This is a genomic window from Vibrio sp. THAF190c (genome assembly GCF_009363355.1).
In the GTDB taxonomy this organism is placed as follows: domain Bacteria; phylum Pseudomonadota; class Gammaproteobacteria; order Enterobacterales; family Vibrionaceae; genus Vibrio; species Vibrio fortis_A.
The window spans coordinates 749,731-980,416 of record NZ_CP045338.1; the positions used below are offsets into that span (position 1 = coordinate 749,731).

Annotated in this window: 207 protein-coding genes, 21 tRNA genes and 1 riboswitch (2 of these 229 running past the window's edge); of the genes, 125 read left to right on the forward strand and 103 right to left on the reverse strand. The window is 45.8% G+C overall.

All coding sequences use genetic code 11. The features are described 5' to 3' along the window. Together purL and FIV04_RS03335 are read left to right on the forward strand one after the other, a co-directional pair. On the forward strand, positions 1-3,524 hold the 3' portion of the coding sequence (gene purL / locus FIV04_RS03330; protein ID WP_152468261.1) for a phosphoribosylformylglycinamidine synthase. 388 nt of this gene lie to the left of the window's left edge; only the last 3,524 of its 3,912 coding nucleotides appear in the window; its start codon lies off the left edge, out of view; the stop codon is at positions 3,522-3,524. Positions 3,525-3,804: 280 nt separating this feature from the next. After that, positions 3,805-4,341 carry a DUF3332 domain-containing protein gene (locus FIV04_RS03335; RefSeq protein WP_032551394.1) on the forward strand — a complete coding sequence of 179 codons (537 nt, stop codon included), beginning with the start codon at positions 3,805-3,807 and terminating at the stop codon, positions 4,339-4,341. A gap of 76 nt (positions 4,342-4,417) precedes the next feature. Here FIV04_RS03335 and dapD read toward each other — a convergent pair whose 3' ends face one another. The 6 genes from dapD to FIV04_RS03365 form a co-directional block, all read right to left on the reverse strand. Beyond that, complete coding sequence (gene dapD, locus FIV04_RS03340) at positions 4,418-5,449, reverse strand: 2,3,4,5-tetrahydropyridine-2,6-dicarboxylate N-succinyltransferase (protein WP_152468262.1); 1,032 nt, start codon at positions 5,447-5,449, stop codon at positions 4,418-4,420. A 253-nt stretch (positions 5,450-5,702) separates the two neighbouring features. Continuing rightward, entirely contained in the window at positions 5,703-6,344 is a 642-nt protein-coding gene (locus FIV04_RS03345) for a MarC family protein (RefSeq protein ID WP_150871230.1), read from the reverse strand. Positions 6,345-6,488: 144 nt separating this feature from the next. Further along, positions 6,489-7,469 carry a GGGtGRT protein gene (locus FIV04_RS03350; protein WP_152468263.1) on the reverse strand — a complete coding sequence of 327 codons (981 nt, stop codon included), beginning with the start codon at positions 7,467-7,469 and terminating at the stop codon, positions 6,489-6,491. Positions 7,470-7,490: 21 nt separating this feature from the next. Then, a complete protein-coding gene (locus FIV04_RS03355) occupies positions 7,491-8,183 on the reverse strand; it encodes an iron-sulfur cluster assembly scaffold protein (protein WP_152468264.1) in 693 nt (230 codons plus the stop codon). A 179-nt stretch (positions 8,184-8,362) separates the two neighbouring features. Continuing rightward, positions 8,363-8,449: riboswitch (Fluoride riboswitch) on the reverse strand. Positions 8,450-8,605: 156 nt separating this feature from the next. After that, positions 8,606-8,899, reverse strand: a complete 294-nt coding sequence (locus FIV04_RS03360) for a YebG family protein (RefSeq protein ID WP_032551401.1) — start codon at positions 8,897-8,899, stop codon at positions 8,606-8,608. Between the two features lie 87 nt (positions 8,900-8,986). Beyond that, on the reverse strand, positions 8,987-9,883 hold the full coding sequence (locus FIV04_RS03365) for a LysR substrate-binding domain-containing protein (protein ID WP_152468265.1): 897 nt from the start codon (positions 9,881-9,883) through the stop codon (positions 8,987-8,989). A gap of 202 nt (positions 9,884-10,085) precedes the next feature. Here FIV04_RS03365 and FIV04_RS03370 point away from each other — a divergent pair, with 202 nt between their 5' ends. The 4 genes from FIV04_RS03370 to recD all read left to right on the forward strand — a co-directional run bounded on the left by FIV04_RS03370 (position 10,086) and on the right by recD (position 20,909). Then, positions 10,086-11,036 carry a TDT family transporter gene (locus FIV04_RS03370; RefSeq protein ID WP_172974260.1) on the forward strand — a complete coding sequence of 317 codons (951 nt, stop codon included), beginning with the start codon at positions 10,086-10,088 and terminating at the stop codon, positions 11,034-11,036. A 127-nt stretch (positions 11,037-11,163) separates the two neighbouring features. Beyond that, positions 11,164-14,640 (forward strand): exodeoxyribonuclease V subunit gamma, encoded by a 3,477-nt coding sequence (recC, locus tag FIV04_RS03375; RefSeq protein WP_152468267.1) that lies wholly within the window; start codon positions 11,164-11,166, stop codon positions 14,638-14,640. A 402-nt stretch (positions 14,641-15,042) separates the two neighbouring features. Next, positions 15,043-18,717, forward strand: a complete 3,675-nt coding sequence (gene recB / locus FIV04_RS03380) for an exodeoxyribonuclease V subunit beta (protein ID WP_152468268.1) — start codon at positions 15,043-15,045, stop codon at positions 18,715-18,717. Then, positions 18,717-20,909 (forward strand): exodeoxyribonuclease V subunit alpha, encoded by a 2,193-nt coding sequence (gene recD / locus FIV04_RS03385; RefSeq protein WP_152468269.1) that lies wholly within the window; start codon positions 18,717-18,719, stop codon positions 20,907-20,909. Before recB ends, recD begins: the two co-directional genes overlap by 1 nt. A 59-nt stretch (positions 20,910-20,968) precedes the next feature. Here recD and FIV04_RS03390 read toward each other — a convergent pair whose 3' ends face one another. Both FIV04_RS03390 and argA read right to left on the reverse strand, forming a co-directional pair. Further along, positions 20,969-21,160: a hypothetical protein gene (locus FIV04_RS03390; protein ID WP_032551408.1), complete on the reverse strand. Its 192-nt coding sequence runs from the start codon at positions 21,158-21,160 to the stop codon at positions 20,969-20,971. Positions 21,161-21,456: 296 nt separating this feature from the next. Continuing rightward, positions 21,457-22,794 carry an amino-acid N-acetyltransferase gene (gene argA, locus FIV04_RS03395; RefSeq protein ID WP_152468270.1) on the reverse strand — a complete coding sequence of 446 codons (1,338 nt, stop codon included), beginning with the start codon at positions 22,792-22,794 and terminating at the stop codon, positions 21,457-21,459. A 163-nt stretch (positions 22,795-22,957) separates the two neighbouring features. Here argA and FIV04_RS03400 point away from each other — a divergent pair, with 163 nt between their 5' ends. The 4 genes from FIV04_RS03400 to csdE all read left to right on the forward strand — a co-directional run bounded on the left by FIV04_RS03400 (position 22,958) and on the right by csdE (position 25,973). Next, positions 22,958-23,428 (forward strand): DUF2850 domain-containing protein, encoded by a 471-nt coding sequence (locus tag FIV04_RS03400; RefSeq protein ID WP_150871254.1) that lies wholly within the window; start codon positions 22,958-22,960, stop codon positions 23,426-23,428. Between the two features lie 81 nt (positions 23,429-23,509). After that, the gene (mltA, locus tag FIV04_RS03405) at positions 23,510-24,622 is read left to right on the forward strand and encodes a murein transglycosylase A (protein WP_172974220.1); all 1,113 of its coding nucleotides are present in this window, start codon (positions 23,510-23,512) and stop codon (positions 24,620-24,622) included. A 103-nt stretch (positions 24,623-24,725) separates the two neighbouring features. After that, positions 24,726-25,535, forward strand: a complete 810-nt coding sequence (gene tcdA, locus FIV04_RS03410; RefSeq protein ID WP_152468272.1) for a tRNA cyclic N6-threonylcarbamoyladenosine(37) synthase TcdA — start codon at positions 24,726-24,728, stop codon at positions 25,533-25,535. A gap of 9 nt (positions 25,536-25,544) precedes the next feature. Further along, the gene (csdE, locus tag FIV04_RS03415; RefSeq protein ID WP_152468273.1) at positions 25,545-25,973 is read left to right on the forward strand and encodes a cysteine desulfurase sulfur acceptor subunit CsdE; all 429 of its coding nucleotides are present in this window, start codon (positions 25,545-25,547) and stop codon (positions 25,971-25,973) included. 73 nt (positions 25,974-26,046) lie between these two features. Here csdE and csdA read toward each other — a convergent pair whose 3' ends face one another. The 7 genes from csdA to FIV04_RS03450 all read right to left on the reverse strand — a co-directional run bounded on the left by csdA (position 26,047) and on the right by FIV04_RS03450 (position 33,299). Beyond that, complete coding sequence (csdA, locus tag FIV04_RS03420) at positions 26,047-27,258, reverse strand: cysteine desulfurase CsdA (RefSeq protein ID WP_152468274.1); 1,212 nt, start codon at positions 27,256-27,258, stop codon at positions 26,047-26,049. A gap of 100 nt (positions 27,259-27,358) precedes the next feature. Further along, positions 27,359-28,246 carry a 2-dehydropantoate 2-reductase gene (gene panE, locus FIV04_RS03425; RefSeq protein WP_152468275.1) on the reverse strand — a complete coding sequence of 296 codons (888 nt, stop codon included), beginning with the start codon at positions 28,244-28,246 and terminating at the stop codon, positions 27,359-27,361. A gap of 112 nt (positions 28,247-28,358) precedes the next feature. Next, positions 28,359-29,108 carry an outer membrane protein OmpK gene (locus tag FIV04_RS03430; protein ID WP_152468276.1) on the reverse strand — a complete coding sequence of 250 codons (750 nt, stop codon included), beginning with the start codon at positions 29,106-29,108 and terminating at the stop codon, positions 28,359-28,361. A 447-nt stretch (positions 29,109-29,555) separates the two neighbouring features. Then, a complete protein-coding gene (locus tag FIV04_RS03435; RefSeq protein ID WP_152468277.1) occupies positions 29,556-30,911 on the reverse strand; it encodes an MFS transporter in 1,356 nt (451 codons plus the stop codon). 54 nt (positions 30,912-30,965) lie between these two features. Further along, positions 30,966-31,514, reverse strand: a complete 549-nt coding sequence (locus tag FIV04_RS03440; RefSeq protein WP_150871279.1) for a peptidylprolyl isomerase — start codon at positions 31,512-31,514, stop codon at positions 30,966-30,968. Continuing rightward, complete coding sequence (locus FIV04_RS03445; protein WP_152468278.1) at positions 31,514-32,083, reverse strand: YajG family lipoprotein; 570 nt, start codon at positions 32,081-32,083, stop codon at positions 31,514-31,516. The genes FIV04_RS03440 and FIV04_RS03445 overlap by 1 nt, the downstream gene beginning before the upstream one ends. Before the next feature lie 64 nt (positions 32,084-32,147). After that, a complete protein-coding gene (locus FIV04_RS03450; protein WP_152468279.1) occupies positions 32,148-33,299 on the reverse strand; it encodes a methyltransferase in 1,152 nt (383 codons plus the stop codon). A gap of 174 nt (positions 33,300-33,473) precedes the next feature. On the opposite strand from FIV04_RS03450, the gene bolA reads away from it, so the two are divergent. The 9 genes from bolA (at position 33,474) to nqrM (ending at position 41,581) form a co-directional block, all read left to right on the forward strand. Beyond that, positions 33,474-33,785 (forward strand): transcriptional regulator BolA, encoded by a 312-nt coding sequence (gene bolA, locus FIV04_RS03455; RefSeq protein ID WP_032551419.1) that lies wholly within the window; start codon positions 33,474-33,476, stop codon positions 33,783-33,785. A 519-nt stretch (positions 33,786-34,304) separates the two neighbouring features. Then, positions 34,305-35,645 (forward strand): Na(+)-translocating NADH-quinone reductase subunit A, encoded by a 1,341-nt coding sequence (locus tag FIV04_RS03460; RefSeq protein ID WP_032551420.1) that lies wholly within the window; start codon positions 34,305-34,307, stop codon positions 35,643-35,645. 5 nt (positions 35,646-35,650) lie between these two features. Continuing rightward, positions 35,651-36,895, forward strand: coding sequence for an NADH:ubiquinone reductase (Na(+)-transporting) subunit B (locus tag FIV04_RS03465; RefSeq protein ID WP_032551421.1), 1,245 nt, complete (start codon positions 35,651-35,653; stop codon positions 36,893-36,895). After that, positions 36,885-37,652: a Na(+)-translocating NADH-quinone reductase subunit C gene (locus FIV04_RS03470; protein ID WP_032551422.1), complete on the forward strand. Its 768-nt coding sequence runs from the start codon at positions 36,885-36,887 to the stop codon at positions 37,650-37,652. The genes FIV04_RS03465 and FIV04_RS03470 overlap by 11 nt, the downstream gene beginning before the upstream one ends. After that, positions 37,652-38,284 (forward strand): NADH:ubiquinone reductase (Na(+)-transporting) subunit D, encoded by a 633-nt coding sequence (locus tag FIV04_RS03475; protein ID WP_032551423.1) that lies wholly within the window; start codon positions 37,652-37,654, stop codon positions 38,282-38,284. Before FIV04_RS03470 ends, FIV04_RS03475 begins: the two co-directional genes overlap by 1 nt. Positions 38,285-38,291: 7 nt before the next feature. Beyond that, complete coding sequence (nqrE, locus tag FIV04_RS03480) at positions 38,292-38,888, forward strand: NADH:ubiquinone reductase (Na(+)-transporting) subunit E (RefSeq protein WP_152468280.1); 597 nt, start codon at positions 38,292-38,294, stop codon at positions 38,886-38,888. Between the two features lie 29 nt (positions 38,889-38,917). Then, positions 38,918-40,144 (forward strand): NADH:ubiquinone reductase (Na(+)-transporting) subunit F, encoded by a 1,227-nt coding sequence (nqrF, locus tag FIV04_RS03485; protein ID WP_150895639.1) that lies wholly within the window; start codon positions 38,918-38,920, stop codon positions 40,142-40,144. Between the two features lie 162 nt (positions 40,145-40,306). Then, positions 40,307-41,311 (forward strand): FAD:protein FMN transferase, encoded by a 1,005-nt coding sequence (locus tag FIV04_RS03490; RefSeq protein ID WP_032551426.1) that lies wholly within the window; start codon positions 40,307-40,309, stop codon positions 41,309-41,311. A gap of 15 nt (positions 41,312-41,326) precedes the next feature. Next, positions 41,327-41,581, forward strand: a complete 255-nt coding sequence (gene nqrM / locus FIV04_RS03495; RefSeq protein WP_032551427.1) for a (Na+)-NQR maturation NqrM — start codon at positions 41,327-41,329, stop codon at positions 41,579-41,581. Between the two features lie 118 nt (positions 41,582-41,699). On the opposite strand, the gene FIV04_RS03500 is transcribed toward nqrM, so the two are convergent. After that, positions 41,700-42,923: a response regulator gene (locus FIV04_RS03500; protein ID WP_152468281.1), complete on the reverse strand. Its 1,224-nt coding sequence runs from the start codon at positions 42,921-42,923 to the stop codon at positions 41,700-41,702. A gap of 158 nt (positions 42,924-43,081) precedes the next feature. Here FIV04_RS03500 and dinB point away from each other — a divergent pair, with 158 nt between their 5' ends. Then, complete coding sequence (dinB, locus tag FIV04_RS03505) at positions 43,082-44,158, forward strand: DNA polymerase IV (RefSeq protein WP_152468282.1); 1,077 nt, start codon at positions 43,082-43,084, stop codon at positions 44,156-44,158. A 50-nt stretch (positions 44,159-44,208) separates the two neighbouring features. Here dinB and FIV04_RS03510 read toward each other — a convergent pair whose 3' ends face one another. Further along, complete coding sequence (locus tag FIV04_RS03510) at positions 44,209-46,143, reverse strand: ATP-dependent DNA helicase RecQ (protein WP_152468283.1); 1,935 nt, start codon at positions 46,141-46,143, stop codon at positions 44,209-44,211. Positions 46,144-46,282: 139 nt separating this feature from the next. Here FIV04_RS03510 and FIV04_RS03515 point away from each other — a divergent pair, with 139 nt between their 5' ends. The 3 genes from FIV04_RS03515 (at position 46,283) to FIV04_RS03525 (ending at position 49,206) form a co-directional block, all read left to right on the forward strand. Then, positions 46,283-46,756 (forward strand): GreA/GreB family elongation factor, encoded by a 474-nt coding sequence (locus FIV04_RS03515; protein WP_032551432.1) that lies wholly within the window; start codon positions 46,283-46,285, stop codon positions 46,754-46,756. Positions 46,757-46,829: 73 nt separating this feature from the next. Continuing rightward, positions 46,830-47,585 carry a YggN family protein gene (locus tag FIV04_RS03520; RefSeq protein WP_152468284.1) on the forward strand — a complete coding sequence of 252 codons (756 nt, stop codon included), beginning with the start codon at positions 46,830-46,832 and terminating at the stop codon, positions 47,583-47,585. Between the two features lie 259 nt (positions 47,586-47,844). Further along, positions 47,845-49,206, forward strand: coding sequence for a sodium-dependent transporter (locus tag FIV04_RS03525; RefSeq protein ID WP_152468285.1), 1,362 nt, complete (start codon positions 47,845-47,847; stop codon positions 49,204-49,206). Between the two features lie 211 nt (positions 49,207-49,417). On the opposite strand, the gene lipA is transcribed toward FIV04_RS03525, so the two are convergent. The 12 genes from lipA to leuS all read right to left on the reverse strand — a co-directional run bounded on the left by lipA (position 49,418) and on the right by leuS (position 62,226). After that, the gene (gene lipA, locus FIV04_RS03530; RefSeq protein WP_032551435.1) at positions 49,418-50,383 is read right to left on the reverse strand and encodes a lipoyl synthase; all 966 of its coding nucleotides are present in this window, start codon (positions 50,381-50,383) and stop codon (positions 49,418-49,420) included. Between the two features lie 4 nt (positions 50,384-50,387). Continuing rightward, positions 50,388-51,047, reverse strand: a complete 660-nt coding sequence (gene lipB / locus FIV04_RS03535; protein ID WP_152468286.1) for a lipoyl(octanoyl) transferase LipB — start codon at positions 51,045-51,047, stop codon at positions 50,388-50,390. A 196-nt stretch (positions 51,048-51,243) separates the two neighbouring features. Further along, the gene (ybeD, locus tag FIV04_RS03540) at positions 51,244-51,522 is read right to left on the reverse strand and encodes a DUF493 family protein YbeD (RefSeq protein ID WP_032551473.1); all 279 of its coding nucleotides are present in this window, start codon (positions 51,520-51,522) and stop codon (positions 51,244-51,246) included. Between the two features lie 235 nt (positions 51,523-51,757). Then, on the reverse strand, positions 51,758-52,939 hold the full coding sequence (locus tag FIV04_RS03545) for a serine hydrolase (RefSeq protein WP_152468287.1): 1,182 nt from the start codon (positions 52,937-52,939) through the stop codon (positions 51,758-51,760). A 92-nt stretch (positions 52,940-53,031) separates the two neighbouring features. Next, positions 53,032-53,808: a septal ring lytic transglycosylase RlpA family protein gene (locus FIV04_RS03550; RefSeq protein WP_253895399.1), complete on the reverse strand. Its 777-nt coding sequence runs from the start codon at positions 53,806-53,808 to the stop codon at positions 53,032-53,034. Between the two features lie 117 nt (positions 53,809-53,925). After that, complete coding sequence (rodA, locus tag FIV04_RS03555; RefSeq protein ID WP_032551438.1) at positions 53,926-55,047, reverse strand: rod shape-determining protein RodA; 1,122 nt, start codon at positions 55,045-55,047, stop codon at positions 53,926-53,928. Further along, entirely contained in the window at positions 55,047-56,939 is a 1,893-nt protein-coding gene (gene mrdA / locus FIV04_RS03560; protein WP_152468288.1) for a penicillin-binding protein 2, read from the reverse strand. Before mrdA ends, rodA begins: the two co-directional genes overlap by 1 nt. Before the next feature lie 6 nt (positions 56,940-56,945). Further along, positions 56,946-57,416, reverse strand: coding sequence for a 23S rRNA (pseudouridine(1915)-N(3))-methyltransferase RlmH (gene rlmH / locus FIV04_RS03565; RefSeq protein ID WP_032551440.1), 471 nt, complete (start codon positions 57,414-57,416; stop codon positions 56,946-56,948). 3 nt (positions 57,417-57,419) lie between these two features. After that, positions 57,420-57,737: a ribosome silencing factor gene (gene rsfS / locus FIV04_RS03570; protein ID WP_032551441.1), complete on the reverse strand. Its 318-nt coding sequence runs from the start codon at positions 57,735-57,737 to the stop codon at positions 57,420-57,422. 49 nt (positions 57,738-57,786) lie between these two features. Beyond that, a complete protein-coding gene (gene holA / locus FIV04_RS03575; protein ID WP_152468289.1) occupies positions 57,787-58,812 on the reverse strand; it encodes a DNA polymerase III subunit delta in 1,026 nt (341 codons plus the stop codon). A 9-nt stretch (positions 58,813-58,821) separates the two neighbouring features. After that, complete coding sequence (lptE, locus tag FIV04_RS03580; protein WP_150871325.1) at positions 58,822-59,442, reverse strand: LPS assembly lipoprotein LptE; 621 nt, start codon at positions 59,440-59,442, stop codon at positions 58,822-58,824. Between the two features lie 210 nt (positions 59,443-59,652). Next, complete coding sequence (leuS, locus tag FIV04_RS03585) at positions 59,653-62,226, reverse strand: leucine--tRNA ligase (protein ID WP_032551445.1); 2,574 nt, start codon at positions 62,224-62,226, stop codon at positions 59,653-59,655. A gap of 160 nt (positions 62,227-62,386) precedes the next feature. On the opposite strand from leuS, the gene FIV04_RS03590 reads away from it, so the two are divergent. Continuing rightward, positions 62,387-62,857 (forward strand): zinc ribbon-containing protein, encoded by a 471-nt coding sequence (locus FIV04_RS03590; RefSeq protein WP_032551447.1) that lies wholly within the window; start codon positions 62,387-62,389, stop codon positions 62,855-62,857. Positions 62,858-62,931: 74 nt separating this feature from the next. On the opposite strand, the gene lnt is transcribed toward FIV04_RS03590, so the two are convergent. The 5 genes from lnt to miaB all read right to left on the reverse strand — a co-directional run bounded on the left by lnt (position 62,932) and on the right by miaB (position 68,663). Beyond that, positions 62,932-64,446, reverse strand: coding sequence for an apolipoprotein N-acyltransferase (lnt, locus tag FIV04_RS03595; RefSeq protein WP_152468290.1), 1,515 nt, complete (start codon positions 64,444-64,446; stop codon positions 62,932-62,934). Positions 64,447-64,478: 32 nt separating this feature from the next. Continuing rightward, positions 64,479-65,369 (reverse strand): CNNM family magnesium/cobalt transport protein CorC, encoded by an 891-nt coding sequence (gene corC, locus FIV04_RS03600; RefSeq protein ID WP_152468291.1) that lies wholly within the window; start codon positions 65,367-65,369, stop codon positions 64,479-64,481. Between the two features lie 120 nt (positions 65,370-65,489). Then, positions 65,490-65,951 (reverse strand): rRNA maturation RNase YbeY, encoded by a 462-nt coding sequence (gene ybeY, locus FIV04_RS03605; RefSeq protein WP_032551451.1) that lies wholly within the window; start codon positions 65,949-65,951, stop codon positions 65,490-65,492. Further along, positions 65,952-67,073, reverse strand: a complete 1,122-nt coding sequence (locus tag FIV04_RS03610; protein WP_152468292.1) for a PhoH family protein — start codon at positions 67,071-67,073, stop codon at positions 65,952-65,954. It abuts the gene before it with no gap. 165 nt (positions 67,074-67,238) lie between these two features. Further along, positions 67,239-68,663 (reverse strand): tRNA (N6-isopentenyl adenosine(37)-C2)-methylthiotransferase MiaB, encoded by a 1,425-nt coding sequence (gene miaB / locus FIV04_RS03615; protein ID WP_150871337.1) that lies wholly within the window; start codon positions 68,661-68,663, stop codon positions 67,239-67,241. A gap of 335 nt (positions 68,664-68,998) precedes the next feature. On the opposite strand from miaB, the gene FIV04_RS03620 reads away from it, so the two are divergent. Beyond that, a complete protein-coding gene (locus tag FIV04_RS03620; RefSeq protein WP_152468293.1) occupies positions 68,999-70,174 on the forward strand; it encodes a 2-octaprenyl-3-methyl-6-methoxy-1,4-benzoquinol hydroxylase in 1,176 nt (391 codons plus the stop codon). 65 nt (positions 70,175-70,239) lie between these two features. Here the strand turns inward: FIV04_RS03620 and FIV04_RS03625 are convergent, their stop codons facing one another. The 26 genes from FIV04_RS03625 to lolB form a co-directional block, all read right to left on the reverse strand. Further along, positions 70,240-71,289 (reverse strand): lactonase family protein, encoded by a 1,050-nt coding sequence (locus FIV04_RS03625; RefSeq protein WP_152468294.1) that lies wholly within the window; start codon positions 71,287-71,289, stop codon positions 70,240-70,242. A gap of 154 nt (positions 71,290-71,443) precedes the next feature. Beyond that, positions 71,444-71,528 (reverse strand) — tRNA-Leu (locus FIV04_RS03630). A gap of 120 nt (positions 71,529-71,648) precedes the next feature. Next, positions 71,649-71,733 (reverse strand) — tRNA-Leu (locus tag FIV04_RS03635). 71 nt (positions 71,734-71,804) lie between these two features. Continuing rightward, a tRNA-Met gene (locus FIV04_RS03640) sits at positions 71,805-71,881 on the reverse strand. 45 nt (positions 71,882-71,926) lie between these two features. Then, positions 71,927-72,011 (reverse strand) — tRNA-Leu (locus tag FIV04_RS03645). A gap of 52 nt (positions 72,012-72,063) precedes the next feature. After that, positions 72,064-72,138: transfer RNA gene (locus tag FIV04_RS03650), tRNA-Gln, on the reverse strand. A gap of 53 nt (positions 72,139-72,191) precedes the next feature. Then, positions 72,192-72,276, reverse strand: a tRNA-Leu gene (locus tag FIV04_RS03655). 52 nt (positions 72,277-72,328) lie between these two features. After that, positions 72,329-72,403 (reverse strand) — tRNA-Gln (locus tag FIV04_RS03660). A 53-nt stretch (positions 72,404-72,456) separates the two neighbouring features. Further along, positions 72,457-72,541: transfer RNA gene (locus FIV04_RS03665), tRNA-Leu, on the reverse strand. Positions 72,542-72,612: 71 nt separating this feature from the next. Further along, positions 72,613-72,689 (reverse strand) — tRNA-Met (locus FIV04_RS03670). A gap of 45 nt (positions 72,690-72,734) precedes the next feature. Next, positions 72,735-72,819 (reverse strand) — tRNA-Leu (locus tag FIV04_RS03675). 52 nt (positions 72,820-72,871) lie between these two features. Further along, positions 72,872-72,946: transfer RNA gene (locus tag FIV04_RS03680), tRNA-Gln, on the reverse strand. Between the two features lie 53 nt (positions 72,947-72,999). After that, positions 73,000-73,084 (reverse strand) — tRNA-Leu (locus tag FIV04_RS03685). A 52-nt stretch (positions 73,085-73,136) separates the two neighbouring features. Further along, positions 73,137-73,211: transfer RNA gene (locus FIV04_RS03690), tRNA-Gln, on the reverse strand. Positions 73,212-73,264: 53 nt separating this feature from the next. Next, positions 73,265-73,349: transfer RNA gene (locus FIV04_RS03695), tRNA-Leu, on the reverse strand. A gap of 52 nt (positions 73,350-73,401) precedes the next feature. Further along, positions 73,402-73,476: transfer RNA gene (locus FIV04_RS03700), tRNA-Gln, on the reverse strand. Positions 73,477-73,529: 53 nt separating this feature from the next. Next, positions 73,530-73,614, reverse strand: a tRNA-Leu gene (locus tag FIV04_RS03705). Positions 73,615-73,685: 71 nt separating this feature from the next. Continuing rightward, positions 73,686-73,762, reverse strand: a tRNA-Met gene (locus tag FIV04_RS03710). A gap of 77 nt (positions 73,763-73,839) precedes the next feature. After that, a tRNA-Gln gene (locus FIV04_RS03715) sits at positions 73,840-73,914 on the reverse strand. A 29-nt stretch (positions 73,915-73,943) separates the two neighbouring features. Beyond that, positions 73,944-74,028: transfer RNA gene (locus tag FIV04_RS03720), tRNA-Leu, on the reverse strand. A 48-nt stretch (positions 74,029-74,076) separates the two neighbouring features. Next, positions 74,077-74,153: transfer RNA gene (locus tag FIV04_RS03725), tRNA-Met, on the reverse strand. A gap of 283 nt (positions 74,154-74,436) precedes the next feature. Continuing rightward, a complete protein-coding gene (gene ychF / locus FIV04_RS03735; protein WP_032550064.1) occupies positions 74,437-75,528 on the reverse strand; it encodes a redox-regulated ATPase YchF in 1,092 nt (363 codons plus the stop codon). Between the two features lie 10 nt (positions 75,529-75,538). After that, positions 75,539-76,129, reverse strand: a complete 591-nt coding sequence (gene pth, locus FIV04_RS03740) for an aminoacyl-tRNA hydrolase (protein WP_032550065.1) — start codon at positions 76,127-76,129, stop codon at positions 75,539-75,541. 201 nt (positions 76,130-76,330) lie between these two features. Continuing rightward, positions 76,331-77,275, reverse strand: coding sequence for a ribose-phosphate pyrophosphokinase (locus tag FIV04_RS03745; protein ID WP_032550066.1), 945 nt, complete (start codon positions 77,273-77,275; stop codon positions 76,331-76,333). Positions 77,276-77,303: 28 nt separating this feature from the next. Continuing rightward, positions 77,304-78,179: a 4-(cytidine 5'-diphospho)-2-C-methyl-D-erythritol kinase gene (gene ispE / locus FIV04_RS03750; RefSeq protein ID WP_152468295.1), complete on the reverse strand. Its 876-nt coding sequence runs from the start codon at positions 78,177-78,179 to the stop codon at positions 77,304-77,306. After that, positions 78,176-78,820, reverse strand: coding sequence for a lipoprotein insertase outer membrane protein LolB (gene lolB / locus FIV04_RS03755; RefSeq protein WP_152468296.1), 645 nt, complete (start codon positions 78,818-78,820; stop codon positions 78,176-78,178). The genes ispE and lolB overlap by 4 nt, the downstream gene beginning before the upstream one ends. A 161-nt stretch (positions 78,821-78,981) precedes the next feature. On the opposite strand from lolB, the gene hemA reads away from it, so the two are divergent. From hemA to ybaK, 8 genes are all read left to right on the forward strand, one after another. After that, positions 78,982-80,241 carry a glutamyl-tRNA reductase gene (gene hemA / locus FIV04_RS03760; protein WP_032550069.1) on the forward strand — a complete coding sequence of 420 codons (1,260 nt, stop codon included), beginning with the start codon at positions 78,982-78,984 and terminating at the stop codon, positions 80,239-80,241. Between the two features lie 29 nt (positions 80,242-80,270). Further along, positions 80,271-81,359, forward strand: coding sequence for a peptide chain release factor 1 (prfA, locus tag FIV04_RS03765; protein WP_032550070.1), 1,089 nt, complete (start codon positions 80,271-80,273; stop codon positions 81,357-81,359). Positions 81,360-81,364: 5 nt separating this feature from the next. Further along, positions 81,365-82,219, forward strand: a complete 855-nt coding sequence (gene prmC / locus FIV04_RS03770; protein WP_152468297.1) for a peptide chain release factor N(5)-glutamine methyltransferase — start codon at positions 81,365-81,367, stop codon at positions 82,217-82,219. Positions 82,220-82,265: 46 nt separating this feature from the next. Then, the gene (locus tag FIV04_RS03775) at positions 82,266-82,649 is read left to right on the forward strand and encodes a SirB2 family protein (RefSeq protein WP_032550072.1); all 384 of its coding nucleotides are present in this window, start codon (positions 82,266-82,268) and stop codon (positions 82,647-82,649) included. Between the two features lie 48 nt (positions 82,650-82,697). Next, the gene (locus FIV04_RS03780) at positions 82,698-83,507 is read left to right on the forward strand and encodes a SirB1 family protein (RefSeq protein ID WP_032550073.1); all 810 of its coding nucleotides are present in this window, start codon (positions 82,698-82,700) and stop codon (positions 83,505-83,507) included. Positions 83,508-83,532: 25 nt separating this feature from the next. After that, positions 83,533-84,384: a 3-deoxy-8-phosphooctulonate synthase gene (kdsA, locus tag FIV04_RS03785; RefSeq protein WP_032550074.1), complete on the forward strand. Its 852-nt coding sequence runs from the start codon at positions 83,533-83,535 to the stop codon at positions 84,382-84,384. A gap of 459 nt (positions 84,385-84,843) precedes the next feature. Further along, a complete protein-coding gene (gene ushA / locus FIV04_RS03790) occupies positions 84,844-86,505 on the forward strand; it encodes a bifunctional UDP-sugar hydrolase/5'-nucleotidase UshA (protein WP_032550075.1) in 1,662 nt (553 codons plus the stop codon). Positions 86,506-86,606: 101 nt separating this feature from the next. Further along, entirely contained in the window at positions 86,607-87,080 is a 474-nt protein-coding gene (ybaK, locus tag FIV04_RS03795; RefSeq protein ID WP_152468298.1) for a Cys-tRNA(Pro) deacylase, read from the forward strand. Positions 87,081-87,152: 72 nt separating this feature from the next. Here the strand turns inward: ybaK and rluF are convergent, their stop codons facing one another. From rluF to FIV04_RS03810, 3 genes are all read right to left on the reverse strand, one after another. Further along, positions 87,153-88,253, reverse strand: a complete 1,101-nt coding sequence (rluF, locus tag FIV04_RS03800; RefSeq protein WP_152468299.1) for a 23S rRNA pseudouridine(2604) synthase RluF — start codon at positions 88,251-88,253, stop codon at positions 87,153-87,155. A 139-nt stretch (positions 88,254-88,392) separates the two neighbouring features. Next, positions 88,393-88,974, reverse strand: coding sequence for a DNA endonuclease SmrA (gene smrA / locus FIV04_RS03805; protein ID WP_152468300.1), 582 nt, complete (start codon positions 88,972-88,974; stop codon positions 88,393-88,395). 157 nt (positions 88,975-89,131) lie between these two features. Next, entirely contained in the window at positions 89,132-89,272 is a 141-nt protein-coding gene (locus tag FIV04_RS03810; protein ID WP_004739790.1) for a DUF3149 domain-containing protein, read from the reverse strand. Between the two features lie 255 nt (positions 89,273-89,527). Between FIV04_RS03810 and FIV04_RS03815 the strand changes: the two genes are divergently transcribed. Further along, positions 89,528-89,604 (forward strand) — tRNA-Pro (locus tag FIV04_RS03815). Positions 89,605-89,915: 311 nt separating this feature from the next. On the opposite strand, the gene FIV04_RS03820 is transcribed toward FIV04_RS03815, so the two are convergent. Next, positions 89,916-90,338 carry a hypothetical protein gene (locus tag FIV04_RS03820; RefSeq protein ID WP_152468301.1) on the reverse strand — a complete coding sequence of 141 codons (423 nt, stop codon included), beginning with the start codon at positions 90,336-90,338 and terminating at the stop codon, positions 89,916-89,918. 134 nt (positions 90,339-90,472) lie between these two features. Continuing rightward, positions 90,473-91,342, reverse strand: a complete 870-nt coding sequence (locus FIV04_RS03825; protein WP_152468302.1) for a TraB/GumN family protein — start codon at positions 91,340-91,342, stop codon at positions 90,473-90,475. Between the two features lie 404 nt (positions 91,343-91,746). Here FIV04_RS03825 and FIV04_RS03830 point away from each other — a divergent pair, with 404 nt between their 5' ends. Both FIV04_RS03830 and FIV04_RS03835 read left to right on the forward strand, forming a co-directional pair. Further along, the gene (locus tag FIV04_RS03830; protein ID WP_152468303.1) at positions 91,747-94,398 is read left to right on the forward strand and encodes a beta-N-acetylhexosaminidase; all 2,652 of its coding nucleotides are present in this window, start codon (positions 91,747-91,749) and stop codon (positions 94,396-94,398) included. 506 nt (positions 94,399-94,904) lie between these two features. Further along, complete coding sequence (locus FIV04_RS03835; RefSeq protein ID WP_152468304.1) at positions 94,905-95,597, forward strand: oligogalacturonate-specific porin KdgM family protein; 693 nt, start codon at positions 94,905-94,907, stop codon at positions 95,595-95,597. Positions 95,598-95,823: 226 nt separating this feature from the next. Here FIV04_RS03835 and FIV04_RS03840 read toward each other — a convergent pair whose 3' ends face one another. Both FIV04_RS03840 and FIV04_RS03845 read right to left on the reverse strand, forming a co-directional pair. Beyond that, complete coding sequence (locus FIV04_RS03840; RefSeq protein WP_150871373.1) at positions 95,824-96,264, reverse strand: DUF411 domain-containing protein; 441 nt, start codon at positions 96,262-96,264, stop codon at positions 95,824-95,826. A gap of 22 nt (positions 96,265-96,286) precedes the next feature. Further along, positions 96,287-98,989, reverse strand: coding sequence for a heavy metal translocating P-type ATPase (locus tag FIV04_RS03845; RefSeq protein ID WP_152468305.1), 2,703 nt, complete (start codon positions 98,987-98,989; stop codon positions 96,287-96,289). A 295-nt stretch (positions 98,990-99,284) separates the two neighbouring features. Between FIV04_RS03845 and gltX the strand changes: the two genes are divergently transcribed. After that, positions 99,285-100,712, forward strand: coding sequence for a glutamate--tRNA ligase (gltX, locus tag FIV04_RS03850; protein WP_032550085.1), 1,428 nt, complete (start codon positions 99,285-99,287; stop codon positions 100,710-100,712). Positions 100,713-100,788: 76 nt separating this feature from the next. Here the strand turns inward: gltX and FIV04_RS03855 are convergent, their stop codons facing one another. The 18 genes from FIV04_RS03855 to FIV04_RS03940 all read right to left on the reverse strand — a co-directional run bounded on the left by FIV04_RS03855 (position 100,789) and on the right by FIV04_RS03940 (position 116,746). Then, positions 100,789-101,253: an Sbal_3080 family lipoprotein gene (locus FIV04_RS03855; protein ID WP_152468306.1), complete on the reverse strand. Its 465-nt coding sequence runs from the start codon at positions 101,251-101,253 to the stop codon at positions 100,789-100,791. Between the two features lie 8 nt (positions 101,254-101,261). Then, positions 101,262-102,485 carry a beta-ketoacyl-ACP synthase gene (locus FIV04_RS03860; protein WP_152468307.1) on the reverse strand — a complete coding sequence of 408 codons (1,224 nt, stop codon included), beginning with the start codon at positions 102,483-102,485 and terminating at the stop codon, positions 101,262-101,264. Then, positions 102,482-103,207, reverse strand: a complete 726-nt coding sequence (locus tag FIV04_RS03865) for a 3-ketoacyl-ACP reductase FabG2 (RefSeq protein WP_150895573.1) — start codon at positions 103,205-103,207, stop codon at positions 102,482-102,484. Before FIV04_RS03865 ends, FIV04_RS03860 begins: the two co-directional genes overlap by 4 nt. After that, complete coding sequence (locus FIV04_RS03870) at positions 103,204-103,668, reverse strand: hotdog family protein (protein ID WP_152468308.1); 465 nt, start codon at positions 103,666-103,668, stop codon at positions 103,204-103,206. The genes FIV04_RS03865 and FIV04_RS03870 overlap by 4 nt, the downstream gene beginning before the upstream one ends. After that, positions 103,661-104,839, reverse strand: a complete 1,179-nt coding sequence (locus FIV04_RS03875; protein ID WP_152468309.1) for a beta-ketoacyl-[acyl-carrier-protein] synthase family protein — start codon at positions 104,837-104,839, stop codon at positions 103,661-103,663. Before FIV04_RS03875 ends, FIV04_RS03870 begins: the two co-directional genes overlap by 8 nt. Continuing rightward, on the reverse strand, positions 104,836-105,456 hold the full coding sequence (locus tag FIV04_RS03880; protein ID WP_152469523.1) for a DUF3261 domain-containing protein: 621 nt from the start codon (positions 105,454-105,456) through the stop codon (positions 104,836-104,838). The genes FIV04_RS03875 and FIV04_RS03880 overlap by 4 nt, the downstream gene beginning before the upstream one ends. A gap of 35 nt (positions 105,457-105,491) precedes the next feature. Next, a complete protein-coding gene (locus FIV04_RS03885; protein WP_152468310.1) occupies positions 105,492-107,852 on the reverse strand; it encodes an MMPL family transporter in 2,361 nt (786 codons plus the stop codon). After that, a complete protein-coding gene (locus FIV04_RS03890; RefSeq protein ID WP_152468311.1) occupies positions 107,824-108,501 on the reverse strand; it encodes an outer membrane lipoprotein carrier protein LolA in 678 nt (225 codons plus the stop codon). Before FIV04_RS03890 ends, FIV04_RS03885 begins: the two co-directional genes overlap by 29 nt. Beyond that, positions 108,488-108,982, reverse strand: a complete 495-nt coding sequence (locus FIV04_RS03895) for a thioesterase family protein (protein WP_152468312.1) — start codon at positions 108,980-108,982, stop codon at positions 108,488-108,490. The genes FIV04_RS03890 and FIV04_RS03895 overlap by 14 nt, the downstream gene beginning before the upstream one ends. A 32-nt stretch (positions 108,983-109,014) precedes the next feature. Further along, positions 109,015-110,559, reverse strand: a complete 1,545-nt coding sequence (gene hutH, locus FIV04_RS03900) for a histidine ammonia-lyase (protein WP_152468313.1) — start codon at positions 110,557-110,559, stop codon at positions 109,015-109,017. Beyond that, positions 110,537-112,288 (reverse strand): glycosyltransferase, encoded by a 1,752-nt coding sequence (locus FIV04_RS03905; protein ID WP_152468314.1) that lies wholly within the window; start codon positions 112,286-112,288, stop codon positions 110,537-110,539. The genes hutH and FIV04_RS03905 overlap by 23 nt, the downstream gene beginning before the upstream one ends. Then, a complete protein-coding gene (locus FIV04_RS03910) occupies positions 112,281-112,643 on the reverse strand; it encodes a 3-hydroxyacyl-ACP dehydratase (RefSeq protein WP_152468315.1) in 363 nt (120 codons plus the stop codon). Before FIV04_RS03910 ends, FIV04_RS03905 begins: the two co-directional genes overlap by 8 nt. Before the next feature lie 46 nt (positions 112,644-112,689). Next, on the reverse strand, positions 112,690-114,069 hold the full coding sequence (locus FIV04_RS03915; protein ID WP_152468316.1) for an AMP-binding protein: 1,380 nt from the start codon (positions 114,067-114,069) through the stop codon (positions 112,690-112,692). Positions 114,070-114,073: 4 nt separating this feature from the next. Then, positions 114,074-114,631, reverse strand: a complete 558-nt coding sequence (locus tag FIV04_RS03920) for a septation protein IspZ (protein WP_152468317.1) — start codon at positions 114,629-114,631, stop codon at positions 114,074-114,076. Continuing rightward, positions 114,631-114,888 (reverse strand): acyl carrier protein, encoded by a 258-nt coding sequence (locus tag FIV04_RS03925; protein ID WP_032550100.1) that lies wholly within the window; start codon positions 114,886-114,888, stop codon positions 114,631-114,633. The genes FIV04_RS03920 and FIV04_RS03925 overlap by 1 nt, the downstream gene beginning before the upstream one ends. A 12-nt stretch (positions 114,889-114,900) precedes the next feature. Next, on the reverse strand, positions 114,901-115,161 hold the full coding sequence (locus FIV04_RS03930) for a phosphopantetheine-binding protein (RefSeq protein WP_032550101.1): 261 nt from the start codon (positions 115,159-115,161) through the stop codon (positions 114,901-114,903). 90 nt (positions 115,162-115,251) lie between these two features. Further along, a complete protein-coding gene (locus tag FIV04_RS03935; protein WP_152468318.1) occupies positions 115,252-116,016 on the reverse strand; it encodes a 1-acyl-sn-glycerol-3-phosphate acyltransferase in 765 nt (254 codons plus the stop codon). Beyond that, the gene (locus tag FIV04_RS03940) at positions 116,009-116,746 is read right to left on the reverse strand and encodes a beta-ketoacyl synthase chain length factor (protein ID WP_152468319.1); all 738 of its coding nucleotides are present in this window, start codon (positions 116,744-116,746) and stop codon (positions 116,009-116,011) included. Before FIV04_RS03940 ends, FIV04_RS03935 begins: the two co-directional genes overlap by 8 nt. 71 nt (positions 116,747-116,817) lie before the next feature. On the opposite strand from FIV04_RS03940, the gene FIV04_RS03945 reads away from it, so the two are divergent. Genes FIV04_RS03945 through FIV04_RS03955 form a run of 3 tightly spaced genes read left to right on the forward strand, consistent with a single transcriptional unit; the run spans position 116,818 to position 119,571 of the window. Further along, complete coding sequence (locus FIV04_RS03945; protein ID WP_032550104.1) at positions 116,818-117,207, forward strand: hypothetical protein; 390 nt, start codon at positions 116,818-116,820, stop codon at positions 117,205-117,207. A gap of 27 nt (positions 117,208-117,234) precedes the next feature. Next, a complete protein-coding gene (locus tag FIV04_RS03950) occupies positions 117,235-118,302 on the forward strand; it encodes a methyltransferase (protein ID WP_032550106.1) in 1,068 nt (355 codons plus the stop codon). Positions 118,303-118,326: 24 nt separating this feature from the next. Then, positions 118,327-119,571: an NAD(P)/FAD-dependent oxidoreductase gene (locus FIV04_RS03955; RefSeq protein WP_152468320.1), complete on the forward strand. Its 1,245-nt coding sequence runs from the start codon at positions 118,327-118,329 to the stop codon at positions 119,569-119,571. A 107-nt stretch (positions 119,572-119,678) separates the two neighbouring features. On the opposite strand, the gene FIV04_RS03960 is transcribed toward FIV04_RS03955, so the two are convergent. After that, entirely contained in the window at positions 119,679-120,185 is a 507-nt protein-coding gene (locus FIV04_RS03960) for a Fe3+-citrate ABC transporter substrate-binding protein (RefSeq protein ID WP_152468321.1), read from the reverse strand. A gap of 126 nt (positions 120,186-120,311) precedes the next feature. Then, the gene (locus FIV04_RS03965) at positions 120,312-121,445 is read right to left on the reverse strand and encodes a flagellar assembly protein FlgT (protein WP_152468322.1); all 1,134 of its coding nucleotides are present in this window, start codon (positions 121,443-121,445) and stop codon (positions 120,312-120,314) included. A 192-nt stretch (positions 121,446-121,637) separates the two neighbouring features. Here FIV04_RS03965 and FIV04_RS03970 point away from each other — a divergent pair, with 192 nt between their 5' ends. Both FIV04_RS03970 and flgP read left to right on the forward strand, forming a co-directional pair. Then, on the forward strand, positions 121,638-122,273 hold the full coding sequence (locus tag FIV04_RS03970; protein WP_032550114.1) for a FlgO family outer membrane protein: 636 nt from the start codon (positions 121,638-121,640) through the stop codon (positions 122,271-122,273). A gap of 9 nt (positions 122,274-122,282) precedes the next feature. Next, positions 122,283-122,714 carry a flagellar assembly lipoprotein FlgP gene (gene flgP / locus FIV04_RS03975; protein ID WP_032550116.1) on the forward strand — a complete coding sequence of 144 codons (432 nt, stop codon included), beginning with the start codon at positions 122,283-122,285 and terminating at the stop codon, positions 122,712-122,714. 181 nt (positions 122,715-122,895) lie between these two features. On the opposite strand, the gene FIV04_RS03980 is transcribed toward flgP, so the two are convergent. From FIV04_RS03980 to flgA, 3 genes are all read right to left on the reverse strand, one after another. Further along, positions 122,896-123,321 carry a flagella synthesis protein FlgN gene (locus FIV04_RS03980; protein ID WP_032550118.1) on the reverse strand — a complete coding sequence of 142 codons (426 nt, stop codon included), beginning with the start codon at positions 123,319-123,321 and terminating at the stop codon, positions 122,896-122,898. A 45-nt stretch (positions 123,322-123,366) separates the two neighbouring features. After that, positions 123,367-123,684 carry a flagellar biosynthesis anti-sigma factor FlgM gene (gene flgM / locus FIV04_RS03985; protein WP_032550119.1) on the reverse strand — a complete coding sequence of 106 codons (318 nt, stop codon included), beginning with the start codon at positions 123,682-123,684 and terminating at the stop codon, positions 123,367-123,369. A 202-nt stretch (positions 123,685-123,886) separates the two neighbouring features. After that, positions 123,887-124,633: a flagellar basal body P-ring formation chaperone FlgA gene (gene flgA / locus FIV04_RS03990; protein ID WP_032550120.1), complete on the reverse strand. Its 747-nt coding sequence runs from the start codon at positions 124,631-124,633 to the stop codon at positions 123,887-123,889. Positions 124,634-124,710: 77 nt separating this feature from the next. Here flgA and FIV04_RS03995 point away from each other — a divergent pair, with 77 nt between their 5' ends. From FIV04_RS03995 to FIV04_RS04295, 60 genes are all read left to right on the forward strand, one after another. Beyond that, the gene (locus FIV04_RS03995) at positions 124,711-125,637 is read left to right on the forward strand and encodes a chemotaxis protein CheV (protein WP_150895526.1); all 927 of its coding nucleotides are present in this window, start codon (positions 124,711-124,713) and stop codon (positions 125,635-125,637) included. A 13-nt stretch (positions 125,638-125,650) separates the two neighbouring features. Beyond that, positions 125,651-126,481 carry a protein-glutamate O-methyltransferase gene (locus FIV04_RS04000; RefSeq protein ID WP_032550122.1) on the forward strand — a complete coding sequence of 277 codons (831 nt, stop codon included), beginning with the start codon at positions 125,651-125,653 and terminating at the stop codon, positions 126,479-126,481. Positions 126,482-126,726: 245 nt separating this feature from the next. Further along, positions 126,727-127,122, forward strand: coding sequence for a flagellar basal body rod protein FlgB (flgB, locus tag FIV04_RS04005; RefSeq protein WP_004736175.1), 396 nt, complete (start codon positions 126,727-126,729; stop codon positions 127,120-127,122). A gap of 4 nt (positions 127,123-127,126) precedes the next feature. Further along, the gene (gene flgC / locus FIV04_RS04010; protein WP_032550123.1) at positions 127,127-127,540 is read left to right on the forward strand and encodes a flagellar basal body rod protein FlgC; all 414 of its coding nucleotides are present in this window, start codon (positions 127,127-127,129) and stop codon (positions 127,538-127,540) included. Positions 127,541-127,557: 17 nt separating this feature from the next. Then, positions 127,558-128,265: a flagellar hook assembly protein FlgD gene (gene flgD / locus FIV04_RS04015; protein ID WP_032550124.1), complete on the forward strand. Its 708-nt coding sequence runs from the start codon at positions 127,558-127,560 to the stop codon at positions 128,263-128,265. Positions 128,266-128,314: 49 nt separating this feature from the next. Beyond that, a complete protein-coding gene (gene flgE / locus FIV04_RS04020; protein ID WP_032550125.1) occupies positions 128,315-129,619 on the forward strand; it encodes a flagellar hook protein FlgE in 1,305 nt (434 codons plus the stop codon). Positions 129,620-129,872: 253 nt separating this feature from the next. Then, the gene (locus FIV04_RS04025; protein WP_150871411.1) at positions 129,873-130,622 is read left to right on the forward strand and encodes a flagellar basal body rod protein FlgF; all 750 of its coding nucleotides are present in this window, start codon (positions 129,873-129,875) and stop codon (positions 130,620-130,622) included. 21 nt (positions 130,623-130,643) lie between these two features. Then, on the forward strand, positions 130,644-131,432 hold the full coding sequence (gene flgG / locus FIV04_RS04030; RefSeq protein ID WP_032550127.1) for a flagellar basal-body rod protein FlgG: 789 nt from the start codon (positions 130,644-130,646) through the stop codon (positions 131,430-131,432). Between the two features lie 55 nt (positions 131,433-131,487). Continuing rightward, positions 131,488-132,264 carry a flagellar basal body L-ring protein FlgH gene (gene flgH, locus FIV04_RS04035; RefSeq protein ID WP_150871414.1) on the forward strand — a complete coding sequence of 259 codons (777 nt, stop codon included), beginning with the start codon at positions 131,488-131,490 and terminating at the stop codon, positions 132,262-132,264. 96 nt (positions 132,265-132,360) lie between these two features. Then, positions 132,361-133,452: a flagellar basal body P-ring protein FlgI gene (locus FIV04_RS04040; RefSeq protein WP_032550129.1), complete on the forward strand. Its 1,092-nt coding sequence runs from the start codon at positions 132,361-132,363 to the stop codon at positions 133,450-133,452. 10 nt (positions 133,453-133,462) lie between these two features. Next, a complete protein-coding gene (gene flgJ / locus FIV04_RS04045; protein ID WP_152468323.1) occupies positions 133,463-134,380 on the forward strand; it encodes a flagellar assembly peptidoglycan hydrolase FlgJ in 918 nt (305 codons plus the stop codon). A gap of 187 nt (positions 134,381-134,567) precedes the next feature. Beyond that, positions 134,568-136,448 carry a flagellar hook-associated protein FlgK gene (gene flgK, locus FIV04_RS04050; RefSeq protein WP_152468324.1) on the forward strand — a complete coding sequence of 627 codons (1,881 nt, stop codon included), beginning with the start codon at positions 134,568-134,570 and terminating at the stop codon, positions 136,446-136,448. A 12-nt stretch (positions 136,449-136,460) separates the two neighbouring features. Further along, on the forward strand, positions 136,461-137,654 hold the full coding sequence (gene flgL, locus FIV04_RS04055) for a flagellar hook-associated protein FlgL (protein WP_032550132.1): 1,194 nt from the start codon (positions 136,461-136,463) through the stop codon (positions 137,652-137,654). A 400-nt stretch (positions 137,655-138,054) separates the two neighbouring features. Then, positions 138,055-139,194 (forward strand): flagellin, encoded by a 1,140-nt coding sequence (locus FIV04_RS04060; RefSeq protein ID WP_032550133.1) that lies wholly within the window; start codon positions 138,055-138,057, stop codon positions 139,192-139,194. A 624-nt stretch (positions 139,195-139,818) separates the two neighbouring features. Further along, positions 139,819-140,952: a flagellin gene (locus tag FIV04_RS04070; RefSeq protein WP_150871420.1), complete on the forward strand. Its 1,134-nt coding sequence runs from the start codon at positions 139,819-139,821 to the stop codon at positions 140,950-140,952. Positions 140,953-141,773: 821 nt separating this feature from the next. After that, complete coding sequence (locus tag FIV04_RS04075; RefSeq protein ID WP_152468325.1) at positions 141,774-142,904, forward strand: flagellin; 1,131 nt, start codon at positions 141,774-141,776, stop codon at positions 142,902-142,904. An 82-nt stretch (positions 142,905-142,986) separates the two neighbouring features. Then, the gene (flaG, locus tag FIV04_RS04080) at positions 142,987-143,412 is read left to right on the forward strand and encodes a flagellar protein FlaG (RefSeq protein ID WP_032549673.1); all 426 of its coding nucleotides are present in this window, start codon (positions 142,987-142,989) and stop codon (positions 143,410-143,412) included. A gap of 22 nt (positions 143,413-143,434) precedes the next feature. Beyond that, a complete protein-coding gene (gene fliD / locus FIV04_RS04085; RefSeq protein WP_152468326.1) occupies positions 143,435-145,462 on the forward strand; it encodes a flagellar filament capping protein FliD in 2,028 nt (675 codons plus the stop codon). Between the two features lie 3 nt (positions 145,463-145,465). Beyond that, positions 145,466-145,771, forward strand: a complete 306-nt coding sequence (locus FIV04_RS04090) for a flagellar protein FliT (RefSeq protein ID WP_150895517.1) — start codon at positions 145,466-145,468, stop codon at positions 145,769-145,771. A gap of 12 nt (positions 145,772-145,783) precedes the next feature. Next, a complete protein-coding gene (gene fliS, locus FIV04_RS04095) occupies positions 145,784-146,194 on the forward strand; it encodes a flagellar export chaperone FliS (protein WP_008218262.1) in 411 nt (136 codons plus the stop codon). Between the two features lie 229 nt (positions 146,195-146,423). Continuing rightward, the gene (locus FIV04_RS04100; protein WP_032549669.1) at positions 146,424-147,890 is read left to right on the forward strand and encodes a sigma-54 dependent transcriptional regulator; all 1,467 of its coding nucleotides are present in this window, start codon (positions 146,424-146,426) and stop codon (positions 147,888-147,890) included. Between the two features lie 157 nt (positions 147,891-148,047). Next, complete coding sequence (locus FIV04_RS04105; protein ID WP_152468327.1) at positions 148,048-149,091, forward strand: PAS domain-containing sensor histidine kinase; 1,044 nt, start codon at positions 148,048-148,050, stop codon at positions 149,089-149,091. A gap of 30 nt (positions 149,092-149,121) precedes the next feature. Then, entirely contained in the window at positions 149,122-150,531 is a 1,410-nt protein-coding gene (locus tag FIV04_RS04110) for a sigma-54 dependent transcriptional regulator (RefSeq protein ID WP_152468328.1), read from the forward strand. A gap of 146 nt (positions 150,532-150,677) precedes the next feature. Further along, entirely contained in the window at positions 150,678-150,989 is a 312-nt protein-coding gene (gene fliE, locus FIV04_RS04115; RefSeq protein ID WP_032549664.1) for a flagellar hook-basal body complex protein FliE, read from the forward strand. A gap of 16 nt (positions 150,990-151,005) precedes the next feature. Next, the gene (fliF, locus tag FIV04_RS04120) at positions 151,006-152,748 is read left to right on the forward strand and encodes a flagellar basal-body MS-ring/collar protein FliF (protein WP_152468329.1); all 1,743 of its coding nucleotides are present in this window, start codon (positions 151,006-151,008) and stop codon (positions 152,746-152,748) included. Continuing rightward, positions 152,741-153,799 (forward strand): flagellar motor switch protein FliG, encoded by a 1,059-nt coding sequence (gene fliG, locus FIV04_RS04125; protein ID WP_032549661.1) that lies wholly within the window; start codon positions 152,741-152,743, stop codon positions 153,797-153,799. The genes fliF and fliG overlap by 8 nt, the downstream gene beginning before the upstream one ends. Positions 153,800-153,987: 188 nt before the next feature. Then, complete coding sequence (gene fliH / locus FIV04_RS04130) at positions 153,988-154,788, forward strand: flagellar assembly protein FliH (protein ID WP_152468330.1); 801 nt, start codon at positions 153,988-153,990, stop codon at positions 154,786-154,788. Further along, entirely contained in the window at positions 154,788-156,107 is a 1,320-nt protein-coding gene (gene fliI / locus FIV04_RS04135) for a flagellar protein export ATPase FliI (RefSeq protein WP_150871439.1), read from the forward strand. The genes fliH and fliI overlap by 1 nt, the downstream gene beginning before the upstream one ends. A gap of 54 nt (positions 156,108-156,161) precedes the next feature. Further along, positions 156,162-156,599, forward strand: coding sequence for a flagellar export protein FliJ (gene fliJ, locus FIV04_RS04140; protein ID WP_152468331.1), 438 nt, complete (start codon positions 156,162-156,164; stop codon positions 156,597-156,599). A gap of 176 nt (positions 156,600-156,775) precedes the next feature. Then, positions 156,776-159,139, forward strand: a complete 2,364-nt coding sequence (locus FIV04_RS04145) for a flagellar hook-length control protein FliK (protein ID WP_152468332.1) — start codon at positions 156,776-156,778, stop codon at positions 159,137-159,139. Positions 159,140-159,193: 54 nt separating this feature from the next. Continuing rightward, positions 159,194-159,682 carry a flagellar basal body-associated protein FliL gene (gene fliL, locus FIV04_RS04150; RefSeq protein ID WP_032549757.1) on the forward strand — a complete coding sequence of 163 codons (489 nt, stop codon included), beginning with the start codon at positions 159,194-159,196 and terminating at the stop codon, positions 159,680-159,682. 7 nt (positions 159,683-159,689) lie between these two features. Beyond that, on the forward strand, positions 159,690-160,733 hold the full coding sequence (fliM, locus tag FIV04_RS04155; RefSeq protein ID WP_032549655.1) for a flagellar motor switch protein FliM: 1,044 nt from the start codon (positions 159,690-159,692) through the stop codon (positions 160,731-160,733). A gap of 24 nt (positions 160,734-160,757) precedes the next feature. Further along, entirely contained in the window at positions 160,758-161,168 is a 411-nt protein-coding gene (fliN, locus tag FIV04_RS04160; protein WP_004739851.1) for a flagellar motor switch protein FliN, read from the forward strand. Beyond that, positions 161,168-161,560: a flagellar biosynthetic protein FliO gene (gene fliO, locus FIV04_RS04165; protein WP_152468333.1), complete on the forward strand. Its 393-nt coding sequence runs from the start codon at positions 161,168-161,170 to the stop codon at positions 161,558-161,560. Before fliN ends, fliO begins: the two co-directional genes overlap by 1 nt. Further along, complete coding sequence (fliP, locus tag FIV04_RS04170; protein ID WP_150871448.1) at positions 161,547-162,464, forward strand: flagellar type III secretion system pore protein FliP; 918 nt, start codon at positions 161,547-161,549, stop codon at positions 162,462-162,464. Before fliO ends, fliP begins: the two co-directional genes overlap by 14 nt. 11 nt (positions 162,465-162,475) lie before the next feature. Continuing rightward, complete coding sequence (gene fliQ / locus FIV04_RS04175) at positions 162,476-162,745, forward strand: flagellar biosynthesis protein FliQ (protein WP_004739854.1); 270 nt, start codon at positions 162,476-162,478, stop codon at positions 162,743-162,745. A gap of 5 nt (positions 162,746-162,750) precedes the next feature. Further along, positions 162,751-163,533: a flagellar biosynthetic protein FliR gene (fliR, locus tag FIV04_RS04180; protein WP_032549653.1), complete on the forward strand. Its 783-nt coding sequence runs from the start codon at positions 162,751-162,753 to the stop codon at positions 163,531-163,533. Between the two features lie 34 nt (positions 163,534-163,567). Next, complete coding sequence (gene flhB, locus FIV04_RS04185) at positions 163,568-164,698, forward strand: flagellar biosynthesis protein FlhB (protein WP_152468334.1); 1,131 nt, start codon at positions 163,568-163,570, stop codon at positions 164,696-164,698. Positions 164,699-164,889: 191 nt separating this feature from the next. Continuing rightward, positions 164,890-166,989, forward strand: coding sequence for a flagellar biosynthesis protein FlhA (gene flhA, locus FIV04_RS04190; protein ID WP_152468335.1), 2,100 nt, complete (start codon positions 164,890-164,892; stop codon positions 166,987-166,989). A gap of 27 nt (positions 166,990-167,016) precedes the next feature. Further along, a complete protein-coding gene (gene flhF / locus FIV04_RS04195) occupies positions 167,017-168,495 on the forward strand; it encodes a flagellar biosynthesis protein FlhF (protein ID WP_152468336.1) in 1,479 nt (492 codons plus the stop codon). 13 nt (positions 168,496-168,508) lie between these two features. Continuing rightward, on the forward strand, positions 168,509-169,396 hold the full coding sequence (locus FIV04_RS04200) for a MinD/ParA family protein (RefSeq protein WP_032549648.1): 888 nt from the start codon (positions 168,509-168,511) through the stop codon (positions 169,394-169,396). After that, positions 169,389-170,123, forward strand: a complete 735-nt coding sequence (locus FIV04_RS04205; RefSeq protein WP_152468337.1) for an RNA polymerase sigma factor FliA — start codon at positions 169,389-169,391, stop codon at positions 170,121-170,123. Before FIV04_RS04200 ends, FIV04_RS04205 begins: the two co-directional genes overlap by 8 nt. Before the next feature lie 43 nt (positions 170,124-170,166). Beyond that, a complete protein-coding gene (gene cheY / locus FIV04_RS04210) occupies positions 170,167-170,535 on the forward strand; it encodes a chemotaxis response regulator CheY (RefSeq protein WP_008218307.1) in 369 nt (122 codons plus the stop codon). Between the two features lie 111 nt (positions 170,536-170,646). After that, entirely contained in the window at positions 170,647-171,378 is a 732-nt protein-coding gene (locus tag FIV04_RS04215) for a protein phosphatase CheZ (protein WP_150895501.1), read from the forward strand. A gap of 9 nt (positions 171,379-171,387) precedes the next feature. Beyond that, a complete protein-coding gene (locus FIV04_RS04220) occupies positions 171,388-173,604 on the forward strand; it encodes a chemotaxis protein CheA (RefSeq protein WP_152468338.1) in 2,217 nt (738 codons plus the stop codon). A gap of 13 nt (positions 173,605-173,617) precedes the next feature. Beyond that, a complete protein-coding gene (locus tag FIV04_RS04225) occupies positions 173,618-174,730 on the forward strand; it encodes a chemotaxis response regulator protein-glutamate methylesterase (protein ID WP_152468339.1) in 1,113 nt (370 codons plus the stop codon). A gap of 10 nt (positions 174,731-174,740) precedes the next feature. After that, on the forward strand, positions 174,741-175,523 hold the full coding sequence (locus tag FIV04_RS04230; protein ID WP_152468340.1) for a ParA family protein: 783 nt from the start codon (positions 174,741-174,743) through the stop codon (positions 175,521-175,523). Then, a complete protein-coding gene (locus FIV04_RS04235) occupies positions 175,510-176,871 on the forward strand; it encodes a chemotaxis protein CheW (protein ID WP_152468341.1) in 1,362 nt (453 codons plus the stop codon). Before FIV04_RS04230 ends, FIV04_RS04235 begins: the two co-directional genes overlap by 14 nt. Before the next feature lie 37 nt (positions 176,872-176,908). Next, positions 176,909-177,403: a chemotaxis protein CheW gene (locus FIV04_RS04240; RefSeq protein WP_032549641.1), complete on the forward strand. Its 495-nt coding sequence runs from the start codon at positions 176,909-176,911 to the stop codon at positions 177,401-177,403. Further along, positions 177,403-177,909: a DUF2802 domain-containing protein gene (locus FIV04_RS04245; RefSeq protein ID WP_150871466.1), complete on the forward strand. Its 507-nt coding sequence runs from the start codon at positions 177,403-177,405 to the stop codon at positions 177,907-177,909. The genes FIV04_RS04240 and FIV04_RS04245 overlap by 1 nt, the downstream gene beginning before the upstream one ends. A gap of 270 nt (positions 177,910-178,179) precedes the next feature. Next, positions 178,180-178,797, forward strand: a complete 618-nt coding sequence (ccmA, locus tag FIV04_RS04250) for a cytochrome c biogenesis heme-transporting ATPase CcmA (protein WP_152468342.1) — start codon at positions 178,180-178,182, stop codon at positions 178,795-178,797. Position 178,798: 1 nt separating this feature from the next. After that, on the forward strand, positions 178,799-179,467 hold the full coding sequence (gene ccmB, locus FIV04_RS04255) for a heme exporter protein CcmB (RefSeq protein WP_032549638.1): 669 nt from the start codon (positions 178,799-178,801) through the stop codon (positions 179,465-179,467). Between the two features lie 136 nt (positions 179,468-179,603). Then, positions 179,604-180,344 carry a heme ABC transporter permease gene (locus FIV04_RS04260; RefSeq protein ID WP_032549637.1) on the forward strand — a complete coding sequence of 247 codons (741 nt, stop codon included), beginning with the start codon at positions 179,604-179,606 and terminating at the stop codon, positions 180,342-180,344. Positions 180,345-180,359: 15 nt separating this feature from the next. Continuing rightward, positions 180,360-180,566, forward strand: a complete 207-nt coding sequence (gene ccmD / locus FIV04_RS04265) for a heme exporter protein CcmD (protein WP_032549636.1) — start codon at positions 180,360-180,362, stop codon at positions 180,564-180,566. After that, the gene (gene ccmE / locus FIV04_RS04270; RefSeq protein WP_032549635.1) at positions 180,563-181,045 is read left to right on the forward strand and encodes a cytochrome c maturation protein CcmE; all 483 of its coding nucleotides are present in this window, start codon (positions 180,563-180,565) and stop codon (positions 181,043-181,045) included. Before ccmD ends, ccmE begins: the two co-directional genes overlap by 4 nt. After that, positions 181,042-183,012 carry a heme lyase CcmF/NrfE family subunit gene (locus FIV04_RS04275; RefSeq protein ID WP_150871473.1) on the forward strand — a complete coding sequence of 657 codons (1,971 nt, stop codon included), beginning with the start codon at positions 181,042-181,044 and terminating at the stop codon, positions 183,010-183,012. Before ccmE ends, FIV04_RS04275 begins: the two co-directional genes overlap by 4 nt. Next, positions 183,012-183,563: a DsbE family thiol:disulfide interchange protein gene (locus FIV04_RS04280; RefSeq protein ID WP_150871475.1), complete on the forward strand. Its 552-nt coding sequence runs from the start codon at positions 183,012-183,014 to the stop codon at positions 183,561-183,563. The genes FIV04_RS04275 and FIV04_RS04280 overlap by 1 nt, the downstream gene beginning before the upstream one ends. Beyond that, complete coding sequence (locus tag FIV04_RS04285; RefSeq protein WP_152468343.1) at positions 183,560-184,045, forward strand: cytochrome c-type biogenesis protein; 486 nt, start codon at positions 183,560-183,562, stop codon at positions 184,043-184,045. Before FIV04_RS04280 ends, FIV04_RS04285 begins: the two co-directional genes overlap by 4 nt. After that, the gene (gene ccmI, locus FIV04_RS04290) at positions 184,045-185,265 is read left to right on the forward strand and encodes a c-type cytochrome biogenesis protein CcmI (RefSeq protein WP_152468344.1); all 1,221 of its coding nucleotides are present in this window, start codon (positions 184,045-184,047) and stop codon (positions 185,263-185,265) included. Before FIV04_RS04285 ends, ccmI begins: the two co-directional genes overlap by 1 nt. A gap of 123 nt (positions 185,266-185,388) precedes the next feature. After that, positions 185,389-186,177 (forward strand): VacJ family lipoprotein, encoded by a 789-nt coding sequence (locus FIV04_RS04295; RefSeq protein WP_152468345.1) that lies wholly within the window; start codon positions 185,389-185,391, stop codon positions 186,175-186,177. An 82-nt stretch (positions 186,178-186,259) separates the two neighbouring features. Here the strand turns inward: FIV04_RS04295 and FIV04_RS04300 are convergent, their stop codons facing one another. The 4 genes from FIV04_RS04300 to FIV04_RS04315 all read right to left on the reverse strand — a co-directional run bounded on the left by FIV04_RS04300 (position 186,260) and on the right by FIV04_RS04315 (position 190,801). Next, positions 186,260-187,585 (reverse strand): outer membrane protein transport protein, encoded by a 1,326-nt coding sequence (locus tag FIV04_RS04300; protein ID WP_152468346.1) that lies wholly within the window; start codon positions 187,583-187,585, stop codon positions 186,260-186,262. Positions 187,586-187,925: 340 nt separating this feature from the next. After that, positions 187,926-189,233: an outer membrane protein transport protein gene (locus tag FIV04_RS04305; protein WP_152468347.1), complete on the reverse strand. Its 1,308-nt coding sequence runs from the start codon at positions 189,231-189,233 to the stop codon at positions 187,926-187,928. 298 nt (positions 189,234-189,531) lie between these two features. Next, positions 189,532-190,260, reverse strand: a complete 729-nt coding sequence (locus tag FIV04_RS04310; RefSeq protein ID WP_152468348.1) for a DUF3379 domain-containing protein — start codon at positions 190,258-190,260, stop codon at positions 189,532-189,534. Next, positions 190,253-190,801 carry a sigma-70 family RNA polymerase sigma factor gene (locus FIV04_RS04315; protein ID WP_172974261.1) on the reverse strand — a complete coding sequence of 183 codons (549 nt, stop codon included), beginning with the start codon at positions 190,799-190,801 and terminating at the stop codon, positions 190,253-190,255. Before FIV04_RS04315 ends, FIV04_RS04310 begins: the two co-directional genes overlap by 8 nt. 553 nt (positions 190,802-191,354) lie before the next feature. Between FIV04_RS04315 and fadI the strand changes: the two genes are divergently transcribed. Continuing rightward, on the forward strand, positions 191,355-192,662 hold the full coding sequence (fadI, locus tag FIV04_RS04320; RefSeq protein WP_032549624.1) for an acetyl-CoA C-acyltransferase FadI: 1,308 nt from the start codon (positions 191,355-191,357) through the stop codon (positions 192,660-192,662). Further along, positions 192,662-194,863 carry a fatty acid oxidation complex subunit alpha FadJ gene (gene fadJ, locus FIV04_RS04325; RefSeq protein ID WP_253895372.1) on the forward strand — a complete coding sequence of 734 codons (2,202 nt, stop codon included), beginning with the start codon at positions 192,662-192,664 and terminating at the stop codon, positions 194,861-194,863. Before fadI ends, fadJ begins: the two co-directional genes overlap by 1 nt. A gap of 247 nt (positions 194,864-195,110) precedes the next feature. Here the strand turns inward: fadJ and FIV04_RS04330 are convergent, their stop codons facing one another. Next, entirely contained in the window at positions 195,111-197,888 is a 2,778-nt protein-coding gene (locus tag FIV04_RS04330) for an insulinase family protein (RefSeq protein ID WP_152468349.1), read from the reverse strand. 303 nt (positions 197,889-198,191) lie between these two features. Between FIV04_RS04330 and sixA the strand changes: the two genes are divergently transcribed. After that, positions 198,192-198,656: a phosphohistidine phosphatase SixA gene (sixA, locus tag FIV04_RS04335; protein ID WP_150895475.1), complete on the forward strand. Its 465-nt coding sequence runs from the start codon at positions 198,192-198,194 to the stop codon at positions 198,654-198,656. Between the two features lie 137 nt (positions 198,657-198,793). On the opposite strand, the gene smrB is transcribed toward sixA, so the two are convergent. Continuing rightward, a complete protein-coding gene (smrB, locus tag FIV04_RS04340) occupies positions 198,794-199,324 on the reverse strand; it encodes an endonuclease SmrB (RefSeq protein ID WP_032549621.1) in 531 nt (176 codons plus the stop codon). A 62-nt stretch (positions 199,325-199,386) separates the two neighbouring features. Here smrB and prmB point away from each other — a divergent pair, with 62 nt between their 5' ends. The 12 genes from prmB (at position 199,387) to FIV04_RS04400 (ending at position 213,384) form a co-directional block, all read left to right on the forward strand. After that, the gene (prmB, locus tag FIV04_RS04345) at positions 199,387-200,319 is read left to right on the forward strand and encodes a 50S ribosomal protein L3 N(5)-glutamine methyltransferase (protein WP_150895473.1); all 933 of its coding nucleotides are present in this window, start codon (positions 199,387-199,389) and stop codon (positions 200,317-200,319) included. A gap of 266 nt (positions 200,320-200,585) precedes the next feature. Continuing rightward, complete coding sequence (locus tag FIV04_RS04350) at positions 200,586-201,227, forward strand: LysE family translocator (RefSeq protein ID WP_032549620.1); 642 nt, start codon at positions 200,586-200,588, stop codon at positions 201,225-201,227. Between the two features lie 434 nt (positions 201,228-201,661). Continuing rightward, positions 201,662-203,128 (forward strand): protein adenylyltransferase SelO, encoded by a 1,467-nt coding sequence (locus FIV04_RS04355; protein WP_152468350.1) that lies wholly within the window; start codon positions 201,662-201,664, stop codon positions 203,126-203,128. A 149-nt stretch (positions 203,129-203,277) separates the two neighbouring features. After that, on the forward strand, positions 203,278-204,006 hold the full coding sequence (locus FIV04_RS04360; RefSeq protein WP_150895468.1) for a response regulator: 729 nt from the start codon (positions 203,278-203,280) through the stop codon (positions 204,004-204,006). A gap of 13 nt (positions 204,007-204,019) precedes the next feature. Next, positions 204,020-205,465: an ATP-binding protein gene (locus tag FIV04_RS04365; RefSeq protein ID WP_152468351.1), complete on the forward strand. Its 1,446-nt coding sequence runs from the start codon at positions 204,020-204,022 to the stop codon at positions 205,463-205,465. 110 nt (positions 205,466-205,575) lie between these two features. Next, complete coding sequence (locus FIV04_RS04370; protein ID WP_152468352.1) at positions 205,576-206,823, forward strand: ABC transporter substrate-binding protein; 1,248 nt, start codon at positions 205,576-205,578, stop codon at positions 206,821-206,823. Positions 206,824-207,004: 181 nt separating this feature from the next. Next, positions 207,005-207,943, forward strand: a complete 939-nt coding sequence (locus FIV04_RS04375) for a carbohydrate ABC transporter permease (protein ID WP_152468353.1) — start codon at positions 207,005-207,007, stop codon at positions 207,941-207,943. Beyond that, positions 207,940-208,797: a carbohydrate ABC transporter permease gene (locus FIV04_RS04380; protein ID WP_152468354.1), complete on the forward strand. Its 858-nt coding sequence runs from the start codon at positions 207,940-207,942 to the stop codon at positions 208,795-208,797. The genes FIV04_RS04375 and FIV04_RS04380 overlap by 4 nt, the downstream gene beginning before the upstream one ends. A 6-nt stretch (positions 208,798-208,803) precedes the next feature. Then, positions 208,804-209,916, forward strand: a complete 1,113-nt coding sequence (locus FIV04_RS04385; RefSeq protein ID WP_152468355.1) for an ABC transporter ATP-binding protein — start codon at positions 208,804-208,806, stop codon at positions 209,914-209,916. Positions 209,917-210,223: 307 nt separating this feature from the next. After that, the gene (locus FIV04_RS04390) at positions 210,224-211,219 is read left to right on the forward strand and encodes a TRAP transporter substrate-binding protein (protein ID WP_150895462.1); all 996 of its coding nucleotides are present in this window, start codon (positions 210,224-210,226) and stop codon (positions 211,217-211,219) included. Positions 211,220-211,285: 66 nt separating this feature from the next. Next, positions 211,286-212,020, forward strand: coding sequence for a TRAP transporter small permease (locus FIV04_RS04395; RefSeq protein ID WP_150895459.1), 735 nt, complete (start codon positions 211,286-211,288; stop codon positions 212,018-212,020). 2 nt (positions 212,021-212,022) lie between these two features. Beyond that, positions 212,023-213,384, forward strand: a complete 1,362-nt coding sequence (locus FIV04_RS04400; protein WP_032549610.1) for a TRAP transporter large permease — start codon at positions 212,023-212,025, stop codon at positions 213,382-213,384. A gap of 42 nt (positions 213,385-213,426) precedes the next feature. Here FIV04_RS04400 and FIV04_RS04405 read toward each other — a convergent pair whose 3' ends face one another. The 3 genes from FIV04_RS04405 to FIV04_RS04415 all read right to left on the reverse strand — a co-directional run bounded on the left by FIV04_RS04405 (position 213,427) and on the right by FIV04_RS04415 (position 216,857). Next, positions 213,427-213,606, reverse strand: a complete 180-nt coding sequence (locus tag FIV04_RS04405) for a hypothetical protein (protein WP_150895966.1) — start codon at positions 213,604-213,606, stop codon at positions 213,427-213,429. 91 nt (positions 213,607-213,697) lie between these two features. Beyond that, positions 213,698-215,032, reverse strand: a complete 1,335-nt coding sequence (locus FIV04_RS04410) for a sigma-54 dependent transcriptional regulator (RefSeq protein ID WP_152468356.1) — start codon at positions 215,030-215,032, stop codon at positions 213,698-213,700. Positions 215,033-215,042: 10 nt separating this feature from the next. Then, positions 215,043-216,857: an ATP-binding protein gene (locus FIV04_RS04415; RefSeq protein ID WP_152468357.1), complete on the reverse strand. Its 1,815-nt coding sequence runs from the start codon at positions 216,855-216,857 to the stop codon at positions 215,043-215,045. A gap of 628 nt (positions 216,858-217,485) precedes the next feature. Here FIV04_RS04415 and tig point away from each other — a divergent pair. The 7 genes from tig to FIV04_RS04455 all read left to right on the forward strand — a co-directional run bounded on the left by tig (position 217,486) and on the right by FIV04_RS04455 (position 226,391). Beyond that, entirely contained in the window at positions 217,486-218,784 is a 1,299-nt protein-coding gene (tig, locus tag FIV04_RS04425; RefSeq protein ID WP_032549605.1) for a trigger factor, read from the forward strand. A gap of 105 nt (positions 218,785-218,889) precedes the next feature. After that, a complete protein-coding gene (gene clpP / locus FIV04_RS04430) occupies positions 218,890-219,516 on the forward strand; it encodes an ATP-dependent Clp endopeptidase proteolytic subunit ClpP (RefSeq protein WP_032549604.1) in 627 nt (208 codons plus the stop codon). Positions 219,517-219,599: 83 nt separating this feature from the next. Beyond that, positions 219,600-220,880, forward strand: a complete 1,281-nt coding sequence (gene clpX / locus FIV04_RS04435) for an ATP-dependent protease ATP-binding subunit ClpX (protein WP_032549603.1) — start codon at positions 219,600-219,602, stop codon at positions 220,878-220,880. Between the two features lie 132 nt (positions 220,881-221,012). Then, the gene (gene lon, locus FIV04_RS04440) at positions 221,013-223,364 is read left to right on the forward strand and encodes an endopeptidase La (RefSeq protein WP_032549602.1); all 2,352 of its coding nucleotides are present in this window, start codon (positions 221,013-221,015) and stop codon (positions 223,362-223,364) included. A gap of 192 nt (positions 223,365-223,556) precedes the next feature. Then, positions 223,557-223,829: an HU family DNA-binding protein gene (locus tag FIV04_RS04445; RefSeq protein ID WP_004736083.1), complete on the forward strand. Its 273-nt coding sequence runs from the start codon at positions 223,557-223,559 to the stop codon at positions 223,827-223,829. A 216-nt stretch (positions 223,830-224,045) separates the two neighbouring features. Beyond that, positions 224,046-225,911, forward strand: coding sequence for a peptidylprolyl isomerase (gene ppiD / locus FIV04_RS04450; RefSeq protein ID WP_152468358.1), 1,866 nt, complete (start codon positions 224,046-224,048; stop codon positions 225,909-225,911). 183 nt (positions 225,912-226,094) lie between these two features. After that, positions 226,095-226,391 (forward strand): helix-hairpin-helix domain-containing protein, encoded by a 297-nt coding sequence (locus FIV04_RS04455; protein ID WP_152468359.1) that lies wholly within the window; start codon positions 226,095-226,097, stop codon positions 226,389-226,391. 29 nt (positions 226,392-226,420) lie between these two features. Here FIV04_RS04455 and rrtA read toward each other — a convergent pair whose 3' ends face one another. Further along, entirely contained in the window at positions 226,421-226,954 is a 534-nt protein-coding gene (rrtA, locus tag FIV04_RS04460; RefSeq protein ID WP_152468360.1) for a rhombosortase, read from the reverse strand. 9 nt (positions 226,955-226,963) lie between these two features. Between rrtA and FIV04_RS04465 the strand changes: the two genes are divergently transcribed. Further along, positions 226,964-227,581 carry a tRNA-uridine aminocarboxypropyltransferase gene (locus FIV04_RS04465; protein ID WP_152468361.1) on the forward strand — a complete coding sequence of 206 codons (618 nt, stop codon included), beginning with the start codon at positions 226,964-226,966 and terminating at the stop codon, positions 227,579-227,581. Between the two features lie 25 nt (positions 227,582-227,606). Here the strand turns inward: FIV04_RS04465 and FIV04_RS04470 are convergent, their stop codons facing one another. The 3 genes from FIV04_RS04470 to FIV04_RS04480 all read right to left on the reverse strand — a co-directional run. After that, positions 227,607-228,950, reverse strand: coding sequence for an anti-phage deoxyguanosine triphosphatase (locus FIV04_RS04470; RefSeq protein WP_152468362.1), 1,344 nt, complete (start codon positions 228,948-228,950; stop codon positions 227,607-227,609). A 45-nt stretch (positions 228,951-228,995) separates the two neighbouring features. After that, on the reverse strand, positions 228,996-229,580 hold the full coding sequence (gene yfbR / locus FIV04_RS04475) for a 5'-deoxynucleotidase (protein WP_150895442.1): 585 nt from the start codon (positions 229,578-229,580) through the stop codon (positions 228,996-228,998). Between the two features lie 92 nt (positions 229,581-229,672). Next, on the reverse strand, positions 229,673-230,686 hold the 3' portion of the coding sequence (locus tag FIV04_RS04480) for a pyridoxal phosphate-dependent aminotransferase (protein WP_150871535.1). The gene runs 204 nt beyond the window's last position; 1,014 of the gene's 1,218 nt are visible here — the last part of the coding sequence; its start codon lies off the right edge, out of view — the gene reads right to left on this strand; the stop codon is at positions 229,673-229,675.

The window sequence follows — 230,686 nt, forward strand, 5'->3', positions numbered from 1 at the left end:
TCCTGCACGATCGTATGATGGAAGTTATCTTTACAGACTTTGATTCAGCAGCAGCGCTTTTCCAAGTAGCTGAGCCAGCTCCAGTGGCTGATGTTGACCTACTAAATGGCGGTCGAGAAGCACTAGTAACTGCAAACGTAACCCTTGGTCTTGCTCTTGCTGATGACGAAATTGAGTACCTTTACGATGCGTTCGTAAACAAGCTAGATCGCAACCCAACTGACATCGAGCTAATGATGTTTGCACAGGCGAACTCAGAGCACTGTCGTCACAAGATCTTCAATGCTGACTGGACTATCGACGGCGTGAAGCAAGAGAAGTCTCTGTTCAAGATGATCAAGAACACATTCGAAACGACGCCTGAAAACGTACTGTCTGCATACAAAGATAACGCAGCAGTAATGGTAGGTTCTGATGTAGGCCGTTTCTTCCCGAACCCAGAAACTCGCCAGTACGGTTACAACCAAGAGAAAGCGCACATCCTAATGAAGGTGGAAACGCACAACCACCCAACTGCTATCTCTCCTTGGCCGGGCGCTTCTACGGGTTCTGGTGGTGAAATCCGTGACGAAGGCGCAACAGGTATTGGTGGTAAGCCAAAAGCTGGTCTTGTTGGTTTCACGACATCTAACCTACGTATTCCAGGTTTTGAACAGCCATGGGAAACAGACTTCGGTAAGCCAGGTCGCATCGTTAACGCACTAGATATCATGCTAGAAGGCCCACTTGGTGGCGCGGCGTTCAACAACGAATTCGGTCGTCCAAACCTACTGGGTTACTTCCGTACTTACGAAGAAAAAGTGAACTCTCATGCAGGTGAAGAAGTTCGTGGTTACCACAAGCCAATCATGATTGCTGGTGGTATGGGTAACATCCGTGACGAGCACGTACAGAAGAAAGAGATCCCAGTAGGTGCAAGCCTAATCGTACTTGGTGGTCCTGCGATGAACATCGGCCTTGGTGGCGGTGCAGCATCTTCAATGGCATCGGGTCAATCAGCAGAAGACCTAGATTTTGCATCTGTACAGCGTGAAAACCCAGAGATGGAACGTCGTTGTCAGGAAGTTATTGACCGTTGTTGGCAGCTTGGCGACGAGAACCCAATTGCATTCATCCACGATGTGGGCGCGGGCGGTATCTCTAACGCACTTCCTGAGCTTGTAGACGATGGCGAGCGTGGTGGTATCTTCCAACTGCGCGATGTACCAAATGATGAACCAGGCATGAGCCCACTTGAGATCTGGTGTAACGAATCTCAAGAACGCTACGTAATGGCAGTTGCGCCAGAGAATATGGAAGTATTCGATGCAATCTGTAAGCGTGAGCGCGCACCATACGCAGTTGTTGGTATCGCAACAGAAGAACGCGAGCTTAAACTTGAAGATTCACACTTCGATAACACGCCAATCGATATGCCAATGGATGTACTTCTTGGTAAGACGCCTAAGATGCACCGTGATGCGAAGACGCTAAAAGCGAACAACCCTGCAGTTAACCGTGATGGTATTGAGCTAAACGAAGCAGCAGATCGCGTTCTACGTCTTCCAACGGTTGCAGAAAAAACATTCCTTATCACGATCGGTGACCGCACGGTGACAGGCCTTGTTGCTCGTGACCAAATGGTTGGCCCTTGGCAGGTGCCAGTAGCAAACTGTGCAGTAACAGCTGCAAGCTACGACACTTACCACGGTGAAGCGATGTCGATGGGTGAGCGTACACCAGTTGCTCTACTAGACTTCGGTGCTTCAGCTCGTCTAGCGGTGGGTGAAGCAATCACTAACATCGCAGCGACTAACATCGGTGATATCAAACACATTAAACTGTCTGCGAACTGGATGTCTCCAGCAGGTCACCCAGGTGAAGATGCAGGTCTTTACGAAGCGGTAAAAGCGGTAGGTGAAGAGCTATGTCCAGCGCTTGGTCTGACTATCCCAGTTGGTAAAGACTCAATGTCGATGAAGACTAAGTGGGAAGAGAACGGCGAGCAGAAAGAAGTAACGTCTCCGCTGTCTCTAATCATCACGGCGTTTGCTCGTGTTGAAGATGTACGCAAGACAATCACTCCACAGCTTCGTACTGACAAGGGTGACACGTCACTGGTTCTTATCGACCTAGGTAACGGTCAAAACCGTCTAGGCGCGACAGCTCTAGCACAGGTTTACAAGCAGCTTGGTGATAAGCCAGCAGACGTAGACAACGCAGCACAGCTAAAAGGTTTCTACGAGGGTGTTCAAACTCTAGTAGCAAACGACCAAGTAGTCGCTTACCACGATAAGGGCGATGGTGGTCTATTCGTTACTCTTGCTGAGATGGCATTCGCAGGTCACTGTGGTGTTAAAGCGGACATTGCTGACCTTTATTCAGAAGAGAAGGGCGAAGATGCAATAGCGGCACTATTCAACGAAGAGTTAGGTGCGGTACTTCAAGTTAAGAACGATGACCTAGACGCTGTACTCTCTACGCTAGCTGCAAACGGCCTTGAAGCATGTTCACACGTAATTGGCTCTGTAGAAGCGTCTGATGAGCTAGTGATTACTTCTGGTGACACTGTAGTTCTTGAGCGTAACCGTACTGAACTACGTACTATCTGGGCTGAGACAACGCATAAGATGCAAGGTCTACGTGACAACCCAGCATGTGCTGACCAAGAACACGAAGCGAAGAAAGATAACTCAGACCCAGGTCTAAACGTTAAGCTAAGCTTTGATGTGAACGAAGACATCGCAGCGCCATTCATCGCGAAAGGTGCTAAGCCTAAGATGGCAATCCTACGTGAGCAGGGCGTTAACTCTCACGTTGAGATGGCAGCAGCATTTGACCGTGCCGGCTTTGAAGCAACGGATATCCACATGAGTGATATTCTAACCGGTCAAGCGGTACTAGAAGAGTACAACGGTCTAGTGGCTTGTGGTGGTTTCTCTTACGGTGACGTATTAGGTGCGGGTGAAGGTTGGGCGAAGTCTATCCTGTTCAATGAGCAAGCTCGTAGCCAGTTTGAAGGTTTCTTCCAGCGTGAAGATACCTTCTCCCTAGGTGTATGTAACGGCTGTCAGATGCTATCGAATCTGAAAGAACTAATCCCAGGTGCCGATCTGTGGCCACGCTTCGTTCGTAACGAATCTGAGCGTTTTGAAGCTCGTTTTAGCCTAGTAGAAGTTCAGAAATCTGACTCTGTATTCTTCGACGGCATGGCAGGCTCTCGTATGCCAATCGCAGTGTCTCACGGTGAAGGCCGCGTAGAAGTGCGTGATGCTGACCACCTAGCAGCGATTGAAGCATCAGGCACAGTTGCAGTTCGTTACGTGGATAACCACGGTAACGCGACTCAGCAATACCCGAACAACCCGAACGGCTCTCCAAACGCAATCACAGGTCTAACGACTCAAGATGGCCGCGTAACTATCATGATGCCGCACCCAGAGCGTGTGTTCCGCACAGTAGCGAACTCATGGTCTCCTGAAGGTTGGGGCGAGAACGGCGCTTGGATGCGTATGTTCCAAAACGCACGTAAGAACTTAGGTTAATCTGCCTTAGTTTAATACACATCTTGGTTGTGTATTGCACACCAGCTAAGTTCATCGGGAAAAGTTCAAAGCGCAGGTCGAAAGACCTGCGCTTTTTTTATTTAAATTTTCCCAAGCTGAGTAAAAAGTTTTTCTTTGCGGTTTGCTGTTCTAAAAAACTGCACTAGGCTAAAAGTTGTGGAATCAAATTGTTAGGCCTGTATCTCACCTTGAGGCATGTCAGTAGTTCGTCGCTAGAGATAACGAGTCTGAACCAATCACTATGGCACAAGAGGGAACTATGAAAACAATCACAAAAGCAGTTGCAGTGGCCGCCGTTGTTATGTCTTTGGCTGGGTGTGTCGGCAGTAACGCCGTTACCGGAAAATTGATGAAGTTTAACGTGGAAGTCGTGGATAACCGTTATGCGCGTGCTGGGGTCAACTTCTTACTGGCACCTGTATATGCGTTAACAACCGCAGCGGACTACATCGTGTTTAACTCATTAGAGTTTTGGACAGGTAAAAACCCACTAACAGGTGCACCACATATATTTGATAGTAAAGTTGACACCATGATTGATGTGAACGACAGCCTGGATGACTCTCTCAAAGAGGCGCCTGTCGCTCCAATCACTTATCAACGTCAGATTCAGTTCGGTGAAATGCAGCAAATTGATGAGAACACTATTCGTATGGATATCACTTACAACGATGGTGAAAAGGCGGTGCTGATGGGCGTACGTGATGGCGATAATGTCAGCTATTACCTTGATGGCGCATTGGTCTCTGAAACCTCGATTCAAGCTCTAGAACAGTTAGCTGCTGAGAAAGTGTAACGTTGTCCATTTTCTACAAATAAAAGAAAAGCCGCTGGAGTTAACTCCAGCGGCTTCGTATTTTCTAGCATCTAGATTAGTTGTTGCTGTGCAGCTCGCTGTTTAGTTCAACAGCTGATTTGTTAGCAAGACATTCAATTTGACCAGTCACTGAGTTGCGACGGAATAGTAGGTCAGAAACGCCAGCTAGGTCGCGAGCTTTAACTACTTCAACCTCTTGGCCAGAAGAGTCAAGCATACGTACTTTAGAGCCAGCAGTTACGTACAGACCAGACTCTACAGTACAACGGTCGCCTAGAGGGAAACCAAGACCAGCGTTTGCGCCTAGCAGTGAGTTTTCACCGATAGAAACGACAACCGTACCGCCGCCAGATAGCGTACCCATGATAGAAGCGCCGCCACCGATGTCAGAACCGTTACCAACAACCACGCCTGCAGAGATACGACCTTCAACCATGCTCACGCCAGTTGTACCTGCGTTGAAGTTGATGAAGCCTTCGTGCATAACTGTAGTGCCTTCACCTACGTGTGCACCTAGACGAACGCGAGACGTATCAGCGATACGAACGCCTGCTGGTACTACGTAATCAACCATTTTCGGGAATTTGTCTACGCAATCTACAGACAGAGCACGACCTGCTAGGCGAGCTTCGATTTGGCGATCTGCTAGCTCAGGAAGATCGATTGGGCCTTCGTTTGTCCATGCGATGTTGTGCAGTAGACCAAAGATGCCATCTAGTACCGTGCCGTGTGGTTGCACTAGGCGGTTAGAGATAAGTTGTAGCTTAAGGAAGCCTTCAGCAACTGAAGCTGGCTTCTCGTCTGTAGCAAGAACAACAAGAACAAGTGGTTGCTCAGATGATGCTGCTTTTTCTGCAAAAGATGCGTTTGCTGCATCGTCGTTTGCTGCGAATGCTTTCGCCAGTTCTGCGCTTTGTGCAGCAGAGATTTCGATAGCTTGGTTGCCTTCAGTGTAACCTGCAACTTCAGCAACAGCGGCTACAAGAGCATCGCTTGGGTTTAGAAGTGGGTTAGGGAAGAACGCTTCAATGATTTTATTGTAGCGGTTTTTGGTTGCCGTACCAAAGGCTAGTGAAAAGTAAGCCATGTTGAATCTCCATGTGTTGAGTCTTGATTTTGCTATCTCTCCATTTACTGTTCGTGTGGTGAGCAGCTTGGGTAGCAAAAGTTAATTTAATTGCGTTCATCATAAAGAGAGCGCCCTCGTTATGAAAGGGCGCATGGGGAGAAAGTCTGTAAAATGATATTGCTTGTCTTTTGAGAGATATTTTTCTGCAACCAGATAAAGTGAAGTTTGCTCTCTTTTTGTGCCTACATACTCGCTTCGAAAGGTCTCAACGTTATACAAACAGCGCTTTATAGGCTTGTTCGATGCCTTCAATTAGCATTTGCATACCAATAACCGCCAGGATTAGACCCATCATTCGGGTAATCACATTCAGTGCACTCGGACCAACGGCTTTAACGAAGCGTTCGCCAAACACAAACAGAATATAGGTGAGTGTACAGAGTAGGCCGAAAGCAACGATGGTTATGATGGTTTCATAAATCCCTTCGGTGCTGGCGAAGTTCATCGCGGTCGCTATCGTACCAGGTCCTGCGAGGATCGGCATGGCTAGAGGGGAGACTGCGATACTCAGAGCTGCATCTTGTTGGGCGTCAGAGTGAACTTTTTCTTTGGCTTTACTGTGTGTGGAATCGCCCTGCAACATGTGAAAGCCAATCAAGAACACCAATATCCCACCAGTGATTCTCAGTGCGTATAGTGTGATACCAAAAAGATCGAAGATTAGCTTGCCGGAAATCGCAAAGGTACTGACGATGATAAAGGCTATGAAAACGGAGCGAAATGCGATGGATTTTACTGTCTCACGGTCATTGTCTCCGGTGAGCCCCAAGAATATTGGCGTATTGGCAATTGGGTTCATGATGGCAAAAAAGCCCATGAAGACAGTAATGGTGTGGATGATCAGCTCTTTCATATTATTCCCTTAATAAAGATGGAGTTAACTTGTGTTACTCATCTGAGAATAGATAGTAGACCATGTTGAGAACAAAAAATAGCCAGCATGTTCGCTGGCTATCTGTTTCACGTTATTGTTGTTTTTTTATATTCGTTGTAGAGGCTAAGCGGCTTGGCTTACTGCGACCGCTAGTGCCACCGTTGCTCCTACCATAGGGTTGTTACCCATACCGATGAAACCCATCATAGCCACATGGGCAGGTACAGAAGAGCTACCAGCAAACTGGGCGTCAGCGTGCATTCTACCCATGGTATCTGTCATGCCGTAAGATGCAGGGCCTGCTGCTACGTTATCTGGGTGTAAAGTGCGACCTGTACCACCGCCTGAAGCCACAGAAAAATAAGATAAGCCTTGGCGAGTGCGTTCCGCTTTGTAGATTCCCGCAACGGGGTGTTGGAAGCGAGTAGGGTTGGTTGAGTTACCTGTGATACTTACATCCACTTGTTCACGATGCATGATAGCAACTCCTTCACGAACATCATCGGCACCGTAACATAGGATTTCTCCGCGAGGGCCGTGTGAGAAACGGCGGCGCTCTGTCTCGATAATCTTGCCAGTTTGGTAGTCAAACTGAGTGCGCACGTAGGTAAAGCCATTGATACGAGAGATAAGATAAGCGGCATCTTTGCCCAAACCATTTAGAATTACTTTAAGTGGTTTAGTGCGAGATTTATTGACGTTAAGTGCGATTTTAATTGCACCTTCTGCAGCGGCAAAAGATTCATGACCCGCCAAAAAGGCAAAGCAGCCACTCTCTTCATTCAGCAAACGCGCCGCTAGTGCACCGTGGCCAATACCAACTTGGCGCTGTTCTGCGACACTGCCTGCCTTGGTATAGGCTTGGAGCGCTTCACCAATAATGTTTGCTGCTTGTTCTGCGGTCTCAGCGTGACGATACAGCGCTAGGGCTGTGCCTAGCGTGTAGGCTTCGGTTGCGCTATCGAAAGCGATAGGCTGGGTGTCCATCACGAGAGCTTTCGGGTCAACATCGTGCTCCAAACAGTATTGATAAGCTTGGTCGAGAGACTCTAGATTCATTTCAGCCAATACGCGAGTTACTGATGGATTATTTAGTGTGTTCATAGTCAGGTTCCTCTTTGGCGATTAGTGTTGACGTGGATTGATGGTTTTTACGGCTTCATCGAAGCGGCCGTAGGTGCCAGTAGCCAGCTCAGCGGCCTCAGCAGCTGGTGTACCTTGATTCATGGCTTTCATCATTTTGCCAAGGTTGAGGTATTGATAACCGATCACTTCGCTGTGTTCATCCAACGCAAGCTGAGTCACGTAGCCTTCTGCTAGCTCCATGTATCGCACCCCTTTGGCGGTTGTCGAGTAACTGGTGCCGACTTGGCTGCGTTGTGTTTGTCCTAAATCTTCCAATGCCGCGCCAATTTCGAGGCCGCCCTCAGAGAATGCCGATTGAGTTCGACCGTAAACAAACTGAAGAAAGATTTCGCGCATCGCGACGTTGATTGCATCACATACAAGGTCGGTATTGAGTGCTTCGAGAATGGTTTTTCCTGTGAGGATTTCTGCGGCCATTGCAGCCGATTGAGTCATGCCTGAACAACCAATCGTTTCGATGAGTGCTTCTTCGATGATGCCGTTTTTGACGTTAAGAGTCAGTTTTGCCGCGCCTTGTTGTGGAGCACAAGCACCCACGCCATGGCTTAAACCAGAGATAGCAATTACGTCTTTCGGGCTTACCATAGCACCTTCAACTGGAATGGGTGCAGATGCATGAAGGTCGCCGCGTTGAATCGGGCACATGTTTTGGATTTCAGATGAGTATTGCATAGTGTTTTCTCACTTATAGAGTCGATGAAGACCTCGGACGTTGAGAAAACAGGACATGTTGGAAGAGGTGTGGCTAATTTCACTACAGATCTTGCGTATCGTGACACCAAGGAAAAAGAGCAAACTAAGCTCGTAAAGTGGCGGGTATAACGATACTACCAACAGGATTACCTGTTTTCGATTCTGTAGGAGTCATTAGCACGGTTCGATATGAACGGGCGGTTGAAGCTAGAAAGCTTAGGTGGAACCCCATCACCTGATGGCATATAGATTAGATCTCAATCACACTTTATTGCAAGAGAATGTTTAGAGCAATTTTAACTATAAACTCGGTTCATTATATTTCGATAGGTATAAAAAAACGCCAACTGCATACTCTGTTCAGAGTTGTCATTGACGTTTTTAGCAGAGGTATCAGCGAGTTATGCTGCGTCTTCTTCCGCGTCTTCAACCGCTTCAAGCTTTTTAGCTTTCTTAGGTGCTGGTTTACGCTTAGCACCAAGTGCGTAAAGAACTTCTTCTTTGTTCTTCGCAAGGTACATTGCAAGCTCTTCTTGCTTGCCTTCGTCTTCTACTAATTCGCTTTTGCCTAACAGTTCAAAAAGCTCATCAGCCATATCCAGCATTTTGTCGTATGCGTCAGCTTCGGCTTTAGAGGTAAAAGTCATTTTCTCTTCTCCGTTGCGTTCCACCACGTACTTGACGATAACAGCCATGGTTAATCCTCTAAGTTTGATAAATTTTACTGGCTTTTTATACAGTTTTAGTGACTAAAAGTCCAGTTGCCAACCTTGATAGAAGTATCAATCTTGATGTGTCGCCCACTCTTCACAATAACTCATGAAGGATTTGAGAAGTGGACTCTGATATTTGTCTTTGTGGACTAGCATCCAAAATCGACGCTTCATATCCAGTGGTACATTCAATGTCTTAACTCGACCATCTTTGATAGCGGGCTCTGCTGCGAGCTTAGAGAGGCAAGCTAAGCCTAGTCCGGCCGATACTGAGTTGATGATCGCCTCGGTGGTATTAAGCTCGAATGATTCATACCAGTGCTCAAGGCGTGGTGCTACTGTTCGTAAAAAGAACTCTCGAGTACCGGAGCCAGATTCACGGAGTATCCAGTGACTGCTCTCAAGCTCGCGCAGTGGAACGGTATCGAAGTCTACCAACGGGTGATCGGGGCTAGCAACAATGCACATTTCGTCGCTACTAAATTGGCTCGTGAGCAGTTCGGGGTGCAAGGTTTTGCCCTCGATCAGCGCGATATCGAGTTCGTAATCGACCAGCTTTTGGCAAATCAGAGCACTGTTCGAGATAAACAGACTCTGCTCTTGATGCTGGGTTTGCTGACGAAACCCAGAGAGGATAAACGGTGCAACTTGATTGCCTATGGTGTCACTGGCGCCAACCTTTAATAAACCACTTAAGGGTTGGTCATCACTGAACAGCTCATCAATGCTGGCCGCTCGATGTAGTATCTCATCAGCAAGAGGCAGTAATTTTTGTCCCTCTTGATTGATGATCAGTCGGTTGTTAACGCGATCAAACAGAGAGTGCCCAAGCTGTTTCTCCATTTCACCTAAAGCCATACTGACAGCCGCTTTTGATAAAAAGAGTGCCTCGGCAGCGGCAGTCATCGTCGAATGTTGGGTGATGGTGACAAATACTTTGAGCTGTTTAATTGATATATTAGCCATCGAAATTTTATCAGCCTGTGATTGAGTGGTTTGATGTTTAGAAAACCTGAACAAGTGTTATATATAATTGGATATAACTTAACAAACCGCAAGCGTATTATGGCCTCAACAAGCTGATGAGTTCACAGATAAGTGAATGGGATGAAGAGAGGCTGACATGATTCAACGACTAAAATACAGATTAACTGGCGCACCGACTCCTATGGCGGGACTGGCTCTTGCTATTGCCAGCCTTGGTTGGTGTTGGGATGGGGTACTGGTATCTCAAGGCTTATTGCAAACTCCTGGGTTAGTGCAGTGGGTGAGTGCTGGGATTGCGGGTGTACTTCTAGCAATCTTGGCAGTGAAATTTTTGATTCACGGTCACTTGCTGCGTGAAGATCTTGCACACCCTGTTGTAGGCAGTGTTGTTCCGACTTTTGCGATGGGTTGTATGGTGGTATCGGCATCGTTAGACCCGATTTCTGTGTTTTTAAGAGAACTGGTGTGGATTCTCTCTGTAGGGTTGCATGTGATTTTCTTGGTGAGCTTCTTGTACCATCGCGCTAAAGAGTTTGAGATTCACCATATGGTACCAAGCTGGTTTGTGCCACCTATTGGCATTGTGGTTGCGGATGTCTCTTTTTCGGGGAACCCTGTACTTGAGCCAGTGGCGAATGCAGTATTGCTCTTCGGTCTCGGTGTTTACGCTGTGATGCTACCAATGATGGTGTATCGTTTGATGTTCCGTCACGAGATTCCAGACGCGGCCAAACCAACAATCGCTATCCTAGCTGCGCCGGCAAGCCTCTCTTTGGCAGGTTATCTCACTGTATCTGCAAACCCATCGCCAGTAGTGATTGGTCTGCTGTTCGGAATTGCAATTTTAATGACATTCATCATCTACGTAGCGTTTTTTAAATTGCTTCGTTTACCATTCAGCCCAGGCTATGCGGCGTTCACTTTCCCTATGGTCATTGGTGCGACAGCCTTGTTTAAGGTAGCGGCTTGGATGCAGGATGTGGGTGTTGAAGGTGAGTACATCAACCAAGTGTTCAATTTGGCTTACTTAGAGCTAATGGTCGCAACGCTCGTCGTAGGTTATGTAGCCGCACGTTACTACATGAATTATAAACCACACCGTTTAATGAGCGTTGCAAAAGGTCGTTTATAACTGGTGGTCGTTCAAAAGATAAACAGACCTTAAGCTTTTGGTATTTCATAAGCTTATATTGCTCATCCAAACTCAGCACTTATGCTAATCTGGCAGTATATTGTGGCAAGATTAGTGTGAGTGCACTTTGTTTACTGTTTACCATTCCAATAAAGTTGATACTTTAAAAATTCTTCTCGTTCACTTAATCAAAAGTGATCCTCTGGCTAATCCATTCGACAAAGAGCAGATCTTAGTACAAAGCCCGGGTATGTCTCAGTGGCTTAAAATGGAGCTGGCGAAAGAGTTTGGTGTTGCCGCAAACATAGATTTTCCTCTGCCAGCAACTTTTATCTGGGAGATGTTTACCCAAGTTCTTCCAGATGTTCCCAAGCGCAGTGCCTTTAACAAAGAGGCGATGACTTGGAAGCTGATGAGTATTCTGCCCGCTAAGCTCGACCATCCTGATTTTTTGCCGCTGCAGCGTTATTTGGAAAACGACACCGATAGCTCCAAGCTGTACCAATTGGCTGAGAAAATTGCCGATATTTTTGATGGTTATTTGGTGTACCGACCTGAGTGGATGGCGGCTTGGGAAGCAGGTGAGCCTGTGGCTGAGTTGCAAGACGCGGATGGTCAACAAGAACATCCATGGCAGCCGATATTGTGGAAAGCTCTGTACGAGCAAACACTATCCCAAGGCCAATCAAAGTATCACCGTGGTAACTTGTACCATGACTTTATTGAAGCGCTCGCACAGCAGAAAGATCAGCTTTCCCATCTTCCTAAGCGATTGTTTGTGTTTGGTATCTCATCACTACCACCGCGCTATATGGATGCCCTCAAAGCAATGGGTGAACACATTGATGTCCACTTGATGTTTACGAATCCATGTCAGCACTACTGGGGCGATATTCGAGACAGAAAGTATCTGGCAAGAGTGGAAGCACAGCGTCGTAAGCAGTTTGCTTTGGTCGAGGGCTCGCCTCAGCTAGAAGGAGAGGTTTCACCATTAAAAGATGGCCTTGAAGCTAATGTAGAAGATGAACTGCATACCAGCCAAGCCGTGGGCAATAGTTTACTGGCATCGATGGGTAAACTTGGTCGTGACAATCTGTTTTTATTGTCCCAGTCTGAGTGTGAAGAGCATGAATTTTTCATTGATGTTGAGCGCGATAGCCTGCTGCATCAGCTTCAAGCCGATATTTTGGAGCTAGAAGAGCATCAAGATGATCACATCCTCGATTCGAGTGAACACAAGCAGAGTGTTGTACTTGGTGACCGCTCGTTAACAGTTCACGCTTGTCATAGCCCAATGCGTGAAGTGGAAGTGCTGCACGACCAGTTGCTGGCGATGTTCGATGCCGATCCAAGCCTGAAACCACGCGACATTATCGTAATGGTAGCGGACATCAATGCCTACAGCCCTGCGATTCAAGCGGTGTTTGGTAATGCTCCGGGTGAGCGTTACATCCCTTACTCCATCTCGGATAGAACGGCCGATCAAGAAAGCCCAATCTTAACCGCATTCATGCAGCTGGTGGCTCTGCCTAAGAGTCGTTGCCTTGCTTCAGAGCTGCTTGAACTACTTGAAATTCCGGCGATGATGGCGCGCTTTGATATCGATGAATATCAATTCGAACAAGCTAAACAGTGGGTTGAAGAGTCGGGTATTCGCTGGGGTGTTGATGGCAGTACCGCAACAGAATTTAACCTCCCCGAGACTCAACAAAACACTTGGCTGTTCGGTGTTCAGCGGATGCTGCTTGGCTATGCGATGTCTGAATCTGCAGGATTATTTGAAACCACTGACTCATCGATTGCTGCATACGATGAAGTGCAAGGCATGAGCGCAGAGCTTGCGGGTAAGCTCGCGCACTTTATTGATCGCATTACCCATTATCGACAGCGCCTCAATCAGTCACAATCGATTGAACGTTGGCGTGAGACTCTGCTTAACTTGATCGATGACTTCTTCAGTGTCGAGCTTGAGGGCGAAGTGGTATTAAAGTCGATTCGTGATGCTCTTGGGCAACTTAACGAACAGCTTGATGATGCTTTGTTTGAGCAAGATTTATCACCAAGCATCGTTTATCAGTACCTGAACAATAAACTCTCTGGGGCACGCATCAGCCAACGCTTTTTAGCAGGACAAGTGAACTTCTGTACTCTGATGCCGATGCGTTCGATTCCTTTCAAAACGGTATGTCTGCTGGGAATGAATGATGGTGTTTATCCACGCTCTATGCCACCAGAAGGCTTTGACTTAATGAATGGTCGCACTCGTCCGGGTGATCGTTCTCGTCGTGATGATGACCGTTACCTGTTCTTAGAAGCGATGTTATCGGCGCAAGAGAGCCTGTACATCAGTTATGTTGGTCGCTCTATTCAAGATAACACAGAGCGCGTCCCGTCAGTGTTGGTGTCTGAGCTGATCGAATACTGCGAACAGAACTACTGCCTACAGGGTGACGAGGCTCTGGGAAGCGATGAATCCGGGCGTAAGCTAAGTCAAGCGCAGATGTTTGAACACACCATGACGCCATTCAGCCCGAGTGCTTTCATGCCGGATCAAGACGATACGCAGCTAAGCTACGCTAAAGAGTGGCTGCCTGCGGCAAATCGAGCTGGTGAGCGCAGTGGTGAATTCAACCGTGCGTTAGAAGACTACCTTGTGGGAGCAACTTACCCACTCGAGCTTGATCTGGTCGAGTTACAGCGTTTTTGGCGTCTACCTGTTCAATACTTCTTTAATCGCCGTTTAAAGGTGGTGTTTGAGCCGCCGTTACCAGTGATGGAAGACGATGAGCCGTTTGTGTTGAATGGTCTAGAGAGCTATCAACTCAAAAATGCACTCTTACAAGTATTGATTGATAACCATCAATCGCCGGATGAAGCCATCTGTCACTTTGTCGCTAAGCAGAAAGCTCAAGGTCGTTTGCCGGTTGGGGCATTTGGTGACATTGAGTTTGAGACCAATCGCGTGCAAGCCGAGGAGCTAGCCAAAGAGATCCAGTTCGTTACTGGCGCACCTAAAGAAGATTTAGAGGTCAATATTACGATAGACAGCCTCGGCGAAGGAAAACCGGTCAAGTTGATAGGTTGGCTAACGCACAACTATCAATCGGGTCTAGTGCGTTATCGCAGTGGTAAAATTCGCGCGCAAGACTATCTGGCCGCTTGGATTGATCACCTGTGTTGCAATGTGATGGGCAATCCACAAACGACGCATATTATCGGTTACGACAAGAAGGAGGGCGTGGTGCATCTTACGCTTAGCCCTCTGAGTGATGTTCAAACTGCAAAGCAGACTTTAGGCGAGCTCGTTCGTCTGTTCTATCAAGGTATGACTCAACCGCTTCCATACTTTCCTAAAACGGCCTTAGCAGGAGTTGAGGCAGGATTCAGTCGAGGCAAATGGGTTGATGATGAAGAGAAGTCTCTGAAGAAGATGGCGGATACCTTTAATGATAGTTACGCGTTTACCGGTGAAGGACGCGACAGCTACATCTCACGTATTTGGCCAAAGTGGGATGACACATTGGCGGCGGAAGCAAGGCTGTACTCTACGCTAGTGATGCAAGCAGCTCGTCTTGCAGCGAATGATCCCAATGATCAGGAGTAACCTAGGGCGATCGTCAAGATCGCTCAACCAATGCCAATTAGGCCGATGCATATGGGAAGCTTATTACGATTTTGGAATGAGTATAGACCAGATAAGAGAAGTGCTGAGAAGTCTGGGAATGAAAAGCACAGGAATTAAAGTGGCCGCCAGTAAATCATTATTAGTGTAGGGCGTTCGCTGTACGGCCACAGGTCAGAGGGACCATTATTCTTTTGGTTCTTTGGCGGCGAAAAAGTAATCGCTTGCCTGAACTCGTGGGCGCATAGTAACGACGTGCACCAAATTGATCCGTGAGAGAGATCGCACTCCCTAATAAGATATTGGTACTAGACCAGATTTGAATGACGTTTTTGAGACTAGGTCACATTTGTAACAGAATAATTAAGAAGAAGGCAGCTCGGTATGACTACCACAAATCGTGATCTCGCTATCACGCCACAAGCGCTTAATACCATGACGTTTCCTCTGCATGGGGCGCGATTGATTGAAGCCTCTGCGGGTACGGGTAAAACCTTCACGATAGCTGGCTTGTATCTGCGACTTTTGCTTGGTCACGGTACATCAGAGGTTGGCGTAAACGGTGAAGAGCCGAGTCGACACCAGCAACCACTAACGGTTGATCAGATTTTGGTGGTGACCTTTACTGAAGCGGCAACAGCTGAACTTAGAGATCGTATCCGTGCACGTATTCACGATGCGCGCATTGCTTTCTCACGCGGTCAGAGTAACGATCCTGTGATTGCCCCTTTACTTGAAGACATTGACGATCATACGGGGGCTGCCAAAATCCTGCTTAATGCTGAAAGGCAGATGGACGAAGCGGCGGTATACACCATTCACGGCTTCTGCCAACGTATGCTAACGCAAAATGCTTTTGAGTCGGGCAGTCGCTTTGACAATGAGTTTGTGACCGACGAAAGTCATCTAAAAGCACAAGTGGTGGCGGATTACTGGCGTAAACAGTTCTACCCATTACCGCTGCAGTTGGCTGGCGAAGTACGTAATATCTGGGGTTCACCTTCTGCTCTGTTAGCGGATGTGAATCGCTACCTGACAGGCGCGTCGTTAAAGCTAACGGTAGAGGCGATGTCTGGTGATCTGCAGTCTCTTCACGATAGCAATCTCGACAAAATCAGAGCGCTCAAAGCACAATGGCAGGCATCGCAAGAGGACTTCCTACCCATTATCTCGGGCTCAGATGTTAACAAACGCAGCTACACTAAAAAGTCACTGCCGACTTGGTTAGAGGCGGTAACGACTTGGGCGCAAAGTGAGACACACGATTATCATTACCCAGATAAACTCGAGAAGTTTGCTCAATCGACGCTGAATGAAAAAACGCCGAAAGGCACGGCTCCTTGTCATGAGGTTTTTGAGGCGATCGATACCTTCTTAGCACAGCCTGCGGATATGAAAGCGCCGCTACTGGCGCATGCGATTACCCATTGTCGAACCATGCTTGCCGCTGCCAAAGAGCAGAAGCAGTGGCTCTCGTTTGACGATCTGCTTACCCAGCTCTCAGCATCGATTGATGTCGATGAGCAGTCACTGTTAGTTGAACGAATTCGCGCTCTTTATCCGGTCGCGATGATCGATGAATTCCAAGATACCGATCCTCTGCAATATAGCATCTTCAGTCGTATTTATCTGGATAGCCCACAATGTGGTTTGTTTATGATCGGTGACCCGAAGCAGGCGATTTACGGCTTCCGTGGTGCAGACATTTTTACTTATATCAAAGCGCGTAACCAAGTTAGTGCCCACTACACTCTCGGCACTAACTGGCGTTCAAGTGCAGATATGGTAAGTGCAGTAAATCAGGTGTTTAGCAACTCTGATAGTCCGTTTATCTATGACGAAGATATTCCGTTTCTCCCTGTCGCTTCGAGTCCAAGTGCAGATTTTCGTCAATGGACACTTGGTGACGAAGTTCAACCTGCGGTGACATTTTGGTTGCAAGAGGCGGAAGACAAGCCTTTACCTAAAGGGGAATATCACGCAGCGATGGCAGAAGCGACTGCTAGCCAAATTCAAACAATATTGACCGCCTCTCAAGATCAGCAAGCGTTTCTTGATAACGGCAACAGCCAAAAATCGATTCAAGCGGGTGATATCGCTGTATTGGTGCGAACTGGTAGTGAAGGGCGTTTGGTTAAGACGGCTCTTGCAGAGCAAGGCATCGCCAGTGTTTATCTCTCTAACCGAGACAGTGTTTTTGTCAGTCTTGTTGCTCAAGATCTTCAACGTTTGTTGCAAGCGGTACTAACTCCTGAAAATGACCGAGCTCTTCGTGCTTGCCTGGCTTCTGAGCTGTTTGCCCTTGATGCGGCATCGTTAGACCAACTGAACAATGATGAGGTTGTTTGGGAAAATGCGGTTAATGAATTTCGTGAGTACCGAAAGCTGTGGCTACAGCGCGGTGTGCTACCGATGTTACGCGCGGTGATGAGTAAGCGCCACCTAGCTGAGCGATTGTTGGAAGAGGAGAACGGGGAGCGTGCACTGACGGATTTAATGCACATTGGAGAATTGCTCCAGCAAGCGAGACAAGAGCTCGACAGTGACTATGGACTGTTGCGCTGGCTCGCGGAAGCGATCATCGATGCGCAGAATGGTTTGGGTGGCAGTGAAGATGACATTCAACGTCTAGAGTCAGAAAGAAACTTGGTGCAAATCGTTACTATCCATAAATCCAAAGGCTTGGAATATGACTTAGTGTTCTTACCGTTTGTAGCAAGCTACCGTGAAGCGAGCGAAGGTAAATATTACGACCACGCTACAGACACCACTGTGCTTGATATCACAGCCAGTGATGGCGCGTTAGCGCAAGCCGACAAAGAACGCTTAGCGGAAGACTTACGTTTGATCTATGTAGCGCTAACCCGTGCTGTTTACGGCTGCTTTATTGGTATGGCACCACTGCGCAAGGGGCGCTCAACCAAAGAGCCGACGGGTGTGCATTTGAGCGCAATGGGCTATCTGGTTCAAAATGGGAAAGAGTGCAGCATTGCTGAACTACAGCAAGCGTTGGCGAGTTTAGAGAGTGTTAATCAAAGTATTACGCTGAGCGAAACGCCTACGCAGCATGAGCAACCTTTTGTAGCTAAATCAGAACCACAACCTGATCTCCAAGCTCAAGAGTTGAAGGCGTCGATTGACCGTGCGTGGCGTATCACCAGTTACTCTGGGTTAGTCAAGCAAGGCAGTCATGGCTCAGGTCATGATGCGACGATGGAGGTATCGGGCTTTGATATTGATTCTGCCGATGAGCAGGATGAAGGCGAGCTGATTGAGCCAGAGCGTTCTATCTTTACTTTCCCTCGAGGAGCAAGACCGGGTACGTTTTTGCATACCCTGTTTGAAGAGGTCGAGTTTACCGAGCCTGCGATCAGCGAGCACAATACTCAAGTGATCACTCACTTACTGGAACTTGAACAGTATGAGCTTGAGTGGTTACCGGTTCTTCAGCAATTGGTTGATACCGTGCTCAACACCGCTTTAGATGGTAAAAAGCTTAAGTTAAGCGAGAAAAATGCTTCTCAGCGACTTGTTGAGATGGAGTTTTTATTGCCCATTGAGGTGTTAGCATCCTCAGAACTCAACCGTGTTATTCAGTATCATGATCCTCTTTCGGCGAAAGCTGGCGACCTCGGTTTTCACACTGTGCAAGGCATGTTGAAGGGCTTTATTGATTTGGTGTTTGAACATGAAGGCAAATACTACGTGCTTGACTGGAAATCAAATCACTTAGGTGATGATGTGGCGGTTTATCATGGAGACGCCCTTAAGGGTGCCATGGCCGATCACCGATATGATTTGCAGTATCAAATTTACGCCTTAGCTCTGCACCGCTTCCTGCGCAGTCGAATTGCTAATTACAGCTACCAAAAGCATTTTGGCGGTGTTTATTATCTGTTTTTACGTGGTATGGATGGACAATCTCAGCAAGGAATATTTTCCGCTAAACCAAGTGAAGCCATGCTCAATGAAATGGATCAATTGATTGACGGCAAGGTCGTCGATCGCCAAACAACTCAATCGAATGATGACCAAGCTGGACAGATGGAGCTTATATAATGACACCCATTGATTTACACCAAGCGCCATTGATGGATGTGCTGCGGCTATTGGCAGACAAAGGCACCATTCGCCAGCTCGATTATCAATTTGCTCGCTTTATTGCTCAGCAAGCGAGTGGCTACTCGCAAGAGGCCGGTACCGCACAGCAGCTTGGCTTTCTTGCAGGTGTGGTGAGTCATGAGTTAGGTAAAGGCCATATCTGTATGCAGCTGACAGTGAGTGATCACTATCAGTCAAATATACCCGCTGATTTAGCGCAGTTACTTGGCCTTTATGGCGAAGCAGCACTACAGCTTAATCAACGACTATTGAACATTGATTGGTCTGCTATTTTGAGCAACTCAAGTCTGGTTGGCACCAGTACTGAATGCGTTAAGCCACTCATGTTTGACGGGCAGCGTGTCTATCTCCAGCGTTATTGGAATTATGAGGTGGTATTGGCTGAGGCCTTAAATCGCTTGAGCCACCCAGTGGAGTTTAATTTGGAGCAGAAGCGAGCGCTGACACAAACACTTAATCAGCTATTTGCTCGTAGCTATCACTTTCTTTTTAATGCCTTGGCCAAAGCTGATTCGAATGGTCAAAGCTCGCAAGTGTTGCGCCAGCAGTTGGTATGCGATCACTTAGATGTTATCTCAGAATCCGAACTGAATTGGAATGAGATTGATAGAGTTGTAACAGATGCACGTCAGGTTTCTGACCTTAGTGCACTGGATGAGTTAGTGCCTTTGTCGGTATGCCTCAACTGGCAAAAAGTTGCAGCAGCGGTAGCTCTAAGTCGACGCTTTGCTGTGATATCGGGCGGGCCTGGTACAGGTAAAACCACCACCGTGGCAAAACTGTTATCTGCGATGGTAGAGCAGTCATTGAACTTGGGCAAAACACCTACCATTAAATTGGTTGCGCCGACAGGTAAAGCGGCAGCGCGTTTGACTGAGTCAATCGGTAAGGCGATTGATCAGCTACCTGTTGAGCCTATCGTCAAACAGAACATTCCAACAGAGTCGAGTACTTTGCACCGCTTGCTTGGTGCCATTCCGAATCGCGCCGAGTTTAGACATCATCGTCGAAACCCACTGCATTTGGATATTCTGGTCGTCGATGAAGCTTCGATGGTCGACCTCTCTATGATGTATAAGCTGGTGGATGCTCTTCCTCCACATGCGCGCTTGATTCTTCTGGGAGACAAAGACCAACTAGCCTCGGTTGAAGCTGGTGCGGTGTTGGGCGATATCTGCGCTTTCAATGCTCATGGTTACAGTGCGCCTCAAGGGAACTTGATTGCTGAGCTGACCAGCTTTAGTTCTTTATCTAGCAGACAATCTAAGTCGCACAATGTAGTGAGTGCTCCACCTGTCGCTGATAGTTTGTGTATGCTGCAAAAGAGTTATCGTTTTGATGCTCGCTCTGGTATTGGTCAACTTGCTAAGGCAATTAATGCAGGTTCGGCCGCGCAAGTCGATGTGGTATTGAATAAAGGCTTTGCCGATATTGTGCATCACTCGCTTTCTAGTGACAGCTACAACTTGATGCTTCGCACGCTGGTTAACGAATACGGCAACTATTTAAACTGTATTCACCCACCGTTAGCTGAAGGTGAGAAGCAAGAGGAGCGCGCCAAACAAGCGCTCGATCTTTTCAGCCAATGTCGACTTCTTTGTGCAGTACGAGATGGTGATTTTGGTGTTTCAGGGTTAAATCAACGCATTGAACGAGCATTAGCGGCGAGGCGTTTAGTTCAACCGCACAATGAAGAACTTTGGTATCACGGCCGCCCTGTGATGGTAACGCGTAATGACCATGGCCTCGGTTTGTATAATGGTGATATTGGCCTCTGTATGCTGGATTCCACCGTTACCGAAGATGGTTCATCGCCAAGACTTAAGGTTTATTTTGAGCTGCCTGATGGAAGTGTCAAAGCGGTACTTCCTAGCCGAGTTCCTGAGCATGAAACCGCCTATGCGATGACAATCCATAAATCTCAGGGTAGTGAATTTGATTTAACCATGATGATACTGCCACCGGAGTTCAGCCCGATTTTGACGCGAGAGCTTATCTATACGGGAGTAACACGTGCAAAGTCTCGTTTGATGATGTTTAGTGATAGCTCGGTGTTTAAGCGAAGTATTAAGGTGAAAACTCAGCGTGTGAGCGGATTAGCGGTGCGTTTGGGGCGCAGTGAAATCTAGCGGAAGGTAATTTTAAGATGGGAAGCAGCCGTCCGTGGTTGCTTCTTTTGAGTTTAGACCTAGCTGTCTTTACTCAGAAATGCTCTCGTAAAAGAGATATGGTTTATCTTGTATTTTGCTTGGCAGTTCAAGATAAACTCCTTCAAGTTGTCAGTCACTGGAAAAACACAGTGGACATCTAACCCTTCAAGAAATTGGTTGTCAGCCATATCCCAAAAGCTTTGTAGCGAATTACAAATAACGGTTCTCATATCAATATGCTCTTTTTGCTTTTTGTTATTAACGGGCATAGCCAAAGTTTAAGCCTGCGATGTTAAAGTTATAGCAATCCGTGCAAGTCCCTATGCCGAGGCATAGACGATTCCAATCAATGTTTACTGAGAATGTAAATCGGCCAAATTCTATACAATTATCAGTGTGAATAAAAGTGCATAGTTTATAAATCTCATATAGTAATCGATTACATTTGCAATCAATTTTTATCGAAAGTGAGAAAAGGCACTAAATTTAAATTTTTGGTGCCTAAACTCTGAACAAAACATCCTGTTTATACATTCAACGCCAGTATTTTTGATTTGCGCTGATAGTTGTAGAGCCCCTGTTTCTCCATTGGTAGCTCATCGACACCAATTTCATAAAAGCCTTGTTCTCTGAACCAGTGGAGACTATGGGTCGTCAGCACGAAAATCTGGTCGATATCTTGGGATTTAGACTGATGTCTCATGTAGTTGAGCAGCAGTTGTCCTCGGTTGCCATCTCGGTAATCTGGATGAATAGCAACGCACGCCATTTCTGCCATATGATCTTCAGGGTAACTGTAAAGTGCAGCACAACCGATGATCAGTCCATCTTTCTCGATGATGGTAAAGCGGTGAATCTCTTGTTCGAGTTGTTCACGAGAGCGACGAACTAAAATGCCTTGTTCTTCAAGAGGGCGAATCAGGTCGAAGATACCGCCGATATCATCGATTTGAGCTTGTCTTACTTGCTCAGCACTCGCCATAACCACTTGAGTACCGATACCATCAAACGAGAACAGCTCTTGGATCAGTGCACCATCGAGTTTATAGCTGATTAGGTGACAACGTGGTACACCTGCGCGACACGCAGCAATGGCACCTTTCAAGAATCGTTGTGTACCGCTGCCCATATCTAGAGTTGGGTCTTGAGATTCTGTGAGACGATCGAGTATCTGCTTGGCGTCTTTTGGGAACAGCTCTGCGAGTACATTGCCATCGGTGTCGATAACCCCTTGTTCAGAACAGAACCCGATCAATTTATCTGCCTTGAGACGAATCGCGACTTGAGTAGCGACCTCTTCGGAAAGAAGGTTAAAGCTCTCGCCAGTTACGGAGCTGGCAATAGGGCCGAGCAGAACAATCGAGCCTTGGTCTAGGGTACGGTTGATCCCTTCGATATCAATGCGACGGATTCTGCCGCTATGACAATAATCAGTACCGTCATCAACCCCGAGAGGTTGTGCGGTGACAAAGTTACCACTCATGACATTGAGCTGAGTACCGGCCATTGGGGTGTTGTTCAAACTCATCGATAATCGAGCAGTGATCGCAAGTTGCAGTTGTCCAGCGGCTTGCATCGCTACGCCCAATGCATACTCATCAGTAACACGGACATTCTTGTGGTACGGTGTGTAGCAATCTTGTTTGGCGAGCAGTTCGTTTATTTGAGGGCGGGCGCCATGAACCAGAACAATTTTTACACCTAGGCTGTGAAGTAGTGCAATATCATTGATAATATTACCGAAGTTGCGATCGGCCACCGCTTCGCCTCCCAGCATGATAACCATGGTTTTTCCACGGTGAGCATTAACGTAGGAGGTCGATTGTCTGAAGCCTTTAACTAAGGCGGTGCTTCTTAATTTCACAGAGAGAATCCATTCTGGTTATTTATTCTTAAATCTAACATTTTTATTCAAATGTAAACAAGAATATTTTTGGAATAAAGAACAAAGTATCTTTAAGAATACTTTATTCCGTAATCTTAATAAGTGTAAAATGTCAGTTGCTTCAAATTGAGTAGTTATAGTTATGCAAGCCCCAGTAAGTAAGAACAAAATCGACGACATCACCAAGAGCTTGTATAGCGAGGCTGATAAGCAGAAAAACGCCAACTTTAAACGTAAGTTTGTCGAGCGCAGCTTAATGCTATTAGCTTTGATAGGTTCGATAGCTGTGGTGATCTTGTATCAAGATGTTTTTGCTCGCATGCAGGCTGCGTCAACACCTAAGAGTATGATTTACGGCACTTGGGTGGAGCAGAATGTTGCACATTACGCCACCGATGAGTTCGTATTGAATGAGCGAGGTGTGACGGTAGCTGGCTCTGTGATTGCGACTGATTTTAGCTTTGATGGAAACTATTTTGAGTATCGCTCTGCAGGGAAGACTTTTCGCTTCAAGATGGTTAACTCGGACAATACCGAGATGAGGCTCGATTCTGATGCATACTACAATCCTGTCTTTCGCCTAAAAGGTTATAACGACCATTCCGTTCGTTAGGTTATCTTACTGTAAACTCTTACAAACTTAGATTGTGTTATTCAGCCGTTTTTGTCATCCTCGTTTCATAGAAATTTTAGGATGATTCTTGTGATTAAAAAATGGCTCCCTCTGGTTTCGGCCTCTGTACTATTCGGCTGTGCACAACCGACAGACCGTGCTCAACAGTATCTTGATGATGAATTTCCTCGTACCTTAAATAAGGTTGAGCAAATCGAAACCAACACCCCTAGAGACTACACTGCTTTCTCTGAACAAGCTGAGATGGTGGTTTCTAAATCTCCCTCGATGGCAAAAATCTATCAGCCACTTTATCAACAGTTAAACGAGTGGGCCCTGCAGAGTGGCAATCCACAAGATCTTGCGAATTATGGTGTGCAGGCTGCGCAACTGGGGGGAGGAGATAAGCAAGGTAATGTTCTATTTACTGGCTATTTCTCACCTGTTATGGAACTCCGTCACGAGCCCAACGAAGAGTATCGATACCCTGTCTATGCACTACCTAACTGCGGCGAAGAGTGCCCGACGCGTGCAGAAATCTACGATGGTGCACTAGATGGGTTAGGGCTAGAACTTGGCTATGCCGCGAATCGTATCGATCCTTTCATGATGGAAGTGCAGGGCAGTGGTTTTGTGCACTTTGGCGATGATGATACCCTCGAGTACTTTGCCTATGCAGGTAAAAATAACAAAGCGTATGTCAGTATCGGACGGGTGCTGATTGAGCGTGGTTTGGTGCCTCGTGAAAAGATGTCTCTTAAAGCCATTAAAGAGTGGGTGATGGAAAATGATCCAGAAGTCGTAAAAGAGCTTCTAGAGCAGAACCCTTCTTTTGTTTTCTTCCAAGCGAATGAAGACTTGTCGGTGATGGGTAGTGCTGGTATTCCATTGCTACCAATGGCTGCAGTTGCTGGTGATCGTTCTATCCTGCCTATGGGTACGCCTATCTTAGCCGAAGTTCCACTGCTTAATGCAGACGGCACCTGGAGTGGAGCTCATCAACTTCGTTTATTGCTGGTGCTAGACACTGGCGGTGCGGTGAAGCAGAACCACCTAGACCTCTATCATGGTATGGGGGCTAGAGCAGGTACGGAAGCGGGACATTACAAGCACTTTGGTCGCGTTTGGAAACTTGGCTTAAACGGCAGTGCAACTGAAGCGCCATGGGCGTTGCCACCTGAAAAGGCAGAGTAAGGTCGCCCGTTGAACTACATCGGCTAATCCCCTAGACTTTTTATTCAAGAGTGCGTATAAAACGCACTCTTTCTTTTTCTAATGTAATAAATTGGCGGCAACAATGCGTGAATTGACCACACCAGCTTCTGAAAATTATGACCAACGATTTGGCGGAACTCGTCGCCTGTATGGCAATAGCGAAGTTGAAATCTTAAGAGCGGCACACGTGTGTGTGGTTGGTATCGGTGGTGTTGGTTCATGGGCTGTTGAAGCCTTGGCTCGTACTGGTGTTGGTGAGCTAACCTTGATCGATATGGATGATGTATGTGTGACTAACATTAACCGTCAGATCCATGCGATGACAGGTACGGTTGGTCAAAGCAAGATTGAAGTGATGGCTGAGCGTGTTAAGTTGATCAACCCTGAGTGTAAAGTAAATCTAATTGATGACTTTATTGGTCCCGACAATCAAGCTGAATACATTACTATAGATTTCGACTACGTCTTGGATGCGATTGATAGCATGAAAGCAAAAGCCTCTCTGCTGGCGTACTGTCGAAGCAATAAGATTAAGGTGATCACAACCGGCGGTGCTGGTGGTCAAGTTGACCCAACTCAGATTCAAGTTGCTGATTTAACAAAGACGATTCAAGATCCACTAGCGAAGAAGCTGAAAGATACATTGCGTCGTCATCATAATTTCCCGAAGAACCCTGCACGCAAGTTTGGTATTGAGTGTGTATTCTCAACTGAACAGCTGAAATACCCACAAGCTGACGGCAGTGTATGCGCAGCAAAAGCGACAGCTGAAGGCCCTAAACGTATGGATTGTGCGACGGGGTTTGGCGCTGCGACTGTGGTAACTGCAACCTTTGGCTTTGTTGCAGTATCGCGCATCGTTGAAAAGTTAATTCAGAAGTACAAGAAGTAGGAGCGACAGATGCATTCATTTCCTGACTCTCCTTTTGGTGCAACGATCACCAGTGATGATATTGTCGAGAAAATGGCAACGTTTCATGGCTGGGAAGATCGCTATCGCCAAGTGATTCAGTGGGGAAAAAAACTTCCTCAAATGCCTGAAGAGTTGAAAAGCGAGCAAGTGACTGTGGCTGGCTGCGAGAGCCAAGTGTGGTTGGTGGCTCAGCAAGACGGGGATGTTTGGCATTTCTGTGCAGATTCTGATGCGCGTATTGTTCGTGGATTGATTGCTCTTGTGATGGCAGCTTTTGATGGCAAAACGTCACAGCAGATCCAAGCATTCGATATCGATGATTATTTCGAGAAAATTGGTCTTATCGCTCACCTAAGCCCTTCACGTGGCAATGGTCTAAAAGCGATTGTTGAGCAGATTAAGCAGCTTGCTTCGTAGTTGAATAGTAACGAAAAGGGTTGGCCATCTAAGCCAACCCTTTCTATATTTTACTCGCTTACTCGCTTACTCGCTAAAGCATATCCACCGCTTTTTCTATCGCAGCGATTAGCCTCTCAACATCCGCAATATCATTATAAATACCAAACGAAATTCGCACCGTGCCTTTAATTCCCAATGCATCCATTAATGGGTGAGCACAGTGGTGCCCCGCACGAACCGCAATGCCCTGTTGATCGAGCAGAGTCGCGATGTCCTGATGATGCACGCCATCCATAATAAATGTGACCACACTAGAGTTAGGTTGGTAACCAATCACTTTGATGTCATCCAATTTCGACAGAGCTTGGTAGGTCATATCGACCAGTTGATGGATATGTTTCTCGACTTGTTGCTGTTCGAATTGACTTAGCCATTGAATAGCAGCGTCTAATGCAATCGCACCTGCTACATTAGGTGTTCCAGCTTCAAACTTTCCGGGTAATGCAGAGTAGGTCGTGCCCTCAAAAGAAACACGCTCAACCATCTTTCCTCCGCCATGCCAAGGCGGCATCGACTCTAGTAATTCTAGTTTGCCATAAAGCACACCGATCCCTGCTGGTGCATAAAGCTTGTGTCCTGAGAATACGTAGAAATCAGCGTTAAGCTCAGTCACATTGACAGGCTCATGAACAATCCCTTGCGCACCATCGACAACCACGATCGCACCGACTGAGTGTGCTTTTGTTATTACCTCTTCGATAGGCTGGCGCGTACCCGTTACATTAGTGACTTGTGCCAGTGCGACAATTTTAGTTTTGTCATTCAACAGAGAATCAAAAGCAGCAACATCAAATTGGCACTCTCTGGTCATTGGTACCTTAATTACCTTTGCACCAGTTTGCTCAGCGACGATCTGCCACGGAACAATGTTAGCGTGGTGTTCAAGTTCGCTAACTAGAATTTCATCTCCCGGTTTTAAAGAGCTTCGAGCGTAGGTTTGGGCAATTAAGTTAAGAGCTTCAGTCGCGCCGCGAGTCCAGATGATCTCTTTGCTTGAAGCTGCTCCAATAAACTGAGCAACATTATCTCGCGCGGCCTCAAATTGGCTGGTGGCTTTGGCTGTAAGGCTATGGCTTCCACGATGAACATTGGCATTCTGCTTAGAGTAGTAGTCACTAATCGCATCGATCACCACTTGAGGTTTCTGGGTCGTCGCAGCACTGTCTAAGTAGATCAGAGGCTGTTGATTAACCTGTTGGGTGAGCGCAGGAAATTGATTGCGAATGTGTTGGATGTCTAGCATCTAAGATTACCTAAGAGTTGAGTTTGGATAGGGCGCTGAACTTAGCGCCTCTATTTATTGTATCGTGAGTTGCTTGATCGTGGGGGCAAAATATATCTGTCTATTTATGCCAAAGCACTTCTTGTTGTTTTACTCGGTCAAAGAGCGCTTGATTGCCTGGCGTTGCGATACCGTGCTTACGAGCTGTATTGAGTAAGTGACCAGTAATAAAGTCGATCTCAGTTTTTCGCTGATAGAACATATCCTGCTTCATCGATGAGTTGTTAGCCGCAGTAGCTTGGATAACTTGTTGAACGATTGAGCTGAGTGATTCGATAGAGGTTGGTAGATTCTCTGCTGTCATCACTTCAACGACTTCAGCAACGATGTCATTGACTACGGCTTGATACTTCTCTTCAGCAAGTTGACCATTTTTAACCTGTTCAAGACCAGTTAAAGGGTTAATCGCGCAATTTACCGCAAGTTTGTTCCACAACGCTTGATGGATATTGCTGTTCCAAACAACGTCGGGTAGGGCGTGATTGAGTACATCAACCAAGAAGGCACATTGGTTGCCGTTACTGTTGTAGCCACCAAGTTGGGTATTGCCCAGTCCAGTATGATGCACCTGAGTTGGTGAACTTTTATAAGCGGCTTGAGTTGTAGTAGCGAGAACTACCGGGAATGGTTCAATATGTGAAGCGATGTTATCTACTGCGCCCATACCGTTATGCATGAACAGAAGAATGGTATCTTTATCTATATGAGGAATAATCGGCAGTATTGCAGATTCCACCTGCCAAGCTTTTACCGTAATTAAGATAAGATCACTATCGGCAAGCTTCGTTTGATTATTATTGTCGAATCGAACTTCAGCTTGGTCATCGAGTGATATTAGGTAGTCGGTTTGAGTAGAGCGGCTCCACACTGATACGTTATGACCAGCTTGATGAAGTTTAATTGCCCAAAGTGAGCCAACGGCTCCCGGGCCGACAACAGTAATATTCACAATACGACCTAGTTTTATCAGATAGGTGCTCAGGATAGCGTTGCAGAATATGAAAGCAATAAAAAATGGCACCCGAGGGTGCCATTTCATTCAATCTTTAATTCAACTTATATTAGAAGTTGTATTGTAGACGGTAGATAATTAGATCTTGGTAATCTTCACGTGCTAGTTTGTTAACTGTGTAACGGTATAGAACACCAGTTGACCAGTTTTCGTGGAAGTTCCAAAGTGCGTTGATGCTACCGTTTAGACCCCAGTCACCACCTTGTACCGCAGAGTACTCATCGTTACGAGCGAATTCGTATTCACCCCAAGTTGAGAATGTGAAGTTTTGACCTGCAATGTCAGTGTTGTAGAAACCAACCCAACCTAGCATACCACCGTTAGAGCCACTGATATCGCCAGAGTTGATTTGGTGTGCACCGATGAATGGAGTAAATGCCCAACCGTCACCACCAAGGCCTGTGTAACCAAGACCTAGAACACGGTTTTGTTCATGGAAGCCAGCATCCGTGTCAGTGTTGTACACTTGTGCGTAAAGGCTAACTTTAGTGTCCATTAGGTTGTAGTGGATAGTACCTTTAGTTGAAGCACCGCGGTCATCACCTGAGCGATCAACACCTTCGTAGTCGTAGAAACCGTAGATTTGACCCCAGTCAAATCCAGCACCACCTTCGATACCGATAACCGCTTGGTTACGATCTGAGATGTCACCACCGAAGTTATCGTTGTCGTTGCCGAAGCCTTGGTCCCAAACTTGGTAGTCAGCGTACATGCTACCGAAACCGTATAAGTATTCTGCTTGAGCTGGGATAGCTGTCGCAGCTGCAATTACGCCAAGAGCTAAAAGTGATTTACGCATAAGGGAACTCTCTCTGTTAAAAATAAATAACTCGCTAATCCATGCGTGTTAGTGATGTCCGAATGGCGAGCATGATAGCGATTTTGCTCTCAATTAAAAGTGAGAATGGATGCAAACTGGAAATAAAATGGTGACTTTGGTCACACAAATGATCTAAATAAGGGAACTTTGAGAGTGCAATGCAACCTGATGCTGTCAATTTTTTATTGATTTAGCGATTGCTGCATATTTTATAGATAAATTGAATAATTGATGTACGAAGCAAACGTTTTTGCAGTATCTGGTGATCTAAATCTTGTTATCAACATAAATGGTATAAAATGAATTGACACTACATTTTTAGTCCTAAACAAGCTTACATTGCAATATAAGTAATACAAATAAGTTGAGCTGCAAATAAAAAGAGAGCCAATAGGCCCTCTTCTATCACTATGAGTTTAATTACTACTATTTTTGTTGGCGTGCTTCTTCAAGTAAGCGAGCGAAGAAGTGTCGAAGAGAGTAAAGCATTAATAGGCTTGGTATCACCATTAGCGCGGTAATAATAAAGAATAGCGACCAATCATTAAGGTAATCGACAAGCTCACCACTAAAGGAGGCTAACGTCGTGCGTCCGAAATTACCGAGTGACGCTAAGAGTGCGTATTGCGTAGCCGAGAATGCTTGCCCAGTTAACAAGGTTAAAAATGAAACAAACGCAACTGTCGAGAAGGCCGTTGTAAAGTTATCGACAATAATAGTCGCGAGGAATAGGGTTTCACTAGGCCCTGTTTTAGCAATCCATGCAAACATCAGGTTACTGCCCGCCATCGCAATACCGCCGATCATGAGTCCTCGCACAATACCAAACTTCACGTTGAAGACACTGCCCAGTAATGTGAAGAATATGGTCGCGCCCCAGCCAATCAGTTTCGAGTAGTGACCGATCTGTTCGTTGCTAAAGCCTATCTCTTTATAGAAGGTGATAGACATACGGCCCAAGAAGGCTTCACCAATCTTAAACAAGAACACAAATAACAGTAGAGTAATTGCCACCTGCACGCCATTGCGTTTGAAGAAGTCATAAAATGGTTCAATCACAGTTACGGTAAACCAAGCGACAATTTTCGAATCGACCACTTTATTGTGACGTTGTTGAGCTTGCTCTTGCAGCCGTTCACGTTCTGTTTTCGGTTCTCCAACCAGTAATGTGAATAACATTAAGACTACCACTACGCCAGCCATACCGTAATAGACACCATTCCATCCAATTGCGTCAGCGTTAATAAATGCGAGATAACCTGGCAAGGAATAACCTGTCCACCAACCAACGACCGCCATTGCAGAGGCTTGCGGCAGTTTCGATGCTTCAGATTTAGGGAAGGTGTCGATACGAAACGCATCGATGGCGATATCTTGAGTTGCAGACGCAATCGCAATACCCAGAGCCAACATTGAAGTAAACATTAGGTCGTTGGCAGGGTTGACACCAGCTATGAACAGGGTGGCAATTAAGACGATGGTTTGACAGAAAAATATCCAGCTGCGTCGCTGTCCAAGTATTGCATGAAGCACTGGCAGTTTGACGCGATCTACTAGTGGTGCCCACAAGAAATTGATGGCGTAGACCGCGAATACACTACCGAAATAACCAATTGCAGCGCGAGTTAATCCGGCGTCTTTCAGCCAACCTGACATATTTGAGCCGATTAATACCCAAGGAAAACCGCTGGAACAACCCAACATAAACACCCAGAGTAGACGCTTATCTAAATAGCTACGGAAGGTTTGCATCCATGAAAGAGAAGAAGAGCCTGATAACATAGGGCGTCCTTGTATAGAAAAACGCCCTTAATGAGCTAAGGGCGTGAGAGGAGGTTATTTGATGACTTTAACGGCTGTAATCACGATTGGGTCGACTGGGATATCAGACATGCGGCCCACGCGTTTAGTTGGGATGGTAGCCATTTTCTGAACTACATCGAAGCCTTCTGTCACTTCTCCGAATACCGCATAGCCTGGATTACCAGCACCAGCATTTAGGAAGGTGTTGTCAGAATAGTTAATGAAAAACTGACGAGTTGCAGAGTGTGGCGCGTTGGTACGTGCCATCGCTATCGTCGCGGTTTTATTCTGTAGACCATTGCTGCCTTCATTTTTGATTGGCGCATAAGTAGGTAGACGGTTCATCTCTTCATCAAAACCACCACCTTGAGCCATGAAACCTGGGATCACGCGGTGGAATTGGCTGCCGACATAGCTGCCATCTTCTACGTACTTCAGAAAGTTTTCTGAGCTGATTGGCGCTTGCTCTTCATTAAGCTCGATCGTGAAATTACCCAGCGTGGTTTCAACAGCCACTTTTGGACCTGCCCAAACACTTGCACTTAGCATAGCTAGGGTAATAGAAGTTAGAATACGACCCATTAGAAACGCTCCTTCATGTAAGTTTGCAGTTCTTGGTCGTTAGCGATTTCGGTCAGGACTAGATTGATAACATCGTTTAGAACCAGCGCAATGTCTTCGTTTGAAGCGCTTAATGCACCAGTGCGAACTGCGGTACCATTAAAGGTTTTTACTAGCTTGCCTTCTGGTGTTTCAGCCGTCACTTCAAGTGTCACCTTACCATCCATCTGGTTTTCCATGATGGTGTGTTTAACGGTAACTAAGGCTTCTTGGATTTCAAGAACAACTGAGTTTTCGCTATTTACGCTTGCTCGGAAGCCCTTTGATTCTAGCTGTTGAGCTAATACGTTCTCTAGAGAGATACGCATGTTCTGCTTAGCATGAATAGGTTGAATGTTGGAACGGCCGCTATCCACGAGTGCGACGTATTGTGCCGCACGTACATCTTTGCTGCTTAGAGTGTACGTTTTGCCTTGTACTAGGTTGCTATTACTGAGAGAAGCTTCTGGAGCTAGGTTGATCTGCTCTTGTTGAGGCGCTGAACACGCCGTCAATGCCATAATAGAAGCTGCTAAAATCAGTTTTTTCATTCCTATATCCTTTCTAATTCCACACGAGACGCACGGCACTTTTCCCGTACGCGCAATACCACAGCTACTTATTAAAGTTAGCGGGCTCTCTTGTTGCTTGTAATATCTCAAATTTTTGGTTCAATTCAAGCGTTTCGACGTTCGCCTTGCCAAATAATCTCGCTAACTTTACATCGTATCCGAGGTGTCGGTTGCCAATAACAATTAATTTGCCCCCGTTGCTAAGAACATGCTTTGCATCACAAAACATCTGCCATGCGATATGATCTGTGATCGCTTGCTGTTGATGGAAAGGAGGGTTACACAGAACCAAGTAGGTACTGTTCTTCTTGAATCCATCTAAACAGTTATTGGCGATGAACTGGAAATTGCCTTCGTCCCCGATGTTGTCATGGATGTTCTGCTTAGCAGATTCTACAGCCATAAAGCTTTCGTCAACACAGGTAATGCGAGCCTGTGGGTTCAGTTGCGCTGCTTTAACACTTAATACTCCGTTGCCACAACCTAGGTCGATGATATGACGAAGCTCAGGATCTTGCGGGATGTGCTCAAGCATATAGCGAGCGCCCTGATCGAGTGCTTCCCCTGAGTAAACGTTTGGTAAATTTTTCAGGCGGATATCTTCCCCATCAACGTCCCATTCAACGAATGGCTCAACCTTGTGAATAGGCTGACAGTTAGGTGATGAGAATACCAAGCGGTGTTTTTTCTTCGCCAAAGAGGTTTTGGTTTCGCCGAGGTATTTTTCAAATAGGTTGAGGGTAGAAGTGTGAATCTCTTTCACTTTATTGACACCAATCACTTGGCATCCTTCAGGAAGAGCCTGACGCAATTGACCTAGCTGCCACACTAAATGTCGATTGGTTTTTGGTAGCTGCATCAATACTAGATCAACGCCAACTGGGATGTCGTCCATGGTATTGAGAAACTGGACGCGATTACATTGGTTGCGTTGCAGGTTTTTAAGTGCGCCGCGATGAGAGATGTAAGAGTCGCTCATCATCGTTACGTCATGATCTTGTGAGAACCAAGCGGATAGTGCACCGAAATGATCATTGAGAATCAGGATGTGCTTTCCAGGTCCTAGGTTCATCTCTTCGACATGGTTGATAATGTATTCATCACCAGCATCCCACGCCTGTAGGGTTTCACTAGAACGTTTAGGGAAACGATGTAGAGTCAGGGTTCTGTCGTGTAGGGTAAGTTCGGTTTTCATTACTTAGATACTTATGTGAGAAATAACCGCGACATTCTCTCAAAAGCAGACTAAACAAGATAGAAAAAACTCTACATTCCCAAGAGTGTCATGTATTAAAGAGCCAGACAGTCTCCCGCTTTGGGTTTATACTGTTTTGATAGTGAATAATAAGAGTCCGATAAAGGAATCATGATGATCCAAGAAGTCATTGAAACGAAACTGCATAATGAGTTTGAGCCAACACATCTCAACGTCGTGAATGAAAGCTACATGCACAATGTTCCAGCAGGTTCTGAAAGCCATTTTAAGGTGGTCGTAGTGAGTGATGCGTTTGAAGGACTGCGTTTGATTGCACGCCATCGCGCGGTTAACCAAGTGCTCTCTGAAGAATTAGCGAATCATATCCATGCGCTCTCCATTCATACTTATACAAAAGATGAATGGCAGAAGCAGTTTGATAGCGTGCCAGACAGCCCTATGTGTATGGGCGGCAGCAAGTCGTAAAGTAGACAGATAAACAAAGGGTGGCATTGGCCGCCTTTTTTATCGCCAAATCTATCGGTTTTTCGTTGTTATATTGACCAAGTTGATGTCACCTTGAACGATTAAAAATACCCATAATTAGTAATGTTTTTATTAACAGTGTTTCAACATAATCGGAAAAATATTAGTTTGTGACAGAGTGTTAATCTCTTGTTTAAAACGCTATTAAAATGCCTTTTTATCTGTGCGGCTCGTCAAAATTATTCATATTTGAGAGTCCATATGCTTCAATTCTCACCAAATATAGCCCTTATTCAAGTTATTGGTCATGGCATCAAGACGTCAAAAAATGCTAGAATACGGCACCTGATAAATCTCACCTCATTTTTGTGATGAGTTTATTAAGATAATGTTGCGATTTTGGTGCCTTATTTTTACCAAAACCGGACACTCTAATGTCGTGTCTAAGGGCGCATAAAAACCGTCCTGAATTTACGCAATTAAAAGAATCTTTTTCCCGATAAAGTAGTGCAAGTGCGTATGATTACAATAAAGAAGGGCTTGGATCTTCCTATTGCAGGAACTCCATCCCAGGTGATTAATGATGGTAAGTCCATCACTAAAGTCGCCTTGCTTGGCGAAGAGTACGTTGGTATGCGTCCTACGATGCATGCTCGCGTTGGTGATGAAGTGAAGAAAGGCCAAGTTCTTTTTGCAGATAAAAAGAACCCGGGTGTTGTATTTACTTCTCCAGCAAGCGGTAAAGTTATTGAAGTGAACCGTGGTGCTAAGCGTGTTCTTCAATCAGTAGTGATTGAAGTAGCAGGCAATGAGCAAATCACGTTCAATAACTATGAAGCTAACCAACTAGCAGGTCTAGACCGTGATACGGTTAAGACTCAGCTTGTTGAGTCTGGCGCATGGACCGCTCTGCGTACTCGTCCGTTCAGCAAGGTTCCAGCTGTTGATTCTGAAACTCAGGCTATTTTCGTAACTGCTATGGATACGAACCCTCTAGCTGCTGAGCCAGAATTGATCATTAACGAGCAGTCTGATGCTTTCGTTGCTGGTTTAGATATTCTTTCAACTCTAACGAGCGGCAAGGTTTACGTTTGTAAAAAAGGCACAAGCCTACCTCGTTCGTCTCAGTCTAATGTTGAAGAACATGTTTTCGATGGCCCACACCCTGCAGGTCTTGCAGGTACGCATATGCATTACCTATATCCGGTAAATGCACAAAACGTAGCGTGGAGCATTAACTATCAAGACGTTATCGCGTTCGGTAAACTTTTCCTAACGGGTGAAATTTACACAGATCGCGTTGTTTCTCTGGCTGGTCCAGTAGTAAACAACCCACGTCTAGTTCGTACTCAACTTGGTGCTAGCCTTGATGAGCTTACGGACAGCGAGTTGATGCCAGGTGAAGTTCGTGTGATCTCAGGTTCAGTACTAACTGGTACTCAAGCAACAGGTCCTCACGCTTACCTTGGTCGTTACCATCAGCAAGTTTCTGTTCTACGTGAAGGTCGTGATAAAGAGCTATTCGGCTGGGCTATGCCTGGTAAGAACAAGTTCTCTGTTACTCGTTCATTCCTTGGTCACCTGTTCAAAGGTCAGTTGTTCAACATGACAACAACAACGAACGGTAGTGATCGCTCAATGGTTCCAATTGGTAACTACGAGCGCGTAATGCCTCTAGATATGGAACCTACTCTGCTGCTTCGTGATCTATGTGCAGGCGACGTTGATAGTGCTCAAGCTCTAGGTGCGCTAGAGCTAGATGAAGAAGATGTAGCATTGTGTACCTTTGTATGTCCAGGTAAGTACGAGTACGGTCAACTACTTCGTGAATGCCTAGATACGATTGAGAAGGAAGGGTAATTTTCATGGGCCTTAAAAAGTTTCTTGAAGACATCGAGCATCATTTTGAGCCAGGTGGTAAACACGAGAAGTGGTTCGCGCTTTACGAAGCAGCGGCAACTGTGTTCTACACGCCAGGTCTTATTACAAAGAAGAGCTCGCATGTTCGTGATAGCGTTGACCTAAAACGTATCATGATTATGGTTTGGTTCGCGGTATTCCCAGCTATGTTCTGGGGTATGTACAACGCGGGTGGCCAAGCTATCGCTGCACTTAACCACATGTACGCAGGCGCTGAACTAGCATCTGTAATCGATGGTAACTGGCACTACTGGCTGACTCAAATGCTTGGCGCTTCCTTGGGAGCCGATGCAGGTGTTGGCAGTAAAATGCTGCTAGGTGCGACTTACTTCCTACCTATCTACGCAACGGTATTTATCGTTGGTGGTTTCTGGGAAGTTCTATTCTGTATGGTGCGTAAGCACGAAGTTAACGAAGGTTTCTTTGTAACTTCTATCCTTTTTGCACTTATCGTTCCGCCAACACTTCCTCTATGGCAAGCGGCACTAGGTATTACCTTCGGTGTTGTTGTTGCTAAAGAGATCTTCGGTGGTACGGGTCGTAACTTCCTTAACCCTGCACTTGCTGGCCGTGCGTTCCTATTCTTTGCATACCCTGCACAGATTTCTGGTGACGTAGTATGGACTGCAGCGGATGGTTTCTCTGGTGCAACTGCACTTAGCCAATGGGCTCAAGGCGGCGGTAGCGCTCTAGTGAACACTGTATCTGGTGAAGCAATCACTTGGATGGATGCGTTCATTGGTAACATCCCAGGTTCTATCGGTGAAGTATCGACTCTAGCACTTATGATCGGTGCTGCGATGATCGTATACATGCGTATAGCTTCATGGCGTATCATTGCTGGTGTAATGATCGGTATGATCGCTGTGTCTACGCTATTCAACGTGATCGGTTCTGACACTAATGCAATGTTCAGCATGCCTTGGCACTGGCACCTAGTTCTAGGTGGCTTCGCATTCGGTATGTTCTTCATGGCAACAGACCCAGTATCAGCATCATTTACTAACAAAGGTAAGTGGTGGTACGGCATCCTAATCGGCGCAATGTGTGTAATGATCCGTGTTGTTAACCCGGCATACCCAGAAGGCATGATGCTTGCGATCCTATTCGCAAACCTATTTGCTCCTCTGTTTGACCACGTTGTAATCGAGAAGAACATTAAGCGGAGACTAGCTCGCTATGGCAAGTAATAACGATAGCATTAAAAAGACGCTGTTTGTTGTTATCGCATTGAGCCTAGTGTGCTCAATCATCGTTTCAACAGCTGCAGTTGTTCTTAAACCTAAGCAACAAGCTAACGCAGTTCTTGATCAGCAAACTAAGATCCTAGAAGTTGCAGGCATCGACCTAGCAGGCGACATTCCTGCGTTATACGCAGAGAACATCGAACCTCGTCTAGTTGATTTCGCTACTGGTGATTTCGTTGACGGCGATGCGGCTGCATACGACCAACGTAAAGCGGCAAAAGATCCAGCTCAGTCTATCAAGCTTTCAGCTGAAGAAGACGTAGCTAAGATCCTTCGTCGTGCTAACACTGGTACGGTTTACCTAGTTAAATCTGGTGAAGAAACGACTAAAGTTATCATCCCAGTTCACGGTAACGGCCTATGGTCAATGATGTACGCATTCGTTGCGGTAGAGACTGATGGCAACACAGTTTCTGGCATCACGTACTACGAGCAAGGTGAAACTCCAGGACTTGGTGGTGAAGTTGAGAACCCAACATGGCGTGCTCAATTCGTTGGTAAGAAATTATTCGACGAAAACCACAAGCCAGCTATCCAAGTTGTAAAAGGTGGCGCTCCTGAAGGTTCTGAGCACGGTGTTGATGGCCTTTCTGGTGCAACACTAACTAGCGTTGGTGTTCAACATACATTTGACTTCTGGTTAGGTGAAATGGGCTTTGGTCCGTTCCTAGCAAAAGTTCGTGACGGAGGTCTGAACTAATGTCTAGTGCAAAAGATATTAAAAAGAGCATCTTAGCGCCAGTATTGGACAACAACCCAATCGCGCTACAGGTTCTTGGTGTGTGTTCTGCTCTTGCGGTAACCACTAAACTAGAAACAGCATTTGTTATGACTATCGCGGTAATGTTCGTTACTGCTCTGTCTAACTTCTCTGTATCTCTAATCCGTAACCACATTCCTAACAGTGTGCGTATCATCGTTCAGATGGCGATCATCGCATCACTAGTAATCGTGGTAGACCAAGTGCTTAAAGCATACCTATACGATATCTCTAAGCAGCTATCTGTATTCGTAGGCCTAATCATTACTAACTGTATTGTAATGGGTCGTGCTGAAGCATTCGCAATGAAGTCTGAGCCAATCCCATCTCTAATCGATGGTCTTGGTAACGGTCTTGGTTACGGCTTCGTTCTTATCACTGTAGGTTTCTTCCGTGAGCTTTTAGGCTCAGGCAAACTATTTGGTATGGAAGTACTACCTCTAGTGAGCAACGGTGGTTGGTATCAGCCAAACGGCTTGATGCTTCTAGCACCTTCTGCATTCTTCCTAATCGGCTTCTTGATTTGGGCGATTCGTACGTTCAAGCCAGAGCAAGTAGAAGCGAAGGGGTAAGGTAGTCATGGAACATTATATTAGTCTGCTAGTTAAATCGATTTTCATCGAAAACATGGCGCTTTCTTTCTTCCTAGGTATGTGTACATTCCTAGCGGTATCTAAGAAAGTTAAAACTTCTTTTGGTCTTGGTGTTGCGGTAGTTGTAGTACTTACAATCGCTGTACCTGTAAACAACCTTGTTTACACGAACATTCTAAAAGAGAACGCGCTTGTTGAAGGTGTCGATTTAAGTTTCCTTAACTTCATCGCATTCATCGGTGTTATCGCGGCACTTGTACAAATCCTAGAGATGGTTCTTGACCGTTTCTTCCCACCTTTGTACAACGCACTAGGTATCTTCCTACCTCTGATCACAGTTAACTGTGCAATCTTTGGTGGTGTATCTTTCATGGTAACGCGTGACTACAACTTCGCAGAATCTGTTGTTTACGGCTTCGGTTCTGGTGTGGGTTGGATGTTAGCTATCGTTGCACTTGCGGGTATCCGTGAGAAGATGAAGTACTCTGACGTACCTCCTGGTCTTCGTGGTCTTGGTATCACGTTCATCAGTGTTGGTCTAATGGCGTTAGGCTTTATGTCTTTCTCTGGTGTTCAACTGTAGGGTAAGCACCCAGAAATAAGGAATAACAAATGCAAAGCATTATTCTTGGTGTAGCGATGTTTACCATCATTGTACTTGCACTGGTTTTAGTGATTCTTTTCGCTAAATCTAAGCTTGTACCTACAGGTGACATCACTATCGCTGTAAACGATGACCCAACTCTAGCAATCACGACGCAACCGGGCGGTAAACTGCTTGGTGCTCTAGCTGGTGCTGGCGTATTCGTATCTTCTGCTTGTGGTGGCGGTGGCTCTTGTGGTCAGTGTCGCGTAAAAGTTAAATCAGGCGGTGGCGACATCCTTCCAACTGAGCTTGACCACATTACTAAAGGTGAAGCGCGCGAAGGTGAACGTCTTGCATGTCAAGTTGCTATGAAAACTGACATGGATATCGAACTTCCTGAAGAGATCTTCGGTGTGAAGAAGTGGGAATGTGAAGTTATCTCTAACGATAACAAAGCAACCTTCATCAAAGAGCTTAAGCTGCAAATCCCTGATGGCGAATCAGTACCTTTCCGTGCTGGTGGTTACATCCAGATTGAAGCTCCTGCTCACCACATCAAATACTCTGATTTCGATGTACCAGAAGAGTACCGCGAAGACTGGGACAAGTTTAACCTGTTCCGTTACGAGTCTAAGGTTGATGAAGATATCATCCGTGCATACTCAATGGCTAACTACCCAGAAGAACACGGTATTATTATGCTGAACGTGCGTATCGCTACGCCGCCGCCTAATAATCCTGATGTTGCACCTGGTCAAATGTCATCGTTCATCTGGTCTCTTAAAGAAGGCGACAAGTGTACTATCTCTGGTCCATTTGGTGAGTTCTTCGCGAAAGACACTGACGCTGAAATGGTATTCGTTGGTGGTGGTGCTGGTATGGCGCCAATGCGTTCACACATCTTCGATCAGCTTAAGCGTCTTAACTCAACTCGTAAGATGTCTTTCTGGTACGGTGCACGTTCTAAGCGTGAGATGTTCTACGTAGAAGACTTCGACGGCCTACAAGCTGAAAACGATAACTTCGTTTGGCACTGTGCTCTGTCTGATCCAATGCCAGAAGATAACTGGGATGGTTACACAGGCTTCATCCACAACGTACTGTACGAAAACTACCTGAAGGATCACGAAGCTCCTGAAGATTGTGAGTACTACATGTGTGGTCCACCGATGATGAACGCGGCTGTTATCGGCATGCTGAAAGATCTTGGTGTAGAAGATGAGAACATCCTTCTAGATGACTTTGGTGGTTAATCCACTTAAGTGACTGATATTATGGCTGGCTCTTAGGAGTCAGCCATTTGTTTTTCTAAGCTGTGTTCACCATACAACGGCTTATATAAGAAAGCATATTTGGCAACTATGCAGACACTGTTCTTTCTTATATAAATCACTAACAATAATGGGAGTAAGCAAGTGAGAATTTGGCTTGTTGCATTAACTTCTCTACTGTTTCTAGCAGGCTGTGAAAAGCCACGTGAACAGGTACATTTGAACGGCCCGACCATGGGCACGAGCTACAATATTAAGTATATCAATAGTGATGAGTTTCTAGCGTCGGATAAAGTGCATGCAGAGATCGACCGTCTTCTTGAAGAGGTGAACGATCAGATGTCAACGTACCGCAAAGATTCCGAGCTAAGCCGCTTCAACCAATATGAAGGTGGCGATGCATTCGAAGTATCTGAACAAACCGCAATTGTTGTGAAAGAAGCGATTCGTTTGAACGGTCTAACTGAAGGTGCATTGGATGTGACGGTTGGGCCTTTGGTTAACCTTTGGGGTTTTGGTCCAGAAGCTCGCCCTGAAGTGGTTCCAACAGATGAAGAGTTGGCTGCACGCAAACAGAAAATTGGTATCCACCATTTAAGCGTTGAGGGCAACAAGCTGACGAAAGACCTGCCAAAGCTTTACGTTGACCTTTCAACGATTGCGAAAGGCTGGGGCGTGGATGTACTGGCTGACTACTTAGACTCTATTGGTATCCACAACTACATGGTTGAAGTCGGTGGTGAGATTCGCCTTAAAGGTCTGAACCGTGAAAATGTTGGCTGGCGCATTGCGATTGAAAAGCCAAGCGTTGAAGAGCGTACAATTCAAGAGATCATTGAACCAGGTGATATGGCGATTGCAACATCTGGCGATTACAGAAACTACTTCGAGCGTGATGGTGTTCGTTACTCGCACATTATCAACCCAGAAACCGGTAAACCGATTCACCACAAAGTGGTGTCAGTAACCGTATTAGACCCATCTTCAATGACTGCAGATGGCTTATCTACTGGCCTTATGGTCTTAGGTGAGGTAAAAGGTATGGAAATCGCGAATCAACATAATATTCCAGCATTTATGGTGGTTAAAACAGCCGATGGCTTTAAAGAGATCGCCTCTGAAGCGTTCAAGCCATACTTAAAGAAATAAGGTAGCGAGAGCATTATGAACACATTTATTATTACATTTGGCGTTTTTCTAGCAGTTATCGCAGCAATGTCGATTGGCTACATCATCCAGAAGAAAGTGGTAAAAGGCAGTTGTGGCGGCCTTGGTGCTGTTGGTATTGATAAGGTATGTAACTGTCCTGAACCTTGTGATGCACGTAAGAAACGTGAAGCTCGTGAGGCTTACCGTGCTGAGAAGTTAGCTGAGCGTGAAGAGAAGCTAGCAGCATGGGAAAAAGACCGTATCGCTTAAGCAGGTTTTGCTGATAAAAGAAAAGCTCAAGGGAAACCTTGAGCTTTTTTGTTTGTAGTGATTCTCTATTAATAACTGTCTGCATGTATTACTAAAAGCTATTGAACACTAGTAACAGTTAGTCGTTTCTTTCAAATACCAATTGATTACGACCTTGCTCTTTTGCTCTGTATAAGAGTTCATCAGCCGCTTTTATTTGGCTATCGAGGTCGGATTCTATATTAGTCACACCAATACTCATGGTGACTTTAATTTTCTGATCGTCGTGAGCGATGACCTGTTGCTCAATCGCAATTCTCATCTTTTCTAGACGTACGATGAAGTCTCTAAACGATCCACAGGCTTGAATACAAAATTCTTCCCCGCCAAAGCGAACTGCCACATCATCTTTGAAGAAGGATTTGATGGTTTGACCGACAGCAATGAGTACCGCGTCACCGCCGTCGTGACCGTAGGTATCATTAACCTTTTTAAAGAAGTCGATATCCATCATTGCGATGTTGCGTTTTTCACAGCCCTTGCAAGCTTGATTGAATAAGAATCGACGGTTCCATAACCCAGTCAACGCATCTTCATTGGCATGACGGAACAGCTCATTGTTCGCTTCCTTCATATCCAGCAGTTGGTGAATGCGACAGAAAAACTCTTCTTGATTGAATGGTTTATAGAGAAAGTCATTAGCACCCGCTTTAAGGAACTGAGCGGTTAGCGTGCGATCGTCACTCGCGGACAGCCCCAAGATGGCCAGTTCGTTACGTGTGTAGTGCTGACGAATCTCACGAATCATAGTGATGCCATCTTTATTTGGCATGTCATGATCGGTAACGACAAACGTAATATCGGGGTCGTTTTGAAGTAGGGCTAACCCTTGTTCACCGTCAACGGCTTGAACAGTTTGGATGTATTGGTGCTCAAGGAGCTGCACTATGTAGCGGCGTACCACTGAAGAGTCGTCGACAACCAGAGCTTTGTGATTTTTGTTGTTGGTAATGCGTTGAATTAGTGGCAGTAAATACGTTACTGAAGCCATGCTGTCTTTAAGAATGTAATCAATCACACCTTTAGCGAGTACCTGCTCGCGTAGGGCGTCGCTGAACATGGCAGTCAGTACGATGATTTTTTGATGGTAACCAAGAACCAAGTCGACGATTTCGCCATCTTGGCCATCTGGTAGACAGTAGTCCAACACCGCACACAGAAAGTCTGTTTCCTGCTCAAGTATCTCTTTAGCCTGTTGCACTGACTCGGCAAGTGTCACTGCATAACCGCTATTAGTTAGCTGCTGGTGAAGGTAGTTTCTAAAGGCTCGACTGTCTTCAACGACCAGTATTTTTTCAGTCAAAAGTGTTCCCTACTTATCGAGTAAATACTTTTTAACCATATTACCAGAACTGTTAACAAGTGACTAAGCGAAAGATTAGCTAATCAATGAACACTTTGTTCTCGGCGAATAAATGATTATACTGGTTATTAATACAGTATTTGGCGAGTGGTTTGGTCATGTGTGGTTCAGATAAAGAGAGAGTGCGTAAGATAATCCATGTTGATATGGATTGTTTTTATGCGGCTGTCGAAATGCGTGATAACCCTTCTTATCGGAATCGTCCATTAGCTGTCGGCGGGCACGAAAAGCAGCGCGGTGTACTCAGTACTTGTAACTATGAGGCGCGCAAGTTTGGTATTCGTTCGGCGATGCCAACGGCGAAGGCATTGCAGTTGTGTCCAAACCTGCTGGTGGTACCGGGTAGGATGCAGGTCTATAAGGAAATCTCTAAGCAGATCCGAGCCATCTTTTCTCGATACACCTCCATCATTGAGCCGCTCTCATTGGATGAAGCCTTTCTCGATGTGACTGACTCAGAGCAGTGCCATGGTTCAGCCACTTTTATTGCCGAAGCTATCCGCCGTGATATCTGGAATGAACTCCAGCTAACGGCGTCTGCAGGCGTCGCGCCGATTAAGTTTTTGGCAAAGGTTGCGTCGGATATGAATAAGCCTAATGGTCAGTTTGTTATCCCTCCCCAAGAGGTTCAAGAGGTGATTGATGAACTGCCATTAGAGAAGATCCCTGGCGTTGGCAAAGTGAGTATCGAGAAGCTTCATCAAGCGGGCTTTTATACCTGTAAAGATATTAAACAGACAGATTATCGATCCTTGTTGTCTAAGTTTGGTCGACAAGGCGCCTCGCTTTGGAAGAGAAGTCATGGCATTGACGATCGAGAGGTGGTGGTTGAGCGAGAAAGAAAGTCGGTTGGTGTGGAGCGCACTTTTAGTGAAAACATCTCAACCTATCAAGAGTGCTGGAAGGTGATTGAAGAGCGTTTGTTTCCTGAGTTGGAAGCTCGACTGGAGAAGGCGAGCCCAACCAAGTCTATTACCAAGCAAGGCATTAAGCTCAAGTTTGCGGATTTTCAGCAAACTACCATTGAGCATATTCAACCCTCGTTGAATCTCGAGTACTTCAAAGAGCTGTTGAGTGAGATTCTAAAGCGTCAGCAAGGACGTGAGATTCGTTTGCTGGGGTTAAGTGTCATGCTGCAACCCAAAGATCAGATGCGCCAGCTAAGCTTCTTCTGATCAAAAATAGCTTAGTTGGCGATTAACGTGTTACCTCAGTGTTTGTTGAACTATCTTGGAGTTCGTTGAACTAGAGCGAGGGTATCGCGGAAAGGGTGTTGCTCAAGCTTGCCATATCCAGACATCTTGCTAGCTTTCAGCTTGGTGGATAGTGGTGTGGCAATACCCGACAGGAAGCGAGTAATTGCTTCATCAGTTACCCATTGTGGGCTACTGCTTATGAATTCATTTACCCAAGCTTGAAGGTCACCCTCGTCAATCGCCTCTAACGGTACACCAGGTAGTTTGGCGACGTTGCCACGACACGCTGAACAGTGTCCACACTCTTGTGGTGCATTGATGTCACCAAAGTAATTGGCTAGTTTTGAACTCAGGCAGCTGCTTGATTCAAAGAAATCCAACATGTAATTGAGACGGCCAATCTCATTGTTCTCTTTCTGTTTAAACAGTGCTGATAGACGCTGAGCGACCTCATTTGGATCTTCGCTGGTATTGTGTACTGCATACACATCGGTAATCTGCTTACTTTCTAACTCAATCCAACCTTGTTCATTAAAGTAGTCGATTGCTGCGACCACGCGCTGCCTGTCTGCTTGAAAGTGCGTCCACAATGCATCGAAGTCCACTTGGCACCAAACACGAGCTTGCGGTGAGCATTGGAAAATCGACTCAACAAACGCACGACGCTCTCCCTGAAATTGGTCTATGATCTGTGGTTTTGGTCGAACAAACTTGAATTTGTAATCAGCGAAGAAACTGTATTTGGGCTCAATGATGTCCTCTATCTCGAGGTATACCAGTAAGGTTTTCAGTGGCAGCTGACGAATATTGGATTCGCGAGAGAGCTGATTGAGCATGATTTCCCACTGAGTAGCGTAGGTATTACCAGAGGGCTGACAAGCGTATATCTCTTTCAGTACGGTTTGAATCGCGATGTTATCGGGTGTGTCGCCAAAGACAAAGTTCTCTAGTGTGCTGAGGCCGTGTTTATTAGCGAGCAGTATACATTCGGAGTTTTGTCCGTCACGACCGGCACGCCCAATCTCTTGGGAGTAGTTCTCTATCGACTTAGGCAGGTCGAAATGAATCACGCGGCGAATATTTGATTTGTCGACACCCATACCAAAGGCGATGGTCGCAACGATGCAGTTGATATCATCGTTCATAAATTGCTGCTGAATGGCATCGCGGTTTTCGGGTTTGAGGCCTGCGTGGTAGGCAATCGCATTAATGCCGACATTTCTCAGGGCTTGAGCGACATTCTCTGCCGTCTGTTGAAGCGTAACATACACAATAGTCGGCGATTGTGGCGCTTGATTGACCACATTGCACAGGGTTTCTAACTTTGTCTCTTGCTCACAAGGTTGAATCGCTAAGTCGAGGTTTTTACGATAAAAACCAGTGACCACTACACTCTCTGGCGCAATATTGAACTTGGTCTGCATGTCTTGAATCACGCCCGTTGTCGCCGTTGCGGTCAGCAACAGAACTTGAGGAATGTTGAGCTGTTTCTGATAGTGGGGTAGCTTGAGATAGTCAGGTCGGAAGTTATGACCCCATTCTGAGATACAGTGCGCCTCGTCGACTACCAAAAGCGAGATAGGTACCTGTGAGATGAATTGTCTAAAGCGCTCGTTCTTGAGGCGCTCAACCGAGATCATCAAGATTTTGGTTTCGCCATTGCGAACGGACTGCATCACTTGTTGAGTAGTTTGTCTGTCTTGGCTCGACTCGATGGCCGCAGCAGCAATCCCTTTACTGTGCAGAAAACTCAATTGGTCTTTCATCAGTGCAAGCAAAGGGGAAATCACCAAGGTGAGATGAGGCAGCTCTAGAGCAGGAAGCTGATAACAGAGGGATTTACCTGATCCGGTCGGAAAAATAGCCGCTGCCGATTGGCCCGCAAGAACATTATCAATAACTTGCTTCTGTCCATGACGCAGTGAGTCGAATCCAAAGACCTGTTTTAGCTTCTGTTCTATCATAAATGTGCTCGGTTAATCTGTGTGGTGTGCTGCTAAGCCTGCTCAATCTTGTTGGCCGAGAAACTTCCGTTTCAAAGCGCTTGCACCAGATTGTACCTAATTCTATTCTGTAGCTCCTAAAGAAAAGCACTTCAAAAGTATGAATAAATCCGAGCTTAGACAAATAATTCTCCAGCAGCTTGAATCTCGGCTTGCAATTGCTCAGTCAGCAACGCAGCGCGCGATTGATGCAGCGACCGACGAAGAAACCGTACCAGAACATAAGTACGATACTCTGGCACTAGAGGCATCTTACCTCGCACATGGTCAGGCCGTAAGAGTCCAAGAGTGTGAAGAGGATATTCAGTGCTATCGTGATTTAGTTCTGAGAGAGGGAGAACGCATAGCGATGAGCAGCTTTCTTTCTGTTATCGATGAACAAGATAAGGTTAAGTACTTCTTTATCGGGCCAAGAGTTGGAGGTTTGTCGGTGGTGTGGGATGGTAAAGATGTAGCCATACTGACACCAAACGCTCCTCTAGGTGCCGCTTTAATGGGAAAAGAGGTGGGTGACGAAGTGGAGTTTAGTGTCGCAGACAGCCACTTTATCTATGAAATTGTATCGGTTTGTTAAGTTCTAAACCTTTCCATGACATTGGGTGAATCACTCAATGTATAGTTAGTACAGCAATGTATGTGAGGATGTTATGAAAAAGAGCGTATTAATTGCATCACTATCCATGGTGTTGGCAGCGGCGAGTGCCCCTGCTTATTCGGCTCAGTGCCGTGTAGACCTGAAAAATGAACTGAGAATTGATCAGCAGACGGTTGAGATCCACCAGACAAATGGTGATACGGCCGTGCTTGATGGCAATGATCTTTATATTCATGGTGAAAAGGTTGAGCTCGACGCAGATCAGCAAGCAGCGATAGAACGCTACCGTGAAAGCATGAGTGAATACTTACCTCAAGCCAAGGCAATGGCGAAAGAGGGATTAGCACTGGCAAACGATGTTATCGACGACATTGCAGTAAGTTTGGATGCGCCAGAAGCGTTTGATAACGTGAAAAAATCAATGAGTGATTTCTTTGCTGAGATGGAATCTCGTTACTATAAAGATGGCGACTTAGTGCTTCCTGCTGAGAGCTTTGAGTCGATGGCGAATAGCTGGAGTGAAGATTTTGACAAGGCGATGGAGATCTTTAACGAAGAGTTTATTTCAAGCGCTTTTAATGCCATGTCTGAAAAAATGAAGCAAGAGGGCGGTCTTAACCTAACTGAGATGGCGGACAGCATGTCTGAGCTAAAGTTGAAGATCGAAGAGCGTTTTAAGGAGCACTCACAACAGGTAGAGAAAGAAGCGGAAGCATTTTGTGACTCACTTGATGAGATGGCTGAGCAAGAAAAGTCGTTGCATGAAAAGATCCCGAATTTGAAAGACTACCAAGTGTTTACCATTTAGCACTAGCTGGCAGTAAATTGAACCTTCGATTGGGCACCTCGCGTGCCCTTTTTTGTGCTTGTTGTATGAAGATGCGGAGTAGTGATTGTTAATGGTTTGTTGTTTATCTTTGGTTTGTAATTCCATGTATATTAAAATTTACAGTCTTACTGTTTGGTTTTTTCTTATAAATAAGCATTTTAATCATTTATAGATTGCATGGATTAGTGGTTTTGATTATTGTACTAGTAAACTAGTTCATTGGTATTTTGCAGGCAGTATGAACCAACAATCTTCTTCATCAAGAGAGCTGTTTAGCTCTCGTTTAGGCTTTATTTTGGCAGCAGCGGGCGCTGCAGTTGGCCTTGGAAACATTTGGGGTTTCCCAACACAAGTTGCTAGCAATGGTGGCGGTGCATTTCTTTTAGTGTATTTGGTGCTGATCTTTGTAGTCGCATTCCCAATGCTGGTGGTTGAAATGGCGATTGGTCGTCATGGTCAAGCTAACCCAGTGGACAGTATGCGCTCACTGACATCAAACCCACTGGCGAAAAAAGTCGGTGCACTGACAGGTTGGATTGGCTTAAGTGTACCAAGTGCAGTGTTAGGCTTTTACAGCATCGTTGGTGGCTGGTTGATCTGCTTCCTATTTGGCGCGATTGCCGATGTGTTTGGATTGATTGAGATTGCAGCGTGGTTCAAAGGTTTTAGTGTAGAGCGCAATGTCTTCGGTACCGTGTTGTTTTACGTGCTGACAATCTTGATTGTACAAGGTGGCATCAAGCAAGGTATTGAAAAATGGTCGACCCGTTTAATGCCAGCGCTATTTGTACTGTTCGCACTCTTGTTTGTCTACATCATGACTCAGCAAGGTGCGCTTGAAGGGCTTAAGCACTACCTTGTACCTGATTTTGAAAAGGTGTGGGACAGAAAACTGATTCTAGCGGCAATGGGACAAGGCTTTTTCTCATTGACCATTGGTGGCTGTTCGATGCTGATTTACGGCTCTTACTTAAGTAAGAAAGAGAACCTGCCGAAGATGGCGATGAACGTGACCTTAGTGGATACGGCCGTTGCCTTTATTGCTGGTCTTGTAGTGATGCCAGCCATGTTTGTTGCGATGCAAAAGGGTGTACAAATCTACGCTGAGGATGGGTCACTATTGAGCTCAGATACTCTGGTATTTACGGTATTACCTTTGATGTTCGATAGCTTAGGCTTCCTTGGTCAGATCTTTGCGATTGTTTTCTTCCTATTGCTGACTATTGCCGCACTGACTTCTTCTATCTCTATGCTAGAGGCACCTGTTTCTCTAGTGAGCGAGCGCTTTAACACGGCACGTACACCGACGAGTTGGGTTATTGGTGGCTTAATCGCGTTGTTCAGTGTCATTATTGTTTACAACTTTGGCGCTCTATTTGGCCTAGTGGCTATGATTGCTACTCAGTATCTACAACCTATTGCAGCATTGATGTTCTGTCTGTTTGGTGGTTGGGTATGGAGCCGAGCTTCTAAGGTAAAAGAGCTAGAGCAGGGCTGCCCTGACTTCCAATTAGGTTGGTTCGGTAAAGTATGGCCTGCATACGTTAAGTTTGTATGCCCTGTACTGGTGATAACGGTTATCTGGGCCTCTTTCGGTTAATCTACTAGCGATACTACCAACGATTAATGCAACACGCTAAATATGAAAGCCGCTCTTGGTTAAGAGCGGCTTTTTAGTATCGGTATGTTTGGATATGCAGTTTGTGTTTTTATGGAGAGTTGAGTGAATTTGGGCACTAAAGTGCAGCTAAGAAAAAGGCGCATAACCATAGGGTTTGCGCCTTTCAAATATAGAGAAGTTAAGTCGCGAGTTACTTAATTTCCATACCTTGTGCTTGTAGATCCGCGTGGTAAGAAGAACGTACGAACGGGCCACACGCGGCGTGTGTAAAGCCAAGCTCTAGAGCGATCTCTTTCAGTTCATCAAACTCAGATGGTGGCACGTAACGCTCAACTGGCAAGTGGTGACGGCTAGGTGCTAGGTATTGGCCTAGGGTTAGCATTGTCACGCCATGTTCACGTAGATCTTTCAGTACTTGGATGATCTCTTCTTTTGTTTCACCAAGACCCATCATTACGCCCGATTTTGTTGGAACGTCTGGGTGCTGCTCTTTAAACTTCTTCAGTAGGTTCAATGACCACTTGTAGTTCGCACCAGGACGCGCCTTACGGTATAGGCGAGGTGCCGTCTCTAGGTTGTGGTTGAATACATCTGGCGGATTGTCTTTCATTAGATCAAGCGCCACGTCCATACGACCACGGAAGTCAGGAACCAGAGTTTCGATACGAATATTTGGGTTTAGTGCGCGGATCTCACGGTTACAGTCTGCAAAGTGTTTTGCACCACCGTCACGTAGATCATCACGGTCAACAGAAGTAATTACAACGTACTTCAGTTTCATGTCTTGGATGGTTTTTGCTAGCTTTTGAGGCTCTTCCGCTTCAGGAGCAACTGGACGGCCGTGGGCAACGTCACAGAAAGGACAACGACGAGTACAGATAGCACCTAGGATCATGAAGGTTGCTGTTCCGTGGTTGAAACACTCAGCCAGGTTAGGGCAAGACGCTTCTTCACATACCGAGTGAAGGTTGTTCTTACGCATTGCAGATTTGATGTCTTGGATGCGCTGGCTATCAGCAGGCAGTTTGATCTTCATCCACTCCGGCTTGCGCAGGATTTCTTTCTGCTCGGTAGGCATGTTTTTTACTGGAATCAATGCCATTTTATCGGCGTCGCGGTATTTAACGCCTTTTTCCATTTGGATTGGTTTGCTCATGATTTTATGCTTCTGCTGTAGTGTTACTGTTGGCTTGAATGTCTACTTGGTCATAGCCGAGTAGTTCGACAAGCTCTTGTATTAGCTGTTGCTCAACGCTCTCTAGATCCGAAGGGCCACCCAGTTGGCTGACTTGAGCCATTTCCATACCTTGGTAACCACACGGATTAATACGTAGGAACGGTGACAGGTCCATATCGACATTAAGTGCTAGCCCGTGGAACGAGCAGCCACGTCGAATACGTAGGCCTAGAGAACATATCTTTTTGCCATCGACATAAACACCCGGAGCGTCAGGTCGAGCAGCTGATTCGATATTGTATGCTTTCAGAGTATTGATTACGAGGTTCTCTATATGAGTAACAAGATCTCGCACTCCAAATTTCTTACGACGAATGTTGATCAAGAAGTAAGCAACCAACTGGCCTGGGCCATGATAGGTAACTTGTCCGCCGCGATCGCTTTGAATGACAGGGATGTCGCCAGCATTGAGTACATGCTCTGCTTTACCTGCTTGTCCTTGAGTGAAGACCGGGTTGTGCTCGACTAACCAAATTTGGTCTACGTCGTCATCTGTGCGCGTATCGGTGAACTCATGCATGGCTTTCCATACGAGTTCATAATCCTGGCGACCTAATTTTTTTACGATTAGCTTATTTTGCAAAGTAGGACTCCCTCAAGGATTAATAAAGTGAACGCATTATAAACGCGAAATTTGATTCTAACTACAGACGGACTGCAAGGTTTTTCAACTTTCTTTGTATTTCTTGAAAATTAAGTTGAATAAAAGCAGCAAAAACGGGGGTGCCTAAAATGAAAACAGCGGCTCTAAGCCGCTGTGATCATTGTGTAATCTAGGATTACAGAACCATACGTACGATGTCGATCTCGCCAAGTTCTTTGTAAAGCGTTTCTACCTGCTCAATCGACGTAGCTGTGATGTTGATCGAAACAGAGTGGTAGTTACCCTTTGCACTTGGTTTCACTGTTGGGCTGTAGTCACCAGGAGCATGGCGCTGGATTACTTCCAGTACAAGTTCAGGCAGTTCTGGTTTCGCGTAACCCATAACCTTGTAAGTAAAAGAACAAGGGAACTCTAAAAGGTCTTTAAGTTTTGCATCAGAATTGATGTTCATGATTAGCTCCAAAATGGTAGGTACTTCGCTGTTGGGCAAAATACCCAGAAAAGCGTATTCGGTCAATTGACTCGATTAATAAGAGCGGAATATTACTGGTAAATATCGCTGAACTCAAGATCAACAAAAGCCGCTGAGTGCGGCCTTTGTTAGCTTGTTAGGCAAACCCGAAAAAGGGTTATGAGTAAATAGTCAACAGGATCATGCGATTACTGTTATTGACCGTTACTCTGAGGCCTTAGAATAAACCTTTGAACAGAAGAACTAGGTAGTCCCATAGGCGGCTAAATAGGCTGCCTTGTTCGACATCTTCTAGCGCTAGTAGCGGGTATTCAGCAACGTCTTGACCATCGATCTGGTAGAACAGTTTACCTACTTGGTCACCCTTGCTAATCGGTGCTTCAAGTTCTTTCTCTAGAACAAAGCTCGCCTTTAGGTTCTTCGCTTCGCCACGAGGAAGGGTTACGAATGTGTCTTCATCAACACCCAGAGCAACCGTATCTTTACTACCCATCCAAATTTTCTCTTCAACGAATGTTTCACCAGCAGTATGCGGTGCAACAGTTTCAAAGAAACGGAAACCGTAGCTTAGTAGCTTTTTGCTTTCTGTCTTACGAGCGTTAGCATTCTTGGTGCCCATTACAACAGCAACAAGGCGCATTTTACCTTCAGTTGCCGAGCTTACTAGGCTGTAACCAGCATTGCTTGTGTGGCCAGTTTTGATGCCATCCACATTCATGCTCTTGTCCCACAACAGGCCATTACGGTTGTATTGTGTAATGCCGTTGTAAGTGAATTTTTTCTCAGAGTAGATGCGGTACTCTTCAGGTACATCGCGGATAAGCGCTTGACCTAGTAGTGCCATATCGTAAGGCGTTGAGTATAGGTTAGGGTTATCTAGACCGTGAACGTTCGCAAAGTGCGTGTCTTTCATGCCGATAGAGCTAGCCCACGCGTTCATTAGGTCAACGAATGCATCCTCAGAGCCAGCAATGTGCTCTGCCATAGCAACACATGCATCGTTACCCGATTGGATGATGATACCGCGGTTAAGCTCTTCCACTTTTACCGTTGTACCTACTTCAATAAACATCTTTGAAGAGTCTGGGAAGTTCTTCGCCCAAGCGTTTTCACTAATAACAACGTCGTCATTTAGGTTGATGTTGCCACGCTCAAGTTCTTGACCAATAACATAGCTGGTCATCATTTTGGTCAAGCTTGCTGGAGAAAGCTGAGTGTTCATCTCTTTTTCTGCCAATACTTTGCCTGAATGGTAATCCATTAGAACAAAGCCTTTAGCAGCAATTTGTGGAGCGTCTGGAACAACGATAGGCGCGGCGAATGACGAAGAAGCTAGCGTTGCAGAAAGCGCAACAGAAGTAGCAAAAATCGATTTGATAAGTTTATTAGATTTATTCATTTTGAATGCAATTATTTGGTTAACTATCCATATCTTAACAGAATCACTATTTCAAACCAGTGCAGTGATTGTCAGAAGTTTCTGTAAGATTACTAGCGAGTTAAGGTGTGCTTCTTTATATAAGCTGACGGGTAACCCATAAGCTTAACCTGTTCTAATTTTTCTTGAGTCAGAGCATAGTCATGAAATGGCCCAAGCATCAGTCGGTATTTGTCATCTACTGGCTGAAGAAACGTCTTGACCGACAGTTCTTTACTCAGTTCACTAGCGAGCTTTTCACTGCGATCTTGATGCTGAGAAGTCGCAACTTGAATAATGTATTGTGGCAGCGCCGCTTTCTTATTCTCGTCGGTTGGGATATCAACGGTGATCACTTCAATCTCAACATTAGCCGTTCCGGTACGAATTACATCTAGCTTGTACGCGGCTGCATAGCTTAGATCAATGATGCGGCCTTCATGAAAAGGACCTCGGTCATTAACTCGAACAATAGTGCTCTTGTTATTGTCGGTATTGGTCACTTTCACATAGCTTGGAATTGGCAATGTCTTGTGAGCGGCAGACATTGAGTACATGTCATACACTTCACCATTAGAGGTAAGGTGGCCGTGAAACTTCTTGCCATACCAAGATGCCTTGCCTTTTTCAGTGAACCCTTTGCTATCGCGAACGATTTTGTAATCTTCGCCGCGCAAAGTGTAGTCGCTGTTACCGCCTAAACTGTATGGCTCATATTTTGGGTGTGCATCTTCTAAATGCTCAACCGATATAGGCACATCAGGAGCAATATCATCGTTAATGTCATAGCGACCCGATTGCGAATCTGGTGATGATGTACAGCCATTCATCAACACCACTAAGCCACCCATCAATGCGAGCTGTTTAAGCTGTGATGACTTATTGGCGTGTTGCGCGTTACTGTTCATCGCGTTCTTGCTCTTTGTGTAACTGCTCTTTGCGTAATAGCTCATTGCGTTAAATATCACTTAAGTCGCCTTAGAGAATGCTTTACGGTGAGTGTGGATTGACATCAAAATACCAAAACCTGCCATCAATGTAACCATCGAAGTACCACCATAACTAACAAGAGGTAGCGGTACACCTACCACAGGAAGAATGCCACTTACCATGCCGATGTTTACGAAAATATAAACAAAGAAGCTCAAAACAATACTACCGCCCATCATTCGCCCAAATGCTGTTTGAGCTTGGCTCGCGAGAATCAGACCGCGGCCAATAATGAATAGATAGATAGCAAGTAGGAATAGGATACCGATCATGCCCCATTCTTCGGCAATGACAGCGAAAATAAAGTCGGTGTGACGCTCCGGAATAAACTCTAATTGAGACTGTGTTCCTTGTAGCCAACCTTTACCTGAAATGCCGCCAGAGCCGATTGCAATCTTACTTTGAATGATGTGGTAGCCGGCACCGAGTGGATCGGACTCCGGATCAAACAGAGTACGTACACGAACCTTTTGGTATTCGCGCATTAAGAAAAACCATAGGATTGGGATAAATGCACCTAAAGCCACAGCCGCACTCGCTATGATCTTCCAGCTGATCCCTGCTAAGAAAATCACGAAAATACCGGATGCAGCGATCAAGATTGATGTCCCTAAATCGGGCTGCTTAGCGATAAGAATGGTGGGTACAAACACCATCACCAGTGAGATGACCAGCGTTTGGAATGTCGGCGGTAGTGAACGCTTACCAATGTAACGAGCCAGCATCAGTGGTACAGCGAGCTTGAGTAACTCCGACGGCTGAAAACGAATAAAGCCGAAGTTCAGCCAACGTTGAGCACCTTTGGAGGCTTCACCAAAGAACAGCACCCCGAGCAACAGTACAACACCACCTGCAAACAGAACCGGAGCCAGTGTTTCATAAGTTCGTGGTGAGATTTGCGCGAGGAAAATCATCACTCCGAGTGACAATGCCATACGCATCGCTTGGCGATCCATCATCGCCAAACTTTGACCACTTGCGCTGTACATAATCAGCAGCGCAAATCCCATCAGCACTAAGATGCCAAGTAGGAGTGGCAAATCGATATGGAATCGCTCAAATAGGGCGCGATTTTGACCAGTAGAGAGATCGAGTTTCATTATTGTGTTGCCTTACTCTTATATTCGTCGCCCAAAACTATATGGTCGAAGATACGTCTCACAACAGGACCACCGTTTGAAGAACCACCACCGGCGTTCTCAAGTACGATGGTCACGATCGCTTTTGGATCGTCCAGCGGCGCAAAGCCAGTAAAGAGCGCGTGGTCACGTAGGTGTTCTGCGATTTCATCAGCGTTGTACTCTTCATCTTCTTTCAATCCGAAGACTTGTGCGGTACCAGATTTACCCGCAGTCAGATAAGACATATTTTGGAAAGAGCGACGAGCGGTACCTTTACGACCGTGGTTAACCAGCTTCATACCTTCTTTACCTATGTCCCAGAATCGTTGTTTCACACCAGTAATTGGTGGATACGTTTCGATATCAGACAGCGATTGCGTCTCAAGTGGTTGACCGTTTTCAATGGTGGCACGCAGTAGGTGCGGAGCAATGACTTCACCTTCATGGACTAACACCGATGTTGCTTTAGCAATCTGCATTGGTGTTGCTGTCCAGTAGCCTTGTCCAATACCCACTGGAATGGTGTCCCCTTGATACCATGGCACACGGTGACGAGCCATTTTCCAATCACGCGTCGGCATGTTGGCTTTGCTCTCTTCGTATATATCGATACCCGTGTAATCACCAAAACCAAACATCATCATCCAGCTTGATAGTCGGTCGATGCCCATATCAAAGGCGATTTGATAGAAGAAGGTATCCACGGATTCTTCTATCGCTTTCACGATATCAACGGTACCGTGTCCCCAACGCAGCCAGTCTCGGAATGGTTTGGTTTTTGAGTTCGGGATCTTCCAGTAACCCGGATCGTTACGGGTAGTGTTTGGTGTGATCACGCCTTCTTGCAATGCGGCTACCGCAATGAAAGGCTTAATCGTTGATGCTGGTGGGTAGATACCCAGAGTTGCACGGTTTACGAGTGGACGGTTTTTGTCGTTGAGTAGGGCATTGTAACCCTTGGACGAGATACCGTGCACAAATGCATTCGGGTCATAGCTTGGGCTAGAGACCATGGCAAGTACGCCGTTGTCGTCTGGATCAAGCACAACCGCTGAACCTCGACGTCCATCGAGTAGTTTATGTACGTAAAGTTGAAGGTCGATATCTAGGTTCAACACGATATCTTTGCCCGGAATTGCGGGTACAAACTTCAATGTACGGATAACACGGCCACGGCTGTTTACTTCAACCTCTTGATAGCCGGCAGTACCGTGAAGTATGTCTTCGTAATAGCGCTCGATACCTAACTTACCGATGTCACGGGTCGCTTGGTAGTTTGCGTCTTTCTCTTCACGAACCAGACGACGCATATCGCGGTCATTAATGCGCGATACGTAGCCAATCACGTGCGTGAGCACATCACCATATGGGTAAAAACGCTTGAGTGTGCCCGTAACCTCAACGCCTGGGAACTTGTGCTGGTTTACCGAGAAAACAGCTACTTGATCTTCGGTCAATTGGGTAAGGATAGGAACCGATTTAAAGCGACGCGTATTGCGGCGATCGCGGTTAAATCTTTCGACTCGCTCTGGGCTGATTTCTAAAAGTTCTTGGAGACGCGCAATGGTGTCATCCATGTTCTTTATTTTCTCAGGGGTGATTTCAAGGTTAAATACCGGGCGGTTTTCCGCCAGTAATACACCATTTCGGTCATAGATTAGACCGCGCGTTGGTGCGATTGGGACAACCTTGATGCGATTATCGTTCGAGCGAGTTTTATAGTCTTGGTATTGGTTGACCTGAATGTTGTACAGGTTGGCAACCAAAATGCCCATCATGATTACAATGCCTATAAACGCAATAAAAGCACGACTAGCAAATAGTCGTGCTTCTTCTTTGTAATCACGGATCTGGCTACGTTTACGTAACATTAACGCTTATTCTCGGTGATACGGGTGATTAGCTGTAATGCTCCAAGCTCGGTACAGGCTTTCTGCCATGATAACGCGCACAAGAGGGTGCGGTAGAGTCAGAGCCGACAGAGACCAGCTTTGGTCAGCTGCCGCTTTACATGCTGGAGCAAGCCCTTCAGGGCCACCAATAAGGATAGAAACATCGCGTCCATCCAGCTTCCAGCTTTCTAGTTGTTCAGCAAGTTGCGGTGTATCCCACTTTCTACCTGGGATATCGAGCGTCACAATACGGCTACCTTTTGGTACCGCTGCTAGCATTGCTTCGCCTTCTTTTTGCAGAATACGTGCAATGTCAGCATTTTTGCCGCGTTTGCCCGCTGGGATCTCGACCAATTCCAGTGGCATATCGTGTGGGAAGCGACGCTTATATTCTTGAAAGCCTTCTTCAACCCATTTTGGCATTTTGGTGCCAACGGCAATTAATTGGATCTTCACAGATTAGCCCCACAGCTTTTCTAGTTGGTACAGCTCGCGTTGCTCAGCTTGCATCACATGAAGCATGCTGGTGCCCATATCTAGGACAACCCATTCACCTTCTTGTTCCCCGTCCATACCTAGCGGCTCTAGACCGACTTTTTTCACTTCACTTGCGACATGTTCTGCGATAGAAGCGACGTGGCGCTTTGAAGTACCAGTACAAACGATCATGTAGTCTGTCACACTGGATTTACCTTCAACGTCGATGGTGATGATCGACTCTGCTTTCATGTCGTCGGCTTTATCTGCAAGAAAATCTCTTAGTTCTTCACGTAACACAGGGTGTTCCTTAAATCTTAATTTTGCGACTCAAAATCATATCACGCTTTTATGCGGGAAAGGGGATTGAAGCCGAGGGGATACAAAACTCAACACTCAATTGGTGAATGAGTGGCCAAGGTGATTGCTCATACTGGGTTTTAGATAGCAATTCAGCTTGAGTAAGCAGTGCAAACAGAGAGTGTAACTGAGTCACTGAGACTCGTGTTAGCGCTGCGTTATAAAGGGGTTTCTTTGATTGCCAGATACGGTGTTTCTCGAACACTTGTCCGATGGGCATCTGTTGCATTTGTTGCTGCATCTGAAGTAGTAGTGCTAACTCTCGTTGAATACTGCGTAAAAGAATCACCGCTTCCACACCTTCCGCCTCTAATTGGCGCAAAATACGTTGGGCTCGATTACCTTTACCTGCAAGCAGAGCATCTACCCAATGGAATGGGGTAAAGTGATTATGACGACTTAGTGACTCTTCAAGTCGAACTAAGGTTAGCTTGCCATCAGGATATTGCAGTGCCAGCTTCTCTAAGCTCTGGGTTAATGCAAATAGGTTTCCTTCGTGCCATTGAGCCAGCATCTGAGTGGCTTCGGCATCTGGCTGTAAACCAATTTGGCGACAGCGAGCTTGAACAAACTGCGGCAAGCGGCCAACGTCAGGTGTTAAGCAACTTACCCAGTGACCTTGGCTCGACAGTGCTTTGAACCACTTAGCATTTTCTTGTGCTTTGGTTAGTTTGGTTCCGATCAACACCAACATGATGTCTTCGTGCAGCTGGTCTGATAGCGCCAATAGTTCTTTCGCGATGGCAGCATTTACACCAGACTCTGGCAACTCTAATTCGATCAGCTGACGGCTCGAAAATAGGCTCAGGGCTTGAGTACAGTCGTAAACATCATTCCAATCTAGGCTGCTGTCGATAGCAAAGCGATGACGCTCTTCAAAGCCCTGATCTTTAGCGGCTTTCTGAATCGACTCGCGGCTTTCTTGAAGCAATAGCGGTTCGTTACCAAAGATCAAATAAACGCGGCTAAGCTGCTTATTTAACTGCTCTGATAAGCGGTCTGCAAAAATACGCATCAGTTAACCTTATTGAGCAGACTCAGTTGAATCTGGAGTTACCTCAACATTCTTGATGTTGTACTGCTTCTCTAGCTCTTTAACCTGAACCTCTTCTAGGTCTTCAAGGTTCATGCTATTCGCGGCAATGTTGGCTTTCAGACGCGCCATTTGACGCAGGATCTGACTTGCAGCTAGCTTGCGCATCTCATCTTCAATCATGTCGCGTTCAACGGATTTTGCTAGTGCTGTTAGCGGGTTATCTAGGTAACTACGAGTTACGCTGGTGGTAAACGTTTTATCGCCTAATTCAGGAATCGTCACTCGGTAAGAGGCATTGAACGTCAGCTCTTTCTCAGCAGCACGAGTGTTTTGGTATAGAGAGAGTGTACGCTCATTAACGCTTTCACTTAGTAGGTGAAGGTTAGGTGTTTTGCTAGTTGGCGCAACAATTTCCACGTTACTCATACGCAACTGACTCTTCACCATCCGCGTAAAGGTACTGTATTGGTCGTAACTGGATACTGAGATCTTGTTCAGCTCTTCTGGTACAGAGTAGTCACCACGTAGGTGAAAACCACAGGCTGAGAGTAGGCTGACAGTTAGAACAACGAATGTAGCTTTTAACGAAGACAGTGAAATCAGGCGCATTATTTGATGGCTCTCATAAAATGGATTACTTATTTAAAGGCTTTAAATTCGGGGGTAACCGTGCTGGTATTAACCAATGTAAAAGCGTTTAAATAAGTAGACAGGGTGGGATGCACCCTGTCTATTGACTGCGAAGTAGCAATTAAGTTCTTTAATTCCTATCGCATTGTGAGTGTTAACTCAACCAATCAGTCACGATGTGACGAATGATTAGTTAGCAACGATGTTCAGTAGCTTACCTGGTACGTAAATCACTTTACGGACAGTCTTGCCGTCTGTGAACTTAGTTACGTTCTCATCGTTTAGACCTAGCGCTTCAATATCTTCTTTAGAGATATCTGCTGGTACTGTTAGTTTCGCACGTAGCTTACCGTTAACCTGAACGATGATTAGCTTCTCGTCTTCAACAAGCGCTTTCTCATCGTGTGTCGGCCATACAGCGTTGTCGATGTCTTCTTGACCCAGAGCTGTCCACATCTCGTAAGAAATGTGAGGAGTGATTGGGTAAAGCATTGCAACAACTGCTTTTAGTGCTTCATCAAGGATTGCACGGTCTTGTGCTGATTCTTGTGGTGCTTTCGCTAGCTTGTTCATCAACTCCATGATTGCAGCGATTGCAGTGTTGAACGTTTGACGACGTGCGATATCGTCAGTCACTTTCGCAATTGTTTTGTGAACGTCACGGCGAAGTGCTTTTTGGTCACCAGAAAGTGCAGAGGTATCTACTGTTTCTGCTGCGCCTTTCGATGCGTGCTCGTTTACTAGTTTCCAAACACGTTTCAGGAAGCGGTTAGCCCCTTCAACGCCAGACTCTTGCCACTCAAGTGTCATGTCTGCTGGTGAAGCAAACATCATGAATAGACGTACTGTGTCAGCACCGTACTTGTCTACCATCTCTTGTGGGTCGATACCGTTGTTCTTCGACTTAGACATTTTGATCATGCCTGAGTGTGTTACGTCACGGCCTTCGTTGTCTTTAGCTGAAGTGATACGGCCTTTACCGTCACGCTCTACAGCAACGTCAGTTGGAGCAACCCACTCTTTACCGCCTTTGTCGTTCTCGAAGTAGAACGCATCCGCTAGCACCATGCCTTGACATAGAAGCTGCTTGAACGGCTCGTCAGACGTTACGTAACCTGCGTCACGTAGTAGTTTGTGGAAGAAGCGCGAGTACAGTAGGTGCATACATGCGTGCTCGATACCACCGATGTACTGGTCTACTGGTAGCCAGTAGTTCGCTTTTTCTGGATCTAGAATGTCGTCAGCTTGTGGCGAACAGTAACGCGCGTAGTACCAAGAAGACTCCATGAACGTATCGAACGTATCTGTCTCACGTAGAGCAGGTTCGCCGTTGAACGTTGTCTTCGCCCATTCTTTGTCAGCTTTGATTGGGCTAGTTACGCCGTCCATTACCACGTCTTCAGGAAGAATTACTGGTAGTTGGTCCGCTGGTACTGGGTGAACTTCACCATCTTCAGTCGTTACCATTGGGATTGGAGCGCCCCAGTAACGTTGACGAGATACACCCCAGTCACGTAGACGGAAGTTTACTGTCTTAGTACCTTTGCCTTCTGCTTCAAGCTTCGCTGCGATTGCATCGAACGCTGCTTGGAACTCTAGGCCATCGAACTCACCTGAATCGAATAGTACGCCTTTCTCAGTGTACGCTTCTTCAGAGATGTTTAGCTCGCTGTCGTCAGCAGGCTTGATCACAGGGATGATATCTAGGCCGTACTTAGTCGCGAACTCGTAATCACGTTGGTCGTGTGCAGGTACTGCCATTACAGCACCAGTACCGTAGTCCATCAGTACGAAGTTAGCCACGTAAACTGGAACTTCACGACCGTTCAATGGGTGAATCGCAGTAAGGCCAGTCGCCATACCTTTCTTCTCCATTGTCGCAAGCTCAGCTTCCGCTACTTTGTTGTTCTTACACTCTTCGATGAAGGCTGCTAGCTCTGGGTTGTTCTCAGCTGCTACTGCCGCAAGAGGGTGACCTGCTGCGATACCTACGTAAGTCACACCCATTAGTGTGTCTGGACGTGTTGTGTAAACTTCTAGGTCTTGTTGACCTTTCACTTCAAACTTAAGTTCTACACCTTCAGAGCGACCGATCCAGTTGCGCTGCATGGTCTTAACCATTTCAGGCCAACCGTCTAGGTTATCTAGATCGTCTAGTAGCTCTTGAGCGTACTCAGTGATTTTGATGAACCACTGTGGGATCTCTTTTTGCTCTACAGGCGTGTCACAACGCCAGCAACAACCGTCTTCAACCTGTTCATTTGCAAGAACAGTTTGGTCATTTGGACACCAGTTAACTGAAGAAGTCTTCTTGTACACTAGGCCTTTTTCGTAAAGCTTAGTGAAGAACTCTTGCTCCCAACGGTAGTATTCAGGCGTACAAGTAGCGAATTCACGGTTCCAGTCGTAACCAAAGCCTAGAAGTTTAAGCTGGTTCTTCATGTACTCGATGTTTTCGTAAGTCCATGGCGCAGGAGCCGTGTTGTTCTTAACCGCTGCGTTTTCTGCTGGTAGACCGAATGCATCCCAACCGATTGGCTGCATTACGTTTTTGCCTTGTAGGCGTTGGAAACGAGATACCACATCACCGATTGTGTAGTTACGCACGTGACCCATGTGCAGTCGACCACTTGGGTATGGGAACATGGATAGACAGTAGAATTTTTCTTTATTTGGGTCTTCACTTACAACAAAGGTCTTGTTGTTATCCCAGTGCTGTTGAACTTTTTGTTCAATTTCTTGCGGATTGTATTGTTCTTGCATCGATGATGTCCGGTTATCTTGGAATTTGTGAGTCTGGTTTGATCAGACTTCAATAGATCGTCATAGAATACCTAAAGGAACGAACTACAACAATAGCTATACCTGTCATACTCTCATTATCTCGGGTATTGATTTAGGTCTGCAATCTTGAGGAGGACTTATGCCAAAGAAAAAAGCACTTTATGAAGAGCTGGTGGAAGATGTCATTGAAACACTTAAGCATAGCCCTGAAGAGATCAACAATAAGATTGAAACATCAGGCAAGCTTGCAAAAGCCGCGAATGATATGACGAAAGATGAGTTATCCTTGATCTCGGCTTACGTTAAATCGGATCTAAAAGAGTTCTCTGAAAACTACGAAGAGAGTAAAAGCGGACCGTTTTACTTGATGATTGCAGATTCTATCTGGCATGGCTTGCTGGAAATCACCGACCGAACCAAGGTGGAATGGGTAGAGCTGTTCCAAGATTTGGAGCATCAAGGGCTTTATCAAGCAGGAGAGGTGATCGGTTTAGGTCGTCTGATTTGTGACGATTGTGGTCACCAAACAGAATACAACCACCCAACTACCATCATTCCATGCATCAAATGTGGCGGTAAAGGTTTCAGTCGTAAAGCGCTCAAGCCATAGTACTCCCTCCGACATAAACAAAAAGGGTTGACCCAGTAGGCCAACCCTTTAAAGTTTTGCCTCGAATCTCGACCCTAGCTTTTCTCTCTCAAACGCCAGCCGACTACTAAGCTCAATAGCACCCAAACGTAAAGTGGCCACGTGCCGACAATGCGGTAAGGTGTTTGACCATCGGTAGAGATAAGTTCTGCCGTTAACACCGCAGTCTCGAACTGAGGCACTTGCTCAACGATTTTGCCTTTGTGGTCAGTTACCGCCGTCACACCGTTATTAGTCGAGCGAATAACCGGCTTGCCAAGCTCTAGAGCACGCATTTGCGCGATCTCCATATGCTGTAGTGGACCAATTGAACTGCCAAACCATGCATCGTTAGAGAGCGTTAAAATGAAGTCTGTCTCTTCGGTCACGTTCTGACGAACTTGATCATTAAAGATGATTTCGTAACACAGTGCAGGTGCTAGGTGGCGGCCATTCGCCACGATGTTTGGCTGAATGAAATCACCGCGACTAAACGACGACATTGGTAAGTTGAAGAACGGCGCCAGTGGACGCAAGATGTCTTCAAACGGCACAAACTCACCAAACGGAAGTAGGTGGTGTTTGTGGTAGCGCTCATTTGGGTCGTAGCTGTACTCTCCATATGGATTTACCCCAAGAGAGAGAATGCTGTTGTAGTACTTTTTGTCTTCCGACTGATTGAGCACACCAGTGATGATTGAGCTGTTATTCATCTTCGCCGCGCTATCAAGGTTGCGAAGGAAGGATGGTATCTCAACCTCAAATGCTGGGATTGCGGCTTCTGGCCAGATGATGATATCTGCACCCCAGTTATCACGGCTCATGTCTGTGTACTTCATCATGGTCGGCCAACGCTGACTTGGTAACCATTTCAAGTCTTGGTCGACGTTCCCCTGAATGAGTACGACTGATGTGGTTTTGTCTGGATTCGGTGTCACCCAGTCAATGTTTCGAATGCCAAAACCTGCACTCAATAAAACCACAGGAATCAACCCCACGCTCCAGGCTCGATTAATCGCCGTATAAGCCAGTGCACTCGCCGAAACAATAACGGCTAGGGTAATCAGTTCCACACCACCAATCGGTGCAAATGAGCCAAGAGGAGACTCTATTTGGCTATAACCAAGCCATAACCACGGGAAACCTGTCATAACCCAGCCGCGCAGCCAATCTGTCACTAACCATAAGGCAGGTGCAGCAAGGAAAAAGCGAGTGAGGTTATTGTTAGGGAAGAAGCGGTTGAGTGCCCATGCGAATAGACTCGTATAAATGGCGAGGTATCCAATAAGCGAGCCCATTAGGAATAGGTTTGCGGCTAGCGGCATGCCTCCAAAGCCGTCAATACTGACGTAGACCCAGCTGATGCCAGTAGCAAACTGACCAAAACCCCACGCGTAACCTGTCCACAGTGCACTCTTGGTACTTTGCTTGTGCAATAGGATTAACAGAATAGCTGGGCTGAGAATGGCGATAGGCCAGAAGGAGTAGGGAGCGAACGCAAGGGTTGTGATAGCGCCAACAAAAACGGCCGCAAGCGGCCGTAGTAGGCGATGAATAAATGGTTTAGTCATCTAAATTATGTCATCTCTTTAGAGAGAAGTTGTTATTCTTCGATAGTTGGAAGAGGTTGCTCGTCTGGGATAGTCACCTGTAATTGAATCACACGGCGGTTATCTGCAGAGGTCACTTTGAAATGGTAGTTTTCAATTTCTACAATTTCACCGCGAGTCGGCAGGTGCCCAAAGGCTGTCATCACCATACCACCAACAGTATCCACTTCGTCATCACTAAAGGTCGTTCCAAATGTATCATTGAACTCTTCAATAGTGGTTAAAGCTTTTACTGAGAAGGTATGCTTGCTCAGCTTACGAATGTCTAACTCTTCCTCATCGTCGAACTCGTCTTCAATTTCACCAACGATTTCTTCGAGGATATCTTCAATGGTTACGAGACCAGATACACCGCCGAACTCATCGACAACGATAGACATATGGTAACGCTCTTCACGGAACTCCTTGAGTAGGCGGTCAACACGCTTACTTTCTGGAACAACAACCGCAGGACGAATCACTTGCTCAATGTCGAATGGGGCGCTGTCTGAACCCAAATACTTAAGTAGGTCCTTCGCTAAAAGAATGCCCTCTACATGGTCTTTATCTTCACTGATCACTGGGTAGCGAGAGTGTTGAGCATCAGTAATCAACGCAATCAATGTATCTAAGTCATCGGTGCGTTCAACTGTGACCATTTGAGAACGCGGTAGCATGATGTCACGTACGCGCATCTCAGAGATTTCCATTACACCCTCAAGCATGTCGCGAGTGTCGTGGTCAATTAGGTCATTAATTTCAGAGTCGCGGATTACATCTACGAGCTCCTGGCGGTCTTTTACCTCGCCTTGAAATAGTTGGCCTAGGCGTTCAAAGAAGGACTTTCTACTCGGACCTTCAGATTTTTTACTTCCCTCAGAAGTGGGGGGGTTACCTTCGTTCATGATTTCTCAAAAAATAACGCTATCAGAAGTGTGATAGCACACATAACAACTCAGATACCAATAGTGTTTCAAGGTTCGTGGAGCTGCTGTTTCTCTGCAACCTATCTTCCTAGAATCGGTTTACTTTTCTAGGATGTAAGGGTCTTCGTATCCCATAGCTTGCATGATTTCTGTCTCGAGTGACTCCATCTCTTCAGCTTCATCATCTTCGATATGATCATAACCTAGCAGATGCAGACTGCCATGTACAACCATATGAGCCCAGTGTGCTAACAGAGGCTTGTTTTGCTCTTCTGCTTCTTTTTCTACCACTTGGCGACAAATGATGAGATCACCTAAAAGATCGAGCTCAATGCCCGGAGGCGCCTCGAACGGGAAAGACAACACATTGGTTGGCTTGTCTTTTCCGCGATACTCATGATTCAGCTGGTGGCTCTCTTCCGTATCAACGATACGAATGGTCAGTTCCGCATTCTCTTGGAATTGTGGAATGGTTTTGTCCAACCATTGCTGAATGTCTTGCTCAGTCGGTAAGCCTTGTTCATCTTCGACTGCTAATTGCAGGTCTAGTTCAATAGACATCTATTTATCACCTTGTTCTGCAACGACAGAGCTATTTTGTGTTGCTAATTGTTTCTCAGCTGGCTGTTGAGCCTCAAGCAGTTTGGCCTCACGCTCTTCACGCTTACGACGTTCAAACTCTTTACGCTCTTTTTGGTCTTTCGCTTCCCATTTCTCATACGCGTTAACGATACGAGCAACAACTGGGTGACGAACCACATCCTCTGACATGAAGAAGTTAAAGCTGATGTCATCGACTTCGCTCAGTACTTCTGTTGCATGACGTAGACCAGACTTCGCACCACGAGGTAAATCGATTTGGGTGATATCACCCGTGATTACCGCACGTGAGTTAAAGCCGATACGGGTCAGGAACATCTTCATCTGTTCAACCGTGGTGTTCTGGCTTTCATCAAGAATGATGAAGGCATCGTTCAGAGTACGACCACGCATGTACGCAAGAGGTGCAACCTCAATCACGTTACGCTCAATCAGTTTCTCAACACGTTCAAAACCTAGCATCTCAAACAGTGCGTCATAAAGAGGACGCAAGTAAGGGTCGACTTTCTGGCTTAAGTCACCAGGAAGGAAGCCGAGTTTCTCGCCAGCTTCAACTGCTGGACGTGTTAGTAGAATACGACGGATCTCTTGGCGCTCAAGAGCATCTACTGCTGCTGCCACCGCTAGGTAAGTCTTACCTGTACCTGCAGGACCAATACCAAAGCTGATGTCATGAGTGACCATGTTCATTAGGTATTGCGCTTGGTTTGGCGTACGTGGCTTAATCACGCCTTTCTTAGTCTTGATGAACACTTCTTTGCCGTGCTCAATACTTGACTCAATTGTTTGTTCTAAGACACCTGACTCTTTAATCGCCAGATGGATTTGCTCTGGCTCGATATCTGGAATATTACCTTTCACCGGAGCAGACTCAACATACAGACGCTTAACGATCTCAAGCGCAGCTGCAGCCGTGTGAGGCTTGCCGACGATAGTGAAAAAGTTGCTGCGGTAGTTGATCTCGACACCTAAACGGCGTTCGAGGTGTTTAATGTTGTCATCGAATGGGCCACATAGGCTTGCAAGGCGACGGTTATCTGCTGGTTCTAGATTGATCTCTAGGGTAACGATTTTATTGCTCAAATTAGCCTCTCATTTTGTGCCACCCACTCTTTTCAATAAACAAAGAGCAAGAAGCCCGATTGGGACCGGGCTTCTAGTGGCGATTTCCCTATTTCTAAGATGGTCACTTAGTTAGGTAATTTCAAGCTTTGTAGTTCAGCTTTGTGCTGAATCTAGATGTTTCGCTTACGGCGTAAATGTTGCTACGCCTAGCTCGTCTTCACGTTTGGTGTTCGCCATCATCTGAGTTGGAGAGATGATAGTACGTAGGTCCATGTCTTTTTCTGTACGAACCAGTTCACCACGTAGAGAGTTAGCGAATACATCAGTGATCTTCACATCAACGAATTGACCGATAAGGTCTGCGCTGCCTTCGAAGTTAACAACACGGTTGTTTTCAGTACGCGCGCGAAGCTCCATTAGGTTCTTCTTAGATGGACCTTCCACAAGAACGCGTTGCTCTGTATCAAGCATTAGGCGTGAGTAACGCATTGCTTGAGAGTTAACCACTTGTTGTAGTTCGTATAGACGCTCTTTTTTCTCTTGCTCAGGCACGTCACATGGGTAATCTGCAGCAGGTGTACCTGGACGAGGAGAGAAGATAAAGCTGAAGCTCATATCGAAATCTACGTCTTTGATCAGTTTCATCGTTGCTTGGTGATCCATTGCTGTTTCACCAGGGAAGCCAACAATAAAGTCAGAACTGATTTGAATATCAGGACGAGCTTTACGTAGCTTACGAATGATCGACTTGTATTCGATAGCTGTGTGAGGACGCTTCATCATCGTTAGGATGCGGTCACTACCACTTTGTACTGGTAGGTGCAGGAAGCTCACAAGCTCTGGCGTATCTTCGTATACAGCGATGATATCGTCAGTAAACTCAAGTGGGTGGCTCGTTGTGAAACGGATACGGTCGATACCATCGATAGAAGCTACAAGACGAAGTAGTTCTGCAAATGAACAGATGTCGCCTTCGTGCGTTGGACCACGGTACGCGTTTACGTTTTGGCCTAGTAGGTTTACTTCACGTACACCTTGGTCTGCAAGTTGTGCGATTTCGAATAGCACGTCATCCATTGGACGGCTAACTTCTTCGCCACGAGTGTAAGGTACAACACAGTAAGTACAGTACTTAGAACAGCCTTCCATGATAGAAACGAATGCTGTTGCACCTTCAGCGCGTGGCTCTGGTAGACGGTCAAATTTCTCGATCTCTGGGAAAGAGATGTCCATTACTGGCGCTTCATCGCTCAGAGATTGTTTGATCATCTCTGGTAGGCGGTGCAGTGTTTGTGGGCCAAAGATTACGTCAACGTATGGCGCACGCTCACGGATGTGGTCGCCCTCTTGAGTCGCTACACAGCCACCCACACCGATCACAACACCGTCTTTTTTGTCTTTTAGCGTTTTCCAACGACCAAGCTGGTGGAATACTTTCTCTTGCGCTTTTTCGCGGATAGAACAGGTATTCAGTAGTAGTACATCTGCTTCCTCAGGTACTTCTGTTAGCTCATAGCCATTTGCGGCATTTAGCAGGTCAGCCATTTTTGATGAATCGTATTCATTCATCTGGCAGCCCCAAGTTTTAATTAGCAGTTTCTTACTCATGTTTTGTTCGCTCGATCGTTAGTTTAATTTAAGGGAGCAAATCGCCCAGTGTTAATCCGCGGTTATGGTCTCTATTATAGCTTCTAAATATGGCTAAAATAGCGCGACCCTAACAGCAAGCGGCGTATTGTACTGGTTTCAAAACCGACTGACTAGTGGTCTAGCAAAATCTCTTATGTAGTGGTTTTTATTCTCGTTAAGATTGTTCGTTATTTCGAGAAACACTATACGCAGCAAGGGATTATCCATTTTGAGATTAAGGTTTTTGGTTACAAGTAAGTTGTGAAAACGTACAATCAAAAACAGTCATTGAATCAAACTGATAAGTACAAAATATGAACAGTTACGATATTGTGGTAGTCGGCGGTGGTATGGTTGGTGCAGCGACCGCTATCGGATTTGCGCAGCAAGGTATGCGTGTCGCAGTAATCGAGGGATTTGCTCCGCAAGCTTTCGAAAAGACACAACCTATGGACATTCGTGTCTCTGCGATCTCTCAAGCCTCTGTGGATCTGCTGGATTCGCTAGGTGCTTGGGATGCAATCGAGAATATGCGAGTTTGCACATATAAGCGCTTAGAGACTTGGGAGCATCCAGAGTGCCGTACGCGATTTGACGCTGCATCCTTAGAGTTACCTCGACTGGGCTATATCGTCGAAAACCGCCTTATCCAACTTGGGTTGTGGGCGCAGTTTGAACGCTATGACAATATTGAACTGCTATGCCCAGAAAAGCTCGATACCATTGAATTTGGTGAAACGAACACTGTGGTGTTGCAGTCGGGCTTGCGTCTATCAGCTAAATGGGTTGTTGGTGCAGACGGCGCGAATTCGGCTGTTCGTCAGCAAGCGGGAATTGGTATCACGGCTTGGGATTACCGCCAACACTGTATGCTGATCAATGTCGAGACGGAGCTTCCTCAGCAAGACATTACTTGGCAGCAATTTCTACCAAGTGGCCCTCGTTCTTTTTTACCTTTGGCGTCGCTTACGGAAGAGGGTAAGGAAGTGGGGCAAGGCTCTTTGGTTTGGTACGACAAGCCGTCACGTATTAAGCAATTGTCAGCAATGAGTCCAGAGAAGCTGCGTGCAGAAGTGTTAAGTCATTTCCCTGCGGAGCTGGGTGATATTAAAGTGCTTCAATCGGGCTCTTTCCCATTAACCCGTCGACATGCTCAACGTTATGCTCAAAACAACTGCATCTTGGTCGGAGATTCTGCACACACCATCAACCCTCTCGCTGGGCAAGGGGTTAACCTGGGCTTTAAAGATGTGGCAGCTCTAATTGGCCTAACTAAAGAGCAGGGTGAGTTAACTGACTCTGTCGCAAGAAGTTACGAGGTTAAAAGAAGAGGAGATAACCTAATCATGCAGAGTGGCATGGACTTCTTCTACAAGACGTTTAGTAATGATCTTGGCCCACTTAAGTTTGTTCGTAATGCAGCATTAAAGCTTGCAGAGAACTCTGGACCAATTAAAAACCAAGTATTGAAGTATGCTTTGGGGCTGTAGTTTATAGTCTCGTACAGCTAAAGAAGTAAAGGAGAGCCAATGCTCTCCTTTTTTGTATCTGCTACTCACGATATTTGTTGTGTTACACAAACCGGCGAACCCACTTCCAAAGAATGACCGCTGTAGGTTAAAGAGCCGTCTAGTTTATTGCGTTTGAAAGAGGTGAGATTGTTGGAGTGTTGATTTGCCGCGATTAGCCACTCTCCATCATCGGTAATATGAAAATCACGAGGGAAGCTACCTTCAGTACGATAGCTATCCACAAAAACCGGCTTTTGATTCACTGGGTCGAGTTTAAAGTGACTGATCCTTGATTGATGCCGGCAAGAGACATAAAGATGCTGCTCATCTGGCGATAGCTTGATCGCTGCGGCCGCTTCTCCTTTTTCTGTATTAGGAAGCGCATCCACCTCCTCGATAATATGCCAACGTCCAACGGTCTTCTCTAGCATTAGGATCGTTTCAGATAGCTCACAGACAACATAGGCTTTGTCTTCAGCCTTAGTGAAAACCATATGACGAGGCCCATTGCCCGCTGGAACTTGAATAGATTGTACTGGCTCTTCCAAAAACTCCTCTTGCTCCTCATCGAAGCAGTAGAAGTTGATGTGATCGGCGCCAAGATCAACGGTGACAAACTGTGGCGAGTGCGTCAAGAACAGCGACTGATGAGCATGTGGCCCTGTTTGCCTATTTTGGTTAGGGCCTGAACCTGACATTTTTAGCGTTTTAATTCGTTTATCGATGTTGCCATTGATACCCAAACTAAAAATATCGAATGTGCCAGAAGAGTATTGAGAGGTGATGGCAAACTTATGGTTAGGATCTATCGAGATATGGCAAGGGTGATCCCCCAATATGTACCCAGAGTTGGATGGGACGTTTGAATCTGTCTCTGAGATGTGAAATAGCTGAGGTTGGGACTGTTGGTCGATTTCAGATGCGGTATAGATGCCCAGCTTTGTAGAGACAACAAAAGAGGGGTTAATGCACTTTGCGATCAGTTGTGGAGGGTTCAGCTTACCTGTTTCCAGATCTAACTGAGTTTGATATACACCTTGGCTTCCATTTGGATCTTCTGTGTAGCAACCGATGGTTAAAGGGAGAGTTCTCATAGCGCTGTCATACTCGATGTAAAAGTGGAGCCGACATTGTCTTACAAAAAGGTAACTAAGTGATGAATCTAGGGGAAATACTTGGTGATATGGTTAGCAGATTTGTATATTTCAGATAAAAGAAAACCCAGCTAAAAAGCTGGGTCTCTAATTATGGTGCGGAAGGAGAGACTTGAACTCTCACACCTTGCGGCGCCAGAACCTAAATCTGGTGCGTCTACCAATTCCGCCACTTCCGCATCGCTAGTTTATTTTCTAGCAAATAGTGTAGTTAAGGAGATGATTGGTAAATCTCAATAACGTTGTATTTGATTGTTTCACGTGTCAATCACACACTCTTCGTTCCCGAAGAAGAATAATGGTGCGGAAGGAGAGACTTGAACTCTCACACCTTGCGGCGCCAGAACCTAAATCTGGTGCGTCTACCAATTCCGCCACTTCCGCATCAATTCGTTAGTCATACCGATAATTGGTAAAATCAGTATCACGTTGTATTTTTCATTCTAATGAAAGAATGGTGGCTACTGCGGGATTTGAACCTGCGACCCCATCATTATGAGTGATGTGCTCTAACCAACTGAGCTAAGTAGCCAACTTGTTTCTCTTTCGAGATCTCTTTGTTTCCAAAGAAGAATAATGGTGCGGAAGGAGAGACTTGAACTCTCACACCTTGCGGCGCCAGAACCTAAATCTGGTGCGTCTACCAATTCCGCCACTTCCGCATCAATTTGTAGTTAAGGAGATGATTGGTGAATCTCAATAACGTTGTGTTAGTGGCTGGGCTACCTGGATTCGAACCAGGGAATGCCGGCATCAAAAGCCGGTGCCTTACCGCTTGGCGATAGCCCAACTGGATTGTTTTATGTGTCAATCACACGCTCTTCGTTTCCGAAGAAGAATAATGGTGCGGAAGGAGAGACTTGAACTCTCACACCTTGCGGCGCCAGAACCTAAATCTGGTGCGTCTACCAATTCCGCCACTTCCGCATCAATTTTTAGTTAAGGAGATGATTGGTGAATCTCAATAACGTTGTATTAGTGGCTGGGCTACCTGGATTCGAACCAGGGAATGCCGGCATCAAAAGCCGGTGCCTTACCGCTTGGCGATAGCCCAACTGGATTGTTTTATGTGTCAATCACACGCTCTTCATTTCTGAAGAAGAATAATGGTGCGGAAGGAGAGACTTGAACTCTCACACCTTGCGGCGCCAGAACCTAAATCTGGTGCGTCTACCAATTCCGCCACTTCCGCAACAATTCTGTAGTCATACCGATAATTGGTAAAATCAGTATCACGTTGTATTTTTCATTCTAGTGAAAGAATGGTGGCTACTGCGGGATTTGAACCTGCGACCCCATCATTATGAGTGATGTGCTCTAACCAACTGAGCTAAGTAGCCAACTTGTTTCTCTTTCGAGATATCTTCATTTCTGAAGAAGAATAATGGTGCGGAAGGAGAGACTTGAACTCTCACACCTTGCGGCGCCAGAACCTAAATCTGGTGCGTCTACCAATTCCGCCACTTCCGCATCAATTTGTAGTTAAGGAGATGATTGGTGAATCTCAATAACGTTGTGTTAGTGGCTGGGCTACCTGGATTCGAACCAGGGAATGCCGGCATCAAAAGCCGGTGCCTTACCGCTTGGCGATAGCCCAACTGGATTGTTTTATGTGTCAATCACACACTCTTCGTTTCCGAAGAAGAATAATGGTGCGGAAGGAGAGACTTGAACTCTCACACCTTGCGGCGCCAGAACCTAAATCTGGTGCGTCTACCAATTCCGCCACTTCCGCATCAATCTGTAGTTAAGGAGATGATTGGTGAATCTCAATAACGTTGTGTTAGTGGCTGGGCTACCTGGATTCGAACCAGGGAATGCCGGCATCAAAAGCCGGTGCCTTACCGCTTGGCGATAGCCCAACTGGATTGTTTTATGTGTCAATCACACGCTCTTCGTTTCCGAAGAAGAATAATGGTGCGGAAGGAGAGACTTGAACTCTCACACCTTGCGGCGCCAGAACCTAAATCTGGTGCGTCTACCAATTCCGCCACTTCCGCATCAATCTGTAGTTAAGGAGATGATTGGTGAATCTCAATAACGTTGTGTTAGTGGCTGGGCTACCTGGATTCGAACCAGGGAATGCCGGCATCAAAAGCCGGTGCCTTACCGCTTGGCGATAGCCCAACTGGATTGTTTTATGTGTCAATCACACGCTCTTCGTTTCCGAAGAAGAATAATGGTGCGGAAGGAGAGACTTGAACTCTCACACCTTGCGGCGCCAGAACCTAAATCTGGTGCGTCTACCAATTCCGCCACTTCCGCATCAATTCTGTAGTCATACCGATAATTGGTAAAATCAGTATCACGTTGTATTTTTCATTCTAATGAAAGAATGGTGGCTACTGCGGGATTTGAACCTGCGACCCCATCATTATGAGTGATGTGCTCTAACCAACTGAGCTAAGTAGCCATCTGAGAGCGAGACAATATAAACTAAACTCGCTTTCAATGCTATTACCTTTTTAAAGATAATTACACTTTAATTTGTGGCTGGGCTACCTGGATTCGAACCAGGGAATGCCGGCATCAAAAGCCGGTGCCTTACCGCTTGGCGATAGCCCAACAATTGATATCAAAAGATATCTCAAATATGGTGCGGAAGGAGAGACTTGAACTCTCACACCTTGCGGCGCCAGAACCTAAATCTGGTGCGTCTACCAATTCCGCCACTTCCGCATATTTCCTAAAGACTCTAACTCATTTAAGAGGAAAGTATTTAGGAAATGGTGGCTACTGCGGGATTTGAACCTGCGACCCCATCATTATGAGTGATGTGCTCTAACCAACTGAGCTAAGTAGCCATTTCCAAATTGTCGTTCCGTTTTGAAGCGTTGCTGCTTCGTTGGGAACGGGGCGCATTATGCGTAGTTGAGTGAAACCCGTCAACTTTTTTTTTAAATAAATCACGAATAAATGCCTGTTCGATTTCTTTTTAGACAAAGAGGCGTATTTGTGATCAAAAAATGGGGTTGAAACCCGATATTTTGGCGAAGTTAATTTTGATATGAATAGAAATCATTGAATTGAGAAAACAAAAAAGGCCAGTGAGAACACTGGCCTTTGGCAATAAGTTACTAATAAAACTTATACGTTGAAGCGGAAGTGAACAACATCGCCGTCTTTAACGATGTAGTCTTTACCTTCTAGACGCCATTTACCTGCATCTTTTGCACCGCTCTCACCGTTAAACTCGATGAAGTGGTCGTAACCAACAACTTCTGCACGGATGAAGCCTTTTTCGAAGTCAGTGTGGATCTTACCTGCAGCTTGTGGCGCAGTTGCACCAACAGGGATAGTCCAAGCACGCACTTCTTTAACACCAGCAGTGAAGTAAGTTTGTAGAGTAAGTAGTTCGTAACCAGAACGGATAACACGGTTTAGACCTGGTTCTTCGATACCCATGTCTGCTAGGAACTCTTCGCGATCTTCGTCTTCAAGTTCAGATAGCTCAGATTCAATAGCTGCACATACAGCAACAACTACGTTGTTCTCTTTTTCTGCGTATTCACGAACTGCGTCTAGGTACGGGTTATCTTCGAAACCGTCTTCGTTTACGTTCGCAATGTACATTGTTGGCTTAAGTGTAAGGAAGTTTAGGTAGCCAATTGCTGCCGCTTCTTCTTTTGAAAGCTCAACTGTACGCGCCATACCACCTTCAGTAAGAACTGGTAGTAGTTTTTCTAGAACAGTGATTTCGAACTTAGCGTCCTTGTCACCGCCTTTTGCTTTCTTAGCGTTACGTTGAATTGCACGCTCACAGCTGTCTAAGTCAGCCAGTGCAAGTTCAAGGTTGATCACTTCGATGTCTTCGATTGGTGATACTTTGCCAGAAACGTGAACGATGTTTTCGTTTTCAAAACAGCGAACTACGTGACCAATTGCGTCAGTTTCACGGATGTTTGCTAGGAATTTGTTACCCAGACCTTCACCTTTAGATGCACCAGCAACTAGGCCAGCGATATCAACGAATTCCATCGTTGTAGGAAGGATCTTCTGCGGATTAACAATTTTCGCTAATGCATCTAGACGTAGATCAGGTACTGGAACGATACCTGTGTTTGGTTCGATGGTACAAAACGGGAAGTTTGCTGCCTCGATACCTGCTTTAGTTAGTGCATTAAACAGAGTTGACTTACCAACGTTTGGTAGACCAACGATGCCACATTTAAAACCCATGATATAAACCTTATTCTGCTTTGAACGTATGTAAGCGATTTTGTGCTTTTGATAGGCCATCTTTTAATAAGATGTCTAGGCTGCGTACTGATTCGTCAACAACGGCATCAATACACTCTTGCTCTTTTTGCGGAGCTTTGCCTAATACATAACCTGCAACTTTATCTTTATGTCCCGGATGGCCGATGCCTAAACGAAGACGGTAGAATTCTTTATTGTTACCCTGCTTGCTGATGATGTCTTTGAGTCCATTGTGACCGCCGTGGCCGCCACCCTTCTTGAACTTACCAATGCCAGGTGGGAGATCGAGTTCATCGTGTGCAACCATGATCTCTTCTGGTTTAATTTGGTAGAACTTCGCCAATGCCGCAACGGCTTTGCCGGATAAGTTCATGTAAGTTGTTGGGATCAACAAGCGAAGATCTTCACCGTGAACCATAATGCGTCCGGTCAGACCAAAGAACTTTGCTTCATTCTTTAGTGTAACGTTGTGTACGCGTGCTAATTCTTCAACTACCCATGCGCCCGCATTGTGGCGAGTTTTGGCGTATTCTGGACCTGGATTTGCCAGTCCAACGAGAAGTTTTATTTGTTGGCTCAAGGTATGGATCTCTCTCGGGATTTCAAAAAGCGCCGTATGATATCACAATTTATGAAAAAGGTGCGAGCAGTGGAGAACTTGTCTCTGCTCGAGAACCTCACTTATGACACTAACCTTAGCGCAATATACGACAGGTATAAAAAAAGCACTTCAATCGAAGTGCTTTTTAAACGCATCACTCTATGGGTAGAGTTGTGAGTCTTAGTTAAACATCGCAGAGATTGACTCTTCGTTACTGATACGACGAATCGCTTCAGCAAGCATGCGAGATAGGCTAAGAGTCGTTACTTTACCTGTTGCTGCCATCTCAGGAGATAGTGAGATAGAGTCAGTCACGATAACTTGGTCTAGAACAGAGTTCTTGATGTTGTCTGCAGCACCACCAGAGAATACAGCGTGAGTTGCGTAAGCGAATACACGCTTAGCACCGCGCTCTTTTAGCGCTTCAGCTGCTTTACATAGTGTGCCACCTGTGTCGATCATGTCATCAACGATAACACAGTCACGACCTTCAACATCACCGATTAGGTTCATTACTTCAGAAACGTTAGCACGTGGACGACGCTTATCAACGATAGCGATATCAACGTCACCTAGAGCTTTAGCTGTTGCACGAGCACGTACAACACCACCTAGGTCAGGAGAAACCACAACTGGGTTCTCTAGGCCACGGTTAGCCATGTCTTCTAGAAGAACTGGAGTACCGAAGATGTTATCAACTGGTACATCGAAGAAGCCTTGGATTTGCTCTGCGTGTAGGTCGATAGTAAGAACGCGGTCTACGCCAACGTTAGAAAGGAAATCTGCAACAACTTTTGCAGTAATTGGCACACGTGCAGAACGTACACGACGATCTTGACGGGCATAACCGAAGTAAGGGATTACAGCAGTAATACGGCCAGCAGAAGCGCGGCGCATTGCGTCAATCATTACCACCAATTCCATTAGGTTGTCATTGGTTGGTGCACAAGTTGATTGAATCAGGAATACATCGCTACCACGAACGTTTTCATTGATTTGAACAGCGACTTCGCCATCAGAAAAACGGTCTACAGTAGCATCGCCAAGAGAGATGTATAGACGATCAGCAATACGTTGGGCTAGTTCAGGTGTTGCGTTACCAGCAAATAGCTTCATATCAGGCACGGTGGAAACCTCAGGGTTGCGTCCAGTTTTAATTAGATTGTGGGTGGGCTGAGTGGTATTCAGCCAGCGTCTCTTTTAAAGGTGAAAGATTTCGACCTTTAGCAATAAATGCAGAGACGTTGTCAGGCAGTTTTGCCAGTACAGATTCTGCTTCGTTTTTGCTCGAAAATTCAGCAAAAACGCAAGAACCGGTGCCGGTCAATCTCGACGGCGCATATTGTAGCAGCCATGAAAGTTGCTTATCAACCTCTGGGTACAGCATTCGTACAATTTTTTCGCAATCGTTTACGTATTCTTGCTCTAGAAGCGTTGCTAGCTCTCGCTTCGGCGTATTTCTGGTTAATTCTGGATGTGTGAATATGTCCGCAGTTGCTATGCTCACTTGAGGCTTAACCACTAAATACCACTTCTCTTCAGGGGTCGCTGGATGTAACTGCTCACCTACACCTTCAGCAAAAGCAGAGAAGCCACGAACAAATACAGGGACGTCTGCGCCTAGCTTTAAGCCTATCTCTGCTAACTGATCATCAGAAAGTCCGAGTTGCCATAGGTAGTTTAATGCGACTAACACAGTTGCCGCATTCGATGAACCACCACCAATACCGCCACCCATAGGCAGAACTTTCTTGAGTTCAATATCAGCGCCGAAGTTGGTATTGGCATATTGCTGAAGGGCGGTAGCGGCTTTCCAGATTAGGTTATCTTCGGTAGCGACACCTGGAATTTGAGGTGAAATAGTGATTTGGTTTGAGCGCTGGTGAGCTGTGATACTGAGTTCATCACCGAAGTCGACAAACTGAAACAGGGTTTGCAATTCATGATAGCCGTTGTCGCGACGACCAGTTATGTAGAGAAAAAGGTTCAGTTTAGCCGGTGACGGCCAATGAGTTTGTGTCGAAATCATTTATCGAGTGTCCATTTAGAGACCACAATGTTGATCTTATTTTCATCTTGTTTAAATGAGAGTCGTGTTGGAAGAGGCAGTACCTTTTCAACGGTATCGTTTTGGCTATCGATACTTTGGCTTAAAGTGACATCGCGATAGCGGTCAAAGTTGAGCTGCCAAGCTTTGCCATCGATCTGCTTAGAAAGCGCTTCTACTGTATTGTTGGCGTTCAATAAGTAGGTGTCTGCTTCATCAGGGTTACCGAGTAGCCATTGTGGTAGATGATCAACGGGGATCGCCAGCCCAGTTAGCTGTTTAACCAGTTTAGATGCACTTCTATGGGTAAATACTTGATCATCATAAGTAACGACTTTAGCGCCGTACTCGTTGATTGTGAGGTTAAGTGCCGTTTGACCTAAGAACGTGGTCAGCCGTAATTGACTGAAGTTTGGAGAGTGTTTCCATAAAAAATTGAGGCTTTGGCGCTCTTCGGGAGAGATATAAGCAAGCTTGCCTGTTGCTTGATAATATTGGATCTCTTGCAGTTGTCGCTGATGTGCTTGCCACTCCACACTGGTCGGTTGTTCGGGTACAGAAACACAACCTGCTACGATCAGACAGAAAAAAATTAAAGAGGCAATTTTACGAAATCTATCCATGTTTGCTCACAACTTGTTCAATAATATCGAAAAAACGCTTCAACTATAGCATTGAATTCACGAACTCAGGAAAACAAATACTGCTTACCCTTTAAATAGAGCCATGCATCAAGTAAAATTCGGCATCCTGTTTTTAAACCCTGATCGAGAACTTCTGATACATGTCTTTGCTTGCCGTAGGTATCAATCACAATACAGCGTCGGTTGAATTGCGAGAAAAAGTAGCGTTTGGTCCAGATAAATTATCTGATGCACTAAGGCAACTTAACGCAAATGCACACGTGAATGGAAGTGTCATACTGTCCACTTGTAACCGAACAGAAGTGTATTGTGACGTTAAGAGTGCGGCTAAGAATAAGCTGATTGAATGGTTATCAGTATTTCATGACGTTAGCCCAGAAGAGCTTAAACCCAGCCTTTATATCCATGAAGAGCAAGCGGCAATTAAACACCTAATGCGTGTTGCATGTGGCTTAGACTCTTTAGTATTGGGTGAGCCTCAAATTCTCGGACAGGTAAAACAAGCGTACTCTGATTCGCGTGAGCAGAAAGCCGTTGATGCATCGATGGAGAAGCTGTTCCAAAAGTCATTCTCTGTCGCTAAGCGTGTTCGTACCGAGACTGAGATTGGCGGTAGCGCCGTTTCTGTTGCTTACGCAGCCTGTACATTGGCGAAGCACATCTTTGAATCGATTGAAGACTCAACGGTACTGCTAGTAGGTGCCGGTGAAACCATCGAGTTGGTAGCAAAACACCTTTCTGCTAATGGCTGTACTAAAATGATTGTGGCCAACCGAACTCGTGAGCGAGCTTTAGGTTTAGCTGAAGAGTTTGGTGCTGAGGTGATCAGCTTGAATGAGATTCCAGATCACCTTAATAAAGCGGACATTGTGATCAGCTCAACAGCAAGTCCTCTGCCGATTATCGGTAAAGGTATGGTTGAGACCGCACTTAAGCAGAGAAAACATCAACCTATGCTGCTGGTTGATATTGCGGTACCTCGTGATGTTGAAGCAGAAGTGGGCGATCTTAATGATGCCTACCTATATACAGTTGATGACTTACAGTCGATTGTTGATGGCAACATCGAGCAGCGCAAGGTTGAAGCGATTCAGGCTGAAGCGATTGTAAGCGAAGAGAGCGCCGCCTTTATGAGCTGGATGCGTTCTTTGCAAGCGGTGGATAGCATTCGTGAGTATCGAAAGTCAGCGAATGAAATCAGAGAAGAATTATTAAGTAAGAGTTTACAGTCACTGGCTGCGGGCGGTGATCCTGAGAAAGTCTTACTTGAGCTGAGTAATAAGCTCACAAACAAATTGATCCATGCTCCAACACGCGCACTACAAAGTGCAGCTGAGCAAGGAGAACCTGCGAAATTAACGGTCATTAGACAGAGTTTGGGCTTAGAAGACCCTCAATAAATTTAGACCTCCAAAAAGATAAGACGAATATGAAAGCCTCGATTCTAGTAAAGCTTGAAACACTTGTTGAACGCTACGAAGAAGTTCAGCACCTGCTTGGTGATCCAGATGTGATCGGTGATCAAAACAAATTCCGTGCACTATCGAAAGAGTACTCTCAGTTAGAAGAAGTGACTAAGTGCTTCCAAGCGTACCAGCAAGCGCAAGACGATCTAGAAGCTGCCGAAGATATGGCACAAGAAGACGACGAAGAGATGCGTGAAATGGCGCAGGAAGAGATTAAAGAAGCAAAAGAGGCGATTGAGCGCCTGACTGATGAGCTTCAAATCCTACTGCTACCAAAAGATCCAAACGACGAGCGTAACTGTTTCCTAGAGATCCGTGCCGGTGCCGGTGGTGATGAAGCGGGTATCTTCGCGGGTAACCTTTTCCGTATGTACTCTAAGTTTGCTGAGAAGAAAGGCTGGCGCGTTGAAGTGATGAGCAGCAATGACTCAGAGCAAGGCGGATACAAAGAGATGATCGCTAAAGTAAGCGGTGAAGGCGTTTACGGCGTGATGAAATTTGAGTCAGGCGGTCACCGTGTTCAGCGTGTACCAGAGACAGAATCTCAAGGTCGTGTACACACTTCTGCGTGTACAGTAGCTGTTATGCCTGAAATCCCAGAAGCGGATCTTCCAGAAATTAAAGCGGCAGACCTGAAAATTGATACCTTCCGTGCATCAGGCGCGGGTGGCCAGCACGTTAACACCACAGACTCTGCAATCCGTATTACTCACTTGCCAACAGGTACAGTGGTAGAGTGTCAGGACGAGCGTTCTCAACACAAAAACAAAGCGAAAGCGATGGCCGTTCTTGCTGCGCGTATTGTACAAGCTGAAGAAGAGCGTCGTGCTGCTGAAGTATCAGACACGCGTCGTAACCTACTAGGCTCGGGTGACCGTAGTGACCGTATCCGTACTTACAACTACCCACAAGGTCGTGTTTCTGATCACCGTATCAACCTAACACTTTACCGTCTGAACGAAGTGCTAGAAGGCGACCTACAAAGCCTGGTTGATCCAGTACTGCAAGAGCACCAAGCTGACCAACTTGCTGCGCTAGCTGAGAACAACTAAACCCTATGCAATCTGCCTATACGGTTGAAAGTGCATTAAAAGCAGCAATCGTACAGCTTCAAGAGGGCGAGAATACTTCGCCCTCTATTGATGCCGCTGTGCTGCTTTGCCACACGCTTGATAAACCTCGTTCCTATCTTCTTACCTGGCCAGAAAAACATCTGACTCTCGAACAAGAACAGCATTTCAATGAACTGCTAACGCGCAGGCTCACCGGAGAACCAGTCGCGTATATTGTCGGTGAGCGAGAGTTTTGGTCGTTACCTTTGAAAGTTTCTCCTTCAACCTTGATTCCTCGACCTGACACTGAGCGTTTGGTTGAAGTCGCGTTGGATAAAACATTCGGTAAGACAGGTGACATCCTCGATTTAGGGACAGGGACAGGGGCGATTGCGTTGGCACTCGCATCTGAGATGCCTAACCGCAATGTGACTGGGATTGACCTGCGTCCTGAAGCGCAACAACTCGCTAGCGAGAATGCGGAGCGTCTTAACATCACCAACACCACTTTTTTAAATGGCAGTTGGTTTGAACCGTTATCTGAAAACAGTCGCTTTTCATTGATAGTATCGAATCCACCTTACATCGAGAAGGATGACCCACATCTGTCTCAAGGGGATGTGCGCTTCGAACCTATCACAGCGCTGGTTGCGGAAGAGAAAGGGTTAGCTGACATCAAGTATATTGCCGACAATGCTCGCCACTATCTAGAAGCAGATGGTTGGTTGGCATTTGAGCACGGTTACGATCAAGGAGATGCGGTTCGCGAGATCATGCAGGCCTTGGGTTATTTAGACGTCATGACAGAAAAAGACTATGGCGGCAATGATAGAGTCACTTTGGGACGCTATCTACCTTAGTGTCGGTGTTAGATAAAACGCCAATAAAAGAAATTAAAGGGATATCATGTACGAAGGTTTAAAACATTTTCACTTATTGACGGTTGGGCTTAGCGCTCTACTACTGTCAGTTCGCTACGCGCTTATGATGGCAAATTCTCCAATGCTTAAGCATCCATTCTTGCAGCGCTTCCCACATATCAACGACTCACTACTGCTGTTGTCTGGTATTGGTCTGATCTTTATTACTGGTTTTATTCCGTTTACCCCAGCAGCGCCTTGGCTAACAGAGAAACTGACTTGTGTTATGGCATACATCGCACTGGGCTTCTTTGCGCTTAAGTTCGGTAAAAACAAGTTGCTTAGAACCTTTTCGTTTTTCGGCGCATTAGGCTGGTTGGCGATGGCAGGTAAGATTGCTGTGACTAAAGTTCCAACATTCTTCGGCTAATTATCTCCCTGTTTAGGTTAGTTATCTTAGTATTTCGGTTAATTATCTATGTACGAATTTTTTGACGAAGACTTTGACCAGTTAGAGCTGGTGGAAGGTGCTTTGATCTTAAATAAAGCGGTAAACCCTGAGACTCAAGACAAGTGGGCAGAGCTAGAGCTGGCTCGACTGCTGAGTGATGCTGAACAAGCATTGGTGCATGAGACAGACGAACAGCAAAAGTTTGAATCTTTTATTCGCCTTTTCTTTTATGAGTGGGGCTTTGCTGGAGATAAAGAGGCGTATTTCTCTTCAGATAATGCGTTTATTGATAAGGTGTTAGAGCGCAAGAAGGGCGTGCCTGTGAGTTTAGGTGCTATCTTTTTGTACCTAGGACGTAAGTTGGGTTTCCCTGTTGATGGTGTCTCTTTTCCAACGCAGTTCCTACTCAAGGTCACTTGGTACGATCAAGCTCCTGTCTACATCAACCCTTACAATGGTGAGTATGTTGGGCAGCAAACTCTGCGTGCTTGGTTGATTGGTCATGATGGCCCGCTTGCTGAAGTGAAAAGCGAACATCTTGAAGTTGCTGATCACCCAACTATTATCGGTAAGTGGTTAGCACTGTTGAAAAGCGCGTTGCTGCGAGAAGAGCGCTATACTCTTGCACTGAAGTGTACCGACTTGGCGCTGACTTTTGTGCCAGATGACCCGTATGAAATTCGCGATCGTGGTTTTATCTATCAGCAACTTGATTGTCACCAAATCGCAGCGACTGACTATCAGTATTTTATTGACCAATGCCCAGATGACCCTGCATCTGAGTTACTTAAATCTCAAGTGAACGCGATGAACGAAAAAGTCGTTGTGGTTCACTAATTAATAATTATCTAGAGAGAATATGATGGAACAGAAAACAGTTCACATTGGCGATATGCCAATTGCAAACGACAAGCCATTTACGCTATTTGCAGGTATGAATGTTCTTGAGTCTCGCGATCTAGCGATGCAGATCTGTGAACACTACGTAAAAGTGACTGAGAAGCTTGGTATCCCTTACGTATTTAAGGCGTCTTTTGATAAAGCGAACCGCAGCTCTGTACATTCTTACCGTGGTCCAGGCATGGAAGAAGGTCTTAAGATTTTCCAAGAGTTGAAAGATACGTTCGGCGTGAAAATCATCACGGATGTTCATACTGAAGCTCAAGCACAGCCAGTAGCAGACGTCGTTGATGTGATTCAGCTTCCTGCGTTCCTAGCTCGTCAAACTGACCTAGTTGAAGCGATGGCTAAGACAGGCGCTGTAATCAACGTGAAGAAACCTCAGTTCATGAGCCCTGGTCAAGTTGGTAACATCGTTGATAAGTTTGCTGAGTGTGGTAACGAAAACATCATCCTTTGTGAGCGTGGCTCGTGCATGGGTTACGACAACTTGGTTGTCGATATGCTTGGTTTTGGTGTAATGAAAAAAGCATCAAACGGCAGCCCAATCATCTTTGACGTGACTCACTCACTGCAGATGCGTGACCCTTCAGGTGCGGCATCAGGCGGTCGTCGTGAGCAGACGGTTGAACTTGCAAAAGCAGGTTTAGCGACAGGTATCGCTGGTCTATTTATTGAAGCGCACCCGAACCCAGATCAAGCACGTTGTGATGGTCCTTCGGCACTTCCATTGGATAAGCTAGAGCCGTTCTTAGCACAAATGAAAGCACTTGATGATTTGATCAAAGGTTTCGATCATATCGACATTAAATAGTCGTAATTAAAGAACAAAATGCCGGCATTGAGCCGGCTTTTTTTGTATCTATGGTTTGTGTGATTGTATAGATAAACTTTCGTTATTCAGACTGAAACGATGATGTTTGATATGTTATATCGTAACAATAAGTGTTTGATAATAATTATAAATTTAACTTAAGTTACCTTAACTTGTTGATTGGTTAATCAATATCACAAATGGTTCGAAAACGCATGAAAACGTTTGCCTGTGATCACTTATTGACTGAAATGCAACTTTGTTTGTTTGTTACACAATCGAAAGCTGATTAAGGTGATCTATCCTACATAAATATGAAATCACTCTGTTAGGTTTACCTTCTTAATTTAAACTACTTCAAGTTTTACTATCCTTTAACGACGTTTGCCAAACAAGCGTCCGTTTAATCTGGATGATTTTAAAGCAGTGGATTCCCCAAAAAAGTTCAAAGGTATGACAATGAAGCAACGCCTTATTCTAAAGACAGCACTCAGTGCTGCGATCCTAGCAACTCTTGCAGGTTGTGCATCTCAACCAGCTCAAGAGTGGGAAAACGATAAAACTTACAAGCTAACTGTTCTGCACACTAACGACCACCACGGTCGCTTCTGGCAGAATAAATACGGTGAGTACGGCATGGCCGCTCGTAAGACTCTAATCGACGAGCTTCGTGAAGAGATTCGTGCAGAAGGTGGTAGCGTGCTGCTTCTATCTGGTGGTGACATCAACACTGGTGTTCCAGAGTCAGACCTACAAGATGCTGAACCAGATTTCAAAGGCATGAACAAGATCGGTTACGATGCAATGGCATTGGGTAACCACGAGTTTGATAACTCTCTAGACGTGCTAGCTAAACAGATCGATTGGGCAAATTTCCCAATGCTATCTGCAAACATCTACGATAAAGCGACAGGTGAGCGCAAGTTCCAAGCTTACGAAATGTTTGAAAAGCAAGGCATCAAGATCGCTGTTATTGGTCTAACGACAGAAGATACGGCTAAGATCGGTAACCCTGAGTTCATCGCTGGCATCGACTTCCGTGACCCGAAAGAAGAAGCGAAAGAGCTGATTGCTGAGCTTAAAGAGACAGAAAAACCGGATCTTATCTTCGCAGTAACTCACATGGGTCACTACGAAAACGGTCAACGTGGTGTTAACGCACCGGGTGACGTTGCTCTAGCTCGCTACCTAAACGAAGGTGACCTAGACATGATCGTTGGTGGCCACTCTCAAGAGCCTGTATGTATGGAAGGCCCGAACGTTGCGAAGAAAAACTTCAAGCCAGGTGACGAATGTAAGCCAGACGTACAAAACGGTACTTACATCGTTCAAGCTCACGAGTGGGGTAAATACGTAGGCCGTGCTGATTACGAATTCCGTAACGGCGAACTAGAGATGGTAAGCTACGACCTGATCCCAGTTAACCTGAAGAAGAAGGTTAAGATCGACGGTAAGAAACAACGTGTTCTTATCCAAGATGAGATTGCACAAGATCCAGAACTACTAGAGTTCCTACGTCCGTTCCAAGAGCAAGGCCAAGCACAGCTTGAAGTTAAGATTGCTGAAACAAATGGCAAGCTTGAAGGTGACCGTAACGTTGTTCGTTTCCAACAAACAAACCTTGGTCGTCTGATCGCAACATCTCACATGGAGCGTGCTAAAGCTGACTTCGCTGTGATGAACTCTGGTGGTGTTCGTGATTCTATCGAAGCGGGTGAAGTAACGTACAAAGACGTACTAACGGTTCAACCATTTGCAAACATCCTAACTTACACTGACATGACTGGTGCTGAAGTTCTGGATTACCTAAATGTTGTTGCAACGAAACCAATTGATTCTGGTGCTTACGCTCAGTTCGCTGGTATCTCAATGACAGTAGAAAACGGCAAGGTTTCTAACGTATTCATCGGTGGTAAGCAACTTCGTCTAGACGAAACGTACCGCTTCACTGTACCAAGCTTCAACGCTGCGGGCGGTGACGGTTACCCTAAACTAACGGGTCACCCAGGTTACGTAAACACAGGTTTTGTTGACGCTGAAGTACTGAAAGAGTACCTAGAAGCAAACAGCCCAGTAGACGTAAACGCGTACGCACCATCTGGTGAAATGGTTTACAAATAATTAGGTAAATCGAGAGTTTAGATTGACTCTCAGCGCCTGATAATTTTAACTAAAGCGATGCTTCGGCATCGCTTTTTGTTTATCTGATATTTGGAAAAACCATGACACCGGCCATCAATCTTGCAAAGAAGAAAAAAGTTACTCATGCCATCCACCAGTATGACCACGATCCAAGTCATGACAGCTATGGGTTAGAGGCTGTGGAAGCGTTGGGGCAAGACCCAAAGAAAGTCTTTAAAACACTGCTTTTCTGCTTGAATGGTGTTGCCAAAGATCTCGCAGTAGCCGTGATTCCTGTCGACCAGAAGCTGAACCTGAAATTGGCTGCAAAAGCGGCCAAAGGTAAAAAAGCCGAGATGGCCAACCCAGAGATTGCGCAGAAGACAACAGGCTATGTTGTTGGTGGAATTAGCCCTCTTGGTCAAAAGAAGGCGCTACTAACCTTCATCCATTCCAGTGCAGAGCCTCAAGAAACTATCTGTGTCAGTGCGGGGAAACGAGGTTTAGAGATTGAGTTGGCGCCAAGCGACCTTGCCAAACTGACTCGAGCTCAATTTGTTGATTTGTGTCTGTAGGCGATTCAACATACTCTCTTCGAATACAAAAATGCCCACTAGAGTTAGTGGGCATTTTTATTATTCAGCTTGCTACTTCTTGAGGCTTAATGTGCCGCCAACGCGTTTCTTCGGCGCTTGGTTTGTCTCTTGTCTGCGAGCGTTTGTCGGCTTGCTATGAGGACGAGAAGGCGCTTTACCACGGTTATTACTACGCTCTTGGTCTTGGCGATTCGTACGTTGACGCTCACCACGTTGCTGGTCGTCACCGTTAGATGGACGTTTACCGCGCTTAGAGTTTGGCGCATGACGGAATTCATCGGCATTATTACCTTTGAATGTGCGTGGGCGGTTCTCTTTCTGATTGCGACGCGCTCTAGAGCCTTGGTTCTCTTCTCGGCTATCAAACAGTTTCGCATCGGTTGCTTTGCGAATGCGTTGACCTTTAGCATTCAGTTTCGACGCTTCTTCTGTGCTCACTGAACCTTCACACATTGCTAAGATTTCAGCGATCTCGTCATCACTTAGGTAGCGCCATTTACCATTAGGGATACCATCAAGTGAGATGTTCATGATACGCACGCGACGTAGCTTGAATACCTCGTAACCTAAGGCTTCACACATACGACGAATCTGACGGTTCAAGCCCTGCGTTAGGGTGATACGGAAAGAGAATTTGGTCTCTTTTTCCACTTTACATGGCAGGGTAACGGTATCTAGGATTGGTACGCCTGACGCCATTTTCTTCAAGAAATCGCCTGTGATTGGCTTATCAACACGGACTACGTACTCTTTCTCGTGGTTGTTGCCAGCACGAAGGATCTTGTTGACGATATCGCCGTCGTTGGTCAGGAAAATCAAACCGTCTGAAGGTTTATCAAGACGACCAATTGGGAAAATACGTTTATGGTGGCCAACAAAGTCGACAATGTTCCCTGGGATATCACGTTCAGTAGTACAAGTGATACCGGTTGGCTTGTTTAGAGCGATATAGATAGGCTTCTCTTTCGAGCGAACAGGTTTGCCATCAATCTCTACGTCATCTCCGGGTAGGACTTTTGTGCCCATTTCTGGTGTTTTACCATTGATGGTGACACGGCCGGCATCAATCAGCTTGTCGGCTTCACGGCGTGAGCAAAAGCCAGTTTCACTGATGTATTTATTGAGGCGTTTCGCTTGGGATTCTTGTGACATGATTTTCTCTTAGCGTTTCACAACGGAATATAGGTAAACAAAAAGCAACTACCGAGTAGTTGCTTTCTGAGTATGTATCTTTAACTGCGCATAATTTTAGCATCTAGTGTGAGCTTGAGCACGAATTAAATTTTCTGAGCTAACTCATGCGCTTTTGATGTCTTTCTCGGTTTTCTAACTTTTTCTCGTCACTTTTTCTTAGCATCACATACACCGCGCCTGTGCCGCCATGGAACTGCTGCGCAGAGTGAACACATTGCACGTCATTAATCTGCGATAGCCAGTTTGCGACGTAGCTTTTCATCATTGCTGGTGGGTTAGAGCGTTCACCCTTACCATGAACAATAATCACAGTACGAATATCCATACGTAGACACTGACGCAAGAAAGAGAGGATCTCGTTACGTGCATCCTTAAGCGTTTTTCGGTGCAGGTCTAGTTTGGCTTGAATTGGGTATTTTCCTAAGCGCAGCTTTTTGTATACGCCATCTTGCACACCATCTTTTTTGTACTCCACGATATCTTCAGGTTTCAACATCGGAGAGTAGTCTAAAGATAGGTAATCTTTTTCATCGTCAGAGAGCCACATTGCCGCTTCGCGCTTAGCAAGGTGAGATTCGGTGACTCGGTGAACTTTTTGATGCTCCGCGGTATCTTGGTCAATACGCTTAACGTCGCCCATCATTTGTTGGAATAGATCTAGGTCGTCATCATGAGACATAGTGGTTATCTCAAGTTGGAGAGGGATAAAGAAAGTATACCTAAGTTATGGGGTGGTTCAAAAACGAAAAAACCGGAGCAGACAATATTAGTCAGCTCCGGTGCAAAGCATCTTTAAGTCCCAACTTAAACAGGTTGGTGATTAAGGCTTGGCGACTCTAGTGAGGAGATTTGTCGGTCATAACCTTGTAAATGAAGAAGCCTCCATAAAACATCATGAGACCAAGAGCCCCGAAGATTACTATCATTGAAGATAGTCCCACTGCATTACCAAATAGGAGATCTAGCCAAAAGTCCATGTGTATACCTCAAAGTTATGTGACACGTATAATTCTATTAACTGAACCTATCGTTTTACTGATCTGGATCAATCCTGTTGCATAAGTTAAATCTTTGTTGGCGAGTGTGTGTATTTGGTCACATTCTCATCGTGCTTGGTTGTCTTTTGTTCGAACGGTATAATATTGAAGGAAATAATGAAAAAAGCGCTTGCGGATAAACTCAGATTCCGTATTATACGCTCCATCGACAGGCAATGAGCCAGTTAGATATCTCGGTGAATAGCGCAGCTTGGTAGCGCATCTGGTTTGGGACCAGAGGGTCGGGGGTTCGAATCCCTCTTCACCGACCACATTTAGAAAGCCTGCTCAATGAGCAGGCTTTCGTCGTTTTTAGGGTGTAGGAAAAGGAATAGAACCCAAATGGGGTTCGCCTGATGTTCAAAATAAGCTCTTCACTGAATACATGAAAGAAAGCCGTAGCCCTCTTTTTGTAATAGATAGGGGCTACGGCTTTTTTGCATTTGAAATCTTATAACTTTCTAGTTATACGTCATTCCCTAGAGTAACGAAGGAGCGAGTAGGGAATCTCCTTCCATTGCATAAAGAAAAGGGCTGACTTAGCAGGCCAACCCTTCAAATTACTCTTTTCTAATCATGCGTACTATTTCACGTCACATGTGATGTCTTTAATTGGCGTCTCTGATGTTTCAAAGCAGACATAAGCCTCGACTGGGTTGTTCGGGCCAACACGAATATAACCCGCCTTAACCGCATCTTCGTCGAACGTAATGGAGTGTGAAGGACTCATTTGGTTGTCGAAGTAGGTGGCTTCAAAATGGTTGCTCATCTGATCTGCAATGCGATTTCGCGTTGTTGATGTAGAGAAGGTCACAGTGGCGCAGCGCATTGGTGGTTTTTGAGTGATAAGAAACTGGCCACTCTCTTTATCTAATACACCACCACTGATCTCCGGTTGAATGTCTACAGGTTGAAACTGTTCAATATGACAAGTCTCTTTGGCGGAGACGATGGCCGGTAGAAAAATAAAAAGACTCAATGTAGTTTTTAGGAAAATGGATTTCATTGACGTTATGCCTTGTCTAAATCGAGCGCAATATAATAGCACCACGACGGCGCTATTCATTGTGAGGATTAGGTCAATCAGGTAATGATTTTATAATGAAAAGGTCATCACTAAGTGAATGATTACGATAGCCCTTATTCCACACTGCATTGCGCTTGTTCGCTCTTCGACAATTGAACAATGTCAAAACCGCGTTTTTCTAACAATTCGATAAGGTTTTGCTCGCCGATGAGGTGCATCGCGCCAACCACAACTAAATACGTTGCATCTTGTTCTAACTTCCAATTTTTATTGCTCAGCTTATTAGCCCAGTCATGATTGCGATCGGTAAGAAACGCTGCGGTTAGCTCCGGTGATATGGCGGCCTGTTCCGCAATATGCTCTAGGTTTTTCGTGTCTCCAGTTTTCCAGCTATCGATTAAGCAGTGGGTTGCTTTGCCTGTTTCATCGAACTCTTCAATGGAGCTTAGCAATAGGTCTTTGCCGCCTTCTTTACCTTGAGCAATCAAATCAATCTGAAATTGCAGCGACTCTAAAGTAATGAGTGGTTTATCAAGCTTCTCTGCAAGAGCTGCAATATGAGCGTCAACACCAAACTGCGGTAGATAACCTAACTGTTCAAACTGCTTCATTTGCACTGTTAGCGCTGAAGCCCAAGGTGGTGAGAGTAATAACTGTTGATGAGGCAAGTTGAGAGACTTGGCGATCTGTTTAAATTGTGTCTCTTGATTTCCATCGAGCACGTCAGCGGTTGTTATTGTCGTTGAAGGGTACTTTAAGCCTCCGGATTGTTTGAGGTCAGCCTCCAGGATAAGCCCATCACTACGCTTAAGCGCATCATTGATTGGCTCAGGAAGTGGATACATAGATTCATCTCCGGCATGCACAGAGCCAAAAATGATGAATTCAAGTTGACCTTTTTTCGCCTGCCAAAACAGAGGCTCTGCAATGGCCGTTGAGCATGCTGTACAGAAGAGAACAATAAAGCTGAGTATTTGGCGCACATTGGCTCCTTAATTCATTGTAGTCGCTCGTTAAAATCCATTTTGACGTTGGTTTTTAACGTAATTTTATTAGAGATTAATCACGTTATAGCGATAAAAAATCCGCTCATTGATTTGACTTTAAAAATACCACAGTGAAATACGGTGAGTAATCTATCAATTTCGACCTAGAATCTGTGAAGTGATTCCCAATATTTACGTCAAAACAAAAATGACGGATTGTTCGATTTTTGTAAGTTTATGATTTTAAAGTTTTTATGTTTTTTATCCTTTGCCCGTGTTTGAAGTCGATCACTTTCTTGCTCTGATTTAATTCACGGCGAAAAATAACGTCATATAGTGAATTCATCTTTTGGAGGCGCACTTATTTGCTTCCACTCAATTTTAACTTATGGGTGAATACGATGTTGAAGAGAAACTTACTATCAGTCGCAGTTTTGGCCGGTCTATCAGGGTGTGCTGCTACACAATCGACAGAGCAACAAGTCGTAAATACGTTGGCAGACAATCTTGATGTTCAATATGAGGTGCTGACAAATCATGGCGCGAATGAAGGCCTTGCATGTCAAGATTTAGGCGCTGAATGGGCATCTTGTAATAAGGTAAACATGACGCTGGTTAACCAAGGTGAAGCGGTTGACTCTAAAGACTGGGCTATCTACTTCCACAGCATTCGTTTAATCCTAGATGTTGATAATGAGCAGTTCAAAATTACTCGTGTAACGGGTGACCTACATAAACTAGAACCTACAGATCAGTTTGATGGCTTTGCAGCGGGCGAAGAAGTTGTCCTTCCACTGGTTGGCGAATACTGGCAGCTATTTGAAACTGACTTTATGCCGGGTGCTTTTGTAACCGCGCCAAACGCAGAACCAAAAATGATCGCTTCTCTTAACACTGAAGATGTTGCGTCTTTCGTGACTGGCCTTGAAGGCAATAACCTAAAACGTACTCCCGATGACAACAATGTAATGGCGACTGCGGTGACGCGCTTTGAAAAGAACGCAGATCTTGTCGCTCAAGATGTTTCAACGACGCTATTGCCTACACCGATGTCTGTAGAGGTTGTAGAAGGTAACGTCGACATTGCTGGTGGCATTGCTCTACCAAAAGACGCTTTTGATGCTGAACAATTTGCGGCATTAGAAGCTCGTGCAGATGTGGTAAACCTAGATGTGAGTGGCGACCTTCCTGTAAGTGTTGCTGTTGTTCCTACTCAATTTAAGGGTGATTTAGCGAAGTCTGGTGCTTATGACTTGAGCATCTCGAAAGAGGGAATTGCGATTACAGCATTCGACAAAACGGGTGCTTTCTACGCGGTTCAGTCTATTTTTGGCCTAATAGACAGCCAGAACGTTGAATCTTTACCACTGCTTTCTATTCAAGATGCACCGCGCTTTGATTACCGTGGTGTAATGGTGGATGTGGCTCGTAACTTCCACTCTAAAGACGCAATTCTTGCTACGCTAGATCAAATGGCGGCGTACAAGATGAACAAACTACACCTTCACCTAACCGATGATGAAGGCTGGCGTTTGGAAATCCCGGGTCTGCCTGAGCTGACAGAAGTGGGCGCTAACCGTTGTTTTGATTTGGACGAGAAAAGCTGTTTACTGCCTCAGCTTGGTTCTGGTTCAACCACGGATAACTTTGGCTCTGGCTTCTTCAGCAAAGCAGACTACGTGGATATCTTGAAGTACGCGAAAGCTCGTAACATTGAAGTAATTCCTGAAATCGATATGCCAGCACACGCTCGTGCAGCAGTGGTATCAATGGAAGCGCGTTACGACCGTCTAATGGAAGAAGGTAAAGAAGCAGAAGCGAACGAATACCGTTTGATGGACCCTCAAGACACATCGAATGTAACGACGGTTCAGTTTTACAACAAGCAAAGCTTCATCAACCCATGTATGGAATCATCAACTCGTTTTGTTGATAAGGTGATTTCAGAAGTGGCAGCAATGCACCAAGAAGCTGGCACACCGTTAACCACATGGCACTTTGGTGGTGATGAAGCCAAGAACATTAAGCTTGGTGCAGGTCTGCAAGATATCAACGCAGAAGATAAAGTGAGTTGGAAGGGTAACATCGATTTGTCTAAGCAGGACAAGCCATTCGCACAGTCTCCGCAATGTCAGACTCTGATTGCTGACGGGACAGTGAGCGACTTCGGTCACTTACCAAGCCACTTTGCTGAAGAAGTGTCGAAGATTGTGGCAGAGAAGGGCATTTCAAATTTCCAAGCTTGGCAAGATGGCCTGAAATACAGCGAAGGTGAAAAGGCGTTTGCTACCGAAAACACCCGCGTAAACTTCTGGGACGTTCTATATTGGGGCGGTACATCATCTGTATACGAGTGGTCTAAGAAAGGTTATGACGTGATCGTTTCGAACCCAGATTACGTCTACATGGACATGCCATACGAAGTCGATGCAAAAGAGCGCGGTTATTACTGGGCAACGCGTGCAACAGATACGCGTAAGATGTTCGGTTTTGCGCCAGAGAACATGCCTCAGAACGCAGAAACATCGGTAGATCGCGATGGTAACGGGTTTACTGGTAAAGGTGAAATCGAAGCGAAACCATTCTATGGCCTATCAGCACAGCTTTGGTCTGAGACAGTACGCAACGATGAGCAATATGAGTACATGGTATTCCCTCGCGTACTAGCAGCAGCTGAGCGTGCATGGCACCGTGCTGATTGGGAAAACGACTACAAAGTGGGTGTTGAATACTCGCAAAGCTCTAACCTAGTAGACAAAGTTGCGCTAAACCAAGACTACAACCGCTTTGCGAACGTACTTGGCCAACGTGAACTGGCTAAGTTAGAAAAAGCGGGCATTGATTACCGCCTACCAGTTCCGGGTGCAAAAATCGAGTCAGGTAAACTGGCGATGAACGTTCAGTTCCCAGGTGTAGAACTGCAATACTCTGCAGACGGTGAAACCTGGCTAACGTACAACGATAACCAGAGACCAAGTGTTGAAGGTGAAGTTTACATCCGCTCTATCTCGGAAAGTGGTGAGCGAGCAAGTCGAGTGACCACGGTAAAGTAAACAGATAATTCAGTTTAATAACAAAGCTCCCTTCTTATAGGGAGCTTTTTTTGTTGCTGGTTGAACCGGAAGCTTAAAGCTGGGCTGTGAGGTTCGATTATTCCTTGAACATTATGCTTTTGGTCTGATCTATAACCATGGTGATGGAGATCTCATTATTTTCGATAAAAAATAAGTCTGCTATAAAAAAGTCTCAAATCAGTGTGATAGAGCGATTCAAAATCGTCTGAAGATTTCGTATTTATGTGATCTAAAACGGTTTTTACATTGTGTGCATGGTTTTTATCTATTTTTACTTTTTGTAAGTAACTGAAATTAAAGTTAAAAATAACTTATTGTTTTTTGACGGTGAGGGAGATCACTGGGGTGATTCTTTTATTTTGAAACGCAAATTAATTCGAGCAACATAGATTTCATGCCAGGGAGGCAACCCATTACTCAAGCGGTGAAGGTGAATGATGTACCGAAGATATGCCGCTGAAAAAATCAAACTAAGGCAGTTTACTATGAAAAAAATTATCGCTCTAAGTGCTCTATCTCTTGCTTTCGCTTCTAGCGCTTTTGCTGGTTCTTCTTACGTGACAGGTAACATTCAGCTACATGATGACGGTCGTATTCACGGTTCTGACATGACTTCTACATTAGAGGCAGGCCACACGTTTGACAACTCTCTAGGTGGCTTAACAGTTTACACTGAGTTTGATGGTATCCAACTGGGTAAACTTGAGTCTGAAAATGGCGGTGCAGGCAATACAACTCCTGGTATTACCGTGGGTGGTGAGCAATCTTTTAATATTACTGACAACCTATGGGTAGCGGCGGGCTACCAACATTTGTTCTCTGCGGGTGAAAGCATTCAATTCCGTCCGCTAGTTAAGATCGGTTACAACTTTGACAACGGCATCTCAATCAGCAACCGTACACGTGCACACATCGATGACACATCTGCGAATGCTGACACAGACTACCGCATGGATAACCGCATCGGTTACACAGTGAACGAAGACCTAGCAGTAAGCTACAACAACGTTTACATGATTGAGTCGGAAGCGATGGATCACGAGCTACGTGCGACTTGGACTCGTCAAGGCGTTCAGCCTTACTTTGAATTCCGTAGCCAAGCGAATGGTGTAGATTTCCCTAATGGTGACTCTAAACAAAACAACGCATTCGTATTCGGTGCTTCTTACGGCTTCTAATTGAGCTTGAGCGGCAAGGTGATGGTCTTGCCGTCTCTTCTGCATAGCCGAAAGTAGAAGGGGAATCTGGCATCAACAGCCCGGTTGATGCTATAAAAATTTGCTTTACTGTCCAAAGCAAAGAGCCTAGTTTGCACACCCAGTCTTGGGTTTGCAGTTACTAGGCTCTATTTTTCGTTTTAGGTGCTGAGACTTCTCGTTTGATCTGCCTTAGCGCAGGGAAAGGTTAGTTTCCTTTGTAGTGACGGTACTCAAATACCTGACCTTTTTCGTTGAAAGCGTATACCGAATACTCATCTTTCTGATCGCCATACTCCATACCCGGCGAACCCATTGGCATGCCCGGAACGGCAAGACCAACTGCGTTGCGTGGTGGGTTTTCTAAGAAAGCTTTGATGTCATCTGCTGGAATATGCCCTTCAAATACATAGCCATCGATCTCTGCTGTATGGCAAGAGGCGAGCTCTGGTGTTACGCCTAGTTTTTGTTTAACAGCGTTCATGTTGTCATGGAGCTTTTCTGTCACCGTAAATCCAGCTTCTTGCATGTGAACGGTCCAATCTGTACAGCAGCCACAGTATGGGGACTTGTGGTTAAGAACGTTAGCAGCCAATGCTTGGCCAGACATAAAAGTAAGCGCTGTGATAGTCAAAACTTTACGAATCATGGTGTACCTCATGAAGATAATCTTATTGGTTTTTATTATCTGTGGTTTTAAATAGTCGTAAGCGGTTTGCGTTACTTACAACGGTTATGGAAGAGAGAGCCATCGCTGCTCCCGCTACCACTGGGCTCAATAAGAACCCGAAAAATGGATAAAGCACACCCGCAGCAATTGGAATGCCTAGCGAGTTGTAAACAAATGCCCCAAATAGGTTTTGTTTCATGTTCTTCACCGTGGCCTGCGACAACTCAATAGCGTTGTTGACTGAAACCGGTGACGAATTAAGCAGTGTCATTTGAGCACTTTCGATGGCTACGTCACTGCCGCTGCCCATTGCGATACCAACATCGGCTTGAGCAAGTGCAGGGGCGTCATTAATACCATCGCCAACCATAGCAACTTGATTATAGCGCTGTTGCAGCTTCACGATATGTTCCGCTTTTTGGTCTGGTAATACGTCGGAGATGACATCATCAATTCCTAATTGAGCGCCAATCGCTTGAGCGACCGATTGGTTGTCACCAGTAAGCAGCACAGTATGAACGCCACGATCTTGTAATTGTTGAATCGCTAATTTGCTGTCGCTTTTCAATGTGTCAGAGACGCCGATAATGCCTTTAAGTTGATTGTTTTGCGAGACAAAAATAGGGGTCCACGCAGCTTTGTTGCACGCTTCAATCGCACTCATAGCAATATCAAGTTGGATACCGAGGTTCTTCATAAAGCTTAGCGATCCCACTTGTACCAATTGGTCATCAATCTTAGCCTTTATGCCTTGGCCGCGTAGGTTTTCAAACTCTGACGTTGGCTGGATATCAAGATTTAAAGACTGCGCGTGCTGACAGATCGCTTTACCAAGTGGGTGCTCAGAAGCAACTTCTAGGGAGTAGGCGAGAGTCATTAGGTCTGTTGCATTGATGTCGTAACTAAAGACTTGTTGTACTTGAGGTTTACCTTCAGTCAATGTTCCGGTTTTATCGAAAACTACCGCATCGACCTTGCTTGCAGATTGCAGTACATCGGCATCTTTAATCAGTATGCCAAGCTCAGCGGCTTTACCTACGCCTACGGTAACTGACAGAGGCGTCGCTAACCCAAGCGCACATGGGCAAGCAATGATCAGTACGGTGGTTGAGACAACCAACATATAGCTTGCGCTTGGCTCAGGACCGAAAATAAACCAAATACCGGCTGCAATGGCGGCAATAGCGACAACAACAGGTACAAATACCGCGGAAATAGAGTCGGCCAGTTTGGCAATCGCTGGTTTGGTACTCTGTGCTTGGCGAACCATCTGAATAATACGAGCAAGCATGGTGCTCGAGCCCGTACCCGTCGTTTCTATTACAAGGGTGCCATCACCATTAATGGTGCCTGCTGATACCTTATCGGCAACTTTCTTAATGTTCGGTAGAGGTTCGCCAGTAAGCATCGACTCATCGACATAAGATTCGCCTGAGATAACTACACCATCAATCGGCATTTTTTCACCGGGTTTAACGCGGATCTGCATACCGACTTCAATAGCTTCTACGGCAATAGGCTGCTCTTTGCCATCAATAATCACGGTCGCTTGTTGAGGCTGTAGGTTGATCAGCGCCTGCAACGATTGAGTTGTGCGAGCCTTAGCTTTGGCCTCAATATAGTGACCTAGAGAGATAAGACCGATGATCATTGCGCTCGCTTCAAAATAGACATGACGCGATGCTTGAGGGAACCAGCTCGGTGCGATGACGACCAACATTGAATACAACCATGCAGCACCAGTGCCGAGCGCGACCAAAGAGTCCATTGTTGCTCGTTTATGCTGCAAAGATTGCCACGCATTGATAAAGAACTGTCGACCCGAGGTCGCGAGCAGTACCAAGCAGATGAAACCCATCAAGCCCCAACCGATCTGGTCATTGGTGTTTTCGATCATCATGCTACCGCCGAATACACCCCATGCCATCATAGGTACACCTAGAGCTAGCGCTGAGATCGAGTTGATCAGCAACGATCGCTGCAGTTTTGCATGCTGTCGTTGCTGCTGTTCTTGCTGAGTTTGCGCATCTTCAACAAAGTCCGCTTGATAGCCTGCATCTTTTACGGCTTGCAGAAGCGGTTGTTCTATCTGATCACGGCTGCTCGAACTAAAGACGAGCGCGGTTTGCTCGGCGAGGTTGACTTGGACTCGTTCGATATGAGCGACGGACTTAAGCGCTTTTTCGACTGAAGAGACACAGCTAGCGCAGGTCATGCCCTGTAAAACTAGGTGATAAGAGTGTGCTTGCTCTGATGCATCCAGAACCGGAATATTCTCTGAGTTGGCTTCTTTTCTATCTTCAACGCTTTCCGCATCTTCTGAATACGGGCTTGCTTGATAACCAACTGACTCTACACACTCGATAACCTCATCCTCAGAAAGCAGGGTGGTTAGTGTCAGTTCTGTTTTAGAAACATTGAATGAGCTAATCTGCGGGTGTTCTTGCAGAGCTATTGTGAGCTTGTTGACGCATTTGCCACAGCTCAAGCCAGACAGAGATAGGTGCCACTGATGACCAATTGAGTAACCTAGCGTACCGATTTGCTCTGAAATCTCGCGGTAGTTTAAAGGTGTAACTACATCAATATAAGTAGGAGACAGGTCGTTGATGTTGGTATTTTCAACGTCACCGAGTAGATTACGCACTTTTTTCGCGCAACCCATGCAGTTTAAGCCGCTCAGTGGGGTCATGTAATGGTTCATAGTGATACTCCAATTCTCATCTATGGCTAAACATAAACCTTACCGTAAGGGGAAGGTCAACATTATTTCTTAAAATGTTGTTGAGAAGAGCTAACTGAAACGTGGAAGTGGGCGTCTGTTGCTATAATGACTCAACTTGGAGGCAAGGTTTCTATTAAGAACCGAGTATTTATCGCTCACTACCGATTGTAGAATTGGATGGGAGTGATAAAATAGCGCCCAAATTTTAGGACTGGTGAATAGCGCTCTATCCACCAGACACTGAACTGATCACCTACACAATCAAGGTATTTAAATGACGGTTAAAACTCGTTTTGCTCCTAGCCCAACTGGCTATCTTCACGTTGGTGGTGCACGTACTGCACTTTACTCTTGGCTATTCGCTAAAAACCAAGGCGGTGAATTCGTTCTACGTATCGAAGACACAGACTTGGAGCGTAACTCTCAAGAAGCGGTAGATGCAATTCTAGAGGGCATGCAATGGATGGGTATGGAGTGGGACGAAGGCCCTTACTTCCAATCTAAGCGTTTTGATCGTTACAACGAAATGGTTGATAAGCTACTTGCTGAAGACAAAGCGTACAAATGTTACGCGTCTAAAGAGCTGCTTGATGAAATTCGTGCAGAGCAAGAAGCAAACAAAGAGATGGCTCGCTACGATGCAAACCACCCTAAAGTTGTTGCAGCGAACGCAGCAGCAAAAGAAGGTGATGCGTGCGTTATCCGTTTCCGCAACCCGAAAGAGGGCAGCGTAGTATTTGATGACCAAATTCGTGGTCGCATCGAAATCGCTAACAGCCAACTTGATGACCTAATCATTCGTCGTACAGACGGCGCTCCTACTTACAACTTCGTAGTAGTAGTGGATGACTGGGACATGGGTATCACACACGTTGTTCGTGGTGAAGACCACATCAACAACACACCTCGTCAAATCAACATCTATGAAGCACTAGGCGCGCCAGTTCCAACGTTCGCTCACTGTGCAATGATCCTAGGTGATGACGGTGCGAAACTGTCTAAGCGTCACGGCGCTGTATCAGTAATGCAATACCGCGATGAAGGTTACCTGCCAAACGCACTAAACAACTACCTAGTACGTTTAGGTTGGTCTCACGGTGACCAAGAGATCTTCTCTCAAGAAGAGATGATTAACCTATTCAGCCTAGATGCAATCAGCAAGTCTGCGTCTGCATTCAACACTGAAAAGCTACTTTGGTTGAACAACCACTACATCAAGACTTCTGAGCCTGAGTACGTTGCAAAATACCTGCAATGGCACCTAGACGAGCAGAAGATCGATACAGCCAATGGCCCAGCTATCACTGAAGTGATCAAGCTAGTAGGCGAGCGTTGTAACACGCTTATCGAACTTGCTGAGCAATCTCGTTACTTCTACGAAGATTTCTCTGAGTTTGAAGCGGGTGCAGCGAAGAAGCACCTACGTGGTGTTGCTAAAGGCCCACTAGAGCTTGCTCTTGCTAAAGTTGAAGCACTTGAAGAGTTCACAACAGCAAACATCAAAGACGGTGTGATTGCTGCAGTATGTGAAGAGCTAGAGATCGGCATGGGTAAAATCGGTATGCCACTTCGCGTAGCAGTAACAGGTGGCGGTCAGTCTCCTTCTGTTGATGCTGTGATGGAGCTTGTTGGTAAAGAGCGCGTAATCGCTCGCATCAAGATGGCTCTTGAGTTCATCGCAGAGCGTGAAGCTAACGCTTAATTGAGCGATTGCTAGATTCAAAAAAGGGTCAGTAACTTGGTTACTGACCCTTTTTGTTTAACTGAAACTTTTAAAATTACAGTTTCTCATCGGCAATCATTTGAGTCGCTTCTTGAGCCGTCTTCTTATCAAATAAGATGTCCATCATCGCTTTGATGCGTTCCATATCGTCGCCGAACTTAGATAAGTTGGCACTATTTGGCGCTTTAAACTCAACGTTACCCACGCGCTCTTGGCCTTGATAAGCCGAGATCTTTGCGTCTGCAACGAAGGTTCTAAAGTCCCAGCTCCAGCGAGAGACATAGTCTAGTGTGACTTCTTCTGGTTTGTGTTCAGAGCCGTCTGCGACAACCTTACATTTCACTTGGTTGTTTAAACACCAGTCGAGCATGGAATCAAGAAACACAGTGCGCGTCTTGGTATCTTCTACAATGGTGATGTTTTCAATGTTATTTGCTTCTGGCAGGGCGTTTCCAGAGTATTTAGGTGCGCTACAACCAGCCAGTAGCGCTACAGCGAATAGGATTAATGCATTCTTCATTATCGAACCTAGATTTTCTTAAAGATGATAGAGGTGTTGATACCACCGAAGGCAAAGTTGTTGCTCATCAGGTAATCAACATCTAACTCGCGACCTTGACCCGTGATGTAATCAAGTTTACCGCACTGTTCATCTACATTCTCAAGGTTAAGCGTTGGACTGAACCAACCACCGTGCATCATCTCTAAGCTGAGCCAAGCTTCAATCGCACCGCATGCGCCAAGCGTATGGCCAAAGTAACTCTTGAGTGAACTGATGGGCACTTCACCAAAGATGTTCGCGGTCGCGTTACTCTCGGCAATGTCACCTTTCTCTGTCGCGGTGCCGTGTGCTGAAACATAACCAATTTTGTCTGCAGCAAGATCTGCATCTTTAAGGGCTTTTTCCATACAGATCTGCATGGTTTCCATTTGAGGCTGGGTCACGTGGGCGGCATCACAGTTGCTCGCAAAGCCGATGATTTCAGCATAAATCTTAGCGCCACGTGCTACCGCATGCTCGTACTCTTCAAGGATCAGAGTACCTGCACCTTCACCAATTACCAGACCATCGCGCTCACTGTCGTATGGGCTTGGCGATTTCTTTGGTGTGTCGTTTTTCAAACTGGTTGCAAAAAGGGTATCGAACACCGCAGATTCTGTTGGGCAAAGCTCTTCACCACCACCAGCGACCATCACAGTTTGGTAGCCATGTTTGATCGCTTCATAAGCGTAACCGATGGCTTGGCTTCCGGACGTGCATGCGCTGCTGGTAGGAATCACGCGGCCTCGTAGGCCAAAGAACAGACCTACGTTCACCGCAGCAGTGTGCGGCATCATCTGTACGTATGTGGTTGCTGTAATTGCTCGTGTCGATTTCTCGTTGAGCATGACACCAAAAGCACCAACCGCATCAGTGCTGCCGGTTGAAGAGCCGTAAGCAATGCCAGTTTCACCGTTGGTTAATACGTCATGGCCAATTAAGCCAGCTTGCTCAAGCGCGTTCTCGGTCGCTACCGTTGCTAGGCGGGATACACGACCCATGCCACGTACTTGCTTACGCTTGTAGTGTTTAGGCAGTTGGAAATCGTCAATCGGCGCAGCGAGTTTGGTATTGAGACCATCATACTGCTCAAAGCTTGGCATGTACTGAGTCGCGTTCTCGCACGCTTTTAGTTTTGGTTCTATTTCTTGCCAGTTGTTGCCAAAGGCTGTAACACCTGACATCCCCGTTACTACTACACGGCGGGTCATACTAAACCTCCATTTACCGAGATCACCTGACGAGTGACATAAGCGGCAATATCAGACATTAGGTAGCTCACTAAGCCCGCGACTTCTTCCGGCTCGCCCATGCGGCGTAATGGAACTTGTGGTAGCGCGTGCTCTTTCACATGTTCATCAACCATACCTGTATCAATCAGACCCGGTGCGACACAGTTAACGGTAATTTTGCGTTTTGCCAGTTCTAGCGCTAGCGATTTGGTTGCACCAATAACACCCGCTTTCGCTGCACTGTAGTTAGTTTGACCGCGGTTACCCATGATGCCAGATACAGATGCTAGAGTGACAATTCGACCACCTTTGCGCTTTTGAACCATCGGCATCACACAAGGGTGAAGTACGTTGTAGAAGCTATCTAGGTTGGTATGGATAACGCCATCCCACTCTTCTTCTGTCATAGCAGGGAAAGCCGTGTCACGAGTAATTCCCGCATTATTTACTACGCCGTAGTAAGCACCGTGCTCGGCAATATCTGCTTCAAGTGTCTCTCGGCACTGTGCACGGTTACTGATATCAAACTGAATCAGGCGGCCTGAGCCTCCTTCTGATTCAATTTGCTCTAGAGTTTCTTGAGCACCCTGCTTGTCACCCATGTAGTGAACGGCAATGTGAAAGCCATCTTTGGCAAGTTGAATAGCAATGGCCTTACCAATACCCTTGCTGGCACCGGTGACTAATACTTGGCGAGTCATGACTGGCTCCTCGTTTTCATTTCTTGTAATTTTTTTTCTGTTGGCACGTAAACATTGAGTTGGCATTGAGCCACCAACTCACCTTGGTGCTCCACTTTTGCTGTGAACACCGCCATGCCGCTATTTTCCATCAATTGTTCTGCATAGATATCTAAGGTTTGACCCTTAGTAAAATGGTCGCAAAGCGACTTGTATCGACGCGAACCTAAAAGAAAACCGATGGGAGGCTGCTCGCCTTGATTCAATGCATGATATCCAGACCATGCAGCGACAGACTGCGCCATAAACTCAATACCTACATAAGCAGGCATAGTTTGAGATTCTGAATCGTAGAATAGATGATGTTCACCAATATCCACCTGGCAGTGAATCGCTTGTTCTTCAATCTTGATCGCTCTATCGATAAGAATCATCGGATCATCATGGGGAAGAAGTTGGTCTACCGAAGGTATATTAGTCATTTACTACACCAAAAATCAGGCTAATGTTATTTCCACCAAAGGCAAACGAGTTGCTTAAGATGTTTTTTGATTTGAGCTTTTGGCAACAGTCTACCAAATCAATATCGATATCTTCAGCTTTATCCTGACATTTTTGTAAGGGAAGCGATAAATCGAAATTAAGGATATGCCATGCGATGGCTGCCTCTACTGCACTGGCCGCCCCGAGAGTGTGACCTGTCAGTGGCTTGGTTGAACTCACTGGTACCTTGTTTGGAAAGACGCGTGAGATAGCTTTACTTTCCATAGAGTCATTGAGTGGCGTTGCTGTGCCATGGGCATTGACATAGCCAATCTGTTCTGGCTTTAGCTCGGCATCACTGAGTGCTTTTAGCATTGCTTGCTCTGCACCATTGCCCTCTGGGTGTGGAGCTGAAATATGGTGAGCGTCAGAGCTATCGCCGCAACCGAGCAGCGCGACGGATGGCTGTTTCGGTGTCTCTTTGCTCAGCAACATGAAGGCCGCTGCCTCGCCTATATTGATACCTTTACGCTGAGCACTGAACGGTTGGCAATGCTCGTTAGATAATGCTTCCAAGCCATGAAAGCCGTTTAAGGTTAGTTTGCATAGGGTGTCGACACCGCCAACAATGACAGCATCGACCATGCCTGAGTTGAGTAGTCTCTTAGCACTCAAAAACACGCGCCCACTTGAAGAGCAGGCGGTAGAGATAGCGTAGTTTGGACCTTGCAGATCGTAATAGTGGCTTACGAACTCGCTGATATTGCCGAGCTCTTGTTTGGAATAGTGGAATGACTGAGGAAATTGTTCATTTTCTAACTTCTCAGTGAAAGCGAGTTCGCCATCTGAAATGCCGGATGTACTTGTCCCTATGACAACGGCAATTCGCTCATGGCCATATTTGGCTTTAGCTTGCTCGATCTCTGACTCTATTTGCGATAAAGCAGATAAGGCAAGACGGTTGTTACGCGAGTTGTAAGCCTCAAAAGGTGCGCGGATGCTTGGAAGCTCACCTTCAACTCGCCCGACGATAGTTGGCTGCCCATCATTTAACACGTCGAGTGCTTCCACCATATTAGAGCCTAGACCGCTTTGTAAGCGCTGATGAATCTCGTCGTGATTGGCTCCCAAAGCGGAGTGAAAACCACAAGCATGAATGTAAATCGTCATAGTGTTTCGTTCTTCGTTGCTGGAGTGGTTAGGTTTGAGCTTAGGGTTTGGATATTGATGCGATAACCCTGTGTGAGATGTTCAAACACAATGTCTCCCTCTACTTTCTGTTGTTCATCTGTCGCAAAGTAGCGGATTTCGATGATAGGTGTGTTGTTCCCATCGTATACGACACGCTGGTTGGCTGTTTCAACAATGTGCCAACCTATGTCGCTCATCGAATTCTGCCATGCCTCGATTGGCCATAGCGTTAGCATGAGATTGAACAGTACTTGTTCTGGTGCTGGTAGGGTGTCATCTAGCCCGGTTAATACCTGCGTCTCGATTGTATCATCTTGATACTGAAGAGATAAAATTCGGGTGCCCCAAGAGGAGAACCCTGCGAGTACTACCTTGTTTTGATTAACTTGCAGTTGTACCGGTAGCTGTTGTTGTGTTTCACCCCAGCTCGCCGCAATCAATTGGCTCGCCGTTAATTCATAGCCGAGCTGTATGGGCTTAGGAAGCGCAACTTGTGTGCTTTCGTCAATAGTGACCATGGCTTGGCGAGTATTCTGCGGACCAAGAGAGCAAGCACTAAAAGTGATAGCCAGTATAAAGGTTGCCCCGAGTTTCATCGCATATCGCCATGTTTTAAGATGCGGTAGAACCATTATTTTGTCCTTCTTTTCGCCAGATTACCTTCAGTTCCTATCGCCATTGGAGACAGTAACCAAGCCACAAATATACCCGTGAGCACCGTGACACCAAAACTATGAATAGCGTGAGTCTGGCTTAGGGATAACAATCCAAAAGAGAGGAGAGTGGTAATCCCAGAGAGCGATATCGCGAGTAGGGTGCCAAGCGATCTCCTTTGCTCTGCAAAGAATAGGGTGTAATCGATAGCTATACCTAAGATCAGAATTAGGCCGAGTAGATTGAAGAGATTGATGCTTGAGCCGACAGCAGCAGTAACGCCAAGCCCTGCAGCTCCGGCAATGATAGATGGTAGTAGCATGATGATGGCTCTTTTAGGACCATAGCGCCAACCTAGAACTAGCCCAATACCAGCCAGTGCTACCAGCAGTAGCTCCAGTACTTTGACTCGATACTCAGAAAATAGTGAAGAGATTTCATCCGCTTTGTTGAGGTACTTAATGCCTAAAAGCTGAGTCTCTTTACTGTTTAACCACGCGTCAAAACGCTGCGAGTCATGAATGTCTTGGAGCAGCACGATTGCGGCTTGTTGACCATTGATTGGCTCAAGCCACAATGAACGCATGGGTTCTGACACTGGTGAACGTAAGAAGTTGGTCACCGTGATCTCTTGATACGCAGGGAGTTCAGGAAAGCTTGCCCAGCCCAATCCGCTTTGCAGAGATTGGCTTTGATTTCGATACAACTCACTGACCAGTTGATAGTTGAGCTTCTGTTCATGAGTCGTCGGCAGGAGCTGGTGGATACTTCGATAACCAGAAAGAGTCCCATTGCTGACCAGTTGATCCAGCTTACCTCCAAGGCGTTGCAGTGATTTAAGCAGCGCTTGATTGTTACCAGCGGTCACCAATAGCATCGATTGACTGCTGCCAATCCCCGATACTGATGTGATGGTTTGCTCTTGCGCCTTTAGTGTATCGGGCATTGCCTGCAACTGACGAATGTCATCATCGTATTGAATCTGGGTCAATGCGACGATGCTGGCCGCGGCAATGAGTGTTGGCAATGCGTAGCGCAGGGCTGGTTTGTTCCAAAGCTGAAGCCATGAATTCAGTAGAGAAGCCAAAGGTAGCGGTCGGTCTTTACTTGGTCGTTTAGCTAACAGCGGATACCAACAAACTACAGTCGCGTAGGCAGCAAATAGGCCAATAGACGAGAACATCGCCAGTTGTTGTAGACCAGGAAACGGGGCAATCAGTAATCCTAAGTAGCCGATTAAGCTAGTCACTAAGCCTAGACTTATCGCCATTAAAATATGTTGCAACCCCTTATCACTTTGCCAGCGAGACCCTGCGACCAACCTGTCGGTAAGGTAGTGGAAAGAGTAATCAATAGAGACACCGATTAAGCTCGCGCCAAACACCAAACTGAATAGGTGCACTTGGCCAAAAATAGCGACCGTGCTAGCCAACGCAACTAACAATCCAGTGCCGATAGAGATTAATGACAAGGCGAGGGGAAGGGCGCTGCGGAATGTCACCCAAATCAGAATTATGATCCCGGCTAAGGAGCCAAGACCAATGGTATTGATTTCAGATTTTGCACTCTTGGTCCCATAGTCGGCATAAAACACTACGCCAGTATGGGAAATTTCAACACCGAACTCTTTCTCGATATTTTGCTCAATCGACTCTATTAGCGGCAGTTTTTCTTGCGTACTCAGGCTGTATGGAGACCCAGCCAAAGTGGCGGTTATCAATACATGAGTTTGCCCTGCGGACTGCGTTGTTAGGTAGTGCTCTTGAAGGGTAAAGTTACTGGTGGTCTTGCCGACTTCACCAATGTAATCACGGAACAGTAAAAATGGATCCAGTGACAACTCTGTTGCGGTCACTCCTGAAAACGGGTTGTACAAAGATTGGATCACGTATTGAACTTGGTTCTCTGGCGCATGCTCTAAGGTCTGCTTCTGCTGTTCTGTGAGGAGCTGGGCTCTATGCTGAAAATAGAAATCACTCCATTGGCTTTGCGTATTGGCACTGACTTTCCCCTGAACTTTAGAAAACAGCGGGGACTCGTTGGCAAACATGTCATGATTTAAACCACTTTCAAAACTTGCAGCAGCAGCGATCGCTTGCTTGGCCGATTCGGAAGAGACTAAAAACAGCACCTGCTCGCTCATTGAGTTTGAAAGTTGCTGGAAAGCCTGCTCTGCCAAAGGATCTTGCTGATTCTTTGGAAGTAACTTCAGAATATTGGTTTCAATCGGTACTGCAGAAGAAAAAGCGAATTGTTTGATTAACAATCCGCTAAAAAAAATGACGAGGATAAGCCAGGTTAAGGCAAATTTAGAGTTGGAACTGCTGTGCTTCGTCATCCGTGAGTCTTTGTGGTTGGTGGTTGAAGTTAGAGAGTTCGATTAGCGTGCTATCGCCTCGAATCTCCTTGAGTTCGATGCGTTCAATGTCGCTTTTCCCTTGCAAAATAATGCGCTCAAAAACGGCATTCATTGGTGCATGTTTTGGCGTTAGCGAGAGAGTCCAACTTGTATTTGCGTCGCTTGGTGAAAAATCCAAGGAAAATTGCTCGGTCAGTTTTTGAGTATCGCCATGAAACACCGAAAGAAATATATGGCTGAAGTAAAATGCCATCGGGTTCTCTTTGTCGGTGATCACCTGCGCAGGTTGCTCACCAAAGCGTTGGCTAAGCTTATTGTCAGTCAGAACCAAATGCACAGGGAATGGTGTGGCTTGGTTCCACAATAGACCGTTTGCTTTATCAAGCAGAAAGGAACCCTGTGATAACAGCGGCTGATCGAACATCTCCATCGTGCGAGTTTGAATAAAGTCGCCACGAATGATGGATTGGTGACTCAGTGTTGTCTGTAAATCAGCAAGTGTCTTTACTTCTACTCCTTCTGAGTCAGCCCAAACATTAGCAGTAATGAACAAGCTCAGAAAGCAGCACAACAACACTCGGGTATAGGTTGTTAATGAGGTCAACGAACGAAAGCTAAGCGGATTCATGACAAGATTTCTCTTTAGTAGCAGTAAATGAGCGCTCTTCAATCAAGCAACCGTATTGATGCCAGTGTTCTACTTTGTCGGTGAGAGCGCTCGGAGATGCAAAACACATCTCTTCTGTCTCAATTGCGACAGCAACTTGCATAGTGTGAGCGCGAGTCATTCTTTGGCCTGTCTTTGCATCATGAATCTCGTAGTCGACACGCAGTCGATTTTCCCATTCAGTGAGTCGTGCAGTCACTGTAATCTCATGGTTGAATGGGATCGCCTTAACATACTTCACACGAGTATCAATGATCGGCCACATGTAGCCTGAGTCCTTCATCTCATGGTAGTTGTACTTTAGCTTGTCCATCATGATGCGCCTTGCTTCCTCAAAAAAACGGAAGTAATTGCCATGATAGATAACGCCCATTGGGTCGGCGTCTTGGAATGAGGTCACAATGGTAACCTCAGCTGAAAGTGGATGAAGGATGTCAGACATAGTTGGCTCTTTCGTCAATACAGTTAGGCGGCTTAGTACAGTGTCCAGTGCTGTTGTTGGATACGCTGGATGAACAAGCGCAGATCGCTTTCTAATGGGCGATCTTCAACAACAAACTCAAACTCTTGCATCACTTGGTCACGGATCTGCTTCAAGTTGTCACTCATGTGGTGTTCGTCGAGCTCATTGGCACGCTTACGTAGCTCTAGCGCTTGTGTTGCTGCTAAGAGTGAAGCTGCTGCAACTTGCTCAGTCAGCTCTAGTACTCGCAAGCAATCACGAGCGGCGATCGTGCCCATGCTGACTTTGTCTTGATTATGACACTCGGTCGAGCGAGAGAACACGCTTGCTGGCATAGTGTGTTTTAGCGCTTCTGCCGTCCAAGCTGAGATACCAATCTGAACTGCTTTAAAGCCGTGGTTGATTGGCTTACGCTCACCTTGAGCACCCGTTAGGTTAAACGGCAGACCATTGTTGAATTTGTAATCCATCAACTGCGCCATTTGACGGTCAAGCAGATCAGCAAGGTTAGCGATTGCAGTTTTTAACGTATCCATAGCCATTGCGATGTGACCACCGTAGAAGTGACCGCCATGCAATACACGCTCGTTATCGCCATCAATGATTGGGTTGTCGTTAGCGCTGTTGAGTTCGTTCTCAATCATTTGACGCAACCACGGCAGTGAATCTTCCACTACACCAATAACGTGCGGTGCGCAGCGCAGTGAATAGCGATCTTGTAGGCGGTCGCTATTGCGTGGCGGACGATCAGCTTGCAAGTCATCACGTAACCAAGCGGCAACCTGTTGCTGGCCTGGATGAGGCTTCACAGCAAACAGCGCTTCATCGAAGTGGAAGTCATTGCCGTGCATACCTACTGATACCATGGCGGTGATCTTGGTCGATAGTTGAGATAGGTACTCAGCACGCTTGTAGGCGATACATGCAAGCGCTGTCATTACCGATGTCCCGTTCATCAGCGCTAAGCCTTCTTTTGGCTTCAGCTTAATCGGTGTAATGCCTAGTTCGTTGTATACATCGCTCGTTGGTCGCACTTCACCCTTGTACAACACATCACGTTCGCCAATGAGCGCAGCCGCTAGGTAGGAGAGTGGCGTCAAGTCACCGCTTGCACCTACAGAGCCTTCTTGAGTAATGCGCGGTGCAATGTCATTGTTGATCAGAGTAACGATTTGGTTGAGCAAGTCATGGCTAACCCCTGACACGCCTTGGGATAGTGAACAAAGGCGTGTCGCCAATACCGCACGCGCTTGATCATGAGTGAGTATGTCGCCAAGGCCGCAGCCGTGAAAACGAGTCAGGTGCAGAGGCAACTCATCCACTAAGTTAGGTGGGATAGCAACGGTACACGAATCACCATAGCCAGTTGTTACACCGTAAATTACCCCTTCTTCTTTAAGAAGGCGCTCAAGAAATGCCACGCCTCGGTCAATCTTAGAGGTGAAGGCTGGGTCGGTGTTCATGCTAGCTGAAGCACCTTGAGAGATCGCAACAACGTCTTCGATCGTTAGGCGTTCTGCACCAAATGTGATGCTATTTTGATTCTTTTTCGTCATGGTGCTGATTGCTCAATGTCCAAAAATTAAAAAAGTTATACCACTGAAGGGGTGCCTTCAGTGTGTAGTGCTGAAGTCGGTCAGCGTATTGCTGCACCACTTCTTGCAATGTCTGTTCACGTGTCTTTCTTGGTAAGACTATTTTGTCGCTAAAATGTTCAAAGTAGACATTAAAGTGAGGCTTTTTACAGCTATCGTCTCTCAATCCAAATAGCAGGAATACGGGCGCTTTAAGAACAGAAGCAAGCATAAATGGTCCTTGTGGGAATGGCGCTTCTTGTCCTAAAAACTCCGCCCATACTGAGCGACTCTCTTTGCTGGTGGAGGTACGATCGCCAACAATCACGATCCACTCGCCTTGCTCAAGCTTCTGTTGAAGCAAGATGGCCGTATCAGGTCCCATTGAGCTGACTTGAATAAGGTTTAAGTCAGAGTTTGGGTTTACCGCTTTCATTACCGAATTAAAGCGCTCGGCATGCTCAGTAAAGACCAGTGCGTTGATCTTAATGTTTGAGTGTCTACGACCGAGTGCGCGACAGAGTTCGATATTACCAAGGTGAGAGCCTAGGATAACCACACCTTGCTCATTGTTGACCATATTTTCAAACTGGTCTTGGCCGTGAATTGTTAGGTTCTCAACTGAGAAGTCTCCCTTCCAAGCGGCAAGCTTATCCAGCATGGTGTGACCAAACGAAAGCAAATGATGGTAGCTGGTTAGGTTACTTGGCAGATCAATATTGTGCTGCTCAGCATAGAGCTTCAATGTATGTAGATAATGTTCAGAAGCTTCACGTGCACGTTTCCCTGTTAGGTGGTAGTAATGCATCACGCCTTTGAGGATCAGATTGAAGACACCGCGTCCTAGCAGGGTGTAGATCATCAACAGCAGTTTGATACCCAGTACTGTTCCGCGCTCTTGAGTGCGTGACCAATGGGGTTGATTGCTGGTGCTTTCCTCTTCTGCTCTATTGAAGTGACGGGTAATCAGTTTTGGGGCGCGTGGTAGCATGCCGAAAAACAGTCGAGTATGCATCCAGCTGATTTTTACGTTGTCCCACAGTGCATCAAAGTGCGAGATACCGCCCTCAGGGTAGATAACGCGAGTGTCGATAAAATCAATATCGCAACCTTCCCAGTAAAGACGCACCAGTACTTCGATATCGAAGTCCATGCGTGAGCCAACATCATATTTATTGAGTACAGCTTGCGTTGCAGCAATCGGGTAGGCTCGGAAGCCACACATGCTGTCTTTGATTGAGAAAGACAGGGTCTCTATCCACACCCAAATATGCGTCGCGTAACGTCCGTAGAGACGTGATTTAGGCACACTGTCATCATAGATAGGGTGCCCAGAAATAAGGTGAGTAGGCGATGCTTGCGATTTTTCGAGAAGTTTAGGTAGAGCCTCTAGATCGTGTTGACCGTCAGCATCAATCTGAATGGCATGGCTGAAACCCAGCTGTTGAGCTCGTTCAATTCCCGCTTTGACTGCGCCGCCTTTGCCTTGGTTTTCGATTAGAGTCACCAAAGTTACGTCATCAAGCTCAGCCAATGGTTTTAGGTGCTGCTTGGTTTCGGTATTGCTCCCGTCATCGACCAAAATAATGGGTAGTGCATAGTTTTTAAGGGATTCAATAACCGCTGCCACTGTTGAGCCGTGGTTATAGCAGGGAATCAAAAAACAGGCTTGGTAGCTTGTTTTGGTTTCAATGCTCGCCACGCTATTCACTTTTTTCTCCCAGCTTCATTTTGCCAGATGAGTGAGTGCAGTCGCCGTTATCAGACGTGTAGCTAAACGCCAGTTTCTGTTTGTCTGAGTCCCACTTTAACGTCAATGTGACTGTCGCATCGGGTAAAATGGGCTCTTGGAACTTGATCACTTCCATGCCTTTAAATTGAGATGGAACAGCCAGCTCCTGGATCGCATAGGCGAGTGCCCAATCAATCTGAGTGACGCCGGGCAGGATAGGAAAGCCCTTAAAGTGGCCTTTAAAGTCGGTTAAATCGGCGTCCACTTTAAAGGTGAGTGTCGACTCCGTTGTTTGGGTCTCAATCTGTAAGATGGTTGGCTTTCTTTTGTCCATAACACTGGCTTTACTTTATTGTTTTAATGACGTCGCTTAAGGCGAACTATTGCGCGTTTATGATTTGTTCTATCTGCGGAGTGAGTCGCTTTCCTTGGCTATTGAGCGGGATCTCTTCAACTACTCTAAAACGCCTTGGTACCGCAATGGGTTCAAGCCACTTTCTAAGCTCATTGCGTAATAGTAACCAAAACTTGCCTTTACCGACACTGTTAAGCATTTGTTTTCCCTCATCGGAAAGTACGATAACAGAGGCAAGAATCAAACGATTTGGTTCTTCAAATGGGATAACGGCGCACTCATTAATCCACGACAGCTGCTCAAGGCGCTTTTCTACTTCAACCAGAGAGATACGTTTTTCTTCAATTTTAATGATTCGATCGGTACGTCCTTTAAGAATGAATTGGTTGTTAGAGACCATTTCACACTCATCAGCCGTTTGGTACCAGTTGTCTCGGTCAATATAAGGCGACAGCAATTTGATGCAATTTTCTTGGTTCAACTCAGCTTTAATGCATGAAAAGAGTTGCCAAGGGGTTTGAGCATTAACTTGTTGGCGGTAGGCGATTCCGCCTGTTTCTGTGCTGCCAAAAACTTCGATAGGCAGTTCACCAAATAGAGTGCGAGCTTGTTGAGCTGCTTCTAATGGAAGTGGACCACCAGACGAGAAAACACCCACCAGAGGCTTCGCACTTTGCTCTTCTGAAAGACGTTTCAAAAGCGCAGGGCTGCTGACCAATACCATTTGTGAGTCGGCATGTGAAACGATCTGCTCTGGATACTCTAAATTGAAGCGCGAAAAAGGTACGGATGAACAGAGCGGCCACAAGATACGAAACAACAAACCATAGATGTGCTGGTGTGAGACCGTGCTATGAACACGGCTGCCTGTCAGCATCGATTGCCAGTTTTTACTGAGCTCTGCAATCTCAATATCAAGTTGCTGCAGTGTTTTGTGTATCGCTTTCGGCGTGCCGCTTGAGCCTGAAGTGAATAGAACCAGTTTGACTGCACCAAGATCGATAGACTCATTGATGGTATCGTTCGTTTGAGTATCAAAGAGTTGGTTAGATAGGAGCAGTACGTTGGTGTTGTTCACCGCTTGAATACTTTCATCAACCAACAGCAGGTCATATTCACTGCGCAGTTCATATAGCGCTTCCGGCTGATAATTACCCGGCAGCACAATCTGCTTGCTGGATAAAGCACAAGCCATAAATGCGACAGTGAATAGGTAACTGTCTTGAGTACAAATAGCGGTACGTTGTGCCGGTGAATCGGATAACAGACCACAAAGTTTCGCTACATCATGGTGAAATTCTTGCCAGCTGATCTGTAACTTGTCATCAAAGCAGATAACGGAATCTAGAGATCTGTCCGCTTGGAATAGCTGAGCGAGAGAAGTATAGCGGGGACTTTGGTTCATAATTTTAGCTTTGGCGTACGCGTTGTCGGACTATCCACTCGACGGCAAACAAAACACCAGCTAGCAGGTAACTGATTAGGCCGTTGTAAAGTGTCCACAACTCAAGAGATTGGAAACAAGTATAGAGTGCGATGGCACCATTGAGCACAAAGAAGACACACCACACCTTGGTCACCTTTCTTGTGTAGTCGATGCCGCTTTGTGGCAGTTCTGGCTCTTGTAATCGAGCAAGGCGCTCAATAATCGTTTGAGGTTGAGTGAGGCTCAGGACAAATACAGTGAACATACACAGATTGACGATAACCGGATAGTAGGTGAGCCAACCGTGCTGTTTAAAGATCATGCCTAGCAGTAGTAACGTTAAACCTGCGCCACCACTCACCCAAGCAAGGTGTTTAAGTTCTTTGATCTTAGCTTGACCACCGGTCATGATTCTTACGAGAAACACGGTGGCCAATACGCCTCCTACCGCTTGCAGGCCAAATTTATTGAGCCCAAAGTAAACGGCTATTGGGTAGGAGAAGATGATCAGTGCCGACAATAAAGTCAGCAGGGGGCGCACTATGCGTCCTTGAGAAGTTCAACGACAGATTCAACCACGTCATTCACGGTGCGTACTGTTTTGAACTCTTCAGGTTTGATCTTTTTGCCTGTTACATTTTGCAAGTGAACAACCAGATCCACAGCATCAATGCTATCAAGGTCAAGATCTTGATAAAGGTGTGCTTCTGGTGTGATTTCTTCAGCATCTAGCTCGAATAGCTCGATAAGCGCATCTTTAACCTGATTAAATACTTCTTGTTGGTTTGCTTGTGTCATAAGGAAATCTTTCTAGTTGTTCGTTTGAGATGTGATGTAGTTTGCTAGATTAGCAACAGAAGCGAAGTGCTGACGTGTGTTTGAATCATCAGCGTCAATCACGATGTTGTATTTCTTCTTAATTGCTAGGCCAAGCTCAAGCGCATCAATCGAGTCTAGACCCAAACCATCACCAAACAGTGGAGCTTCAGTTTCAATTTCATCAATGCTCATATCTTCAAGGTTCAGAGCATCAATGATCAGCTGTTTTAGTTCGTTATGTAATGTTTCCACTTTGGCCTACTTGTCTATATTAAATGCGAGTACATGCGAACGAATAGAATCACATTTACCCAAATCAAAAGTGTGTTGAGAGGCTTCTTATTATTCTTGCTCTGGAAAAATGTTTTCCGCAAGGTGCCGATTTAAGCGCCTTGCCGCAGAAGTTAAATTATTTGAGCTCTCAATAAAGGGTGTCACTCCTATTTTACCTTTGACTGAGACATGAAAAAAGGGTTTCGTCGAAGGAACTTGGTACCACTTCTTCTCTTTAGTGAGAAATGAAGGAGTTACCGTGATGTGAATGACACGTAAATCGGTCTCAGTTCGAGTAGCAATTTGCGCTGCACCGCGCTGTAAAGATGGTGTGATGCCGGGAGTTGTTCGTGTTCCCTCAGGAAAAACCAGTAATACGTTGCCACGAGAAAAACGCTCTTCACAACGTTCAAGTAAATCATCAGGCGCTTGATTAGGAATATATCCCGCAGCTTTTACAATACGTTTCATAAACGGGTTTTCCCAAATCGCGGCCTTAACTAGGCAATCACACTGAGGCAGTTGAGATGCGATAAGAACGTAATCAATGAGACTTGGGTGATTGGCAACAATGATGCAGTTGCGATCTTTCTGTAGAGTCTCGATACCATCAATTCGGTAATCAATGGCACCGGTGAATTTCATGATTCGGCAGAATGCATTAAACGTAAAACGGATTAAACGTTGCGCTTTGAGCTCACGTTGAATGGTATTGGGTGTGGTGATCGCAAACAGAGGCAGGATGATAAAACTCAGAACTAAACCACCTAGGCCAAAGATCGAAAAGCACAGTCCTGTGGCGAATACTCGCCAATATTGATTCAGCTTATTCACAATGCTTAACCCACGACCAAGTTTGACGGTTGCCAGAGATTTGCCAGCTTGATTGATTGTTTAGGTAGTGCTGGAGGAATAGCAAACCTTGTGGAAGAGGAGTTTCCTGTGACTCAACATTTGAGGTTTCTCTGTTGAGAGAATACGCACTCCCTTGGCTTAGCACCAACCCTAGCGCGTAATCAGAATACACTTGGGTTTCATACTCTTTGTAAAGCTCAGGCAGGGGCTGGTCGAAATCGATGACCATGACTTTATGTTCAGGGTACTGGCTTAAATAGAGATAGGCTTCAATCAATGCACTATGAAATGTGTCGACGCCAGAAGCGATTGAACTTAGAGGAATCGGGGCCTTAGCGGCAATCGTCGTCAACCCAGCTGCTGTGTTGTGCACTGATTGGGAAAAGGCCATTGGAGAGGCATCTTCACCTTCGAGAATGGATTGAATCAATGTAGCGGTTCGGTGCAATTCACCATGACGGCTTGCAAAGACTAAGAAATGGATATCGTTGTCTTCAAGCAAGGTCAATGCGGTTTGCACAGCAAGCTTACTTTGCAAACTCATGCGGCGGCGTATCATAGGAGGAATGGCTTTGAAGTTAGTGGTTGTGTCTTCAGGCCACAGCGTTGTCGTACTCCATGTCTGCCAATCCGATTGAGTCATGAGCCCCGGCGAATTCGCACACCACTTTTCAATATTGAACGACATTAAATGAGATTGATTTGACATAGAGTATTGATTTGAATTGGGTCTAATTAAATACTATGCGAGATAAAGACAAATATAGGTAAGGAAATACAATGAAATTATTCAAAATTGCAGCTTCGATGTTATTCGTTTTGGTTCTCGCAGGTTGTGGTCGTGTACAGCCAGTTATGAACGTTGAGGATACTCCAGTTGCACATAATCTTCAAAGTAAACAGGTAAAATCAGCGATTTATGAGTCGGCGATTGATCGCGGCTGGCTAGTTTCTGAAGTGAAGCCTGGTCTTATTCGTGCAGAGCTATATGTCCGTTCTCATCACGCGGTGGTTGAAATTCCTTACAGCGATAAGTTCTACTCGATTCTATATGTAGAGTCAGAGAACCTAAAATATGACGACGGCGAGATTCATCGCAACTACAACCGTTGGGTAAACAACCTGAACGTTGATATTAAACGAAAGCTAGCGCAAATGGCGGCTGAATAGTTTTAGAACAAATAAGTTAGGTTTTTTGTGTCCAATTATAATTTAGATCCATTCAATGCACTTCAGGCTAAAACAGAGGCTCAAAAGCTCTCTTTTGCGCCGATAGTGTTCCACACTGCGCGCACATTGCGTGACTTAGGGATATTAAAAGCCCTCGATGAGGCGGGTGAACAAGGTTTAGACGCTAGCGATATTTCAGCTAAAACTGGCGTATCCGAATACGGTGTTAAAGTCCTACTCGATATGGCGTTAAGTGCGCACATTGTGTTGTGGGAAAAGCCAAATTATCGATTGGCAAATCTTGGTTTTTATCTGCTGCATGACGGCATGACTGAAGCGAATATGGATTTTACGGCGGATGTTTGTTATGCCGCTATGATGCACTTAACCGAAGCCATTCAAAAGGGCACGCCTGCGGGGCTGAAAGAATTAGGCGAGTGGGAGACTATCTATCAAGGTTTATCTCAATTGCCTCAACAGGCGAAAGAGAGCTGGTTTAAGTTTGATCATTTCTATTCTGATCGCTCGTTTCCGATTTTGCTGGAAAAAGTCTTCGAAAAGCAGCCTAAATCGCTGGTGGATATTGGTGGTAACACGGGGAAGTGGGCACTGCAGTGTTGTGGGCATGACTCGGATGTTGAAATCACGATTGTGGATTTGCCGCAGCAATTAGAGATGGCAATGGCTAATGCCAAAGAACAAGGCTTTGAAGATCGCATCACACCTTATCCTGCGAATATGCTGGATAAACAGCAAGCCTTGCCGACTGGCGCAGATGTATGGTGGATGAGTCAGTTCTTAGATTGTTTCTCTCCGATGGAGATCTTAAGCATTCTTAAACGTGTACGTTCACATATGTCAGAGCAGGCGACCGTTTATATTCTGGAACTATTCTGGGATGCGCAAAAATACGATGCAGCCTCTTATAGCTTGAATGCAACATCGCTGTATTTCACCTGTTTAGCCAACGGCAATAGCCGTTTCTATCGCAGCGAAGATTTCTTAGAGATTGTTGCTGAAGCAGGATTTGAAGTGGTCACTCGTACCGATGATATCGGGCTAGGACATACACTCCTTGAACTTAAAGCCGCTTAACGCTTAATTTTGGTGATGACAGTCATGAGAAAAATAAAGACTCAAGTTGTGGTTATCGGTGCAGGGCCTTCGGGCTCGATTGCCGCGGCTCTACTTCATAAAAAAGGGGTGGAGGTTCGTGTGATTGAGAAGAGCGTTTTCCCTCGCTTTTCCATTGGTGAAAGTCTATTGCCAGCTTGCATGGAAGTCGTTGAACAAGCAGGAATGACTGATGCTGTGAAATCTGCCCAGTTCCAATACAAAGATGGGGCTGCGTTTCGAAAGCGTGGGGTATATACCGCTTTCGATTTCCAAGACAAGTTCTCCAAGGGGCCTGGTACTACGTTTCAAGTTCAGCGAGGCACTTTTGATAAAGTACTTGCCGATGAGGCACAAAATCAGGGTGTGGCTATCGATTACCAGCACGAGCTTATCGATATTCGTTTTACTGACCAGCACGCCATTTTGGATGTTCAACCTGAAGGGGAAGACGCGTACCAAATCGAGGCTGATTATGTATTAGACGGCAGTGGCTTTGGTCGTGTGCTGCCTAAGATGTTAAACCTAGAAGAGCCATCTAGTTTACCTCCTCGTAAGGCAGTGTTTACTCATATCAAAGATAATATTGACTTGGCGGAACATGGCTTAGAGTACGATAGAAAAAAGATCCTTATTTCTGTCCATCCAACTAACCCTGACGTTTGGTATTGGCTAATCCCATTCAGTAATGGTATCTCTTCATTTGGTGTAGTGGGTGAACCAAGTTTCTTTGAAAACTACCCTGAAGATAAGATTGCCTTACTCAAGCAGGTAGCCAGTGAAGAGCCGGGTTTGGTCAATATTCTAAGCCAAGCGGAGTACTCTAATCCTGCTGGCGAGATTGGCGGCTATTCAGCAAATGTGAAGCACCTAGCGACGGACAGATACGCTCTGCTGGGTAATGCTGGCGAGTTCCTCGACCCAGTGTTCTCTTCTGGTGTGACCATTGCGATGAAGTCTGCCGAGTACGCTGTAGATTGCGTTGCAAGACATGTGAATGGCGAAGAAGTGGATTGGGACAAAGAGTATGCGCAGCCTCTGATGAAAGGGGTGGATACATTCCGTACCTATGTAGAAGGTTGGTATTCAGGTTCGCTGCAGGATGTAATTTTCTATGAGAAACCTAATCCCAAGATTAAGCAGATGGTCTGTTCTATTTTGGCTGGTTACGCGTGGGATGAGTCGAATCCGTATGTGAAAGAGTCTCAGCGACGCTTGTCTGCTTTGGCGGAATTGTGCCAAGAGTCTTAGTTACTTAACATCGATATGAAAAAACAGCGACTTCGGTCGCTGTTTTTTATTGCGGGTAGAGAATACAACGGCTTCGTAGACACATAGCTATCTACAGAGAGGCGTGACTATTTGAGATCAATACTGTTTAGGCGTCCCATAAACACAAGCAGGTCAATCACATCTTTGTGTGCCTCTAATAGAGCACGCTTGGTTTGGCTGTATGCGGCAAGTCTGCCATGTTTTCTGATTGAGCAGACCTTAGTTCGATACTTATATTCACCGTTCTCGGCAAACACTCGCCACTTGGCGATATAGCATTCGTCGCGATGTTTAGGATCGCTCTGAGTGGGATTAGGCTTGAAGACAATTTTAGGCTCTAGGCTGTGTGGTAGCCGCGTCATTAGGTATGGGTCTTTGAGCACCTTGCCCCAGAATTTTCCCCATAGCTGTTTGCCAAGTTCATCGCGAAGCTTTATGGTTTTTTTGAGCGCTTTCTCTTCTCCAAGACGCACGAACCCCACCGACCGATGCAGCACAGTATCGTCAGGTGTGTGAATATGGATCTTATATGCAGTTTTGCCTTTTGAAATGAAGCGGTAACCGGTGGCTCCAATCAGGTTATTCTCACTCATAGCTTACTAATTGATGGTTATGTTATTAGTAAGATTACGCCAAATATCAGAAAAACAGAAACCAATTGAGCGGAAAAAATAAAGCCCTGAATTTTACTTCAGGGCTTTGCTATATATCTTAATGGCTTACATGATCTTCTGCATTACGTCGCCAATTTGAATGCTGCCTGCTAAGTTAGGCTGCTCAATGGTCAACTCTGCTTCGTTCTCATAAACTCGAGTCACGGTAAGGGTGATGTCACTCTTAGATACCTTGTTACGCGGCAAACCATTTTGATCGATAAATGAGCCTGTGTGCCACAGCTGTAGCTTGTCGCCCTGTTGAACGCCGTGTAAACGACCTAGATCCATCGTCACTGTATTACCAAAGACTGCAGCCACTTCTGGTAGGGTGATTTTACAAGACACTTCCGACTCCAAGTCGAGCATGATACTTCGGCTTACTCGCAACATCATGCTGCCATAGGTTGATGCCCAAAAACGCGCACTCTTGGTATCCACTTCACTGGTTTTCGGAAATGGCCATTTTGCTACCTCGCGGTAACTGCGGTTGTAAACTTGATGACCAGTTTTGCCGTCATACACTTGCATCTCTAAAGCGAATTGACGGTTAATTATATCGTCTTGCAGGAGTTTAGATTCGATAGTTGCCGTTAAATCGGTAATGGTGCCGCCAATCACGTATTGCGCTCCATGGTCTTGCGCGATCATTTTTAACGTTTCTGGCTGGCGTCGGTCTATCTCGTAATCAGTGGTACCAACAGAAACAAAACTGCGCGACTCTTGAGATAGCTGACGGTTTATCACATGGCTGAAGTCATCGCCAATATTGTAGACACGCCCCATTACCGCCTGTTGTGGAGAGGCAAGGTCAACGTTGCCGACCAAAAATGTCTTCTTGTACTGGCTTTCATGGCAACCATTTGCCGAAGGATAAATATCGATGCGAGCGGTGATCATGATGTTGCCGCTGCGCTTTCTCTCTTTGTCGACAAGGATGTATCTCACTTCGTGGTTAGTGAATTGATACTCCTTTTGTCCTGCTTGTAGATAAGGGGTTAGGTTCGCGATACTGCCAATATCTCCCCCTGAGAACTGCATTGCTTTGTAAATGGCATCTTCAAGTGCATGAACTCTTGCCGCATCTTCAGACGCAACGATCGCCGCTGTACCGGTAACTTCAAACCATGATGCATGAGCATTGAAGGTCATAGTGAGCAGTGAAACTATTGAAAATAGTGTGGAAAATATTTTTTTCATCTATTCGTTACCAGTTGGGTATAAATATTGCTTAACAAATTATCAGAAGCGAATTGCTGATTTGAGTGCCGCTTTTATTAATGTGAACAATTAATCAAAAGCAAAGACTGTTCCAACATTGTAATCCATTAAAGGAAAGAGTGGTGAGAATAGGTTGCACAGTCTGGTACTAAAACATCTGGAGATAACACAATGAAAAAATGGCTTGTAGTAATCAGTGTAATGCTAATTACATCATGTGCTTATTCGCCTATCTATAACGGTAAGTCTGAGTACGCTGGTAGTCAGTTTATGTTAATGGATAGCCCACGTCATACTATGGACTTCTTCGTTGAGAGTATGACTGAAGACTTGATTATGTCTAACACCAGTGTGTCGGCGCGTACGCCTATCGCCGTCACTTCGTTTGTTGACCTGCAACATATGGATTCGACCAACTGGCTAGGCAACTCAGTCTCTGAAGGCTTTATCCATCAGTTTCAGCGTCGCGGCTTTAAAGTGGTAGACTTTAAGACAACTGGCTCGATTCAGGTGACTCAACAGGGTGACTTCGCTTTGAGTCGAGACTGGAAAGATCTGGCACAAGAGCAGGATGTTCAGTATGTATTGACTGGTACTATGCTGCGCCAAGAGGGTGGTGTGTTAGTTAATGCTCGTGTCGTAGGTATGCAAACGCGTATCGTTGTTGCAACGGCGCAAGGTTTCTTACCGGCAGACCGCATTGGTCGTGACCTAGACACATTGAACAGCATTCGCACTCAAGATGGCGTGATCATTCGCTCGGACCCAACTATTAAGCAGCCATATACGGTTATTCTTCGTCCATAGGAGCCTGTCATGAAGAAGGTGATATTTTTAATCGCAGCATTGTTACTTGTTGGCTGTCAGCCACTGCAAACCATGCGACCAGACGACTTCTTGGTGGCGGTTGGCTACGCAAGTATTAGCGAACAAAAAGGGCGTAACGACGAAGAGAAACGTATTCGAGCAATGCGAGCTTCAAAGATTGATGCGTACCGTGAACTGGCAGAGCAAGTATATGGCATGCGTGTTAGTGGCCGCGCTGAGCTTGAAGACCAACGTCTAGGCACTGAGCTGACTTCCGGTGCGGTTGATGGTGTTATTCGAGGTGCAGAAGTGGTACGCAGCTACCCAGTGGGTGACAGTTATGTGACCGAGTTGCAGCTTGATATTAAGAAAATGGACAAACTGCGTGATTACGGTGAAGTTCAAGCCGTACCAGAAAAGAGACAACAAACACTTTTCTAATGTCACTCGGTTGATACTGTATTCTGCTGCTGGCTTTCCAGATGGCAAGTGGCAGACATAATTACTAGATTTGATGCAAAAAGCGGCAAGTATTGGATACTTGCCGCTTTTTTATTTTCGATGGTTTACGCTATTTTTGATTGCTGAGACCGGAGCTTGTTACTCAAAGGGAAGAATAGAGCTACGCTTTTACGTTGGTTCCTAACGTAGATATGGTATGCGTTTGCCCACCGGCATTGTACGTCATGCCTATTTTTCCATGGCTTTGTTGCATCATGTTGCTGAGTTTGTTGAAGCTCAGGTGTGCGCGGTTAAGTGCTTCACCATTAACAAGGTTTGCTTGTTGGCAATCGTGAATGATAGAGCGAATTTTGGCGACGAGTTCGATAAGCTCTGGCTTTTCGTTCAACTCGGCCACATTAGTGTGCGCTGCTATTCTCTGGTCTGTACTTCTCAGTTGCTCAACCAGCACGACTTTTTCTTTAGCAATACGTTCAATCTCACTCGATTTTCTACTGGTAATGGCACTCTTTTCCGAACTAAGCAGTTCAGAGAGAGCTTGGGCGCTTTGAAGTTGAAAATTAACTAAATCTGCGAGTGCCGCCATACAAAAACCTAATCGAGCTTATAGTCAGTTGAACGAAAAACGAACTTATAGGCCTTTAAGCTCGTTCTCGAATTTGATCATGTTGTCAGCCAGTTTTTCTGGGTCAACAGTGTATGAGCCATTTGCGATTGCTTCTTTAATCGCTGCGACTTTTACTTGGTCAAAGCTTGGTTGTGCGGCCATGTCTTGGTGCATTTGACCAATTGCTTTGCTTTGTTGGCTAAGTGACACCGCATCTTTGCTTGCGGGCTTTGCCGATACTTCAGAGCTCGACGCTTGCGAACTGCTTGTATCAGTACGCGCTGTAGAGCGGTTAGTTGTCGTTAGGGTTTGGCCTGAACGAATGTTATCAATGCCTGCCATAGTTGAGCCTTTATCTACGAATATGGGAACCTGTACTGTCACTATCGACCGCTGGTTCGATTACTTTAGAGATTTTTAACTCGATTGTTGAAATCGCTAACAGAGTACCACTTTGGCAGGATAACGTGTTAACAAAGAAACAAATCTCTCATGTCGAAACGGGTTTCCTCTAACTTATTAGAGGGGGCTTCCAACTCATTTATTAGAAATGAACGGTTACTTCCGACATATCGGTAACAATTCCTTCAATTATACGTTGTGATTTATCATTTTTCACTCTTACTTGGTCTCCCATTGAACCATCCGTTAATGCCGTGCCTTTTGTGGTAATGGTCATGCCACCTTTGACAGCTTGTATGATAACCTTCTCATTACGACAAACGACGCAAATATCACCTCTCTCAATAACATCACCAGGGCGCAGGTTCTTTTTTACTTTAGCTCCGATGACTTGTTCAGGAAGGGTGTAACCTTGTCGGCGAAATTTGTTAAGTGAAATCATGGCGGTTGTGACATCATATTGACCGATTATCTCGCCTCGCGCGATGGTTCTTGTTGCAGTGACTAGTGGTGCAGATATAGAGAGTCGAACCGGAACATATACTCGCCATTCATCAGGAACACATTGCACAAGAACGGTAATGCTACTGCGAGTATTGGTGGCGGTAGAGGCACTGGTTTCCAAGGGAATAGGGCAATCTGTAGCTTTTATCCTTGAGTCTACATTGGCAGATTGAACCAAGAGTTCACCGCCCATTGGCTGCTCAACCGTGTCGAGAATATGTTGCTCAGCTGCGGTTTGAATCGCCTCAATTTGTTCTGATGTCGCACCTTGTGCAAAAAAACTAAACAATATTGATATAATGCCGATAAACTTAGCGACAATTTTAAAAAAAGCTCTACATGTTGTTATGGAAAATGGTTGCAGATTTGAGTTATGATACGTCATTCTGTTTCTCTGATGGTTCGTAGCCTGTAGTAGATTAACACTTTTTAATCAAAAAAGTTTGATATGGAGATGCGCTCATGACGGGTATTCTGGATTCAGTGAATCAGCGTACGCAACTCGTCGGTCAAAACCGATTAGAATTACTAACCTTTCGCCTAATGGGGCGTCAGCGCTATGGTATTAACGTATTTAAGGTTAAAGAAGTACTACAGTGTCCTAAGCTGACTTCAATGCCAAACTTGAACCCGCTGGTGAAGGGTGTTGCGCACATTCGTGGTCAAACCATCTCAGTTATTGACTTAAGCTTAGCTATTGGCGGTCGCCCAACAACAGACGTAGAAAAGTGTTTTGTTGTAATTTCTGAGTTTAACCGTACTATTCAAGGTTTCTTGGTGAGCTCTGTTGAGCGTATTATCAACATGCACTGGGAATCTATCTTGCCGCCACCTGATGGCGCAGGTAAAGCGAACTACCTGACTGCGGTAACTAACATCGATAATGAACTGGTTGAAATTCTCGATGTAGAAAAAATTCTTGCAGAGATCTCTCCTGTTGATGAAACAATGGACAGCAAAATTGCTGAAGAGATTGCAGAAGTTGAGCAAGAGAAACCACTTGTTCGACGCATTCTCATTGCGGATGACTCTACCGTTGCTCGTAAGCAGGTACAGCGCGCAATCGAGTCTATCGGCTTCGAAGTTATTGCCGTTAAAGATGGTAAAGAAGCGTACGAGAAGCTGATGCAGATGTCGGCTGAAGGCAGTATTTACGACCAGATCTCTCTCGTTATTTCGGATATCGAGATGCCAGAGATGGACGGCTATACACTGACTGCAGAAATTCGCCGCCATGCAGAACTAAAAGACTTGTATGTAATTTTACACTCTTCGTTGAGTGGCGTATTTAACCAGGCCATGGTTGAGCGTGTGGGTGCAAACTCATTCATCGCGAAATTTAACCCAGATGAGCTTGGTTCAGCGGTGAAGTCCGCATTAACTAAATAGAAAAGAGACATTAATGACTGCTATAACAATTAGTGATCAAGAGTATCGTGATTTTAGCCGCTTTTTAGAATCTCAATGTGGCATTGTACTCGGTGATAGCAAGCAATATCTTGTACGCAGTCGCCTTAGTCCTTTAGTTGCAAAGTTTAAACTGGCGTCTCTGTCAGATCTATTGAGAGATGTAGTAACGGGTAGAAACCGCGAGTTGCGCGTGGCAGCTGTAGATGCCATGACGACCAACGAGACACTTTGGTTCCGAGATACTTACCCGTTTGCCGTGCTTGCGGATAAACTCCTTCCGGAAATAGCGGCAAATAAGCGTCCAATTAAGATTTGGTCTGCGGCAAGCTCTTCTGGTCAAGAACCGTACTCAATGGCAATGACAGTGCTTGAGACTCAAGCACGTAAGCCGGGTATGCTGCCAAATGTTTCGATCACAGCAACAGACATCTCTGCGAGCATGCTCGATATGTGTCGTGCTGGTATCTATGACAATCTTGCGTTAGGCCGTGGTCTGTCGCCTGAACGTCGCCGTACCTTCTTTGAAGACGCGGGCGATGGTCGTATGAAGGTAAAAGATAATGTGAAGCGCATGGTTAACTTCCGTCCGCAAAACCTAATGGACAGCTACGCGCTGTTAGGTAAATTCGACATTATTTTCTGCCGCAACGTACTGATTTACTTCTCGCCAGACATGAAGTCTAAAGTGCTAAACCAGATGGCTAACAGCCTTAATCCTGGTGGCTACTTGCTGTTGGGTGCGTCTGAGTCTTTGACTGGTCTGACAGACCGTTTTGAGATGGTTCGCTGTAACCCGGGCATCATCTATAAGCTCAAGTCGTAATAACAGTAAAGACATTCCAGTTTTTCTTATCAAACCCAGCCATTGTGCTGGGTTTTCTTTTTTGTCTCGCTCGGTATATCTTTATATCAGAGTGACATTCCAATTTACTCTATTCTTGGCTTGTATATTGCAAGTTTAACAGCGAGTGACCGATAAAAAGCATTCATTGTTCTATTGGCTTTAAAAGTTGGTATACATATTGCTTTGGTTATTTCATAACAGTCAGTTCTTGAGTTGAGGTTTACATGGCTATTTCTTTTGACAACGCATTAGGCATTCACCAGCACACAGTTGGTGTACGTGAGCGCAACGCTGAGGTGCTTTCCACCAATATCGCGCAAGCAAACACGCCTGGTTATAAAGCAAAAGGATTAGACTTTAAGAAATCACTGCAGGCGGCAAGTTCTGGGGCAAGTATTGGTCTTAGCCGCACGGACGGTCGGCATATTTCTGCCTCAACGACGGTGAATGGGGAAACTAAGTATCGTATTCCTACTCAACCTGATACAGGAGATGGCAACACGGTGGATTTGGATTTAGAACGAAACTTGTTCATGCAAAACCAAATCAGGCATCAAGCCTCTCTAGACTTCTTAGGAAGTAAATTCAAGAACTTAACTAAAGCGATTAAAGGGGAATAATTAGATGAGCTTATTTAATGTATTCAATGTGACTGGTTCTGCGATGAGTGCTGAATCTGTTCGTCTAAACACTACCTCAAGTAACCTAGCTAACGCGGACAGTGTAAGTAGCTCAGCTGATGAGACTTACAAGGCACGCCATGCTGTGTTCGGCGCTGAGTTAAGTAAGGCACGCAATAGCGGTCATACCGTGCCGGTGAAAGTATTAGGTATCGTAGAAAGCGATAAACCGCTTAGCGCGGAGTACAACCCAGATCACCCATTAGCAAACGACGAAGGCTACATCTACAAGCCAAACGTTAATGTTATGGAAGAGATGGCAAACATGATTTCAGCTTCACGTGCGTACCAAACAAACGTACAGGTTGCTGACTCGAGTAAACAAATGCTGCTGCGTACGCTGCAGATGGGTCAATAAGGATAAGGAGGTAGCATATGGCCGGAATTAATAATGTTGGTCAAAGCGGCTTGTCCTATGTTGATCAGCTTAAAAATCTTCAAGACAGCAAAAAGCCTGATGAAACAACAGGTAAGCAAGATCTTAAACAAGAAGACTTCTTATCGTTATTGACCAAGCAGCTTGCTCAGCAAGACCCTTTTAAGCCGGTCAGCAATGACCAGATGATTGCGCAAATGGCTTCATTTGCGACCGTAGATGGCATTGGCAAGATGAATACACAGTTTGAAAGCTTGAATTCATCAATGACATCTAACCAAGCACTTCAGGCCTCATCTTTAGTAGGGCGTGATGTGTTAGTTCCTGGTGCGGCAGGTGTGAAACCCGGCGATGGCGGCATGGCGGCAATGGTAAAACTTCCTCAAGCTATGGATAACTTAATGATCCGTGTTGAGAACGAAGTGGGCCAATTGGTCCGTACCTTTGATGTCGGCTCTAAGCCTGCAGGTGACACACGTGTTGAATGGGACGGAAAAGACGAAGACGGCAACCCATTGCCTGCTGGTAAATACAACGTGAAAGCGGCTGGTTTACTGGATGGTGAGAGCGCAGAGTTCGAAGTATCAACGTATGCGAATGTGAACAGTGTGCTTCTTGGCAAAGGTGATGGCAACGTACTACTCAATCTGGCTGGTTTCACATCGCCAGTACGACTTGCTGAAGTACTAGAAGTTGGCAAAGCGTAGCTCTTGATAGAGTGAATATGCTAGCTAGATAGATTAGGAGAATATTGGAATGTCATATGTAGCTTTAAGCGGTCTATCCGCAGCTCAATTAGATCTGAACACAACAAGTAACAACATTGCGAACGCAAACACATTTGGCTTTAAAGAGTCGCGTGCGGAGTTTGGTGATGTTTACTCAAGCTCTTTGTTTACGAACGGCAAAACCACTCCAGGTGGCGGTGCTCAAGCAAATAAAGTGGCGCAGCAGTTCCATGAAGGTTCAAGTATTTATACGAACAACCCAATGGATTTACGTGTAAGTGGCACAGGCTTCTTCGCTGTGGCAAAAGACCGCATGGTACCTGAGATTAACGAACTAACACGAAATGGCGCATTTCACCTAAACAAAGATAACTACATGGTTACTTCTAACGATGAGTTTCTTCTAGGTTACGATGTTGATCCAAACTCGGGTGAAGTTCTTTCTTACGCACCGAAGCCACTGTCTATTCCAGCTGAATTTGGTAAGCCAAAACAGACTGAAAACATTGAAGTAGGTGTAAACCTGCCTGCAAACGGTGATCTTAAAGACCCAGCTGCATTTAACTTCAATGATGCAGATACCTACAACCGTGCGACCTCTTCAACGGTCTACGACTCTATGGGTCAGTCTTACAAGCTAACCACTTACTACTTAAAAGACCAAACCCAGCCGAACACATGGCAGACTTACTACACTATGACTGATAGTGAAGGCGAGAAGCCATTGAATATTGCTGGTGGTGATGCGACAAACGCGACGGGCCATGTTGGTCACACTATGCGCTTTAACAACGACGGTACTCTTGCGAGCCTAAACAACGGTCAACCAATTGTGTCGGAAGCGTTAGGTGCGGGTGCTGTACCGATGAACCTAAACGGCGCGGACGTTACTCAAACACTGAACTTTGGTCTAGACTCTTCGACGCAGTTTGCGGCACCGTTTGAATTGACGAAATTCGATGAAGACGGCGCAACAACAGGCTTTCTAACTAAGGTCGACTTCGATGAGTACGGTAGTGTTCTAGGTACATACTCAAACGGTGAAAACGTAATGCTAGGTCGTGTAGGTCTAGTACGTGTTCCAAACGAGCAAGGCCTAGATAAGAAGGGCGGCACTCAGTGGGATTCTACTAACTACTCAGGTGATAAAATCTGGGGTGAATCGAACAAGGGTTCATTTGGTGGCATCAACAACGGTTCACTAGAGCAATCGAACATAGATATGACTCAAGAGCTGGTTGACCTGATTTCTGCTCAACGTAACTTCCAAGCGAACTCGCGTTCTCTAGAAGTTCACAACCAACTACAGCAAAATATTCTTCAGATTCGTTAATACCTTCTTGGTCTGAATCATCTGCGAATACCCAATTCAATCCGTTTGAATTGGGTATTGTTGCTTACCTATCTATTTGCCGCCTCAATTGCCGCGCGGTAAAGTTTGTTCTTGCCACCCCCTGGCAGAAAGGATCACTTTGATCTCTTTAATTTCCTTTTATCGACTTAACACTATGATTATAAACACTATTTCACAGTTGGCACAGTGATTGCTTTATTGGCTCTAGATAATGATTTTTTGGAGCAAAATTATGGATCGCGCACTGTTTTTAGCCATGAGTGGCGCAAAGCAAAATATGCAAGCTTTGCAGCTACGTGCCAACAACCTCGCCAACGTAAGTACAACAGGCTTTCGTGCTGACTTAGCACAAGCTCGTTCAATGCAAGCGTACGGTGAAGGTATGCCAACACGTGTCTTCAGCATGACAGAGCGCCCGGGTCATAATTTTGAACAAGGCAGCGTTGTGACGACCGGCCGTGATTTAGACGTAACCATTCAAGGTGATGGCTGGATTTCCGTTATGGACAATTCAGGTCGTGAAGGTTTAACCCGTAATGGTAACCTCAAGATTGATCAGAACGGCTTACTGACTAACGGCAGTGGTCATCTCGTTCTTGGTGAAAACGACGCACCTATTACCCTACCAATTCCATTAAGCAAGGTAGAAATTGGTACAGACGGTACGATTTCGGTGATTCCTCAAGGCGCTCCAGCTGAAGAACTTGCCGTTGTTGATCGTATTAAATTGGTTCGCCCAGATAATCAAACCCTATTTAAAGATACGAATGGTCTTTTCCGTTCGAAAAACCCAGATCAGGCATACGAAGCTGATGCAGCCGTTACGCTGCTGACTGGTGCCATCGAAGGCAGTAACGTGAATGCCGTCGGTGAGATGACAAGCTTGATTGACCTACAGCGTCAATTTGAAATGCAAGTCAAGATGATGAGCACAGCAGAAGAGATGGACAAGTCGTCTGATTCACTGCTTCGTATGAGCTAATAGAATTTAAAGGAAATTACTATGCATCCAGCATTATGGGTAAGTAAAACTGGTTTAGACGCCCAACAAACCAATATCTCAACAATTTCGAACAACCTTGCCAACGCATCAACGGTTGGCTTCAAAAAGAGCCGTGCCGTATTTGAAGATTTGTTCTATCAAAATATCAATCAACCGGGTGGTCAATCGTCTCAAAACACTGAATTGCCAAGTGGTTTGATGTTGGGTGCCGGTTCTAAAGTGGTAGCAACGCAAAAAGTGCACACTCACGGTAACGCACAAACGACAACCAACAGCCTAGACATGATGATTGAAGGTGATGGTTTCTTCCAAGTTGAAATGCCAGATGGTGAGACAGGTTACAGCCGCAATGGTCAGTTTACATTGAATGGCGACGGCGCAATCGTAACTTCGGGTCAGGGTTACCCGCTGCAACCAGAAATTGTTATTCCTGAAGATGCAATTTCGATTACTGTCGGTAACGATGGTGAAGTTTCAGTACGTATTCGTGGTGAGCAAAACAACGTTGTCGTTGGTCAGATTACGATCACTGATTTTGTAAACCCTGGTGGTCTTGAGCCAGTTGGTCAAAACCTTTACTTACCAACGGGCGCAAGTGGTGACCCGCAAGAGGGTGTACCGGGTTTTGACGGCCTAGGTAACATTCGTCAATCAATGTTGGAAACCTCTAACGTAAATGTAACCGAAGAGCTGGTAAACATGATTGAAGCTCAGCGTGTATACGAAATGAACTCAAAAGTTATCTCGTCAGTAGACAAGATGATGAGCTTTGTTAACCAACAACTTTAATCGTTAGATTAAGTAACGTGTAATTGTCCCTACTGCTGACTAAGAGAGTATCACCATGAAACGTATTTTTTGTTTAGCCCTGTTAGCTTCGATGACCGGTTGTACCATGTTGGATCCTATCGAAACGCCAGAACAAGAAAACGCCACGACCGTGGTCGATGCGGTAGAGGGTGATAAGTCGAGTGATGAGAGCTCTGGTATCGTGGACACACTGCGTGGTCGTACTGACCCAGTCGCGGGCGACCCTGCTTGGGCCCCAATTCACCCTAAGCAAAAACCAGAACACTACGCAGCAGCGACCGGTTCTCTATTTAACGTTAACCATATTGGCAGCATGTACGATGACTCTAAGCCACGCGGTATCGGAGATATCATCACAGTGGCACTTGATGAGAACACGCGTGCGACCAAAAAAGCCAACGCAGACATGTCTAAGTCGAATGACTCTTCAATGGAGCCATTGGCTGTAGGTGGACAAGAGCTGACTATTGATAAATACAACTTCTCTTACGATTTAAGCAACACCAACACCTTTGCTGGTGACGCATCGGCTAACCAAAGTAACAGCATCAGCGGCTACATTACGGTGGAAGTGATTGAAGTGTTGGCTAACGGCAACTTAGTGGTACGTGGTGAGAAATGGATGACGCTAAACACCGGCGATGAGTACATCCGTTTAAGCGGCACTATTCGCCCGGACGATATTGGCTTTGATAACACTATCGCTTCGAACCGTGTTTCTAATGCTCGAATTCAATATTCTGGTACTGGTGTGCAGCAAGATATGCAAGAGCCTGGATTCTTGGCACGATTTTTTAATGTAGCTCTATAGCGATAATGACAGTGCCGATTGTTTGACCATTAACAAGCGGCATTGGATTTAGAAGAAACTTAATATAAATCAGAGCAATAGAGACAGGTTACTCCCATGAAAAAGCTAGCACTTGTACTTTTCGGCATGTTATTTCTTGCCACCACTGCTCATGCCGCTCGTATCAAAGACGTGGCAAAAGTTGCAGGTGTTCGTAGTAACCAGTTGGTTGGCTATGGTTTGGTTACGGGTTTGCCGGGTACTGGCGAAACAACACCCTTTACAGATCAAACATTTAACGCGATGCTGCAAAATTTTGGCATCCAATTGCCACCCGGCACTAAGCCAAAAACGAAAAATGTGGCAGCGGTAATCGTTACTGCCGAGCTTCCTGCTTTCTCTAAGCAAGGTCAAACCGTTGACGTTACTGTTTCTTCTATCGGCTCAGCAAAAAGCCTACGTGGCGGTACGCTACTGCAAACTTTCCTGAAAGGTCTTGATGGGCAAGTGTATGCCGTTGCGCAAGGTAACCTAGTCGTGAGCGGTTTCAGTGCTCAAGGTAACGATGGTTCTAAGATTGTCGGCAACAACCCGAACGTCGGTATCATTTCAAGTGGTGCGACAGTTGAACAAGAAATTCCAACTCCGTTTGGTCGTGGCGACTACATTACTTTTAACCTAATTGAATCTGATTTCACCACTGCTCAGCGTATGGCAGATGCGGTAAACAACTTCCTTGGGCCACAGATGGCATCCGCTGTAGACGCGACCTCAGTTCGAGTTCGTGCGCCGCGTGAGATTAGCCAACGTGTAGCTTTCCTATCTGCGATTGAAAATGTTGAGTTCGACCCTGCAGAAGGTTCAGCAAAAATCATTGTTAACTCTCGTACAGGTACCATTGTTGTCGGTAAGCATGTACGCCTACGCTCTGCAGCTGTGACTCACGGTGGTATGACGGTAGCGATTAAAGAGAATTTAAACGTTAGTCAGCCAAATGGTTTCTCTGGTGGACAAACGGTTGTTGTTCCAGACTCAGACATCGAAGTCACGGAAGGTGACGGTAAGATGTTTAAGTTTGAACCTGGCCTGACTCTGGACGATCTTGTAAGAGCGGTCAACGAAGTGGGTGCGGCTCCTTCTGACTTAATGGCAATCCTTCAAGCACTGAAACAAGCGGGTGCGATTGAAGGTCAGTTGATCATTATCTAAGGAGTGGGTCATGATTAAGAACAACAACGACATCGGTTTTATTCACGACATCGGCAGTCTTGATCGACTTCGTCAGCAAGCGGTCAATGGTGAAGAGGGCAGTGAGCAAGAAGCACTTAAAGCAGCAGCAAAACAGTTTGAATCTATTTTTACCTCTATGCTGTTTAAGTCGATGCGTGATGCAAACTCTAGCTTCAAGTCAGACATGCTCAACAGCCAGAATGAACAATTTTATCGTCAGATGCTTGATGATCAGATGTCGAGTGAGTTAAGTGCATCGGGTTCGCTAGGTTTGGCGGATATGATTGTCGCTCAGCTTAGTGCAGGACAAGGCACAGACCAACAAGAATCGAAAGTACGCCAAGAAGGGTTTGACCCAGCGCTTGAGCGTCCTAAGTACTCTAAGAAAGTTGATAGAACAGAACGTCCAGAGAGTGCGGCAAAAGTGGCGGCACAACCTGTTTCGTTCGACTCGCCAGAATCTTTCGTCACTTCAATGAGTCCGTATGCTGAAAAAGCAGCGCGTGCTCTGGGTGTCGACTCTTCACTGCTTCTTGCTCAAGCCGCTCTAGAAACAGGTTGGGGCTCTAAGATGGTGAAAAACTCTTTGGGTAACAGTAATAACCTATTCAACATCAAGGCTGACAGAAGCTGGAAAGGCGATAAGGTAGCGACTCAAACCCTAGAGTTCCACGGAAAAACAGCGGTGAAAGAGCAAGCTTCATTCCGTTCATACGCTAACTTTGAAGAGAGCTTTAACGACTACGTGAAATTCCTAAATGAGAATCCACGTTACCAAACAGCGCTTCAACATCAAGGCAGCTCAGAAAACTTTATCAAAGGCATTCATAGCGCAGGATACGCAACTGACCCTAACTACGCCGACAAAGTATTGAGAGTTAAAGCTAAGATCGACCAGATGAACTAGATTCACAAAGAGCTCGCCAATTGGTGGGCTCTTCTTTTATGTGTTTCTCTTTTCCTTTCTATTACTCCCCATTTTATCATCCGACTTTCTTCTTTTAGCTGCTGATAATTAGCTTGGCACGTAAATTGCTTTTTAGACGTAAGGTTAATCAGTTTTTGCTGATTTTATTAGGTTTTTTGGGGGCATTATGGCGTCAGATCTGTTGAATGTAGGTACACAAAGTGTGCTTACTGCTCAAAGACAGTTAAACACCACAGGTCATAACATTTCTAACGCGAATACAGAGGGTTATAGCCGACAATCTGTAATTCAAGGTGTTAATGATCCGCGCCAATATGGTGGCCAAACCTATGGCATGGGCGTGCATGTGGAAAATGTTCGCCGCTCTTGGGATCAGTTTGCCGTTAATGAGTTAAACCTGTCGACAACTAATGCCGCTAATAAGAATGACACCCAAAGTAACATCGATATGCTCTCGGGTATGTTGTCGTCTACAGCCTCTAAAAAAATTCCAGAGAACATGAACGAGTGGTTCGACTCGATCAAAACCCTGTCTGATACACCGAATGATATCGGTGCTCGTAAAGTAGTTCTCGAGAAGGCGGGGATCATTTCTCAGACTCTTAATGAATTCCACGAAACGATTCGTCAGCAGTCGGATGTTGCCAACAAAAAATTGGACATGGGTATCGAGCGTGTTAACCAACTCGCAATCGAGATTCGTGATGTTCAGCGCCTGATGATGCGTACTCCAGGTCCACATAATGACCTGCGCGACCAGCATGAAAAGCTGATCAATGAGCTGTCTGGATACACCAAAGTAACGGTAACACCACGCTCAAATGCAGAAGGTTTCAACGTCCATATTGGTAACGGTCATACCTTAGTTTCAGGTAGTGAGGCGAGCCAGTTGAAGTTGGTTGATGGTTTGCCTGATGCCCATCAACGACGCTTAGCGATTGTTGAAGGCAAGGCGATAAAGCCGATTACTAGCGCAGATATCGACGGCAAAATTGGTTCGATGTTGGATATGCGTGACGAACACATTCCAGAGGTGATGGACGAGTTAGGCCGTATGGCTACAGCGCTCTCTTATCATGTCAACGAACTACAAAGCCAAGGTCTAGACCTTAACGGTAATGTTGGTCGCAATTTATTTACCGATGTGAACTCAGAGTTGGTGGCGAAATCGCGCGTAGTGACGAGCGGCAATTCGCAAGCCGATGTGGCGGTGTTTATTGATAACACCAATGCGCTTAAAGGCGGAGAGTACGGATTAAAGTACGACGGCAGTGACTATGTGGTCACTAAGCCGAGCGGTGAAACCGTTAAAGTTACCACTGACTCGAGTGGCAGTGCTTTCTATCTAGATGGTATGCGTGTTGAGATCCGCAATCCACCTGAATTAGGTGAAAAGGTTCTACTGCGACCAACGCGCAGTTTTGCCGCCCAGATGCAAATCGAAAGCAATGATCCTAAAGATATTGCGGCACAGAGCTATGAAGCCTCGACAACCTTTGCCCAAGGTGATGCGGAATTTAAGATCCTTGCCGCAGGACAGCTGCGTGAATTTGAGGTGATTGTCTCGCCACGTGGTGAACAATTTGCTGTGACGGACACCAAAGGCAATGTATTGATGCAGCCACAGCCGTATCCACCATCTGGTCCAGTGACCGTAATGGGGACGACTTTTGAACTGACATCTGGTGCCATCGCCAACGATAAGTTTACCGCTAACCTTGTACCCTCAGAAGGTGACAACGGCAACCTGCGGAAAATGCAGGACATTCAGACTAACAAGTCGTTGGATGAAGGTGAATCGACTCTGCTTGATACTTATCACAACCTGAATACCAATACAGGTTTGAAGGCGTCGACCGCTAATCGTCTTAGTGAGATTGCGACGTTAGAAAAGCAGTCAGCACAAGAACGAATTGCTTCTATATCTGGGGTGAATCTAGATGAAGAAGCGGCAAACATGATGAAGTTTCAGCAAGCCTACATGGCATCGTCGCGTATTATGCAGGCGGCAAATGAAACCTTCGATACCATCTTGGCCCTAAGGTAATAGGAGGAAACCATGTTAACTCGCATCTCCAGTTTCCATAATTACCAGTCGGTTCAAAACGATCTGCGTCGTCAAGAGAACAAGGTGCATCATAACCAAGCGCAATTGGCGTCGGGTAAAAAATTACAGTCGCCTAGTGATGATCCACTAGCGACTCACTACTTGCAGAATATCGGGCAACAGTCTGAACAGCTTAAGCAGTATGTAGATGCCATTACTTTGGTGAGAAACCGCTTGGAGCACCACGAAGTGCTGATCTCTAACTCTGAAGGCTTTGCTGATGAAGCGAAACGTACAGTGATGGAGATGATCAACGGTGCGTTGTCTCCTGAAGACCGCTTGGCAAAACAGCGTGAGCTGCAAGAGATTGCCAATAACTTCCTATACATGGCGAACTCGCAAGATGAGTCGGGTAACTACACCTTTGCTGGAACTAAGCTGAAGAATCAGCCCTTCTTTCGCGACAATGAAGGTAACGTGATTTACGGCGGTGATGATTATCAACGCAAGATGCGCGTGGCCAGTAGTTTTGAAATGCCAATGAACGATCCGGGCAGCAAGCTGTTCATGGAGATCGACAATCCATTTGGTGACTACAAACCTACGTATGAGCTGCAATCGGCATCTGAACTGCTTCTAGAGCGTGCGACAAACAGTGAGTTTCAGGATCCTGCGACCTACAAAGTCACTTTCGTTGATATGCAGAACGGTAAGTACGCCTATCAACTAGAGAAAGATGGCAGTGTTGTCGCGGCAAAAGATTTTGATCCAACCGAAGGGATTAAATACGAAGGCCTACACATTGAGCTGCGCGGTCAAATCACTAAGGGTGATTCGATTGTGCTAGAGCCAAGAGAAAGCTTTTCGATATTTGATACCTTTCGTGATGCTGCAGCATTAGCAGAGTCGTCAGTTTCTGACTCATCTGCGACTGCACAGCTGCATCAGGCAACAGAAGAGTTTCACGCTGCTTTTATCCATTTAACTAAGGCTCGTACAGATGTTGGTGCGCGTTTGAACACACTGGATATTCAAGAACAGCAACATGAGGACTTCAAGTTGTCACTGGCGAAAGCCAAAAGTAACTTTGAAGACTTGGACTATTCAAAGGCGATCATTGAGTTCAATGAGAACTCTCGTGCACTGCAGGCTTCTCAACAAGCCTTTGGTAAAACGAAAGATTTGACCCTGTTTAATTACATCTAACGTTTAGTCGTATGAATTGAGCTCTGCTTTATGCCTTATGTGCAATGCCGTAAGTGCGAGAGGGTTCTAAAAATTGCCGCTTTCTTACTCGTTTTGAAATGTAAGCAATGTAAGCGGCAAAAAGCGGCAACACACAGGTTAGAGAGATTACATAACAATAATCTATAGGTTAAGTAGACGATTAGGTTGTTTTTAAGTGATTGTTTTTGAATGAAATAAATTTATTTTTCGTCAATTTAAAAATTGGCACACAACTTGTATCTATGTAAGTCAGAAATGATTTATACAGGTCTTAAACCCTAACTTAGGGTTTAGCAAGTAATATACGGTCAGTGCTTATCCATATGAGAGTAAAGCTGGCCGCTTCGCAGAAAGCTTGCGAACTCATAAGGAGAGCAAAATGGCAGTTAATGTAAGTACTAACGTTTCCGCAATGACAGCGCAGCGTTATTTGAATAAAGCGTCTAATGACCTCGCAACTTCAATGGAGCGTTTGTCATCAGGCCATAAGATCAACAGCGCGAAAGATGATGCAGCAGGTCTGCAGATCTCTAACCGCCTAACGGCACAGTCGCGTGGTCTTGATGTGGCAATGCGAAATGCTAATGACGGTATCTCGATTGCTCAAACGGCTGAAGGTGCAATGAATGAGTCTACTAACGTTCTACAACGTATGCGTGACTTGGCAATCCAATCTTCAAACGGTACTAACACGGCTGCTGAACGTACAGCACTGAATGAAGAGTCTATGGCTCTTCAAGATGAGCTTAACCGTATTGCTGAAACAACTTCATTTGGTGGTCGTCGACTACTGAACGGTTCGTTCGGAGAGGCCTCTTTCCAGATCGGTTCTAACTCTGGTGAAGCGATGATCATGGCGTTGACCAGCATCCGTGCTGATGACTTCCGCATGGGTGGTACGACGTTTGACTCAGAGAACGGTAAAGACAAGAACTGGGAAGTACCAGCAGATGCTCGTGACCTTAAGCTTGAATTCGTGACCAAGTCTGGTGAAGAAGTAAAGCTTGAGCTGATGACCAAATCAGGTGATGACATCGAAGAGCTAGCGACATACATCAATGGTCAGTCTGACTTGATCAACGCGTCGGTAACCGATGACGGTCGTCTACAAGTTTTCGTTGCTGAACCAGACCTACAACAAGGTTCTATGTCTATCTCTGGTGGCTTGGCTTCTGAACTAGGCCTTAAGAGTGAAGGTCGTCAAACGACGGTACAAGACATCGACCTAATGACGGTTGCAGGCTCACAGAATGCAATCAGCATCATCGATTCAGCTCTGACTTATGTTGATTCACAGCGTTCTGATCTGGGTGCGAAGCAAAACCGTCTAAGCCACAGTATTAACAACTTGGCGAACGTACAAGAAAACGTAGATGCGTCTAACAGCCGCATCAAAGATACCGATTTTGCGAAAGAGACAACGCAAATGACGAAATCTCAAATTCTGCAACAAGCAGGTACTTCAATACTTGCTCAAGCAAAACAGTTGCCTAACTCTGCAATGTCACTATTGCAATAGTTATTGGTTGACCTTGCTGTTCGTGTCCAGACGTGGGCCATACAGCAAGGAAAACTGGCAAGCATACTTACTATTGAGTGTTTAGCTCTCTCATCTCTCACCTGCTTTACATTTTTACGGTAAGGATGCAACGGTAAGTCAGAATGTGTTCATTTCTCGATGATCTCCACACAGGCTCTGGCCACCACCTAGCCCCAGTTCTCTCAAAGGAAAAGGGGCTTTTTCCTTTCTAGCGCTCCTGTTTTTCTCCTTTTAGCTTTCCCGCTTTTTAACATACTTCACTCATTTTCTTTCTGAATCCTGACCCTGCCAAAATTTTCTCTGGTTAAAAATTGCACGATCATTAAACGTCTCTTTTCTTAAATTTTCCCAAAATCCACCGTTGAAGTGCCCAATAGTTGAACTCTTCTAATTTTCAAATGTGAACTTTAGATCTTTGTAGAATAAAAAAATCTTATTTATCCATTTGTTTTTATTGAGTTTATTAAATTATTTGGTTTTTTTTGAAGTTTTTTCTAAAGCTATACAAATTCGCGCCGTTATTAAAAGTAACTTTGAGAGAACTACTTGGTTTTCCGAGACGTCGGAAACCGCAACACCGGAAAATCAATTGGAGAAATCACCATGGCAGTGAATGTAAATACCAACGTTTCAGCGATGACTGCGCAACGTTACCTAAACAACGCAAACAGCGCTCAACAGACTTCTATGGAGCGTCTAGCTTCTGGCTCTAAAATCAACAGCGCAAAAGATGACGCTGCGGGCCTACAAATCTCTAACCGTTTGAACGTACAAAGCCGCGGCCTAGACGTAGCAGTACGTAACGCGAACGACGGTATCTCGATTGCACAAACTGCTGAAGGTGCAATGAACGAGACAACAAACATCCTGCAACGTATGCGTGACCTTTCTCTACAATCTGCAAACGGTTCAAACTCTAAGTCTGAGCGTGTAGCGATTCAAGAAGAAGTAACAGCACTAAACGACGAACTTAACCGTATCGCAGAAACTACCTCTTTTGGTGGTAACAAGCTTCTGAACGGTACACACGGCACTAAGTCTTTCCAAATCGGTGCAGACAACGGTGAAGCCGTAATGCTTGAGCTGAAAGACATGCGTTCAGACAACGCTCAAATGGGTGGTAAGAGCTACCAAACTGAAAGCGCTAAAGACAAAAACTGGAACGTACAAGCAGGCTCTAACGACCTAAAAATGACGTTCACAGATAACTTTGGTCAAGCTCAAGAAATCGACATCAATGCAAAAGCAGGCGACGACATCGAAGAGCTAGCAACTTACATCAACGGTCAACAAGACTCTGTAAAAGCGTCTGTAACTGAAGATGGCAAGCTACAAATGTTCGCAGGTAACAATAAAGTAGACGGCAACGTAGACTTCTCTGGTGGTCTTGCAGGTGAGCTTGGCATTCAAGGTGGTAAAGAAGTAACGGTTGATACTATTGACGTAACGTCGGTAGGTGGCGCACAAGAATCTGTTGCTATCATCGATGCTGCACTGAAGTACGTAGATAGCCACCGTGCAGAGCTGGGTGCATTCCAGAACCGCTTCGACCACGCTATCAATAACTTAGATAACATCAACGAAAACGTGAATGCATCTAAGAGCCGTATTAAAGACACAGACTTCGCAAAAGAAACGACGCAAATGACTAAGTCGCAAATTCTTTCTCAAGCGTCTAGCTCGATTCTTGCTCAAGCGAAGCAAGCACCGAACTCAGCACTTAGCCTTCTAGGTTAATCGAATAAAAGTGGCATTGCGTTTGTCAGTGCCCCTTCCACAAATTAGCTCGTGGTGAGAGATGAGCGCTAAACAAACCCAGCTTCGGCTGGGTTTTCGCGTTTTTGGTGTTTGGTAAAGTGTTTTGGGATACCTGATTGTGTCGTTGGTGGCGAGAGAGATTCCCTATCTCGCTCGTTCCTCGCGGTAGGGAATGACGATAAATAGGCAACTTGTAACTAACTCTAAATGTCCTAAATAGTCATCCCAGAGCCGAGTAGAGCGAGGTATCAGGGGGCTTTCTATTGGAAGAAAGCAAGGTATGTAAGGTTATCACTTTACGCGTTTATTAATGGCTCTTGTCATAAATGAGTTAGCCCCAAGCCGTCATCCCAGAGCCGAGTAGAACGAGGCATCAGGGATCTCAGTCTTGATCAGGTACAGATAAAGGAGTCCACTGTCACTTGTAAAGGAAGCGTTCTATTTCTTTGATAAAAGGTGATGACCACCACCTCAATATCAAACGCAGTTAAATATCGACGCTTTACAGCAAATTAATAAGTAACCATGTGCTTATAAATCCATCAATAGTTGAAACTTTAGCGAATATCGCCCGATTAATTGAACTACGATCACACTTTCTCTTGTTATTGAAAATAAAACCAAAAAAATCGATTTTTTTGTTAAAGCTTCTAATCAAAGCGCCGTTAAAGGGATTGAGAGAAATGAGATGTGCCAATGTGAGGTGAGAGACGCAGCGGTACATCAGACAATATTGATGTGTGCTTTATGTGAGGTGAGAGTCACTGGCGTGCATCAGAAATGCCTAAAGGAGATCAACTATGGCAATTAATGTAAACACTAACGTGTCTGCAATGACGGCTCAGCGCTACCTAAATGGCGCGGCTGAAGGTACTCAAAAATCAATGGAGCGTTTGTCTTCTGGCTATAAAATCAATAGCGCAAAAGACGATGCTGCAGGCCTACAAATCTCGAACCGCTTAACGTCTCAAAGCCGCGGCCTAGACATGGCTGTGAAGAATGCGAACGACGGTATTTCTATTGCACAAACGGCTGAAGGTGCAATGAATGAGTCTACAAACATTCTGCAACGTATGCGTGACCTTTCTCTACAATCTGCAAACGGTTCAAACAGCAAAGCTGAACGTGTTGCAATCCAAGAAGAAGTAACAGCGCTTAACGACGAGCTAAACCGTATCGCTGAAACAACATCTTTCGGTGGTAACAAGCTTCTAAACGGTACTTACGGTAGCCAATCTTTCCAAATCGGTGCGGATTCTGGTGAAGCTGTAATGCTATCTATGGGTAACATGCGTACTGACACTCAAGACATGGGTGGTAAGAGCTACACAGTTGAAGAAGGTAAGGACTCTTCTTGGACAGTAGCGGCAGGTTCTGACCTAACGATGAAGTACAAAGACAAGTTTGGTGAAGAGAAAGAAGTAAATATCTCTGCAAAAGCGGGTAACGATATTGAAGAACTTGCGACTTACATTAACGGTCAAAGTGAAGACGTTAAAGCTTCTGTCGGTGAAGGCGGCAAACTACAACTGTTCGCTTCAAGCCAAAAAGTACAAGGTGATGTTGAGTTTGGCGGTAGCCTATCTGGCGAGCTAGGTCTTGGCGACGGTAAAGAAGTAACTGTTAACGATATCGACGTAACTTCTGTAGCGGGCGCTAACGAAGCTGTATCTATCATTGATGGTGCGCTTAAGTCTGTAGACAGCCAACGTGCTTCTCTGGGTGCTTTCCAAAACCGTTTTGATCACGCAATCAGCAACTTAGATAACATCAACGAAAACGTTAATGCATCTAAGAGCCGTATCAAAGATACTGATTACGCGAAAGAAACGACAGCTATGACGAAGTCTCAAATCCTACAACAGGCGAGTACTTCAATCCTAGCTCAAGCGAAGCAATCGCCATCAGCAGCTCTAAGCTTATTGGGCTAAGCTTACTTAGTAGGCGGCAATAGAGGTCTACCTTGGTAGGGCTCTAATGCCATGGCTCATTTAAGGTCGGAAGGAGAGTGTCATGGAAATATCATCCAGCGCATCGAACGTCCAGCCTTATGGCTCACCTAATGGCATTAAATTTGCATTCGATGAAGGTAGCAGTGCGCCGAGTGTTTCTAAACCACTAGAAGTTGCACCCAAAGATAAGGTAGAGAAATCGCAAGAGGATGCTACTGAAGCGGCGATTCAATTAGCTCAAGATAGACAAGAGCTGAATAAAGAAGAGCGCGTTAAAATGGTAGAGAAGATGAATGAGTTTATCTCTTCTATCAACAAGGGTGTCGCCTTTAAAGTGGATGAAGAGTCAGGTAGAGATGTGGTGACGATATACGAAGCCACAACAGGTGATATTATTCGCCAAATACCAGATGAAGAAATGCTTGAGATTTTAAGGCGCCTAGCGGCCCAAACCTCAAATAGCGGGCTATTGGAGGCGAAGGTTTAAGTCGTATTATTGAGGTGATTTGATGAGTTTAGGCCCACTTGGGATGTCGTCTGGCATGGATATCAACTCCATGGTCAGCAAAATTGTAGATGCGGAGCGTGTGCCTAAGCAGCAACGTATCGACAATGAAAGAACGCGAATCGATTCCAGCATTAGTGCCTATGGAAGACTCAGAGAATCGCTTGATTCGATGAAGAACTTAATGACGAACTTTCGTCAGGAAAAAGCTTTCGCTGTGAGAACAGTTGAAAGTACCGATGACGGAGTTGTGTCTGCAACCGCTACTACGGATGCAATTGCAGGCAAATATGCCATCGATGTGTTGCAGCTTGCCCAAAGCCATAAAGTGGCTTCTGATGTTCTATCGGAAGACATGAAATTTGGCCCAGGTAAGCTGCAGGTTTCGCTTGGTGAGAAGAGCTTTGATGTACAAGTCGGTGAGCGCTCGAAACTTATCGACGTTGTACGAGGTATCAATGGCGCAAGTAATAACCCAGGTGTTCGTGCCTCGGTCATCAACGACGTTGAGGGTCCTCGCCTTATCGTCGCGTCAAACCTATCTGGTGTGGAGCAACAGATCAGCATTAATGTTGACGCTCAGTCGGATAATCCCCTCAAAAAACTTGAATACAAAACTCTTGAAGAGCGCGTAAAAGCCTTAGAATCGGCACGTCTCGCTGCTCAAGAGATCCTTTCAGAGCCTGCTCCAGGGCAAGAAACTGCCCCTATCGAAGCGGCAACTGAAACACCACAAGAGTTAGATGCTGATGGCAACCCTGTGCCACAAGAGGCGTCTGATTCTGAAAACCTACCGCTTGATTCAGAACTCGCTCAAGATCCAAGCAGTCAAACTTTTGGAGAGGCAGCCGCTGCAGCTGGCCAAGCAGCGTTAGATGCAGCGAAGGCATCGGCTTCTGTTATGCCAGAAGACAATATCCCTGGTTGGACAGAAACTGCATCAGGCACCTTACTTGACTCCTATTACACGCCTGAGTTGGAACTGGATGAGAAAGCGATAGAGAAGGCGCCAGATGTTCCAGGTTGGACCAACGCAGCGTCGGGTACACTGACGGACTCTTACGTGACACCGAAAGAAGCCCAGCAAAAGCTTGAGGCTGAGCAAGCTCGTATCGAAGAGAAAACCGCTGAAGAGAAGGCAGCGCTAGCAGAACGTGTTGCCAAGGGCGAGATTACTGAACAACAAGCTAAAGAGATTGAGCGTTCAAAACTGCCTCAAGAAGAGCGAGAGCACCTAGAAAAAATCGATAAAGCTCAAGCGGATCTAGAGAAAGCGCAGCAATCTTTTGATACCTATAGTGGCATGACTGAGGTTCAAGCGGGCCAAGACTCCATGGTTGTATTGGATGGCGTGGCTCAGCTTTCAAGTAACAACAATGTGATTGAAGATGCAATTGAGGGTATCGACATCACAGTAAAAGGCAAAACACCGAAAGATAAAGCTCCTGCAGAGATTGGTGTTGAGTATGACCGTGGTAGTGTGCGTCAGGATATTGAAGCCTTTGTTGCGTCATACAATCAGTTCTACCAAGTGTCACAGAGCCTATCGGGTGTCGATCCGACCACTGGTCAAAAAGGACCATTGGCAGGTGATAGCACAGTGAGAAACGCAGACTCACGTTTGAAAAGTGTGTTCTCAACCAGCATTAAAGATGCGCCGCCGGATATCAGTTCCCTAACTGAGTTTGGTATCACCACAACTCGTCAAGGTACCCTCGAAATCAACTACGACATGTTGGACCGCCAATTGAACAACAACTTCGATAAGTTGGGTGATTTTTTTGGTGGTAACAATGGTTTTGCCAAAAAGGTGGAAGACGCCATTCAAGGCATTACAGGTGTAACAGGCTCAATTCGAACACGTGAACGAAGCTTGGTTGAACAGAACTATCGTTTGGTCGATGACCAAGCGGCACTTGATCGCCGCATGGAAGGGTTGGAAAGTCGCACCCACGCTCGTTTTACTGCGATGCAAGAAGCGACCGGCAAAATGCAGTCCCAGTTGGGCAGTATGATGAATGCGTTGGGCTAATAGATGATGAACGAACTTCAGAAGCTTTGTGAACTAGATCAACAAATTATGGCTAAGTTCGAAATAAGTGAAATTAATACTGAAGAAATAATGACGCTTGTCGATAACAGAGAACAGTTGTTGCAAAACGTGCTTCATTTATTGGATTCACACCCCGACGTTAAGCAAAGCTCGGAATGGTACAATGCCATTACGAGAACAAGAAAATTGGTTGAATTGATGCAAACGGAAACGACACGAGTCGGCAAAGACTTGAAGAAGTACCGCCACGGAAACAAATCAGTTCAACAGTATAAAAAGTTTTTATAGAAGAGGTTTACTATGCGCGGTTCTTTACAGGCATATAAAAAGGTATCAGTGGATAGTCAGCTTACTGCTGCCTCACCCCATAAAATTGTTCAAATGTTGATGGCAGGTGCTATCGAACGTCTTATTCAAGGTAAGGCGGCGATGCAAGCAGGGAATATTCCTGTTAAGGGTGAGCGTCTGGGTAAAGCGTTAGACATCATTATTAGCCTTCGTAGCTGTCTATCAATGGACGATGGTGGTGATATCGCTAAAAACCTAGATCAACTTTATGAGTTTATGATCACTCAAATTTCTGCGGCGAATCACAAAAATGACCCTCAACCTATTGATGATGTGATTGATATCATCCGCGAGATTAAGAGCGCTTGGGACCAGATCCCGAATGAATATCACAATTTAACCTCTGCTGAAGTGGGTATTTAGAGAAAATTCAAAGTTCTAACCGATCTCACATGAGTTAATTGGTTGGTTGCCTTATTTTTTTAATCAAATAAAATAGAAGCCATTAGATAGCCTAATGGCTTTTTTTCGTTGCTGATTTTCATAATTTGTCTATCGTTAATCTTATCAATGATACTTTTTTCTGTTTTATAGATTACGTTGCTTAATGTTTTCCGCATCACACCAATAATAAAGGCAATACATCCTACTTATGCAAGGTTTGTCAAAACTGCTTGTCGTAGACGATAATGCTCAAGAGCGTCACAATTTAAGCACAATATTAGAGTTTGTAGGAGAGGGCTGCGAAGTTGTCAGCTCTGAACAAGCACACAAGGTCGACTGGTCTCAACAGTGGGCGGGGTGCATTATTGGCTCTATTAAGGGCAACGGCTTCACATCTTTACTCAATGAACAGCTTATCAACGCTAACCATATCCCCTTGTTAGTGATGGGCAAGCACAACTATTCTGTGGATGAGTTAACCAACTATGTTGGCGAGCTAGAACTGCCACTCAATTACCCGCAACTTAGTGATGCATTAAGGCATTGCAAAGACTTCTTAGGCCGCAAAGGCGTTAATGTCGTCTCATCAGCACGCAAAAATACTCTGTTTCGCAGCCTAGTCGGTCAAAGCTCTGGTATTCAGGAGGTACGTCACCTCATCGAGCAAGTCTCTTCTACCGAAGCAAACGTGTTGATCTTAGGTGAGTCGGGTACGGGTAAAGAGGTTGTAGCACGTAACATTCATTACCATTCAAAACGCCGTGGTGGACCTTTCGTTCCTGTGAACTGTGGTGCTATCCCACCAGACTTGTTGGAGAGTGAGCTTTTTGGTCACGAAAAAGGGGCATTTACCGGTGCGATTACCGCGCGTAAAGGCCGCTTTGAACTGGCGGAAGGTGGAACCTTATTCCTGGATGAAGTTGGCGATATGCCAATGGCGATGCAGGTAAAACTGCTACGCGTATTGCAAGAACGTTGTTTTGAACGCGTAGGCGGCAACGCAACGCTGCAAGCTAATGTACGTGTCATTGCAGCAACACACCGCAATCTTGAGAGCATGATCGATGATGAAGCGTTCCGCGAGGACCTTTACTACCGATTGAATGTGTTCCCAATCGAGATGCCTGCACTGCAAGAGCGTAAAGAAGATATACCGCTGTTGCTACAAGAGCTGATGACGCGTATGGAAGCGGAAGGCAGCATGCCGATCTGCTTTACGCCGCGTGCTGTTAATTCTTTGATGGAACATGATTGGCCAGGCAACGTTCGCGAGTTGGCGAATCTAGTTGAACGTATGGTTATTCTGTATCCAAACAGCTTGGTTGATGTGAACCATCTGCCAACTAAGTATCGCTATAGTGATATCCCTGAGTTCCAACCAGAGTTCAATAGCTTTGTGTCGGAAGAAGAGCAAGAGCGCGACGCATTAGCGGATCTATTCTCTGAAGACTTCAGTTTTGATCAACAAGATGATCTCAATGATAACGCCAATGCCCCTCAAGAGCTGCCACCAGAAGGCGTAAACTTAAAAGAGTTACTCGCTGATTTGGAAGTGAATATGATCAATCAAGCTTTGGAAGCTCAAGGCGGTGTGGTTGCTCGTGCGGCAGACATGTTGGGTATGCGACGTACAACCCTTGTTGAGAAAATGCGCAAATACAATTTGCAGCGATAAATCCTACTGAATACGGTAGCTCGTGGAGAACCCTGATCTACCTTTTAATCAGAGATAGCCGAGTTGTTGACGGCTTAACTATGTGATAAATATAGCGAATAGCCTGATGTGTGTGGTGCATGTCAGGCTATTCTAGTATTTGAGGCCAATTTTTTATATGCACGCATCTGACCAACCAGAAAACCAATCACACTTAGACTCTGTTGAGCAGCAAGTTGAGCGATACAAGCAAGTACTCGATGTGATGCCTGCTGGCGTTATCTTGTTGGATACTCAGGGTGAAGTTAGAGAAGCTAACCCTGAAGCCCACCGCATATTAGGTGTCGAGCTGGTGGGAGAGAAGTGGTTCTCTGTGATCCAGAGTGCATTTGATCCCAAAGACGATGATGGCCACGAAATCTCACTGAAAAATGGACGTAAAGTTCGTTTGGCGATCTCAGCATCAGCCACTGGTCAGCTGATCTTGATTACCGATCTGACAGAAACTCGACTGCTTCAATCGCGTGTGAGTGATCTTCAAAGACTCTCTTCACTAGGAAGAATGGTTGCCTCTTTGGCGCACCAAGTTCGTACACCATTGTCCAGTGCGATGCTCTATGCTTCTAATTTAGCTGCGCCAAATTTGCCACCTGCCACAAAAACGCGCTTTCAAACTAAGCTTATGGATAGACTGCATGACCTTGAGAAGCAGGTTAATGATATGCTGTTGTTCGCTAAAGGTGGTGATAACAAAGTGGTGAAGCCATTTACGGTGTCAGAATTGGTCGCTGAATATCAGCCAATGGTAGAGACGGCACTCAAGACCAACAACATCGATTATTTCCAAGAAGTCGAAGGTGAAGAGACGCAAATGTTTGGTAATGCCAATGCCATTGCTTCTGCTTTAAGTAACTTAGTTCTCAATGCCGTCCAGATTGCGGGTAAAGAGTCGCAAATCGATGTGTTTTTCCGACCGGTGAACGGCGAGCTTAAGATCTCGGTTCAAGACAGTGGCCCTGGTGTACCGAAAGAGCTGCAAGGAAAGATCATGGAGCCGTTTTTCACTACGCGCTCTCAAGGCACAGGTCTTGGTTTGGCTGTGGTACAGATGGTGTGCCGCGCTCATGAAGGGCGATTAGAATTAATATCAGAAGAGGGCGATGGCGCATGCTTTACGATGTGCTTGCCACTAGAACGCGCCTCTACTGCTGAAAGTATTTAAGTTTTAACTGAATTTACACTGGAGAATCACATGGCTCAAAGCAAAGTGTTAATCGTAGAAGATGATGAAGGTCTACGTGAAGCCTTGGTCGATACGCTCGCGCTCGCTGGCTACGAATGGCTAGAAGCGGACTGCGCGGAAGGTGCTCTGGTCAAGTTAAAGTCTAACTCCGTTGATATCGTCGTATCCGATGTCCAGATGGCGGGCATGGGCGGATTAGCCCTATTAAGAAATATCAAACAGAACTGGCCGAATCTGCCAGTGCTATTGATGACAGCTTACGCCAACATTGAAGATGCCGTTGCCGCGATGAAAGAAGGCGCGATTGATTACATGGCTAAGCCATTCGCACCAGAAGTCCTTCTGAATATGGTGAGCCGCTACGCACCGGTCAAGTCTGATGACAACGGCGATGCTGTGGTTGCCGATGAGAAGAGCCTTAAGCTATTAATGTTGGCTGACAAGGTTGCTAAAACCGATGCCAATGTGATGGTTCTAGGTCCAAGTGGTTCGGGTAAAGAGGTGATGTCGCGCTATATCCATAACGCTTCTAACCGTAAAGATGGTCCATTCGTTGCGATTAACTGTGCTGCGATTCCTGACAATATGCTTGAAGCAACCTTGTTTGGCTATGAAAAAGGTGCCTTCACTGGTGCGATTCAAGCATGTCCGGGTAAGTTTGAACAGGCACAGGGTGGTACAATTTTGCTGGATGAGATCAGTGAGATGGATCTTAATCTTCAGGCGAAACTTTTACGTGTATTGCAGGAGCGTGAGGTAGAGCGCCTTGGTAGCCGTAAGAGCATTAAGCTTGACGTACGTGTGTTGGCAACCAGTAACCGTGATTTAAAACAGTATGTCTCGGAAGGTAATTTCCGTGAAGACTTGTATTACCGACTCAATGTATTCCCAATCTCTTGGCCACCACTGTGTGAACGCAAGGGAGATATTGAGCCACTAGCTAAGCATCTAATTGAACGTCACTGCACCAAGCTAGGGATGCCTGTACCAACGATTTCGGCTGATGCAATAGGCAAGCTGGTGAGCTATCCATGGCCGGGAAACGTACGAGAATTAGACAATGTTGTACAGCGTGCGCTAATATTGAGCGAACAAGCTAACATCTCCGGAGAGCATATTTTGCTTGAAGGTGTAGATTGGCAAGATGCCAGTGGCCTACAGCAAATTGTTGAAGGTAACGATGTCGCAACGCCAGATGTTAAACCAATCGCCGAAGCCAACCCTGTTACTAAAGTCTCCTCCGCAGGCGAAGGATTGGGCAACGAACTGCGTGATCAAGAGTACGCTATTATTCTCGAGACGCTGATCGCTTGTAATGGTCGTCGTAAAGATATGGCCGAGAAATTGGGCATCAGCCCGCGTACTCTACGCTATAAATTGGCGAAAATGCGTGATGCTGGGATAGATATCCCAAACTAAGATACGATTAATCCTGCATTGAATGTGGACATAGAGTACGATATTTAATCACTCTGCCACTGTCTTTTTATAGACAGTGGCACATTAATTGCTCGATCAATAGTACAGCAACAAAGAAAGTCATAATTTTGACTCTGAGGTAGTAAATGAGAATAGATGGTTTACAAGGCGAGATGCAGGCAATGATGGTCGAAGCTGCAAACACGCGTCCGGCGGCGACTGGACAAACGGTTGGTGCAGATTTCGGCAATATGTTGACGCAAGCCATCAATAACGTGAACTCGTTACAGAAAACCTCAGGAGATCTTCAAACGCGTTTTGATAGCGGTGATGAGAGTGTCTCTCTCTCCGACGTAATGATTGCTCGAAATAAATCTAGTGTGGCTTTTGAAGCGACGATTCAGATCAGGAACAAACTGGTTGAGTCGTACAAAGAGCTGATGAATATGCCGGTATAGTGTTAGGTAGTAGATAGTGGCAGAAAATAGTCAAACAACAGATTTAGCCGTTAGTGATGCGAATGACCATGCACTCGTTGCAGGGGCAGACGTAGATAACGAAGGGCAAAATCCCGATCTAGGTGAGCGCAGTTCATCGAAGTTCGACATGGCAGTAGGTGATCTTGATCTCCTGCGTCAGGTTGTACTTGTTCTTTCGATCTCTATATGTGTCGCATTAATCGTGATGCTGTTTTTCTGGGTGAAAGAGCCAGAAATGCGTCCGCTAGGCGCGTATGAGACTGAAGAACTGATCCCAGTGCTTGATTACCTTGATCAGCAAAAAATCGAATACTCATTAGAAGGCAATACTATTTCGGTTCCGGCCAGCGAATATAACTCACTGAAGCTGGATATGGTGCGTGCCGGTCTGAATCAAGAGAAAAACGCAGGTGACGATATCCTAATGCAGGATATGGGCTTTGGCGTATCTCAACGTCTTGAACAAGAGCGTTTAAAGTTAAGCCGTGAGCGTCAACTAGCGAAAGCGATCGAACAGATGAAACAGGTGCGCAAGGCACAAGTTTTGTTGGCGCTACCAAAACAGAGTGTGTTTGTTCGTCACAATCAAGAAGCATCAGCTTCCGTATTTTTGACGCTTAAAACGGGGACCAATCTCAAGCAACAAGAAGTAGATTCTGTTGTGGACATGGTTGCTAGTGCTGTCCCTGGAATGAAAACGTCACGAATTACCGTGACCGACCAACATGGTCGTCTACTAAGCTCTGGTTCTCAAGACCCAGCTTCAGCGGCTCGCCGTAAAGAGCATGAATTAGAGCGTAATCAAGAGCAGGCACTTCGTGAAAAGATTGACTCTGTATTGATTCCAATTCTTGGTTTTGGTAACTACACCGCACAAGTAGACATTCAACTTGATTTCAGTGCTGTCGAGCAGACTCGTAAGCGTTTTGACCCAAATACTCCTGCAACGCGCAGCGAGTACACGCTAGAAGATTACAACAACGGTAACACCGTGGCAGGTGTACCGGGTGCGTTGAGTAACCAACCGCCGGCGGATGCATCGATTCCACAAGATGTGGCACAAATGAAAGATGGCTCGCTAATGGGGCAAGGCTCGGTTCATAAAGAAGCAACACGCAACTTTGAACTTGATACTACCATCAGCCATGAACGTAAGCAGAGCGGCACGGTTAATCGTCAAACGGTTTCAGTCGCGATTAAAAACCGTCAGTCTGTGAACCCAGATACCGGTGAAGTAGTTCACACACCACTGAGTGAAACTGAGATTAATGCGATCAGACAAGTTCTGATTGGTACGGTTGGTTTTGATGAAGGCCGTGGTGATTTGTTGAATGTATTGAGCGTTCAATTTGCACCGCAAGTGACTGATGTGTTGCCAGATGTGCCTATTTGGGAACACCCGAACTTCAACGATTGGGTTCGTTGGTTTGCAAGTGCACTCGTCATCATTGTTGTCGTTCTTGTACTGGTTCGCCCAGCTATGAAGAAACTGCTTAACCCAGCTGAAGACACTGATGAACAAGCATACGGTCCTGATGGACTGCCGATTGGTGCCGATGGCGAGACTAGCCTGATTGGCAGCGATATTGAAGGTGGGGAACTGTTCGAGTTTGGCTCAAGCATTGACTTACCAAACCTTCATAAAGATGAAGATGTGTTGAAAGCAGTACGTGCTCTGGTAGCAAATGAACCAGAGCTAGCGGCTCAAGTAGTTAAGAATTGGATGGCAGATGGCTAACGAAATTGTTCCACAAGGTGAAGGTGGAGAAGTAGCAGAAGTTGCGAACGTCGATATCGCATCAATTTCTGGTGACGAACGCGCAGCGATCTTGTTGTTAAGTCTTAACGAAGAAGATGCTGCGGGTATTATTCGACACCTTGAACCAAAACAGGTTCAGCGTGTGGGTAGTGCGATGGCGCGTGCAGCTGACCTTTCTCAAGAGAAAGTAGGCGCAGTGCACCGTGCCTTCCTAGACGATATTCAGAAGTACACTAATATCGGTATGGGTAGCGAAGACTTTATGCGTAATGCGCTGGTGGCTGCTCTGGGTGAAGATAAAGCAAATAACCTTGTTGATCAGATCCTTCTGGGTACCGGTTCGAAAGGTCTGGATTCATTGAAGTGGATGGATCCTCGTCAGGTTGCGAGCATCATCATCAATGAGCACCCGCAGATCCAAACTATCGTACTCTCGTACCTAGAGGCGGATCAGTCGGCAGAGATCTTGTCGCAGTTCCCTGAGCGTGTTCGCTTAGATCTGATGATGCGTATTGCGAACCTTGAAGAAGTTCAACCGTCAGCACTGGCTGAGCTGAACGAAATCATGGAGAAACAGTTTGCGGGTCAAGCTGGTGCTCAAGCGGCTAAGATTGGCGGCCTGAAAGCAGCGGCAGAGATCATGAACTACATGGACAACAACGTCGAGGGCGTGTTGATGGATCAAATCCGCGACCAAGACGAAGACATGGCAACTCAGATTCAAGATCTTATGTTCGTATTCGAGAACCTTATCGAAGTCGACGACCAAGGTGTTCAGAAGTTGCTGCGTGATGTACCACAAGATGTTCTTCAGAAAGCACTTAAAGGTGCAGATGAAGGTCTGCGTGAGAAGATCTTCAAGAACATGTCTAAACGTGCTGCCGATATGATGAGAGACGATATCGAGGCGATGCCGCCAGTGAAAGTATCGGATGTTGAAGCTGCTCAGAAAGAGATCTTGGGCATTGCGAGGAAAATGGCCGACAGTGGTGAGATTATGCTGTCTGGTGGTGCCGACGAGTTCCTATAAGTTAGAAACGACTAAGCCCCACACTGATGGGGCTTTTCTTTATCGATTTCATTGTTATTTTTCGTTTACATAAACGGTGTGCTAGAACGGCTTGTTCTTGCTCGCTTCTCAACTTCCCATTGCGTTCTAAACTCTATGGATTGAAGTATGGTTATGTAGACTCTTGGTCTATTTGATAGGTATTTATTATGTCAGGTGATAGAAAGCGCGGCTTTTTCCGTCCCGATGAGGACAACACGGTAGCGGAACCTCAAAAGTGGGGGCTGCCTGATTATACGTCTGATACGCACCAACAAGCGAAAGAGACGGCTTTCAACTACGACCCAAGCTGGATGCCAACCGTAGAAGAAGCGATTGAAGACGAAGAGTTGGTGCTGACCGAAGAGCAGATCGAGCTAATCAAGCAAGGAGCCTATCAAGAGGGGCTGCATCAAGGTCAAGAAGCGGGCTTCAAGCAAGGCTATGAAAAAGGCAAAGAAGAAGGCTTTGCTGCAGGTCATGCGGAAGGTACCGAAGCGGGTAAGCTTGAAGGTGTGACTGCTGGGCAAGAGTATATTCAGCAGCAAGTCGCAATTTTTATGGGACTCGCCAACCAATTTGCTCAACCTTTAGAGCTGATGAATGCTCAGGTTGAAAAACAGCTCGTCGATATGGTGCTGACCATGGTTAAAGAGGTGGTGCATGTTGAAGTACAGACCAACCCTCAGATCATTCTTGATACCGTGAAAGAGTCGGTCGAGTCTCTACCTATCTCAGGTCATGCGATCACGCTTAAGCTGCACCCTGAAGATGTCACCATCATTCGTTCAGCCTATGGTGAAACAGAATTGGATTGCCGTAACTGGACGCTAGCATCAGAACCTGCGTTGAATCGCGGTGATGTACAGATCGAAGCGGGTGAATCGAGCGTGAACTACCGAATGGAAGATCGTGTGCGTCAGGTTATTCAAAATTTTTGTGGCGTGAATCGTCATCAAGGTAACGAATAGTGTTAGCGCTTGCAGAACGCCTTGGCCAATACAAGGTAGAAGGTCTTAAATCTCGTCCTATCGCCTCGGGCAAACTTGTCCGTGTGGTTGGGCTTACCTTAGAAGCGACAGGGTGTAAGGCGCCGATCGGCAGTCTTTGTCTAGTCGAAACTATGTCCGGACATATGGAAGCTGAGGTAGTCGGCTTTTCTGGAGACAATCTTTTCTTAATGCCGAGCGAGCAAATCACAGGCATCCTGCCCGGTGCTCGCGTTACACCAATGACCAGTGAGAGTGGTATTCCAGTTGGTATGGAACTGCTTGGTCGCGTGATTGACGGTGTGGGTAACCCATTAGATGGGTTAGGCCCGCTCTATACCGAAAACCGCGCCTCATTCAATGCCGAGCCAATTAACCCATTGGCACGTAAGCCTATCTCAGAGCCTTTGGATGTTGGCCTAAAAGCGATTAACGGCCTTCTTACCGTAGGCAAAGGTCAACGTATTGGCCTGTTTGCAGGTTCTGGTGTTGGTAAATCGGTGACACTTGGAATGATGACTCGAGGTACAACCGCTCAAGTGGTGGTCGTGGGTCTGATTGGTGAGCGTGGACGAGAAGTTAAAGAATTTATTGAAGAGATCCTGGGTGAGGATGGCCGTAAGCGTTCGGTTGTCGTAGCCGCTCCTGCCGATGCGTCACCTTTGATGCGACTTAAGGGCTGTCAAACGGCGCTTACAGTGGCGGAGTACTTCCGTGACCAAGGCCTTGATGTTCTGTTGTTGATGGATTCACTGACCCGTTTTGCGCAAGCTCAGCGTGAGATTGCGCTTTCTGTGGGGGAGCCGCCAGCCACCAAAGGTTATCCGCCATCGGTGTTTGCTAAATTGCCTGCGTTGGTTGAACGCGCTGGTAATGGCAGTGACGAGCAAGGCTCAATAACCGCATTCTTCACGGTTTTGACCGAAGGTGATGATCTCCAAGATCCGATTGCCGATGCGTCGCGTGCGATTCTGGATGGTCACGTTGTATTGTCGCGTGAAATGGCTGATGCCGGTCACTATCCTGCGATTGATGTAGAGAAGTCGGTGAGTCGTGTTATGCCACAAATCACGTCAGAAGAGCATGTTCTGATGTCGAAAGCGGTAAGACAGGTACTGTCGATTTGTCGCAAGAACCAAGATTTGGTCTCTATCGGTGCCTACAAGCCGGGGACGGATCCTGCGATTGATAGTGCGTTTACGCTTAAGCCGAAACTTGATGAGTATCTGCAGCAGAAAATGAAAGAGACGGTACCTTACGATATGTGTGTCAATATGTTGAAACACGTGTTGGGAGGTTAGCTTTGTGACGATCGTTAATGATATGACAGTGTTTACTAAGCAGAGTGTTTGCTAATGGATAACGCACTTGAATTCTTGCTAGAGCAAGCAAAAGAGAAAGAGAATCAGGCGGTGTTGGCACTCAACAAAGCCAATGCTGAGCTGCAAGTTTATTACGAACAAGTCGCACAGATTGAGAAATACCGCTTGGATTATTGTCAGCAATTAGTCGATCGCGGTAAAGCTGGGCTAACAGCGAGCCAATATGGACACCTGAATCGATTTCTTACTCAATTAGATGACACGCTATCCAAACAAAAAGAGGCAGAGGGGCACTTCAAGAGCCAGGTTGATAACTGCCAAGAGTATTGGATGGAACTACGCAAACAGCGTAAGTCATACGAATGGTTAATGGAAAAGAAGCAGAAAGAAAAAGCGAAGCTGCAAGACCAACGTGAGCAGAAACAGATGGATGAGTTTTCGACTCTGTTATACAGCCGACAACGTCGCTAGTTTTTCCCTCAATCTCACACTTTATTGACATTTCTCACAGTATTGTTCTCTCAGGCATGTTTTTTGCTTCATTAGTTCTGTTATTACGCTCTTGAGTCTTTAGGGCTCGGAGCTTCACTTTCTTTTTGCCGTTCCAAGTATCTTGGCGTCAAAGCGATTAGATAGAGCTTGTACATATGAATGTTAGTCCTTCTTCAAATTCAGTCACTAGCAAAGCCACTTCATTGCTGGAGCCAAGCGGATCTTCAGCACAAACGAGTGAGGGCGGTGAATCTAAAGGTTTCTTCGCTTCCCTCAAAGATGCACTGGGTCTGGGTGAAGAGGTAAAGGCTGAGCCAAGTAAAGCGAGCAAAGCAAGTGAGTCAGACGATGCAGAGAAAGTGGCCTCTGACTCTAGTGATGCTGAAAAGTCTGAGAAAGTCGCGGATACAATGAAGAAGGTCGATGGCGACGAACAAGCGACCAGTTCAAAAACAGCGTCACAGAGTGAAGATGCACTTTTAAAAGGCGAGAGCGACGATAAACCAGCAATCACTGACGGTAAGCAAATAACAGAGAGTAAAGCGGCTGACTCCAATAAGGCAGCGGCGAATGAGAGTGGTGCGCAGAAATCGGGTGAATCTACAGCTGCTTCAGCCAAAGAGCAGGCACCTGTTGAAGGCGTTTCTGCTGTTCAAAAAATGCAAGGTACTGAGTCGCAATCAAAGCCTTCAGTGGAGACAGACAAGCCTCGATCAGCTCAAACGAATACGTCAGAACTAAAACATATTGCTCCAAACGCGGCGGATGCAAGTAAGGCCTCGGCAGCAATGAGTGAAGGCAATAAACTGCTCGGCCAGCTGGATGAGGCAAATAAAACCTTACAAGCCTCAACAAACGGCAAAGCTTTGCCTCAAGCAGCCACCACACCGGTGACAGGCTTTAATGCTCAGTCGTCGCAAGCGATTAAGGCTGACTTGGCGTCTAATACTGGTCCTATTACTCCAGTCGGTGTGTCGGCAGCGACTCAACAGCCTCAGCATATGGCGATGATGAGTGCAGGTGTCCCTGCTGGTGTTTCAGTTGGCGCGGTCGGTAGTGAAGCAGTTTTACAAACGGATACTGTGTCCAAAGTGAATACGACTGATGCTCAAACTTCTCAACAGTTGGCCGCACTGGAACAAAAAGTAGTCATGATGACTAACGGCGCCCCCGTGTCTCAACTCGATCAAGTGCAAGTGCAACAGTTGATGCAGCAAGGCGTGACTCCAGAGCAGATCGAACAGTTAGTAAAAGCAGAGCAAAGCACCATGAACTCTGCTTCTCAGCTTTCTCAATCGTCACAACCGTTGACGCAAGCTGAATTGGAATTGGCGGCTGAAGTAGAAATGCATACTCAAGCCATCAATCAATTAAATACCCAAATTGAAGCGACTGAAGTGGTTGTTAATGAACTAGAGACCAAACAGCTAAGTGGCGAGGATCTTTCTGATGCTGAAAAGGCCACTTTAGCAAAAGCGTCGTCTGAACTAGTCGTGCTTCAACAGCAGCGTACGCAGTTAGTTGAGCAGGCGAGTCTGCTGTATAGCCAAGCGCCTGCAACGATCAATTGGGATACACCGGTGGAATCGTCAGAAGTTGCAACGGATAACCTCGAAGAGTGGGCAGCAACAGCGGCAGTTGCAGCAGGTGCAACTCAGCATGCAATGCAACAGAATGTGGCAGCAGATAAAGTTCAAGCAGCGCTAGCTCAGTCAAACCAAGCTCAAACGCTTCAAATGCAACAGACTCAACAAGCGGCAGCCCAACAAGCATCTAATGCAGCATCTGCACCAGTTTCAGCTCAGGCATCATCGGTAGATCTTAACCTTGCCGCTGCACATAATGTTGCGGCTAATCCGATGGGCACAGAGATGTTAGCCGCTAAGGCCGCTTCCAAGGATGCCATTCTAAAAGCAGGTTCAGGAGCTGCAGCGCTGGCAGGTTTGGGGCGAGCAGCAGGCAAAGATGACAGCAAAGAGAGCAGTTTTGCTCAGCAAATAGCCTCAGCGGCAGGTGCACAAGGGACAACACCAGTCGGTTCAGCACCGACGCGAGCAGAAATTCAAGCGGCACAACAAGCTCCACTTCAGCTGACTAAAGAGCTCGCCAATGAGCAAGTGGCTGAAAAAGTTCAAATGATGATGTCTAAGAATTTGAAGAATCTGGATATCCGATTGGACCCGCCGGAGCTTGGACAGTTAAAGATCCGCATGACAATGAACAATGATGTGGCGAATGTTCACTTTACCGTGACCAACCAGCAAGCCCGTGACGTGATTGAGCAGACATTACCAAGGCTACGTGAGATGCTTGCTCAGCAAGGTATGCAGCTTGCTGATTCATCGGTGCAGCAACAAAGTACCGGGCAAGGACAAGATCGCTACAACAGCGGTGAAGGTGGTGGACAATCAGGCTCAGGAAGTGCAAATGATGGACAAGGTGACGAAAACCTTGATAGCAGCAGCAATCTTGAATTGAATGTCGCGTCAAAGCGTGATGGAATTAGTTATTACGCCTAATATTAGGTGCACATCAGACAGTTAGATGGTTTTAACGAAGAATTAGAGATAAGCATGGCAGAAGAACAAGAAGCACCCAAAGGCAAAAGTAAATTACTGATCATTATTATTGCCGTAGTCGTGTTGCTACTAGGTGGTGGTGGCGCAGCATTTTTCTTAATGGGCTCTGACGACAGCACAGCGGAAGCCGAAACCGAAGCGCAGGCGCCAGTGACTGCAGCTGAACCTGTCGCTTATGTAAATATTCCACAACCGTTCCTATTTAATGTCTCTGGAGACAAAAAGGATCGTCTGGTTCAAATTAAAGCGCAATTAATGGTGCGAGGCAGCAAGAATGAAGAGCTTGCTCGTTACCACTCGCCATTGGTTGAAAGTACTCTACTGGCTACGTTTGCCTCTGCGACTGTAGACCAGTTACGCTCACCAACAGGGCGCATCGAGCTACGCGATAAAGCGACAGAAGATATCAAGGCGAGCCTGACTCAGGCCGTTGGACAACCTGTTATTGAAAAAGTGTTATTCACTGACTTTGTGATTCAGTAGGTAATCTGTGACCGATTTATTAAGCCAAGACGAAATTGATGCGCTGTTACACGGCGTAGATGATGTTGAAGAGGTAGAAGAAGTCTTAGAGACTGAGTCGGATAATGCCGTCAACTTTGACTTCTCCTCTCAAGATCGAATCGTCCGTGGTCGAATGCCGACCCTCGAGCTTATTAACGAGCGTTTTGCGCGTCATATGCGTATCAGCTTGTTTAATATGTTGAGAAAAACGGCAGAAGTCTCGATTAACGGCGTACAAATGATGAAGTTTGGTGAATACCAAAATACGTTGTACGTACCGACCAGTCTTAACATGGTGCGCTTCAGACCGCTGAAAGGTACGGCGCTGATCACCATGGAAGCCCGTCTAGTATTCATTCTGGTAGAGAACTTTTTTGGTGGTGATGGTCGATTCCACGCCAAGATTGAAGGTCGTGAATTTACCCCGACTGAGCGTCGTATCATCCAACTGCTGCTTAAAATTGTGTTTGAAGACTACAAAGAAGCGTGGTCTCCAGTGATGGGCGTTGAGTTTGAATATCTAGATTCAGAAGTAAACCCAAGCATGGCAAACATCGTGAGCCCAACTGAGGTGATCGTTGTGAGCTCATTCCATATTGAAGTCGATGGCGGCGGTGGTGATTTCCACGTTGTTATGCCGTACTCCATGGTGGAGCCAATCCGTGAATTGCTCGATGCCGGTGTTCAGTCAGATAAGATGGAAACCGATGTGCGTTGGAGCACCGCTCTGCGCGATGAGATCATGGATGTACCGGTTAACTTCCGTGTAAACCTTCTTGAGCAAGATATCTCGCTACGTGACCTAATGGAGTTACGTCCAGGTGATGTCATCCCAATGGACATGCCAGAACATGCGACCATGTTTGTTGAAGAGCTCCCAACATATCGTGTGAAAATGGGGCGCTCTGGAGAGAAGCTGGCCGTACAGATATCAGAGAAGATTGAACGACCACACGTGGTTAAAACAGACCTTGCGTTCTTGGGTAAAGACTTGATGTCTGAGCTTGAGAATGATGAAGACAACGAATAATAAGTACGAAAATAGGATTTGGTAATGGAACCTAGTGAAGATCAAAAGTTGGCAGACGAATGGGCTGCCGCACTTGGTGAAGATCCGTCGGCACCTTCGATTGATGTGGACGACGTGTTAGCGGCACCACTGGATGAGTTGACTGATTCTTCCTCGCCAATCTCTGAAGATGAGCGTCGTAAGCTCGACACCATCATGGATATTCCGGTGACTATTTCTATGGAAGTCGGTCGTTCGCAAATCAGTATCCGTAACTTGCTGCAATTAAACCAAGGTTCAGTAGTTGAACTTGACCGTATCGCGGGCGAATCTTTGGATGTGATGGTTAACGGAACCTTGATTGCCCATGGCGAAGTGGTTGTGGTCAATGACAAGTTTGGTATTCGTTTGACCGACGTAATCAGCCAGACAGAACGTATTAAGAAGTTGCGTTAATGGCAGTGCGGATTCAAGCGCTGGTGATGGGGTTAATCATGGCCCCTTCTTATGCATTTGCTGCCGCGCCAGACCTCGATTTAGCGACCACATTTGGGTCGCTAATTTTGGTTATAGGCTTCATTTTATTTCTTGCTTGGCTTCTTAAGCGTATGCAAGTACCTGCGATGACCAATCAGCAAGGTTTGTCGATTATTCGCCAGATTCCGGTAGGCACTAAAGAGCGTATCGCGATTGTTCAAGCGGGAGAAGAGCAGTTCTTGGTTGGCATTACCAGCCAATCGATTCAGCTAATCTCAAAGCTTGAAGAGCCTTTATCAAAAGAGATGTTGGAAAAAAGTACCTTTTCAAATCAACTCTCTCAGCTAATAAAGAAAGATGCCAATAAGTAACGGATTTACTCACTCAACGAGTCATAATTTCACTTCAGCTCTGACATCAGTATGTATCACTCTCATGCTGATGGTGTCGCTATTGTTGAGCCAATCTGCAATGGCGCAAGCCGAAGATGGACCAATTCCAGCAAACATCGCAGGATCTGAGTCCGTTACGGTCAGCACAATGCAGCAGGACCAAGCGTCAGCTCAAACCATTACCACAGGTAGCCTCACTGGTAGCGGTGGAGGTATTCCTGCCTTTACCATGACTACCAATGATGAAGGTGGCGAAGACTACTCGATTAACCTTCAGATTCTGGCACTAATGACCATGCTGGGCTTCTTGCCGGCTATGGTTATCTTGATGACGTCGTTTACGCGTATCGTAGTCGTGATGTCTATCTTGCGTCAGGCGATGGGTCTACAACAGACGCCATCTAACCAAGTGATTATTGGTATCGCTATCTTTTTAACCTTCTTTATCATGTCTCCGGTGATCAATCAGGTAAATGAACAAGCCGTTCAGCCATACTTGAATGAACAAATCTCCGCTCGACAGGCATTTGATGTGGCTCAGGAGCCGATCAAAGCCTTCATGCTAAAACAGACTCGAATTAAAGACTTAGAGACCTTTGTTCAGATCTCAGGCGCTGAAGTGCAAAACCCAGAAGACGTATCGATGGCGATTCTGATACCTGCGTTTATCACCTCTGAGCTTAAGACGGCATTCCAGATTGGCTTCATGCTGTTCTTACCATTTTTGATCATCGACCTTGTTGTCGCCTCGGTATTGATGGCAATGGGTATGATGATGCTCTCGCCAATGATCGTATCGCTACCATTCAAACTGATGCTGTTTGTATTGGTTGATGGCTGGAACTTGATACTCTCCACCCTTGCCGGCAGTTTTGCCTTGTAGCTGGGGGAAACATGAATCCAGAGATATTTGTCGAGTTATTTAGGGATGCACTTTGGATGGTACTCATCATGGTATGTGCCATCATCATCCCGAGTTTGTTAATCGGTCTGGTTGTGGCAATTTTCCAAGCCGCGACCTCAATTAACGAACAAACCTTGAGTTTCTTACCCCGTCTGATTGTGACGCTTTTGGCTCTGATGCTGTTTGCGCACTGGATGACGCAGATGATGATGGAGTTCTTTTTCGAACTCATTGAGCGTCTGCCGCAAGTCTTGTACTAACGCCTATGGAATACCCGGCGTCCGTTGTTCTCGATTGGTTAGCGAACTATTTTTGGCCTTATACTCGTATCTCATCAATGTTGATGGTGATGACGGTAACCGGGGCGCGCTTTGTTTCACCTCGAATTCGTCTCTATCTTGGCCTCGCGATTACTTTTGCTGTGATGCCAGCCATTCCTGCGGTACCTCAAGATATTGAACTACTCTCGTTTAAGGGCTTTTTGACTCTGTTTGAGCAGGTGTTAATTGGTATTGCGATGGGGATTGTGACCCAGTTTATGATTCAGACATTCGTAATGCTGGGTCAGATTCTCGGTATGCAATCGAGCTTGGGCTTTGCCTCGATGGTTGACCCGGCCAATGGACAAAACACTCCAGTTCTTGGTCAGCTGTTTATGTTCCTCGCGACCATGTTTTTCTTGGTCACCGACGGCCATCTGAAGATGCTACAGCTGGTGGTGTTTAGCTTTAAAACTCTACCGATTGGTAGTGGGTCGCTTACTGCTGTTGATTTTAGAGAGCTAGCTCTGTGGCTTGGTATTATGTTCAAAACAGCGTTGGCGATGTCACTCTCTGGCATTATTGCGCTACTTACGATTAACCTGTCGTTTGGTGTAATGACGCGTGCCGCGCCACAATTGAATATCTTCTCGCTCGGTTTCGCGTTTGCGTTGTTGGTTGGTTTGCTATTATGTTGGTACATCTTGGGCGGCCTATACGGTCACTATGAACTGTTCTGGATGCAAGGCGAACAGCAAATTTGTCGCTTGATCCGGTTGGATTGTTAGGTCAATAGACCCTATTTAATAGCAGGAGGCTGAATTGGCAGAGTCAGACGGTCAAGAACGCACAGAAGAGGCCACGCCCAGACGCTTGCAACAGGCCAAAGAGAAAGGGCAGGTTGCAAGGTCAAAAGAGCTCGCGTCAGCGTCAGTATTAATTATCGGAGCCGTCGCTTTAATGTGGTTTGGTGAATCTATGGCCAAAGCACTGTTCGAAGCGATGCAACGTCTGTTTTCTCTCAGCCGTGAAGAAATCTTTGACACCACTAAATTGCTAGAAATAGCGGGTGGTGCGATGGTCAATTTGCTGTTTCCGCTGCTTCTCATTCTGGTTACTCTGTTTGTTGCTGCCGTTATTGGTGCTGCTGGTGTCGGCGGGATCAGCTTCTCAATGCAAGCCGCAATGCCCAAAGCATCTAAGTTGAATCCACTCAGTGGTATCAAGCGAATGTTTGGTATGCAGAGCTGGGTAGAGTTGATTAAGTCGATCCTTAAAGTGGCTCTGGTGTCGGGCATGGCCATCTATCTGATTCAAGCCTCCCAAGGCGATTTGATGCAGCTGAGTATGGATGTCTACCCACAAAACATCTTTCACGCGCTCGATATTCTGCTTAATTTCATCCTGTTGATCAGTTGCTCGCTGCTCATCGTGGTGGCTATCGATATTCCATTTCAAATTTGGCAACACGCTGACCAGTTGAAGATGACCAAGCAAGAAGTGAAAGACGAATACAAAGATACGGAAGGTAAGCCTGAGGTGAAAGGGCGTATTCGTATGCTTCAACGTGAAGCTGCGCAGCGTCGTATGATGGCGGACGTTCCACAAGCCGATGTTATCGTCACCAACCCAGAGCACTTCTCAGTTGCGCTGCGTTATAAGCAAGACCAAGACAAGGCGCCCGTTGTTGTTGCTAAGGGCGTTGATCATATGGCGATGAAGATACGTGAAGTGGCACGTGAACACGATATCTATATCGTACCTGTACCGCCGCTTGCGCGTGCTTTGTATCATACAACAGAGCTTGAACAACAAATTCCTGACGGCTTATTTACGGCGGTGGCGCAAGTGCTTGCGTATGTTTTCCAGCTTAAGCAGTACCGTAAACGTGGCGGTGAACGCCCGAAACTGCAACAATCTAATATGCCGATCCCACCTGAGTTACGTCATTAGATCAAATACTTGAGCTCAGTCGAGTGAATGCGGATAATGACGGTTAACGAAAATCAATGTCGTCATGATGCAGTGTCGATAAATTGACGACTCGACACTGGTATGGTGCTTGCTATACCAATGCTGATTTGATAACCCTGATGTCGCGGTATTTCGCAGTGGCATCAAAGATAGCGATGCAGTCCTGATTTATGAAATTCTCCTTACCTTTCTCGGATAAGCTACCCAAGCTACCAAACCGCGCGATGCCAGCTGTAGGTGCGCCAGTCATGGTCTTGGCGACGCTCGCTATGGTGATCTTACCGATCCCTGCTTTCCTACTGGATATGTTTTTCACCTTTAATATCGCGTTGGCAATGGTGGTGCTACTGGTAACGGTTTATACCCGACGACCTCTCGACTTTGCCGCTTTCCCTACTGTGTTGCTTATCGCAACGCTATTAAGACTTGCATTGAACGTAGCATCAACGCGTGTGGTTCTTCTCTATGGTCATGAAGGGGGAGATGCGGCCGGTAACGTTATCGAGGCATTCGGTAACGTGGTAATTGGTGGTAACTACGCTGTCGGTCTGGTGGTCTTCTTGATCTTGATGATCATTAACTTCATGGTTGTAACCAAAGGTGCTGGTCGTATTTCAGAAGTAAGTGCGCGTTTTACCTTGGATGCATTACCAGGCAAACAGATGGCAATCGATGCCGACTTGAATGCGGGGTTGATTGACCAAGAGCAAGCGCGTACTCGTCGTTTTGAAGTAACCAAAGAAGCCGATTTCTACGGCTCAATGGATGGTGCGTCAAAATTCGTTAAAGGTGATGCCATTGCCGGTATCTTGATTCTCTTCATCAATATTATCGGTGGTTTGAGCATCGGTATGGCGCAGTTTGGTCTGGGCTTTGGTGAAGCGATCGAGATCTACACCCTGCTAACCATTGGTGATGGCTTGGTTGCACAGATTCCATCGCTATTGCTTTCGATTGCAGCAGCAATGATGGTAACTCGTCAGAATACCGATGAAGACATGGGACAACAACTGGTGTTCCAGATGTTCGACAACCCGAAAGCTCTGATGATCACCGCGGCGATCCTTGGTGTGATGGGTATTGTGCCGGGTATGCCTCACTTTGCGTTTTTGACTCTAGCGATAGCAGCAGGATCTGGTGCGTATTTCATTGATAAAAAGCAGAAGCAAAAAGCCAAAGAACCGAAACTGCCTGCTGCGATGGAGCCAGGTGGCGAAGCACCGGCGCAAAAAGAGCTATCTTGGGATGATGTTCAGCCTGTTGATACCATCGGCCTAGAAGTGGGCTATCGTCTGATTCCTTTGGTTGACAAAGACCAAGGCGGTGAGTTGCTTGAACGCGTTAAAGGTGTACGTAAAAAACTGTCTCAAGACTTTGGTTTCCTTATTCCAGCGGTTCATATTCGTGACAATCTCGAATTAACCCCCAACAGCTATCGAATTACTCTAATGGGCGTGGCAGTCGGTGAGGCTGAGATCAAGCCCGATATGGAACTGGCGATTAACCCTGGCCAGGTCTACGGCATGATCGATGGTGAACCAACCATTGACCCAGCGTTTGGCCTAGAAGCGGTGTGGATCCGTGAAGAGCAGCGTGAACATGCACAAGCTCTGGGTTATACCGTCGTAGATTCATCAACAGTATTGGCGACTCACCTGAGCCAGTTGTTAACTAATAACGCATCACAACTGCTTGGTCATGAAGAAGTGCAAAATCTATTGGAGATGCTCAGCCGCTCTGCACCCAAGCTGGTGGAAGGCTTTGTACCAGACCAACTGCAACTGGGAGTGGTGGTTAAAGTGCTTCAGAACCTGCTTAATGAAGCGATTCCGATTCGAGATGTGCGCACTATCGTACAAACTTTGGCGGAGTATTCGGGCAAGAGTCAAGAACCTGACATTCTTACAGCTGCAGTTCGCATCTCTCTGAAACGACTAATTGTTCAGGAAATCAATGGGATAGAACCAGAATTGCCTGTTATAACACTAATTCCTGAGCTGGAACAAATCTTGCATCAAACAATGCAGGCATCCGGTGGTGAATCTGCAGGAATTGAGCCTGGATTGGCAGAGCGTTTACAGACGTCACTGAGTCAGGCAACCCAAGAGCAAGAGCTTAAAGGAGAACCAGCGGTACTGCTTACTTCTGGTGTATTGCGATCAACATTAGCCAAGTTTGTTAAGAACACGATCCCAAGCTTACGAGTCCTCTCTTACCAAGAGATCCCAGACGAGAAGCAGATCCGAATCGTACAAGCTGTTGGAAACTAATCCGCGTAATAAGAACGGACTATTGAATTGAAAATTAAACGATTTTTTGCAAAAGATATGCGAACAGCGTTGCTCCAAGTGAAAGAAGAACTTGGCTCCGATGCTGTGATCATGTCTAACAAAAAGGTCGCAGGTGGCGTTGAAATCGTTGCAGCTATTGATGGTGAGTCTAATCAACCAGCAGCGGCGCCACGACTTAACAAGCCTCAGCCTTCGCAGAGTCAGTATACGCAAATGGCGGCACCAAAATCGGGTCAGCGTCAGCTTGATGATGACAAAGTGAGTATTGGCGGTTCTGGCTCAGAGAGCGGCCGTTCAATGACTAAACGCTTTGCGAATATGCTTAAGCAGTACAGCCATGGCGCAGAGGATGAGTCTCAACACCGTGCGGAAAATGAAGATTCGTTATCTGCGTTGTTAAACCGACAATCGGGTAACAAACACAATGTTGATTCAGCGTTCTCTTCTCATGAGTCTGGCCTTGCAAAATTAATTGCAGAAGATCGCCGTGTTGAGCGTCCACCGCATCGCTTAGACCCAACTCGCTACGACCGTGGACGTGAGCCAGAGTCGTCACGCAACTCAGATTCTGAAATGGAAACGATGCGTGAAGAGATGACCTCAATTCGTCGTCTGCTCGAGCATCAAGTTTCTGGACTGATGTGGCAAGAGGTCGAGCGTCGTGAACCACTACGCGCAATGCTGATCAAACGACTTGAACGTATGGGTGTCTCTCCAGAGCTTGCTGACCAAATGGCTTGTTATATCCCTGAAGACACCAAGCCTGCGCGAGCGTGGAAAGCACTGTTGGCGCTGGTGGCGGATCAGATCACAGTAACCCAGAAAGATATTCTTAAACGTGGTGGCGTTGTGGCTCTTTTAGGGCCAACGGGCGTAGGTAAAACCACAACCGTTGCGAAGCTCGCTGCTCGCGCTGCAATGGAGTACGGTGCAGACAATGTTGCACTCGTTACTACCGACACCTATAGAATTGGTGCACATGAGCAACTCTCAATATATGGAAGAATTATGGGTTGTCCCGTAAGAGTTGCTAAAGATTCTAAAGAATTGGCCGATGTTATATATCAACTGCGTAACCGTCGCCTAATTCTGGTTGATACTGCAGGCATGGGACAGAGAGATGTTCGCCTGTCTGAGCAGTTAGACACACTGATGCAAGAGAGTGGTTCCGTAATTCACAGCTACTTGGTGTTGCCGGCTACAGCGCAGCGCAAAGTTCTGCAAGAGACGATAGAACACTTTAGAAGAATCCCGCTGTCGGGATGCATCCTAACTAAGCTAGATGAATCGCTAAGTTTGGGTGAATTCATCAGTGTAGTAATACAAAATGCATTACCAGTTGCGTACATCGCAAATGGTCAACGAGTTCCTGAAGATATCGTTATTGCTCAACCGAAGTACATGATTGCTAAGGCGAATGAGCTACTCGAGAAATCGACAGAGAATGAACCTCACTACTGGAATAGCGATTCTGAAGGACTCTAGGCGGCGGATAAATATGACTGAAAATATGATACATGACCAAGCTAGCGGCCTCCGTCGCTTAACAAAGCCTTCTTTGACCAAAGTTATTGCGGTAACTGGTGGTAAAGGTGGTGTGGGTAAATCTAACGTCACTCTTGGACTGGCTATCTGTATGGCACGTCAGGGCAAGAAGGTTATGGTGCTGGATGCCGATTTAGGCCTGGCTAACGTAGACATCATGTTAGGTATTCGTTCTAAACGAAACCTAGGCCACGTATTGGCAGGTGAGTGTGAGCTAAAAGACGCGATTGTGGAAGGTCCACACGGAATTAAGATTATTCCAGCGACGTCAGGCACTCAGAGCATGACCGAACTATCGCATGCGCAACACGCCGGTCTGATTCGAGCGTTTGGTACGCTAGAAGACGAAATGGACGTTTTGCTAATCGATACAGCTGCTGGTATATCTGACATGGTTGTGAGCTTCTCAAGAGCTGCACAGGACGTTGTTGTAGTCGTTTGTGATGAACCAACTTCGATCACTGATGCATATGCCTTGATTAAGCTTTTGAGTCGTGAACATCAGGTTCAGCGATTCAAAGTTGTCGCAAATATGGTCAGAAGTTACCGTGAAGGGCGAGAATTATTTGCAAAATTGACGCTTGTCACAGAGCGTTTCTTGAATGTGAGCCTCGAACTCGTAGCATGTATACCTCTAGATGATAAAGTACGTCAATCAGTCAAGAGACAGAAAATCGTAGTGGATGCGTTCCCACGCTCTCCGGCTGCGTTAGCAATTAGCTCATTGGCGAATAAAGCGTTAACTTGGCCGATTCCGAAAACACCAAGTGGTCACTTGGAATTTTTCGTGGAACGTCTGTTAAATCGCAGTACATATGCAGAGGAACCATTTGGTGAATAAAGCGCTTACCTACAATCAACGCGGAAACCTCGATGGGCAGCAAGCCTTCTTCGAGAAGTATTCTGTGCTGGTTAAACGTATCGCTCATCACTTGTTGGGGCGATTGCCGCCTAATGTATTGGTGGATGACTTGATTCAAGCTGGTATGATCGGCTTGATTGAAGCACAGCAGAACTACGATGGTTCAAAAGGCGCGAGTTTTGAAACTTACGCTGGTATTCGAATTCGTGGTGCAATGCTGGATGATATCCGACGAGGCGACTGGGTGCCGAGATCGGTTCATAAGAACAACCGCGAAATCAGCAATGCCATTGCTGAACTTGAAGCGACTTTGAACCGAGATCCAAGCGATGCTGAAATCGCGAAGCACATGGGACTGACTTTAGAGCAGTATCACAGCGCTTTAACGGATATAAATTGTTCAAAGTTGGTCGGAATCGAAGATTTAGGCGTCTCAGATGATGTAATATCTCCGAATGAAGACTCTCAAGATAACTTACCTTTTCAGGGAGTTGCTGATGAGTCGTTTCGACAAGCTTTGATCGATTCAATAAAACAACTTCCAGAAAGAGAAGGCTTAGTCCTATCTCTTTACTATGACGAAGAACTCAATTTAAAAGAGATTGGGGAAGTATTAGGTGTCAGCGAATCTCGTGTCAGCCAGATATTGAGCCAATCTATGCAGCGTCTGCGCACTAAGTTAAGTGCCTGGACACAGAACGACTAACAACACTGATTTTTATTCAGTGGAGGCTAATTTGAACAAAAACATGAAAATTCTCATTGTTGATGATTTTTCAACGATGCGCCGTATTGTTAAAAACCTACTTCGTGACTTAGGTTTCAACAACACTCAAGAAGCAGATGACGGTCTAACCGCACTTCCTATGCTGAAAAAAGGCGAATTTGATTTCGTGGTAACTGACTGGAACATGCCTGGGATGCAAGGTATCGACTTGCTGAAGCACATCCGTGCTGATGCGGAGCTGAAGCACTTGCCTGTACTTATGATCACTGCAGAAGCGAAACGCGAGCAGATCATTGAAGCAGCGCAAGCGGGTGTTAATGGTTACATTGTTAAGCCTTTCACTGCTGCAACGCTAAAAGAAAAACTAGATAAGATTTTTGAGCGCTTATAAGCCTCAGAGAGAAAGATTTAGGCGCTTCTGGGGGAGCATTAACTTTTTGGTTTCCCGTTTTTCCCATAGATTGAAGCGTCGTAGTATATGCGGAGTAAGGCCGAATTCAGGATGATTTCATTAGAACAAGCAAAAAAATTAGTAGAGCTGCTTGAAAACGATGAGCAGCAACAAGCTGATTCTCTTGTTAGAAGCATGTATGAAGAGAATGTTGGTCTTCAAGACAACCCAATGCTTCAAGAAATAGGTTCTCTGACCCGCGATCTCCATGACTCTTTGACACAATTCAATTTCGATGAACGCATTAGTGTTATCGCAAATGATGAAATCCCAGACGCTCGGGATCGCCTTCAATATGTCATTGATAAAACGGAAGTCGCAGCAAATAAAACGATGGACGCGGTCGATCGTTGTATGCCAATCGCAGACAACCTACATGAGTGTTTACTTCAAGTAAGGCCTCAATGGAATGAACTGATGCATGGCCGCATTGAGCTGGCACAATTTAAAGCTTTATGTCACCGCATTGATGGATTACTTGTTCAAGTAGAAGGTGATAGCACCGAACTGCGCGGACAACTGACTGAAATCTTGATGGCTCAAGACTTCCAAGACTTAACTGGCCAGATCATTGGTAAGGTTATCACTCTTGTAAATGAAGTTGAGGGCCGCTTAGTTGAGATCCTGACCGTGTTTGGTGCGGATCAAGCTAGCCAAAATAAAGAGACCGATAAAAAAGCGTCAACCGAACCTGAAGGGCCAATCATGAACCCTGAAGAGAGAGCAGACGCAGTGGCATCTCAAGATGAAGTCGATGACTTGTTATCCAGTCTTGGATTTTAAAGGTAACGTATGAGCTACGAATTAGACGAAGACATTCTTCAGGACTTTTTAGTCGAAGCGGGTGAAATTCTTGAGCTACTTTCTGAACAGTTAGTAGAACTTGAGAATAACCCAGATGATAAAGATCTACTAAATGCTATTTTCCGAGGTTTCCATACCGTGAAAGGTGGTGCAGGTTTCCTTGCACTTACTGAACTGGTTGATACCTGTCATGGCGCCGAGAATGTGTTCGACATTCTAAGAAATGGCCAACGTAACGTTACAGCAGGTTTGATGGATACCATGCTTCAAGCACTGGATACCGTTAACGTACAGTTCCAAGCGGTTCAAGACCGAGAGCCTTTAGAGCCTGCAGAACAATCTCTGCTGGATGAGTTGCATCGTCTATGTAAACCAGAATCAGAAGATGAGGTTGCTGCTGCTCCTGCGCCTGTAGTTGAAGCCCCAGCACCTGTCATTGAACCTGTTGCTGCACCTGAACCTGCAGCGCCAGCTGATACCAATATTAATGCGTCATCAGTCGATGAAATCTCTCAGGATGAATTCGAAAGACTGCTAGATGAACTGCACGGTAAGGGTGGTTCACCAACTGCAGCCGCAGACGCGACACCGCCTCCTGCACCAGCAGCACCAGCAGCGCCAGCACCTGCGGTAGATAGCGGTGACATTACAGACGATGAGTTTGAAAAGCTGCTCGATGAATTACATGGTGCAGGTAACAGCCCGTCTAACGCGAGCGCAGCGCCACCGCCTCCACCGCCAGCAGCACCAGTTGCCTCAGTTTCTGCAAGCGCAGATGGCGACGACTTGATGACGGATGAAGAGTTTGAAAAACTGCTCGATCAACTGCATGGTTCAGGTAATGGCCCATCAGCAGAAGAGTTAGATGCAGCTACCAAGCCAGCTGAAGTGAAGCCAGCTCCTGCTCCAGTAGCAACTGCGCCTCAGCCTGTTGCTGCACCTACAGCGGTACAAACCCCTGAACCGGTGAAAGCGCCAGCGCCTGTTAAATCAGAAGCAAAAGCACCTGCCGCTAAGAAGCAACAAGCGGAAGCAACGGTACGTGTTGATACTTCAACACTTGACACCATCATGAACATGGTTGGTGAACTTGTGTTGGTACGTAACCGCCTAGTGAGCTTAGGTTTGAACAGCAACGACGAAGAAATGTCGAAAGCTGTTTCTAACTTAGACGTCGTTACTGCAGACCTACAAGGTGCAGTAATGAAGACGCGCATGCAGCCAATTAAGAAAGTATTTGGCCGTTTCCCACGCGTTGTACGTGACTTGGCTCGTAGCCTTAAGAAAGACATTGTACTTGAGATGCGCGGTGAAGAGACCGATCTCGATAAGAACCTCGTAGAGGCTCTTGCGGATCCATTGATTCACTTGGTTCGTAACTCGGTTGACCATGGTATTGAGATGCCTGAAGCACGTGTTGCTGCGGGTAAGTCTCGTACTGGTAAAGTGATTCTGTCTGCTTCACAAGAGGGTGATCATATCGAATTGGCTATCGTTGATGATGGCGGCGGTATGGACCCAGATAAGCTTCGTGCAATTGCGGTGAAACGTGGCTTGATGGATGAAGATGCTGCATCTCGTCTTTCGAACAAAGAGTGTTTTAACCTGATTTTTGCTCCAGGCTTCTCAAGTAAAGAACAAATTTCAGATATCTCTGGCCGTGGTGTAGGTATGGATGTAGTAAAAACTGCAATCAATACTCTGAACGGTTCTATCGATATCGACTCAGAAATGGGTAAGGGAACTAAGATCACAATCAAGGTTCCACTGACGCTAGCAATTCTACCGACATTGATGGTTGGTGTTGCTGGTCACCCATTCGCACTGCCATTGGCATCAGTAAACGAGATCTTCCACTTAGATCTTAGCCGTACAAACGTAGTTGATGGTCAGCTAACGATCATCGTTCGTGAAAAATCGATCCCGCTATTCTATCTACAGAATTGGCTAGCACCGAAAGCAGGCATCGTTGAGCTACGTAAAGGCCATGGTCACGTGGTTATTGTACAACTCGGAAGTCAACGTGTTGGCTTTGTGGTTGATACTTTGATCGGCCAAGAAGAAGTGGTAATTAAACCTCTAGATAATTTGCTACAAGGCACGCCAGGTATGGCGGGAGCAACGATCACCAGTGATGGTCATATTGCTCTTATCTTAGATGTACCAGATCTACTGAAGCAGTACGCAGCAGCGTCTAGAATTTAATTTAAGGATAAATATGGCGATTAAAGTATTAGTCGTTGATGATTCAAGCTTTTTCCGTCGTCGAGTAAGCGAGATCATCAATTCAGAAGCGCGCCTAGAAGTCATTGACGTTGCCGTAAACGGCAAAGAAGCGGTCGAAAAAGCCAAAAGGCTGAGACCTGATGTCATCACAATGGATATTGAGATGCCAGTTATGGACGGTATTACTGCCGTCCGTGAAATCATGGCTGCAACACCAACGCCGATTCTAATGTTCTCTTCGTTAACACACGATGGTGCGAAGGCAACACTGGATGCGTTGGATGCAGGTGCTCTAGACTTTTTGCCGAAAAAGTTTGAAGACATTGCTCGAAACCGTGATGAGGCAGTTTCACTGCTACAACAACGTGTTATTGAGATCGCATCAAAGCGTGCGCTACTAAGACGTACAGCTTCGATTTCTCGCCCAGTGACGCCAGCTGCATCAACGGCAGCACCTGCAGCTTCTTCGTTGCGCCAACCAGCTGCACCTGCTAAGCCAGCGGCAGCCAAGTTCCGCGCATCAGGTAAGAAGTATCAGTTGACTGCTATTGGTACATCAACGGGTGGCCCTGTAGCACTTCAGAAGATTCTGACGCGTATCCCTGCGAATTACCCGCATCCAATTGTGTTGATTCAGCATATGCCGGCAACATTTACCGCAGCATTTGCGAGTCGTTTGAACACCTTATGTAAGATTGAAGTGCGTGAAGCTCAAGATGGCGACATGTTAAAACCTGGCGTTGCTTATCTAGCACCAGGCGGCAAACAGATGATGATAGATGGCCGTCCGGGTTCAGCCCGACTGCGTATCATCGATGGTGGCGACCGCATGAACTACAAACCTTGTGTGGATGTGACATTTGGCTCTGCGGCGAAGATCTATAACGACAAAGTGCTGTCTATGGTACTAACCGGAATGGGTGCAGATGGTCGTGAGGGTGCACGCATGCTTAAGTCTGCAGGTTCAACCATTTGGGCACAAGATGAAGACAGCTGTGTTGTATATGGTATGCCTCAAGCGGTTGCTAAAGCGGGCATTTCAACTGAAGACCTTCCTCTTGAGCGAATCGCCGAGAGAATGTTGGTTGAAGTTGGCTTAGCTTAGGTAGCGCATCATGATTGTTTGGAGTGTTGCAAACCAAAAAGGTGGTGTAGGTAAAACTACAACAACGGTGACTTTAGCTGGGCTTTTGAGCCAAAAAGGTCATCGAGTTTTGTTAGTAGATACTGACCCACATGCATCACTGACGACGTATCTGGGTTACGACTCAGATACGGTCGAATCCAGTTTGTTTGACCTGTTTCAGTTGCGTGAGTTTACGCCTGAAACAGTGGCACCTTTGACTCTGCAAACAGAGGTTGAAGGTATCGATATCATTCCTGCGCACATGTCTTTGGCGACCTTAGACAGAGTGATGGGAAACCGTAGCGGGATGGGCTTGATATTAAAGCGCGCACTTGCAGCGGTGAAAGATGACTATGATTACGTGTTGATTGATTGCCCACCAATTCTTGGTGTGATGATGGTGAACGCGTTAGCAGCAAGCGATCGCATTTTGATCCCAGTGCAGACCGAGTTCTTGGCTATGAAAGGTCTGGAACGAATGATCCGTACTTTGACCATCATGCAGAAGTCTCGCAAAGTGCCATTTAAGGTAACGATTGTTCCTACTATGTACGACAAGCGTACCAAGGCGTCGCTGCAAACATTAACTCAGTTAAAGCATGACTACCCAAATCAGGTGTGGACATCAGCAGTACCGATCGACACCAAGTTTAGGGATGCAAGTTTGAAGCGTTTACCAGCGTCTCATTTTGCATCTGGCAGTCGTGGTGTATTTGCATATAAGCAGCTGCTTATTTACCTCGAGAGGCTGGGTATTAATGAGCTCCAGTAAAGATTCAGCTATCGAGCAAGGCAGCTTATCGAGCGAACAAGCCCTGGATGATTATTTCACGGCTTTGCTTGATGAAAGCTTCGAAACCGAAGAAATTTGGGTTGACGACGAGGTCGTAGAACAACAACCTAAAGAGCCAGAGCCAGAGCCAGAGCCAGAGCCAGAGCCAGAGCCAGAGCCAGAGCCAGAGCCAGAGCCAGAGCCAGAGCCAGAGCCAGAGCCAGAGCCAGAGCCAGAGCCAGAGCCAGAGCCAGAGCCAGAGCCAGAGCCAGAGCCAGAGCCAGAGCCAGAGCCAGAGCCAGAGCCAGAGCCAGAGCCAGAGCCAGAGCCAGAGCCAGAGCCAGAGCCAGAGCCAGAGCCAGAGCCAGAGCCAGAGCCAGAGCCAAAACTTGCGGAATATTCGAGTTACTCCGAGATTCGCTCGGCAGAGTTTGAGGTCCCAAATCTTGAGGACGTGCAAAAGCTACTGAGCCAGTTGGAGTCGACTAATGTCGTTGAAGAGCTAAACCTCGACGACTTGATGGATCAGAACACGCAACAAATTGCGATCCATTCGACGACCACTGTTGATATGCCTGTGGAAACGGATTTGGCACCTAAGATGGAAGTGGCTTCGCCAACTCTTGAAGTGGAAACGCCAGAACCACCAGTGGTAGAGCAACAAGCTGAAGAAGAGATTCAAAGCTGGGATATCGAAGAGCCCCTATTTGAAAATGTAGCTGAAACGGTCGCGGAAGCAGAGCCTCAAGTCTTCAGTGAACCAGTTTATCAGCCGAGTGTTGAAGCCGCTGAAGAGACGGTTTCCGTACAGGAAGATTTAGAAAAGGTAGAGCAAGAAGTTGAGCTCCAAACTCAAGCGGGTGGGGCAAGTAACTTCACTTCGTGGGAGAGCACAGTTCGTAGTGAAGACTTCCAAGTACTCTACTTTGATGTGAATGGTGTGACTTTTGCAGTCCCACTGGATGAACTTGGTGGCATACACCGTTTAGAAGAGTTGAGCCATCTTATTGGTCGCCCAGCTTGGTATTTAGGCCTTCAATCTAATCGAGATAGTCAATTAGATGTGGTCGATACCGCAAAATGGGTGATGTCTGAGAAGTTAACCAGTGACGAATACAAAGAAAACTATCAATATATAGTGATGCTTGGTGAGAGCATGTGGGGATTGGCGAGCACTGAGCTCAAAGGTACCGAGCTCTTAAATACAGATAAAGTACGCTGGCGAGAAACGGCAGGAAAACGTCCATGGCTCGCGGGTATGGTTAAAGAAAAAATGTGTGCTTTGATTCATGTTGAAGCATTGATCGCCATGCTAAATGCAGGGTTAGATGTAAAAGCATTAGATTAATAATAGTGAGCCGGTAACGGCGGCAAGAGGATTGAATATGTCTCAATTGAGTGAAGTTGAAGTAAGAAAAGATCAAACCAATGATGAAGTACTTCAATGGGTGACATTCCAACTTGAGGAAGAAACTTACGGTATCAACGTAATGCAGGTGCGTGAAGTTCTTCGTTATAGTGAGATTGCTCCAGTACCAGGTGCTCCAGACTACGTACTGGGTATTATTAACCTACGTGGTAACGTTGTAACAGTTATCGATACACGTTCACGCTTTGGCCTAATGCAAGGCGAGATCACTGACAACACTCGTATCATTGTTATCGAATCTGAGCGCCAAGTGATTGGTATCCTAGTTGATAGCGTGGCAGAAGTTGTTTACCTTCGTTCTTCTGAAATCGATACTACGCCAAGCGTTGGTACTGATGAAAGTGCTAAGTTCATCCAAGGTGTGAGCAACCGTGACGGTAAGCTTCTGATCCTAGTTGATTTGAACAAGCTACTAAGCGAAGACGAATGGGATGAGATGGCTCACCTGTAATGTTTGAAGCGCTTCCCTTAAGCCCAGCTGCACTGATTATTGGAGTTGGGTGTTTTACGCTATTTATCGTTGTGCTGTTGGGCAAAGTGAAAAGTGTCCTACAAAAGCAGCTCGACCACTCTCGCGCGCAGGTTCGTAGCTTGGAAAAAGAGCTTCAAAAATCGAGCAAGCAGCTGTTAGAGGTGCGTTCTGTTGTGGTTGGTCTTGGCCAGAAAGTGACAGAGCAAGAAGATGTGATTAAGCATCTAAATGAGCGTATTGTTGAGTTAGAGCATGCCGATACAGACGGTAGACTCTACACTCGAGCGACCAAAATGGTTCAACTTGGCGCTGGAATAAACGAGCTTATCGAAGAGTGTGAACTGCCAAAAGCAGAAGCTGAGCTAATGATGTCTCTGCAGAATAAATTAGCAGGCAAAGAGAAGATCCCATCTCTTCGTAGCAACCCATCATCTTATGATGAGCAGCCTAAGTCTTACGATCGCCGTAAGCCACCACGTCGCTAAAAATAAGTTAAGCGCGAAACGCGAATCCAAAAAGAAGCTCAGGCTTCTTTTTTTGTTTTTGGCGTTTACCAATTGGAAATCTTACTTATAGAACGCTGTGTCTAAGTGTTTGTATCTTTGAGATATTATGTATTAAACATAAAATGTGTAAATTTTGACACAGCGTTAACAGTTTCTTACTGAGTTTGTTCTTTCGCAAAGACCTATTCCTGTTTTGTCACCATAATGGTGTGCTACTATACCCCTCTTATTATTGGACCTATATTTCCTATGTTAGAAGTCTCAAATTTAACCGCTATTCGTGACGAAAGAGTTCTCTTTGAATCTTTGTCTTTTCAACTCAAAGCTGGCGAACTCGTTCAAGTTGAGGGAAGAAATGGTACAGGCAAGACGACACTACTTAGGATCATCACCGGGTTAGGCGATCGAGACGAAGGCACTATTTCATGGGATGGCCAGTCAATAGAGTCCAATCGCGATGCTTATCATCAAAATTTACTGTTTCTTGGCCACCAAACCGGTGTTAAGCGTGAGCTAAGTGCTTACGAGAACTTAAGCTTTTACCAATCTATTCACAGTGGCAAAGCAAGCAAGGAAGAACTGTACGGCGCTCTTGCGCAAGTTGGTTTGGCAGGGCGAGAAGATGTGCCAGCAGGGCAGTTGTCTGCAGGACAGCAGCGCCGAGTAGCGTTGGCTCGTTTGTGGTTGAGTGAGCAGATGCTGTGGATCTTAGATGAGCCACTAACAGCAATCGATAAGCAGGGTGTGAAAGTTCTCGAGAATTTGTTTTCACAACATGCAGACAATGGCGGAATTGTGTTACTAACAACGCACCAAGATATGTTCGCCGACAGCCCGAAACTAAGAAAAATAAAGCTGGGTGAATAATATGATCGCTTCAATGACAATGATTATCCGACGTGAGCTTCTAATTGCGTTTCGTCGCCAGGCCGATATTTTTAACCCGTTGTGGTTCTTTATTATCGTTATCACCTTGTTTCCATTGAGTATTGGCCCCGAGCCTAACCTTCTTGCACGTATCTCTGCGGGGATCGTTTGGGTTGCTGCTCTGTTGTCAGCTCTGCTTTCACTAGAGCGTCTATTTCGTGATGATTTTCAGGATGGAGCACTAGAACAGATGATGCTCATGCCCATCCCGTTGCAGTTGGTAGTATTGTCCAAGGTCATAGCACACTGGTTATTGACTGGTTTACCATTAATTTTAATTAGTCCGCTTTTGGCTGTTCTGCTATCGCTGGATTTTGATACATGGCTTTCAGTTGTGTTGACCTTGCTGGTAGGGACGCCCGCGTTGAGTTTTATTGGTGCTATTGGTGTTGCACTGACGGTTGGGTTACAGAAAGGGGGCGTACTGCTGAGTTTGCTCATCCTACCGCTTTATATCCCAATTTTGATTTTTGCGACCTCAGCAATTGATGCGGCAGCACTAGGTGTTGCGTATAACGGTCAATTGGCTGTGTTAGGCGCGATGCTAATGGGTGCGATGACATTAACGCCTTTTGCTATTAGTGCCGCGTTACGTGTGAGCGTGAACTAATTAAACAGATTTAGGTGTGAACTAATTGACACCATTGGACTCCTAGAGTCGCCATACGGAAAGCAACCGTAAATAAATTATAATAACTATAGCTTTAACAGCTGTAAGTAATATGAAGTAAGAGTGAGATTACAACATGTGGAAATGGCTCCATCCCTATGCCAAAGCGGAAACCTCTTATCAGCTTGCTGGTAAGCTTCTGCCATGGTTCTCAGTTCTAGCACTAGTGTGTCTATCCGTTGGTACCGTTTGGGGGCTTGCATTTGCACCTTCAGATTACCAACAGGGCGATAGCTTTAGAATTATCTACATTCACGTTCCATCTGCGATTTGGTCGATGGGTGTCTACATGTCGATGGCGATTGCAGCCTTTATCGGCCTTGTGTGGCAGGTGAGATTGTCGGATATGGCATCACTGGCAATGGCTCCAATCGGCGCTGTATTTACCTTTATTGCGCTTTTGACTGGTGCAGTTTGGGGGAAGCCAATGTGGGGTGCTTGGTGGGTGTGGGACGCTCGTTTAACATCAGAACTGATCTTACTATTTTTGTACTTGGGCGTTATCGCTCTGCACCACGCTTTTGATGATCAGAAAACAGCGGCAAAAGCAGCAGGTATTCTTGCTATTGTCGGTGTGATTAATCTACCTATTATTCACTTCTCAGTAGAGTGGTGGAATACACTGCACCAAGGTGCGACGATCACTAAGTTCGATAAGCCATCGATCTCAAGCGATATGTTGTGGCCACTGCTTCTTAATATTTTCGGTTTTGCATTCTTCTTCGGCGCCGTGATGATGGTTCGTTTCCGTAACGAAATCATCAGCAAAGAAGGTCATCGTCCGTGGGTCCGCAAACTAGCGGCCGAAAAAGCGTAATCGGGGTAGGTAATTATGTATTTTGAATCTCTAAGTGATTTCTTCGCGATGGGCGGTTACGCCTCTTACGTTTGGAGTGCATTCGGAATCACTTTTCTTGCGATGATCATCCTGCTAGTAGTTAGCGTTCGTCGTGGTAAGCAATTGCTCAATGAAGTACAAGCTAAAGTTGATCGCCAGGCGCGAATCGATGCAGCGAAAAAAATGGAGAACACTCTATGAACCCAAGGCGTAAAAAGAGACTGGGCATTGTCCTAGCTATTTTTATTGGTATTAGTGCGACTGTCGGTTTGATGGTTTATGCACTGAATCAAAACATGGATCTGTTCTACACACCAACGGAATTGGTAAACGGTAAAGACGGCCATAAGCCAGAAGTAGGCCAACGCCTGCGAATTGGTGGCATGGTTGTTGTTGGCTCTGTGAAGCGTGATAACGAATCTTTGCGCGTAAGCTTCGACTTAGCGGATGTTGGCCCTAAGGTAACCATTCTTTACGATGGTATTCTTCCTGATCTTTTCCGTGAGGGACAAGGTATTGTTGCTCAGGGCGTATTAAAAGATGCGACGACTATCGAAGCGTTTGAAGTTCTAGCTAAGCACGATGAAGAGTACATGCCTTCTGAAGTCGCTGAAGCGATGAAAAAGACACACGAGCCTTTGCAATACTCGACTGAACAAAAAGAAGGAAGTGCTAAATGATAGCCGAGATCGGCCACTTTGCCATGATCCTATCGCTAGGATTGGCATTGTTGCTGAGTGTGCTCCCACTCTACGGAGCAGCTCGCAATAACACTTTGTTGATGAACAGTGCCCGCCCACTTTCTTGGGGTATGTTCATTTTCCTAGCGATTTCGTTTTTTATTCTATGTTACGCGTTCTACACCAATGACTTTACTGTCCAATATGTAGCGAGTAACTCCAACAGCCAGTTACCTTGGTACTACCGTATTACGGCAGTATGGGGTGCACACGAAGGCTCACTACTGCTTTGGGTATTAATCCAAGCAGGTTGGACTGTTGCGGTAGCGGTGTTTAGCCGTGGTATGCCACAAGAGTCGGTAGCGCGTGTTCTGGCGATCATGGGTCTGATTACTGTCGGTTTCTTGCTGTTCATCATTGTGACCTCGAACCCGTTCCTACGTACCTTGCCATTCTTCCCTGTTGATGGTCGTGACCTAAACCCGCTTCTACAAGACCCAGGTTTGATCATTCACCCACCAATGCTTTACATGGGTTATGTAGGCTTCTCGGTAGCGTTCTCTTTTGCAATTGCATCTCTAATGAGCGGTCGCTTGGATACGGCATGGGCGCGTTGGTCTCGTCCTTGGACAATCGCGGCATGGTTATTCCTAACTCTAGGTATTGCACTAGGTTCATGGTGGGCTTATTACGAACTAGGCTGGGGCGGCTGGTGGTTCTGGGATCCAGTAGAAAACGCATCATTCATGCCTTGGCTGGCAGGTACTGCTCTAATGCACTCTTTAGCAGTCACAGAAAAGCGCGGTACATTTAAAGCGTGGACAGTATTGCTAGCAATCTCTGCATTCTCGTTGAGCTTATTGGGTACCTTCCTCGTTCGTTCAGGTATCTTGGTATCGGTTCACGCCTTTGCTTCAGATCCTGCTCGCGGTATGTTTATCTTAGGCTTCTTAGTCTTTGTTATCGGTGGCTCATTGCTTCTGTTCGCGGTGAAAGGCGCAGCAGTACGAGTTCGTGGTAACTTTGACCTCGTTTCTCGCGAGAACTCACTACTTGCGAACAACGTGCTACTTATCGCAGCGCTTGTGGTTGTATTAGTTGGTACATTGCTACCGCTTGTGCATAAGCAGATTGGTCTTGGTTCAGTATCTATCGGTGCTCCATTCTTCGATATGCTGTTCTTCTGGTTGATGATTCCATTCTCGTTCCTACTTGGTATCGGTCCACTGATCCGTTGGAAGCGTGACAACCTGTCTAAGCTTGTCAAACCAATGGTTGTGTCTGGCGTACTGTCACTTGGTTTGAGCTGGTTGATGGTTAGCGTATTGGCTGAATACTTCAGCGGTACTGCGTTTGCAGGCTGGGTAATGGCATTCTGGATCATCTTCATGCACGGCTTCGAGCTGCATGAACGTGCGACGCACCGCCATAGTTTCTGGACGGGTGTTACTAAGATTCAGCGCAGCCACTGGGCGATGATGTTGGGTCACCTTGGTCTTGCCGTTACCGTTATCGGTATCGCTATGGTGCAAAACTACAGCATCGAGCGTGATGTGCGTTTGGCTCCAGGTGAGTACTACCAACTTGAAGAGTACGATTTCTACTTTGCGGGTGTTCGTGACAAAGATGGTCCAAACTACGATGGCTACATCGCTGATTTTGAAATCACAAAAGATGGTAAGTACATCAACACATTGCACGCAGAGAAACGTTTTTACACCACAGCTAAGTCTATGATGACTGAAGCAGCGATTGATCGCGGTGTGACTCGCGACCTGTACATTGCGATGGGTGAACGTCTAGATGACAATAAATCTTGGGCTGTTCGTGTTTACTACAAACCATTCGTTCGTTGGATTTGGGCTGGCTCTCTGATCATGTCGATTGGTGGTGCTATTGCGATCAGTGACCGTCGTTACCGTTTCCGCAAGCCAGCGAAAAAGACAGCCGAGAAGCAGGAGGCTTAATGAATAAGAAGATACTTTTCATTCCATTGATTGCTTTTATGGCATTGGCTGTCATTTTTGCAACTCAGCTTGTACGCAACCAGTCGGGCGATGACCCGACTAAGCTTGAATCAGTATTGATCGGCAAAGAGGTTCCTGAGTTCCGTCTAGAAGATCTAGCGGAGCCGGGCAAACTGTACGACCAAGCTGTATTTAAAGGTGAGCCGTTGCTTTTAAACGTTTGGGCTACATGGTGTCCAACGTGTTACGCAGAGCACTCTTACTTGAACAAGCTAGCTGCACAAGGCGTTAAGATCATTGGTTTGAACTACAAAGATGATCGTACAAAAGCGGTAGGTTGGTTGAATGAGCTTGGTAACCCTTACCTAATCAGTTTATTCGATGGCAATGGCATGTTAGGCCTAGATCTAGGCGTATATGGTGCTCCAGAGACTTTCCTGATTGATGCGAACGGCGTTGTTCGTTACCGCCACGTTGGTGATGTAAACCCAACTAACTGGGCATCAACGCTTGAGCCTATGTATCAAGACTTGTTGGAGGAAGCAAAATGATTAAACACGCACTGGTTGCGCTGTTAGCAACGTTTGCTATTTCTTTAACAGCTACTGCGGCGATTGAGATCCATGAGTTTGATAACTTGCAACAAGAGCAGCAGTTCAAAAACTTGAGCAACACGCTGCGTTGTCCAAAATGTCAAAACAACACCATTGGTGATTCGAATGCAGAACTGGCAGTCGACCTTCGCCAAAAAGTGTATGAGATGACGAAAGAGGGCAAGTCTGAGCAAGAGATCATTGATTACATGATCGCACGCTACGGCAATTTCGTTACCTACAATCCGCCATTAACGCTAGCAACATCGATCCTATGGGTTGGTCCATTTGCCGTTGTGGTATTTGGTTTCGCGCTGATTGTACTGCGCAGCAGAAAGTCGAAAGCGAAAGCTGTAGAGTCAAATGAAGATTGGGATGCAGACAAAGAAGCACGTTTAAAAGCGTTACTCGATGAAGAGAACGACGGAGACAAGAAGTAATGACTCTATTTTGGATTTCTACAATTATCCTTTCATTAGCTGCTGTCGTGTTGATTGTCTTGCCATTTGTGAACAAGAAAGCCAACAACGATGAAGCTCTTCGTGATGAATTGAACAAGGCATTCTATAAAGATCGTCTAGATGAGCTAGAAGTTGAAGCGGAAGAAGGTTTAGTTGATAACCAACAAGAGCTGATTGCTGATCTTAAGCAGTCTCTTCTTGATGATATTCCAGCAGAAAAAGCGAACAAGAAGACACAGATTTCAACAGCTGTTGTGGTCGTGCCGTCTGTGCTGATGGTAATCGCGCTTAGTTATGGTATGTACTTTCAGTTTGGTGCGATGGACAAGGTTCAGCACTGGCAGCAAGTGAGTGCAAATCTACCGGCTCTATCTAAGAAGTTGATGTCTGCAGAGGGCAGTGCGTTGACAGACGATGAGTTGGAAGACTTAACGCTTGCACTTCGTACACGGCTGCACTATCAGCCTAAAGATTCGACAGGTTGGTTATTGTTGGGTCGTATCGCTCTTGCGAATCGCGATGCACAAACGGCTATCGATGCAATGGAGCGAGCTTACAAGCTTGAGCCAAATAACGAAGACGTTCAGTTAGGTTTTGCGCAGGCGTTAATGCTATCTCCAGACGAAGCTGAACAGAACCAAGCACGCCTGCTACTAAGCCGTTTGGTACAGAAAGACTACGTCGATTTGCGTGTATTCTCACTGCTAGCGTTTGATGCATTTGAACGTCAAGACTATCCGTCTGCAGTGAAATACTGGAGCATCATGCAACAGATGATCGGTCCTCAAGATAGCCGTTACGAGATGCTATCGCGAAGCATCGAGAGTGCTCAGAAGAAAATGGGCAACTTGATGGGCGTAGCGGAAGGTAAAAGTGTTGCTGTAACCCTGAACCTAGGTGAGCAAGTTAATGCTGATCCTAATGCTGTGCTTATCGTGTCAGTACATAGAGCAGATGGTTCTCCTATGCCAGTTGCCGCAGCTCGCTACCCGCTAAGTGCATTCCCTCGTACCGTTGTACTGGATGATGGTAATAGCATGATGGAAGGCATCAAGCTGTCCAGCCTTGAATCCCTGATGGTTCGCGCTAGGCTTGATACAGATGGCAACGTTGCGACTCGCGAAGGTGATTGGTACGGTGAAAGTGAAGTGGTAGAGTTAGGGTCTCCAGTAACACTGAGTATTGATCAACAGTATTAATAAGCGAATTGCACAAGCGTGGCTATTCCGATTTCTTGTGAAACGTTATAGACTTACGCAAACAATTGAGGCCAGCGATTGCTGGCCTTTTTTATTATTAATATTCCTTATGGAAAAGGTGTTATGTCTATAAGTACGTTAAGGCTTTCAGGTTTACTCCTTATTGCAAGCATGACAGTTGGGTGTTCGAGTGTACCCGATGAAGAAGTCGCACAATCAGATAGCCAAGTGACGACGGAATATGAAGCTGAATCGCATCCTAATGACCCTTTTGAAGGCTTCAACCGTGCTATGTGGGATATCAACTATGAGTATCTTGATCCTTATTTAGTACGCCCGGTGTCTCTTGCTTACGTTAACTACACACCAGTTCCGGTACGTACCGGTATCTCTAACTTTCTAGCGAACTTGGATGAACCAGCCAGTATGGTCAATAACTTGATCATGGGTAATGGTGAAAAAGCGCTGGATCACTTCAACCGTTTTTGGATTAACACCACTTTCGGTTTGGTTGGTTTGATCGATATTGCGAGTGAAGCGGGCATCACCAAATACGATGATAAATCGTTTTCTGACGCTATCGGTCACTATGGGGTTGGCAATGGTCCATACTTCATGATTCCGGGTTATGGTCCTGTGACCACCCGTGAAGTGACAGATCAGGTCGATGGTCTATATGTGCCACTCTCGTTATTGAATTTCTGGGCAGGTTTAGGTAAGTGGGCACTAGAAGGTATGGAGTCGCGTGCTCAACTCGTATCTCAAGAAGCGTTGCTTGAAGATTCTCCAGACCCTTATGCTCTGACGCGTGATATATATATTCAACGTCGTGACTTTAAGGCAGAAATTGAGCCAGAAGAGGTCGACCTAGAAGAGGAAGATTTGATTGATGGCTATTTGGAAGACTTTTAACGATTAGCCTTAGCAAGTCAGTAGATATAAAAAAGCTCGGTAAGTACCGAGCTTTTTTGATCTTGCTTTGTATTCAAATAGCCTAGAAACGGTAGTTCGCTTGAACACCCACTAGCCAGATGCTGCCTGAGGTTTCACCAACAAACTTACCACCGATAGCTTCAGCTTGATCATCTGATGCGTAGCCGCGAGATTCTGTGATCGGAGCGTCTTTAGCTAGAATATATGTAAATCCTGCATCCAGAGATAGTTGCTCTGACCATTGGTAGCCTGCACCAATGCTTAGCCAAGTACGGTCGGTTTCTGGGATAGTGATTGTACGGTTTTTGTCACTAACAGCTGACGTATCGTAAGCGATACCTGAACGAAGAGTTAGTTTTTGATTTAACTGATAAGTACCGCCTAGTGCCAAACGGTAGTTGTCTTCCCAGTTTTCAACTTTTACTGTGTGGCTACCATTGTTGTCCAATTCAGCTTGAAGTTTTTCGAACGAACTCCAGTCTGTCCAGTTAAAGCTAACATGAATCGCTAGTTTATCTGAAAGTTGGTGGTAGGTTGCTAATTCTGCTGTAGCAGGAAGTGCAAGGTTCATGTAGCCAGTATCTCGCTGACCGCCAGCTAGACCGAAGCCTAGACCTTCTGCATGTCCTTCTAACTTCAGGTCAACTTCAGATTTGTATGAAAAGCCGATACGGTGTGCTTCGTTGATTTGCCAAGCCGTACCAATTTGCCAACCCCATGCAGTATCGTCACCTTCCATGTATTTTAGTGTAGTACCTGCTGGTACTGAGATAGGCATTCCTGTACCAGGATCAACACCAACTGCATTCTTTTCAGGCGCTGTAGCGCCAAAGCTACCTTCACCCATCACGTATCGTACGCCACCACCAATACTTACAGCTTCGTTCAGTTGGTATGCAATGTTTACATTTGCTTCTTTAGTTATGACGCTTGCTTCGTTGCCAAAGTGAGAAGCTGCAAAGTCTTTGCCTAGGTCTGTTTCCATACCGTAGTTGGTACCAAAAGCTAAACCGACCGCAAGTTTTTCATTATAGCGATGCGAAAGGTAGAAGTTAGGAATCACAGCATCATTAGCGAAATCATTTGAAGATGCATTAGTTGAGCCTAGTGCTGGGTGTGCATGTGTTACTTCACCGCTTACATCAATATTTGGGTCAACGTAGATTGCGCCAACAGAAACCTGTGTACCTTCTAGGTAGGTAAGCATCGCAGGGTTACGCCATTGTGCGCCTGCATTGTCTGCCATTGCTGCTTCACCTGCGTATGCACGACCAAGGCCAGTTGCTGAGTATTCTGCTAGTTGGAAGCCTGCAGCGTGTGTTACACCAGATGTAGAAAGTAAACCAACTGCCACTGCAGCAGATAGGAGAGTCTTATTCATTTTCATTATTATGTTCGCTGAATCATAAGTATTAAGGTCAGTGATTTTACTTTTAGAGCTATTACTTTAAAAATGAAATTCGAATAAAACACTGTTTTAGGTATTAAATGATTAAAAATGACCTGATTGCAGCTAAAAAAACTGAATGTTTCGAGGGTGTTACGAATTTTGAGCGTACACTTGTAGTGATATAAAGGCGTTAGAGTATACAGGTGTACGCTTAATTGAGAGATTGTTGTGTAGTCTCAGCAATAAAAAAGGGTCGCTAATAGCGACCCTTTAAATTTCATATTGTGCTTTGTGCTTTGTGCTTTGTGCTTTGTGCTTTGTGCTTTGTGCTTTGTGCTTAGAATCTATGAGTGTATTGAACACCGAACAGCATTGCGGTTGCTTTCGTTGTGGTATTTAAAGTTAGACCACCGTTTGCTGCACCACCGTTAATTGTATCTTCAACTTTAACGTCTTCACCTACTAGGTAAGTAAAGCCAAGATCAAGCGTTTGATCTTTGTTGAAGTGGTAGCTTGCACCTGCAGAGAACCATTGACGGTCCGAATCTGGTACAGAAACTGAAGTTAGAGAGTCTTGTACGCCTTCATCGAACATGTAACCGATTCGAGCTTCCCAGTTTTGGTTAATGTAGTAGGTACCACCAATTGAGTAGTGGTAAGTATCTTGCCACTTGTAATCTTTGATGTTTGTTCCATCTGTAGTTACAAGTGCATCAAAGTCACTCCAACTGATGTATTGAATGCTGTAGTGAACGGCAAATTTAGTGTTCTCGATGCGGTGGTAACCAGAAAACTCTGCCATTGAAGGTAGAGGAATCTTTAGGTCGCCAATGTTACCATTGCCTTGGTACGATACTGTGCCACTAACTTCAATTTCAGGGCTGTAGTGGTAGCTCAATCCAAAGCGATTGTTTTCGTCCAACTCATAAACCGCACCCAAGTTGAACCCAACACCCCAACCTGATGCATCTACGTCCATTAAGTCAGCGGTAACAGTAGCACCACCCCCACCGACAATATTCATTTCTGATTGGCGTTTTAATTCACCTTCACCGTAAATAACGTCGATACCGCCGCCAATGCTCCATTGGTCATTGATACGATATGAACCAGCGAACAATAGGTTCATTGAAGTAACATTAGTTGTACCACCAAATGCATCGGCGCCAGGAACTACAGTAGTACCGATTACAGAACCTGTTTTTGCACCCCAGCTGTCATCAAACTCATTAGTTGTACCAAAGTTAGAATACGCACCGAAGCCGACAGCAAATTTTTCGTTGATAGGCATTGCGATGTAAAGGTTTGGTACGACTGAAGTTGCGTCGTTTGTTGCATCTTCAACAGATTGAGACCCTAAAGGTGAAATGTATTCAGAACCTTTAACCTTAACCTCTGAATCGATGATATTAAAACCTAGAGACAGTTCAGTTTGGTCGAAAAGAGCAAGTGCTGCCGCATTGCGAGCCATCGCAGATGCGTTGTCCGCGATTACTGCATCACCAGCGAATGCACGACCAAGGCCTGTTGCTGATTGTGAGTTAAGTTGGAAACCTGCTGCCATTGCTTGTGAAGAGGCGAGTGTAATTGTCGTAATTGTTACTGCTAAAAGAGACTTTTTAAACAGACGCGTGTTGTTTGTCATTTATTAATTCCTTTATGTATCCGCCTCTACAGGGCGATTTATTTGAGCTTTTGCTCAATGGGGGCTGATCCTAAGCGTTAGTATAGAGTATACAAATCCGACCATTGAAAAATTTGAGCATAAAATTACGGAAATGACGCCTATCTGACACGAAAATGGTAGGAAACGCTGTTTTTTAGAGTTTTAACTCTAGCGCTATATTTTTTGTGAATGGTTGTGGCTTTATTTATAAAACAAAGCCCAGCAATATCAGTGATATAGTGCTGGGCTCAGTGTTTACGGGCGTTTGACTAGCAGATTAGCTCATCGGTTTGATCATTTTAGATAGCTTTTCTGCAATTTTGTCGACATCTTCACCTTCCATGCCAACGAGTATCAAACTGCTGTCATCGATAGGGGTGATAGAACCAGACATACCGTCTTCTTCGAAGTTCTGGCTTTTGTCTGAAGGTATACCAGTTAAAAACAGTGTTACTTTGCCTTTTTCACCTTGGAATACCATGTGCATTGCGTTGGATTTACCAAAGCCACAGTGGTTCAGGTAATAAACGTGATACGGGAAGGTATCATCGAATTGGAACGCAAATGGGTTCATCTTGGTATTGATTTGGGCAGATGATACGTTCTCATCTAACACTTCAACAAACGGCTTTTCAGTGACCACGTGTTTTAACGCGGTGTCAGCTAAACTTGCATGTGCAGGAGAAACAAACGCGTTACCCCAATTAACTTGACCGACAAGAAGACCTGCGACAAAAGCGATAGATGCGGCCATTGCCATAGCACGGCGAGCAAAAGTAGGCTTAACCACTTTACTCTCTTCATAAGATGTTTGGTTGAATAAGATGCGATCGGCAAGATCGTCAGGAACATCCACGTTCATGGCTGAATGAATTTGCTTATCGAGAGCAAGAACATCATCCAAGAATTTACTATTGGCCTCACTGTTTGCTGCAGCATCCATGATGTCTTGATTTCGTTGTTTCGGTTCCGACAATATACGACGACGGAATTCTAAATCATCCATTATGTTGCCCCCTTTCTGCCTCTTCTGAATCCAGCATCTCTTTGAGCTGGTTTCGCGCCCTAAATAATCGTGTCATTACCGTGTTTTTGTTTAGCTCTAAGACATCAGCGATCTCTTCACCACTAAACCCACCAATCACCTGAAGAAAGAGTGGTTCACGGTAATCAACGTCTAATTTCATGATCTGGGCTTGTAGCCACTGGTGCTGGTGATGCGGGTCGTCACTGACTTTAGCATCATTACCGTGGTCATCAATATCAACCAGATCAAACTGTTTGCGTTCAAAGCGTCGAGCATTTTCGCGGCGTAAAATCGTGATTAACCAAGATTTCGCTGCTTTCTCATCTTGCAGACTGTCTAATGACTTCCATGCCCGTAGGCAAGTTTCCTGCACTAAATCCTCGGCAATGCTTTTGTCTTTGCATAACCAATAGGCATAGCGAAACAGGTCGCGATGATAAGCACGCACGAGCGCTTCGTATTTTCTTTGTTTGTCCATATCAGAGTTGACCGGACGCTTGGCAGTTTTCTTTCCAAACATTTTTATTATCGACACATGAGCCTCCATATTTGCTCTGTGGATAGAGTGTCTTTGTTCGTTGTGCTTTGTTTTCTATGCTGTAATCGATTGGAGATCGTAAAATCACATTAAAATTGATCTACTTCAAAATCTAAGACTTCGAACAGGCTATAGTACATCTTGTCGTCTAGTTAGTCTTTATGGCTAACATGTTGAGCAAGACGACACTTCCTTTTGAAGGCTGACTTTACTTTCTCCTAATCAGGAAACTGATTATTTCAATTGGCGTAACGTTAATTGCTTTAAAACATTCCAACCACACAGTTCTGTGTGGTTTTTTTTTGCCTCAAGAACGTAATAAGCAACAAAATTCTTATGCGTTGCAAATGATTGTTCCTGCTTTTAGTTTAGCGTTTATTTGAGCCTTAATAATCCGAAAGGTTCGATTCAATATCACACTTCTTATCACTGAGCGCTTTCTACCCGTGTCACGTTTATTTAAACGGCTGTTTGATTAAATTAACAACTTCTTTACAATGCGTCAGGTCAGACCTCTCAAACTTAAGGAGAAACCATGGGCAAACAGGAAGTCAAAACTCGTTCGGGAGAGCGTGTTGCCGTTGTCGCTGGATTACGAACCCCATTCGCTCGCCAAAGTACAGAATTTAGTCAAGTGCCTGCGGTAGATCTAGGAAAAATGGTCGTGAGCGAAATGCTTGCGAGAACAGATATTGACCCTGCACTTATCGAGCAGGTGGTATTTGGCCAAGTGGTTCAAATGCCAGAAGCGCCAAACATCGCACGTGAAATTGTGTTGGGTACAGGAATGAACATTCACACTGATGCTTACAGTGTGACTCGTGCCTGTGCTACAAGCTTTCAAGCAGCGGCTAACGTTGCAGAAAGTATCATGGCTGGAACGATTGATGTGGGTATTGCGGGTGGTGCAGATTCGTCATCTGTTCTGCCGATTGGTGTGTCGAAGAAACTTGCGGCTAACCTTCTTGCTCTGAGCAAAACCAAAACGCTAGGCCAAAAACTAAAAATACTCAAAAGCCTATCAGTGAAAGATCTCATGCCAGTTCCGCCAGCGGTTGCTGAGTATTCTACCGGCCTGTCTATGGGACAAACGGCTGAACAGATGGCAAAAACGCACGGTATTACGCGTGAAGAACAAGATGCGCTAGCACACCGTTCACACTCTCTTGCTTCTCAAGCTTGGAAAGACGGCAAGATTCAAGATGAAGTGATGACAGCTTTCCCAGCACCTTATAAGAAGTACATCTCAGAAGATAACAACATTCGCCATGAATCGACGCTAGAGGGCTACGCGAAGTTGCGTCCAGCCTTTGACCGTAAATACGGCAGTGTAACGGCAGCAAACGCGACACCACTGACCGACGGTGCAGCAGCAGTTATGTTAATGCGTGAAGGTAAGGCGAAAGAGCTTGGCTTAGAAGTGATGGGCTACATTCGTGGTTTTGCTTTCTCAGCAATCGGTGTTGAAACCGACATGCTAATGGGCCCAACTTATGCGACCTCAAAAGTGCTAGAGAATACAGGCTTGGAGCTGTCTGACCTTACGCTTATCGATATGCACGAAGCCTTCGCAGCACAAGCTTTGGCGAACGTGAAAATGTTTGCAAGTGATGAATTTGCTCAGCAAAACCTTGGTCGAGGTAAAGCGATTGGTGAAATCGATATGGACAAGTTCAACGTTCTTGGTGGTTCCATCGCTTATGGTCACCCATTTGCAGCAACCGGTGCCCGTATGATGACGCAGACTCTGCGTGAGCTGAAACGTCGTGGTGGTGGTTTAGCGTTGAATACAGCGTGTGCCGCTGGTGGTCTTGGTGCAGCAATGATCTTGGAGGTAGAGTAATGTCTAATAATGCTGAAGTGAACACAGAAAACGAAGTCGCTATCAATAATGAATCAACTCCAGCGTCAACAGATAAGGCGTTCTCGCTGAGTATTGATGACCAAAACATCGCTTGGTTGGCGATTGATGTTCCTAATGAAAAAATGAACACGCTACAGGCCGCTTTTGCTGAAGAGATGAAGAGTATCTTTGAACAGCTCAAAGAGAAGCAGAGCAGCGTTAAAGGCCTGATTGTTCATTCCTTAAAACCTGACAATTTCATTGCTGGCGCCGACGTTCGAATGCTAGACGCGTGCACCAGCGCCAGTGAAGCTGAGTCATTAGCAAGACAAGGTCAGGAGATGTTCCAAGAACTGTCTGACTTACCATATCCGGTAGTGGCAGCGATTCACGGCCCTTGTTTAGGTGGTGGCCTAGAGCTTGCGCTAGCGTGTGACTACCGAGTTTGTACTGATTCAGACAAAACCCGTTTAGGTCTACCAGAAGTGCAATTAGGCCTATTGCCAGGCTCTGGCGGTACTCAGCGTTTGCCTCGCCTAATCGGCTTATTGCCATCGCTGGACCTTATCTTAACGGGTAAGCAGTTACGTGCGAAAAAGGCGAAGAAGCTAGGCGTTGTTGATGCCTGTGTGCCTGAAACTATCCTACTTAAAGTTGCGAAAGACTTAGTTGAGAAGAATTCAGGTAGTAAGAAGGGCAAACGCCTTGCGTCGAAGAGCCAAGCTTCGACGAAAGAGAAACTGATTTCTCGAAACGGCCTGGGTCGTAAGGTTATTTTCGAGCAAGCAGCCAAGAAAACGAATCAAAAAACACGTGGTAATTACCCAGCAGCTGACGCGATTCTTGACGTGATTCGTAATGGTTTAGAGAACGGTTTTGATAAAGGTTTGAAATATGAAGCGCAGCGTTTCTCTGAGCTAGTAATGAGTGACGAATCAAAAGCCCTACGCTCAATTTTCTTCGCAACAACAGAGATGAAGAAGGAGTATGGTGCCGACGCTGAGCCAAATCGCGTTAACCGCGTGGGTGTCTTAGGTGGCGGCCTAATGGGTGCTGGTATCAGTCACGTAAGTGTTGCTAAAGCTAAGGTGCCAGTCCGTATTAAAGATGTTTCGAACGATGGTGTTCTGAACGCTTTGAATTACAACTACAAGCTGTTCAACAAACAGAAGAAACGCCGCATTCTGAGCCGTGCTGGTTTAGAAAGCAAAATGCTACAGCTATCAGGTGGCATCGATTTTACTAGCTTCAACCATATTGATGTGGTGATCGAGGCGGTATTCGAAGATCTGGATCTTAAGCAAAAAATGGTCGCGGATATCGAAGAAAATGCGAAGCCAGAAACGATTTTTGCCACTAACACTTCGTCTCTACCAATCCATAAGATTGCAGAAAAAGCAGAGCGTCCAGAGAATGTTGTCGGTCTTCACTACTTCAGCCCTGCAGAAAAAATGCCATTGGTTGAGGTTATTCCTCATGAAGGAACGTCAGATCAGACTATCTCAACAGTAGTTGCTCTAGCGAAGAAGCAAGGTAAAACGCCTATCGTTGTGAAAGATAAAGCGGGCTTCTACGTAAACCGTATCCTAGCTCCATACATGAACGAAGCTGCGCACCTTCTGCTGGCGAATGAGCCTATCGAAAAACTCGACAGTGCTCTGCTTGATTTCGGCTTCCCAGTAGGGCCAATCACTCTACTAGACGAAGTGGGCGTAGATATCGGCGCGAAAATCATGCCGATCCTTGTGAATGAGTTGGGTGACCGCTTCCAAGGTCCTGATGTGTTCGATGTTCTATTGAACGACAACCGTAAAGGGCGCAAGAGTGGCAAAGGTTTCTACACTTACAAAGGTAAGAAGAAAGAAGTCGACAAGTCAGTCTACAAACTTCTGAAGCTTCAGCCAGATCCTAAGTTGAGTGATAACGACATCGCGATGCGCTGTGTGCTGCCAATGCTAAATGAAGCGGTGCGCTGTCTAGATGAAGGCATTATTCGCAGCCCACGTGATGGTGATATCGGTGCTATCTTCGGTATCGGTTTCCCTCCATTCCTAGGTGGTCCGTTCCGTTACATGGATCAAATTGGCGTGAAGTCGCTGGTTGAGATGATGAACGACTTTGCCGTGAAGTACGGCGATCGTTTCGCACCGTGTGATGGCCTACTGACTCGCGCTGGTCTGGATGAGCCGTTCTATAAGTAGAGTGGTATAAATTCATGACAAAGCCCGCATCCATTGACGATGCGGGCTTTTTTGTTTGGTGTGCACAGTAAGCAGATTCCCGACTCAATCGTTCCTCCTTCTCGTGAGTGACGGCAAAAGTTCGTGAAAAAATGACGTCATCTCCAAAAGCGACGAAGGAGCGTGGTAGAAGATCTCTTTTAGCGCTAGGCAGATCAAAAAAGGTTGATGCGCTAACATCAACCTTTGAGTCATACAGAGTAATTATTTAACCGAGCTCAGTATCTTTCGGGCGCAGCTGGAACTCTTCAATAGAACCAATCTCGACGCCCATTGAGAGCGATGGTTCTTCTTGATGGGCATTGCCTTGTGCATGCATAACCAAGCGGTTAGCGGTGCGTGGCTTGAGCTGGTTGACCACGAAGCGAATCATGTCGCTACGTGATAGTTCTTTTAGCTCTTCCAACACGCGTTCACGCTGGTTGAAGTCGGTGTCTTTGTTACCAATCGCAACCCAAAGGCGCTGAGCACGACCACGCAACGTTGTGTCAGGTGTCGATATTTGATTCCAAAGCCCACGCTTACTGCTGTGCCATTGATAGTCATTGAGTTCTAACAGCACCATGTAGAACGCATTAAGAAACTCGTCGATGGATGAAATCAGGTCAACAGGGGCGGCATTGGGTGACTGTACATACAGCACGATACCCGGGTGGCGATTGAGCGGCATGTTGCCAGTTCCCACCATATAACCGAGCTGCTGCTTAGTGCGAATCTCGTGGAAGAAGGTTGCCGACATCAAATGGTTAGCCAAAGAGTAGAGTGCGATACTCTGTGGTGAAATGTCAGGACATTGGTAGTAAACCACAATTGCGGAATCATCTTGGTTACACACCACTTCACGCTGGAAGCTACCATTTTCTCCAAGCATAACCAGTGGTCGCAATGACTCTTCGTATGCTTGGTCTTTGACTCTCAAAGCATCTTTCAGTGATTCCGCCATCTGCAAGGCATCGTCTTTACGCCAATCACCGTAAACAAACATCTCGACATGTAGCTCAGCTAAAATTGCTTGGACAAATGAAGAAAGTTCATCAACTTCAATGGTTTCTAGCGCTTCAATTAACACCGAGTAGGGTGGGTTGTTGGGTTGTAGTAACCCCGTCATTGCATTAAATAGCTGCGAGATAGGGCGATCTTGCGACGCATTGCTCCAACTTCTAAGCAGTTGGCTCTTAATCGTGTCAAAGCGAGCAGGGCTGAACTGGCGAGAAGCAAAGCGCTCCAGAATCATATTTAGAAGCTGTGGTTGCTTACGGCTAAAGCCCGAAATCGTCAGTGTCACGCCGCCTTGATGGGTATACATGTTGTATCCCATTCCGGCAATTTCAGCTTGATATGTCTCTTTTTCGAGTGAATCTAAGAACATTTCGACGCACAATCGCGTCTTAACAATGTTCCTAGGACTTGCCACTGAGTGAGGGCTATCGATCGCGACGTACACCACGCCTTTTGGCACTCGAAACTCTGTGTCTTGTAGGTGCCACAATTTAAACCCGTCCAGTTCTTGTAGAAGAGTCGGATGAGTTTTTTTCTCTTCAAGCTCAGCCGGGTCTAGGTCGTAACAGATGAATGGGTTTTTACCCGGTAATTCAAACTCCCACCCAGGGTTAATGCATTGGAAAGATTGCTTTTGCTCTTTAGCGAAAGGTCGCACTGAGTAAGGCGTGAAGTACCATTTCGCTTGGCGATCATACTCAAGTCCTTGAGCAATCAGCGTTGAACGCATGTTATCGACGGTGAAATGCTGGAGTAAAGAGAGCTGCAATGCTTCATCGTAACATTCCATTTTGTAGTCACCGTAGACCACGTCATGCTCTGGATAGTGCTGCATGTTCATCACAAGGTGACTAACGACATCCATTGGACGAGCAGGCTCTTGGAAGCGGAATGCAGACTCGAGAACAGCACGCTTTTCAAGATATCGCCACTCTTGCATGCCTTCTTTTTCAATCAGCTTAATGTATTGAAATACCGCTTGGGTGATCTCATCAACTTTCGTTAAGCCTTCTACAGAGAGAGAGCAGCTCACCGTGAAATCACGGTAATTACTGCCACTGGCTCCACCGCCAGCAGAAAGCGAAGTGATCCAGCCTTTCTCTTTCAACTGCATCATCAGGCTGCCTTCACCTTCATAGCCCAATAAATGTGCAAAGAAGGAGAGAGGCTTAATGCTGTAATGTTCATCCATGCTTGGCATCGGGAAAGTCAGTATCAGTTTGCGAATCTCTTTAATCGGTTCTACAAACACCTGAACGCCAGTGCTTTCTGGACCAACAATCGAAACGTTGACTTTCTTCCCTTGTCGCTGATGATTAACAATGCCGCTGAATCTTTGCTCAACCCAGCTCTGCATTTGGTCGAGAGGTTGATTGCCCGACAAGGTTAGCGTCATTAAATCGGCGGAATATTGTTGCTGGTGGAAGTCCAGGATCTCTTGGCGAATTGTTTGCCCGTTTCTATCGCCGAGCGTTTCAATGTTACCGACAGAAAACTTGGCGAAAGGGTGCTCAGGGTTGACCAACTCTTTGGTTACTTGATAGAGGCGTCGCGAGTCGTCGTTGAGCTTCATTTTGTATTCAGAATCAACTGCTTGGCGTTCTTTGTCTAGCGCTTCTTCATTGAATAACGGAGCCGTGAAAAACTGGCTGAAGCGGTCGAGCGCATTTTCAAACGCATCTAACTCGACATCGAAAAAGAAACAGGTATGTTCTGTGCCAGTCCAAGCATTATTGCTGCCACCATGTTGGCTAATAAAACTCTGGAACTCTCCGACCTTTGGATACTTTTCAGTTCCCAAAAAAAGCATATGCTCTAGGTAATGAGCTAAACCTTCTCGATCACTTGGGTCATCAAAATGCCCGACATTGACCGCTAATGCAGCGGCGGCTTTTTGAGCGTGCTGGTCATGAACAAGCAACACTCTTAAGCCATTATTAAGCGTTAAGTAGCGGTATTGGTGTTCGTCGTTTGGGCTTAGATGCACACGCGTGTCTCCAGAGAAGGTAGTGTTTAAATTATGTACCCGATGTAAATCGGTGCAAACCTTGTAATCCTATTTTGGGATATGAAGAGCTTTTTGTTGCTTTTGAAATCGATTTTATCGATTTTTATCAGTGATTTATTTTCTTTTAATAAGATTGTTAAGAAAGTCGAACTCTTTGGCAAGTGACTTGGTATAATTATTTACAACGAACAAAGTTTCTATAACTTTAGAGTCACCCCTAAGTAGCGTTCAGGCGGTCGATTGATTGCTAAGCTTTTAACGGCTACATAGACAGGATAGAACATGAAAGTATTCATTATGCGTCACGGTGAAGCAGAGCATTTTGCAAACACAGATGCAGAGCGTGCGCTCACAAAGCGTGGTAAGAAGTTATCGCTTGCAGTAGCCCAAGCTGCCGCAGAACAAGGCGTAACTCATTTTGATAAAGTATTGGTTAGCCCATACTTGAGAGCGCAGGAGACTTGGTTAGAGATCTCTGAAGTGTTTTCTGGCAATAAGGTAGAAACGAGCGAAGACATCACCCCTTATGGTGTGTCCGACCAAGTTTTTGATTACACCATTGCGATGGCTGAGGTTGAGAACCTAGAGAGTGTGTTGTTTGTGTCGCACTTGCCATTGGTCGGGTATTTAACGGCAGAGTTTGCCACTGGTATGACGCCACCTATGTTCCCAACGTCGGGATTGGTCTGTATCGATTTTGATTTAGAGACCAAAAAAGGTGAGCTAGCTTGGAATATTAATCCTTAATCGGTTATCTCCAAACTAAGCTATTCGCCAAAAGTCGAATAACGAAAAGGCACATCGTCGGATGTGCCTTTTTCTTTGTAACTGAATGAGTGTAGCTATGCATCCTTGCGGATTAACGCTGATTGCAATTAAAGGTGTTACTTCTCAGGGATAGAGAGCAGAACTAACAGTGCACCGTTACCGCCGAACTCTAATGGAGCTTGATGGAACGCAAGCACATCCGGATGCTGCGCAAGCCACAACGGCACTTTCTCTTTTAGAATGTGCTTGCCAATACCGTGCTGCACAGAAGCACAAGAAACGCCCTCTTTAACACAGTGAGCAATCATGGCGCCTAATTCACGCTTGGCTTCTTGTTGAGTCATGCCGTGCATATCGAGATAGACATCCGGCACATAGACGCCACGACGCAGCCTTTTGACTTCGTACTTAGACACATCATCACGCGCGTAACGAGTTGGGCCATCTTCACTTAGATGAGGGATGAACTCGTCCGAAAAATAAAACTCGCTGTCACTGGCTTGTCTGGCTGTTCGCGTAATTTCTTTTTGTTTGGTATTTCTTTTTGGCTGCTGGATTATGGTATCCTGTTGCAACTTTTTAACGCCCTTTACTGCTTCACTGAACAGGGCGAAATCGTCATCGAGATCGGTGTCTTTTTTGCTCATCAGGTTATAAGTTCTAAATTGAAACGTAATTAGCAGTATTGTAGCGCTTTTCGGAGATGATTTTGGATAAGATTTTTGTAGAAGAAGCGGTATCAGAACTACACACGCTTCAAGATGTGATTCGTTGGACTGTTAGCCGCTTTAATGCAGCGGGCCTATTTTATGGTCACGGCACAGATAATGCGTGGGATGAGGCGGTACAACTTATTTTACCAACCCTTTATCTGCCGATTGACGTTCCTTCGCACGTATTGAACTCTCGTCTAACTAGCAGTGAGCGTCTACGTATCGTTGAGCGCGTTATTAAACGAATCAATGAGCGCACACCTACTGCTTACCTAACCAACAAAGCGTGGTTCTGTGGCCTTGAGTTCTTCGTTGATGAGCGTGTACTAGTGCCGCGTTCTCCAATCGGTGAGCTGATCGAAGCGCAATTCCAGCCGTGGTTGACTGAAGAGCCGACTCGCATCATGGATCTATGTACTGGCAGTGGCTGTATTGCTATCGCTTGTGCACACGCATTCCCTGAAGCTGAAGTGGATGCGATTGATATCTCAACTGACGCGCTGCAAGTGGCTGAGCAGAACGTTCAAGACCACGGTATGGAGCAGCAAGTGTTCCCAATCCGTTCGGATCTGTTCCGCGATCTGCCAAAAGAGAAGTACAACCTGATCGTATCGAATCCACCATACGTGGATGAAGAAGATATGAACAGCCTGCCAGATGAGTTCACTCATGAGCCTGAGCTAGGCCTAGCTGCAGGTACTGACGGCCTGAAGTTGGTTCGTCGCATTCTAGCTAACGCACCAGATTACCTAACAGACGAAGGTATCCTTATCTGTGAAGTGGGCAACTCGATGGTTCACATGATGGAACAGTACCCACACATTCCATTCACTTGGATTGAGTTCGAAAATGGTGGTCACGGCGTATTCATGATCACACGCGCTCAGATGCTTGAGCACGCTGATGAGTTCTCTATCTACAAAGACTAATTAGCAGAACTACGAATCTAAAGCCGCGCTGAACAGTGCGGCTTTTTTGTTTTTGGCGAGTCATGCTTGGTTTATCCCTATCTTTGAATAAAGACTTTGTTATTTGTCTTTAGGGTGGATGATTACACCGTATGGCGAAGGTTTTCGCGAAGGTAAGTCCCGTTCAGCGATAGAGAAAGCAACGTGGTGAAGTTGATCAAGTTGCACATCTGATTCATATTGGATAGCAATTTTTATATATTCTAGTGAGTTACGGAGGATTCACGATGAGTTTTGATATTTGGGTTTATTACTTTCTTGCCGTATTGGTGCTAACAGCATCACCAGGACCAAGTTCTTTGTTGTGTATGACGAAGGCGGTGCAATCAGGTTTTAGGCTTTCAGTTTTTACCGCCCTTGGTAGCTTAACGGCGATTACCTCAATCTTAACCCTGTCTTTTACTGGGCTTGGCGTCATCATCGCTTCATCTGAGGTAGTGTTTAACATCATCAAATGGACGGGTGCTGCCTATCTTATCTATCTAGGTTGGAAGTCACTGCGCTCAAATCAACAGAGTTATCAGCTTGATGAACAAGGAGAGGAAGGCAGTAAGCAAAACAAAGGCACTTACCTACAACATTACCTAAGCGGTTTTATTGTAGGAGCGAGTAACCCTAAAGCTATCTTGTTCTTTACCGCTCTTTTCCCGCAGTTTATTGACCCAACAGCAGCATTGTTTCCTCAGTTTGTCGTATTTGCGACGACCTTCGCTGTGATGGAGCTATCTTGGTTACTTATGTATGCCTATCTTGGAGCTAAATCATCTAACTGGTTGTTTGCGAAGGGCCGAGCCAAGATGTTTAATCGAGTGACTGGTGGTGTATTTATTGGTGCTGGAGCGCTTTTATCGACTACAACGCGTGCTTAAAGCATAAGAAATCTCAATTGTTACGTAAATTTCTTGATGCTGTAATAAAAAGTTAATATTAATGTGCTTGCCGATTTCGGCTGCTTGTCGATATATTGTATATACACGGTATATATAGTTAAGGAGCGCATTCATGCAGCATCAAGAAATGATTCAACACTCTCATTTTGGCGTTATCGGTCGTACTTGGCTTTTCGCATCGGTTTCTCTAGTCGCTATTTTAGCTCTAATCTAATTAGGTTTACGCAACTCGAAAATTGTTATGAATAACTCTTTTTCACGATCTTATCGCTCAATCTTATCTAAACATTAAACGTGGCTTTCTACCTTAGCAATCAAACCGCCAAGACCCAGTAGTTAGCCACTCAACCTTTCCAGAAGTTGTTACCAAACTGTGATAATCTGACATTACTATTTGATCAAAGTGTGTCGTTATGTCTATTTGGGACCATCTCTCTTTTAACAATCGATTCGTCGAACTGCCGCAAACCTTTTACTCTCGTGTTGATCCAACGCCGTTATTGAACTCTCGCTGGCTTGCGTGGAACAACATTTTGGCAACGGAACTTGGTTTTCCTTCTGTGGACGGAACTCAGAGCCTCGATGCAGATCTCTTGAATTCACTGTCCGGTTTAGTCGACAACGAAAACTTTGACCCTATTGCGATGAAGTATGCAGGTCATCAATTTGGCGCTTACAACCCAGATCTTGGCGATGGAAGAGGGTTACTCTTATCTCAAGTTGTCGCTAAAAGTGGTGAAACGTTCGATTTACACCTTAAAGGCGCCGGTAAAACACCCTATTCACGTATGGGGGATGGACGTGCGGTTATCCGCTCGACAGTTCGTGAGTATCTTTGCAGTGAAGCGATGGCTGGTCTGAATATTCCAACCACACGTGCACTCGCCATGATGATCAGTGACACGCCAGTGTACCGTGAAAAGCAGGAGAAAGGTGCGCTGCTATTGCGTGTATCTGAATCTCATATTCGCTTTGGCCATTTTGAATATCTGTTTTACACCAATCAACTTGCAGAGCAAAAGCTATTGGCTGATAAGGTGATTGAGTGGCACTTCCCAGAATGCCTAAGCGAAGAAAAGCCTTACGCGGCGATGTTCAATCAGATCGTTGACCGCACTGCGGAGATGATTGCTTTATGGCAGGCGAATGGTTTTGCCCACGGTGTCATGAATACCGACAACATGTCGATCATTGGCCAGACGTTTGATTACGGCCCGTTCGCATTTATGGATGAGTATAATTCTCGCCTTATTTGTAATCATTCGGACTATCAAGGTCGCTACGCATTCAATCAACAGCCTCGTATTGGTATGTGGAACTTGTCTGCACTAGCGCATGCGCTATCTCCTCTGATTGAGCGAGCTGATTTAGAAGGTGCGCTTGAGATGTACGAACCTCAAATGAATGGCTACTTTAGTCAGCTGATGCGCAGAAAGCTCGGGCTGCTATCAAAACAAGAAGGAGACAGTCGCCTGTTCGAGTCTATGTTCGAGCTGATGTCGCAAAACCGCGTCGATTATCCTCGATTCTTCAGAACGCTATCGGATCTCGATACGCAATCTGAGCAAGAGGTGATTGATCTAGTCATCGACCGCGAAGCAGCCAAACTTTGGGTTGATAGTTACCTTACGCGCTGTGAACTGGAACAGGAAACTACGGAACAGCGCTGTCAAAAGATGCGTGCAATCAATCCGAAATATGTACTGCGTAACTACCTGGCTCAACTGGCAATTGATAAAGCGGAAGAGGGCGATAGCAGTGTGGTTGATGCATTAATGGTAGTGCTCGCCGATCCATATGCCGAACATCCTGACTATGAATATTTGGCTGCCCTGCCTCCTGAGTGGGGCAAGGAGATGGAGATCAGCTGTTCGTCTTAGTGCAGTCCATCACTAGAAATGCAGATAGAGGTTATCTAGTTGTGATCTCTATCTGTTCATTGTTCTAATTTTACAGACATATCAATAATCAAAAACTCGACCTGCCTATAGACTATGTGAATAAGTTGTAAATTTTATAGGTTTGGGCGATGCCAACAAATACTCGAATTCTCGTGGTGGATGATGATCAAGAAATCCGCGAGTTGCTGGAAGAGTACCTCTCAAAATCGGGCTTCGATGTCTCTTCGGTTGGAGACGGGGCTGAACTAGACATTCACCTTCAGAGTCAAGGTTACCCTGATCTGATTCTTCTTGATGTAATGCTGCCTGGGGATGATGGTTTCACCTTGTGTCAGCGCGTTCGTAAAAATTCCAATGTGCCTATCATAATGCTTACTGCGGTGTCGGATGAAACCGACCAGATCATTGGCTTAGAAATTGGTGCAGATGACTACATTGCCAAACCATTTAGTCCGCGCCAATTAATGGCTCGCATAAAAGCTTTGTTACGCCGTGTTCAAGTGGTTGATGACAAGCCAAGTGATGCATTGCCTAAACAGATCATCTTTGGTGATTGGACGCTCGATACTCTTGCACACCGAATCTCACACAACGAAAGCGCTGAAGAGATGGATTTGTCGGGCAGTGATTTTTCACTGTTAATGCTGTTCCTAACGCGCCCCAATGAAGTGCTAGACCGAGACACCATCTCTTTTGCGACCAGAGGACGTGAAGCGCTGCCTTTCGAGCGCGGCATTGATGTGCAGTTAAGTCGTTTGCGAAGCCGACTAGGTGATAGCGCTAAATACCCACACTACATCAAAACCATGCGTGGTAACGGCTATATATTGGCTGTACCTGTGCATTATGAGCACTGATTAAGAAGTCCGTATGAAGTGGTTGAAAAGTTTAAAGCCAAACTCCTTGGTTGCTCGAACCTTGCTTTTGACCTTATTAGCCGTCGTCATCGCACAAGGCATTGCAACCTCTATTTGGTATAGCGAATCCAAACAGAAAGAGTTAGAAGGTATTCGATCTGCCTCATCGAGCATGGCTAACATGTTTGCTTCAACAGTGACCTTTTTTCAGTCTTTGCCAGTCAAATACCGCCACATTGTGTTAGACCAAATCCGTAACATGGGCGGGACGCGATTCTTCGTCTCTTTCAATAAAGAGGCATTGATTGTTGAACCAATCCCCGATACTCGTTTAAAAACTGCATCGATAGAAGCGATAGAGAGTGTCTTGAGTAGTAAGCTCAATAAGGTGGAGTCGGTGCGCGTCGATTTCTCTAGCCCAGAGCATCTTCGCTTGCTTAAAAATGACATCTACTTGAGCGATCTCCCGCGATCGTGGGCCCATCATACCTTAACCTTAGAGCCGCTTAATCCTCCGATTCTGGTTGTTCAGATTGAGTTAGCCAGCCATGAGTGGGTGTATATTGCAGCACTGTTGCCAGCTCCCTACGTCAAACTGGATGACACTATTCTTGGTCGTGAGCAGGTGATCTTCCTGCTCTCATCAACGTTGATTCTACTGGTGTTGACTTACCTAATGATTCGCCGCCAAGTGCGCCCGCTTAAAAAGCTCGCAAGGGCAGCTAACGAGATGAGCATGGATATTCAGCAGCCGCCACTTAACGAGGAGGGGGCGACTGAATTGGTCACGGCAACCCGGGCGTTTAATCGCATGCAGCAGCGTATTCGTCGTTATGTGGCCGATAGAGAACATCTCTTCTCTGCTATCTCTCATGATTTAAAGACACCGATTACTCGGCTTAGGCTAAGAGCTGAGCTGTTGGAAAGCGAAGTTAAGAAAGGGAAGTTCAACAAGGATCTGGATGAGCTAGAGATGATGGTTAAAGGTGCTCTACAAGCAGTAAGAGATACAGATCTTCACGAAAACAACGCCATTATCGACCTTAATGACATGGTTGCTTCGGTTATTGAATCGCATAACCAGCATCAAACCTTAGTAGAGTTTGAGCCCATTGTGGTTGAGCCGTTAGTCGCTAAGCCGTTAGCGATTAAACGTGTTTTGACTAACCTTATCGACAATGCGGTGAAATACGGAACATCCGCTAAGGTCGATATCAATAGCGACTCTGTGTGGGTAATCGTGACGATTCAGGACTGCGGCAAAGGAATCCCAGAAGACAAACTTGAGTTGGTATTTGAACCCTACTTTAGGCTTGCTACCGACGATCAAGGACACGGTTTAGGGCTTGGGATCTGCCGCAATATCCTGCACGGACATGGCGGAGATCTCATTATTCGCAACTCCCCTCAAGGCGGCTTAGAAGCCAAAGTCTATATCCCACGCGGCCTAGAAGTGTAATGTAACAATTGTGTTACATTGGGCTTACCTTTTGTTTCAATCTTATAAATCAGAATAAGTAGACTCTTTATTGAACCGGGCGTCGAGTCCGCTAAACATGGAAGATTATAATGAAAATCAATAAAACCCTACTTACTCTATCTCTTCTTGCTGCCTCAACATTTTCTCAAGCTGGTGAAGTGGAAGTGCTTCACTGGTGGACTGCTGGTGGTGAAGCTAAATCCGCTGCAGTACTTAAAGAGATGATTGAAGAACAAGGTCATACTTGGAAAGATTTCGCTGTTGCTGGTGGTGGCGGTGAAAGTGCGATGACCGTTTTAAAAACACGAGCAGTATCTGGCAATCCACCATCTGCCGCGCAGATCAAAGGTCATGATATCCAAGAGTGGGGTGGTTTAGGTTTTCTAACGTCTCTCGATGCAACCGCGAAACAAGAAAAGTGGGATGACTTACTTCCTGCTGTTGTTACCAAAGTAATGAAATGGGACGACGAGTACGTAGCCGTTCCTGTGAACGTTCACCGTGTTAACTGGCTTTGGGCAAACCCAGAAGTACTCGAAAAATCAGGTGTGACGGTTCCAACTACCTTAGATGAGTTCTTTGTCGCAGCAGATAAGATCAAAGCTGCAGGTTTCATCCCTCTAGCGCACGGCGGTCAACCTTGGCAAGACGCGACAGTCTTCGAGGCCGTAGCACTTGATGTACTTGGCAGTGAAGATTACAACAAAGCGTTCGTTGATCTAGATATGGACGTACTATCTGGCGATAAAATGGTGGAAGTGTTCACCAAGTTTAAAAAGATGCGTGACTACATCGACAGTAACTCTCCAGGTCGTGACTGGAACGTAGCAACTTCGATGGTTATCAATGGTGAAGCGGCAATGCAAATCATGGGTGACTGGGCGAAGGGTGAGTTTACCGCGGCAGGTAAAGTGCCTGGCAAAGACTACATCTGTGCGCCAGCTCCGGGCACTGACGGCCAATTTACCTTCAATATCGATAGCTTTGCTTTCTTCGAGCTAGGCGATAAAGAGAATCAAAAAGCGCAACAAGATCTGGCGAAAACCATTCTTACTAAAGACTTCCAAGAGGTCTTCAACCTAAACAAAGGTTCTATCCCAGTGCGTCTTGATATGGATATGTCTAAGTTCGACCAATGTGCGTTGGACTCAATGGCAACCTTCAAAGCGAGTGCGGAATCTGGTGACCTTGTACCGAGTATGGCTCACGGCCTATCTACAACAAGCTATGCCCAAGGCGCTATCTATGACGTTGTGACTAACTTCTTCAACGAAAAAGATGCCGATCCTAAAGAGGCAGCAACTAAGTTAGCGAAAGCAGTAAAAGCGGCTATCTAACCTAGTCTGATAAGCAACATGAACAGAACACGAGTTACTGAGTATGTTGCTTATCCCTAACCCCCAGGGTGGGTAGGTTCGTAGGGAGCCTATCCGCTCTTCACCTCAATTCTGATATGCGTGATGCTGATGTGGTGCCGAGAGGTAAGCCATTGGCTCAATTGTGCAACAAGGAAAAGTTATGGAGCATGTTTTGACTGAGTCGACTCCAAAACCGACAAGGAGCCAGCCTGCACCAAAGCCCAGTTTTGCTGACAGGTTACAGCATTGGTTACCTAAGATTGTGCTGGCACCGACCGCGTTGGTCACCGTGGTATGTATCTACGGCTATATATTCTGGACGGCAGCGCTGTCGTTTACTAACTCTCGATTTCTACCTAGCTTCAATTTTGTTGGCTTCGCTCAATATGAAAAGCTGATGGAGAACGATCGCTGGATCACCTCAATCACTAACCTCGGTGTGTTTGGGATCCTATTCATGGTGATTGCCATCGTATTGGGTGCTGGTTTAGCTATTCTGCTTGACCAGAACATCCGACAAGAAGGTGCAATTCGTACCATCTATCTCTATCCAATGGCGCTGTCATTCATCGTGACGGGTACGGCGTGGAAATGGATTCTGAATCCAGGTCTAGGTATTGAAAAGCTGATGCAAGATTGGGGCTTTACCGACTTTAAATTCGATTGGTTGGTCGACTCTGAAATGGCGGTTTATACCTTAGTGATTGCCGCGCTTTGGCAGTCGTCAGGCTTTGTGATGGCGATGTTCTTAGCTGGCCTGCGTGGTATCGATTCTTCGATCATTAAAGCGGCGCAAATTGACGGTGCGAGCTTACCCACAATTTATCTCAAAATCATTTTACCTTGCTTGCGACCTGTGGTTTTCAGCGCAGTGATCATTACTTCACACATTGCGATTAAGAGTTTCGACCTTGTGACAGCAATGACGGCAGGTGGCCCGGGTTATTCATCGGATCTTCCAGCGCTATTCATGTATGCACACTCATTTACACGCGGACAAATCGGCCTTGGTGCTGCCAGTGCCATGATGATGCTAGCCGGTATTCTAGCGATTCTTGTGCCTTATCTTTACTCTGAGCTTAGGGAGAAAAAGTCATGATGAACAACATCAACTTTGCTCGAATGTTTATCTATTCGGCGCTGCTTTTCTTCTGCTTGGTTTACCTAATGCCGCTGTTCGTAATGGTACTGACCTCATTCAAAACCTTGCCAGACATCAAGGCAGGTAACTTGATGAGTGTACCCAAAGAGTGGGTGTTCGATGCTTGGTATAAAGCGTGGGACAGCGCTTGTACTGGCGTGAAGTGTGAAGGGGTAAAAGGCTATTTCTGGAACTCGTTCCAAATGGTGATTCCTGCGGTGGCTATCTCAACCCTACTCGGCGCATTCAATGGCTACGTGGTCACTAAGTGGCAGTTCCGTGGTTCAAACCTGTTCTTTAGTTTGCTGTTGTTCGGCTGCTTCATTCCATTCCAAGTGGTGCTGTTACCTATGGCGACCGTACTGGGCAAGATGGGTTTAGCAAACACCACCGTGGGTTTGGTCATTGTGCACGTTATCTACGGTATGGCGTTTACGACTCTGTTTTTCCGTAACTTCTACATCTCGATTCCTGATGAGTTGATCAAAGCGGCAAAACTGGATGGTGCGGGCTTCTTTACCATCTTCTTTAAGATCTTATTACCGATCTCAACACCGATCATCATGGTGACCGTGATCTGGCAGTTTACCGCTATCTGGAACGATTTCTTATTCGGGGTGGTGTATTCAGGCTCAGAGACACAGCCTATCACCGTAGCACTAAACAACTTAGTCAACACCAGTACGGGCGTTAAAGAGTACAACGTCGATATGGCTGCAGCGATCATCGCCGCACTGCCAACATTGTTGGTTTATGTCTTCGCAGGAAAATACTTTGTTCGTGGCCTAACGGCAGGATCAGTAAAAGGATAATTACCCATGGCAACATTAGATTTAAAACAGATCCGTAAAACTTATCGCAACGCGGACAACGAAACGTTAAAGGGCATCGACATTAGTATCGATTCGGGGGAGTTCTTGATACTTGTCGGCCCTTCGGGGTGTGGAAAATCCACCCTAATGAACACCATTGCTGGGCTAGAAAACATTAGTTCAGGTGAGATAGTGATTGATGGTGTCGACGTGGCTCAGGTTGAACCTAAAGACCGCGACATCGCGATGGTGTTTCAATCTTATGCGCTATACCCAAACATGACGGTTCGCGGCAATATCGCCTTCGGCTTGAAGATACGCAAGATGCCGCAGAACGAGATCGATGCTGAAGTGAATCGAGTCGCTGAAATGCTGCAAATCGAGCAATTGCTGGACCGCAAGCCATCACAGCTATCGGGTGGTCAGCGTCAACGTGTCGCTATGGGGCGTGCACTGGCGCGTCGTCCTAAGCTGTACTTGTTCGATGAGCCGCTTTCTAACTTGGATGCTAAATTGCGTGTGGAAATGCGCCATCAGATTAAGCGCCTCCATCAAAAGCTTAATACCACGATTGTGTATGTAACCCATGACCAAATCGAGGCAATGACGCTGGCTGACCGTATTGCAGTAATGAAAGATGGCGAATTGCAGCAGTTAGGCACACCACAAGAGATCTACACTAAGCCAAGCAACATGTTTGTGGCAGGCTTTATGGGGTCGCCATCGATGAACTTCATCAAGACTATGGTGGATCTCGATGAGGAACAGAACCCGATCATCAAGGTTATTGGTACGGCGGATCAAGAGCACCACATTCGTCTGCCGAAAAGCATGCGAGAACAAGATGGCAAAGAAGTGGTGATTGGCCTGCGCCCAGAGCACATTACTGAGCAGCAAGGTGATGACCTATCGGCAACCACTAAACTGGACTTGCAGTTGGAAGTGTTAGAACCGACAGGGCCAGATACGATTGCGATGGTGAAGGTAAATGACCAAGAAGTGGCGTGTCGCTTATCACCGGAATTTGAAGTGTCGGTAGGGCAGATGGCACCGCTGCATTTTGACCTGTCTAAAGCGGTATTCTTTGATGCACAGACTGAAAGACGAATTGATTTCTAATCGATTTAGCATCTCAGGTTAAATAAAAGCAGTCCTAATTAGAGGCTGCTTTTCTATTTTCTAACCCCAATAGTCGCGACACAAACATCGAGCACCTCGGTGGCTTTCCACCCATTTACAAATATTCGATGTGTCATTTTCCACCCATTACTTATGCGTCTGTTTTTTCTCGGGTTCGTCTAATTATCCGCGAAGCCTTGTGGTTAAAGGGTTGTTAAATAATTGTAGCTAGTTGGCGCGCTAATTGCCTTAGTGATGACATGCAGTTCCCATTGATGGGCTGCTTTGTTTACTAAGGAGAATAATAATGTTTAAGCCTCTTACCCTGCTATCTGTATCTGCACTTGCGCTCACAAGTTTCAATGCTGCTGCGAACTGTGACCCTGGTGAAATTGTTATCAAATTCAGCCATGTAACAAATACCGATAAGCACCCGAAAGGCATTGCTGCTTCTCTACTAGAAGAGCGAGTAAACACGGAAATGAACGGTAAAGCTTGTATGCAAGTTTTCCCTAACTCAACGCTATACGATGACAACAAGGTACTGGAAGCCCTGTTAAACGGTGATGTTCAAATGGCGGCGCCTTCGCTGTCTAAATTTGAAAAATTCACTAAGAAATACCGCATTTTTGACCTTCCGTTCCTATTTGAAGATGTTGACGCTGTTGACCGTTTCCAAAACTCAGAATCTGGTGAAAAGCTGAAGAATGCAATGAAGCGTCGTGGCCTTCAAGGTCTAGCGTTCTGGCATAACGGCATGAAGCAGATGTCTGCGAACAAGCCTCTTATCAGCCCTGCAGATGCAGAAGGTTTGAAGTTCCGTGTACAAGCGTCTGATGTACTGGTTGCACAGTTTGAGCAGTTAGGTGCTAACCCACAGAAGATGTCGTTCAAAGAAGTATACGGCGGCCTGCAAACTAAAGTTATCGACGGTCAAGAGAACACTTGGTCTAACATCTACGGTAAGAAATTCTTCGAAGTACAAGACGGCGTAACAGAAACCAACCACGGTATTCTTGATTACCTAGTGGTAACGTCAAACGACTTCTGGAAAGGCCTACCTAAAGACGTACGTGAACAGCTAAACACAATTGTTAAGGAAGTATCTGAGACACGTAACGCTGAGTCTTCAAAAGTTAACCTAGCGAACAAAAATAACATCATCGAAGCGGGTGGTGAGGTTCGTACTCTGACACCTGAACAGCGTCAAGCTTGGGTAACAGCGCTTCAACCAGTATGGAAGAAGTTTGAGAAAGACATCGGCTCTGATCTAATCGAAGCTGCACTGGCTTCTAACCAGTAATACCGCTATTGGGTGGCGGCTCCCTACCGCCGCCCTTTATTAAAACAATTATAAGCGGAGCATTTTATGGAACAGTCTCAAATGGAACAGTCTTTATTTTCCAAAGTCGGAAGAGTCACCGATTTAATTGAAGAGTCTTTAATAGCCTTCTTTCTGGGTGCAATGACCCTATTAACTTTTGCGAACGTGGTATTTCGATATGCGTTCAACGACAACATTTTATGGGCATTGGAACTCACCGTATTCATGTTTGCGTGGATGGTGTTAGTTGGCGCTTCTTACGGCGTTAAAAAGCACTTTCACATCGGGGTTGATGTGGTTATCAACCTAGCACCCGAGAAACTGAGAAAAGTGTATGCCTTGGTTGCTGTCACTTGTTGTCTTGCGTTCTCTATCTTGCTTTTGATTGGTTCTTGGAACTACTGGTACCCATTCGCGACCGATCGCGCGTGGTACGAAACCGACGATATTCCAATGCCAGAGATGCTGCAGTTCTTAGCGGATTGGCTTAACGAAGGCGAGCGCTACGAAAAGCTGCCTCGATTCATTCCTTACATGGCACTACCGATTGGTATGGCGCTTCTTACATTCCGATTTGCCCAGATTGCTTATCAAGTCGCGACAGGCAAGATTGACCGCATGATTGCAGGTCATGAAGCGGAAGAGGATCTTGATGCACTGAAAGCTCAAGTGGAAGCTGGAAGTGACGAAGACGCGACAGCGATTTTGGATTCGCAAAACTCCGTGAAAGCGGAAGATTCAAAGCCATCTAATCAACAATCGAAAAGCAAGGACGACTAATCATGGCGATGTTATTTCTATTCTTGATGGTAATCGCTTTCATGCTTGTGGGCGTGCCGATTGCTATCTCACTGGGCCTATCCAGTATTCTGTTTTTGTTGATGCACTCAGACGCGTCACTTGCTTCAGTGGCGCAAACCCTGTTTAACGCGTTTGCGGGTCACTACACTTTGTTAGCAATCCCGTTCTTCATTTTAGCGTCTAGCTTTATGTCTACGGGCGGTGTGGCAAAGCGAATCATCCGTTTTGCAATCGCAATGGTCGGTTGGTTCCGTGGCGGTCTGGCAATGGCGTCTGTTGTCGCGTGTATGATGTTTGCGGCACTGTCTGGCTCTTCACCAGCAACGGTAGTGGCGATTGGTAGTATCGTAATTGCTGGTATGGTGAAAAATGGCTACTCAAAAGAGTTCGCGGCAGGTGTGATCTGTAATGCGGGTACTTTGGGTATTCTGATCCCGCCATCGATCGTAATGGTTGTTTATGCCGCAGCAACAGACGTGTCTGTTGGCCGTATGTTCCTGGGTGGTGTTATTCCGGGGTTACTGGCGGGTGTGATGTTGATGATCGCTATCTACATCGCTGCTCGTATCAAAAAAATCCCGGCACAACCGTTTGTTGGTTGGGGTGAAATGTTTGATGCTGCGAAAGACGCGAGTTGGGGCTTGCTGCTTATCGTAATCATCCTTGGTGGTATTTACGGTGGTATCTTTACACCAACAGAAGCGGCGGCAGTGGCAGCGGTGTACGCCTTCTTTATCGCGAACTTTGTCTATAAAGACATGGGACCTTTCGCCGACAAAGAAAACAAAAAGCCGATGCTAGTGAAAGCACTACAAACCTTCGTCCACAAAGACACTAAAGATACTTTGTACGATGCCGGCAAGTTGACCATTATGCTGCTGTTTATCATTGCGAACGCGTTGATTCTGAAGCACGTACTAACAGAAGAGCGCATTCCACAAATGATCACCGAGTCGATGCTATCGGCAGGTCTTGGTCCAATTACCTTCTTGATTGTGGTTAACGTGCTGCTATTGATTGGTGGTCAGTTCATGGAGCCATCTGGTCTTCTAATCATTGTTGCACCGCTGGTTTTCCCAATTGCGATTGCACTGGGTATCGACCCAATCCACCTAGGTATCATGATGGTGGTGAACATGGAGATAGGGATGATAACGCCACCAGTGGGGCTCAACTTGTTTGTGACCGCAGGGGTTGCGAAGATGTCGATGATGAACGTGGTGAAAGCGGCGCTGCCATGGGTTGGTGTTATGTTCCTGTTCTTGATAATCGTAACTTACGTGCCTTGGGTATCAACTTGGCTACCGACGACCCTAATGGGACCGGAAATCATCACTAAGTAACACGATTAAGTACAACGTTATCGTTAACGAATAGATGAAGAGTTAAACCTCTTCATCTATTTTTTTGCTTGGTTCACGACGTGTAACTTTGTTTCTTCTATCGTACCCTTTCCAACGAGCATGACCTTTGCGTCGTTCTCGCCCTGAACGCTTCTCTTCTTCGTAATGCCCGTCGATCAAAACGGTATCAGATATGGCAGGAACTGTTGTCTTCTCGTTCATAACTCGATTTGATGGTGTTGAATCGGATACTGAAAGTATGGTTGAGCGCATGCATCTCTGCCAATTTAGAAACTAAACTGACAGAAAGAGTTTACTTAAAATCGTCTTTGTCGATTTGGTAGCGCTGCATCTTGTCGTACAGAGTTTTTCTCGGCACGTTAAGCAACTCCATCGTTAGCTTGATGCTGCCTTCGTTGTCGATCAAAGCTTGCTCAATCACTGACTTTTCAAAGCTTGCTACTTGATCAGCCAAACTCGAGCATACCTCTTGCTCAACAACATCCCCCAGTTGTGCCAGTTTTCCTAGCAGAATGAAACGTTCTGCGGTGTTTCTAAGCTCTCGCACATTGCCAGGCCAATCGTGGGCCATTAATTTGTGCAGGTCGCTACTTGGTAGTGCTTGCGCGGTTTTGCCATAACGTGCCGCAGCAACCAATAGAAAGTGGTGGAAAAGGGCGGCAATGTCTTCTTTGCGACTGCGTAGTGGTGGTAAATCGAGTGTAACGACATTGAGACGATAGTAGAGATCTTGTCTAAATGTGCCTTCAGCAGCGGCTTTTTTGAGGTCGACTTTAGTGGCTGCGATGACGCGAATATCCAAAGGCTGCAGCTGGTTGGAACCAATACGCTCGATAACGCGTTCTTGAAGAACTCGTAGCAGACGAATCTGCGCCTGCATTGGCATAGATTCAATCTCGTCTAGAAATAGGGTACCACCTTGGGCATGTTCGAACTTACCGATCCTCTTGGTTTCCGCTCCAGTAAAGGCGCCTTTTTCGTGACCGTATAGTTCGCTTTCAATCAAGTTCTCCGGTACCGCACCACAGTTAACCGCGACGAAATTCTGCTCACGTCGACTGCTCTGTTCGTGAAGCGAGCGCGCCACTAACTCTTTACCCGTTCCGGTTTCACCAAACAGCAAGATATCGGCGCTAGTGTCCGCAACATGAGTAATGGTTGAACGCAGCTCTTGGATAACTGGTGTGTCGCCGATGATGCGTGGACCGAGGGTTTGGCTAGCTTTTAGTGACTGTTTGAGCTCGCGGTTTTCGAGGATCAATTGACGCTTCTCGATGGCTCTCTTAGTGGTCTCAATCAGCCTTTCATTGGCAAATGGCTTCTCGATAAAGTCATAGGCGCCATCATGAATCGATTTCACCGCCATTGAGATGTCACCGTGCCCGGTAATCATGATCACCGGTAGCTCTTTATCTTTGTGGATGACGGTATTCAGCAGGTCATGGCCAGATAATCCGGGAAGACAGATATCAGTGATGATGACGTGAGGCAGTCCATGCTCTTGGATAGCAATCAACGCTGATTCTGCGTCGGGGAAGAATTGAGCATCAATGTCTGCCAGTTCAAAACTCTGTTCACTGGCTAGCCGCAGATCTGGCTCATCATCAATGAAATAGACATGGCACATAATGGTTCCTTTAATCGTTATTGTTATTTTGTTGTTCTGTAATTAACGGCAGACAAGTAGTAAATCTTGCTCCGCCTAATGGGCTTTTGGCGTGGGTGAGTTCGCCGTTTATGCCTCTTATAATCTGTTGTGAGATTGATAGCCCAAGTCCTAAACCATTCTTCTTGGTGGTATGAAATGGTTCAAAAAACTGTTGCGGCGTGTCATGCGCAAAGCCGGGGCCGTTATCGTCAATATGTATCTGAATACATCGCTCTGAGTTGGCATTGGTATGGTATTCGAACTCGAGATTAAGCTGTTTAATCTCTTGCCCTTCCATGGCCTGCATACCATTAGTGATAAGGTTAATGATCACTTGCTCAAGCTGGATAGCATTGGCTTGAATGAGCGCATCTAGCTTGTCAGGAAGGGGGGATATCGCCACTCTTTCTGCCTTCAATTGAGGTTTCATTAACTCGATAGAGGAGTGAAGCAGAGGGAGCAATTGCAGTTGCGATAGGTCTTCCGCGTTTGATTTCTTGGCAAATGATCGAAGTTGATGGCTGATCTTAGCCATACGGTCAGTCAATGATGAGATACGTGATAAGTTGTCATCAACGCGTTCGAACTTTTCTTTGGCTAAAAATAGACGCCCGTTATCGGCGTAACTGCGAATCGCAGCGAGCGGATTGTTTAACTCGTGACTGATGCTTGCGGACATCTGCCCCAAAACTGCTAGTTTCGCGGCTTGGATTAACTCATCTTGGGTCTGCCTCAATACCTTTTCTGTTTCGGTGCGTTGAAGAACCTCTGCGTGTAATTCTGATGTTCTCTCCAATACTAGAAACTCGAGCTTCTGTTTGGCCTCAGATTGCAGTCTGTCTATCTGAACCCGACGATGGATGCGGTTTAGATTGAGCTGTAGGGCGAGATAAATGATTGCAAACACCAAGCTCAGTACCACCAGATAAGAGATCAGATCCCACCACACTAAATGAGTAGGAGAGAGTACCCTGACCGTTAATCTCGGTTGTTCAATAAAGCGTGAAGAGACAAAAAACTGCTCATGAACCAGAGGATGAAGAGATTGAATGGTGCTGGTGGATGAGTCAAGGTCGCCGTTGAAGTTCAGGCTCTCAATGTTGGTATCAAGGAACTGTCTTCCCTCTTGGATCTCACGTTTACGCGCATCGTCCAATGGCTGCAAGCTTTTAAATAGCCAGTCGGGGTTACTCGACATAAACACCACATGGTCTTTGTCATCAGCAACGAAGTAACTCTGTTTGCCTTTCCAGCTTGCTTCAATCAGTGATAGGTCCATCTTTACGACGATCACACCGATGATTTCGGCCGCATAGGAGACAGGGTAAGAGTAGTAATAACCGCGCTTTCCAGAAGTCGACCCTAGGGCGAAATATTGATTCTCTTTGCCGCTAAAAGCGTGCTGAAAATAGGGCCGGAAAGCAAAGTTACGACCAACAAATGAGTGGCTTTGATTCCAATTGCTGGCCGCAATCGTGGTACCAATATGGTCGAGCAAATAGGTGTCAGAGGCTTGTATTACCTGATTCACATGTGCCAGGTAGCGATTGGTAAGTTCTATCTGTGCAGAGTTATCAGGAGCATGTAGCGCATCGATCAACTCTTTGTCTTTAGAAAGCAGTTCTGGAATGTGTGCGAATTTATCCAGTTGACTGGCGATATGTACCGAGAAACGGTCAAGCTTTGATTGGTGATCTTCGAGCAAACTTTGATGACTTATTTTCCACACCCAGTGGCCGCCGAGAATCATCAGCAACCCATAGGTGATGAGCAGCAAAATGGGTAGGCGGGAAGGTTGAAACATAAGAGATCTCGCTGTGTATTACGGTGTAGAAAAGCGTGTCATGTGCCTGAAACGCTCAAAGTGTCACAAAAAGTTCAAAAAATGAGGCCTGACAGATAGTTATAGGTTAAGGCTTTGTAACGCAGATTGTTGAAAAAGTTATCGACTCTGAGGGGTAAAACAAGAGCAAGATCTCTTTTTAAGCTTTTTCGGAAAAAAAGCCCTCGATTCCCTTGAAAAAGCCGCTATTGTCCCCATTTCCGATGTGTCGAGTGGTGTTTTGATTGAATATGCCCCTCTCAGGCGGACGAATTTAGAGCATTCATCATCAAGCTGAGGTGATTGGCTCGACAGAGATTAAACAGATCGCTAGAATGTCGCGTCTAAAATTTCTGTCCTGAGGCTAATCGGAGATACCTTTCCTTGTTGTAAAACAGGCTATGAACTTCGCTGAAGAACATAGAAAAAAGATATCGCTGATTAGTCTGGTGTTTGATTGAATGATCACTCAGGCATCAATGCTCAATTTTAAATTAGGTGTTCGGATAGAGCACTACACAAGGATGCAGCCAACAACACGCGTTCCCAAGGAATGCACGTTACGGCTCATATGCTCAGATTATCTGAGCCAGTTTTGAGGTTTTATATAATGCAAGTTACTGTTGAAACGCTAGAAGGCCTAGAGCGCCGTCTTAATATTACTGTTCCTGCTGCTAACATCGAAGATGCAGTTACAGCTGAACTACGCAACATCGCGAAAAACCGTCGTTTCGATGGTTTCCGTAAAGGCAAAGTGCCAATGAAGATGGTTGCTAAAATGTACGGCAAAGCAGTACGTCAAGACGTGATGGGCGAAGTAATGCAACGCCACTTCATCGAAGCGATCGTTAAAGAGAAGATCAACCCAGCTGGCGCACCAACTTTCGCACCAGTAGAAAACAAAGAAGGCGAAGATCTAGTATTCAACGCAACTTTTGAAGTTTACCCAGAAGTTGAGCTGAAAGGTCTTGAGAACATCTCTGTTGAGAAACCAGCAGTAGAAGTTAAAGAAGCTGACGTTGAAGAGATGATCGAAACTCTACGTAAGCAACAAGCAACTTGGACTGAAGTTGATGCAGCTGTAGAAGAAGGTTCTCGCGCAACTATCGATTTCGTTGGTTCTATCGACGGTGAAGAGTTCGAAGGCGGTAAAGCTGAGAACTTCCCACTAGAGATGGGTGCTGGTCGCATGATCCCTGGTTTTGAAGACGGTATCGTTGGCAAAACTAAAGGCATGGAATTCGAAATCGACGTAAACTTCCCAGAAGATTACCACGCTGAAAACCTAAAAGGTAAAGCTGCTAAGTTTGCAATCAAAGTAAACAAAGTTGAAGCTCGTGAACTTCCAGAACTAAACGAAGAGTTCGTTGCTAAGTTCGGCGCGACTGACGGCGTTGAAGGTCTTAAAGCTGAAGTTCGTAAGAACATGGAGCGTGAGCTTAAGCAAGCTGTTAAGAACCGCATCAAAGAGCAAGCTATCGACGGTCTAGTTAAAGAAAACGACATCGACGTTCCAGCTGCACTTATCGACCAAGAGATCGGTACTCTACGTCAACAAGCTGCTCAACGTTTCGGTGGCAACACTGAAGCTGCTGACCAACTTCCACGTGAGCTGTTCGAAGAGCAAGCTAAACGTCGCGTAGTTGTTGGCCTTCTACTTGGTGAAGTAATCAAGTCTGAAGAGCTAAAAGCTGACGATGAGAAAGTAAAAGCAATCATCGAAGAGATGGCTACTGCATACGAAGATCCATCTGAAGTTATTGCTTACTACGAGCAAAACGAGCAAATGATGAACAACATGCGCAACGTTGCTCTAGAAGAGCAAGCTATTGATGCAATCATCGCTAAAGCTCAAGTTTCTGAGAAAGAAGTTAGCTTCAACGAGCTAATGAATCAGCAACCTGCTTAATATAGTAATATCTGACGTAGAAGGTTGACGTACGGTCGACAATTCTGCTAACAATGGTCCGTATGATTTAATCATTCGGGCCATTTATTTTAGGGACATAAGAATATGAGCTACCAAGAAAAAAATACAATGCCATCGATTATGGACGCACTAGTTCCAATGGTGGTTGAACAAACTTCCCGTGGTGAACGTTCTTACGATATCTATTCTCGTCTTTTAAAAGAACGAATCATTTTCTTAACCGGTCAAGTGGAAGACCACATGGCAAATCTTGTCGTGGCTCAACTGCTTTTCTTGGAATCAGAAAACCCAGACAAAGATATCTATCTATACATCAACTCTCCTGGCGGCAGCGTAACTGCGGGTATGTCTATTTACGACACAATGCAGTTCATTAAGCCAAACGTGAGCACAGTATGTATGGGGCAAGCTTGCTCGATGGGTGCATTCTTACTTGCTGGTGGTGAGCCAGGTAAGCGTCATGTGCTTCCAAATTCTCGTGTAATGATTCACCAGCCACTTGGCGGCTTCCAAGGCCAAGCGTCTGATATTCAAATCCACGCGCAAGAGATCCTAACGATCAAACAGAAGCTAAACAAACTATTGGCAGAGCACACAGGCCAGCCTCTAGAAATCGTTGAGCGTGACACTGATCGTGACAACTTCATGTCTGCAGAACAAGCTGTAGAGTACGGTTTGGTGGATTCAGTTCTGAATCATCGCGGTGAGTAATTGCACAGGCAATTGTTTAACGCAAATTGATGCAAATTGATATACACTCAAATCATAGAGAGTAAAGGCTAAGAGGTTAGCGAATGACAGATAAAAGCAAAGAGGGTGGTAGCGGTAAACTGCTTTACTGCTCTTTCTGTGGCAAAAGCCAGCACGAAGTTCGCAAGTTAATCGCAGGCCCTTCTGTTTACATTTGTGACGAATGTGTCGACCTTTGTAACGACATTATTCGTGAAGAAATTAAAGATGTTCTTCCAAAGAAAGAATCTGAAGCGTTACCAACGCCTCGTGAGATTCGAGAGCACCTTGATGACTATGTAATCGGTCAAGAGTACGCGAAGAAAGTGCTAGCAGTTGCAGTATATAACCACTACAAGCGTTTACGTAATGGTGATACAACAGCTGAAGGCGTAGAGCTAGGTAAGAGTAACATTCTTCTTATCGGTCCTACTGGTAGTGGTAAAACACTACTTGCTGAAACATTGGCTCGTTTCCTAGACGTTCCATTTACTATGGCAGATGCAACCACACTAACCGAAGCGGGTTACGTGGGTGAAGATGTAGAAAACATCATTCAAAAACTGCTACAAAAATGTGATTACGACGTAGCGAAAGCGGAACGCGGCATTGTTTACATCGATGAAATCGACAAGATTTCTCGTAAGGCTGAAAACCCATCAATCACGCGTGACGTGTCTGGTGAAGGTGTACAGCAAGCACTTCTAAAACTTGTAGAAGGCACAGTCGCTTCAGTACCGCCTCAAGGTGGTCGTAAGCACCCACAGCAAGAGTTCTTGCAAGTGGATACATCTAAGATCCTATTTATCTGTGGCGGTGCGTTTGCCGGCCTAGATAAAGTGATTGAACAACGTGTAGAAACAGGTTCTGGTATCGGCTTTGGCGCAGAAGTGCGTTCAAAAGATGAAACCAAAACAATCGGTGAGCTATTCACTCAAGTTGAACCTGAAGATCTAGTGAAGTACGGTCTAATTCCAGAATTCATTGGTCGTCTACCGGTGACAACCACACTGACAGAGCTAGACGAAGAAGCACTGATTCAAATTCTTTGTGAGCCGAAGAACGCACTGACTAAACAGTATGCTGCGTTATTCGAGCTAGAAGACACTGAGCTTGAGTTCCGTGAAGACGCACTGCGCGCAATTGCTAAGAAAGCAATGAGCCGTAAAACAGGTGCTCGTGGTCTACGTTCTATCTTAGAAGGTGTGCTACTAGAAACGATGTACGAACTGCCATCATCTACTGATGTGAGCAAGGTTGTGATTGATGAGTCGGTGATTAACGGAGAGTCTGAACCTCTTCTAATCTACAGCAATTCAGAGAACCAAGCGGCAGTAGCAGAGTAGGTCTTTTTTAGACTAGTGACTCAAATTCCAAAAGGAGGTAAGCAATTACCTCCTTTTTTTTATTCTTCCATTGAATCCAGTCGTTTAAGCCCCATATACTGCTTTATAAGTTAAAGCGGAAGAGAGAAATATATGAACTTGGAACGTTCCGAGCGTATCGAGATCCCCGTGCTGCCTCTACGTGATGTAGTGGTTTACCCACACATGGTTATCCCACTGTTTGTTGGTCGTGAAAAATCGATTACTTGCCTAGAATCGGCAATGGAAGCTAACAAACAAGTGCTACTAGTGGCGCAGAAAGAAGCGGATACTGATGAGCCTTCAATCGACGACCTATTCGAAGTAGGTACCGTTGCTACGATTCTTCAGCTTTTAAAGCTACCTGACGGCACAGTTAAAGTGCTTGTTGAAGGTCAGCAGCGTGCGAAAATTCACCAATTCAAAGAAAGTGAATTCTTCCTTGCAGATGCAGAATACGTTGTCACCTCAGAACTTGACGAAAAAGAACAAGAAGTGGTTGTTCGCAGCGCGATCAATCAATTCGAAGGCTTTATTAAGCTAAACAAAAAGATTCCGCCAGAGGTACTAACGTCTCTGAATGGGATTGATGAAGCCGCTCGTCTAGCGGATACCATCGCAGCACACATGCCACTTAAACTGGTAGACAAACAGCACGTACTAGAGATTCTAGATGTGACTGAGCGTCTAGAGTTCCTGATGGGCCAAATGGAATCAGAAATTGATATCCTGCAGGTAGAAAAACGCATCCGTGGTCGTGTTAAGAAGCAGATGGAAAAATCTCAGCGTGAGTACTACCTGAATGAGCAGATGAAAGCGATTCAGAAAGAACTAGGCGAGATGGACGATGCTCCAGACGAATTCGAGACTCTGAAGAAGAAGATCGAAGAGTCGAAAATGCCTCAAGAAGCGCGTGAAAAAACCGAGCAAGAGCTGCAAAAGCTGAAGATGATGTCGCCAATGTCGGCAGAAGCAACAGTCGTTCGTAGCTACATTGATTGGATGGTTGGTGTGCCTTGGGCGAAGCGTTCTAAAGTTAAGAAGAATCTAGCGAAAGCAGAAGAGATCTTAAACGAAGACCACTACGGTCTAGAGCGTGTTAAAGAACGTATTCTTGAGTACTTGGCGGTACAGAACCGTATCAACAAGCTGAAAGGTCCAATCCTTTGTCTTGTCGGTCCTCCTGGTGTTGGTAAAACCTCGCTAGGTCGCTCAATCGCGGCTGCTACAGGTCGTAAGTACACGCGTATGGCGCTAGGCGGCGTGCGTGATGAAGCAGAGATTCGTGGTCACCGTCGTACGTACATCGGCTCTCTTCCGGGTAAGCTAATCCAGAAGATGTCTAAAGTAGGAGTTAAGAACCCACTGTTCCTATTGGATGAGATCGATAAGATGTCTTCTGATATGCGTGGCGACCCATCTTCAGCGCTGCTAGAAGTTCTCGATCCAGAGCAAAACAACGCGTTTAACGATCACTACCTAGAAGTAGACTACGATCTTTCTGACGTTATGTTCGTTGCGACGTCTAACTCGATGGACATTCCTGGCCCACTACTGGACCGTATGGAAGTGATTCGTCTATCTGGTTACACAGAAGACGAGAAGTTAAACATCGCTAAGCGTCACCTTGTTGATAAGCAAGTGAAACGCAACGGTCTTAAGGCAAACGAGATCACTATCGAAGATTCTGCAATCATCGGTATTATTCGTTACTACACACGTGAAGCGGGTGTACGTAGCCTAGAGCGTGAGATTTCTAAGATCTGCCGTAAAGCGGTTAAGAACATCCTGCTAGATAGCGATCTTAAGTCTGTAACAGTAACTATGGACAACCTAAAAGAGTACCTAGGTGTTCAACGTCATGACTTCGGTAAAGCAGACGAGAGCAACCGCATCGGCCAAGTAACAGGCCTAGCGTGGACTCAAGTTGGTGGTGATCTATTAACGATCGAAACTGAAGCAATGCCAGGTAAAGGTAAGCTAACGCAAACCGGTTCTCTTGGCGACGTAATGAAAGAGTCGATTCAAGCGGCGATGACCGTAGTTCGCTCTCGTGCTGAAAAACTGGGTATTAACTCGGATTTTTACGAGAAGCGTGATATCCACGTTCACGTACCTGAAGGTGCAACACCAAAAGATGGCCCAAGTGCGGGTATCGCAATGTGTACTGCACTTGTTTCTAGCTTGACAGGTAACCCTGTAAAAGCAGAAGTGGGTATGACGGGTGAAATTACACTTCGTGGTGAAGTTCTCCCTATCGGTGGCTTGAAAGAAAAACTGCTTGCAGCACACCGTGGTGGCATCAAAACAGTACTGATTCCAAAAGACAACGAGCGTGATTTGGAAGAGATTCCAGACAACGTAATCGCTGATTTAGAAGTCATTCCTGTTCAGTGGATTGATGAAGTATTGAAAGTTGCACTAGAACGAGATCCGTCTGGGGTCGAGTTTGTCGCTGAAAAATAGTGATGCGCAGCAAAAATAAGTAAAGAATTACGCTGATGAGTCTAAAAAGGCTTGTCAGCGTTTTTTTTGGGCGCTAAGTTAATTGACTAAAGCCGCAAGCCCTTTTGCAATAAGGCTTTCGGCTAAATTAAAACCAAAATGGAACGTACCGTCATCCTAAATTAGTCGCAGATGACAAAGAGGGGAAACACAGTGAATAAAACACAACTAGTAGAATCAATCGCAGAAAACGCAGATATCTCTAAAGCTTCAGCTGGCCGCGCTCTAGACGCATTCATCGAAGCAGTTGGCACAACACTTCAATCAGGTGACCAAGTAGCACTTGTTGGTTTTGGTACTTTCAGTGTTCGTACTCGTGCAGCTCGCACAGGTCGTAACCCTAAGACTGGTGAAGAAATCCAAATTGCAGAAGCAAAAGTACCTGGCTTTAAAGCTGGTAAAGCACTAAAAGACGCATGTAACTAATATTGCGGTACCTAGGCGCTCGTTAAGCCAAGGTAGCAAGATGCGTTAGCTGTTTGAAAAATGATGTTTCATTCGTAAACAGTTATTGTGCAAAGCACATTGAACTAATTTAAATTATGCGCATCCTACTGATGCGCATTTCTTTTTCTGATAATATCGCGTGAATAAGATTTTTATGTTGAAGCCCATGCTTCATATCCGGAGAGCACTTAAATTATGATGGATCGATTACGCGAAGGCGTGAATAGCATCGCGGTAAAAATTATCCTTGGGTTGATTATCCTGTCATTCGTATTCGCAGGTGTAGGTAGCTACATCACAGGTGGCGGTAACAACGCTGCAGCGAAAGTTGGCAATACCGAAATCGGTCGTGGTGAGTTCGAACAAGCTTACCAAAACGAGCGTAATCGTATGCAATCACAACTTGGCGATTACTTCTCTCAAATGCTTGCAGACCCTGCATACGTAGAGTCTTTCCGTAAATCAGTACTTGATCGCATGATCAACGATGTACTGCTTGAGCAGCAAGCTGAATCTCTAGGCCTACGCATCAGCGATTCGCAAATCCGTACGATGATTCTAGAGATGCCTCAGTTCCAAACTGCAGGCCAATTCGATCAAGAAGTTTACCAAGCGGCACTTCGTCGTGCTGGCTTTGGTCCTGAAAGCTTTGCGGAATACATGCGTCGTGACCTAATGCGCAACCAACTGGTGACAGCGCTACAAGGTAGTGAGTTTGTTCTTCAAGGTGAGATCGATACTCAAAGCAGACTGATTGCTCAAACACGTGATATCCGCACAGTGACGCTATCTGTTGCTGAACTTGCGAAAAGCGTTGAGCTAACAGAAGAAGAGATTTCAGAGTACTATCAGCAAAACCCACTAGCTTACACTCGTCCAGAGCAAGCGAAGGTGTCTTACATTGAGCTTTCTGCAGAAGCGCTGAAAGGTCAAATCCAGGTGTCTGATGAGCAAGCTGAGCAGTACTACCAAGAGCACCTAGACAAGTACTCAACTGAAGAGCAACGCAAAGTAAGTCACATCCTTGTTCAAGGTGACGATGAAGCAAAAGCGCAAGCTATTCTTGACGAGCTAAACGCAGGTGCTGATTTTGCTGCACTAGCAGAAGAGAAATCTGACGATTTCGGTAGCGCTGATGTTGGCGGTGACTTAGGTTGGATTGAACGTGATGTGATGGACCCAGCGTTTGAAGATGCGGCTTTCGCTCTAGAAAACGTAGGTGACACAACAGGCCTAGTTAAATCTGAGTTTGGTTACCACATCATCAAGCTAGACGAGCTGCAAGCTTCTAAAGCACAGCCTTTCTCTGAAGTAGCGGCTGAAATCAAGCAAGAGCTATTGGATCAGGAAGCCGTAGACCAATTCTACGAACTACAAACTGAACTAGAGAAGGTTGCGTTTGAGTACCCAGACTCACTAGACGATTCTGCAGAGGCGATTAACGCTAAGATCCAGACAACGGACTTCGTTTCTCAAATCGACGCTCCTGAGCTACTGAAGACGCCAGCTGTGATGCAAGCGATTCTGAGCCCAGAAGTGAAAGAAGATGGCCTAAACTCAGAAGTTATCGAAGTAGCGCCTGAACACGTTATCGTGGTTCGCGTTGAAGAGACTCGTGACGAAACTGTACTTCCACTAGAAGAAGTACAAGACCAAGTTGTTGCTGCACTGTCTGCTGTTAAAGCGGAACAACAAGCAATTGAGCTAGGTGTATCACTAGTGAATGAACTAAAAGCGGGTAACGAAGCAGTACTAGCGGAAAACAACCTGACGTTCAGCGAACTTGAAACAATTGACCGTAGCTCACCACTAGCAAGCTCTGTGTTTGCTTTTGCCAAGCCAGAAGCGGATCAACCAGTATTTGGCCAAGCGAAAGACCAAAACGGCAACATTGTGGTTGTCGAGCTATCTAAGGTTACTGCAGATATTAACCCAGCTTACAGCACTCAAATCGGTGCGCAGCTAGAGCGAGTTGGTAACCAGCAAGACCTGACGAACGTTCTGAACGTACTTCGTAAGAACGCAGACGTTGAATACTACATTGTAGGTCAAGGTCAATAATAGCAAGCTCAGTAAAAGATAGCTTGAAGAGTAGGTTTGCGAGCCAGCCTACACGACAATGAAAATCAGTTGTAACTCAAAGCGGGTCACTTAGGTGGCCCGCTTTATTTTTGTCTCAATAAACTACGGTAGTCGGTTTTCAAAGAGTAATGTTCAGTTTTCACAACATAGAACGGAAAGAAAATGAAAAGTCTATACACTCTTTTAGTGTCTCTTATGCTTGCCTTTAGTACTTCAGTTTGGGCAGATAGCCCGTCTAAAGCAGAACTTTATGAAGGGATAGAGGTAACGGTAAATATCAACACGGCCACTGCGGAAGAGTTGTCGGCTTTGTTAGTTGGTATTGGAGGCAAAAAAGCGCAGGAGATTGTGCAGTATCGCGACCAGAATGGTGCATTTCAGAAGCCTGACGATTTAACGAATGTAAAAGGCATCGGTGCAGCAACCGTTGAGAGGAACCGAAAGAGAATCGAGCTGTAATAGAGCTAAATATGAAGGGTTAGAGCCCTTCATATTCTTCGTTTTACCTTAACCCATGCCAACAGAAATCCACCCAACGCCCCAATGAGGTGGGCTTCAATCGCAACACGAGCATTGATCAGTGCACCAGTGGTGGCTGAAGGCCCCACAAACTGCTCCCAAGCGACTTTCGCAACTAGCCCCGCAACCAGTAACCAACTTGAGCGTCTGCCTGTCAGCGCCTCTGTCAGAGCGAATACACCGAACAGGCCGTGCAGGGTTCCTGATAAACCGACATAACTTTGTATATCTGTCGCTAAAAGTCCCGTTCCGGTAAATAGGCTGATAATGAACAGGTAGGCTAGGAGTCTGACTCGGCTTGGTTGAAATACAAAACAGATCACCCATAACCCAGTAAGGTTCATTGCTAAGTGCGAAAGGTTGGTATGGGAAAAGTTTCCTGTTACGATTCGCCACCATTGTCCATTGGCGATTGCATTGTGATCCCAAACGACCCAAGCTTGAATCGGGTCAAATTGGAACAGCACACACATCAGTGAAGTAAAAACTAAAGCAGGGTACACCGTAAATCCATGTCTCGTTATTGCCCCCAGTGCCGTAAGGCTTTGAAAGCGTGTATTTGTCAGTGGATCACTCCACTTGAATCGGACGTTGAGCTTATCATTCTTCAGCACCCATCAGAAGAGCACAGACCGATGGGGACCGCACGTATTTTATCCCTGTCATTGGAAAATAGCGTGACCTTCATTGGCGAAGACTTCTCTGAACACGACGCTCTTAATCGTCTGTTGAACGACCATCAGTATCAACATGCAATCTTGTACCCAGGTGAGAGCTCGGTGTCGGTGGAACAGCTTTCTGCGTCTAGCTTGAATGGTACTGAAGAGCAAAAGCTGAGAATCATCTTGCTCGATGGGACGTGGAAGAAAGCGTTTAAGATGTGGCAAGTCTCCAGCAACTTACAGCAGCTAGATACCCTTCATTTACCAAAAGATCTGAAAGGGAATTATCGGATTCGCAAAGCGCCGAGTGAAAACAGCCTATCTACCGTAGAGGCGGGTTACCACTTGCTGAGCTTGCTGCAGCCTCATCGTGATTTTGACCCGTTGCTTGCAGCATTTGACCGAATGATTCAGTTTCAAATCGACCAAATGCCACCAGGCGTATTTGAGAAAAATTACTTAAGTTAGGTGTGTCTCAGCGAAGCCTAGCTTGTTAGAACTCGGTATGTGCCGAGAACAGCTGTTGATGCATTTTCTGAGCGAGGTCATCGGTCATGGATGAGATGTAATCAGCGATAACCCTCATCTTACGAGACTCTTCAGTGTGGTTTTGCCACTGCTTTTTAATTGCCAGTGGTAACAAGCGCTCGGGGTCGGCACTGAAGGCTTCAAACATGTCCATGATGATCTGCTGTCCCTTGTATTCGATGACTTGAACTTCAGGTACCTGAATCACAAACTCACTCACAAAGTGCTTCAGCTTATCTAGGGTTAAATCCATACTTGGTTCTAGGTAGGCATTATGGGAAAGCAGAGGGTTTTCAAAACTCGCATCTACTGGCTTGATTGAGATGCTGGTAAGTAACGCGTTAACAATGCCGCCAATTGCATCTTTACGACGGTATTGCTCACCTGAGAACAACATTTCAGTAATTGAATCGAGGTGGCGTGTGACCCAAGGATCGTTGGCTTCCAACAGTTGCGGGTAAGCTGATTCCATCCACTGGGCTTTGGTCACTGAACCCAACACGATCGCATCTTCCAAATCATGCACGCCATAGGCGATGTCGTCTGCTAACTCCATAATGGAACAGTCGAGAGATTTGTACTTGGTCTTATTGTGTTCAAACGGTTCGACGTGAGATTTTCTTGGTTGTTGAATAAGAGCTTGGTCATGTTCAGACAAGGGAGCCAGTACCCACTCAAACAGCGCTTTATCGTGGTCGTAAATACCTTTAGCTGGCATCCAATCTTTGGCTCGCAGTTGTCTTTGGTGTTTAACTGGCTCTGGCATTGAGGTGGCTTTTACCTTGCTGATCAGCGATGGGTACTTGATCAAACCAAGAAGAGTACGCCTTGATAGATTCATGCCGTGGTGCTCAGTGTAGGGTTCCAACTGAGTCACAATACGGAAAGTTTGAGCATTACCCTCAAAGCCGCCATGATCACGCATCATATAGTTGAGCGCCACTTCACCACCATGGCCATAAGGTGGATGACCGATATCATGAGCAAGACACAAAGAGTCAATTAAGCTATCCGATGGCAGCAGTTCTCGAAACTCAGGCTGCTTCTTTTTTAGTTGGGCGACGATCCCGGTTCCCAACTGAGCCGCTTCCAGGGAGTGAGTCAGGCGAGTACGGTGGAAATCGTTGATGGCGGTGCCGTGGACCTGGGTTTTGGCTTGCAGGCGTCTAAATGCGGCAGAGTGAAGCACTCGAGCTCGGTCACGTTGAAATGGGCTTCTGTGGTCATCTCTGCGAATCTTGTGTTCATCGTCGTTGCGTGCTTTCCATTGCTCGGCAAGCAATAGAGTAGGTGAGTTTGAAAGCGTCACATGAGCACCTATTGGTTTAGAGTTATTGTCACAACTTATACCTAGCTAACTGATTTCGTCTAGCGATAATTCGAAGCTAGGGGCAAAAGTCGTTAAAAAGTAGTCCATTTCTGGACTGGCGCGCTGTGAAAGGGTTTCTTCTAAGCGGCGCTTGGCTTGTTCAAATTCATGATTTCCTGCACTTAGCTCCTCTAAGCACTTTAGATACGCACAGATAGTGTCGGCTTGTTTAACGATGCTTTGCTCTTCTTTACTGGCCTCACCGGAAATCAGGAAAGGTGCGAAATCTTCTTGGAACTCTTCTGGGAGCATAGAGAGCAAGCGTTGCTCGGCGGCAGCCTCAATCTTTTTGTACTCGTTTGCAATATCTGGGTTGTAATATTTCACCGGCGTTGGCAAATCACCAGTTAGTACTTCACTGGTGTCGTGATACATACCGAGTAGCGCAATGTGTTCAGGGTTAAGGTTCCCCTCAAACTTCTTATTTTTAATCACTGCTAATGCATGAGCGACGAAGGCCACTTGCAGGGAGTGCTCAGAGATATTTTCGGTGGAAACGGAACGCATCAAAGGCCAGCGCTGAATGAGTTTCATGCGGGCAAGGTGAGCAAAGAAATGGCTTTGGGTCATAGACTTCCTCCCTGAAATGACAAAAGGCTCCAAGTAGGAGCCTTTTAAGAATAGAAGTGATCTAGACTATTTTAAAGCCTTGTAATCTAAGATTATTCTTGGCTGTAGGTCGACAGGAAGCGTTCAAGTCGGCCAATAGCTGTTTCTAAGTCTTCGATATGCGGCAGCGTTACGATACGGAAGTGATCCGGTTTTGGCCAGTTGAAACCAGTACCCTGTACCAGCAGTACCTTCTCTTGCTTCAAGAAATCGAGTACGAACTTTTGGTCGTCTTTGATGTTGTACATCTCAGTGTCGATTTTCGGGAATAGATACATCGCCCCTTTTGGTTTCACACAAGAGACACCTGGAATCTTGTTGATCAGTTCCCAAGCTCGGTCACGCTGCTCAAGCAAGCGGCCGCCTGGCAAGATAAGCTCGTTGATACTCTGATAGCCGCCTAGTGCCGTTTGAATAGCATGCTGCATTGGTACGTTGGCACACAAACGCATCGAGGCAAGCATTTCGAGGCCTTCAACATAGCCCTTGGCTAGATGTTTAGGGCCCGTTAGGAACATCCAACCGCCACGGAAACCACAAACGCGGTACGCTTTTGATAGGCCGTTAAATGTCACCATCAACACGTCTTCTGCTAGAGTTGCAATAGAAGTGTGCACGGCACCGTCGTAAAGCACTTTATCGTAGATCTCATCGGCGAAGATCATCAGTTTGTGCTCACGGGCAATTTCGACCACTTTTAGCAAAAAGTCACGGCTGTAAACCGCACCCGTTGGGTTATTCGGGTTGATAAGAACAATACCGCGAGTCTTTGGCGTGATCTTAGCGACCATGTCATCGAGGTTCGGGTACCAGTCGTTCTCTTCATCACACATGTAGTGAACGGCTTTACCACCAGATAGTGCGACAGAGGCTGTCCACAACGGGTAGTCAGGAGCGGGAACTAAGATTTCATCGCCATTATTTAGCAGAGCTTGCATCGACATTACGATAAGCTCAGAAGCACCGTTGCCGATGTAGACATCTTCTACATCTAGGTTACGCAGACCTTTCTTTTGATAGTGCTGCACCACGGCTTTACGGGCAGAGTAGATCCCTTTTGAATCGCA

Excerpts from the sequence above, each read along its gene's own strand:
- flgG (WP_032550127.1), top strand. The coding sequence starts at position 130,644 with ATGCATCCAGCATTATGGGTAAGTAAAACTGGTTTAGACGCCCAACAA.
- FIV04_RS04260 (WP_032549637.1), top strand. The coding sequence starts at position 179,604 with ATGTGGAAATGGCTCCATCCCTATGCCAAAGCGGAAACCTCTTATCAG.
- FIV04_RS03835 (WP_152468304.1), top strand. The coding sequence starts at position 94,905 with ATGAAAAAAATTATCGCTCTAAGTGCTCTATCTCTTGCTTTCGCTTCT.
- mltA (WP_172974220.1), top strand. The coding sequence starts at position 23,510 with ATGATTCTTGTGATTAAAAAATGGCTCCCTCTGGTTTCGGCCTCTGTA.
- ccmI (WP_152468344.1), top strand. The coding sequence starts at position 184,045 with ATGACTCTATTTTGGATTTCTACAATTATCCTTTCATTAGCTGCTGTC.
- lptE (WP_150871325.1), bottom strand. The coding sequence starts at position 59,442 with ATGCGCCTGATTTCACTGTCTTCGTTAAAAGCTACATTCGTTGTTCTA.
- flgC (WP_032550123.1), top strand. The coding sequence starts at position 127,127 with ATGAGCTTATTTAATGTATTCAATGTGACTGGTTCTGCGATGAGTGCT.
- FIV04_RS04200 (WP_032549648.1), top strand. The coding sequence starts at position 168,509 with ATGACTGAAAATATGATACATGACCAAGCTAGCGGCCTCCGTCGCTTA.
- FIV04_RS03885 (WP_152468310.1), bottom strand. The coding sequence starts at position 107,852 with ATGACGAAGCACAGCAGTTCCAACTCTAAATTTGCCTTAACCTGGCTT.
- tig (WP_032549605.1), top strand. The coding sequence starts at position 217,486 with ATGCAAGTTACTGTTGAAACGCTAGAAGGCCTAGAGCGCCGTCTTAAT.
- fliQ (WP_004739854.1), top strand. The coding sequence starts at position 162,476 with ATGAATCCAGAGATATTTGTCGAGTTATTTAGGGATGCACTTTGGATG.
- lipA (WP_032551435.1), bottom strand. The coding sequence starts at position 50,383 with ATGAGCAAACCAATCCAAATGGAAAAAGGCGTTAAATACCGCGACGCC.
- FIV04_RS04285 (WP_152468343.1), top strand. The coding sequence starts at position 183,560 with ATGATTAAACACGCACTGGTTGCGCTGTTAGCAACGTTTGCTATTTCT.
- fliG (WP_032549661.1), top strand. The coding sequence starts at position 152,741 with ATGGCTAACGAAATTGTTCCACAAGGTGAAGGTGGAGAAGTAGCAGAA.
- FIV04_RS03435 (WP_152468277.1), bottom strand. The coding sequence starts at position 30,911 with ATGTTATCAGGCTCTTCTTCTCTTTCATGGATGCAAACCTTCCGTAGC.
- FIV04_RS03970 (WP_032550114.1), top strand. The coding sequence starts at position 121,638 with ATGAAAAAATGGCTTGTAGTAATCAGTGTAATGCTAATTACATCATGT.
- miaB (WP_150871337.1), bottom strand. The coding sequence starts at position 68,663 with ATGAGTAAGAAACTGCTAATTAAAACTTGGGGCTGCCAGATGAATGAA.
- clpP (WP_032549604.1), top strand. The coding sequence starts at position 218,890 with ATGAGCTACCAAGAAAAAAATACAATGCCATCGATTATGGACGCACTA.
- FIV04_RS03860 (WP_152468307.1), bottom strand. The coding sequence starts at position 102,485 with ATGACCCGCCGTGTAGTAGTAACGGGGATGTCAGGTGTTACAGCCTTT.
- csdE (WP_152468273.1), top strand. The coding sequence starts at position 25,545 with ATGCATTCATTTCCTGACTCTCCTTTTGGTGCAACGATCACCAGTGAT.
- FIV04_RS03890 (WP_152468311.1), bottom strand. The coding sequence starts at position 108,501 with ATGAATCCGCTTAGCTTTCGTTCGTTGACCTCATTAACAACCTATACC.
- hemA (WP_032550069.1), top strand. The coding sequence starts at position 78,982 with ATGTCTTTGCTTGCCGTAGGTATCAATCACAATACAGCGTCGGTTGAA.
- flgJ (WP_152468323.1), top strand. The coding sequence starts at position 133,463 with ATGATTAAGAACAACAACGACATCGGTTTTATTCACGACATCGGCAGT.
- fliO (WP_152468333.1), top strand. The coding sequence starts at position 161,168 with ATGGCAGTGCGGATTCAAGCGCTGGTGATGGGGTTAATCATGGCCCCT.
- flgA (WP_032550120.1), bottom strand. The coding sequence starts at position 124,633 with ATGACGTATCATAACTCAAATCTGCAACCATTTTCCATAACAACATGT.
- mrdA (WP_152468288.1), bottom strand. The coding sequence starts at position 56,939 with ATGTTACGTAAACGTAGCCAGATCCGTGATTACAAAGAAGAAGCACGA.
- FIV04_RS04220 (WP_152468338.1), top strand. The coding sequence starts at position 171,388 with ATGAGCTACGAATTAGACGAAGACATTCTTCAGGACTTTTTAGTCGAA.
- FIV04_RS03450 (WP_152468279.1), bottom strand. The coding sequence starts at position 33,299 with ATGAAAACCGAACTTACCCTACACGACAGAACCCTGACTCTACATCGT.
- fadI (WP_032549624.1), top strand. The coding sequence starts at position 191,355 with ATGGGCAAACAGGAAGTCAAAACTCGTTCGGGAGAGCGTGTTGCCGTT.
- fliE (WP_032549664.1), top strand. The coding sequence starts at position 150,678 with ATGAGAATAGATGGTTTACAAGGCGAGATGCAGGCAATGATGGTCGAA.
- FIV04_RS03350 (WP_152468263.1), bottom strand. The coding sequence starts at position 7,469 with ATGAACACACTAAATAATCCATCAGTAACTCGCGTATTGGCTGAAATG.
- FIV04_RS03370 (WP_172974260.1), top strand. The coding sequence starts at position 10,086 with ATGGCGGGACTGGCTCTTGCTATTGCCAGCCTTGGTTGGTGTTGGGAT.
- ccmA (WP_152468342.1), top strand. The coding sequence starts at position 178,180 with ATGTTAGAAGTCTCAAATTTAACCGCTATTCGTGACGAAAGAGTTCTC.
- FIV04_RS04315 (WP_172974261.1), bottom strand. The coding sequence starts at position 190,801 with ATGTTTGGAAAGAAAACTGCCAAGCGTCCGGTCAACTCTGATATGGAC.
- FIV04_RS04400 (WP_032549610.1), top strand. The coding sequence starts at position 212,023 with ATGGCGATGTTATTTCTATTCTTGATGGTAATCGCTTTCATGCTTGTG.
- ccmD (WP_032549636.1), top strand. The coding sequence starts at position 180,360 with ATGTATTTTGAATCTCTAAGTGATTTCTTCGCGATGGGCGGTTACGCC.
- FIV04_RS03875 (WP_152468309.1), bottom strand. The coding sequence starts at position 104,839 with ATGACGATTTACATTCATGCTTGTGGTTTTCACTCCGCTTTGGGAGCC.
- fliR (WP_032549653.1), top strand. The coding sequence starts at position 162,751 with ATGGAATACCCGGCGTCCGTTGTTCTCGATTGGTTAGCGAACTATTTT.
- smrA (WP_152468300.1), bottom strand. The coding sequence starts at position 88,974 with ATGTCTCATGATGACGACCTAGATCTATTCCAACAAATGATGGGCGAC.
- FIV04_RS03470 (WP_032551422.1), top strand. The coding sequence starts at position 36,885 with ATGGCAAGTAATAACGATAGCATTAAAAAGACGCTGTTTGTTGTTATC.
- fadJ (WP_253895372.1), top strand. The coding sequence starts at position 192,662 with ATGTCTAATAATGCTGAAGTGAACACAGAAAACGAAGTCGCTATCAAT.
- FIV04_RS03925 (WP_032550100.1), bottom strand. The coding sequence starts at position 114,888 with ATGACACAAGCAAACCAACAAGAAGTATTTAATCAGGTTAAAGATGCG.
- FIV04_RS03440 (WP_150871279.1), bottom strand. The coding sequence starts at position 31,514 with ATGGGTCGTATTCTAACTTCTATTACCCTAGCTATGCTAAGTGCAAGT.
- FIV04_RS03620 (WP_152468293.1), top strand. The coding sequence starts at position 68,999 with ATGAACAGTTACGATATTGTGGTAGTCGGCGGTGGTATGGTTGGTGCA.
- FIV04_RS03880 (WP_152469523.1), bottom strand. The coding sequence starts at position 105,456 with ATGAAACTCGGGGCAACCTTTATACTGGCTATCACTTTTAGTGCTTGC.
- FIV04_RS03915 (WP_152468316.1), bottom strand. The coding sequence starts at position 114,069 with ATGAACCAAAGTCCCCGCTATACTTCTCTCGCTCAGCTATTCCAAGCG.
- flgK (WP_152468324.1), top strand. The coding sequence starts at position 134,568 with ATGGCGTCAGATCTGTTGAATGTAGGTACACAAAGTGTGCTTACTGCT.
- holA (WP_152468289.1), bottom strand. The coding sequence starts at position 58,812 with ATGCGTATTTTTGCAGACCGCTTATCAGAGCAGTTAAATAAGCAGCTT.
- FIV04_RS03525 (WP_152468285.1), top strand. The coding sequence starts at position 47,845 with ATGAACCAACAATCTTCTTCATCAAGAGAGCTGTTTAGCTCTCGTTTA.
- FIV04_RS03590 (WP_032551447.1), top strand. The coding sequence starts at position 62,387 with ATGCCAAAGAAAAAAGCACTTTATGAAGAGCTGGTGGAAGATGTCATT.
- FIV04_RS04245 (WP_150871466.1), top strand. The coding sequence starts at position 177,403 with ATGTTTGAAGCGCTTCCCTTAAGCCCAGCTGCACTGATTATTGGAGTT.
- FIV04_RS04360 (WP_150895468.1), top strand. The coding sequence starts at position 203,278 with ATGCCAACAAATACTCGAATTCTCGTGGTGGATGATGATCAAGAAATC.
- fliP (WP_150871448.1), top strand. The coding sequence starts at position 161,547 with ATGCCAATAAGTAACGGATTTACTCACTCAACGAGTCATAATTTCACT.
- dinB (WP_152468282.1), top strand. The coding sequence starts at position 43,082 with ATGTGTGGTTCAGATAAAGAGAGAGTGCGTAAGATAATCCATGTTGAT.
- FIV04_RS04385 (WP_152468355.1), top strand. The coding sequence starts at position 208,804 with ATGGCAACATTAGATTTAAAACAGATCCGTAAAACTTATCGCAACGCG.
- FIV04_RS04105 (WP_152468327.1), top strand. The coding sequence starts at position 148,048 with ATGCACGCATCTGACCAACCAGAAAACCAATCACACTTAGACTCTGTT.
- FIV04_RS04350 (WP_032549620.1), top strand. The coding sequence starts at position 200,586 with ATGAGTTTTGATATTTGGGTTTATTACTTTCTTGCCGTATTGGTGCTA.
- FIV04_RS04380 (WP_152468354.1), top strand. The coding sequence starts at position 207,940 with ATGATGAACAACATCAACTTTGCTCGAATGTTTATCTATTCGGCGCTG.
- FIV04_RS04100 (WP_032549669.1), top strand. The coding sequence starts at position 146,424 with ATGCAAGGTTTGTCAAAACTGCTTGTCGTAGACGATAATGCTCAAGAG.
- FIV04_RS03520 (WP_152468284.1), top strand. The coding sequence starts at position 46,830 with ATGAAAAAGAGCGTATTAATTGCATCACTATCCATGGTGTTGGCAGCG.
- FIV04_RS03775 (WP_032550072.1), top strand. The coding sequence starts at position 82,266 with ATGTACGAAGGTTTAAAACATTTTCACTTATTGACGGTTGGGCTTAGC.
- FIV04_RS03365 (WP_152468265.1), bottom strand. The coding sequence starts at position 9,883 with ATGGCTAATATATCAATTAAACAGCTCAAAGTATTTGTCACCATCACC.
- FIV04_RS03810 (WP_004739790.1), bottom strand. The coding sequence starts at position 89,272 with ATGGACTTTTGGCTAGATCTCCTATTTGGTAATGCAGTGGGACTATCT.
- FIV04_RS04230 (WP_152468340.1), top strand. The coding sequence starts at position 174,741 with ATGATTGTTTGGAGTGTTGCAAACCAAAAAGGTGGTGTAGGTAAAACT.
- lolB (WP_152468296.1), bottom strand. The coding sequence starts at position 78,820 with ATGGATAGATTTCGTAAAATTGCCTCTTTAATTTTTTTCTGTCTGATC.
- FIV04_RS03355 (WP_152468264.1), bottom strand. The coding sequence starts at position 8,183 with ATGCAATACTCATCTGAAATCCAAAACATGTGCCCGATTCAACGCGGC.
- ispE (WP_152468295.1), bottom strand. The coding sequence starts at position 78,179 with ATGATTTCGACACAAACTCATTGGCCGTCACCGGCTAAACTGAACCTT.
- FIV04_RS03980 (WP_032550118.1), bottom strand. The coding sequence starts at position 123,321 with ATGGCGGCACTCGCAGATTTAGTTAATTTTCAACTTCAAAGCGCCCAA.
- flgP (WP_032550116.1), top strand. The coding sequence starts at position 122,283 with ATGAAGAAGGTGATATTTTTAATCGCAGCATTGTTACTTGTTGGCTGT.
- FIV04_RS03870 (WP_152468308.1), bottom strand. The coding sequence starts at position 103,668 with ATGACTAATATACCTTCGGTAGACCAACTTCTTCCCCATGATGATCCG.
- FIV04_RS03855 (WP_152468306.1), bottom strand. The coding sequence starts at position 101,253 with ATGAAGAATGCATTAATCCTATTCGCTGTAGCGCTACTGGCTGGTTGT.
- smrB (WP_032549621.1), bottom strand. The coding sequence starts at position 199,324 with ATGAGCAAAAAAGACACCGATCTCGATGACGATTTCGCCCTGTTCAGT.
- yfbR (WP_150895442.1), bottom strand. The coding sequence starts at position 229,580 with ATGACCCAAAGCCATTTCTTTGCTCACCTTGCCCGCATGAAACTCATT.
- nqrE (WP_152468280.1), top strand. The coding sequence starts at position 38,292 with ATGGAACATTATATTAGTCTGCTAGTTAAATCGATTTTCATCGAAAAC.
- sixA (WP_150895475.1), top strand. The coding sequence starts at position 198,192 with ATGAAAGTATTCATTATGCGTCACGGTGAAGCAGAGCATTTTGCAAAC.
- FIV04_RS03965 (WP_152468322.1), bottom strand. The coding sequence starts at position 121,445 with ATGAAAAAAATATTTTCCACACTATTTTCAATAGTTTCACTGCTCACT.
- FIV04_RS04060 (WP_032550133.1), top strand. The coding sequence starts at position 138,055 with ATGGCAGTTAATGTAAGTACTAACGTTTCCGCAATGACAGCGCAGCGT.
- cheY (WP_008218307.1), top strand. The coding sequence starts at position 170,167 with ATGAAAATTCTCATTGTTGATGATTTTTCAACGATGCGCCGTATTGTT.
- prmC (WP_152468297.1), top strand. The coding sequence starts at position 81,365 with ATGCAATCTGCCTATACGGTTGAAAGTGCATTAAAAGCAGCAATCGTA.
- fliS (WP_008218262.1), top strand. The coding sequence starts at position 145,784 with ATGCGCGGTTCTTTACAGGCATATAAAAAGGTATCAGTGGATAGTCAG.
- FIV04_RS04275 (WP_150871473.1), top strand. The coding sequence starts at position 181,042 with ATGATAGCCGAGATCGGCCACTTTGCCATGATCCTATCGCTAGGATTG.
- FIV04_RS04215 (WP_150895501.1), top strand. The coding sequence starts at position 170,647 with ATGATTTCATTAGAACAAGCAAAAAAATTAGTAGAGCTGCTTGAAAAC.
- ppiD (WP_152468358.1), top strand. The coding sequence starts at position 224,046 with ATGATGGATCGATTACGCGAAGGCGTGAATAGCATCGCGGTAAAAATT.
- lon (WP_032549602.1), top strand. The coding sequence starts at position 221,013 with ATGAACTTGGAACGTTCCGAGCGTATCGAGATCCCCGTGCTGCCTCTA.
- FIV04_RS03430 (WP_152468276.1), bottom strand. The coding sequence starts at position 29,108 with ATGCGTAAATCACTTTTAGCTCTTGGCGTAATTGCAGCTGCGACAGCT.
- FIV04_RS03845 (WP_152468305.1), bottom strand. The coding sequence starts at position 98,989 with ATGAACCATTACATGACCCCACTGAGCGGCTTAAACTGCATGGGTTGC.
- FIV04_RS03780 (WP_032550073.1), top strand. The coding sequence starts at position 82,698 with ATGTACGAATTTTTTGACGAAGACTTTGACCAGTTAGAGCTGGTGGAA.
- ybaK (WP_152468298.1), top strand. The coding sequence starts at position 86,607 with ATGACACCGGCCATCAATCTTGCAAAGAAGAAAAAAGTTACTCATGCC.
- FIV04_RS03545 (WP_152468287.1), bottom strand. The coding sequence starts at position 52,939 with ATGAATAAATCTAATAAACTTATCAAATCGATTTTTGCTACTTCTGTT.
- FIV04_RS04375 (WP_152468353.1), top strand. The coding sequence starts at position 207,005 with ATGGAGCATGTTTTGACTGAGTCGACTCCAAAACCGACAAGGAGCCAG.
- prfA (WP_032550070.1), top strand. The coding sequence starts at position 80,271 with ATGAAAGCCTCGATTCTAGTAAAGCTTGAAACACTTGTTGAACGCTAC.
- ybeY (WP_032551451.1), bottom strand. The coding sequence starts at position 65,951 with ATGTCTATTGAACTAGACCTGCAATTAGCAGTCGAAGATGAACAAGGC.
- FIV04_RS04465 (WP_152468361.1), top strand. The coding sequence starts at position 226,964 with ATGTCTCGTTATTGCCCCCAGTGCCGTAAGGCTTTGAAAGCGTGTATT.
- FIV04_RS03960 (WP_152468321.1), bottom strand. The coding sequence starts at position 120,185 with ATGAGTGAGAATAACCTGATTGGAGCCACCGGTTACCGCTTCATTTCA.
- FIV04_RS04235 (WP_152468341.1), top strand. The coding sequence starts at position 175,510 with ATGAGCTCCAGTAAAGATTCAGCTATCGAGCAAGGCAGCTTATCGAGC.
- corC (WP_152468291.1), bottom strand. The coding sequence starts at position 65,369 with ATGAACGAAGGTAACCCCCCCACTTCTGAGGGAAGTAAAAAATCTGAA.
- FIV04_RS04395 (WP_150895459.1), top strand. The coding sequence starts at position 211,286 with ATGGAACAGTCTCAAATGGAACAGTCTTTATTTTCCAAAGTCGGAAGA.
- flgL (WP_032550132.1), top strand. The coding sequence starts at position 136,461 with ATGTTAACTCGCATCTCCAGTTTCCATAATTACCAGTCGGTTCAAAAC.
- FIV04_RS04040 (WP_032550129.1), top strand. The coding sequence starts at position 132,361 with ATGAAAAAGCTAGCACTTGTACTTTTCGGCATGTTATTTCTTGCCACC.
- FIV04_RS04300 (WP_152468346.1), bottom strand. The coding sequence starts at position 187,585 with ATGAAAATGAATAAGACTCTCCTATCTGCTGCAGTGGCAGTTGGTTTA.
- FIV04_RS03955 (WP_152468320.1), top strand. The coding sequence starts at position 118,327 with ATGAGAAAAATAAAGACTCAAGTTGTGGTTATCGGTGCAGGGCCTTCG.
- FIV04_RS03910 (WP_152468315.1), bottom strand. The coding sequence starts at position 112,643 with ATGGACAAAAGAAAGCCAACCATCTTACAGATTGAGACCCAAACAACG.
- FIV04_RS04415 (WP_152468357.1), bottom strand. The coding sequence starts at position 216,857 with ATGTTTCAACCTTCCCGCCTACCCATTTTGCTGCTCATCACCTATGGG.
- FIV04_RS03390 (WP_032551408.1), bottom strand. The coding sequence starts at position 21,160 with ATGAGAACCGTTATTTGTAATTCGCTACAAAGCTTTTGGGATATGGCT.
- dapD (WP_152468262.1), bottom strand. The coding sequence starts at position 5,449 with ATGGCTTACTTTTCACTAGCCTTTGGTACGGCAACCAAAAACCGCTAC.
- fliL (WP_032549757.1), top strand. The coding sequence starts at position 159,194 with ATGGCAGAAGAACAAGAAGCACCCAAAGGCAAAAGTAAATTACTGATC.
- FIV04_RS04000 (WP_032550122.1), top strand. The coding sequence starts at position 125,651 with ATGACTGCTATAACAATTAGTGATCAAGAGTATCGTGATTTTAGCCGC.
- csdA (WP_152468274.1), bottom strand. The coding sequence starts at position 27,258 with ATGCTAGACATCCAACACATTCGCAATCAATTTCCTGCGCTCACCCAA.
- lnt (WP_152468290.1), bottom strand. The coding sequence starts at position 64,446 with ATGACTAAACCATTTATTCATCGCCTACTACGGCCGCTTGCGGCCGTT.
- FIV04_RS04295 (WP_152468345.1), top strand. The coding sequence starts at position 185,389 with ATGTCTATAAGTACGTTAAGGCTTTCAGGTTTACTCCTTATTGCAAGC.
- flgM (WP_032550119.1), bottom strand. The coding sequence starts at position 123,684 with ATGGCAGGCATTGATAACATTCGTTCAGGCCAAACCCTAACGACAACT.
- FIV04_RS03510 (WP_152468283.1), bottom strand. The coding sequence starts at position 46,143 with ATGATAGAACAGAAGCTAAAACAGGTCTTTGGATTCGACTCACTGCGT.
- FIV04_RS04110 (WP_152468328.1), top strand. The coding sequence starts at position 149,122 with ATGGCTCAAAGCAAAGTGTTAATCGTAGAAGATGATGAAGGTCTACGT.
- FIV04_RS03335 (WP_032551394.1), top strand. The coding sequence starts at position 3,805 with ATGAAAACAATCACAAAAGCAGTTGCAGTGGCCGCCGTTGTTATGTCT.
- FIV04_RS03895 (WP_152468312.1), bottom strand. The coding sequence starts at position 108,982 with ATGTCTGACATCCTTCATCCACTTTCAGCTGAGGTTACCATTGTGACC.
- FIV04_RS04280 (WP_150871475.1), top strand. The coding sequence starts at position 183,012 with ATGAATAAGAAGATACTTTTCATTCCATTGATTGCTTTTATGGCATTG.
- recB (WP_152468268.1), top strand. The coding sequence starts at position 15,043 with ATGACTACCACAAATCGTGATCTCGCTATCACGCCACAAGCGCTTAAT.
- FIV04_RS03820 (WP_152468301.1), bottom strand. The coding sequence starts at position 90,338 with ATGAAATCCATTTTCCTAAAAACTACATTGAGTCTTTTTATTTTTCTA.
- bolA (WP_032551419.1), top strand. The coding sequence starts at position 33,474 with ATGATCCAAGAAGTCATTGAAACGAAACTGCATAATGAGTTTGAGCCA.
- FIV04_RS03345 (WP_150871230.1), bottom strand. The coding sequence starts at position 6,344 with ATGAAAGAGCTGATCATCCACACCATTACTGTCTTCATGGGCTTTTTT.
- FIV04_RS04455 (WP_152468359.1), top strand. The coding sequence starts at position 226,095 with ATGAAAAGTCTATACACTCTTTTAGTGTCTCTTATGCTTGCCTTTAGT.
- FIV04_RS03865 (WP_150895573.1), bottom strand. The coding sequence starts at position 103,207 with ATGACTCGCCAAGTATTAGTCACCGGTGCCAGCAAGGGTATTGGTAAG.
- fliH (WP_152468330.1), top strand. The coding sequence starts at position 153,988 with ATGTCAGGTGATAGAAAGCGCGGCTTTTTCCGTCCCGATGAGGACAAC.
- FIV04_RS03550 (WP_253895399.1), bottom strand. The coding sequence starts at position 53,808 with ATGGGTGGCTTAGTGGTGTTGATGAATGGCTGTACATCATCACCAGAT.
- FIV04_RS04365 (WP_152468351.1), top strand. The coding sequence starts at position 204,020 with ATGAAGTGGTTGAAAAGTTTAAAGCCAAACTCCTTGGTTGCTCGAACC.
- flgB (WP_004736175.1), top strand. The coding sequence starts at position 126,727 with ATGGCTATTTCTTTTGACAACGCATTAGGCATTCACCAGCACACAGTT.
- ushA (WP_032550075.1), top strand. The coding sequence starts at position 84,844 with ATGAAGCAACGCCTTATTCTAAAGACAGCACTCAGTGCTGCGATCCTA.
- FIV04_RS03940 (WP_152468319.1), bottom strand. The coding sequence starts at position 116,746 with ATGTCAAATCAATCTCATTTAATGTCGTTCAATATTGAAAAGTGGTGT.
- rluF (WP_152468299.1), bottom strand. The coding sequence starts at position 88,253 with ATGTCACAAGAATCCCAAGCGAAACGCCTCAATAAATACATCAGTGAA.
- nqrF (WP_150895639.1), top strand. The coding sequence starts at position 38,918 with ATGCAAAGCATTATTCTTGGTGTAGCGATGTTTACCATCATTGTACTT.
- FIV04_RS04225 (WP_152468339.1), top strand. The coding sequence starts at position 173,618 with ATGGCGATTAAAGTATTAGTCGTTGATGATTCAAGCTTTTTCCGTCGT.
- fliD (WP_152468326.1), top strand. The coding sequence starts at position 143,435 with ATGAGTTTAGGCCCACTTGGGATGTCGTCTGGCATGGATATCAACTCC.
- flgD (WP_032550124.1), top strand. The coding sequence starts at position 127,558 with ATGGCCGGAATTAATAATGTTGGTCAAAGCGGCTTGTCCTATGTTGAT.
- gltX (WP_032550085.1), top strand. The coding sequence starts at position 99,285 with ATGACGGTTAAAACTCGTTTTGCTCCTAGCCCAACTGGCTATCTTCAC.
- nqrM (WP_032551427.1), top strand. The coding sequence starts at position 41,327 with ATGAACACATTTATTATTACATTTGGCGTTTTTCTAGCAGTTATCGCA.
- ccmB (WP_032549638.1), top strand. The coding sequence starts at position 178,799 with ATGATCGCTTCAATGACAATGATTATCCGACGTGAGCTTCTAATTGCG.
- FIV04_RS03400 (WP_150871254.1), top strand. The coding sequence starts at position 22,958 with ATGCAAGCCCCAGTAAGTAAGAACAAAATCGACGACATCACCAAGAGC.
- flgE (WP_032550125.1), top strand. The coding sequence starts at position 128,315 with ATGTCATATGTAGCTTTAAGCGGTCTATCCGCAGCTCAATTAGATCTG.
- rodA (WP_032551438.1), bottom strand. The coding sequence starts at position 55,047 with ATGAAACTCGATCTCTCTACTGGTCAAAATCGCGCCCTATTTGAGCGA.
- FIV04_RS04025 (WP_150871411.1), top strand. The coding sequence starts at position 129,873 with ATGGATCGCGCACTGTTTTTAGCCATGAGTGGCGCAAAGCAAAATATG.
- FIV04_RS03515 (WP_032551432.1), top strand. The coding sequence starts at position 46,283 with ATGAATAAATCCGAGCTTAGACAAATAATTCTCCAGCAGCTTGAATCT.
- FIV04_RS04145 (WP_152468332.1), top strand. The coding sequence starts at position 156,776 with ATGAATGTTAGTCCTTCTTCAAATTCAGTCACTAGCAAAGCCACTTCA.
- fliJ (WP_152468331.1), top strand. The coding sequence starts at position 156,162 with ATGGATAACGCACTTGAATTCTTGCTAGAGCAAGCAAAAGAGAAAGAG.
- ccmE (WP_032549635.1), top strand. The coding sequence starts at position 180,563 with ATGAACCCAAGGCGTAAAAAGAGACTGGGCATTGTCCTAGCTATTTTT.
- FIV04_RS04310 (WP_152468348.1), bottom strand. The coding sequence starts at position 190,260 with ATGGATGATTTAGAATTCCGTCGTCGTATATTGTCGGAACCGAAACAA.
- FIV04_RS03625 (WP_152468294.1), bottom strand. The coding sequence starts at position 71,289 with ATGAGAACTCTCCCTTTAACCATCGGTTGCTACACAGAAGATCCAAAT.
- FIV04_RS04075 (WP_152468325.1), top strand. The coding sequence starts at position 141,774 with ATGGCAATTAATGTAAACACTAACGTGTCTGCAATGACGGCTCAGCGC.
- flhA (WP_152468335.1), top strand. The coding sequence starts at position 164,890 with ATGAAATTCTCCTTACCTTTCTCGGATAAGCTACCCAAGCTACCAAAC.
- FIV04_RS03360 (WP_032551401.1), bottom strand. The coding sequence starts at position 8,899 with ATGGCTGTTATCGTCAAGTACGTGGTGGAACGCAACGGAGAAGAGAAA.
- FIV04_RS03445 (WP_152468278.1), bottom strand. The coding sequence starts at position 32,083 with ATGAAAAAACTGATTTTAGCAGCTTCTATTATGGCATTGACGGCGTGT.
- FIV04_RS03840 (WP_150871373.1), bottom strand. The coding sequence starts at position 96,264 with ATGATTCGTAAAGTTTTGACTATCACAGCGCTTACTTTTATGTCTGGC.
- flaG (WP_032549673.1), top strand. The coding sequence starts at position 142,987 with ATGGAAATATCATCCAGCGCATCGAACGTCCAGCCTTATGGCTCACCT.
- recD (WP_152468269.1), top strand. The coding sequence starts at position 18,717 with ATGACACCCATTGATTTACACCAAGCGCCATTGATGGATGTGCTGCGG.
- FIV04_RS03830 (WP_152468303.1), top strand. The coding sequence starts at position 91,747 with ATGTTGAAGAGAAACTTACTATCAGTCGCAGTTTTGGCCGGTCTATCA.
- FIV04_RS03460 (WP_032551420.1), top strand. The coding sequence starts at position 34,305 with ATGATTACAATAAAGAAGGGCTTGGATCTTCCTATTGCAGGAACTCCA.
- FIV04_RS03995 (WP_150895526.1), top strand. The coding sequence starts at position 124,711 with ATGACGGGTATTCTGGATTCAGTGAATCAGCGTACGCAACTCGTCGGT.
- flgH (WP_150871414.1), top strand. The coding sequence starts at position 131,488 with ATGAAACGTATTTTTTGTTTAGCCCTGTTAGCTTCGATGACCGGTTGT.
- FIV04_RS04390 (WP_150895462.1), top strand. The coding sequence starts at position 210,224 with ATGTTTAAGCCTCTTACCCTGCTATCTGTATCTGCACTTGCGCTCACA.
- FIV04_RS04410 (WP_152468356.1), bottom strand. The coding sequence starts at position 215,032 with ATGTGCCATGTCTATTTCATTGATGATGAGCCAGATCTGCGGCTAGCC.
- FIV04_RS04370 (WP_152468352.1), top strand. The coding sequence starts at position 205,576 with ATGAAAATCAATAAAACCCTACTTACTCTATCTCTTCTTGCTGCCTCA.
- FIV04_RS04090 (WP_150895517.1), top strand. The coding sequence starts at position 145,466 with ATGATGAACGAACTTCAGAAGCTTTGTGAACTAGATCAACAAATTATG.
- kdsA (WP_032550074.1), top strand. The coding sequence starts at position 83,533 with ATGGAACAGAAAACAGTTCACATTGGCGATATGCCAATTGCAAACGAC.
- FIV04_RS03465 (WP_032551421.1), top strand. The coding sequence starts at position 35,651 with ATGGGCCTTAAAAAGTTTCTTGAAGACATCGAGCATCATTTTGAGCCA.
- FIV04_RS04405 (WP_150895966.1), bottom strand. The coding sequence starts at position 213,606 with ATGAACGAGAAGACAACAGTTCCTGCCATATCTGATACCGTTTTGATC.
- fliN (WP_004739851.1), top strand. The coding sequence starts at position 160,758 with ATGGAACCTAGTGAAGATCAAAAGTTGGCAGACGAATGGGCTGCCGCA.
- hutH (WP_152468313.1), bottom strand. The coding sequence starts at position 110,559 with ATGACGAAAAAGAATCAAAATAGCATCACATTTGGTGCAGAACGCCTA.
- clpX (WP_032549603.1), top strand. The coding sequence starts at position 219,600 with ATGACAGATAAAAGCAAAGAGGGTGGTAGCGGTAAACTGCTTTACTGC.
- FIV04_RS04305 (WP_152468347.1), bottom strand. The coding sequence starts at position 189,233 with ATGACAAACAACACGCGTCTGTTTAAAAAGTCTCTTTTAGCAGTAACA.
- tcdA (WP_152468272.1), top strand. The coding sequence starts at position 24,726 with ATGCGTGAATTGACCACACCAGCTTCTGAAAATTATGACCAACGATTT.
- leuS (WP_032551445.1), bottom strand. The coding sequence starts at position 62,226 with ATGCAAGAACAATACAATCCGCAAGAAATTGAACAAAAAGTTCAACAG.
- FIV04_RS04070 (WP_150871420.1), top strand. The coding sequence starts at position 139,819 with ATGGCAGTGAATGTAAATACCAACGTTTCAGCGATGACTGCGCAACGT.
- FIV04_RS04240 (WP_032549641.1), top strand. The coding sequence starts at position 176,909 with ATGTCTCAATTGAGTGAAGTTGAAGTAAGAAAAGATCAAACCAATGAT.
- FIV04_RS04355 (WP_152468350.1), top strand. The coding sequence starts at position 201,662 with ATGTCTATTTGGGACCATCTCTCTTTTAACAATCGATTCGTCGAACTG.
- FIV04_RS03945 (WP_032550104.1), top strand. The coding sequence starts at position 116,818 with ATGAAATTATTCAAAATTGCAGCTTCGATGTTATTCGTTTTGGTTCTC.
- FIV04_RS03475 (WP_032551423.1), top strand. The coding sequence starts at position 37,652 with ATGTCTAGTGCAAAAGATATTAAAAAGAGCATCTTAGCGCCAGTATTG.
- ychF (WP_032550064.1), bottom strand. The coding sequence starts at position 75,528 with ATGGGTTTTAAATGTGGCATCGTTGGTCTACCAAACGTTGGTAAGTCA.